Source organism: Neorhizobium sp. T7_12 (genome assembly GCF_002968535.1).
Classification (GTDB): Bacteria; Pseudomonadota; Alphaproteobacteria; order Rhizobiales; family Rhizobiaceae; genus Neorhizobium; species Neorhizobium tomejilense.
Genome location: NZ_PVBK01000004.1, coordinates 163,861 through 374,134 on the forward strand (window position 1 = coordinate 163,861; position 210,274 = coordinate 374,134).

The 210,274-nt window shown below is 62.0% G+C and carries 201 protein-coding genes, 2 tRNA genes, 1 pseudogene and 1 riboswitch (1 of these 205 cut by a window edge); of the genes and pseudogenes, 87 read left to right on the forward strand and 117 right to left on the reverse strand.

Annotated features, from left to right (window positions below; all coding sequences use genetic code 11):
* On the forward strand, positions 1–716 hold the 3' portion of the coding sequence (locus C5J26_RS12350) for a TlyA family RNA methyltransferase (protein WP_105402019.1). The gene continues 49 nt to the left of window position 1, outside the view; 716 of the gene's 765 nt are visible here — the last part of the coding sequence; its start codon lies off the left edge, out of view; its stop codon occupies positions 714–716.
* Positions 713–1,957: a class I SAM-dependent RNA methyltransferase gene (locus C5J26_RS12355; protein WP_105402020.1), complete on the forward strand. Its 1,245-nt coding sequence runs from the start codon at positions 713–715 to the stop codon at positions 1,955–1,957. The genes C5J26_RS12350 and C5J26_RS12355 overlap by 4 nt, the downstream gene beginning before the upstream one ends.
* Positions 1,958–1,983: 26 nt before the next feature.
* Here C5J26_RS12355 and C5J26_RS12360 read toward each other — a convergent pair whose 3' ends face one another.
* From C5J26_RS12360 to C5J26_RS12380, 5 genes are all read right to left on the reverse strand, one after another.
* Positions 1,984–2,358 carry a hypothetical protein gene (locus tag C5J26_RS12360; RefSeq protein WP_105402021.1) on the reverse strand — a complete coding sequence of 125 codons (375 nt, stop codon included), beginning with the start codon at positions 2,356–2,358 and terminating at the stop codon, positions 1,984–1,986.
* Between the two features lie 83 nt (positions 2,359–2,441).
* A complete protein-coding gene (locus C5J26_RS12365; RefSeq protein WP_105402022.1) occupies positions 2,442–3,200 on the reverse strand; it encodes a crotonase/enoyl-CoA hydratase family protein in 759 nt (252 codons plus the stop codon).
* Positions 3,201–3,211: 11 nt separating this feature from the next.
* Positions 3,212–5,005, reverse strand: coding sequence for an acyl-CoA dehydrogenase (locus C5J26_RS12370; protein WP_105402023.1), 1,794 nt, complete (start codon positions 5,003–5,005; stop codon positions 3,212–3,214).
* A 107-nt stretch (positions 5,006–5,112) separates the two neighbouring features.
* A complete protein-coding gene (locus tag C5J26_RS12375; protein ID WP_105402024.1) occupies positions 5,113–5,433 on the reverse strand; it encodes a type II toxin-antitoxin system PemK/MazF family toxin in 321 nt (106 codons plus the stop codon).
* Positions 5,433–5,648, reverse strand: a complete 216-nt coding sequence (locus tag C5J26_RS12380; RefSeq protein ID WP_105402025.1) for an antitoxin MazE family protein — start codon at positions 5,646–5,648, stop codon at positions 5,433–5,435. The genes C5J26_RS12375 and C5J26_RS12380 overlap by 1 nt, the downstream gene beginning before the upstream one ends.
* Before the next feature lie 134 nt (positions 5,649–5,782).
* Here C5J26_RS12380 and C5J26_RS12385 point away from each other — a divergent pair, with 134 nt between their 5' ends.
* Entirely contained in the window at positions 5,783–6,778 is a 996-nt protein-coding gene (locus C5J26_RS12385) for a transporter (protein ID WP_105402194.1), read from the forward strand.
* Between the two features lie 67 nt (positions 6,779–6,845).
* Here C5J26_RS12385 and C5J26_RS12390 read toward each other — a convergent pair whose 3' ends face one another.
* From C5J26_RS12390 to C5J26_RS12400, 3 genes are all read right to left on the reverse strand, one after another.
* On the reverse strand, positions 6,846–7,298 hold the full coding sequence (locus C5J26_RS12390) for a BA14K family protein (RefSeq protein WP_105402026.1): 453 nt from the start codon (positions 7,296–7,298) through the stop codon (positions 6,846–6,848).
* A 193-nt stretch (positions 7,299–7,491) separates the two neighbouring features.
* Complete coding sequence (locus C5J26_RS12395) at positions 7,492–7,914, reverse strand: BA14K family protein (RefSeq protein ID WP_105402027.1); 423 nt, start codon at positions 7,912–7,914, stop codon at positions 7,492–7,494.
* 108 nt (positions 7,915–8,022) lie between these two features.
* The gene (locus C5J26_RS12400) at positions 8,023–9,267 is read right to left on the reverse strand and encodes an aromatic ring-hydroxylating dioxygenase subunit alpha (protein WP_105402028.1); all 1,245 of its coding nucleotides are present in this window, start codon (positions 9,265–9,267) and stop codon (positions 8,023–8,025) included.
* 100 nt (positions 9,268–9,367) lie between these two features.
* Positions 9,368–9,601, reverse strand: a riboswitch (cobalamin riboswitch).
* Positions 9,602–9,766: 165 nt separating this feature from the next.
* On the opposite strand from C5J26_RS12400, the gene C5J26_RS12405 reads away from it, so the two are divergent.
* From C5J26_RS12405 to C5J26_RS12420, 4 genes are read left to right on the forward strand one after another with little or no spacing between them, the layout of a single operon-like run.
* Complete coding sequence (locus C5J26_RS12405) at positions 9,767–10,381, forward strand: DUF6656 family protein (RefSeq protein ID WP_105402195.1); 615 nt, start codon at positions 9,767–9,769, stop codon at positions 10,379–10,381.
* Between the two features lie 33 nt (positions 10,382–10,414).
* Entirely contained in the window at positions 10,415–11,392 is a 978-nt protein-coding gene (locus C5J26_RS12410; protein ID WP_105402029.1) for an L-threonylcarbamoyladenylate synthase, read from the forward strand.
* Positions 11,393–11,419: 27 nt separating this feature from the next.
* Entirely contained in the window at positions 11,420–12,865 is a 1,446-nt protein-coding gene (locus C5J26_RS12415; RefSeq protein WP_105402030.1) for an FAD-binding oxidoreductase, read from the forward strand.
* Positions 12,862–13,242 carry a winged helix-turn-helix domain-containing protein gene (locus C5J26_RS12420; RefSeq protein WP_105402031.1) on the forward strand — a complete coding sequence of 127 codons (381 nt, stop codon included), beginning with the start codon at positions 12,862–12,864 and terminating at the stop codon, positions 13,240–13,242. The genes C5J26_RS12415 and C5J26_RS12420 overlap by 4 nt, the downstream gene beginning before the upstream one ends.
* A gap of 16 nt (positions 13,243–13,258) precedes the next feature.
* Here C5J26_RS12420 and C5J26_RS12425 read toward each other — a convergent pair whose 3' ends face one another.
* Positions 13,259–15,850, reverse strand: a complete 2,592-nt coding sequence (locus tag C5J26_RS12425; protein WP_172745841.1) for a DUF1217 domain-containing protein — start codon at positions 15,848–15,850, stop codon at positions 13,259–13,261.
* Between the two features lie 304 nt (positions 15,851–16,154).
* On the opposite strand from C5J26_RS12425, the gene C5J26_RS12430 reads away from it, so the two are divergent.
* Positions 16,155–16,721 carry a DUF6101 family protein gene (locus C5J26_RS12430; RefSeq protein WP_105402033.1) on the forward strand — a complete coding sequence of 189 codons (567 nt, stop codon included), beginning with the start codon at positions 16,155–16,157 and terminating at the stop codon, positions 16,719–16,721.
* An 80-nt stretch (positions 16,722–16,801) separates the two neighbouring features.
* Here the strand turns inward: C5J26_RS12430 and ubiA are convergent, their stop codons facing one another.
* From ubiA to C5J26_RS12450, 4 genes are all read right to left on the reverse strand, one after another.
* On the reverse strand, positions 16,802–17,752 hold the full coding sequence (ubiA, locus tag C5J26_RS12435) for a 4-hydroxybenzoate octaprenyltransferase (protein WP_105402034.1): 951 nt from the start codon (positions 17,750–17,752) through the stop codon (positions 16,802–16,804).
* Positions 17,753–17,851: 99 nt separating this feature from the next.
* Positions 17,852–18,661, reverse strand: a complete 810-nt coding sequence (locus C5J26_RS12440; protein ID WP_105402035.1) for a MipA/OmpV family protein — start codon at positions 18,659–18,661, stop codon at positions 17,852–17,854.
* Positions 18,662–18,761: 100 nt separating this feature from the next.
* A complete protein-coding gene (locus tag C5J26_RS12445) occupies positions 18,762–20,018 on the reverse strand; it encodes a cyclopropane-fatty-acyl-phospholipid synthase family protein (RefSeq protein WP_105402036.1) in 1,257 nt (418 codons plus the stop codon).
* A 170-nt stretch (positions 20,019–20,188) separates the two neighbouring features.
* Positions 20,189–22,486 (reverse strand): Tex family protein, encoded by a 2,298-nt coding sequence (locus C5J26_RS12450; RefSeq protein ID WP_105402037.1) that lies wholly within the window; start codon positions 22,484–22,486, stop codon positions 20,189–20,191.
* Positions 22,487–22,712: 226 nt separating this feature from the next.
* Here C5J26_RS12450 and C5J26_RS12455 point away from each other — a divergent pair, with 226 nt between their 5' ends.
* From C5J26_RS12455 to C5J26_RS12475, 5 genes are all read left to right on the forward strand, one after another.
* Positions 22,713–22,922, forward strand: coding sequence for a hypothetical protein (locus C5J26_RS12455; protein WP_105402038.1), 210 nt, complete (start codon positions 22,713–22,715; stop codon positions 22,920–22,922).
* A 145-nt stretch (positions 22,923–23,067) separates the two neighbouring features.
* Positions 23,068–24,339: a phosphoribosylamine--glycine ligase gene (gene purD / locus C5J26_RS12460; RefSeq protein ID WP_105402039.1), complete on the forward strand. Its 1,272-nt coding sequence runs from the start codon at positions 23,068–23,070 to the stop codon at positions 24,337–24,339.
* A gap of 101 nt (positions 24,340–24,440) precedes the next feature.
* A complete protein-coding gene (locus C5J26_RS12465; RefSeq protein WP_105402040.1) occupies positions 24,441–24,959 on the forward strand; it encodes a plant virulence effector HPE1-like domain-containing protein in 519 nt (172 codons plus the stop codon).
* Between the two features lie 280 nt (positions 24,960–25,239).
* Complete coding sequence (locus C5J26_RS12470) at positions 25,240–27,093, forward strand: methyl-accepting chemotaxis protein (RefSeq protein ID WP_105402041.1); 1,854 nt, start codon at positions 25,240–25,242, stop codon at positions 27,091–27,093.
* Between the two features lie 401 nt (positions 27,094–27,494).
* Positions 27,495–29,348: a methyl-accepting chemotaxis protein gene (locus C5J26_RS12475; RefSeq protein WP_105402042.1), complete on the forward strand. Its 1,854-nt coding sequence runs from the start codon at positions 27,495–27,497 to the stop codon at positions 29,346–29,348.
* A 66-nt stretch (positions 29,349–29,414) separates the two neighbouring features.
* On the opposite strand, the gene C5J26_RS12480 is transcribed toward C5J26_RS12475, so the two are convergent.
* From C5J26_RS12480 to C5J26_RS12505, 6 genes are all read right to left on the reverse strand, one after another.
* Positions 29,415–29,729 (reverse strand): DNA-binding protein, encoded by a 315-nt coding sequence (locus C5J26_RS12480; protein ID WP_105402043.1) that lies wholly within the window; start codon positions 29,727–29,729, stop codon positions 29,415–29,417.
* Position 29,730: 1 nt separating this feature from the next.
* Entirely contained in the window at positions 29,731–30,051 is a 321-nt protein-coding gene (locus C5J26_RS12485; protein WP_105402044.1) for a type II toxin-antitoxin system RelE/ParE family toxin, read from the reverse strand.
* A 48-nt stretch (positions 30,052–30,099) separates the two neighbouring features.
* On the reverse strand, positions 30,100–32,487 hold the full coding sequence (gene glyS, locus C5J26_RS12490; RefSeq protein WP_105402045.1) for a glycine--tRNA ligase subunit beta: 2,388 nt from the start codon (positions 32,485–32,487) through the stop codon (positions 30,100–30,102).
* Between the two features lie 88 nt (positions 32,488–32,575).
* On the reverse strand, positions 32,576–34,507 hold the full coding sequence (locus C5J26_RS12495; RefSeq protein ID WP_371681914.1) for a DUF2207 domain-containing protein: 1,932 nt from the start codon (positions 34,505–34,507) through the stop codon (positions 32,576–32,578).
* A 42-nt stretch (positions 34,508–34,549) separates the two neighbouring features.
* Positions 34,550–35,824: a 3-phosphoshikimate 1-carboxyvinyltransferase gene (locus tag C5J26_RS12500; protein ID WP_105402047.1), complete on the reverse strand. Its 1,275-nt coding sequence runs from the start codon at positions 35,822–35,824 to the stop codon at positions 34,550–34,552.
* Between the two features lie 87 nt (positions 35,825–35,911).
* On the reverse strand, positions 35,912–36,463 hold the full coding sequence (locus C5J26_RS12505) for a LemA family protein (protein ID WP_046611032.1): 552 nt from the start codon (positions 36,461–36,463) through the stop codon (positions 35,912–35,914).
* 200 nt (positions 36,464–36,663) lie between these two features.
* On the opposite strand from C5J26_RS12505, the gene C5J26_RS12510 reads away from it, so the two are divergent.
* Positions 36,664–36,858 (forward strand): hypothetical protein, encoded by a 195-nt coding sequence (locus tag C5J26_RS12510; protein ID WP_105402048.1) that lies wholly within the window; start codon positions 36,664–36,666, stop codon positions 36,856–36,858.
* Between the two features lie 46 nt (positions 36,859–36,904).
* On the opposite strand, the gene C5J26_RS12515 is transcribed toward C5J26_RS12510, so the two are convergent.
* The 4 genes from C5J26_RS12515 to C5J26_RS12525 all read right to left on the reverse strand — a co-directional run bounded on the left by C5J26_RS12515 (position 36,905) and on the right by C5J26_RS12525 (position 39,308).
* Positions 36,905–37,858, reverse strand: coding sequence for a glycine--tRNA ligase subunit alpha (locus tag C5J26_RS12515; protein WP_105402196.1), 954 nt, complete (start codon positions 37,856–37,858; stop codon positions 36,905–36,907).
* Positions 37,859–38,064: 206 nt separating this feature from the next.
* On the reverse strand, positions 38,065–38,193 hold the full coding sequence (locus tag C5J26_RS33530; protein WP_256386079.1) for a hypothetical protein: 129 nt from the start codon (positions 38,191–38,193) through the stop codon (positions 38,065–38,067).
* 29 nt (positions 38,194–38,222) lie between these two features.
* Complete coding sequence (locus C5J26_RS12520; protein ID WP_007772443.1) at positions 38,223–38,414, reverse strand: hypothetical protein; 192 nt, start codon at positions 38,412–38,414, stop codon at positions 38,223–38,225.
* A 27-nt stretch (positions 38,415–38,441) separates the two neighbouring features.
* Positions 38,442–39,308: a S49 family peptidase gene (locus tag C5J26_RS12525; RefSeq protein WP_105402049.1), complete on the reverse strand. Its 867-nt coding sequence runs from the start codon at positions 39,306–39,308 to the stop codon at positions 38,442–38,444.
* Positions 39,309–39,474: 166 nt separating this feature from the next.
* Between C5J26_RS12525 and C5J26_RS12530 the strand changes: the two genes are divergently transcribed.
* The gene (locus C5J26_RS12530; protein ID WP_105402050.1) at positions 39,475–40,815 is read left to right on the forward strand and encodes an Nramp family divalent metal transporter; all 1,341 of its coding nucleotides are present in this window, start codon (positions 39,475–39,477) and stop codon (positions 40,813–40,815) included.
* Here the strand turns inward: C5J26_RS12530 and C5J26_RS12535 are convergent.
* Entirely contained in the window at positions 40,784–41,584 is an 801-nt protein-coding gene (locus C5J26_RS12535; RefSeq protein ID WP_105402197.1) for a tRNA1(Val) (adenine(37)-N6)-methyltransferase, read from the reverse strand. The two genes, C5J26_RS12530 and C5J26_RS12535, sit on opposite strands and share 32 nt — an antisense overlap.
* A 296-nt stretch (positions 41,585–41,880) precedes the next feature.
* Positions 41,881–42,102 (reverse strand): DUF2007 domain-containing protein, encoded by a 222-nt coding sequence (locus C5J26_RS12545; RefSeq protein ID WP_037087717.1) that lies wholly within the window; start codon positions 42,100–42,102, stop codon positions 41,881–41,883.
* Between the two features lie 106 nt (positions 42,103–42,208).
* On the opposite strand from C5J26_RS12545, the gene C5J26_RS12550 reads away from it, so the two are divergent.
* The 4 genes from C5J26_RS12550 to moaB all read left to right on the forward strand — a co-directional run bounded on the left by C5J26_RS12550 (position 42,209) and on the right by moaB (position 46,705).
* The gene (locus C5J26_RS12550) at positions 42,209–43,225 is read left to right on the forward strand and encodes a polyprenyl synthetase family protein (RefSeq protein WP_046631012.1); all 1,017 of its coding nucleotides are present in this window, start codon (positions 42,209–42,211) and stop codon (positions 43,223–43,225) included.
* A 164-nt stretch (positions 43,226–43,389) separates the two neighbouring features.
* The gene (locus C5J26_RS12555) at positions 43,390–45,225 is read left to right on the forward strand and encodes a tetratricopeptide repeat protein (protein WP_105402051.1); all 1,836 of its coding nucleotides are present in this window, start codon (positions 43,390–43,392) and stop codon (positions 45,223–45,225) included.
* A gap of 5 nt (positions 45,226–45,230) precedes the next feature.
* A complete protein-coding gene (locus C5J26_RS12560; protein WP_105402052.1) occupies positions 45,231–46,160 on the forward strand; it encodes a 4-(cytidine 5'-diphospho)-2-C-methyl-D-erythritol kinase in 930 nt (309 codons plus the stop codon).
* Positions 46,157–46,705 carry a molybdenum cofactor biosynthesis protein B gene (gene moaB, locus C5J26_RS12565; RefSeq protein ID WP_105402053.1) on the forward strand — a complete coding sequence of 183 codons (549 nt, stop codon included), beginning with the start codon at positions 46,157–46,159 and terminating at the stop codon, positions 46,703–46,705. The genes C5J26_RS12560 and moaB overlap by 4 nt, the downstream gene beginning before the upstream one ends.
* 3 nt (positions 46,706–46,708) lie before the next feature.
* Here moaB and C5J26_RS12570 read toward each other — a convergent pair whose 3' ends face one another.
* Positions 46,709–47,227, reverse strand: coding sequence for a glycosyl transferase (locus C5J26_RS12570; protein ID WP_105402054.1), 519 nt, complete (start codon positions 47,225–47,227; stop codon positions 46,709–46,711).
* Positions 47,228–47,360: 133 nt separating this feature from the next.
* Between C5J26_RS12570 and C5J26_RS12575 the strand changes: the two genes are divergently transcribed.
* A complete protein-coding gene (locus C5J26_RS12575; RefSeq protein ID WP_046641104.1) occupies positions 47,361–48,518 on the forward strand; it encodes a PA0069 family radical SAM protein in 1,158 nt (385 codons plus the stop codon).
* A 170-nt stretch (positions 48,519–48,688) separates the two neighbouring features.
* Entirely contained in the window at positions 48,689–49,357 is a 669-nt protein-coding gene (locus C5J26_RS12580) for a ribonuclease HII (RefSeq protein ID WP_105402055.1), read from the forward strand.
* Here C5J26_RS12580 and C5J26_RS12585 read toward each other — a convergent pair.
* The 11 genes from C5J26_RS12585 to C5J26_RS12635 form a co-directional block, all read right to left on the reverse strand.
* Positions 49,354–50,121 (reverse strand): nucleotidyltransferase domain-containing protein, encoded by a 768-nt coding sequence (locus tag C5J26_RS12585; RefSeq protein WP_105402056.1) that lies wholly within the window; start codon positions 50,119–50,121, stop codon positions 49,354–49,356. The two genes, C5J26_RS12580 and C5J26_RS12585, sit on opposite strands and share 4 nt — an antisense overlap.
* Positions 50,122–50,197: 76 nt before the next feature.
* Entirely contained in the window at positions 50,198–50,683 is a 486-nt protein-coding gene (locus C5J26_RS12590; RefSeq protein WP_046631000.1) for a F0F1 ATP synthase subunit B, read from the reverse strand.
* Between the two features lie 4 nt (positions 50,684–50,687).
* Positions 50,688–51,296 carry a F0F1 ATP synthase subunit B gene (locus C5J26_RS12595; protein ID WP_080950975.1) on the reverse strand — a complete coding sequence of 203 codons (609 nt, stop codon included), beginning with the start codon at positions 51,294–51,296 and terminating at the stop codon, positions 50,688–50,690.
* Positions 51,297–51,379: 83 nt separating this feature from the next.
* Complete coding sequence (locus C5J26_RS12600; RefSeq protein ID WP_037087706.1) at positions 51,380–51,607, reverse strand: F0F1 ATP synthase subunit C; 228 nt, start codon at positions 51,605–51,607, stop codon at positions 51,380–51,382.
* Positions 51,608–51,673: 66 nt separating this feature from the next.
* On the reverse strand, positions 51,674–52,426 hold the full coding sequence (locus C5J26_RS12605) for a F0F1 ATP synthase subunit A (RefSeq protein ID WP_046630996.1): 753 nt from the start codon (positions 52,424–52,426) through the stop codon (positions 51,674–51,676).
* Between the two features lie 61 nt (positions 52,427–52,487).
* Positions 52,488–52,850 carry an AtpZ/AtpI family protein gene (locus C5J26_RS12610; protein ID WP_105402057.1) on the reverse strand — a complete coding sequence of 121 codons (363 nt, stop codon included), beginning with the start codon at positions 52,848–52,850 and terminating at the stop codon, positions 52,488–52,490.
* 267 nt (positions 52,851–53,117) lie between these two features.
* The gene (locus tag C5J26_RS12615; RefSeq protein ID WP_172730195.1) at positions 53,118–54,272 is read right to left on the reverse strand and encodes a cell wall hydrolase; all 1,155 of its coding nucleotides are present in this window, start codon (positions 54,270–54,272) and stop codon (positions 53,118–53,120) included.
* A gap of 169 nt (positions 54,273–54,441) precedes the next feature.
* Positions 54,442–56,343, reverse strand: coding sequence for a potassium transporter Kup (locus tag C5J26_RS12620; protein WP_105402059.1), 1,902 nt, complete (start codon positions 56,341–56,343; stop codon positions 54,442–54,444).
* A 14-nt stretch (positions 56,344–56,357) separates the two neighbouring features.
* Entirely contained in the window at positions 56,358–57,329 is a 972-nt protein-coding gene (locus tag C5J26_RS12625) for a magnesium transporter CorA family protein (RefSeq protein ID WP_105402060.1), read from the reverse strand.
* Between the two features lie 309 nt (positions 57,330–57,638).
* The gene (gene apbC, locus C5J26_RS12630) at positions 57,639–58,829 is read right to left on the reverse strand and encodes an iron-sulfur cluster carrier protein ApbC (RefSeq protein ID WP_105402061.1); all 1,191 of its coding nucleotides are present in this window, start codon (positions 58,827–58,829) and stop codon (positions 57,639–57,641) included.
* Between the two features lie 375 nt (positions 58,830–59,204).
* On the reverse strand, positions 59,205–59,936 hold the full coding sequence (locus C5J26_RS12635; protein ID WP_105402198.1) for a LuxR family transcriptional regulator: 732 nt from the start codon (positions 59,934–59,936) through the stop codon (positions 59,205–59,207).
* Between the two features lie 412 nt (positions 59,937–60,348).
* On the opposite strand from C5J26_RS12635, the gene C5J26_RS12640 reads away from it, so the two are divergent.
* The gene (locus C5J26_RS12640; RefSeq protein WP_105402062.1) at positions 60,349–61,230 is read left to right on the forward strand and encodes an SMP-30/gluconolactonase/LRE family protein; all 882 of its coding nucleotides are present in this window, start codon (positions 60,349–60,351) and stop codon (positions 61,228–61,230) included.
* A 192-nt stretch (positions 61,231–61,422) separates the two neighbouring features.
* Positions 61,423–62,040, forward strand: a complete 618-nt coding sequence (locus C5J26_RS12645; protein WP_105402063.1) for a PRC-barrel domain-containing protein — start codon at positions 61,423–61,425, stop codon at positions 62,038–62,040.
* Between the two features lie 111 nt (positions 62,041–62,151).
* On the opposite strand, the gene C5J26_RS12650 is transcribed toward C5J26_RS12645, so the two are convergent.
* Both C5J26_RS12650 and C5J26_RS12655 read right to left on the reverse strand, forming a co-directional pair.
* A complete protein-coding gene (locus C5J26_RS12650) occupies positions 62,152–63,507 on the reverse strand; it encodes a bifunctional diguanylate cyclase/phosphodiesterase (protein ID WP_105402064.1) in 1,356 nt (451 codons plus the stop codon).
* A gap of 100 nt (positions 63,508–63,607) precedes the next feature.
* Entirely contained in the window at positions 63,608–65,281 is a 1,674-nt protein-coding gene (locus C5J26_RS12655) for a response regulator (protein ID WP_105402065.1), read from the reverse strand.
* A gap of 360 nt (positions 65,282–65,641) precedes the next feature.
* Between C5J26_RS12655 and mutL the strand changes: the two genes are divergently transcribed.
* Both mutL and C5J26_RS12665 read left to right on the forward strand, forming a co-directional pair.
* Entirely contained in the window at positions 65,642–67,456 is a 1,815-nt protein-coding gene (gene mutL, locus C5J26_RS12660; RefSeq protein WP_105402066.1) for a DNA mismatch repair endonuclease MutL, read from the forward strand.
* A 66-nt stretch (positions 67,457–67,522) separates the two neighbouring features.
* A complete protein-coding gene (locus C5J26_RS12665; protein WP_046630976.1) occupies positions 67,523–67,756 on the forward strand; it encodes a DUF2093 domain-containing protein in 234 nt (77 codons plus the stop codon).
* Here the strand turns inward: C5J26_RS12665 and lpxK are convergent.
* From lpxK to C5J26_RS12695, 6 genes are all read right to left on the reverse strand, one after another.
* Positions 67,753–68,799 (reverse strand): tetraacyldisaccharide 4'-kinase, encoded by a 1,047-nt coding sequence (gene lpxK / locus C5J26_RS12670; RefSeq protein ID WP_105402067.1) that lies wholly within the window; start codon positions 68,797–68,799, stop codon positions 67,753–67,755. The genes C5J26_RS12665 and lpxK overlap by 4 nt on opposite strands.
* Before the next feature lie 90 nt (positions 68,800–68,889).
* Positions 68,890–69,618 carry an HAD family hydrolase gene (locus C5J26_RS12675; RefSeq protein ID WP_105402068.1) on the reverse strand — a complete coding sequence of 243 codons (729 nt, stop codon included), beginning with the start codon at positions 69,616–69,618 and terminating at the stop codon, positions 68,890–68,892.
* Positions 69,615–70,934 (reverse strand): lipid IV(A) 3-deoxy-D-manno-octulosonic acid transferase, encoded by a 1,320-nt coding sequence (gene waaA, locus C5J26_RS12680; RefSeq protein ID WP_046611054.1) that lies wholly within the window; start codon positions 70,932–70,934, stop codon positions 69,615–69,617. The genes C5J26_RS12675 and waaA overlap by 4 nt, the downstream gene beginning before the upstream one ends.
* A 169-nt stretch (positions 70,935–71,103) precedes the next feature.
* On the reverse strand, positions 71,104–71,346 hold the full coding sequence (locus C5J26_RS12685; protein WP_046630968.1) for a DUF4170 domain-containing protein: 243 nt from the start codon (positions 71,344–71,346) through the stop codon (positions 71,104–71,106).
* A gap of 63 nt (positions 71,347–71,409) precedes the next feature.
* The gene (locus C5J26_RS12690) at positions 71,410–72,213 is read right to left on the reverse strand and encodes a 3'(2'),5'-bisphosphate nucleotidase CysQ (RefSeq protein ID WP_105402069.1); all 804 of its coding nucleotides are present in this window, start codon (positions 72,211–72,213) and stop codon (positions 71,410–71,412) included.
* 5 nt (positions 72,214–72,218) lie between these two features.
* On the reverse strand, positions 72,219–73,565 hold the full coding sequence (locus tag C5J26_RS12695) for a TldD/PmbA family protein (protein WP_105402199.1): 1,347 nt from the start codon (positions 73,563–73,565) through the stop codon (positions 72,219–72,221).
* Positions 73,566–73,669: 104 nt separating this feature from the next.
* On the opposite strand from C5J26_RS12695, the gene C5J26_RS12700 reads away from it, so the two are divergent.
* Complete coding sequence (locus C5J26_RS12700; RefSeq protein WP_105402070.1) at positions 73,670–75,484, forward strand: monovalent cation:proton antiporter-2 (CPA2) family protein; 1,815 nt, start codon at positions 73,670–73,672, stop codon at positions 75,482–75,484.
* Here C5J26_RS12700 and C5J26_RS12705 read toward each other — a convergent pair.
* Positions 75,481–76,101, reverse strand: a complete 621-nt coding sequence (locus tag C5J26_RS12705) for a TetR/AcrR family transcriptional regulator (RefSeq protein WP_105402071.1) — start codon at positions 76,099–76,101, stop codon at positions 75,481–75,483. The genes C5J26_RS12700 and C5J26_RS12705 overlap by 4 nt on opposite strands.
* A gap of 79 nt (positions 76,102–76,180) precedes the next feature.
* Between C5J26_RS12705 and C5J26_RS12710 the strand changes: the two genes are divergently transcribed.
* Positions 76,181–76,786, forward strand: coding sequence for an NAD(P)H-dependent oxidoreductase (locus C5J26_RS12710; RefSeq protein ID WP_105402072.1), 606 nt, complete (start codon positions 76,181–76,183; stop codon positions 76,784–76,786).
* An 11-nt stretch (positions 76,787–76,797) separates the two neighbouring features.
* On the opposite strand, the gene C5J26_RS12715 is transcribed toward C5J26_RS12710, so the two are convergent.
* The 3 genes from C5J26_RS12715 to C5J26_RS12725 are packed head-to-tail and all read right to left on the reverse strand — an operon-like array spanning position 76,798 to position 80,470.
* Positions 76,798–77,679 carry a patatin-like phospholipase family protein gene (locus C5J26_RS12715; RefSeq protein WP_037087681.1) on the reverse strand — a complete coding sequence of 294 codons (882 nt, stop codon included), beginning with the start codon at positions 77,677–77,679 and terminating at the stop codon, positions 76,798–76,800.
* 10 nt (positions 77,680–77,689) lie between these two features.
* Complete coding sequence (gene rsmD / locus C5J26_RS12720; protein ID WP_046630955.1) at positions 77,690–78,250, reverse strand: 16S rRNA (guanine(966)-N(2))-methyltransferase RsmD; 561 nt, start codon at positions 78,248–78,250, stop codon at positions 77,690–77,692.
* Positions 78,251–78,256: 6 nt separating this feature from the next.
* Positions 78,257–80,470 carry a pseudouridine synthase gene (locus C5J26_RS12725; protein WP_105402073.1) on the reverse strand — a complete coding sequence of 738 codons (2,214 nt, stop codon included), beginning with the start codon at positions 80,468–80,470 and terminating at the stop codon, positions 78,257–78,259.
* A 147-nt stretch (positions 80,471–80,617) separates the two neighbouring features.
* Between C5J26_RS12725 and C5J26_RS12730 the strand changes: the two genes are divergently transcribed.
* Positions 80,618–81,073 carry a nucleoside deaminase gene (locus C5J26_RS12730; protein WP_105402074.1) on the forward strand — a complete coding sequence of 152 codons (456 nt, stop codon included), beginning with the start codon at positions 80,618–80,620 and terminating at the stop codon, positions 81,071–81,073.
* Positions 81,074–81,080: 7 nt separating this feature from the next.
* On the opposite strand, the gene C5J26_RS12735 is transcribed toward C5J26_RS12730, so the two are convergent.
* Together C5J26_RS12735 and ileS are read right to left on the reverse strand one after the other, a co-directional pair.
* Positions 81,081–81,710, reverse strand: a complete 630-nt coding sequence (locus C5J26_RS12735; RefSeq protein WP_046664625.1) for a hypothetical protein — start codon at positions 81,708–81,710, stop codon at positions 81,081–81,083.
* Positions 81,711–81,844: 134 nt separating this feature from the next.
* Positions 81,845–84,811 carry an isoleucine--tRNA ligase gene (ileS, locus tag C5J26_RS12740; protein ID WP_105402075.1) on the reverse strand — a complete coding sequence of 989 codons (2,967 nt, stop codon included), beginning with the start codon at positions 84,809–84,811 and terminating at the stop codon, positions 81,845–81,847.
* Between the two features lie 298 nt (positions 84,812–85,109).
* On the opposite strand from ileS, the gene C5J26_RS12745 reads away from it, so the two are divergent.
* Together C5J26_RS12745 and C5J26_RS12750 are read left to right on the forward strand one after the other, a co-directional pair.
* Positions 85,110–85,508, forward strand: coding sequence for an antitoxin Xre/MbcA/ParS toxin-binding domain-containing protein (locus C5J26_RS12745; RefSeq protein WP_245441160.1), 399 nt, complete (start codon positions 85,110–85,112; stop codon positions 85,506–85,508).
* Between the two features lie 3 nt (positions 85,509–85,511).
* Positions 85,512–85,946, forward strand: a complete 435-nt coding sequence (locus C5J26_RS12750) for an RES family NAD+ phosphorylase (protein ID WP_105402076.1) — start codon at positions 85,512–85,514, stop codon at positions 85,944–85,946.
* Positions 85,947–85,950: 4 nt separating this feature from the next.
* Here C5J26_RS12750 and C5J26_RS12755 read toward each other — a convergent pair whose 3' ends face one another.
* The 3 genes from C5J26_RS12755 to chrA form a co-directional block, all read right to left on the reverse strand.
* A complete protein-coding gene (locus C5J26_RS12755; protein ID WP_105402077.1) occupies positions 85,951–86,931 on the reverse strand; it encodes a bifunctional riboflavin kinase/FAD synthetase in 981 nt (326 codons plus the stop codon).
* Positions 86,932–86,971: 40 nt separating this feature from the next.
* Complete coding sequence (locus C5J26_RS12760) at positions 86,972–87,820, reverse strand: TIGR01459 family HAD-type hydrolase (RefSeq protein ID WP_105402078.1); 849 nt, start codon at positions 87,818–87,820, stop codon at positions 86,972–86,974.
* A 125-nt stretch (positions 87,821–87,945) separates the two neighbouring features.
* Positions 87,946–89,280, reverse strand: a complete 1,335-nt coding sequence (gene chrA / locus C5J26_RS12765; RefSeq protein WP_105402200.1) for a chromate efflux transporter — start codon at positions 89,278–89,280, stop codon at positions 87,946–87,948.
* 485 nt (positions 89,281–89,765) lie between these two features.
* Between chrA and groES the strand changes: the two genes are divergently transcribed.
* Together groES and groL are read left to right on the forward strand one after the other, a co-directional pair.
* Positions 89,766–90,062: a co-chaperone GroES gene (groES, locus tag C5J26_RS12770; protein WP_007752582.1), complete on the forward strand. Its 297-nt coding sequence runs from the start codon at positions 89,766–89,768 to the stop codon at positions 90,060–90,062.
* A 58-nt stretch (positions 90,063–90,120) separates the two neighbouring features.
* The gene (gene groL, locus C5J26_RS12775) at positions 90,121–91,764 is read left to right on the forward strand and encodes a chaperonin GroEL (protein ID WP_038540272.1); all 1,644 of its coding nucleotides are present in this window, start codon (positions 90,121–90,123) and stop codon (positions 91,762–91,764) included.
* Positions 91,765–91,871: 107 nt separating this feature from the next.
* On the opposite strand, the gene C5J26_RS12780 is transcribed toward groL, so the two are convergent.
* Entirely contained in the window at positions 91,872–93,809 is a 1,938-nt protein-coding gene (locus C5J26_RS12780) for a translation factor GTPase family protein (RefSeq protein ID WP_105402079.1), read from the reverse strand.
* A gap of 268 nt (positions 93,810–94,077) precedes the next feature.
* Between C5J26_RS12780 and C5J26_RS12785 the strand changes: the two genes are divergently transcribed.
* Complete coding sequence (locus tag C5J26_RS12785) at positions 94,078–95,619, forward strand: sodium:proton antiporter (protein WP_105402080.1); 1,542 nt, start codon at positions 94,078–94,080, stop codon at positions 95,617–95,619.
* A gap of 108 nt (positions 95,620–95,727) precedes the next feature.
* Here C5J26_RS12785 and C5J26_RS12790 read toward each other — a convergent pair whose 3' ends face one another.
* Complete coding sequence (locus tag C5J26_RS12790) at positions 95,728–96,042, reverse strand: hypothetical protein (RefSeq protein ID WP_105402081.1); 315 nt, start codon at positions 96,040–96,042, stop codon at positions 95,728–95,730.
* A gap of 273 nt (positions 96,043–96,315) precedes the next feature.
* Here C5J26_RS12790 and C5J26_RS12795 point away from each other — a divergent pair, with 273 nt between their 5' ends.
* Positions 96,316–96,765 (forward strand): DoxX family protein, encoded by a 450-nt coding sequence (locus C5J26_RS12795; RefSeq protein ID WP_105402082.1) that lies wholly within the window; start codon positions 96,316–96,318, stop codon positions 96,763–96,765.
* A gap of 65 nt (positions 96,766–96,830) precedes the next feature.
* Here the strand turns inward: C5J26_RS12795 and C5J26_RS12800 are convergent, their stop codons facing one another.
* The 4 genes from C5J26_RS12800 to hisS form a co-directional block, all read right to left on the reverse strand.
* Complete coding sequence (locus C5J26_RS12800) at positions 96,831–97,235, reverse strand: GFA family protein (protein ID WP_105402083.1); 405 nt, start codon at positions 97,233–97,235, stop codon at positions 96,831–96,833.
* 22 nt (positions 97,236–97,257) lie between these two features.
* The gene (hisG, locus tag C5J26_RS12805; protein ID WP_105402084.1) at positions 97,258–97,956 is read right to left on the reverse strand and encodes an ATP phosphoribosyltransferase; all 699 of its coding nucleotides are present in this window, start codon (positions 97,954–97,956) and stop codon (positions 97,258–97,260) included.
* On the reverse strand, positions 97,953–99,074 hold the full coding sequence (locus C5J26_RS12810) for an ATP phosphoribosyltransferase regulatory subunit (RefSeq protein WP_105402085.1): 1,122 nt from the start codon (positions 99,072–99,074) through the stop codon (positions 97,953–97,955). The genes hisG and C5J26_RS12810 overlap by 4 nt, the downstream gene beginning before the upstream one ends.
* A 198-nt stretch (positions 99,075–99,272) precedes the next feature.
* Positions 99,273–100,811: a histidine--tRNA ligase gene (gene hisS, locus C5J26_RS12815; RefSeq protein ID WP_105402086.1), complete on the reverse strand. Its 1,539-nt coding sequence runs from the start codon at positions 100,809–100,811 to the stop codon at positions 99,273–99,275.
* A 160-nt stretch (positions 100,812–100,971) separates the two neighbouring features.
* Between hisS and C5J26_RS12820 the strand changes: the two genes are divergently transcribed.
* From C5J26_RS12820 to C5J26_RS12840, 5 genes are all read left to right on the forward strand, one after another.
* Positions 100,972–101,199 (forward strand): ribbon-helix-helix domain-containing protein, encoded by a 228-nt coding sequence (locus tag C5J26_RS12820; protein ID WP_105402087.1) that lies wholly within the window; start codon positions 100,972–100,974, stop codon positions 101,197–101,199.
* Positions 101,183–101,452 carry a type II toxin-antitoxin system RelE/ParE family toxin gene (locus C5J26_RS12825; RefSeq protein ID WP_105402088.1) on the forward strand — a complete coding sequence of 90 codons (270 nt, stop codon included), beginning with the start codon at positions 101,183–101,185 and terminating at the stop codon, positions 101,450–101,452. Before C5J26_RS12820 ends, C5J26_RS12825 begins: the two co-directional genes overlap by 17 nt.
* 3 nt (positions 101,453–101,455) lie before the next feature.
* A complete protein-coding gene (locus C5J26_RS12830; protein ID WP_105402089.1) occupies positions 101,456–102,208 on the forward strand; it encodes a hypothetical protein in 753 nt (250 codons plus the stop codon).
* A 135-nt stretch (positions 102,209–102,343) separates the two neighbouring features.
* Positions 102,344–102,715, forward strand: coding sequence for a DUF305 domain-containing protein (locus C5J26_RS12835; protein ID WP_105402090.1), 372 nt, complete (start codon positions 102,344–102,346; stop codon positions 102,713–102,715).
* An 87-nt stretch (positions 102,716–102,802) separates the two neighbouring features.
* Positions 102,803–103,507 carry an HAD family hydrolase gene (locus C5J26_RS12840; RefSeq protein WP_105402201.1) on the forward strand — a complete coding sequence of 235 codons (705 nt, stop codon included), beginning with the start codon at positions 102,803–102,805 and terminating at the stop codon, positions 103,505–103,507.
* Here C5J26_RS12840 and C5J26_RS12845 read toward each other — a convergent pair.
* Positions 103,494–104,123 (reverse strand): DNA-3-methyladenine glycosylase I, encoded by a 630-nt coding sequence (locus C5J26_RS12845; RefSeq protein WP_105402091.1) that lies wholly within the window; start codon positions 104,121–104,123, stop codon positions 103,494–103,496. The genes C5J26_RS12840 and C5J26_RS12845 overlap by 14 nt on opposite strands.
* A 245-nt stretch (positions 104,124–104,368) precedes the next feature.
* Between C5J26_RS12845 and C5J26_RS12850 the strand changes: the two genes are divergently transcribed.
* The 3 genes from C5J26_RS12850 (at position 104,369) to C5J26_RS12860 (ending at position 106,880) form a co-directional block, all read left to right on the forward strand.
* Entirely contained in the window at positions 104,369–105,124 is a 756-nt protein-coding gene (locus C5J26_RS12850; RefSeq protein WP_371681916.1) for a L,D-transpeptidase, read from the forward strand.
* A gap of 162 nt (positions 105,125–105,286) precedes the next feature.
* A complete protein-coding gene (locus tag C5J26_RS12855) occupies positions 105,287–105,979 on the forward strand; it encodes a L,D-transpeptidase (RefSeq protein ID WP_105402092.1) in 693 nt (230 codons plus the stop codon).
* A 181-nt stretch (positions 105,980–106,160) separates the two neighbouring features.
* A complete protein-coding gene (locus C5J26_RS12860; RefSeq protein ID WP_105402093.1) occupies positions 106,161–106,880 on the forward strand; it encodes an outer membrane protein in 720 nt (239 codons plus the stop codon).
* Positions 106,881–106,940: 60 nt separating this feature from the next.
* Here the strand turns inward: C5J26_RS12860 and glcF are convergent, their stop codons facing one another.
* From glcF to C5J26_RS12875, 3 genes are all read right to left on the reverse strand, one after another.
* Positions 106,941–108,245, reverse strand: a complete 1,305-nt coding sequence (gene glcF / locus C5J26_RS12865) for a glycolate oxidase subunit GlcF (RefSeq protein WP_105402094.1) — start codon at positions 108,243–108,245, stop codon at positions 106,941–106,943.
* Between the two features lie 230 nt (positions 108,246–108,475).
* Entirely contained in the window at positions 108,476–109,672 is a 1,197-nt protein-coding gene (locus tag C5J26_RS12870) for an FAD-binding protein (RefSeq protein ID WP_105402095.1), read from the reverse strand.
* A complete protein-coding gene (locus C5J26_RS12875; RefSeq protein ID WP_046630906.1) occupies positions 109,669–111,108 on the reverse strand; it encodes an FAD-linked oxidase C-terminal domain-containing protein in 1,440 nt (479 codons plus the stop codon). Before C5J26_RS12875 ends, C5J26_RS12870 begins: the two co-directional genes overlap by 4 nt.
* 98 nt (positions 111,109–111,206) lie before the next feature.
* On the opposite strand from C5J26_RS12875, the gene C5J26_RS12880 reads away from it, so the two are divergent.
* The 6 genes from C5J26_RS12880 to C5J26_RS12905 all read left to right on the forward strand — a co-directional run bounded on the left by C5J26_RS12880 (position 111,207) and on the right by C5J26_RS12905 (position 117,595).
* Positions 111,207–111,980, forward strand: a complete 774-nt coding sequence (locus tag C5J26_RS12880; protein ID WP_105402096.1) for a FadR/GntR family transcriptional regulator — start codon at positions 111,207–111,209, stop codon at positions 111,978–111,980.
* Positions 111,981–112,194: 214 nt separating this feature from the next.
* Entirely contained in the window at positions 112,195–112,701 is a 507-nt protein-coding gene (locus C5J26_RS12885; protein WP_105402097.1) for an NUDIX hydrolase, read from the forward strand.
* A gap of 143 nt (positions 112,702–112,844) precedes the next feature.
* Entirely contained in the window at positions 112,845–114,350 is a 1,506-nt protein-coding gene (locus tag C5J26_RS12890; RefSeq protein WP_105402098.1) for an inorganic phosphate transporter, read from the forward strand.
* Between the two features lie 13 nt (positions 114,351–114,363).
* Entirely contained in the window at positions 114,364–115,101 is a 738-nt protein-coding gene (locus C5J26_RS12895) for a 16S rRNA (uracil(1498)-N(3))-methyltransferase (protein WP_105402099.1), read from the forward strand.
* A 128-nt stretch (positions 115,102–115,229) separates the two neighbouring features.
* Complete coding sequence (locus C5J26_RS12900) at positions 115,230–116,603, forward strand: glutamate--cysteine ligase (protein ID WP_105402100.1); 1,374 nt, start codon at positions 115,230–115,232, stop codon at positions 116,601–116,603.
* Positions 116,604–116,689: 86 nt separating this feature from the next.
* Entirely contained in the window at positions 116,690–117,595 is a 906-nt protein-coding gene (locus C5J26_RS12905) for a DUF937 domain-containing protein (protein ID WP_105402101.1), read from the forward strand.
* 81 nt (positions 117,596–117,676) lie between these two features.
* On the opposite strand, the gene C5J26_RS12910 is transcribed toward C5J26_RS12905, so the two are convergent.
* The gene (locus C5J26_RS12910; RefSeq protein WP_105402102.1) at positions 117,677–117,976 is read right to left on the reverse strand and encodes a DUF1127 domain-containing protein; all 300 of its coding nucleotides are present in this window, start codon (positions 117,974–117,976) and stop codon (positions 117,677–117,679) included.
* A gap of 195 nt (positions 117,977–118,171) precedes the next feature.
* Here C5J26_RS12910 and C5J26_RS12915 point away from each other — a divergent pair, with 195 nt between their 5' ends.
* Positions 118,172–119,122: a LysR substrate-binding domain-containing protein gene (locus tag C5J26_RS12915; RefSeq protein ID WP_105402103.1), complete on the forward strand. Its 951-nt coding sequence runs from the start codon at positions 118,172–118,174 to the stop codon at positions 119,120–119,122.
* A gap of 30 nt (positions 119,123–119,152) precedes the next feature.
* Here C5J26_RS12915 and C5J26_RS12920 read toward each other — a convergent pair whose 3' ends face one another.
* From C5J26_RS12920 to C5J26_RS12945, 6 genes are all read right to left on the reverse strand, one after another.
* Positions 119,153–119,434, reverse strand: coding sequence for a hypothetical protein (locus tag C5J26_RS12920; protein WP_206051183.1), 282 nt, complete (start codon positions 119,432–119,434; stop codon positions 119,153–119,155).
* Entirely contained in the window at positions 119,358–119,702 is a 345-nt protein-coding gene (locus tag C5J26_RS12925; RefSeq protein ID WP_371681917.1) for a BrnT family toxin, read from the reverse strand. The genes C5J26_RS12920 and C5J26_RS12925 overlap by 77 nt, the downstream gene beginning before the upstream one ends.
* Positions 119,703–119,783: 81 nt before the next feature.
* The gene (locus tag C5J26_RS12930; protein ID WP_105402104.1) at positions 119,784–120,668 is read right to left on the reverse strand and encodes a dienelactone hydrolase family protein; all 885 of its coding nucleotides are present in this window, start codon (positions 120,666–120,668) and stop codon (positions 119,784–119,786) included.
* Positions 120,669–120,884: 216 nt separating this feature from the next.
* On the reverse strand, positions 120,885–121,304 hold the full coding sequence (locus C5J26_RS12935) for an MAPEG family protein (RefSeq protein ID WP_105402105.1): 420 nt from the start codon (positions 121,302–121,304) through the stop codon (positions 120,885–120,887).
* 177 nt (positions 121,305–121,481) lie between these two features.
* On the reverse strand, positions 121,482–122,984 hold the full coding sequence (gene guaB / locus C5J26_RS12940; protein WP_105402106.1) for an IMP dehydrogenase: 1,503 nt from the start codon (positions 122,982–122,984) through the stop codon (positions 121,482–121,484).
* 180 nt (positions 122,985–123,164) lie between these two features.
* Entirely contained in the window at positions 123,165–124,154 is a 990-nt protein-coding gene (locus tag C5J26_RS12945; protein WP_172745843.1) for an MBL fold metallo-hydrolase, read from the reverse strand.
* Between the two features lie 195 nt (positions 124,155–124,349).
* Between C5J26_RS12945 and C5J26_RS12950 the strand changes: the two genes are divergently transcribed.
* A complete protein-coding gene (locus C5J26_RS12950; RefSeq protein ID WP_105402108.1) occupies positions 124,350–125,753 on the forward strand; it encodes an MDR family MFS transporter in 1,404 nt (467 codons plus the stop codon).
* Here the strand turns inward: C5J26_RS12950 and C5J26_RS12955 are convergent, their stop codons facing one another.
* A complete protein-coding gene (locus C5J26_RS12955; protein WP_105402109.1) occupies positions 125,754–126,563 on the reverse strand; it encodes an RlmE family RNA methyltransferase in 810 nt (269 codons plus the stop codon). It lies immediately after the preceding gene.
* A complete protein-coding gene (locus C5J26_RS12960; RefSeq protein WP_105402110.1) occupies positions 126,560–128,167 on the reverse strand; it encodes a Ppx/GppA phosphatase family protein in 1,608 nt (535 codons plus the stop codon). Before C5J26_RS12960 ends, C5J26_RS12955 begins: the two co-directional genes overlap by 4 nt.
* Before the next feature lie 275 nt (positions 128,168–128,442).
* Between C5J26_RS12960 and C5J26_RS12965 the strand changes: the two genes are divergently transcribed.
* Positions 128,443–128,516: transfer RNA gene (locus C5J26_RS12965), tRNA-Gln, on the forward strand.
* A 202-nt stretch (positions 128,517–128,718) separates the two neighbouring features.
* Here C5J26_RS12965 and C5J26_RS12970 read toward each other — a convergent pair.
* The 6 genes from C5J26_RS12970 to C5J26_RS12995 are packed head-to-tail and all read right to left on the reverse strand — an operon-like array spanning position 128,719 to position 134,690.
* Complete coding sequence (locus C5J26_RS12970) at positions 128,719–129,381, reverse strand: flavin reductase family protein (protein ID WP_172745844.1); 663 nt, start codon at positions 129,379–129,381, stop codon at positions 128,719–128,721.
* A gap of 1 nt (position 129,382) precedes the next feature.
* Positions 129,383–130,807, reverse strand: a complete 1,425-nt coding sequence (locus C5J26_RS12975; RefSeq protein WP_105402112.1) for a Xaa-Pro peptidase family protein — start codon at positions 130,805–130,807, stop codon at positions 129,383–129,385.
* A 30-nt stretch (positions 130,808–130,837) separates the two neighbouring features.
* Entirely contained in the window at positions 130,838–131,659 is an 822-nt protein-coding gene (locus C5J26_RS12980) for an ABC transporter permease (RefSeq protein ID WP_105402113.1), read from the reverse strand.
* Complete coding sequence (locus tag C5J26_RS12985; RefSeq protein ID WP_105402114.1) at positions 131,652–132,479, reverse strand: ABC transporter permease; 828 nt, start codon at positions 132,477–132,479, stop codon at positions 131,652–131,654. The genes C5J26_RS12980 and C5J26_RS12985 overlap by 8 nt, the downstream gene beginning before the upstream one ends.
* Positions 132,480–132,488: 9 nt before the next feature.
* The gene (locus C5J26_RS12990; RefSeq protein ID WP_105402115.1) at positions 132,489–133,526 is read right to left on the reverse strand and encodes an extracellular solute-binding protein; all 1,038 of its coding nucleotides are present in this window, start codon (positions 133,524–133,526) and stop codon (positions 132,489–132,491) included.
* A 51-nt stretch (positions 133,527–133,577) separates the two neighbouring features.
* On the reverse strand, positions 133,578–134,690 hold the full coding sequence (locus C5J26_RS12995; RefSeq protein ID WP_371412619.1) for an ABC transporter ATP-binding protein: 1,113 nt from the start codon (positions 134,688–134,690) through the stop codon (positions 133,578–133,580).
* Positions 134,691–135,318: 628 nt separating this feature from the next.
* Here C5J26_RS12995 and C5J26_RS13000 point away from each other — a divergent pair.
* From C5J26_RS13000 to C5J26_RS13035, 7 genes are all read left to right on the forward strand, one after another.
* The gene (locus C5J26_RS13000; RefSeq protein ID WP_105402117.1) at positions 135,319–136,251 is read left to right on the forward strand and encodes an ABC transporter substrate-binding protein; all 933 of its coding nucleotides are present in this window, start codon (positions 135,319–135,321) and stop codon (positions 136,249–136,251) included.
* Positions 136,252–136,255: 4 nt separating this feature from the next.
* Positions 136,256–137,128, forward strand: a complete 873-nt coding sequence (locus tag C5J26_RS13005) for an amino acid ABC transporter permease (protein ID WP_105402118.1) — start codon at positions 136,256–136,258, stop codon at positions 137,126–137,128.
* Positions 137,129–137,210: 82 nt separating this feature from the next.
* Complete coding sequence (locus C5J26_RS13010; RefSeq protein ID WP_105402119.1) at positions 137,211–138,341, forward strand: sugar phosphate isomerase/epimerase family protein; 1,131 nt, start codon at positions 137,211–137,213, stop codon at positions 138,339–138,341.
* A 146-nt stretch (positions 138,342–138,487) separates the two neighbouring features.
* Positions 138,488–139,237 carry a GntR family transcriptional regulator gene (locus C5J26_RS13015; protein ID WP_105402204.1) on the forward strand — a complete coding sequence of 250 codons (750 nt, stop codon included), beginning with the start codon at positions 138,488–138,490 and terminating at the stop codon, positions 139,235–139,237.
* Positions 139,238–139,677: 440 nt separating this feature from the next.
* Entirely contained in the window at positions 139,678–139,911 is a 234-nt protein-coding gene (locus C5J26_RS13025; protein ID WP_105402121.1) for a hypothetical protein, read from the forward strand.
* Positions 139,912–140,138: 227 nt separating this feature from the next.
* On the forward strand, positions 140,139–142,814 hold the full coding sequence (locus C5J26_RS13030) for an HAD-IC family P-type ATPase (protein ID WP_105402122.1): 2,676 nt from the start codon (positions 140,139–140,141) through the stop codon (positions 142,812–142,814).
* A 100-nt stretch (positions 142,815–142,914) separates the two neighbouring features.
* A complete protein-coding gene (locus C5J26_RS13035; RefSeq protein ID WP_105402123.1) occupies positions 142,915–143,574 on the forward strand; it encodes a CBS domain-containing protein in 660 nt (219 codons plus the stop codon).
* A 147-nt stretch (positions 143,575–143,721) separates the two neighbouring features.
* Here the strand turns inward: C5J26_RS13035 and C5J26_RS13040 are convergent, their stop codons facing one another.
* On the reverse strand, positions 143,722–144,552 hold the full coding sequence (locus tag C5J26_RS13040) for a universal stress protein (RefSeq protein WP_105402124.1): 831 nt from the start codon (positions 144,550–144,552) through the stop codon (positions 143,722–143,724).
* A 273-nt stretch (positions 144,553–144,825) separates the two neighbouring features.
* Between C5J26_RS13040 and C5J26_RS32685 the strand changes: the two genes are divergently transcribed.
* Complete coding sequence (locus tag C5J26_RS32685) at positions 144,826–144,999, forward strand: hypothetical protein (RefSeq protein WP_172723971.1); 174 nt, start codon at positions 144,826–144,828, stop codon at positions 144,997–144,999.
* Between the two features lie 127 nt (positions 145,000–145,126).
* On the opposite strand, the gene C5J26_RS32690 is transcribed toward C5J26_RS32685, so the two are convergent.
* Both C5J26_RS32690 and C5J26_RS13045 read right to left on the reverse strand, forming a co-directional pair.
* Positions 145,127–145,297 carry a hypothetical protein gene (locus C5J26_RS32690; protein WP_172723970.1) on the reverse strand — a complete coding sequence of 57 codons (171 nt, stop codon included), beginning with the start codon at positions 145,295–145,297 and terminating at the stop codon, positions 145,127–145,129.
* 111 nt (positions 145,298–145,408) lie between these two features.
* A complete protein-coding gene (locus C5J26_RS13045) occupies positions 145,409–145,618 on the reverse strand; it encodes a cold-shock protein (RefSeq protein ID WP_038548738.1) in 210 nt (69 codons plus the stop codon).
* 294 nt (positions 145,619–145,912) lie between these two features.
* On the opposite strand from C5J26_RS13045, the gene C5J26_RS13050 reads away from it, so the two are divergent.
* A complete protein-coding gene (locus tag C5J26_RS13050) occupies positions 145,913–146,167 on the forward strand; it encodes a hypothetical protein (protein WP_105402125.1) in 255 nt (84 codons plus the stop codon).
* Between the two features lie 111 nt (positions 146,168–146,278).
* Positions 146,279–146,419: a hypothetical protein gene (locus tag C5J26_RS13055; protein ID WP_172716950.1), complete on the forward strand. Its 141-nt coding sequence runs from the start codon at positions 146,279–146,281 to the stop codon at positions 146,417–146,419.
* Positions 146,420–146,556: 137 nt separating this feature from the next.
* On the opposite strand, the gene C5J26_RS13060 is transcribed toward C5J26_RS13055, so the two are convergent.
* On the reverse strand, positions 146,557–146,778 hold the full coding sequence (locus C5J26_RS13060; protein WP_105402127.1) for a hypothetical protein: 222 nt from the start codon (positions 146,776–146,778) through the stop codon (positions 146,557–146,559).
* A 328-nt stretch (positions 146,779–147,106) separates the two neighbouring features.
* On the opposite strand from C5J26_RS13060, the gene C5J26_RS13065 reads away from it, so the two are divergent.
* From C5J26_RS13065 to C5J26_RS13105, 10 genes are all read left to right on the forward strand, one after another.
* Positions 147,107–147,289 (forward strand): hypothetical protein, encoded by a 183-nt coding sequence (locus C5J26_RS13065; RefSeq protein WP_105402128.1) that lies wholly within the window; start codon positions 147,107–147,109, stop codon positions 147,287–147,289.
* A gap of 74 nt (positions 147,290–147,363) precedes the next feature.
* Positions 147,364–147,609: a hypothetical protein gene (locus tag C5J26_RS13070; protein ID WP_046603327.1), complete on the forward strand. Its 246-nt coding sequence runs from the start codon at positions 147,364–147,366 to the stop codon at positions 147,607–147,609.
* A gap of 176 nt (positions 147,610–147,785) precedes the next feature.
* The gene (locus tag C5J26_RS13075) at positions 147,786–148,682 is read left to right on the forward strand and encodes a transglutaminase family protein (RefSeq protein ID WP_046630870.1); all 897 of its coding nucleotides are present in this window, start codon (positions 147,786–147,788) and stop codon (positions 148,680–148,682) included.
* A gap of 75 nt (positions 148,683–148,757) precedes the next feature.
* Positions 148,758–149,573: a transglutaminase family protein gene (locus C5J26_RS13080; protein ID WP_105402129.1), complete on the forward strand. Its 816-nt coding sequence runs from the start codon at positions 148,758–148,760 to the stop codon at positions 149,571–149,573.
* Between the two features lie 284 nt (positions 149,574–149,857).
* Complete coding sequence (locus C5J26_RS13085; RefSeq protein WP_037085395.1) at positions 149,858–150,067, forward strand: cold-shock protein; 210 nt, start codon at positions 149,858–149,860, stop codon at positions 150,065–150,067.
* Positions 150,068–150,261: 194 nt separating this feature from the next.
* Positions 150,262–150,642 carry a DUF6481 family protein gene (locus tag C5J26_RS13090; protein ID WP_105402130.1) on the forward strand — a complete coding sequence of 127 codons (381 nt, stop codon included), beginning with the start codon at positions 150,262–150,264 and terminating at the stop codon, positions 150,640–150,642.
* Positions 150,643–150,728: 86 nt separating this feature from the next.
* Entirely contained in the window at positions 150,729–151,769 is a 1,041-nt protein-coding gene (locus tag C5J26_RS13095; protein ID WP_105402131.1) for a fatty acid desaturase, read from the forward strand.
* A 139-nt stretch (positions 151,770–151,908) separates the two neighbouring features.
* Positions 151,909–152,199 carry a hypothetical protein gene (locus tag C5J26_RS13100; RefSeq protein ID WP_105402205.1) on the forward strand — a complete coding sequence of 97 codons (291 nt, stop codon included), beginning with the start codon at positions 151,909–151,911 and terminating at the stop codon, positions 152,197–152,199.
* A 198-nt stretch (positions 152,200–152,397) separates the two neighbouring features.
* Entirely contained in the window at positions 152,398–152,541 is a 144-nt protein-coding gene (locus C5J26_RS32695) for a hypothetical protein (RefSeq protein ID WP_172745845.1), read from the forward strand.
* Positions 152,542–152,618: 77 nt separating this feature from the next.
* Positions 152,619–152,882 (forward strand): DUF1488 domain-containing protein, encoded by a 264-nt coding sequence (locus tag C5J26_RS13105; RefSeq protein ID WP_105402132.1) that lies wholly within the window; start codon positions 152,619–152,621, stop codon positions 152,880–152,882.
* A 38-nt stretch (positions 152,883–152,920) separates the two neighbouring features.
* On the opposite strand, the gene C5J26_RS13110 is transcribed toward C5J26_RS13105, so the two are convergent.
* On the reverse strand, positions 152,921–153,370 hold the full coding sequence (locus C5J26_RS13110) for a hypothetical protein (protein ID WP_105402133.1): 450 nt from the start codon (positions 153,368–153,370) through the stop codon (positions 152,921–152,923).
* Between the two features lie 159 nt (positions 153,371–153,529).
* On the reverse strand, positions 153,530–155,044 hold the full coding sequence (locus C5J26_RS13115; RefSeq protein WP_105402134.1) for a bifunctional aminoglycoside phosphotransferase/ATP-binding protein: 1,515 nt from the start codon (positions 155,042–155,044) through the stop codon (positions 153,530–153,532).
* A gap of 319 nt (positions 155,045–155,363) precedes the next feature.
* Here C5J26_RS13115 and C5J26_RS13125 point away from each other — a divergent pair, with 319 nt between their 5' ends.
* From C5J26_RS13125 to msrA, 4 genes are all read left to right on the forward strand, one after another.
* Entirely contained in the window at positions 155,364–156,548 is a 1,185-nt protein-coding gene (locus tag C5J26_RS13125) for an acetate/propionate family kinase (protein WP_105402136.1), read from the forward strand.
* A gap of 64 nt (positions 156,549–156,612) precedes the next feature.
* On the forward strand, positions 156,613–159,006 hold the full coding sequence (locus tag C5J26_RS13130; protein WP_105402137.1) for a phosphoketolase: 2,394 nt from the start codon (positions 156,613–156,615) through the stop codon (positions 159,004–159,006).
* Positions 159,007–159,158: 152 nt separating this feature from the next.
* Entirely contained in the window at positions 159,159–159,650 is a 492-nt protein-coding gene (gene msrB / locus C5J26_RS13135; protein WP_105402206.1) for a peptide-methionine (R)-S-oxide reductase MsrB, read from the forward strand.
* 44 nt (positions 159,651–159,694) lie between these two features.
* Complete coding sequence (msrA, locus tag C5J26_RS13140) at positions 159,695–160,423, forward strand: peptide-methionine (S)-S-oxide reductase MsrA (protein WP_105402138.1); 729 nt, start codon at positions 159,695–159,697, stop codon at positions 160,421–160,423.
* Between the two features lie 60 nt (positions 160,424–160,483).
* Here the strand turns inward: msrA and C5J26_RS13145 are convergent, their stop codons facing one another.
* The 12 genes from C5J26_RS13145 to C5J26_RS32705 form a co-directional block, all read right to left on the reverse strand.
* Complete coding sequence (locus C5J26_RS13145; protein WP_105402139.1) at positions 160,484–161,944, reverse strand: MDR family MFS transporter; 1,461 nt, start codon at positions 161,942–161,944, stop codon at positions 160,484–160,486.
* Between the two features lie 166 nt (positions 161,945–162,110).
* Positions 162,111–164,018, reverse strand: a complete 1,908-nt coding sequence (locus C5J26_RS13150; RefSeq protein WP_105402140.1) for a diguanylate cyclase — start codon at positions 164,016–164,018, stop codon at positions 162,111–162,113.
* A gap of 112 nt (positions 164,019–164,130) precedes the next feature.
* On the reverse strand, positions 164,131–164,580 hold the full coding sequence (locus tag C5J26_RS13155) for a PTS sugar transporter subunit IIA (RefSeq protein WP_105402141.1): 450 nt from the start codon (positions 164,578–164,580) through the stop codon (positions 164,131–164,133).
* Positions 164,581–164,608: 28 nt separating this feature from the next.
* Positions 164,609–165,301 carry a response regulator transcription factor gene (locus C5J26_RS13160; RefSeq protein WP_105402142.1) on the reverse strand — a complete coding sequence of 231 codons (693 nt, stop codon included), beginning with the start codon at positions 165,299–165,301 and terminating at the stop codon, positions 164,609–164,611.
* Positions 165,298–168,003: a sensor histidine kinase KdpD gene (locus C5J26_RS13165; protein WP_105402143.1), complete on the reverse strand. Its 2,706-nt coding sequence runs from the start codon at positions 168,001–168,003 to the stop codon at positions 165,298–165,300. The genes C5J26_RS13160 and C5J26_RS13165 overlap by 4 nt, the downstream gene beginning before the upstream one ends.
* Positions 168,004–168,167: 164 nt before the next feature.
* The gene (gene kdpC / locus C5J26_RS13170; protein ID WP_105402144.1) at positions 168,168–168,737 is read right to left on the reverse strand and encodes a potassium-transporting ATPase subunit KdpC; all 570 of its coding nucleotides are present in this window, start codon (positions 168,735–168,737) and stop codon (positions 168,168–168,170) included.
* Between the two features lie 12 nt (positions 168,738–168,749).
* Positions 168,750–170,837 (reverse strand): potassium-transporting ATPase subunit KdpB, encoded by a 2,088-nt coding sequence (kdpB, locus tag C5J26_RS13175; protein ID WP_105402145.1) that lies wholly within the window; start codon positions 170,835–170,837, stop codon positions 168,750–168,752.
* Positions 170,838–171,042: 205 nt separating this feature from the next.
* Positions 171,043–172,746, reverse strand: coding sequence for a potassium-transporting ATPase subunit KdpA (gene kdpA, locus C5J26_RS13180; protein ID WP_105402146.1), 1,704 nt, complete (start codon positions 172,744–172,746; stop codon positions 171,043–171,045).
* Positions 172,747–172,813: 67 nt separating this feature from the next.
* Positions 172,814–172,903 (reverse strand): K(+)-transporting ATPase subunit F, encoded by a 90-nt coding sequence (locus C5J26_RS13185; RefSeq protein ID WP_007760774.1) that lies wholly within the window; start codon positions 172,901–172,903, stop codon positions 172,814–172,816.
* Between the two features lie 308 nt (positions 172,904–173,211).
* Positions 173,212–173,376 carry a hypothetical protein gene (locus C5J26_RS32700; protein WP_172724237.1) on the reverse strand — a complete coding sequence of 55 codons (165 nt, stop codon included), beginning with the start codon at positions 173,374–173,376 and terminating at the stop codon, positions 173,212–173,214.
* 11 nt (positions 173,377–173,387) lie between these two features.
* A complete protein-coding gene (locus tag C5J26_RS13190; RefSeq protein ID WP_105402147.1) occupies positions 173,388–173,678 on the reverse strand; it encodes a hypothetical protein in 291 nt (96 codons plus the stop codon).
* Between the two features lie 11 nt (positions 173,679–173,689).
* Positions 173,690–173,869: a hypothetical protein gene (locus tag C5J26_RS32705; RefSeq protein WP_172745846.1), complete on the reverse strand. Its 180-nt coding sequence runs from the start codon at positions 173,867–173,869 to the stop codon at positions 173,690–173,692.
* A 234-nt stretch (positions 173,870–174,103) separates the two neighbouring features.
* Between C5J26_RS32705 and C5J26_RS13200 the strand changes: the two genes are divergently transcribed.
* Both C5J26_RS13200 and C5J26_RS13205 read left to right on the forward strand, forming a co-directional pair.
* Positions 174,104–175,351 (forward strand): FAD-binding oxidoreductase, encoded by a 1,248-nt coding sequence (locus tag C5J26_RS13200; RefSeq protein ID WP_105402149.1) that lies wholly within the window; start codon positions 174,104–174,106, stop codon positions 175,349–175,351.
* Between the two features lie 114 nt (positions 175,352–175,465).
* Positions 175,466–176,776 carry an FAD-binding oxidoreductase gene (locus C5J26_RS13205; RefSeq protein WP_172745847.1) on the forward strand — a complete coding sequence of 437 codons (1,311 nt, stop codon included), beginning with the start codon at positions 175,466–175,468 and terminating at the stop codon, positions 176,774–176,776.
* An 8-nt stretch (positions 176,777–176,784) separates the two neighbouring features.
* On the opposite strand, the gene C5J26_RS13210 is transcribed toward C5J26_RS13205, so the two are convergent.
* Positions 176,785–177,441, reverse strand: coding sequence for a TetR/AcrR family transcriptional regulator (locus C5J26_RS13210; RefSeq protein WP_105402151.1), 657 nt, complete (start codon positions 177,439–177,441; stop codon positions 176,785–176,787).
* A gap of 213 nt (positions 177,442–177,654) precedes the next feature.
* Positions 177,655–178,191: a gluconokinase gene (locus C5J26_RS13215; RefSeq protein WP_105402152.1), complete on the reverse strand. Its 537-nt coding sequence runs from the start codon at positions 178,189–178,191 to the stop codon at positions 177,655–177,657.
* A 170-nt stretch (positions 178,192–178,361) separates the two neighbouring features.
* On the opposite strand from C5J26_RS13215, the gene C5J26_RS13220 reads away from it, so the two are divergent.
* Positions 178,362–179,600, forward strand: coding sequence for a TadE/TadG family type IV pilus assembly protein (locus tag C5J26_RS13220; RefSeq protein WP_105402153.1), 1,239 nt, complete (start codon positions 178,362–178,364; stop codon positions 179,598–179,600).
* Between the two features lie 3 nt (positions 179,601–179,603).
* On the opposite strand, the gene C5J26_RS13225 is transcribed toward C5J26_RS13220, so the two are convergent.
* From C5J26_RS13225 to C5J26_RS13245, 6 genes are all read right to left on the reverse strand, one after another.
* Positions 179,604–180,635: an AbrB family transcriptional regulator gene (locus tag C5J26_RS13225; RefSeq protein WP_105402154.1), complete on the reverse strand. Its 1,032-nt coding sequence runs from the start codon at positions 180,633–180,635 to the stop codon at positions 179,604–179,606.
* Between the two features lie 169 nt (positions 180,636–180,804).
* A complete protein-coding gene (rirA, locus tag C5J26_RS13230) occupies positions 180,805–181,287 on the reverse strand; it encodes an iron-responsive transcriptional regulator RirA (protein WP_046664702.1) in 483 nt (160 codons plus the stop codon).
* A gap of 343 nt (positions 181,288–181,630) precedes the next feature.
* The gene (locus C5J26_RS33535; RefSeq protein ID WP_256386080.1) at positions 181,631–181,756 is read right to left on the reverse strand and encodes a hypothetical protein; all 126 of its coding nucleotides are present in this window, start codon (positions 181,754–181,756) and stop codon (positions 181,631–181,633) included.
* 79 nt (positions 181,757–181,835) lie between these two features.
* Positions 181,836–182,900 carry a M48 family metallopeptidase gene (locus tag C5J26_RS13235; RefSeq protein WP_105402155.1) on the reverse strand — a complete coding sequence of 355 codons (1,065 nt, stop codon included), beginning with the start codon at positions 182,898–182,900 and terminating at the stop codon, positions 181,836–181,838.
* Positions 182,890–183,984: a YjgN family protein gene (locus C5J26_RS13240; protein WP_105402156.1), complete on the reverse strand. Its 1,095-nt coding sequence runs from the start codon at positions 183,982–183,984 to the stop codon at positions 182,890–182,892. Before C5J26_RS13240 ends, C5J26_RS13235 begins: the two co-directional genes overlap by 11 nt.
* A gap of 179 nt (positions 183,985–184,163) precedes the next feature.
* Positions 184,164–185,660, reverse strand: a complete 1,497-nt coding sequence (locus tag C5J26_RS13245) for a CoA-acylating methylmalonate-semialdehyde dehydrogenase (RefSeq protein WP_105402157.1) — start codon at positions 185,658–185,660, stop codon at positions 184,164–184,166.
* Between the two features lie 123 nt (positions 185,661–185,783).
* Between C5J26_RS13245 and C5J26_RS13250 the strand changes: the two genes are divergently transcribed.
* Positions 185,784–186,665, forward strand: a complete 882-nt coding sequence (locus C5J26_RS13250; protein ID WP_105402158.1) for a LysR family transcriptional regulator — start codon at positions 185,784–185,786, stop codon at positions 186,663–186,665.
* A 78-nt stretch (positions 186,666–186,743) separates the two neighbouring features.
* Here the strand turns inward: C5J26_RS13250 and C5J26_RS13255 are convergent, their stop codons facing one another.
* The 4 genes and pseudogenes from C5J26_RS13255 to C5J26_RS33240 form a co-directional block, all read right to left on the reverse strand.
* Complete coding sequence (locus tag C5J26_RS13255) at positions 186,744–186,989, reverse strand: helix-turn-helix domain-containing protein (RefSeq protein ID WP_105402159.1); 246 nt, start codon at positions 186,987–186,989, stop codon at positions 186,744–186,746.
* A gap of 312 nt (positions 186,990–187,301) precedes the next feature.
* Entirely contained in the window at positions 187,302–188,300 is a 999-nt protein-coding gene (locus C5J26_RS13260; protein ID WP_105402160.1) for a TRAP transporter substrate-binding protein, read from the reverse strand.
* A 28-nt stretch (positions 188,301–188,328) separates the two neighbouring features.
* Positions 188,329–190,161, reverse strand: a complete 1,833-nt coding sequence (locus C5J26_RS13265; RefSeq protein ID WP_105402161.1) for a TRAP transporter large permease subunit — start codon at positions 190,159–190,161, stop codon at positions 188,329–188,331.
* A gap of 66 nt (positions 190,162–190,227) precedes the next feature.
* Positions 190,228–190,343 (reverse strand): annotated as a pseudogene (locus C5J26_RS33240) (alkanesulfonate monooxygenase); the annotation flags it as partial.
* Between the two features lie 223 nt (positions 190,344–190,566).
* Between C5J26_RS33240 and C5J26_RS13275 the strand changes: the two are divergent.
* Both C5J26_RS13275 and C5J26_RS13280 read left to right on the forward strand, forming a co-directional pair.
* Positions 190,567–192,819 carry a bifunctional diguanylate cyclase/phosphodiesterase gene (locus tag C5J26_RS13275; RefSeq protein WP_172745848.1) on the forward strand — a complete coding sequence of 751 codons (2,253 nt, stop codon included), beginning with the start codon at positions 190,567–190,569 and terminating at the stop codon, positions 192,817–192,819.
* 84 nt (positions 192,820–192,903) lie between these two features.
* Positions 192,904–194,736 (forward strand): sensor histidine kinase, encoded by a 1,833-nt coding sequence (locus C5J26_RS13280; RefSeq protein WP_172745849.1) that lies wholly within the window; start codon positions 192,904–192,906, stop codon positions 194,734–194,736.
* A gap of 7 nt (positions 194,737–194,743) precedes the next feature.
* Here C5J26_RS13280 and C5J26_RS13285 read toward each other — a convergent pair whose 3' ends face one another.
* From C5J26_RS13285 to C5J26_RS13295, 3 genes are all read right to left on the reverse strand, one after another.
* Positions 194,744–195,520, reverse strand: coding sequence for a molybdopterin-binding protein (locus C5J26_RS13285; protein WP_105402164.1), 777 nt, complete (start codon positions 195,518–195,520; stop codon positions 194,744–194,746).
* Entirely contained in the window at positions 195,517–196,371 is an 855-nt protein-coding gene (locus C5J26_RS13290) for a cytochrome b/b6 domain-containing protein (RefSeq protein WP_105402165.1), read from the reverse strand. Before C5J26_RS13290 ends, C5J26_RS13285 begins: the two co-directional genes overlap by 4 nt.
* Positions 196,372–196,466: 95 nt before the next feature.
* On the reverse strand, positions 196,467–196,730 hold the full coding sequence (locus tag C5J26_RS13295) for a pentapeptide MXKDX repeat protein (protein WP_105402166.1): 264 nt from the start codon (positions 196,728–196,730) through the stop codon (positions 196,467–196,469).
* 185 nt (positions 196,731–196,915) lie between these two features.
* On the opposite strand from C5J26_RS13295, the gene C5J26_RS13300 reads away from it, so the two are divergent.
* The 3 genes from C5J26_RS13300 to C5J26_RS13310 all read left to right on the forward strand — a co-directional run bounded on the left by C5J26_RS13300 (position 196,916) and on the right by C5J26_RS13310 (position 198,899).
* Positions 196,916–197,464, forward strand: a complete 549-nt coding sequence (locus C5J26_RS13300; protein WP_105402167.1) for a sigma-70 family RNA polymerase sigma factor — start codon at positions 196,916–196,918, stop codon at positions 197,462–197,464.
* Positions 197,461–198,105, forward strand: coding sequence for an NrsF family protein (locus C5J26_RS13305; RefSeq protein WP_105402168.1), 645 nt, complete (start codon positions 197,461–197,463; stop codon positions 198,103–198,105). The genes C5J26_RS13300 and C5J26_RS13305 overlap by 4 nt, the downstream gene beginning before the upstream one ends.
* Before the next feature lie 188 nt (positions 198,106–198,293).
* Positions 198,294–198,899 carry a hypothetical protein gene (locus C5J26_RS13310; protein ID WP_105402169.1) on the forward strand — a complete coding sequence of 202 codons (606 nt, stop codon included), beginning with the start codon at positions 198,294–198,296 and terminating at the stop codon, positions 198,897–198,899.
* A 183-nt stretch (positions 198,900–199,082) separates the two neighbouring features.
* Here the strand turns inward: C5J26_RS13310 and C5J26_RS13315 are convergent.
* Both C5J26_RS13315 and C5J26_RS13320 read right to left on the reverse strand, forming a co-directional pair.
* Positions 199,083–199,159 (reverse strand) — tRNA-His (locus C5J26_RS13315).
* 147 nt (positions 199,160–199,306) lie between these two features.
* Positions 199,307–199,753 (reverse strand): phasin, encoded by a 447-nt coding sequence (locus tag C5J26_RS13320; protein WP_105402170.1) that lies wholly within the window; start codon positions 199,751–199,753, stop codon positions 199,307–199,309.
* Positions 199,754–199,990: 237 nt separating this feature from the next.
* Between C5J26_RS13320 and C5J26_RS13325 the strand changes: the two genes are divergently transcribed.
* Positions 199,991–203,932: an ATP-binding protein gene (locus tag C5J26_RS13325; protein WP_105402171.1), complete on the forward strand. Its 3,942-nt coding sequence runs from the start codon at positions 199,991–199,993 to the stop codon at positions 203,930–203,932.
* Positions 203,933–204,279: 347 nt separating this feature from the next.
* Here C5J26_RS13325 and C5J26_RS13330 read toward each other — a convergent pair whose 3' ends face one another.
* Positions 204,280–206,232 (reverse strand): acetoacetate--CoA ligase, encoded by a 1,953-nt coding sequence (locus C5J26_RS13330; protein ID WP_105402172.1) that lies wholly within the window; start codon positions 206,230–206,232, stop codon positions 204,280–204,282.
* 181 nt (positions 206,233–206,413) lie between these two features.
* Between C5J26_RS13330 and C5J26_RS13335 the strand changes: the two genes are divergently transcribed.
* Positions 206,414–208,288: an AsmA-like C-terminal region-containing protein gene (locus C5J26_RS13335; RefSeq protein WP_172745850.1), complete on the forward strand. Its 1,875-nt coding sequence runs from the start codon at positions 206,414–206,416 to the stop codon at positions 208,286–208,288.
* Between the two features lie 28 nt (positions 208,289–208,316).
* Complete coding sequence (locus tag C5J26_RS13340; RefSeq protein ID WP_105402174.1) at positions 208,317–208,565, forward strand: hypothetical protein; 249 nt, start codon at positions 208,317–208,319, stop codon at positions 208,563–208,565.
* Between the two features lie 3 nt (positions 208,566–208,568).
* Here C5J26_RS13340 and C5J26_RS13345 read toward each other — a convergent pair whose 3' ends face one another.
* Complete coding sequence (locus tag C5J26_RS13345; protein WP_105402175.1) at positions 208,569–209,387, reverse strand: ABC transporter permease; 819 nt, start codon at positions 209,385–209,387, stop codon at positions 208,569–208,571.
* Between the two features lies 1 nt (position 209,388).
* Positions 209,389–210,274 (reverse strand): ABC transporter permease subunit (locus tag C5J26_RS13350; RefSeq protein WP_245441162.1); only part of this gene is annotated, 886 nt, incomplete at its 5' end.

The following is a 210,274-nucleotide window of genomic DNA, read 5'->3' on the forward strand; positions in this document are numbered from 1 at the left end:
TCAATCTCGTCGCGAGCCGGGCCCGTGCGCGCGACGCGATCGCTCGCGGCACCGTTACCGTCAACGGCCGTGTCGTCACCAAACCGAGCCTCACCTTCCCGCTCGACGCGCAACTCACCATCAACGACCCGGCGCAGGATTACGTATCCCGCGCGGCGCTGAAGCTTGTCGCGGCGCTCGATCACTTCAAGCTCGACCCGGCAGGCCATGACTGTCTCGATATCGGCGCCTCGACCGGCGGCTTTACCGAAGTGCTGGTCATGCGTGGCGCAGAACATGTCACCTCGATCGACGTCGGCCACGGGCAGATGCATCCGCGTCTGCTCGCCGAGCCGCGCGTCACCAATATCGAAGGCCTCAACGCCCGCTATCTGACCGCCGAGGATTACGACGACCGCGAGATCACCTTCATCGTCTCCGACGTCTCGTTCATTTCGCTGAAACTGGCGCTGGCGCCGGCGCTGGATCTTGCCGAGCCCGGCGCGCATTGCGTGCTGCTGGTCAAGCCGCAATTCGAGGCGGGACGCGATGCGATCAGCAAGGCCGGGCTGTTGAAGGAGCCGGAGACGGCACCCCAGGTCGCAGCGGAACTCGAACGCTGGCTCGTCGAAGATATCGGCTGGGCGAGCCTTGGGCTGATCCCCTCCCCGATCGTCGGCGGCGACGGCAACCAGGAATACCTGCTCGCAGGCGTGAAGCCCGGTGAACCCTCATGAGCACGGTCACCGTCACGATCAACCGGCTCGGCGCCCAGGGCCACGGCATCGCCAATGGCGAAGACGGCCCGGTTTATGTGCCCTACGCTCTTCCGGGCGAAACGCTGGCGATCGCCCGCAACGGCGATCACGGCACGGTCATGTCGACTTCCAACCCGTCGCCGGACCGGGTCACGCCGCCCTGCCGCCACTTCGGGCCTGACAGCGACGCGTGCGGCGGCTGTTCGCTGCAGCATCTGGCCGACGCGCCCTACCACGCCTTCAAGCGCAACCTCGTCGTCGAGGCGCTGAAATCCAAGGGCCTGACGCCTGAAGTGGGCGAGCTGGTCATCGCCCATCCCGGCGAGCGCCGTCGGGTGGTATTTTCCGCCCGCAGGACCGAGAAGGAATTGCTGCTCGGCTTCAACCGCGCCGAGACCAACCATATCGTCTCGATCGTCGAATGTCCCATCGCCTCGCCCGGCATCGTTGCCCGGCTCGAGGCGATCCGTGCGGTGGGCAAGGCGCTGGCGACCGGCTCCGATACGTTCCGCATCGGGGTTCTGGAAACGCTTGCCGGCCTCGACCTTGCCGCGGACGGGTTGAAGCCGCTCGACGACAAGCAGCGGCGCCTGGTGACCGAGACTGTGCTGGCGCTGAAAAACATTGCGCGGGTTTCTGCCAATGGCGAGATCGTCATCGAATTGCAGAAGCCGCTGGTGGATTTCGGCGGTGTCAAAGTCTCCCCGCCGCCCGGCGCCTTTACCCAGGCGACGAAACCGGCGGAAGACGCGATGGCCGAACTGGTGCTTTCGCATGTCGGCAAGGCCAAGCGGATCATCGACCTGTTTGCCGGCTCCGGTACATTTTCCCTCCGGCTCGCCCGCATCGCCAAGGTGCATGCGGTCGAAGGCGACGAGAAGTCGGTCAAGGCGCTCGATCACGCCGCCCGCAACACGCAGGGGCTGAAGCCGGTATCGGTGGAGAAGCGCGACCTCTTCCGCCGGCCGATGATGGTGTCCGAGCTGAAGAACTACGACGCCGTCGTCTTCGATCCGCCGCGCGCCGGTGCCGAAGTCCAGATGAAGGAACTTGTCCGGTCTGGCGTGAAGACGGTCGTGGCGGTCAGCTGCAACCCGCTGACGCTCGCCCGCGACCTCAGAATTCTTGTCGACGGCGGATACCAGATCAAGGCCGTCACCCCGATCGACCAGTTCCTCTGGTCGCCGCACGTGGAGGCGGTAGTACTGCTGCAGAAGTAAGCTCGGGCAGAAGACCGCAGGGCCTCTTACCGAGCCAGATCGAGCGTGCCGCTGCCGACGACGCCGGAGCAGCGGCAACGGCCGCCGACACGGCCCGGTTCGGCGTTGCAGACAAAGGGACGACGGCGATCCATGCTCGGCGGCGGAGAGACGACGCAGACATAACGCTGCGGGCGGGGGCGATCTCTATCGCGGTCACGGTCGCGATCCCGGTCCCCGTCACGATACCGGTCACGATCGTCGTCACGGCGGATGATGACGCCGTTCGGGCCGATGGTGACGGAGGGGCTCTGGGCGAGCTGCAGCGGCTGGCTCTGCAACGGAAATGCCTGCGTCTCGGCTTGCGCCGGCGCTATTCCCAGAAGCAATACGAACAAGCACGACCAGAAACGATAGGACATTCTTTCCTCCCAGATTGTGGAGGCAATCTAGCGCTGAAGCTGCATCAAAAGAAGACGGGAGCAGAGTTTCCCGCGGGACACCGTTAACGTCGCATGAAGGCCTCGAAGGCGGCCCGCGCCTCGGCACTTTTGAGCTGGGCGGAGAAATGCACCAGTTCCTCATCCATGCGGGCAAGCACCGCATCGCGCGGTCCGCGCACCAGGTCGCGGGCGATCCTCAGGGCCTGGGGCGGTTTCGCCGCAAGGCTTGCGGCAAGCGCCAGCGTCTCGGCTTCGACCGCCTGCGGCTCAACGATCTTCCAGATCAGCCCGGCATCCAGCGCCGCCTGGGCGGAAAATCCCTCACCCGCCACCAGCATGGCAAATGCGCGCTGGTGACCGATGATTTTCGGCGCCAGCAGGCTGGAAGCGGCTTCCGGCACCAGCGCCAGGTCGACGAAAGGCGTCTTGAACAGGCTGCGGGCGGACGCGACCGTCAGGTCGCAATGCATGTTCAAGGTGGTGCCGATGCCGATCGCGAGACCATCGACACCGGATACCAGCGGCTTTTCGGCGAGCGCCAAGGCCTTGATGAAAACGGCGGCGGCAGGCGCCTCCTTCGATCCTGACATGGCATAGGCGAGGAAATCGCCCATGTCGTTGCCGGCGGAGAAGCAGCCATCGGTGCCCAGGAAGGCGACGGCACGTACGGCATCGTCGCGGTTCGCCTCCTCGAGCGCGGCGGTCATGCGGTTGTACATGGCCGAGGTGATGGCGTTCTTCTTTTCCAGGCGGTTGAAGCGGATCACCATGACGCCCGGCTGGGCCTCGGGGCGCTCGACGAGGATATGGGTGTCGCTCACGGATGTCTCCTTCAGGCCAGGATCGCGCGGGCAGCTTGCAAGCTCTCGGCGCCTGAAATCACGCGGTCCTTCAGCGCCGAAGTTTCGGCGAGCAGGTTTTCGGCCATGAAGCGGCAGAGCGCGACGCGCTTTTCCGGGCCGCCGTTATCGGCGGCAACAAGCGCGCCCTTGGCAAGATAACAGCCGGTCAGCACCAGGCCGAACAGGCGCTGATAGGGCGTCGCACCGGCAAGCGCATCGGCGGCCCTGCCGGCGCCTTGAGTTTCCAGGAGCCAGCCGGTGGCGGTTTCGAGCGCGGCGATGGCGGCGCGCAGGCGATCTCCCGTCTCGCCGAATGCCGTATCGTTGGAGGCCGAGACCTTGTCGGCGATTTCCTTCAGTTCGCCGATGAAGCCGCGCACCTGGTCGCCCGAAGAGAGCGGCAGCTTGCGGATCACGAGGTCGATCGCCTGGATGCCGTTGGTGCCCTCGTAGATCGGCGCGATGCGGGCGTCGCGCAGGTAACGGGCAGCGCCCGTCTCCTCGATGAAGCCCATGCCGCCATGCACCTGGATACCGAGCGACGCGACGTCGACGCCGGCATCGGTCGCGAAGGATTTGGCGATCGGCGTCAGAAGGGCTGCCCGTTCGGTCCAGTGGCGGGCCTCGTCGCCTTCGGTGTGGTGCGACATGTCGGTTGCGTGGGCGCAGGCGTAGCAGATGGCGCGAGCGCCTTGCGTCAGCGCCTTCATGGTGATCAGCGTGCGGGCGATGTCGGGGTGGTCGATGATCGGGCTCATTCCCTCCCCCGACCAGCCGGGCGCCTTGCCCTGGGTGCGTTCCTTGGCAAAGGCGACCGCCTTCTGGGTTGCGGCTTCGGCGATCGCCACGCCCTGCATGCCGACCGCCAGGCGGGCATTGTTCATCATCGTGAACATGCAGGCGAGGCCCTTGTTCTCCTCGCCGATCAGCCAGCCGATCGCGCCCTTGTCATCCTCGTTTCCGGGAGAATATTTGCCGTCGCCGTAGATCATCGTGCAGGTCGGCGAGCCGTGGATGCCGAGCTTGTGTTCGATCGAATGGCAGAAGACGTCGTTGCGCGCCTCCAGCGATCCGTCGTCGCCCACCAGGAATTTCGGGACCAGGAAAAGCGAGATGCCGCGGGTGCCGACAGGCGCATCGGGAAGCCGCGCCAGCACCAGATGGATGATGTTGTCGGCAGCGTCGTGTTCGCCCCAGGTGATGAAGATCTTCTGGCCGAAAATGCGGTAGCTGCCGTCGTCGCCGCGCTCGGCGCGGGTCTTCAGGACGCCGAGATCGGAGCCGGCATGCGGCTCGGTGAGGTTCATGGTGCCGGTCCATTCGCCGGACACCAGTTTTGCGAGGTATTTTTCCTTCAGCGCCTCGCTGCCGTGCGCGACCAGCGCTTCAATGGCGCCCATGGTCAGCGTCGGCGCCAGCGCGAAGGCCATGGAGGCGGAATTCCACATTTCGAGCGCTGCGACGTTCAGCATATGCGGCAGGTTCTGACCGCCATAGGCTTCCGGCGCGGTCAGGCCGTTCCAGCCGCCTTCCCGCCAATGACGATAGAGTTCCGGCCAGCCGTCCGGTGTCGTCACCTTGCCGTCGGTGAGGCGGGCGCCCTGTCTGTCGCCGATCTCACCGAGCGGCGCCATCTCGTTGCCGGCGAACCGCCCCGCCTCCTCCAGGATCGCCTCGACCAGATCGGCGCTCAAGTCGCCGAACCTGCCGATCTCCAGGGCGTCCGAAAGGCCCGCCACATGGTTCAGGGTGAAGGCGATCTCCTCGACCGGTGCCTTGTACATGATGCTCCTCCTCCTAGGCGCAGCTGTGACTGCCGATTCTAGCCGATTCTGCTCCGTCGGCATTCCTCATATGCTTTTTACGTAAACGTAAATGCGGTTGTCAATGTTCAGGCCAAGCCAAAGAACACGGCAAGCGACCGATTCACGGCTACGAGAACGTCATCTTCGATCGAGCCGAAAACCCTCCCTATCTTTTCCCGCTTGAGGGTCATCGCCTTGTCGATCATGATCTGGGAGGGGCTGTTGAGCGCGTTGCTGGGCGTGGGCTGGACCATGATGCGGATGAGCGGCGTATCCACAATGGTACTGGACAGCAGCAGAACCGTCAGCGTGTCCGTGTCGAAGAGGTCGGATTGGATCACAAGCGCGGGGCGCGGTTTTCCGAAATCACCAGCCAGAGCAACCGTCACAAGATCGCCCCTGCGCATCATTGCTCCCCGAGATCAGCAAGGGCCTCATCCAGAAATTTCATCAGATCGGGATCTGCTGCATCCGCCGCCGCGACCAAGCGCGACTGCCGATGGCATTCCTCTGCAAAACCAGGGCGCCGCGTATCGGGAACCCAAATTTGCACTGGACGCAACCCGGACGCTCGGAGATTTTCACGACGCTTTCTGACGCGCTCATTCACGGAACTGGCCATATGAAATACTCCTTGATTTGTTACATGTAACAAATGGCACTGGACCGTTCAAGGAATTTTTAGAGAATCTTGTTGAAACGAGCGTTACACAAAGGGTCTATGGAGTGATGCCTATGCTTCCGGATTCCTCGCCCATGTCCCTCATGAACCCCGCTGTCCCAGGCCTCGTCTGGGCCTATCGCTTCCATCCGGGATCGGCGCCCTGCACCCGGTTGCCGCTCGATGCGGCGCGCAGCGATCTCGATGTCGGCGATGGCTTCCTGTGGCTGCATCTCAACCTCGCCGACAGCCGGGTCAACGCCTTCCTGGAGAGCTTCCCAGGCCTGACACCGCCGGCTCTCGCCGCACTCACCACCCACGACACGCACGCCGCCGTGACGCTCGACGAGCAGCTCGTCTATGGCACCCTGGTCGATTTCCAGCGGGAGTTCGACAGCGAGACACGCAATATCGGCTGGCTGCACTTCTTCGTCTCGGACAGGATCATCATCACCACACGCCTGCAGCCCCTGCGCTCGATCGACCGGGTGCGGGCGGCGATCGAAAAGAACGCCTCGCGCTATAAAAAGCCGATCGACGTGTTCGAGACGCTGGTCGCCGAGTTCCAGCGCACGCTGATCGTGCTGGTGATGGAGCTCACCGAGGAAATGAACATTATCGAGGATTTCGTCTACGACAACACGCCGCGCGATGAACGCCGTCGGCTGGCGCCGATCAGGCGGACGGTGGTCAGGCTGCACCGGCACCTGAGGACGGTGCTGACGCTGCTGCGGCGGGCAGCGGCGACCGACGACGACGAGATGCCCCCCGGTTTCGACGACGCAGCCTCGCGGCTGATCGGCCGGCTGGAGGCGGCGGACCACGACGTCTACGCGCTGCAGGAGCGGGCGCGGCTGCTGCACGAGGAAATCGACTCGAAGCTCTCCTCAGAGACCAACCGTCACCTCTACATCCTGTCGCTGATGACCGCCTTCCTGCTGCCGCCGACCTTGGTCACCAGCTTTTTCGGAATGAACACCTCGTCGCTACCCTTCGAGGGAGGCTCCGGCGGAACGGCCTATGCCTTCGGCCTGATCGGCATTTCGGTACTTGCCGCCTGGTGGCTGTTGAAGCGCACCGGCATTCTCTGACCGCTGGACAAACGAAACCCGCCCGGGTTCGATACCGGACGGGTGGGATAATGCCTGCCGGGCGCTCTTAGAAATAAGGCGAATAGCAGGTTTGGCGCGGGCCGTAGTTCGGCTGGAACGAGTTCGAATAGGCGTCGTAGGAACGGTAGCGATCGGTGCACCATTCATAGTGGCGCGGATTGATATCGTCGCCACCGCCATAGGCCGGAGCAGGCTCGGCGTAACGCGGCTGGGAGGCAATGGCGCCGCCGATCAGGGCGCCGGCACCGAATGCCGCCAGCGGGAACCAGTAGCCGTTATGGCGGCGATAACCCGGACGGTAGTCGCGATAACCGCGATGCCCGCCATACCAACCGCCGCCATGGCGACGGTACTGCACGAGGGTCACGTCGGTGTCGGCGCTGGTTTCGATCCCGGCGGCCGGAGCGGACGGCAGCGGCATCGCCTGAGCCGGCATCAGAGAGCCGGCGAGAACGGCAGCGGAGATGCCCGCAACCGCGATCTTCTTCAAAAGAGTCATGTTAGGTCCCCAGATCCCTTGTCTATGTTTCAATTTTCGACAGCCAATTATTTCAGTATGCAGTGAATTTCAATTTTGCCGCAACCTTAGGAAGTTCATCCTGAATGCGCAATTAACGTGCGCCGCGACGAAGCAAGCCCGGCCGCTGACATATGCCGCGACCGGGCTTGGCGTAGAGGTGGCCAACGCTTGCTTATCTGTAAGGCGAGATGCAGCGTGCCCGCACGCCGGCGCGCGGCGCATAGGTATCGTCCCAGGCCCGATAGCTGCGATAACGGCTTTCACACCAGGCGACGTGACGGCTCGAATAGCCGCCCCGGTCGGCCTGTATGGCACCACCGATGATGGCACCGGCGCCGAAGGCGGCGAGCGGGAACCAGAACCCGTTGTAGTAACGGTAGCCGGGCCGGCGATCGCGATAACCGCGGTGGCCGCGATACCAGCCATAGCGGTCACGCCGGAAGTCGCGACGGTACTGGACATTGGTGACATCGCCGGCGGCCGAAATGCCTGACGGGGGAGCCGGCATCTGAATGGCCTGCGCTGGCACAAGCCCGGCAAAGGTGGTCGCGATGGCAACCGCCGCCGCAGTCAGACGTAGACGAAAGGCGTTCATGCGGTGTGTTTCCTCATTCTGATTTTTAATCGGAAAACAACGCCAGACGCAGGTTTCGGTTCCTGAAGACGTACCCGGCACCGATCACCGCAGATCACGAATTGGCGATCAGGCGACGATCGAGAGTTGCGCCTGGTCGCCCTGCAGCCGGTTGACCATGAAGTTCGAATACCATTCGACGAACTGCATGACGCCGCCTTCGTGGAGTGGCGAATAGGGACCCGGCTCATAAGCGGGCGAGCGGATGCCGAAGGCGTTTTCCTCGACGATCTGGCGGTCCTGGTCGTTGGTCATGTTCCAGACATGGGTCAGTTCTTCGAGATTGTAGTCGACGCCCTCGACCGCATCCTTGTGGACCAGCCATTTTGTGGTGACCGCCGTTTCCTCCGGCCCCAGCGGGGTGACGCGGAACGAAATCGCATGGTCGCCGAGAATGTGGTTCCAGCTGCTCGGATAGTGGAAGAGCAGCATGGTGCCGATCGAGTTGATCGTCACGTCCTCGGAGAGTTTGCGCTGCACGGCGTTGCGGCCGCTCATCGTATAACTCTCGGCATCCTCGATCAGCGGCATGCGCGCGACGCGGAACTGGCCGGTTTCGTCCATGCGGAACTCGCTCGGCAACCCAGCCTCCTCGCAACGCTGCCAATGGGCGGCGATGACCGGATCGTCCTTGGCACCCTGGACGCCGGTCGCGGTGGGCGATTCCGGATAGGTGCGGCAGAGCTCCGGATGGTTGGCGGCGCAGTGGTAGCACTCGCGGTTGTTTTCCCAGACGAGCTTCCAATTGCCCTTCTCGATGATCGTCGACTGGTGCGCGACCTTGGCTTCCGAGAGGCGATGCGGGGCCATATAGGGCTCGATCGCCGCACGAACCGGCGCGAAATCCGGCGCCTCGTTGGCAAGGCAGATGAAGATAAAGCCCGCCACGCTTTCGCAATGGACCTTCTTCATGCTGAACTGGGTCTTGTCGAAGTCCTGGCCCATCTGGCGGCCGACCAGAAGCGAGCCGTCCAGCTCGTAGGTCCATTGGTGGTAGGGACAGACGAGCCGGACCGCCGAGCCATGCTCCTTGGTGCAGACGCGGCTGCCGCGATGGCGGCAGGTATTGTGCAGCGCCCGGATCTGGTTGTCGCGGCCGCGCACGACGACGACCGGATAATCGCCGATCTGCAGGGTGAAATAGGCTCCGGCCTTGGGCAGCTCGCAATCATGCCCGACGAACAGCCAGTCGCGATACCAGATCATTTCCAGATCGAGCTTGAAATAGGCGGGATCGGTATAGAAGGGCTGTTCGAGGCTGAAGCCTTCACGGCGGTTCTTAAGCTGCCGCAGGGCTTGATTGCGAATTTCCATATTATCTTCCTCGTCAATGTGGACAGCGGAAGGACATGGAAATGCCGGCCGGCCTCAAGGCCCACCCAACACCCTGTCCCGAACGCCCGCCGCGTCCGGTCGTCATTTTTGATCCCGAGGCTGGTTTCCGGGCTCAGGAGCTTGTCCCGTTCAGGGGACCGGCTCGGCGCCTTCCCGGGTGGCCCTTGCGGCTCTTTCCCAGTGGCTCATGCCGTGCCTTATTGCTCCACCACCGTTGCGGGGGCAGCGCCAGATTAGGGTTTCTAAAGACCCTGCCGGCTTCCCAATTCTCCGCCTTCCCTAGTCAGGCGGCACCTCGAGATCGAGGCGGATATAATCATCGAGCGAGCGTGTCGCATAGGCGACATTGCGACATCGGCAACCGCGTTGGCGACAGCGGCGAAACGGCCCAAAATGCAACACTCCAGCCACGCGAAAGCGAAACCTGTCATTAAGGGATAAGCCATAAAATCCCGGCGTGAATGGGAGCGATGCCACCGTGCAGGCCAAGGGAAAGATCCGTTACTACAAAGCCCCTCCACCACCGCCTCCGGCGCCGGTGGTAGTGAAGACTGCTTCCCATTCCGAATTCCTCCGGACGGGGCGCAGCTCCCGCTACAATCCGGTCTGGCTGCCGGAAGAGCGCCGCTATCTCACCCATAACGAAGTCGCCGAGCGCACGGGCAAAAGGCTCGAGGCAGCTGGGGAAACGAGCCACAACCGGATCAACTCCTTCCATCGCTCGATCAACTTTCCGAAGATCATCTTCCACCACACGCTCGATGAACGGCCGCATCTCGGCTATTGCCATGTCACGGCGGCAAGGACGTTTCTTCCACGCGGCGGCCCGGTGAGCTGGTCGTTCTATATCGCCAACTTCTTCTCCAAGATCGGCGAGGAAGAAACGTTCTTCGAGCATATCAGCCCGGCCAATTCGCGCATGTATTTTGCCGTTGCGGTCGAACGCGAGGCGGGTCAACCGCTGCAGATCAACCGCACGATCCGCAAGAACGGCCTTCTGTTCCAGACCAACGATCCGATGGAAGCCATCAAGAACGTGCTGATGCTCGGCACTTCCAACGAAATGCTCCGCGAGATCATCAAAAAGCTTTGAAGACGCCCGGGTCCGCGTTATTGACGGGCGGATATGACGGCTCAAATCATCGACATCACCCGGGATCACGACGGCGCACTTGCCCAAGCCTGCACCATCCTTGCGGACGGCCTTCCCGTGGCGATCCCGACCGAGACGGTCTACGGACTTGCAGCCGACGCCACCAATCCCGCCGCCATCACCCGCATCTACGAGACCAAGGGCCGGCCGCGCTTCAACCCGCTGATCTGCCACATGTCGGATCTCGACATGGCCGAGCGCTATGCCGACTTCGATCCGATCTCGCGAAAGCTTGCCGAAGCCTTCTGGCCTGGGCCCCTTACCCTGATCCTTCCCCTGAAGCCCGAAAGCGGCATCCATGCACTGGCGACGGCCGGGCTCGATATGGTCGGCATCCGGCTTCCCAAGGGCTTTGCTTCCGAGCTCATCCGCGCCTTCGGAAAGCCACTCGCGGCCCCCAGCGCCAATACGTCCGGCAAGGTGAGCCCGACCAGCGCGCGCCACGTGGCCGACGACCTGGGCGAGAAGCTGGCGTTGATCATCGACGGCGGTGCGGCTCCGGTCGGTGTCGAATCGACCATCGTTCGCGTCGAGAACGGCGTGATCCGGCTGCTGAGACCGGGCGGGGTAGCCGCGGAAGAGATCGAGAAGGCAACCGGTCTTGCGGTGATCCGGCCTGAGGGACCGGTGACGATCATCGAGGCTCCCGGCATGCTGGCCTCTCATTATGCGCCGGGTGCAGCGGTGAGGCTCAACGCCGACCATGTCGAGGCCGGCGAGGCGTTGATCCGGCTCGGCTCCGCTCCAGTGAAGGGAATGGAACTCGCCGCGGCGGTTTTTGACCTGAGCCCGTCCGGTGACCTTGCGCAAGCGGCGGCAAATCTGTTCGATTACCTGAAGCGCGCCGACGCCACCGGCGCCTCCAGCATCGCCGTCACGCCCATTCCCGACCATGGGCTCGGCGAGGCGATCAACGACCGGCTGGCGAGGGCGGCCGCCCCGCGGGAATAAGCCGGGGCTAAAGAGGAGGAGACGCCGATGGACATTTCAGGGCCGAACCCAGAGCTTCTCGACCGCTTCGCGGCGATCGTCGGTGAGAACCACGTCCTGCGCGACGCCAACGATCTTGCGCCGCATCTCGTCGAGGGCCGCGGGCTCTACAAAGGTTCTTCGCCGATGCTCCTGAAGCCGGGCTCGGTCGAGGAAGTGTCGGCGATCCTGAAGCTTGCGAGCGAAACCGGCACGCCGATCGTGCCCCAGACCGGCAATACCGGCCTCGTCGGGGGGCAGACCCCGCGTACCGGCGGCAGCGACCTGATCGTCTCGCTCGAACGGATGAACCGCATCCGCGACGTCGATCCGGTCGCAAACGTGCTGGTCGCCGACGGCGGCGCCATCCTTGCCGACGTGCAGAAGGCGGCGGAAGCGGTCGACCGGCTGTTTCCGCTGTCGCTCGGCTCGGAAGGCTCCTGCCGCATCGGCGGCAACCTCTCCACCAATGCCGGCGGCACCGCCGTGCTCGCCTACGGCAATACCCGCCAGCTCTGCCTCGGGCTCGAAGTGGTGCTGCCGACAGGTGAAATCTGGGACGGCCTGCGGCGGCTCAAGAAGGACAATACCGGCTACGACCTGCGCGACCTCTTCATCGGCGCGGAAGGCACGCTCGGCATCATCACCGGCGCGGTGCTGAAACTTTTCCCGCAGCCGGTCGGGCACCAGGTGGCACTTGCCGGCCTCAACTCGCCAGCAGACGCGTTAAAACTCTTCGAGCGAGCCTCGAACCTCTGCGGCACGGCGCTGACCGGTTTCGAACTGATGCCGCGCATCGGCATCGAATTCGTGGTCCGGCATATAGAGGGCGTGCGCGATCCGCTCTCCGAGCCGCATCCATGGTACGCGCTGATCGACATCTCGACTTCGGATTCCGCCGAGACGGCCAGTTCCATGGTGCAGTCGCTGCTCGAACAGGGTTTTGAAGCAAGCCTCATCCGCGACGCCGTGATCGCCTCCTCCGTCGCCCAGCAGAAGGCGCTCTGGCACATGCGCGAAAGCATGTCCGACGCCCAGAAGCCTGAGGGCGGCTCGATCAAGCACGACGTGTCGGTGCCCGTCTCGAAAATCCCGAGCTTCATGGCAGAGGCCGAGCAGGCGGTGCTGGCGGCGATGCCGGGCGCCCGGGTCTGCGCCTTCGGCCATCTCGGCGACGGCAACATCCATTACAACATCTCGCAGCCGATCAGCGCCGACATGGCCGCCGACAAGGCAGCCTTCATCGGCCGCTGGCGGGAAATCAACGCGATCGTCCACGGCATCGTGCTCGCCGCCGGCGGGTCGATTTCGGCTGAACACGGCATCGGTCAATTGAAGCGCGACGAGCTTGCCCATATCCGCTCGCCGATCGAGATGGACCTGATGCGGCGCATCAAGCAGGCGTTCGACCCGGCCGGCATCATGAACCCCGGCAAGGTCGTGATCATTCCATGAGCCAACCGTCGAAGACCACTATACGAATCGACCTCGACAACGGCGTGCGGCTCGGTCCGGGCAAGGCGCAGCTTCTGGAACTGATCGCCGAACACGGCTCGATCCGCGCGGCTGGCGCCTCGATCGGCATGTCCTACCGGCGGGCATGGCTGCTCGGAGACGAAATCAACCGGATGTTCAAGGAGCCAGCGATCTTTACCCGCCATGGGGGGAAAAGCGGTGGGGGTGCGGGCCTGACCGAATTCGGCCAGGAACTGCTGTCCCGCTACCGGCGGATGGAAAAGGCAAGCCGCGACGCCATGCGCGCGGACCTCGACTGGCTCGAATCGAACGCCGATCCGCACTTTGAGACGACCGGCAAGAGCGACGACACCTGAGGGGACCGGTTCGCTCTCAGCTCATCCTGATCTGGGACAATGCCCACAGCGTATCCGAGCTGATGCCCGCCGAGCCGCCGCCGCCACTCAGGATGCTCACCGCCGATGCCGTGTTCACGCTGTTCTCCAGATCGTACATGATCGTGAAACGCTGCACCAATTTCCTCACCTTTTCCGGATCGGAAAGGTCTTCGAGATCGAGCTTCTTCTCCACTATCTTGGCCTGCTGATCGACATCCATATTGCCGATTTCCGGGGGTAGGCTGAAGGTGATGCGGAAGAACTCCATCAGCGCTTCGTCGCCGAGGATCACGTAAGGATCGGTGATGCTGTCGGACATGCGCTCGAAATAAAGCGCGAGGCGGACACCCGGATTTTCCTCGCCCTGCTGGGTTTCGAGCATCTGGCGGACGTAAAGGTCCTGGGTCGCGACAACTTCGCCGCCGTTCTGGGCCTCGCCGGCCGAGCTGCGGTCGATGTCGCCCTTGGAATCGAAGTTGAAGGTGCCGACGATCTGCGCAAACCGCTTGTCCGTCTGGGTATTGACGAAGCTCTCGGGATCGGCAGGATCCGAGTTGAAAGCCTCCTTCAAGAAGTCGTTGGTGACCGTGGAAGGATCTATCCCCTTGGAGATCAGCAGGATGTCGAGCGTCTTGCGGTCGGCGAGCAGCTCGTCGCGGCTGCCGATACGCTGCATCGCGGCGGTATAATATTTCGCCTCCGTCTGGGCTTTTTCCCTGGCCGCCTTGAGTTCGTCGCCTTCCATGAACCGGCTTTGGCGCAGGATATAGTCCTTTGCGACATTGGTGATCGTGGCATTTGACTGGAGCAGCACCTGCCGCGTGACGCCGCCCTTGCTGTCGAAATTGAAAAGCTTCGCAAGCGAGATAAAACGTTCGTCCTTCAGCTTGTAGATATAACTGTTCGGATCGGAAAGGTCGCTTTTCAGGGCGCTTTTGATCGTCAATTTCGAAGCAGTCGTCGGGTCGAGGCCCACTGCCTCAAGAGCAAAGTCGAAGGAGTCCTGGGCGTCCTTGTGCAGGAAGTCGTCAAGCGTCTTCACCTCAAAAAGCCTGAGCTTGTAGAACTTGATGGTCTTGTCGAGATCCGCTTCCTGCTTGTCGTCCCACCGGCTCATATAGTTGCTGCGGGTGGAGCTGGTCTGCAATTCGTCCTGGGCCTGGCCGGCGACGACGGTACCGTCGGTATTGAAATTGAAGGCCTTCGCCAGGTCGAGATATTCCGGATTGGTCGCGCCGAACCGATTAGCGTAGCTGTCCGGATCGGAGAGGTCGCTCGTCAGGATCTGCTCGATCGTCGACTTTACGACCGTGGCCTTGTCTAGATTGAAGGCGACCCTGATATATTTGAGAAGTCGCGGGTCGTCGATGAAGTCGCTGACATTGTCCGCCGTCTTGAGCTCCTGCTCGAAGAGCTCCTGGTTGAACATCGCCTCGGCATGCGTGATACGGGTCTGCTTGTTGAAGAAGCCGCCGACGATCTCCAGCAGCTTTTCGGGAGTGACCGCGCCGCCTGCCGGCACCGAGCCGTCCGCGTTGAAGTTGAAATCCTCGGCAAGCGATTTCATCAAGCCGAGATAAGGCGCGTCGGACGCCCCGGCGGCGATGAGCTTTGCTAGTTCGGCGCGCCGCTCGGCCGTTTGGGCCATCGGCACCAGCCTGCCATCCAGCTCGGTGTAACGCGTCTGCGATGTGGCAAGAGTGTCCTGGTCCCTCTGGATCGCCTCTACCGTTTTTGTCAATTCCACCTGCATAGCGTCGATCTGGGATTGGACCGCCGCGGGATCGCTGCTGCCGGGCAATTCAGCCTGCTTGGCGGCGATCTGTGTTTCGAGATCGGTTTTCCTCTGCTGGCCAAGCGCGAGCGAGTCCTGCAGAGCGGGAATGCCGGTACTGAGGCTCAGCCGCTCGGCAAGCTCGCTGTCCTCGGTTTTCATCGCATTATGCTGGTCGAGAGTGTTGCCGTAGGCGGTGTTGTAGAAGCTGGTCGGGTCGGCCGGATCGCTAACCAGCACGCCGCGGATCGCATTGTAATTGTAGTATTTCGTATCGATGCCATAGGCGGTGAACAGGTAATCGCGGAGCCTCGGATTGGCCAGCAGCTGATCGACGTTGGTGATATTGCCGGTATCGCCCAGCATCGCCTTGAAATAACGGGTGTCGTCCTCGAACACATCGTTCTGGGCGGCAATCGTCTGGTCATAGGTATCGAAGAGCTCCTCCATCTGCCCATTGGACTGGGCGGCGGCCCCCTCTCCGTTGGAAACGCCGAAATTGAAGGCTGCGGCGATATTCTGATATCGATCGTCGGTCAGGCGGTTCGCAAAGCTGTTGTCGTCGCTGAGATCGCTTTCGAGCACCTGCTTCATGAACGCCTTGGCGTAGATCATGTCGTCCAGGCCATGCGCCTGCATCGCATAGGAATAGAGACGGTAGTTGTCGAGGAACTCGTCGACCGTTTTTATCTTGCCGATATTTTCCTGGTAGTATTTCGTGTCGCTGACGACCATCGTCTGCCCAGCAATCGTCTTCAGGCTTTTCTGCATGTCGCGATTGACGAGATCGAAGGTGAGATAGGTCGATACCACGGAAAGGCCCCACGAGTCGGAATGATGCTGCCGCAATCATTGCGACCTAGCCTTGCCCGGGGCTTTTCTGGGCGTTTCGGCGTCACGCCGGGATTGTCCCAGGCCTGAACAGGAATACCGCGATTCACCTTCCGGAAACCCAAAAGCGTGCCCTTTCGCTAACCATCCAGGCAGGCAAGGCTTCTTTAACCGCTATTTTTAAGCAGTCTCGAACATGGCCCGCCCTATGCTTTGGCTATCAGAGGACAAAAGTCCCGTAGAGAAACCGGCAACGGCTCTCAGGTAAAACAAGGGTAGCATATCGATGACCAACACTGTTCTGAAGCCCGTTTGGGCAGGGTCGACATTCAGGCTCGATCCGTCTCGTTTCCCGCAGCAGGTTACCTATGCGCTGCGCGAGACATCAGGAGATGTCTCCATCACCATCGACGAACGCGGCGCTGTGCTGCGTAAGATCCTTCCCGCAAGCGGCCTGCCGCTCTCCTTCGCATTGCCTGCCCGTGCCTTCAAAGGGGTTGCGGCCCGCGCCATAGACCACGGCGACGGCGAAGTGACGGTCACGCTCGAACTGCATCACGACGATCCGGATCTGTGCATTCCGCTGCTCGTCGCCCACGACCTCTGCGACATCGCCGCCGACTGGCGGAGCTGGTCGGACGCCTATCGCATTCCGATGCTGATGGTGGAAGCCGACGGCATCGCCCGGCCGCTGGAAAACCATATCGGCGACGTGCGCACCAGTGCCGTCAGGCAGCGCCGCCGTCATTCCTATTTCGCGGCCCGACGTCCGCGCTTCCTGGTCCGCCGCACCACCGGCAGCCTCGGTGTGACGATGAAGATCGAAGGCAAGGAGATTATCGCGCGTCGGTAGGGCTTTGCTTGTCCCTTTGTCCACCGCCCGCGCGATAGGGTGGGAGAGAGCCCGATCCTCAAGCGATCGGGCTTTTTCCATTAAAGGGCGAGCGACAGGAGGAGGCCGGCAAACAGGATCGCGCCGACCCGGTTGTTCGACTTGAAAAGCCTTAGGCACTGGTCGGCATTGTCGATATCGAGGACCAGAACCTGCCAGCCGAACATCACCGCCGCGGCGGAAAGGCCGAGATAGGCCAGGAAACCGACGCCGGCCGATCCGAAAGCGAGCAGCAGGAAGACGAGCGTCAGGCCGTAAAGGCCGATCAGCCAGGGCTTGGTATTGTCGCCGAACAGACGCGCGGTCGAGCGTACCCCGATCAGCTCGTCATCCTCCTTGTCCTGATGGGCATAGATCGTGTCGTATCCGATCGTCCAGGCAATGGCGGCAAGGTAGAGCCAGATGGCGGCAAATGACAGACTGCCGAACGTCGCGGCCCAGCCCATCAGCGCCCCCCAGGAAAAGGCGAGGCCCAGGAAAAATTGCGGCCAGTCGGTAAACCGCTTGGCGAACGGATAGATCGCCACCACTGCCAGGGACAGGATGCCGAGCAGGATGGTGAAAGCGTTGAACTGGACAAGGACGAGCAGACCGACCAACGCCTGCACGGCGATGAAGACCTTGGCCTCGAAGCGCGAGACGCGGCCGGAGGGTAGCGGCCGCGAGCGGGTGCGCGCCACTTCCATGTCGATGTCATGGTCGACCAGATCGTTATAGGTACAGCCGGCGCCGCGCATGGCGACCGAGCCCAAGAAGAACAGCACGAGGTGGAAAAGCAGGAGGCCGAGGGAAAACGCGCCCTCCTCTTGGGCAGCGTTCGCCGCCAGTGCTGCCGACCAGAAACACGGCCACATCAGAAGCTGCCAGCCGATCGGCCGGTCCCACCTTGCAAGCTGCGCATAGGGCCAGGCCGGCCGCGGCAGAACGCGGTAGACCCAGTTGTCGGATGGAGCGTCGGCCACGCGGCCGCTGAAATCGTCGGCGTTCGTCATGGCCGGTTCTAGCGCCGGCCGAACGTTACGGTCAAGCCGGCGCTTTGTCGCCTCACAAGCGTGGAAGAGCTACGCCTTCCGGCGCGGAAGAGCCGCGCCTCAGGGAAGCGAGAAGCCGAATTTGTAGCTTGCCGAAACGCCGAACATCAGCTGGTTCTTGGAACCCCGCTCGCGCACCAGGCTGCTGTCGGCGACATCGCCCGTCAGCCGCTTGTATTCGGCAAACGAGGTGAGCTCGAGCTGTTCGGTCGCCTTCCAGGTCAACGCCGCACCGACGCCCACCGAATGCAGGCCGCTGCCCGGGTCGTAGGCGGAGAGGCCCGATGCCGCGGACTCGCTCGGGGTGACCTTGTAATAGGCGTCGTTGTAGCCGTTGCTTGCCCAGGTCGCCCGCGGACCGCCGGAAAGCCTGAGGTCGGGCTGGAGATCCGTGAAAGCGTCGACGGAGACATCGGCGACGACGCCGTCATGGCTGCGGATGCCCTGGCGGATTTCGGCCCGGGCGCGGATCCAGTCGGTCGGATAGATATCGACGAAGCCGCCGAGTTCGCCGCCGAGCTTGACCTCCTTCAGGCCCTTCAGGTCGTCGGAGGTATCGCCGTCACGCGGCATGATCAACTTGGCCGCCACGCCGGCGCGGATCGAACCCTGGTCGATCAGCGCGAACGAGATGCTGTCGTTGCGGGAGGAGAAACGTGCCTGTTTACTGTTCTGGCGGCCGAGCGAGATGATCGGCGAGAACTGCAGGCTGCGGCCGTTGTCACCCTCGAATTTCGGCGCGACGAAACCGGCGCCGCCGAGCGTCAGGTACCAGTCGCCGGACCAGAAGCCTTCCTGGGCCGCGGCGCTGCCGGGAGAAACGATCGAAAAGACAGAAATGAAAAGGGCAGCCCGAAGAGGCAGGGACATGGCAATGGATCCTGAAAACGCAAAACAGAACAGAGACCCCACTGGGGATTTCTGTTCTATTATCGCATTTCCATTGCCAGCTTGTTAACCAAGCGGAAGTTCAGACGGCAACCTTGTCGAGCGGGATGCGGCTTTCTTCGAAGGCCTTGAGCTCCGCCTCGCGCTCGTAGATGTAATTGCGGTTGTCGGGAACGGCCGTGCGTTTCTTGACGATCTGCATCTGGAAGATGAAGAAGCTTTCGTGGGTGAAGGCCATTTCCGAACCGGCCAGATAGAACTCCCACATCCGCACGAAACGATCGTCGTAAAGCGCCGCCGCCTTGTCCTTGTTGGCGATGAACCGCTCGCGCCAGTGGCGCAGCGTATGGGCATAATGCATCGGCAGGACTTCGATGTCGGAGACGAGCAGGCCGGCCTTCTCGACCGCCGGAATCACTTCCGAGATCGCCGGAATGTAACCGCCCGGGAAGATGTATTTCTCGATCCAGGGATTGTTGATCAGGGCCGGATAGGGCTGGCCGATCGAATGCAGCACCATGACGCCGTCATCGGCGAGCACGTCGTTCACCTTGTCGAAGAACTTTTGATAGTTCAGCCGGCCCACATGCTCGAACATGCCGACGGAAACGATGCGGTCATAACGCTTGTCCGGGGCTAAGTAATAATAGTCCTGCAACTCGAAGCGGACGCTGTTGGCAAGACCGCGCTTAGCCGCCCGTTGGCGGGAAATCTTGAGCTGCTGGGTCGAGAGCGTGATGCCGGTCACGTCGACGCCGGAGGATTCCGACAGATACATTGCCATGCCGCCCCAGCCGGAGCCGATTTCCAGCGCCTTCTGGCCCGGCTCGGCAAGCAGCTTGGCGACGATGTGGCGCTTCTTGGCGATCTGCGCCTCGTCGAGCGAAATCCCCGGCGGATTGAAATAGGCGCAGGAATATTGCCAGTCCTCGTCGAGGAAGAGCGAAAACAGCTTTTCGTTGAGATCGTAATGATGGGCGACGTTGCGCCGATTGTGGTTGATCGGCACGCGATTGCGAAACTGGGAAACCAGCACGCGGGCGATGCCGCGCCAGATCATCCCGAAGGTCAGGCCTTCGCTGAGGGTGTTGTCCTTGATAAGCGCCAGGAACTCGTAGATGTCGCCGTCATCGATGACGAGACGGCCGTCCATGTAAAGTTCGCCGAGCTTCAAGGGAGGATCGGCCACCAGTTCGCGTTCGGCGGCTTCATCGATAAAGCGTATCGAAACGGACCGCCCACCGCCGTCGCCATAACGCTGCTCGCCGGCCGAACCGCGTACGATCAAAGTTCCAGTCTTGATGATTTTGCTGAGAAGATTGTGAAGGGACGAGGCCACGGACCCACCTCCAATAATACTAAGGATGCCTTACTAATCCAAAATCTAGTCGTTTCTGTGCGACTTTCAAGCACATTGCAGCCATGAAAATGACATAAAAAAACAGGCCGTCAAACCCCTGGCTGACGGCCCGCACGTTGTGATTGAGATTTTCCGGAAGCCCGTGAAATTTACTTGCGTTTTAAAGCTTCTGCGAGTGCTGCACCAAAAGCGCCCTGCGATGAAGGTTTTTCAGTTTTCATCATTTTCGGGTTAACCGGCCGGACGTCACGGTCACCGCGCGGAGCGGGTGCCGCCTCGCCGCTGTCCTTGCGCATGGTCAGCGCTATCCTCTTGCGCTTCACATCGACCTCGACGACGCGGACTTTGACCACGTCCCCGGCCTTTACCACTTCATGCGGATCCTTGATGAAACGGTCGGCCAGCTGCGAGACATGGACCAGCCCGTCCTGGTGCACGCCGATATCCACGAAAGCGCCGAAAGCGGCGACATTGGTGACGGTGCCTTCGAGCATCATGCCCGGCTTCAGGTCGGTGATCTCGTCCACGCCCTCGGCAAAGGTGGCGGTCTTGAAGCTTGGGCGCGGGTCGCGGCCGGGCTTTTCCAGTTCGGCGATGATATCCTTGACGGTCGGCAGGCCGAAGGTCTCGTCGATGAACCGCTTCGGGTCGAGCGCCTTGAGCGCTGCGCTGTCGCCCATCAGCGAGCGGAGGTCACGGCCGCAGGCGGCGACGATCTTCTTGGCGACGCCATAGGCTTCCGGATGGACGGCGGACGAATCCAGCGGCTCCTTGCCGTTCGGAATGCGCAGGAAGCCTGCCGCCTGTTCGAAGGTACGGTTTCCGAGACGGGCGACCTTCAGGAGGTCCTTGCGGCTCGAAAAAGCGCCGTTCTGGTCGCGATGGGCGACGATCGCCTCGGCGATCGAGCGGCTGAGGCCGGAGACGCGGGCGAGCAGCGGTGCAGAGGCCATGTTCAAATCGACGCCAACAGCATTCACCGCGTCTTCGACCACCGCATCCAGCGAGCGGGAGAGTTTTCCCTGGTCGACATCGTGCTGGTACTGGCCGACACCAATCGATTTCGGCTCGATCTTGACGAGTTCCGCCAGCGGATCCTGCAGACGACGGGCGATGGAAACGGCGCCGCGCAACGACACGTCGAGGCCGGGGAATTCGAGAGCGGCGGTTTCCGACGCCGAATAGACCGAAGCGCCGGCTTCCGAGACGATGACCTTGGTCGGCTTCTGCCCAGGCAGGTTCAACAGCATGTCGGCGACCAGCTTTTCCGTCTCGCGGCTGCCGGTGCCGTTGCCGATGGCGATCAGCTCGACATTGTGTTTGCGGACCAGCGAGGCGAGCTCGGCCTGGGTGCCGCGGATGTCGTTCTTCGGGGGGAACGGGTAGACGGTGGTGGTCTCCAGCAGCTTGCCGGTGGCATCGACGATCGCCACCTTGACGCCGGTGCGGATGCCCGGATCGAGGCCCATCGTGGTGCGCGAGCCGGCGGGTGCGGCCAGCAGCAGGTCCTTGAGGTTGCGGGCGAACACGTGGATCGCCTCCTCCTCGGCGCGCTCGCGCAATTCGCGCATCAGGTCGAGTGACAGCGAGACCGAGAGCTTGACACGCCAGGTCCAGCCGGCGGCTTCCATCAGCCAACGGTCGGCGGCCCCACGGTCGCGGATATCGAAGGCGAGCGCGATGATACGCTGGGCGGGTTTTACCGGCGACGGATCGTCCTGGTCGACTTCGATCGTCAGTGTCAGGAACTCCTCGTTCCAGCCGCGCAGCATGGCAAGCGCGCGGTGGCCGGGAGCGGTCGCCCAGCGCTCTGAATGATCGAAATAATCGGAGAACTTGGCGCCGGCCTCCTGCTTGCCGTCGACCACCCTGGCCTTCAGCGTCGCACCAGCCCGCATATGCTGGCGCAGCCGGCCGAGCAGGTCGGCATTTTCGGAGAACGTCTCGGCGACGATATCGCGGGCGCCTTCGAGCGCACCCTTCACGTCGGCGACCTCGTCCTTGACATAGGCTTGCGCCAATACCGCCGGATCGGCGCTGCGGTCGGCCCAGATCGCTTCGGCCAAGGGTCCGAGGCCACGTTCGCGAGCAATCTCGGCGCGGGTGCGGCGCTTCGGCTTGTAGGGGAGATAAAGGTCCTCGAGCTCGGCCTTGGTCGTTGCCTTGCCGATCTTTGCGGCAAGCTCGTCGGTCATCTTGCCCTGCGTATTGATCGAATCGACGATGGTGGAACGGCGTGCTTCGAGCTCGCGCAGATAGACCAGCCGTTCAGACAGGTTGCGGAGCTGCGTATCGTCCAGCCCGCCGGTCACTTCCTTACGGTAGCGCGCAATGAACGGCACGGTGGCGCCTTCGTCGATCAGCCCGATCGCGGCGGCGGCCTGTTCGGGGCGGGCATTGATTTCCGCGGCAATCGCGGCGGCAAGGAAACGGAGATCGGCGGCCATGGGCGTCCTCGTTCAAATGGGAGGCGCGACCATAGTCGAAGTTTGTGGCAAGGCAACGTGGCGAATGCCGGTTCCACAATTTGCTTGTAGCGACCCGTGCCGGAACGAAACAGGCGGTGACAGATCACTAACCAAGGCCCTGTGGAAAACAAGAACGCACTCTCACCTCCGGCGAGAGGCAATTAAAACCCATCCCGCCGCATGATGTGGCCGAATGGAGAGACGAATGCCCAAAAACGCCGCCAGGATTCTGGCATTTGATACGGCGGTCGCCAGTGAAGAGCTTGAGGCTGCCATTTCCTATCTCGAACAGAAGCTGAACGATGCGTCCCTTCGGAACGAACCGGTACCTTTCCTCGCGTATAGGAACAGGGTGATCTTCCAGACGACACTGGACATCCGACGTGGCGCCAAAAATCGGCGCGGTGAATTCTGACCTTTATCGAACGCAAGGCCTCCCATCGAAACGCCATGATGGCCACAAGATGGGAGGCCACCTAAGCCTTGGCCCTTGACCTTTGCCTCCCCTCCCCTTAACCGCCGCGCAAGGCCAAGGTTTTCAGCACAGGCGAGGGCAGGACATGAAGGTTCTCTTGATCGGTTCGGGTGGACGCGAGCACGCGCTCGCCTGGAAACTCGCCCAGTCTCCGAAACTCGGCAAACTCTACGCCGCCCCCGGCAATCCCGGCATCGCCGATCATGCCGAACTCGTATCGCTCGACATCGACGATCATGCCGCCGTGGCGGCCTTCTGCCTCGACAACGCAATCGACCTCGTCGTCGTGGGGCCGGAAGCGCCGCTCGTGGCCGGGCTTGCGGATCATCTCCGCGCCAAGGGCATTGCGACCTTCGGTCCTTCCGCGGCCGCCGCCCAACTCGAAGGCTCGAAGGGTTTCACCAAGGACCTGTGCGCCCGCTACGATATCCCGACCGGCGCCTATTGCCGCTTCACCGACGCGGCCGAGGCCAAGGCCTATGTGCGCGAACAGGGCGCGCCGATCGTCGTGAAGGCAGACGGGCTTGCCGCCGGCAAGGGCGTCACCGTCGCCATGGTGCTCGACGAGGCGCTTGCTGCAATCGACGACTGCTTCGACGGCGCCTTCGGGTCGGCCGGTGCCGAAGTGGTGGTGGAAGCCTATCTGGACGGCGAGGAGGCAAGCTTCTTCTGCCTGTCCGACGGCCAGACGGCGCTGGCGCTGGCGACGGCCCAGGACCACAAGCGGGTCGGAGACGGCGATACCGGCCCGAATACCGGCGGCATGGGCGCCTATTCGCCCGCTCCCGTGATGACGCCGGACATGGTGGCGCGCACCATGAATGAGATCATCGAGCCGACGATCCGCGGCATGGCGGAAAGCGGGCATCCGTTTAGCGGGGTGTTCTTCGCGGGCCTGATGATCACCGCCAAGGGTCCGGAACTGATCGAATACAATGTCCGCTTCGGCGATCCCGAATGCCAGGTGCTGATGATGCGGCTGAAGAGCGACCTGCTCGACCTGCTGCATGCGGCAGCGACCGAAACGCTCGACCAGGTTTCCGCCGAGTGGAGCGACGACGTGGCGCTGACCGTGGTGATGGCCTCCAAGGGTTATCCGGGCGCCTACGACAAGGACACCCCGATCGCCCACCTGCCGGAGGATGCTGCCGGTGGGAAGATTTTTCACGCCGGGACGGCTCTCAGGGACGGCAAACTTGTCGCAACCGGTGGCCGCGTCCTGAACGTTACGGCGACCGCCGGGACCGTCGCGGACGCGCAGGCGCGCGCCTACAGGCTCGTGGACCAGGTCGAATGGGAAAACGGCTTCTGCCGCCGCGATATCGGCTGGCAGGCAGTGGCGCGCGAAAAGAGCTGAGTGCCGGAAACGCCAAGTTCATTCAAAATTTACCGATTATCCAGACGGGATAGAAACGAAGCGGCGGTAAACATTGGGGACCTCAAGAAGGATTCCCGGTCATGCGTCTCGTTCTGGCTACAGCTCTGGTGTTTGCAAGCGGTTCCGCTTTCGCGTCGTCGATCACGGTGATCAACAGCGCACATCAACCAGGCGTCAGTATCGTCACCAAGACCTGCGCAAACTGCCCCGTCACCATGGCGCCGACATCGGACGAGGCAGCCTACAAGGTTCCTGATCTGCCGGCAGGCACCCAGAAGACGGAAGTCATCGAGATCAACGGTGAGAAGAAGCTGGCGCGCACCGAAGCCTGGCTCGGCGGCTCGCCGGTGGTCCATGTCAGCAAGCTGCCCAAATGGATGGCCGAGGAAAAGGCCATTGCCGAGCTTCACCCGACGACCAACGGCTCGACCCAGACGCAGATCGTCGCCGCCGAAGCACCGAGTGACGGCATCGATACCGCCGCCATGACCAGTGCTGTGAAGACAATCGGCGACGCGTCGGTCGGAATTGCCGAGGCTTCGCTCGCGCCGAAGCCGCTGGCCCTCGACATGTTCGAGTTGCGCACCAACCGGTTCTAAGTTAGAAAATCATTATATTTACATAGCAGAAAGTGCTTCTGGAACGCCGTTTCACGGCATGCGCGCAAATTGTGCATCATCAAATCCGACCTGCCCAAAATATTTGCGTTCGGGGCTGTCAAGACCCCGATAATTAAATTTTTATTCAAATGTTCGAGATCACTCTCGCGTCATAGTGCGATGTAAGCACGTGATCGGCGCAGGATGCGCTTCCCCAAAAACTTCGCCCCCCGCTCCGGCTCCTCCGGGAGAGTTCGGCTGCCTGAAAGTGAGTCGAAACATGAAAAATCTCAAGATTTCCCACCAGTTATTGACCATGGTGGCAGTGCTCATGGTGGCTTTTACCGCCGTCACCTACTATCAGATCCGCACGTCGATCGCCTCCATCTATGCCGAGCGCTACGAAATGCTGCGCACCCAGGTGGAATCGGGCATTTCCATCCTGCAATCCTATTACGACCGGGAAAAGTCGGGCGAGCTGAAGCGCGAGGACGCGCAGAAATTGGCTTACGCAACCGTGGCAGGGATCAAATACGAGCCGGCCGGCTACATCTTCGGCCTGAACTACGAGACGGTGACGCAGTTCCACTTCAATTCCAAACTGATCGGCGTGAACCAGAAGGGTCAGCCGGACAAGATGGGCAACCTGTTCCGCGAAGAGATGGTAGCCAAGGGCCGTGCCGGCGGCGGCGTCACCACCTATTACTGGGAAAAGCCTGGCATGCCGGCTGACAAGGTCTTCGAAAAGGCCGCCTATTCCCGCGCCTTCGAGCCTTGGCAGCTCATTGTCGGCACCGGCGTTTACACCGACGACCTCGACGCCAAGATCAACAAGACGATCCTGGAAGTGGTCGGCATCGGCTTCATCGCCTTCCTGTTCGCACTCGGCGTCGCCGTCCTCGTCATCCGCAACATCACCAAGCCGCTGGCCGCCGTGCACACGGCCCTGCAGGCCGTCGCCGATGAAAATGTCACCGCGACGATCCCGCATACGGACATGTCGAACGAAGTGGGCATGATGGCGCAAGCCACCCAGGCTCTGCAGGAAAAGATCCGCGAACGTCACGCCATGGCCGATCGCGAGGAAAAACAGAAAACGGAGCTCGACCGCGAGCGCCAGCAGAATGTCGATATGCAGCAGCAGGAAGCCGCAAGCCAGACCCGCGTGGTCTCCACCATCGGCGAAGCGCTCGAAGCGCTTGCCCAAGGCGACCTCACCGTCCGCTGCAGCGATCTCGGAGCGCGTTACGAGACGCTGCGCCATAACTTCAACGAGGCGCTCGCCCATCTCGAAGCGGCGATGAGCAAGGTCAATGCCAAGGGCATCGACATCGGCGGCTCGAAGGAAGAAATCCGCCGCGCCTCGAGCGAACTGTCGCAACGCACCGAACGCCAGGCCGCCAATCTCGAAGAGACGTCCGCGGCTCTCGACGAACTCACCGTCGCCGTTCGCCAGACGGCAGAAGGTGCCCACGAGGCCGCCCAGCGCGTCACTTCGGTCAGCGCCGAGGCCACCCGCTCCGACCAGATCGTCGCCCAGGCGATCGACGCGATGGGCGGCATCGAACATTCGTCGGACGAGATCTCCAAGATCATCGGCGTCATCGACGACATCGCCTTCCAGACCAACCTGCTGGCCCTCAATGCCGGTGTCGAAGCGGCCCGCGCCGGTGAATCCGGCAAGGGTTTTGCGGTCGTCGCCCAGGAAGTGCGCGAACTCGCACAGCGCTCCGCCGCTGCGGCAAAAGAGATCAAGGATCAGATCTCGCGTTCTTCCGGACAGGTGCAGAACGGTGTGCGCCTCGTCGGCGAAGCCGGCGAAGCCCTGAAGCGGATTTCCAACCAGGTGAAGGCGGCGAGCGACATCGTCGGCAAGATCGCCCATTCGGCTTCCGAACAGGACACCACGCTGCGCTCGATCTCGTCGTCGCTGAACCAGCTCGACGCGGCGACACAGCACAATGCGGCGATGGCGGAAGAAACGACCGCCTCGGCCGAGGCGCTTGCCGCCGACACCGATGAACTGCTGAGCCTGATCAGCAGCTTCCGCATCAGTGCAGGCCACAATACCGGCTACAATGCCGGTGCCGGCGGCCTCAACCGCGTCGCACAGAAGATGCGCCGGGCCAGCTGACGCCAATCCAATACATGGGACGGAGGAACCGCCGGATCGAAAGATCCGGCGGCTGCATCATAAGAGATAATAAGTCACACAGTAAAAATTCAACTCAAGTATATAATGCATGGACATTAAATACTATTTCCAAACCGCTTCGGCTTATTGAGCCTTGATGCTCAAATTTCTTTTATTGGCGACAGCTTTAAACGTACTTCCTCGTGAAAAACATACGCATAATTTCTCTGGATTGCCAAATATCATCCCTGAAATTCGCTTTTGTTAAATTTTTATTCAAATATTGCATCATATTCTCTCGGGTGTGCGATGCAGCACATTTCCACGCGCAGAAGCGCCTCTCCATTCAGAATCATTCTTCCAAGTCGCTCGAGGCGAGCTCAATCACTTATGGAACGAACATGAAAAACCTGAGGATTTCAAACCAGCTCGTCCTGCTGGTTCTGGCCCTGATCGCCGGCTTCGCTGTCGTGACCTATTTCCAACTCCAGACCTCGACGCGCGCTATCTATGCCGAGCGGTATGGAATGCTGCGGACCCAGGTGGAGTCAGGTATCGGCATCCTAAAGAAGTTCCAGCAGCGTGAGGCGGCCGGTGAGCTGACGCGCGCAGAAGCCCAGAAGCAGGCCTTCGCCGCAGTCTCCGCCATGAGCTTCCAGCCCGACGGCTATCTCTTTGCCTATGACTACGACGTGAAGATGCTGATGCATCCCGATCCGAAGAAGGTCGGCGAGAGCGGCAAGGGCAAACCTGATTCTGCCGGAAAACTGTTCCGCGACGAAATGGTCTCCGTTGGCAGATCCGGCGGCGGAATTGTCGATTATATAAGCACAACCAAGCCCGGCCTGCCTGATGGCGACTTTTCGAAGAGCTCCTATGCGAAGGCATTCGAACCCTGGCAGATGGTCATTGCGACAGGCGTCTACACCGACGACCTGCAGGCGCAGATTCGCGGAATGGTGCTGGACGCACTCGCTATCGGCGCGCTCGCCTTGATAATCGCCCTTGCGGCTGCCTATGTGGTGATCCGCGGCATCACCAAGCCTCTCGCCGCCGTGCATGGCACGCTTCAGGCGGTCGCCGACGAAAACGTCACGATCGCCATCCCGCATACGGACATGTCGAACGAAGTGGGCATGATGGCGAAGGCCACTCAGGCGCTGCAGGAAAAGATCCGCGAACGCCATGCCATGGCCGATCGCGAGGAAAAGCAGCGCCAGGAGCTCGACCGCGAGCGCCAGCAGAACCTCGACGGCCAGCAGCAGGAAGCCGCGCTGCAGACCCGGGTGGTCTCCACCATCGGCGAAGCGCTGGAATCACTCGCCCAAAGCGACTTGACGATCCGCTGCGGCGATCTCGGCCCGCGTTACGAGACGCTGCGCCACAACTTCAACGAGGCGCTCGCCCATCTCGAAGCGGCTATGAGCAAGGTCAATGCCAAGGGCATCGACATCGGCGGCTCGAAGGAAGAAATCCGCCGCGCCTCGAGCGAATTGTCGCAACGCACCGAACGTCAGGCCGCCAATCTCGAAGAGACGTCCGCGGCTCTCGACGAACTCACCGTCGCCGTTCGCCAGACGGCCGAAGGCGCACACGAGGCGGCCCAGCGCGTCACCTCGGTCAGCGCCGAGGCCACCCGCTCCGACCAGATCGTCGCCCAGGCGATCGACGCGATGGGCGGCATCGAACATTCGTCGGACGAGATCTCCAAGATTATCGGCGTCATCGACGATATCGCCTTCCAGACCAACCTGCTGGCGCTCAATGCAGGCGTCGAAGCAGCCCGCGCCGGCGAGTCCGGCAAGGGTTTTGCGGTCGTCGCCCAGGAAGTCCGCGAACTCGCCCAGCGCTCCGCCGCTGCGGCAAAAGAGATCAAGGATCAGATCTCGCGTTCTTCCGGACAGGTGCAGAACGGCGTCCGCCTCGTCGGCGAAGCCGGCGAAGCCCTGAAGCGGATCTCCAACCAGGTGAAGGCGGCGAGCGACATCGTCGGCAAGATCGCCCATTCGGCCTCCGAACAGGACACCACGCTGCGCTCGATCTCGTCGTCGCTGAACCAGCTCGACGCGGCCACCCAGCACAATGCGGCGATGGCGGAAGAAACGACCGCCTCGGCCGAAGCGCTTGCCGCCGATACCGATGAACTGCTCAGCCTGATCAGCAGCTTCCGCATCAGTGCAGGCCACAATACCGGCTACAATGCCGGTGCCGGCGGCCTCAACCGCGTCGCACAGAAGATGCGCCGGGCCAGCTGACCAAAGTTAGTCGGGGGACGGGGAACCGCCGGGTCGAAAGATCCGGCGGTTTTTTTGGGGTTAAGATCAGGCGGCGGCCACTGCCAGGTGGATGCCCGAGCTTTCCTGCAATTGCCGGATGACATTGAACAGATTATCGGCGCGCGGATTGCCTTTTGGCCCGAACATTCGCATCAGGCTCTTGGCCGGCATATCGACCTTTTCGGCCAATGTCTCGAAACCGATCGTAGCGTTGATGAAGTCGCGCAGCACGCTCTTACCGGTTTCGAGATCGCCTTCCAGAAGAAGTTCGACCGCATCCGAAAGCAAAGCGGCGCGAAATGCCGGATCCTGATCCAGCCGGGCCTTCACCGTTTCCTTGAATTCGCGTGTCAGGGCCATATCAGCTTCCCTTCCTGGATTTGTAGTTCTGCCAATAGCCAAGCGCGGTCTCGATATCATTTTGCTGGCGCTGTTTGGTTCCGCCGACCAACAGGATCACCAGTTGCTCGCCGTCCCGACCGAAATAGATCCGGTAGCCGGGTCCATAGTCGATCCGGTATTCCAGCGCTCCGGCGCCGACCGACTTCACGTTCGAGAGGTTGCCTTGTCCGATCCGCGCCAGCGCAATCGTCACCTTCGAGGCCGCAGGGGACTCGATCTTCGAAAACCACCGCCCGAAAGGGCTCGATCCATCTGGTTCAAGGTATTCGGTGATCTTCATTGGATGATGGTAACATATGCGTCACCATCATCCAATAGCGTCGGACGTTCAGCCGCTGATCTTGGAAAAGTCCGCGACGGTCGCGGTCGCTTCGCGGATGGCTTTCAGGAGGGCGAGGCGGTTAGCGCGGATGGCGGCGTCTTCGTCGTTGACGAGCACGTCCTCGAAGAACTTGTCGACCGGGGCACGGAGTTTCGACAGGGCTTCCATGGCCGAGCGAAAGTCTTCCTTGGCGACGGCCTCGGCCGCTTCCTTCGAGGCGACGACGATCGCTGCCCAGAGCGCCTTTTCGGCATCGAGCCTCAACAGTTCCTCGGAAACGCCATCGGCGACGACGGTGCCCTTCTTCTCTTCCGCGGCAAGCAGCTGCACGGCGCGCTTGGTGCCGGCGAGCAGGTTCCTGCCGTCTTCCGAGGTGATGAACGCCGTCAGTGCCTCGACGCGGCGGGCGGCCATCAGGAGGTCGTCGGAGTCGGGCGTCAGGACGGCGTCGATCAGGTCGTGGCGGGCGCCCTGGTCGCGGAGATAGACTTTGAGGCGGTCGTGGAAGAAGGAGAGAAGAGAATATGATACTTCTTCAACAGGTAGGAATCGAGCAACCTTTTCTTCGTTAAATATATCTACCTCAACCTTGAAGAGATCTTTACCGGGAGTAAGAGCCTCTTTGTCTATATACCAGAATGCGTCAACAGATGCCGGTTCTTTCAGCATCAAACTCGCTTTTGTTCTATAGCTTCCGGTTTCGCTCTTAAATTTCAACGCATGCAGCGCCTCAAATCGTTCGAGGTAAATCAAGTGAATTGTCTCGATTAGGTTGATCAGTGAAGTCCGCACATTCCGCTCCAGCAAAACGCGCACCACCCCAAGCGCCGCACGCCGCAGCGCATACGGATCCTTCGACCCAGTCGGCTTCTCATCAATCGCCCAGAAGCCAACCAGCGTATCGAGCTTATCCGCAAGCGCGATCGTCAGACCAACCTTGTCCTCGGGTAGGCGATCTGACGGGCCATTCGGCTTCCAATGGTCTTCAATGGCAGCGGCGACCTTCGAGTCCTCGCCCTGTAGCAGCGCGTATTTACGCCCCATGAGGCCCTGCAGTTCAGGAAATTCGCCGACAGCTTCGGTGCGCAGGTCGGCCTTGGCCAGTACCGCGGCACGATCTACCAGCGCCGGATCGGCGCCCGTCACCTTCGCCAGTTCCTGAGCCAGCGCCCGAATACGCGCCACGCGTTCGCCCTGCGTGCCGAGCTTGGCGTGGAACGTCACGTTCAGCGCGTCGAGCTTTGCCATGCGCTGGTCGAGCGGCTTCTTGAGGTCCAAGTCGAATTTCTTCGCCGACTCCTCCAGCGTGTCGAGATCGGGCATGTCGCCCTGGTCGCGGGTCCAGAAATGCTTGGCGTCGGAAAGACGGGCGCGCACGACCTTGCCGTTGCCGTGCATGATTTCCTTGCCGCCGTCCTTCGCCTCGATGTTCGAGATCAGGATGAAGCGGTTGGAGAGCCCTTCCCCGCCGGCCTGCGGGCGGGTGACGAAACATTTCTGGTTCGTCTTGATGGTCAGGCGGATGATTTCGGAGGGGATTTCGAGATAATCCTGTTCGAACTCGCCCATCAGCACATGCGGCCATTCGACGAGGCCGGAGACCTCTTCCAGCAGGCCTTCGTCCTCGACCAGGTCGAGGCCGTTGGCGAAGGCGAGGTCGCGGGCGTCGTGCAGGATGACGTCCTTGCGGCGGTCGGCATCGAGCATGACCTTCGCCTTTTCGAGGCTCGTCACGTAGTCGTCGAAACGGCGCACGGTAACGGCGTCAGGCGCGTGGAAACGGTGGCCGTAGGTGATGTTGCCGGCGGTCAGGCCGTCGATCTCAAAGGGGATGACCTGGGTCTCGTCATGTTCCGGGCCGAAGACGCAGACGATGGACTGCAGCGGGCGCACCCAACGGAGACTCTCCGGACCCTTGCCGTCGATGCCGGCAAAGCGTGCGCCCTTCGGCATGGAAGCGGCGCCCCAGCGCATCGATTTCGGCCAGGGGAAATTGCGGATGATGCCGGGCATTACCTCGGCGATGATTTCTTCCGCCGGACGGCCGGGCTTGGAGATGACGGCGACGTAGAAATCGCCCTTCTTCGGGTCGTTGACGACCTGGGCCTCGGAAATCGAAGAAAGACCCGCACCGCGCAAAAAGCCGGCGATGGCACCTTCCGGCGCATCGGTGCGCGGACCCTTGCGCTCCTCGCGCTGATCTGCGGAGCGGGCCGTCAGGCCGCGGATATCCAGCGTCAGGCGGCGCGGCGTCCAGTATTCGCGTGCACCCTCATAGGTCAGGCCCGCTTCCACCAGCGCGTCGGTGACGAGCTTTTTCAGGTCTCCCGCCGCCTTGCGCTGCATGCGGGCGGGAATTTCCTCCGAGCGGAGTTCGAGAAGCAGATCGGGCATCGATAATCAACTTTTTGATGATTGTTCAACAGGGCGTGGCCTTAGCAAGCCCGCCGCCAAAAGTCACCAGCCGGATTGGGGAAAGTGTTTACCAGCCGCCTCCGCCGCCGCCACCTCCCCCGCCGCCGGACGAACCGCCGGAAAAGCCGGAGGAGGAGGACGAGGATTTTGGGGCGGGGATGGTCGAGGCGATGGTGGATGCCATCGAGGAGGAGAAGCCGCCGATACGGTCGCCGAAGTTGGAGCCGTAATTTCCGCTATACCAGCCGGGCGCATAGGCGCCGGCGGCAGCACCTGCCGCGGCGCTTGCAAGCCAGGTCTCGAATGTGTTGCTCCACGGCTTTTCGACGCCGAGCGCCACCGCATAGGGCAGCAGCTTTTCGAAATGCTGCGGCGACATGGTGGGGGCGCCGGCCGTGTTCATGCGGTCCTTTTCGGCGAGCGTCAGGTAGATGCGCAGGCCCTCTATACCATCCATCAGCTTGCGGCCGAGCGGTGTCGGGGCGCCTATCAGGAAGAAGAAGATTACGTTGGCGAGCACGATGCCGCCGACCGAAACGAGGATCGGCCAGTGCTCGTTGCCGGTCATCTCCGACAGGACCGCCACGAGGATGGCCGAGCCGATCGAGATCGCAACGAGGCCGATGACGCCGAGGATAACGACCGAGATGATTTTCGAAAACAGCGACGAACCGCGGCGGAAGCCCTTGCCGAAACCAACAGCAAGGAAACCGAAGACCACGGCGAAAAACGCGGGGATGATCAGCATGGCGATCATGTCCGGTTCGAGATTGCCGAACACCAGCAAAGCGACGATGGAAAGCACGCTCAACAGGACGCCGCCGATCACGTAACCCCTGTTGCCGTTGTAATATTTGCCGCGATGTTCCTTCTCGATCGCCTGGCGGAAGCTCGCGCCGACCGACTGGACAGTGGTGCCGTGCGCCTCGTCGATAATCAGTTCCTGCCCCTTGGTCCCGATGGAACCGAGGATCGAGGCCTGGCCGATCGGCACCGTCCTCGGCACGGCCTTGTCGGTGCGCCGGATGACGATCTTTTCCGCGAGATCCTCCAGCGTCACATAACCCTTGACCGCCAGATCGAGCGCGCTTGCGGCAAACGCCGTCCAGCCGCCGCCGGAAAAGCCCTTGTTGTCGATGTAGTTGACGAGGGCCGGCGACAGCCCCTCCGGCGCATCCCAGCGCGGCACGACGACGCCTCGATCCGGATCGCGACCGACGCGGACCCAGAACGCGGCATAATAACCGACGACGAGGACAAGGCCGACGATCGAGATGATCGTCCCGATATTGTCGCGCCACCACCACGCGCTTTCCTGATCCCGGGAGGGAGGAGCTACAATCCCCTTGGGAAAGCCCGCGACGATCGTCAGCCCCTCCTGCGCGCCGAGCGGCCTCGTGGTCGAGAACACTGCCTGATTGCCGTTCGCCTGCATGCGAGCATTGCGAGCGGTGGAGCCGAGCGGGCCGGTATAGGCGGCGGTCTGGTTTATCCGCGCGCTGCCCGGCAGTGTCACCCGCGCCGAGGCCTGGGCGATACGGAATTCCCAGCCATTGCCGGTCGCGTTCCAATAAAGCTCGTCGTGGTCGTCGAAATAACGGATCTGACGGTCGGTCTTGTAGGTGAAGACGAAGGTGTGTTCGCCATCCCGGAGGAAGACGTCCTTGTCGCCGGAATAGATGCGGATGCCGCCGGTAACACTTTCCGTATGGAACGGTTCGGGCTGGCCGTCGCGGGTGACGGAAACGACCTCGAAACCGACGCGCACCGTGCGGTCGGCCGCATCCGTCATGGTCAGCGGGAAGTCTCGGAACAGGCCGCGCTTGATCCTGTCGCCTTCGGAATTGGCGATGATCGTTTCGGCAACCGTCAGGTCGCCGTTTTCCGCGACCTGGATGTCGGAATGATAGGAGCGGATATATTCTTCCGCGGCGGCGGGCAGCGCCGCCGGCAGCGAGAAGAGCAACGCCAGGCCAAGGCCGGAGAACCACCGCATCACGACATTCCTCCTCTTCGGCACCAGCCGATCCGGGTTTTCCGCTTAAACTATGTCCGTATATTCGACGCCGAGCGAGGCCAGTACGTCCCAATAGCTGGGGAAGGTCTTGGCGACGCAATCCGGATCGAGAATGGTGATGCCGCCGATCATCAGGCCCGCCAGCGCGAAGCTCATGGCGATACGGTGGTCGGCGAAGGTGTTGATCTCGGCCGGCAGGGTCTGGCCGGCAAGCGACGGGTCGGAGGCGACGATCAGGTCGTCGCCCTCTTCCGCGGCAAGGCCGTCGCGAATGGCGTTGAGGCCGAGCGAGAGCGCCCTCACCCGGTCGCATTCCTTGACGCGCAGGTTGGCGATACCGGTGAAACGCACCGGCGTTTCGTTGAAGGCGGCCAGCACGGCGAGCGTCGGCACCGCATCCTGCATCTGCGATCCGTCGATTTCGGCCGGCAGGTGCGGGAATTGCGCGATCACCTCATAAGCCTTGGCATCCGGCTGGGTGAAGGCGGTGGCCGCCACACCGAGATCGATGGCGCCGCCGGTCAGCACCTCGGCGGCCCAGAGATAGGTGGCGGCCGACGCGTCCGGTTCAATCACGAAGTCCGCCGCGCGATATCCGGTCGGCTCGACCTTCCATGTTGCGGCGTCGATCTGCTCGACATTGGCGCCGAAAGCCTGCATGGCGGCGAGCGTCAGGTCCACATAACCGCGGGCGCCGATTTCCGCACCGGCGAGCGCAACCGTCAAGGGGGCGTTGGCACCTTGGCTGACCAGCGGCCCCGCCATCAGCAGCGCCGAGACGTATTGGCTGGAGAGACCGGCATCGATCTCGACGCGGCCGGAGGCGAAATGGCCATTGCCGCGAACCGTCACCGGCGGGCAGCCGGTCGGCGCTTCGGCATCGATGCCGAGCGATTTCAGGGCGGCGACCAGCGGGCCGATCGGCCGCTTGCGCATGTGTTCGTCGCCATCGACGACGACGGTGCCCGCAACGGAAGCGACAGCCGCCGTGAGGAACCGGGTCGCGGTGCCGGCATTGCCGAGGAACAGCGGGGCGGATGGCGGCAGAAGCTTGCCACTGCCGGTGACGACAAAGGTCGTCTCGTCCGGCTCGTCGACCGAAACACCCATGGCCCGCAAAGCGTCGGCCATATAGCGCGTATCGTCGCTCCGCAGAGCGCCGGTCAGCCGGCTGGTGCCGCTGGCAAGGCCCGCCAGAAGCAGGGCGCGGTTGGTGATCGACTTGGAACCCGGCGGCATGGCGCGGCCGGAAAGCGGCTTGCCCGGCGGCAGGATGGTGAGTTTGGCTCTACCCATGATATTCGTCTCTTAACGCCAATGGAATGCCGCAACGAGCGGCCGACCGCGCTCTTAAACCGTTGCGGCACGAAGGTCCAATGGCGGATTTCAGAACTTGACGGTCGGGACCGCCCGATCGGCGGCGTTCTCGATCTCGAAATACTCGCGCTTCGAGAAGCCGAACTGGCCGGCGACGAGGTTGTTGGGGAAGCTCTCGACCTTGACGTTCAGGTCGCGAGCCGCACCGTTATAGTACCGCCGCGACATCTGGATCTCGCTTTCGATGGTTTCGAGCGAGGCCTGCAGTTCGGAAAAATTCTCGTTCGCCTTGAGGTCCGGATAGGCCTCGGCAAGTGCTATGATCTTGCCGAGTGCCTGGCCGAGCAGGCCTTCCGCCTGGGCGCGACCGGCGACATCGCCTGCGGGTACCGCCTGCGCCTGGTTGCGCAGCTTGACGACTTCCTCGAACGTGCCCTTTTCGTGCGCGGCGTATCCCTTGACCGTCTCGATCAGGTTCGGGATCAGGTCGGCGCGGCGCTTCAACTGAACGTCGATGCCGGACCACGCCTCCTCCGCCATCTGGCGAGCTTTGACGAGGCCGTTGTAGATCATAACGACGTAGAATGCGACGAGAACAATTATGCCGATCAAAATGTACATCTGAGTCTCCCGACTTGCCATTGCGATGGGACAGTAGAGGCGTGGTATAAAAAAGTGGTTGAAGTCATCGATTATTTTTCACGGTCAATTTTTTGACTTACCGCAAAGTCCCGACCGTCCGGATGCCCTAGATTCTCTTACAGAAAACGGGCTGCTCCGAAGATTCGGCCCCACCTCAAAACAATCTGGATGGAATTGCCATGGCGTGCCTGGTGCGAACCGCCAATGTGCTGGCGTTTGCCGTGCTGTTTTTTCAGTACGGGGTGATGATGAGGCCGCCGGAGCCGGCCGGCACGCGCCGGTTTCTGCAGATCTATGCAGGGCAGCTTCCGACCGGAGCCTATCCGACAATCAAACCCGTCTGGCAGCTGGGCACGCAATGGACTGCCGTTTGAACGGTTCGCCGCGCTGCGTCAGTCCCGATCCAGGAAAACCCGGACCTCAGGCGGCCCGGCCGAAATTCGCACCACCGGCATCCGTCATCAGAAAGGCCTCGCCGCAGGCTTTCGCCAGCGTGCGGACGCGCAGGATATAGCTCTGGCGTTCGGTGACCGAGATCACCCCGCGGGCATCCAGCAAGTTGAAGACGTGGGACGCCTTGATGCACTGGTCATAGGCGGGGAAGACGCATCTGTGCAGCATCTGGTTGGCGTTCGCGCCCGGAGCGCCTGCCGCGAGCAGCGCCTGGCATTCCTTTTCCGCGTCGATAAAATGCCGGTGCAGCATGGCGGTATCGGCAAATTCGAAGTTATGGCGAGAATATTCCTGCTCAGCCTGCAGGAAGACGTCACCGTAGGAGATCTTTTCCTCGCCCTCGCGGCCGTTGAAATTGAGCTCGTAGATGCTGTCCACGCCCTGCAGATAGGTGGCGAGGCGTTCGAGGCCATAGGTCAGTTCGCCGGCGACCGGCGCGCATTCGATGCCGCAGACCTGCTGGAAATAGGTGAACTGCGAGACTTCCATGCCGTCGCACCAGCATTCCCAGCCGAGGCCCCAGGCGCCGAGCGTCGGGCTTTCCCAGTCGTCCTCGACGAAACGCACGTCGTGCAGCAGCGGATCGAGGCCGATCGCCGCAAGCGAGCCGAGATAGAGTTCCTGCAGGTTCGGCGGGTTCGGCTTCAGGATGACCTGGAACTGGTAATAGTGCTGCAGCCGGTTGGGGTTTTCGCCATAACGACCGTCGGACGGACGACGCGACGGCTGCACATAGGCAGCCTTCCACGGCTTCGGCCCCAGCGCACGCAGCGTGGTCGCCGGATGAAAGGTACCGGCACCAACTTCCATGTCGTAGGGCTGCAGGATCGCACAGCCCTTGTCCGCCCAGTAATTCTGGAGCGCGAGGATCAGCCCCTGGAAGGAGCGGGTCGGAGACATGTGGTCGGGCAGCTCGGTCATGGCCATATCTGTGTCGGTTCGAGGATGCGGACGAGTGCCACGCATCAGGGGCGCGGGTCAAGGATTTCATAGAAGAGATGCCGTGCGCATCACCGCAGATCGCGAGTTGGCGGAAATCGAAACGGCGACCTACCGGCTAGGCGACCTGCCATCCTCTGCGTAAGTTATGCGGGCTCCGACCGGACTTCACGCGTGAAGGAACGGCTTTAGTCGTTATTCGGATCGCGGCTGTTGGCTTCCTCGCGATCGAATTTCCAGCCATCCGGCAACTTCCACTTGAAAGCACGAATCCTTTCCAGTGCCGCACGCCGCTTGTCAGCATCGGTCTCCGCCACGGCAGGATTCCTCTCCTCGGACATGAGGCTTACTCCTCGTCCCGCTTCACCCGGTATTCCCCCGTCGTCGGGTCCCGTTCCAGGGTGCCGATGGCGCCGGTCTGGCGTTCCTTTTCTTCGCGGCGGGTGCGCGATGACAGTCTTTCGGCGTCCTTGATGAACTTCTTGTAGAGCATCCAGCCGCCGCCGATGACGATGATCAGAAATAAAAGCTGCGCCATTTCCCCTCTCGCGCTATCCTGACGACCTCAAAGGCCGTAGCGGCTCCACATTGCCTTTTCTTCCAGGCTTGCCGCAAGTCCCGTGACTGCGCCTGCGGCGATTTCTCCAGCCTTGCCCTCGCCGAAGACGACGCCGGGCACGCGGCGGCCGAACAGGGTACGGGCGCTGCCGATCAGTTCCAGCCTCGTATCCTTGCCGTAACGGCGCTTGAGGACCTCGCGCATGTCGCCGAGACTGTCGACTAGGCCGAGATCGAGGCCGCGCACCCCGCTCCAGAACAGGCCCGAAAAGATCGTCGCATCGTCGGCGAGCCGCTCGCCGCGGCGCATCTTGACCATCTCGATGAAGACCTTGTGGATTTCGAGCTGCAGGGCCTTCAGGTATTCGATGTCGCCTTCCTTTTCCGGCTGGAAGGGATCGAGGATCACCTTGTTCTCGCCGGCGGTATAGACGCGGCGCTCGACGCCGATCTTGCGCAACAGTTCCGGAAAGCCGAAACCGCCGGACACGACACCGATCGAGCCGACGATGGAGGTCGGATCGGCAAAGATCTCGTCGCCGGCGAGCGCGATCATATAGCCGCCCGAGGCCGCGACATCCTCGACGAAGACCAGCACCTTCTTGTTCTTTTCTTCCGCCAGCGAGCGGATGCGCTGGAAGATCAGGCGCGACTGGACGGGCGATCCACCCGGGGAATTGATCGAGATCGCGACGACCGGCGCATCCTTCTTGGCGAAGGCCTTGTCGAGCATCGGCGCCACGCCGGCCAGGTTGAGGCTCTGCTTGAACTGGCTGCCGCCGGCCATGATCGCTCCGTGAAGCCGCACGACGGGAATCGTCAGCCCCTTCTTACGGAACCGTTTCGGCATCAACCTCTTCAAAAACCCGGCCATTTCTTTTCCTTCTGTCGCGTTCGGCTCTGCCAAAGCATGTATGTGACGGATTTTCAAACGCAATGGCTGCGCCGCTTAAAGCAGGATTTTGATTTTCTAGTTGCGAATGACTTGCATTACCATTCCAACAAGGCATTATCCGCTCGCAAACGAAGAGAGTGTGACAATGGACGTTTTGGGTTCGAAGCAGGAAAGCGGCTGGCGGAACAAGCGGGGAGAGGCATCGCTTTCCGACGTCCATCGAAGCATCGACATCTCCCAATCCGGATCCCGTTGGCGGCGGCTTGCTGCCTTTGCGGGGCCGGGTTACCTGGTCGCAGTCGGCTACATGGATCCCGGCAACTGGGCGACTTCGCTCGCCGGTGGCTCCAAATTCGGCTATGCGCTGCTTGCGGTCGCGCTGCTTTCCAACCTGATGGCGATCGTGCTGCAGTCGCTCTGCGCGCGCCTTGCGATCGCATCGGGCCGAGACCTGGCGCAGGCCTGCCGCGACGCGTTTCCGAAATGGGTTTCCATCCCGCTCTGGGCGCTGGCCGAAATCGCCATCATCGCCACCGACATCGCAGAGGTGATCGGCACCGCCATCGGCCTCAACCTGATCTTCGGCATTCCGCTCGAACTCGGCGTCCTGATCACGGCGCTCGACGTCTTCATCATCCTTTACCTGCAGAAGATGGGTTTCCGCTGGGTCGAAGCCTTCATCATCACCCTGCTCGGCGTCATCGCCGTGTGCTTCGCAATCCAGATCTTCCTCGCCGATCCGCAATGGGGCGGCGTCATCCGCGGCTTCTTCCCGACGACCGAGATCGTCACCAACCCGGAGATGCTCTATCTGGCGCTCGGCATTCTCGGCGCGACCGTCATGCCGCACAATCTCTACCTGCATTCCGGCATCGTGCAGACCCGCAACTATGGCCACACCCTGCCGGAAAAGAAGCAAGCACTCACCTATGCAACGATCGACTCCACCGTCGCGCTCTGTTTCGCACTGTTGATCAATGCCTCGATCCTGATCCTCGCGGCAGCCGCCTTCAACGGCACCGGGCGGACTGAGGTAGCCGAGCTCGGCGAAGCCCATTCGCTGCTGGCGCCGCTGCTCGGCCTTGCCATCGCACCGACGCTTTTTGGGATCGCCCTGCTCTGCTGCGGCCTGAACTCGACGGTGACGGCGACGCTTGCAGGTCAGATCGTCATGGAAGGCTTCCTCAAGATGAAGCTGCAGCCATGGATCCGCCGGCTGATCACCCGGGCGATCGCCATCATTCCGGCTGCGTTCGTGACGATATGGTACGGCGATGCGGGCACGGCGGAACTGCTGATCCTGACCCAAGTCGTGCTCAGCCTTCAGCTTTCCTTCGCGGTCTTCCCGCTCGTCATGTTCACCGCCAGCAAGGCCAAGATGGGCGAACTCGTGGCGCCGATCTGGCTCTCCGGCATCGCCTGGCTGATCGCCGTCGTCATCGCCGGCCTCAACGTCAAGCTTCTCGTGGATTTCGTTTGGGGCTGAGGCGGGCATAGGCGGCCCGGCCATTGTTCAGGTCGTCCACGAACGCCGAAAAAGCATGGCCATCCGCGCCATGCACGAAAAGCGGCGCCCGGAATGTCAGGCGGGCGCGCGAGCCCTTGACGGCGGTGACGAGGATGCGTGTGGCGCTTTCGTCCGGCCGGGGATGGAGAGCCGTGATTTCCAAGCCGCCGAAACGCCTGCCACAGGCATCGATGATCTCGGCGATCGATTGCGGCCGGGCGATCAGCGACAGCTGCCCGCCAGGTTTCATGATCGCGCCGGCGGTGCGTATCCAGGCTTCGAACAGGTCTTCCGTCATCGCATGCGCCTCGGCCTTCAACGCATCGGGCGTCTTGCGGTCGCTGGCATCGTTGAAGGGCGGATTCATGATCACGTGGTCATGGATTTCGTCGACAAGGCCGGCGGCGAGCCGCGGCTTTCCCGTCAGGGTCACGTCCGCTTCCAGCACCTCGACGCGACCGGCCAGGAAGGCGTTTTCGGGAAGCGCCAGCGTCCTGCGGGCATAGTCGGCCATCAGCGGCGATTTCTCGATCAGCAGGACTTTCGAATGCTGCAGCCGTGAGGCGACAGCAAGACCTGCAGCGCCTGCGCCCGAACCGAGATCGGCGACGCTCACCGGCTTGTCAGCGGCGACCAGCGAAGCGAGCAGCATCGCATCGACGCCTGACCGATGCCCGCCGCCCTTCGGCTGCATGACGTGAAAGCGGCCGCGATGGAAGGCGTCGATGGTGTGGGTGGGAGTGCTCATGAAGGTTGACGCCATTGGATGTCGGCACTCACCGGGATGCGTTTGACGTTGGCGGTCGGCAGCCCCCTCTGCCCTGCCGGGCATCTCCCCCACAGGTGGGGAGATTGGCTGGGCGCACGCTCACCGCTTCCGATCTGAAGTCTCCCGCTGCACACCGTCTTTTGGGGAATGGGGAACAGGCCGCTTGTGATCTCCCCACCCGTGGGGGAGATGCCCGGCAGGGCAGAGGGGGGCGTTCCGCGAAAACGTTCACGGCCGAGGCTCTGGACAAATTCAAGACCTAAGCTCCCTCGACATCAAGGTCGCAGCTCCGCTTCCAGCCCCGCGTCCTTCAAGATCCGCCGGGCCTCGTCGGCGCGCTCGCCGTCGACCATCAGCCGGCGCTGCAACAGGCCCAGCGAGCCTTCGAGCACGCTCATCGACTGGTCGGCGACCATGCAGTAGATGCCCGCATCCTTCATCAGGCTCTGTGCCAGCGACAGGATCACGATGTCGTTGGTGCGGATGATCTCCAGCATGGCTTGTTTGTTACCCCATTATATCTTGCGGGATGCGATTTGCGCTTGCCGCACTATCAGCCTCTTTCTATTGTCGTTTGAAAGATTTCGATAGGGAGGCCTGACATTGGGCGTCGTCATACCGCTTGAAGAAGGCAAAAACAAACTGGCATCCGTCAAACCGCTGGTGGATCTCACCAAGGCGGACATGGATCGGGTCAACCAGTTGATCCTTTCCAAGGCCGGCTCCGACGTGCAGATGATCCCGGAAGTCGCCAACCACCTGATCTCGTCCGGCGGCAAACGGCTGCGGCCGATGCTGACGCTCGCGTCTGCTGCCCTGTTCGGATACCAGGGCGAAGGCCATGTGAAGCTTGCGACCAGCGTCGAGTTCATGCACACGGCAACGCTGCTCCATGACGACGTGGTGGACGAAAGCGATCTGCGCCGCGGGCGTTCCACCGCACGGATGATCTGGGGAAATCAGGCAAGCGTTCTGGTCGGCGATTTCCTGCTCGGCCAGGCCTTCCGGATGATGGTGGAGGTCGGCTCACTCGAGGCGCTCGACGTGCTGTCTGCCGCAGCGTCCGTGATCGCCGAAGGCGAAGTGCTGCAGCTTTCCGTCGCCAAGAACATGGAGACGACCGAGGACGACTATCTTTCGGTCATCCGCGCCAAGACGGCTGCGCTGTTTGCGGCCGCCGCCGAAGTCGGGCCGATCATCGCCAATGCCGACAAGGCCGGCCGGGGCGCGCTGAAATCCTACGGCATGAACCTTGGCCTTGCGTTCCAGCTCGTCGACGACGCGCTCGATTACGGCGGCAAGGCTGCAGATCTCGGCAAGAATGTCGGCGACGATTTTCGCGAGGGCAAGATCACGCTGCCCGTCATCCTCTCCTATCGCCGCGGCACCGAAGCCGAACGCGCCTTCTGGCGCCAGGCGATCGAGAAGGGTGAAAGCAGCGACGAGAACCTGGAAAAGGCGCTCGGCCTGATCAACAAATACGGCGCCCTGAACGACACGATCGGCCGCGCGCTGCATTACGGCACGATCGCCCGCGATGCGCTGGCACCGCTTCCAGCCTCGCCGCTCAAGGCCGCTCTTCTCGAAGTCATCGACTTCTCGATCCAGCGCGTCAACTGACCGAAAGCCGCCCGCTGACGAAGGTGTGACCGGCGCCGTCCCCATGCGGCGCTGGGGATTTCCTTGCGGACGTGCTTCAAAAAAGCCATTCTATCGTGAATCAATAGGGCGGAATTGGCGGCGGTATCTCATCGAATCGCCATGCTCTTACGAAAGGCATGTTTATGCGGCAGAAATCCAGCCTTCTTCTGCTCTCCAGTGCGGCGCTTGCAACTGTTCTCCTGTTTGGAACGGTAGCCAATGCGGCGACGGCGGAAGTGAAGCCAGCGGTGAAAGACACGGTGACGTTCGGCCCTGGCAACGTGAAGACGTTTTCCGGTGCATTTCTGGCCGCACGGACAGCCGACGTCGACCATGACTACGACACTGCGATCGCGCTCTACCGCAAGGCGCTGGCTTTCGATGCCGCCAACCTGGAAATCCGCGAGCGGCTGATGATCTCGCTGTTGCTCAACGGCGATTTCGACCAGGGCCTCGCTGAAGCCAACGCGCTCAAGGACGACAAGGCCGTCGAGCGGATCACCAAGATCGTCCGCGGTCTCGATGCCCTGCGCGCCAAGAAGTTCGATACCGCCAAGAAGGTTCTTGCCTACGAAGGCCCGAACGATCTCGACCGGCTGACCCACCAGCTTCTTTCCGCCTGGGCGGATGTCGGCGCCGGCAAGGGCAAGCAGGCGATGGCCGGCATCAACAACCTCAAGGGACCGGCCTGGTACAAGGTATTCACCGATTACCATCTCGGCGCCATGGCGCTGGTGACCGGCGATATCGGCACGGCGCGGCAGCACCTCAATACCGCCGTCACCAACAAGGAAGCCGTCGCCACCGCGCCGGACACCTTTATGCGCGCGGTCATGGCGCTTGCGCGTCTCGAAGCGGCAGCCGGCAACAAGCAGAAGGCGCTGGACGCGATCTCCGTCGGTGACGGCATGGTCTCCAACTATGCGCCGCTGAAGGCCCTGCGCCAGAGCATCGAGAAAGGCCAGAAGCCCGAACAGCAGGTGAGCAATGCCGCAGAAGGCGCGGCCAGCGTGCTGTTTTCGATCGGCGGGGCGCTGAACCGCCAGGGCGCCGAGGACATGGTCTCGCTCTACCTGCAGATTTCCCATGCGCTCGACCCCAAGAGCGCCGATACGCTGATCCTGCTCGGCGGCATCGCTGAAAAGCTCAAACAGCCGGAGCGCGCCATCAAGTTTTACGCCAGCGTTCCGGCCGATTCGCCGATGCGCCGCATTTCCGAGCTGCAGCTCGGCGTGACGCTTTCCGATACCGGCAAGGTGAATGAGGCCAAGCAGCACCTGAAGTCGCTGATCGACTCCGATCCGTCCGACATCCGCAGCTACATCGCCTATGGCAGCGTGCTTTCCGATGCCAAGGACTACAAGACCATGGCGGAGACCTACGACAAAGCTGCCGAGGTCATCGGGCCTGTGCCGAAGCCCGGCGACTGGACGATCTTCTTCCAGCGCGGCATCGCCTACGAGCGGCTCAAGAACTGGGCGAAGGCCGAGCCGAACTTCCGCAAGGCGCTCGAGCTCAACCCGGAACAGCCGCAGGTCCTCAACTATCTCGGCTATTCGCTGGTCGACATGAACAAGAACCTCGACGAAGGTCTCGACATGATCAAACGGGCCGTCGATGCACGGCCGGATGACGGGTATATCGTCGACTCGCTCGGCTGGGCCTATTTCCGGATGAGCAAGTTCGACGATGCCGTGACCGAGCTGGAACGTGCGGTGCAGCTGCGTGCCGGCGATTCGACGATCAACGACCATCTCGGCGATTCCTACTGGCGCGTCGGGCGCAAGCTCGAGGCCGTCTACCAGTGGAACCGGGCTCTGATCTCGGAAGGCGAGGACATCAACCGCGAGCAGATCAAGGAGAAGATCGAGAAGGGCCTGGCGCCGCTCGATCCGAACGCCACGACTGCCGACCGCAGCCCGACGGAGCCCGCGGCACCTGCCCCGCCGGCGCCGGCCAATCCCGACAAGAAATCCTGACGCGCATGTTCCTGGACAATCCGTCATCTGACAAATGGCTCGCCGACAAGGCGGGCCTGTTCGAACTGGCGCCCGCCAAGATCAATCTCGCGCTGCACGTGACCGGCCAGCGGGCCGACGGTTATCATCGGCTCGAAAGCATCGTGACTTTTGCGGACACCGGGGACCGGCTGTGCTTTAGCGAGGCAGACGCCGACGATCTTTCCGTTTCCGGCCGGTTCGCCTCGCTGCTGCCGACCTCGCCGGAAGGCAAAAAGGGCAATCTCGTGCTGAAAGCGCGCGATCTCCTGCGCGCGGCGTTGGAGGATAAAGGCATTTCGGCGCCGCCGGTAGCCATCCATCTCGAAAAGAACCTGCCGGTCGCAGCCGGCATCGGCGGTGGTTCGGCTGATGCGGCAGCTGCCCTGCGCGGCCTGATGCGCTTCTGGAATGCCAACCTGCCGGATGGGGAACTGGCAGCGCTCGCGCTTTTGCTCGGCGCCGATGTGCCTATGTGTCTCAAGAGCGAGGCGCTGATGGCGAGGGGCATAGGCGAGGAACTGACCGCGCTTCCCGACTTGCCCTCGCTGTCGCTGGTGCTCGGCAATCCGCTCGTCGGCGTCTCGACCCCCGATATCTTCCTGCGCCTGACGCAGAAGGAAAACGCGGCGATCGGGCCCTTCGACAGCGACTGGATCGGCTTCCTGAAAACCCTGCGCAACGATCTTGAACCGCCGGCGCGATCGCTGGTGCGCGAGATCGACCAGATCTCCAGCCTGATCGGCGCGGAGGGCACCATGCTGACGCGGATGTCCGGTTCCGGCGCCACCTGTTTCGGGATATTTCCTTCCTTCGAAGCGGCGGAAAAGGCGATGGAAAACCTTAACGGCCAGAAGCCGGAATGGTATTTTCAGGCGGTGAAAACCGTCGGACAGGTGCCCGAGAAAACCCAATGAACCGGATTGACGAAACCCGTTCCTTCATCCCCGTCGGCATCGCCGTGCTGACCGTCTCCGACACGCGCACGCTTGCCGACGACAAGTCCGGCGACACGCTGGTGGCGCGGATCACTGAAGCCGGCCACGAACTGAAGGCACGGGCGATCGTGACGGACGACAAGGACCGCATTGCCGGCCAGGTGCGGGAATGGACGCTCGATCCCGATATCGACGTGGTGATTACCACAGGCGGCACGGGTTTTACCGGCCGGGACGTGACGCCCGAGGCGCTGGAGCCGCTGTTCGAAAAGCGCATGGACGGCTTTTCGGAGGTGTTCCACCGCATTTCCTACGACAAGATCGGCACCTCGACGATCCAGTCGCGGGCGACCGGCGGCGTGGCGAACGCCACTTTCATCTTCGTGCTGCCGGGTTCGCCCGGCGCCTGCAAGGATGCCTGGGACGGTATCTTGAAGGCGCAGCTCGACTACCGCCACATGCCCTGCAATTTCATCGAGATCATGCCGCGGCTCGACGAGCACCTGAAGCGCGGCGGCAAATAGCCGCTACCGGACTGCCGCTGCCACCCAGGCCGGAATAATCTCGCTGGCGAGCTTCGATACCTTCTGGCCGCGTGCCAGCGCTTCCAGGTCCATCCCCGATTTTGCGAGCGCGATCGCCTGCCGCTTCGGCAGCAGCATGCCGTATTCCAGCGGCGGCACGCTTCGGCCGATGCGCTTGAAGAACGGCCGCCGGTAATTGCGCGCCGGCGCGAAGCGGGCCGGCTGCTTGTTGAGCGCTATATATTCCATCACCTCGTCGATCCAGCCGGCCTGCAGCCGGGCGCCGGGTTCGACGAGCAACAACCATTCTCCACGGGCGCCGCGCAAAATATCCTTGATGTCCCAATGGCCGTAAAAACGACAGCCGGCCGCATCGGCGACGCGGGAGGAACCGTCCCGCGAACCGTGGTCGAGCACCACGACATCGCTCACAAGCCCCTCCACCGCAGCGGAAACGAGCACCGAGAGCGTTTGCGCCAGCTCGGATTCCTGATCGCGGCATTCCATGATGACAGTCAGCATTCCTGACATGTAACGCATTGCCACAAGGAACGCCAGAAACGCGGACCTTCAATTTTGTTCTTGCAATGTTCTCATTTCAGCGCTAGGAATTTAGTCATCAGGAACGGGGAATTTCCCCTTCAGGAGCTAACCCATGAACGAGCTGCATCAGTTGCGGCAGGACGCTTTCGCGCCTGCCCATACGGCCGATATTGCCGATGCGTTGGTCAAATCCTCCGGTCTTCGGGTGGAGATCGACCGGCGTCGCGGGCGCGGTGCGGGGCTCAACCCCAGCGGCCGTTTCGAGGAAGAGCGCCGCGAGGCATTCGATGACGGCTGGCAGACACTGGAGGAGCTCGAACCGTTCAGGACCGAGGTGCAGGTGGAGAAGCCACGCACCGCGATCACCCGCAACGAATCGCCCGACCTTTCCTTCGATCGCTCGATCAATCCCTATCGGGGCTGCGAACATGGCTGCATCTATTGCTTCGCCCGGCCGACGCACAGTTTCATGGGGCTTTCGCCCGGCCTCGATTTCGAGTCGAAGCTGTTCGCCAAGCCTGACGTGCCGAAACTGCTCGAACGGGAGCTGAGCCGCCCGGACTACAAGGTGCGGGCGATCGCGATCGGCACCAATACCGACCCCTACCAGCCGATCGAGCGGGAATGGCGAATCATGCGGCAGATCCTCGAAGTACTGCAGAAGGCCAACCACCCCGTCGCGATCGTTACCAAGTCGGCGCTGATCACCCGCGACATCGACATCCTTGCCGACATGGCTTCGAAAGGGCTTGCGAAGGTCGGGATCTCGGTCACCACGCTCGACCGCAAGCTTGCCCGCACCATGGAGCCGCGCGCCTCGACCCCTCCCAAGCGCCTCACTGCCATCAAGGCGTTGACCGATGCCGGTATCCCGACTGCGGTCATGGTGGCACCCGTCATTCCGGCGCTCAACGACCATGAGATCGAGCGGATCCTCGACGCCGGCCATGCGGCAGGGGCGACGGAAGCGAGCTACGTGCTGCTGCGCCTGCCGCTGGAGGTGAGCCCCCTCTTCCGGGACTGGCTGTTGCAGAACTATCCGGACCGCTATCGGCATGTGATGTCGCTCGTCCGCTCGATGCGCGGCGGCAAGGATTACGACGCCGAATGGGGCAAGCGGATGAAGGGCGCCGGTCCCTATGCCTGGCAGATCGGCCGGCGTTTCGAGATGGCGACCAAGCGGCTCGGCATGGTGCGGCGCGGCCTGCCGCTGCGCGACGACATTTTCCTCCGCCCCGACGGCGGCGGTATCCAACTCTCGCTGCTCTGACCGGACCCTCTTCCGGTTTCATTGCGAATTCCCATTTCCGACGCGACCCGCCCTGTCCCCCGCGTCGGAAAAATACCCCGGGTTCCACCGCCGCCCCTCGGTGGATAGCGACGCCGCAATCGCTTGGCCGGGGGTTGCAGGAGGTCGGGACGACGTGCGAGGTTGCCGCCATGTTACCTCGCACGTCGCCCGATTCTCCGATGCTTTTCGAAGATGTTCCGCTGGTTCCGGATTTCAGTCTGGAGCTTGTGGCACGCCAGGCCGGCCATTGGCCGGTCGCAGGCACCGACGAGGCGGGACGCGGGCCGCTGGCAGGCCCGGTCGTGGCCGCCGCCGTCATCCTCGACCCCGGCAATATCCCGGACGGCCTCAACGATTCCAAGCAACTCACCGCAGCCCAGCGGGAAATTCTGTTCGAGGCGATCATGGCGACGGCCGAAGTGTCGATCGCCGCGTCCGGCCCACGCCATATCGACGAGCGCAACATCCTGCGCGCCAGCCTCGACGCCATGCGCCGCGCGGTGGCGGGGCTTGCCGTGACGCCGGCCTATGTGCTCGCCGACGGCCGTGACGTGCCGCAGGGGCTCTGCTGCCCCGGCAAGGCGGTCATCAAGGGCGATGCCCGCTCCGTGTCGATCGCCGCCGCCTCGATCATCGCAAAAGTCACCCGCGACCGGATGATGACCCGCGCGCACCTGGTCTTCCCCGGTTACGGTTTTGCCAACCACGTCGGTTACGGGACGCCCCAGCACCGCGCCGGCATCGAGACGCATGGCCCATGCTTGCTGCACCGGATGAGCTTTCGGCCGCTCAAAAAGGATGATCTGCCGGAAAGCTAACCGGCACTCCTTCCCCATTTACGCCATTCGGGCAACGCGTCGGCGCGATAGCCATCGAACAGCAGTCCCCCATGTGCGGCGAAGACTTGTTCCGCGCAATCCAGGACCAGCTTAGCCTCTCCTTCGCGAAACAGCATGTCGAAGGCCTCGACGAATGCATCGCCCAGCACGGGATCGAATGCTGTCATCTGCCGCGGCAGCCATTTTCCGGCCCCCGACCATTGCCCGTTGCTGCGCAGGATGAAATCACCGAGCGCCTGATAAAGCGCCGAGCCAATCGCCACCCGTTCGAACTCAGGCCGTTCGTCGGCAAGATCGGTCAGCAGGCTCGATATGGCATAACGCATGCGGTCGAGCGCATCCTGGTCCAACTGCGGCGGGCCTTTGACCAGGAGAGTTTCGGTCTCGCGGCGAAGCTCATCCGCTCGCTGCGGCCGCGGACCGATAGGAATTCCTTCGGTCACCATGCGGATCAGCACGGGGCGGCCCGCTTTTACATCCGCCTCAAGAAACCAGCGCAAGGTCCCCTCGTCATGTACCAGGGCTTCGAACGGCACGCCTTCGAAGACCTCCGAGCGGCGATGGGCATGCGGCAGGGCAGAATGCAGTACGACGAGATCAATATCGGAGGATGGCGTTCCCGTGCCACGCATGATGGAGCCGGCCACGAAGGCGAAGTCCGCATCGGCAAACCGCTCCGCCAGAAACCGTTCGGTTAGCGACAGTGCTCGTTCCCTCGACAGACTTCCCGCAACCAAAGCCATCACGATCCTCCTTTCGCCCAAAACAAAAAAAGCCGGGGTTTTCGCCCCGGCTTCTGGAAGTCTTGTGTGACTGAAATCAGTTCAGTCTCGACTGCACCTTGCCGACGGCGTCCTGGAAGAGCGTGTCCTGGGTGGAGGCATCGGCCTTGCGGGCGATGACGCTCTGGGCAGCGGCAATTGCGAGATCGACTGCGGCAGCGCGCACAGCGCCGATCGCTTCGGCCTCGGCCTGTTTGATCTTCTGCTCGGAAAGCGCGTTGCGGCGAGTGACGAATTCGTCGGTCTTCTGGCGAGCTTCCTCGGTCAGGGCCGCAGCTTCACGCTCGGCGACAGCCACGATCTGGGCGGCTTCCGCTTCGGCTTCCTTGCGCTTGCGCTGGTATTCGGCGAGCAGGGTTTGCGCTTCTTCGCGCAGACGCTTGGCTTCGTCGAGCTCCTTGCCGATGTTGGCGGCGCGCTCGTCGAGCGACTTCGCCATCATCCCCGGCACTTTCAGGTAAACGATCAGGGCCAGGAAGATGACGAGAGCGACAAGTGCGAAAAATGTTGCATCCAATGTCATTGGATCAGGCCTCCGTCTTCGCGGCTGCAACTGCAGCCTTGATGTCGTCGCCGCTTGCCTTGGCGCCGATCAGCTGATCGACGATGGCGGTGGCGGTCTCTTCGGCGATCTGGCCAACCTCTGCGAAAGCTTTTGCCTTGATCTCGCCGATGCGGGTTTCGGCAGCGGCCAGCTTTTCGGTCAGTTCGGCCTCGATCGCGGCGCGGTCGGCGGCGGCCTTGGTCTTGGCGGCCTCGCGAGCGGTTTCGGCAATCTTGTGGCCCTTGGAACGGGCAGCTGCCAGTTCCTTTTCATAGGTCTCGACGGCGGCGTCCGCTTCCGCCTTCAGGCGGGCGGCCTCGTCGAGGTCCTGGGCGATCCGGTCGTGGCGGTGTTCGAGAATGCCGCCGACGCGCGGAACGATGACCTTCTTCATCAGCAGGTAGAAGAGGCCGAAGCTGATGACCAGCCACAGAAGCTGCGAAGCGAAATAGGTGGAATCCAGGGGCGGGAACGCACCCTTGTGTTCGCCGCCGTGGGCAACGCCGGTTTCGGTATGCACTTCGCCAGCGGGCGCAGCAGGCGTATTTGGAGCGGCCGGCGCGGTCTGCGCATATGCCGAGGTCACGAACATCATCACCTCCAGGTGAATTCCAAATGCGAAAGACCACGGCCGCCCTGTTCAGGCGGCCGCGATCCGAATTCCTGGCCTAGATATCAGACCACGAACAGGAGAAGGAGAGCGACGAGCAGCGAGAAGATGCCCAGAGCTTCCGTAACGGCGAAGCCGAATACCAGACGGCCGAACTGGCTGTCAGCGGCAGACGGGTTGCGCAATGCGCCCGACAGGTAGCTGCCGAAGATGTTGCCGAGGCCAAGAGCCGTGCCGGCCATACCAAAGCAAGCCAGGCCTGCACCGATGAACTTTGCTGCTTCCGCTTCCATGAGAAACTCCTTCGAAATGGTTGTTGCGGCTGTAGACTGACGCCTATGACGCCAATGTCTTTATCCTTAGTGCCCGCCGGGATGGACCGCGTCGTTGAGGTACATGCAAGTGAGCACCGCAAAGACGTAGGCCTGGAGGAAGGCGACGAGGAATTCGAGACCGGTCAGGGCGACGGTCATGATGAGGGGCAGGATGGCACCACCGATGCCGAGTGCGCCGAGTGCTCCGAGCGAGCCGACGAAGCCCGCGAACACTTTCAGCGTGATATGGCCGGCCAGCATGTTGGCGAACAGACGAACGGAGAGCGAAATCGGACGCGAGAGGAACGAGATCACTTCGATCGCCACGACCAGCGGCAGCAGTGCCCCCGGGACGCCGCTCGGCACGAAGAGCTTGAGGAAATGCAGGCCGTGCTTGTAGAAACCGTAGACGATGACCGTGCCGACCACGAGAATTGCCAGCGCGAAGGTGACGATGATCTGGCTGGTGACCGTGAAGAAATAGGGGAACATGCCGAGCAGGTTTGCGGTCAGCACGAACATGAACAGCGAAAAGACCAGCGGGAAGAACTTCATGCCATGGCTGCCGGCGCCTTCGCGCAGCATGTTGGCAATGAATTCATAGGACATTTCCGCCACCGACTGCGCGCGGCCCGGGACGACCGAGCGCTGCGAGGTGGAGAAATAGAGGAAACCTGCGGCGCAAGCCACGGTCGCAACCATGAACAGGGAAGCATTGGTAAAGGAGAAGTCGATGCCGCCGATTTCGATCGGAACGATCTTGCTGATCTGGAACTGATGGATCGGATCGTTTGCCACCGTCTACCTCTTTCATTCGCCGCTTTGAGCGGCTCCCTTCACTTCGCCGGAAGCGCCCTTCTTAAAGGTCGCCTTCCTTTCCGTCTCCGTCACTGCGCTTCTGCAGGGCAGGCGGCTGAGCCACCTTTCCCACCGAGCGAAGCACGTTCAAGACACCGGCACAGAAGCCGAGGAGGAGAAGAATGATCATCCCCCACGGCGATGTGCCGACATAATAATCGAGCGCGTAGCCCAGAATCGCACCCACTGCGATCGCGGAGATGAACTCGGAGGAAATCTTGAAGCCGAGGGCCATGCCCTTTCGGCTTTCTTCAGATTGCGCGTCCCGCCTCGCCTCTGCGTCGTCTTCGGCCTTCCTTTCCGCAAGTTTTGCGGAAAGACGCCGCCGGCGCTCTTCCAGACCATCGTCGCGGTGATCCGTCATGTGCGTCCTCCCCTATTTCTGCTCCCGGCACAACCGGTTTTATGCTTTCCAACAGCAAAAAAGTGCAGTTGGCGGGGGATTTCGCGCCGTCCGGCCCGTTTTCAAGTCGCGCGCAACATAGTTTTGCCCGCCCCCATAGTCAAGGCGTCCAAGGTTCTTCGATTGAGGTAAATTAACCGAGCAAATTCAACCGGTTAAAACGAGTACAACCGGAGTCGGGTAAAACTGTCGCGGGAATCGCCGCCCGTTGAAGCGACGGGAACCGGCTCAGCTCCAGCCGCCGCCATAAGTGCGGTAGAAGACGTGCAGGCCGATGCGGCCGACCTTCTTCATCGTGCGCGCCCAGTCGGGACGAACATAGACGGCATGATAATGGGTGGCTGAACCGACTTCCGGAAACCAGATCTTGCCGGCGGTCACCGCCATGGCCACTTCGCGTGCCATCTTCCAATGATATTCGGAGCGGATGCGATCCTTGATATTGTCGCAGGCAAAGGAAAACTGGCAGCGGTTGCGCCAGTCCTCGTTCTGGTAGACGACGTCGCAGATCGTATCCGGATAGGCCGGATTGCGGACGCGGTTCAGGATGACCTGGGCGACTGCCGCCTGGCCGCGGGCGGATTCGCCGCGCGCCTCGAAATAGATGCCGGAGGCGAGGCATTGCTGCTCGCGTGCCGAAAAGGAGGCCGGCGGCAACGGCGTCGCAGCCCAGGCGTGATCGTCGAGACCGATCGGCGGAATGAAGCGGCCGGTGCTCGGCTTTTCCGTGAGGATCGCATCGAAGGGCGATTCCTTGGCGAAATCCTGCGCCGCCGGCGCATAGGCGGTTGCCAGCACATCGGCCTGATTGTTGTTGATGAGGCTCGCGATCATCGGCATCAGATCGTCTTCCGGCTTCGGCTCGTCCTTCTTGCGGAAATAAAAGGCGGCGAGTTCGACGGGCTTCTCGCTCTTGCCGGCCTTGGCAAACCTGGTCAGTTCATCACGGGCGTCGAGCGGCAGGGTCAGCGAACTCGAACGCTGCAGCACGGAGCCTGCGGAAAAGGCCTTGGGCGGCTGCATGCGTTCGACGGTGACGATGCGGCCCTTCTTGGCGGCGCGGTTGACGCGGTCTTCATCGGGCCGCGGATCGGAGGATTTCTTCTCGTCGACGAGCGCGATCTTGCGGCCGTCCGGGAGTTCGAGACCGGCATTGCCAGAGATTGCGTTCTTCAGACCGGGAAATGCCAGCGAAGCCTGATGGATCGAGCCCGCCGGCGAATCGGTGAGCACCATGCGCCATTGTTCGGCGCCATCGAAACCGGTCAGAAGGTCGGCGAGATCGCCATGAGCCGGGGCGGACGGAAAGATCAGCCAGCAGGCAAGGCCGAAAACGGCCGGGGAAGTCCATCCACTCAGTCCGGATGAGGACTTGCGACGCAAAACACTATTCGAACGCAAAACCGGAAACTCCACAGGGCAACAAGAACCCGATGAAGATCAATGATTAACCTTGATGAGCGGTTAACGCCGGCTGCCGAAACGCCTGGCCGCCGGCTTGAATTAGCACATTCACATCAATGTCAGCGAAGGGCCATGCCAACGGCGCATCTCAGATGATGACGTGCGAGCCAAGTTCGACGACGCGGTTGGCCGGCAGGTGGAAATAGTCTGACGGGTCGGTCGCGGTGTTGGCCATCGCGATGAACAACCGGTCCTGCCACATGGGCATGCCGGACGCGGCATCAGGCACCAGCTTGCGGCGGCCCAGATAGAAGGAGGTCGACATGATGTCGAACTTGAAGCCCGTCTTGCGCAGATAAGCGAGCGCCTGCGAGACATTGTGCGACTGCATGAAGCCGAAGCGCAGTTCGATCAACGTGAAACGCTCCGAGACCTTCTCGATCTTGAACCGCTCCTCCAGCGACACGCGCGGCTTGTTGACCGTGATGATGGTCAGCACCACGTTCTTTTCGTGCAGGACGTGGTTGTGCTTGATGTTGTGCAGCAGCGCTGCGGGCGCGGTTTCCGGATCGCTGGTCAGGAAGATCGCGACGCCGGGCACGGAGACCGGCGCATGATCGCTCTTCTTCTCGACCATCGGAATGAAGGTTTCGAGCGGCACGTCGATGCGGCGGGTCTTTTCGAAGAGGATCGCGGTACCGCGCTTCCAGGTCCACATGACGATGGTGAAGATGATCGCCATCATGACCGGGACCCAGCCGCCGTCGTGTACCTTCAAGAGGTTGGCGCCGAGGAAGACCAATTCCAGGGCAAGCAGCGGAGCCAGAATGCAGATCGCAAAGGTCTGCGGCCATTTCCACTTCACGCGCACGAACTCGAACGCCATCAGCGTGGTGACGACCATCGCGCCTGTCACCGAGATACCGTAGGCGGTGGCCAGCGATTCCGAGCTTTCAAAACCCAGTACCAGCGCGATGACGCCGACCAGAAGCAGGGTGTTGACCGACGGCAAGAAGATCTGCCCGGTATTGGTCTCCGAGGTGAACTGGATCTGCATGCGCGGCAGGTAACCGAGATGGATCCCCTGGCGGACGAGCGAGAAAGCACCGGTGATTACCGCCTGGCTGGCGATGATGGTGGCTGCGGTCGCGAGAATGACCACCGGCAGCAGCGCCCATTGCGGGAACATCAGGTAGAACGGATCGGACATCGCTTCCGGATGCTTCAGCACCAGAGCGCCCTGCCCCAGATAGTTCAAGGTCAGCGCCGGGAAGACAAGCGTGAACCAGGCCCACTGGATCGGACGTCGGCCGAAATGGCCAAGGTCCGCATAAAGCGCTTCGGCACCAGTGACAGTCAGGAAAACGGCGCCGAGGACGACGATGCCGACGAAACTCTCGTTCAGCATGAATTCGACCGCATAGACCGGATTGAAGGAGGCCAGGATGCTGTAGTCGTCGGATATGTGGGCGACGCCTCCGGCGCCCATGACGATGAACCAGACGGCGGTGATCGGCCCGAAGAAGCGCGATACGAGGCCGGTTCCCTTCGACTGGATGGCGAAAAGGCCAATCAGGATACCGACGGAGATCGGCACCACGGCGCTGCTCATCGACGGCGCCACCAGCTTCAGGCCCTCGACCGCGGACAGCACCGACAGCGCCGGAGTGATCATCGCATCGCCAAGGAAAAGCGCCGCGCCGATGAGGCCGAGCAGCATCAGCACTGCCCTGTGGCCATTGGCGGACTTGGTCAGAAGTGCAAGGAGCGACAGCGTGCCGCCTTCGCCGTCGTTGTCGGCGCGCAGCAGGAAAAGCACGTATTTGAACGTGACGATGATCGTCAGCGTCCAGATCATCAGCGAGATGAGGCCGATGATCTCGAGTTCCGTGACGCCGTCGTGGGCGATCGGCTTCAAAGCCTCGCGGAATGCATAAAGCGGGCTCGTACCGATGTCGCCGTAGACGACGCCGACGGAGCCGAGTGCGAGCGCAAAAAGGCCTTGGACCTTCGTTTTCTCGGCATCGTGATGTTCAGCGGGGTGACCCATGGGGGATGTCCGGCTTAAAGCCAGCCTTTCCAGCGAAAGAAGAAAAAGGGGATGATGGCGGACAGGAGCATCGCGACGATCGCGAGCGGATATCCGATATGCCACTCGAGTTCCGGCATGAATTTAAAGTTCATGCCGTAGATCGAGGCAACGAGTGTCGGAGGCAGGAACACGACCGACGCGATGGAGAATATCTTGATGATGGAGTTCTGCTCGACATTGATCAGCCCGAGCGAGGCATCCAGCAGAAAGGCGATGTTGCCGGCGATGTAGGAGGCGTGTTCCGAAAGCGAGTCGACATCCCGCGCAACGGTGCGGCAGAGGTTGTCGTCGCTCTTGTCCTGGCTGATCAATGGCACGTTCATGAGAAAGGTCAACAGCCGGGCGAGCGAACCTAGGCTGTCGCGCACCTTGCTGATCAGCCGGTGATATTCGGCGATGTCGGCCAGCTTGCGTTCCAGGAACTGCGGCGGGCGGCGCTTGCCGCGGTCGCGGAAGATTTCCGTCGAGAGCGCATCGACGTGATCGACCGTCTGCTCAAGAATTTCGGCGGTGCGATCGGCGATGGTTTCCAGAAGTTTTGCAAGCAACGTGGCGCCATCGCGCCCCGGTTCCGGCAGACGGCTCAAGCTGGCGATGAACAGCTGGAAGCTTTTCGGCTCGGCGTAGCGCACGGTGATCAGCCGGCTGCCGGACAGGATGAAGGCGACGTCCGTGAGCTGCGGATCCTTGCCATCGGCGCGCCAGACAAGCGACGCGGTCATGAACACCGAGTCCTTCTCCACATAAAGCCGGCTCGAAGGTTCGATGTCCTTCAGGTCGTCGCGGGTCGGAACCTGAATTCCGAGGAGACCCTCGACATAGGCGTCCTCCTGCGGAGTCGGTTCAACCAGATCGATCCAGACGATATCGTCGGCAAGCTGTCGCAGCGCCTCGGCTGGCGCAAGCGTCTTCATGGAGCCCGTGGCGCTATAGGCATTGATCAATCGTGGTCTCCGGCCGCAGGTCGTCGGCACTGAACGAGAAGCGGGCTTGCCGGCCCTTGGTTTAGGGACCGCCAGCCGGCCACCAGCGGGACGGGCCTATAGAGACAGCCATAGTCAAAATCAAGAGCCGTCCCAATCTCGTAGTGGGCGCTGCAACATGACTCCCGCGCCGAATATGTTCAAGGGGGCTTCGGCAACAAGGTGATTCGCGGCCTACATCAAAGCCTTGACCGGCAACGGCCGCCAAAGTGACCGTCCATCGGCGCGCGGGAGGTATTCCAAAATGGTCAGGAACATATATGCGGATTCTTATTCGAAAACGATTGCAGGCGCCGGTCGGGGAGTAAGGCCACCGAGCTCGGCCCAGACCCTGGCGGCAATCTCACGGTAGATTTTCGCCGAGGCTCCTTCGGGATCGGAGGCGACGACGGGCGTGCCCGCATCGGACCGTTCGCGGATGTCGATCGTCAGCGGAACCTCGCCGAGGAACGGCACACCGATCCGTTCCGCCTCGCTTCTCGCGCCGCCATGGCCGAAGATGTCGTAACGCTTGCCGGTATCGGGAGCGAGGAAATAGCTCATGTTCTCGACGATGCCGAGCAGCGGCACTTCGACCTTGCGGAACATGGCGATCCCCTTGCGCGCGTCGAGAAGCGCCAGGTCCTGCGGCGTCGAAACGATCACCGCGCCGGCCAACGGCACCTGCTGGGCCATGGTGAGTTGCACGTCGCCGGTACCCGGCGGCATGTCGACGACGAGCACGTCGAGGTCGCCCCAGGCGACTTCGCGCAGCATCTGCAGCAGCGCAGACTGGACCATCGGCCCACGCCAGATCATCGCCGTCTCCTCATCGACGAGAAAACCCATCGACATGGCCTTCAGGCCGTAATTCTCCATTGGCTTGATGATGCGGTTTTCGATCTGTTGCGGACGGCCGGTGATCTTCAGGAGCCGCGGCACCGACGGCCCGTAGATATCGGCATCGAGAATGCCGACCCGCAGGCCGTTCGCCTGGAGCCCGAGCGCGAGATTGACCGCCGTCGTCGACTTGCCGACGCCGCCCTTGCCGGATGCCACCGCGATGATGGCGCCGACACCCGGCACACCGGGCTTTTCCCGCTGCGGCGGCTGGCCCGGCTGCTGGCCTTGGGGCGGATGGCTGTGCCCGTGATCATGGGCGTGCCCATGCGAATGCGAATGAGCAGCGGGTGCGGCAGGCTGCGGGCGCGGAGGCGGAGCGGAACCGGCCTTGCGGTCCGCCGTCAGCGTCACCAGCGCGCCCTTGACGCCTGGCATGGCCTTGACGGTACGTTCCGCTGCCACGCGCAGCGGTTCCAGTTCGTTCGCCCGCGCTGCCGGGACGGTAATCGAGAAATAGACCTTGTTATCGGAGATGAAGACGTCCGAGACCATGCCGCGCGAGACGATATCACCTTCGAGGTCCGGCCCCCGCACCTTGGCGAGAACCGCCAGCACTTCCTCTTTCGTCACGTCGGCCATGATTTCAAACTCCCGAATGCCTGATGCGATGCCGATCCCTCAAAACGGGATGTCGCGTTCGCAGATATATAGGAGTTCGGCATTGCCACGGGCAAGCAAGATAAACCGCCGTTCGATCGGCAGCCATGTGGCGCACTGATCGAACGGCAGCTTTTCTTGTCACGCCTCTTGGGGCGCTTGCAGTCCCCTCTGGACCTGTTCCTACAGAAGCACGAAACATGCCAGACGGGAAGATACTTCCTATTGATGAGCTTTTTCAACCACTTCTGGCCGAAAGCCCTGCTGCGGCGCAACATCCCCTGATGGAAGCGGCATTTCGTGACCGGTTAATGCTTGAGCAGTGGTGAAATTTTGTGCGCCGCAGCATTTTATTGGCTACTTGATCAAACCGATTCTGAGCGCCTTGGCGACCGCCTGGGTGCGGTTGACCGTATCCAGCTTCTTGGCCGCACGGTTCAGGTAGTGATTGACCGTGTGTTCGGAGAGGCCGAGGATCTCTGCGATTTCCGCGCTGGTCTTGCCGGCAGCCGTCCAGTTGAGGCAGTCGATCTCGCGGTCGGTGAGCACGTCCGTCGTGCGGACATCGAGGTTGCGGATTTCCGCCAGGCGCTCGAAGACGTGGATGGAGATGTACATCAACTCCATCATCTGCTGGTGCGTGAACGGCAGGCCGTCGCCTGCGAAGGAAACGGCACCGCGGCTGCCGGACATGTCATGGACCGGGAAATAAGCGCCGCGGACAAGATTGAACCTTCCGAACATGCCGCGGATGGCCGGTCCCTGGCGCTCGGGCGGCACCGTTTCGAGATCGAAGGTGAACGGGATCGTGGAGGTGCGCAGCCGCCGAAGTACGGGGCTGGTCTGCATCATGCCTTCGCGGTCGAAAAGAGACAGCAGTTCGGCAGGCCAGTTGGTAATCACCGTGTTGTTGGACAGTTCGAGCGAGGTGGCGTGGGGCAGGTTGAGAACCATGAACGTGCGGCAACCATAATGCTCGGTTACCCGCTTCATGAACCGGAACACGTCGAACTGTGTCTTGAGATCCGCGATTTCTCCGACACTTCCGCCAAAGACACGAGCTTCTTCTGCTTTCTCGGTATTGGCCATCATCTGCTTCTCTGTCCGCCGGTTGGCGTCGAGCGATTCCTGGTGTTTCCCATACATCCGCCCAATCCGGTCCTTTATATTCGCATTGCCCGCCTCCGACCCGTGGAACGGAAAAGGCTCTCCGGATTTGCCCGGATAGCTCCCGCCGAACGTGCCTGCGTGGTGGAGGCTGCTATTTCAGATTTTAATTAGATGCTAAATTTGTGGCTACTATCAATTCCGAATATCACGACATCAATTGTCAACTTTCGACAATGATGACATCTACTCGGATTTGCAAACCTTTTGCATGCCTCCAGCCGTTTGTCAGGAGATAATTGTTGGGGATCAAATCACCTATGCGGCGAGTTTGCCGACTCTCTCCCGTCGATGATACTAATCGATCACCTCGATATGCAATTGGAGATTTCACATGGCGACCACACACGCTTTCGAAGGCCGTGTCCTTTCCTCCTCCCTGTGCCAACTTGGAGAAGGCCCTTCCTTCGAATCGGAAACGGAGACGCTCTGGTGGTTCGACATTCTCGGCAAGGGATTGCACGAATTGCACCTGCCGACCGGGCGGGAGATCGTTCATGCGTTGCCGGTGATGGGCAGCGCGCTTGCCTCGATCGACGCCGCCCGACAGATGATCGCGAGCGACAAGGGGATGTTCATCCGTGACCGCGCGACCGGCGCGCTATCCCCCTATCTCGAACTGGAGCCGCAAAAGCCGGGCAACCGTTCGAACGACGGCAGGGTCCATCCCTCCGGCAGCCTCTGGATCGGAACCATGGGACGAAAAGCCGAGGACGGCGCCGGCGCTATCTATCATGTCCGCCAGGGCGAGGTGACGAAGCTTTTCGACCGCATCAGCATCCCTAACTCGATCTGCTTCTCGCCCGACGGGGCGATCGGTTATTATGCAGACACCCGCATCAACCGGCTGATGCGGGTATCCCTCGACCCCGCGACGGGCTTGCCAAACGGCCAAGCCGAGCTCCTGGTCGACGAGAACGGCAGGCCGGGCGGCATCGACGGGTCGATCTGCGCCAGCGACGGAACGATCTGGAACGCCCGCTGGGGCGAGGGTGCTGTCGATCATTATTCGGCTGACGGCCGGCATCTGTCGCGTCACATGGTGCCGGCAAAACAGACCACCTGCCCCGCCTTCATCGGTAAGGACCGGCTGGCCGTGACTTCGGCGCGGGAGGGACTGGACGAGGCCGCTCGCGCTGCCGACCCCTTTGCCGGCTCGCTGTTCGAAATCACCGTTTCCATCCAATGCGATCCGGAGCCAGCCTATCGCCTCTAAAGGACGCAAAGAGCGCTTCAAACAAGCAAAACGCGAAAAAGTTCCAGCCCAAACGCCTAAAATTTCAGCAATCCTAGCCGGAACCAATCCGTCCTCATAACATTTTCCTCTCGAACCAGCGCGGTCGGAGAGCTCCGTAACGGAGGGCCGCGTGTTCAGAGATAATTTTGAGCAGAGGAAGGTAGGTTCGTTATGAAGAAGACCCTTAGCACGATGGCAGCCGTTGTTCTTTTGGCGTCCACCGCCATTGCACCGGCATATGCCCAGACCCAGCCGACGCCGCCGGCCTCCCCGGCTCCGGCAACCCCTGCCGCTCCGACAGATCCGGCTGCAAAACCGGCTGACAGCGCCGCAACGCCGGCTCCGAAGACCGGCACCGACACGGCCGCTGCTTCCGGCGGCTACCTGACCGAACAGGCTGAAAACCAGATCAGCGCCAACGACTATATCGGCAAGTCGGTCTACAACGCAGAAGACAAGAGCATCGGCGACGTCAACGACCTGATTCTTGAAGAAAGCGGCGGCATCGTTGCAGCCGTGGTCGGCGTCGGCGGCTTCCTCGGCATCGGCGAGAAGGAAATCGCTCTGCCGATGGACAAGATCACCATGACGCGTGATGCGGAAAACAACAACGAAGTCCGTCTGTCCACCACGGAAACGGCAGAAGCCCTTCAGGCCGCTCCGGAATTCAAGAGCCTGGCAGACAAGCAGGCAGAAACCGACCGGACGACCACGTCCTCCACCGGCACCTCGATGCCTGCAGGCGGCGCTACTAACCCGTCGACGACACCGGCTGCCCCGAGCAAATAAGCGCTCGATCAGTCAAGGGTCCGGAACGGGTGACACGTCGTCACCACGAAATGGGGCGGTACCGCAGGTGCCGCCCCTTTTTACAGGTACTGAACGCAAACCAGGCCTCGGTCAGGCCCGCTCGATGGTCATGAAATCGCGGTAGTGTTCCTGGAGGTAGCGCAGGGTGACAGCGCTGTCAGCCGGTCTGCCGTAATAATAGCCCTGCCCCATCGCGCAGCCGAGTTCATTGAGCTTGTCCGCATCGGCCTTTTCCTCGATGCCTTCGGCGACCACGGCCAGGTTGAGCCCGTCGCACATGGCGATGATCGCCTTGACGATGTGTTCCGACGCGCGGTCCGTGGTGATGCGCGAGACGAACGCGCGGTCGATTTTCACCTTGTCGAAAGTGAAGTCCCGCAACCGCCCAAGGCTCGACTGGCCCGTGCCGAAATCGTCGAGCGAGATGCGGACACCCTGCTGGCGCAGGTCGGTGATGATGCGCTGCGCCGTATCGGCCGAGGTCATCACCGCCGTTTCGGTAATTTCCAGCTCCAGGCGATGGGGATCGAGGCCGACGCGTGCGAGGGTCGCGAGGATGGTCTCGGTCGTGCCGGGGTCCATCAGCTGCGCTGAAGAGAGGTTGAAGGAGAGGAAAAGCTCGCGCGGCCAGGAGAGTGCAGCCTCCGCAGCCTTGTGCAGTAACGTTTCAGAAAGCGCGTCAATAAAACCGCGCTCTTCGGCAAGGGGCACAAAAACCGCAGGCGAGACGAAGCCGAGATCGGCATCGATCCAGCGGGCCAACGCCTCGAAACCGACCACTGCGCCATCGCTGATGCGAACGATCGGCTGAAAGTGGACATCCACGGCATCGGCGATGATGGCGTTGCGAAGCGCCTGCTCCAGCTGTGTCGCCCGCTTCATCTCCTGGGCGATTTCGCGGGAGTAGACCGTGATCTGTCCCCGGCCGCGGCGTTTCGAGCGGTAGAGCGCGGTTTCGGCGCTTTTCAGCAGCTCCTCGAAATCCGCGCCGGCGAAGGGATAGATCGCAAAGCCGAAGGAGGCCGAAAGCCGGACGTTGCGGTCGCCGAGATCGTAGGGGGCGGACAGGACGTCCTTGATCATCTGGCCGATACGTTCGGCGCCGACGCGCTCGAAGACCAGAGGCAGGATGAAGGCAAACTCGTCGCCGTCATGGCGGGTAACGGTCGCGCCGTCTGGAATGCAGGCTTTCAGGCGATGAGCGACCTGGCAGAGGATCTCGTCGCCTGCTTCGGCGCCGAACAGATCGTTGATCGGCTTGAAACCGTCGAGATTGGCAATGCAGATGGTAAAGGGTGCAGGATCCTGGGCCCGCTCGGCAGCCAGCAGGCGCACCTTGTCACGCAGACGGTATCGATTTCCAAGTCCCGTCAGGGCGTCACTGTAGGCCATTGCCTGCAGTTCATTCTGGCTGACCTGCGGCAATGGGTTTCCCGCCGACTTCATGAATAATCCCGTTGCGCTTCACAGACCGGCGCAGGATGCGGGAAAAAGATTAAAAATTGATGGCCCGGGCTTAACTTACATGAACAGATTGATTAATCGGTTAAGCATACGTCTGTTTTGCGGGCATGCCGAGAAACGTCTGGAAGACGGCTTCCAGCGCCTCGGGACTTATCGGCTTGAGGATCACCTCGTTCATGCCGGAGGCGAAACATTGGTCCCGGTCGCGTTCGAAGGCCTGGGGAAGGACGCCGATGATCGGAATGGAGTTGTCGACCGTCTCCAGGTTCCGGATGCGCACGCTCGCATCGAAGCCGCTGAGCTTTGGAAGGGTGATGTCCATGAGGATCAGCCGCGGCGACCGCTCCTGCCAGAGCCGGACCGCTTCTTCGCCGTCGGCGGCGACCGCATAACGATAACCCAGGCCCTCGAGGATCTGCGAGAAGACGATCTGGTTCACCTCGTTGTCTTCGGCAACCAGAATGTCGATGCCGGCGCTTTCGCCGGCTTGCGAGGCAATCCAGGCGTCTTCGTCGTGCGCAGTCTCGTTTGCGGCAGGCTGGCTGAACTGGCGAGTGACGCCGGCGGCCAGTTCCCGCTTCACCCGGACCCCGTTGATCGCCAAGGCGGGAATGCGGTGCCGCTGGACGATTTCGAGGCAAGCCTTGTCCGCCAGTGTGTCCACGACGACGAGATCGATTGCGATGCTGGCTTCCTTTGCCAGTTGCAGGAAGAGCTCCAGTTCCTCACCGTCTGAAACGGAAGAGGTGTCGAACCCCAGATCATCGAGAATTTCCAGCGCCTCGGCGCTCGTCCTCGGATCGGAGGAGGCGACAAGAACCTTGCGGTTGGAGAGATACGTCGTGTCGGGCGCAACCGCCGCCTTCACTGGCACGTCGCGCTCCTGCCGAGCCAGCGAAGTGGCGATCAATCCGCCCCGGCTCATGCGCGGCTTGATCTCCTCGCCGTCTTCATCGGTCGCGACCAGTCCGGTAATGTCTTCCATGGCGGTGACGAGGTAATAACGGCCCGGCTTTCCGATACGGTATTTGTTGGCGATGATGACGACCTGCGAGCCGTCCGGCCGGATCACCAGTTCGGACATCTGCTGGGGCTCGCCAAGATCGAGGACCCCGCGATTGATGCGGTCCAGGCGCTGCTCCACCTGCGGCGGATGAACATCGGATCCCTTGTGACCGAGAATTGCTTCGGGCGGCAGATCGAGGAAGCGCGCGGCCATCTTGTTGACGGCGACGAAGGTCAGGCTGCTGTCCTTGACGGTAATCGGGAACGGCAGGTTGTCGAGCACCTCTTCGGTGATCTGCACCCGTTCCATGTCGGCGCGCCACTGTTCCTCGCGCTTCTTGTGATCGGAGATATCCCTGACGACGCAGACGCCGTAACCGGATGGCAGGCGGCGCTTGGTGAAGCTCACCCAGCGGTCGGTGCCGCGGCGTTCCTGCGACTCGGCCCGTTCCTTCCAGAGAGTGGCGATCTGCTCAGCGATCCAGTCCTCACGGCTCAGCATGCGACGCGGACCTGAAGCATCGGTCAGGAAGCGTCCGCCGCCATCGTAGACGGCCCCGAGGAAATCCCGAAGGCGCGTGCCGGGCGTCAGAAAGCTCTTCGGAACCGGCAGGAGGGTCAGCAATTGCTGGCTCGCAAAGACGATCAAGTCATTCTTGTCATAGACAAATACGCCGCCGGAAATGCCCTCGGAAATCACTTCGAGCATGACAGCTTGAATGTTTGCGTCCGCCGACGCCAAATCATTCATAGGATGGAACTCCCCGTATGCTTTTTCGGACCGGACAAAGGCCGGGCCGTAATGCCGATATTCGCCTCTCGGCGTTATTCCTTCTAGTTTTCGTCTTGTCGGCGTGGGAACATGCTGGCTCCAAGTCCTCAACGGGTAATCGGGGCTCGCATGACGGTGCCCAGCTGGCCGCCATCCCGGTCACTCGCGGGAAGCTGGCGCCTCCCCGGTTTCATCCAAGTTTAATACGGAACAAAATATCTCGTTTATCTTAAAGCCGGATTAATGAACGGCCGTGCATCAACCTAAAGTTCATTTCAATCGGTTAGGAAAGGTGCGATCCGGGCTTTCCTTCCGGCGCCGAATCCGGGAAAATGGCGCATGTCCGTCAAACAGCTCCCCGAGACCCTGATCAACCAGATCGCTGCCGGCGAGGTCATCGAAAGGCCCGCCAGCGCCGCGAAGGAACTGATCGAAAACGCCATCGATGCCGGCGCGACCCGCATCGAGATCGCCACCGCCGCCGGCGGCAAAAGCCTGATCCGGATTACCGACAACGGCTCCGGCATGGATGCGGCCGATCTCGATCTTGCGGTACGGCGACACTGCACGTCGAAAATATCCGAGACGCTCGACGACATCCGCACGCTCGGCTTTCGCGGCGAGGCCCTGCCCTCGATCGGTTCGGTGGCGAAGCTCACCATCACCAGCCGCCGCAACGGTCATTCGGAAGGATCGCAGGTGGCGGTGATCGGCGGCAAGATGTCCGGCGTGAAGCCGGCACCGGCCAATACCGGCACGGTCGTCGAGGTGCGCGACATCTTCTTTGCGACTCCGGCGCGGCTGAAATTTTTAAAGACCGAGAAGGCCGAGGCCGGCGCAATCACCGAAGTGGTCAAGCGCATGGCGATCGCCTTCCCGCATATCCGCTTCGTGCTGTCCGGGTCCGATCGCACGACGCTCGAATTCCCGGCGACCGGCGACGACCATCTCGCCCGCATGGCGCAGATCCTCGGTGCCGATTTCCGCGACAATGCGATCGAGATCGATGCGATGCGGGAAGATGTCGGGCTTTCCGGCTTCGTCGGCGTGCCGACCTTTCACCGTGGGAACTCGGCGCATCAATATGCCTTCGTGAACGGACGGCCGGTGCAGGACAAGCTGATCCTGTCGGCCCTGCGCGGCGCCTATGCGGAAAGCGTTCCCTCCGGCCGCTATCCCGTGGCGGTCCTGTCGATCAAGATCGATCCGGCGCTGGTGGACGTCAACGTGCATCCGGCGAAGTCGGACGTGCGTTTTCGCGATCCCGGCCTGGTGCGGGGCCTCATCGTCGGGGCGATCCGCGAGGCGCTGCATCGCGAGGGCGACCGGGCGGCGACAACCGGAACATCGGGCATGATGCGCGCCTTCCGACCCGGCTTCCAGCCGGCTAACGCCGCGCCGCGCACCCCCTGGGCGGCAGCCGCTTCGCCGTTCAGGCCGCTCCATCCGCAGCCGGCCAACGGCTTTGCCGAACAGGCGCAATCCGGCTTCGACGTGTTGACCATGCCGACAGCCCGTGCCGATACGGTGATCGCGGAGCCCGCTCCGAGGACCGCTGGCGAAGCCGTGCCGCGATACCGCCTGGGTGCCGCCCGCGCGCAGGTTCACGAAAACTATATCGTGGCGCAGACCGAAGACGGGCTGGTGATCGTGGACCAGCATGCCGCCCATGAACGGCTTGTGTTCGAGGCGATGCGCAAGGCGCTCGACAACAAGCGGCTGGCGAGCCAGGTCCTGCTGATCCCGGAGATCATCGACCTTCCGGAAGAGGATTGTGACCGGCTGATGGCGAATGCGACGGAACTTGACCGGCTAGGCCTGGCGATCGAACGTTTCGGTCCGGGCGCTGTCGCCGTGCGCGAGACGCCCGCCATGCTCGGCGAAGTCGATGCGGCCTCGATGGTCCGGGACCTCGCCGACGAGATCGCCGAATGGAACACCGCCGGGGGCCTGCGCGGCAAGCTCGAATATGTCGCCGCCACCATGGCCTGCCACGGCTCGGTGCGTTCCGGCCGGCGGCTGAGGCCGGAGGAGATGAACGCGCTTCTGCGGGAAATGGAAGCGACGCCCGGCTCCGGTACCTGCAACCATGGCCGGCCCACCTATATCGAACTCAAGCTTTCCGACATCGAGCGGCTCTTCGGCCGAAGCTGAAAAAGCTGGCAATTCAGGTTCAATCGGGGTAGAGCAGGCGCCATGTTTTTCCGCAGGAGACGACAGATGAACCGGTTCGAGGGAAGCGGATTCCGCGAAGCGAAGATCCGGTATCTCGATGGCGACTACCAGATCCTGACCGCCGGCTCCTATGTGATATGCGCCATGACGGGGGCGCAGATTCCGATCGACGAATTGCGGTACTGGAGCGTCGCCCGGCAGGAACCCTATGTCGATTGCGCCTCCTCGCTGGAAGCCGACAAGCGCGCCGGCATTCTGCCCAACCAGAGCCGCGGCTAAACCTTCGCGGCATTCCCTTCCCTAATCCGTCGCTCTCGGAAATTGGCGATCGCCGTATCGATGATCTTGCCGGGTGCCTGCGGATCGTCGAACGCCATGTCGACCTCGACCACACTGACCTTTTCCGCCAGTTCCTCCATGCGCCCGTGATGTCCTTGCAGCCGCACCGCATCCTTGGCGGTGGTGACGAGCGTCAGTTTGTCCTTGGCGGCATCATCCAGGAGGTCCGAGATCTCGTCCTCGCTGAAATAGTGATGGTCGGGGAAGTCGCGCTTTTCCACGACCAGCCCGCCGACTTCTCTGACGGTACGATAGAATTTTTCCGGATCGGCGATGCCGGCGAAGGCGAACAGCGCCTTGCCGGCGATGTCGCGATTTTCGCGCGGCTTCAGCGCCGCGACATAGATCTGCTTGCCGGCTCGGGCGGCCTGGCGCACCAGTTGGTCGGCCGCCTCGCCGTTGCCGACCTTGAGGATCGCCGAGAGCTGACGCATCTGCTCGGATATCGGCGCCCTCACCGGCCCGCCCGGCACGAGATGGCCGTTGCCGATGCCGCGCACCGTGTCGATAACGACGAGGGCGAAATCCAGCGCCAGGCGGGCGCTCTGGAAACCGTCGTCCATGATGATCAGGTCGGCGCCTTCGGCGACCAGTCGATGAGCCCCCTCGACGCGGGTGTGGGAAATCACCGTCAACGTCTCGCGGCAGAGCAATAGCGCCTCGTCGCCCACCGCCTCGGCCCAGTGGTGCTCGGGATCGACCACGGTCGTGACGTCAAGCGAACCGCCGTAACCGCGGCTGAGGAAACCGGGCTTCAGGCCCTTTTCTTTTGCAGCTCGGGCAAGGGTGATGGCGGTCGGGGTCTTGCCGGCGCCGCCGACCGTGAAATTGCCGACGCAGATGACCGGCACGGGAATGCTGGCGCGCCTGGCTTTGGCCATGCGGCGACCGGCGATACGGCCATAAAGAAACGAAACAGGGGCAAGGCCCCAGGCACGCCAATCCGCTTTCGTCCACCAGAATGGCGGTGCTTCCGATACCATACCCAAACTCCGGCTGATCCGTCCTGAAACAGCCCGCGAACAAAATGGCAGTTTTGGAAAAAAGGCAAGTCTTTGAAACCAAAGCCCGCTTCAGGCGTGAAGCTTTTCCGGCAGAAGGTCCATGAGCGCGGTGATATCGGCAAGGCAGATATCCGCCGATGCCGACAGCGTTTCGCGGGAGCCGGTGCCGGTCAGCACCGCGACCTTCAGACCGACGCCTGCGCTCGCACCCATATGCATGTCGTGATTGTTGTCGCCGACCATGGCGACCTCGGCGGGATCAAGCCCGGTGGCACGGCAGAAGCCGAGCACCATGCCGGGCTCCGGCTTCACGCCGTGACCGCTGTCGTAGCCGGCGATGAAATCGACATGATCGATGATGCCGAAGCGGATGGCGGTCTGGCGGATCGCTTGCTCGTTGTCGCTGGAGGCGATGCCGAGCTTGAAGCCCCGCGCCTTGAGCTTGGCAAACAGCGCCGCCAGATCGGTGACGGCCACGGAAAATTCGGCCGAACGGATGAAAAGGTCGTCGAGCAGCCGGGTAAGCTCACCCACTTCGAGCGGCGAACCGGCAGCAACAAAGCCCGCGGCGATCTCGGCGGCATTGCCGGCGGCCAGCAGGCTGTCCGGCCGGGTGTGGCCCGATACCGGGTCCATGCCGCCAGAAAACAGAAGCTGCGGTTCGAGTTCGGCGTTGCCGGCGGAAGCGATGCGGGCAGCCTCGCGGTTCACCGGCCCCCAACTCTCGTCATAGAGCAACAACGTGCCGTCCTTGTCGAACAGGATGCCGGCGATGTGTGCAAGCTTTTCCGGGGTCATCGAACGGCGGCGGCTTTCGGCTGCAGCCTGGCGCTGACCGTCAGCGGATTGACATAGGGCTCCAGCGCCTTGATCGTCTTCGACAGCGCACCGCGCATCTCGTCCATCGCGTCATGGCCGGAATCGATCATCTTCACGCGGGCGAGATCGTTGATCATCAGGTAGTGGACCGCCTTTGCCAGCATCTCCACGTCCTTGACGATGCGGGCACCGCCCTTGCGCACCAGATGCTGGTAGGCGTCGCGGAAATTCTGGACATGCGGGCCGGAAAGCACGGCACAGCCGAGCATGGCCGGCTCCAGGGGGTTCTGCCCACCCTCGTTCGTCAGCGACCTGCCGACGAAGGCGATTTCGGTCAAACGCAGGTAAAGCCCCATTTCGCCGATGGAGTCGCCGAGGAAGACGTCGGTCTCCGGGGTTACGACATCGTTGCGCGAGCGGCGCGCCACGGTCAGGCCCATTTCCTTCAGCATCTCTTCGACCGCGTCGGCGCGATCGGGGTGGCGCGGCACGAGAATGGTCAGCTGGCCGTTCTTCGGTTTCAGCGCCTTGTGGACGGTCGCCGCCGCCTTTTCCTCGCCGTCGAAAGTCGAGATCGCCGCCCAGGTCCGGCGGCTGCCGATCTGCTTGCGATAGCTTGCCAGCACTGCCTCGTCGCAGGGCGGCGGGTCGGTATCGCTCTTCAGGTTGCCGGAAGCGATGACAGGCCAGGCGCCGAGATCGCGGAAGCGCTCGGCATCCAGATCCGACTGAGCGACCACCAGAGCCATCTTGCCGAAGATGGCTTCGGCGATCGAGCTGCGGTTGCGCCAGCGATCGAAGGAGCGGTCGGAGATGCGGGCATTGACGCGGATCTGCGGAATGCGGCGGCGGGCGAGTTCGGCGATGGTGGTCGGCCAGATCTCGGATTCCGCCGTGATGCAGGCATCCGGCTTCCAGTAGGCGATGAACCGCTTGATCGGAAATTTCAGGTCGAGCGGCACGTATTGGTGGATCACCTCGTCAGCCAGCCGCGACCGGACGAGATTTGCGGAGGTGACGGTGCCCGTCGTCAGAAGGATGTGGATCTCACGGCGCCGCAGTTCGCGGATCATCGGCATGATGGCGATGGTTTCCCCGACGCTTGCCGCGTGCACCCAGATGAGCGGGCCACGGGGCCGGGCAAGGCTTGCATAACCGAGCCGTTCCAGCTTGCGGGTCCTGTCTTCCTTGCCCTTCATGGCGCGATAGGCAAGGTAAGGACCGACCAGGGGATAAAGGGAAATACCGGCCACCCGGTAACCAACGAGAGCCAGGCGCGCAGAAATTTTGCTCACCGTGTTTGCCCCCGATGCGTGATGGCCGCCATCAATGTGATAGACCCTCCGATTGCTCATCCGTAACCCAGTTTTTTGTGTTTTACAAATGCGTCAAAAAAGGGTCCCCGGGATCGATACCAGGCGAGGGACCAGCATTGCGAGCACATTGTAAAACGCGAGGCTTATCTCAAGCCGACTTAGTATCAGGATCGAGCAGACGGTGCATATGGACGATGAAATACCGCATATGGGCGTTGTCGACCGTCTGCTGCGCCTTGCCTCGCCAGGCGATCAGCGCGCTTGCGTAGTCCGGATAGATGCCGACGATATCAAGCGCCGAAAGGTCCTTGAATTGGAGGCCCTCCAGGCTCTGCAGTTCGCCACCGAAGACCAGGTGCAGAAGTTGTTTCTTTTCGCCCGTTTCCGTCATTGTCCGATATTCCGTCCGTTCCAGCTCCCCCGGCTCTTCCTCTGCTGCATTCCCATGGAAAGGTCAACCCGGAGCGAGCCTCGCGAGCTGGGGTAAAAGGCTGTGGAGCGCGTGTTCGGCGCCGGCGGCCAGCATTTCGTGGCTGACGGTCTCGCGATTGTAGACAAGCCGGTTGCCGGCAAGATCGACGAGGCGACCGCCTGCCCGTTCGAGGATGAGGTCGGCGGCGGCCAGATCCCAGTCGTGGGAGGCACGCTTGACGACGGTGCCGTCAATGCTTCCGTCGGCGATCATGGCGAGCCTATAGGCGAGCGACGGTACATGCCGCACCCGGCGGACTTCGTCGCGAAACTCCGGCTCGAATTTCTTGACGAGGTTCTCGTCGGCCGCGATGACCAGTTCGCCATTGCTGCGGCCGGCGGTGACGGAAATCGGCCGGCCGTTCTTCAGCGCTGGCCCGTCCTTCACCGCGGAAAACTCCTCGTCGAGTGCCGGTGCCACAAGAACACCGGCCACCGGCTGGCCGCGATGCACGACGGCGACCGAGACGCACCAGGTCTTCTCGCCGTTGATGAAGGCGCGGGTGCCATCGATCGGATCGACGACGAAGAGCGTTTCGCAGCTAAGCCGGGCGACATCGTCGTCGGTTTCCTCGGAAAGCCAGCCATAGTTCGGCCGGGCCGTCAGGAGCAGGCTCTGCAGCCGGTCGTTGGCGGCGAAGTCGGCGGCGCTGACCGGCGACTTGCCCTCGTTCTTCCACCAGACTTCCGGCGAGCGGCCGAAAAATCCGTGGGCGATGTCGCCGGCCTGGCGCGCCGCGTCGAGAATGAGTTCGAGGTCCTGCCCCCAGGCTTCAGCAACCGTCATCGGGATCAGCGTCCCGCCAGCGTCATGCCCTCGATGGCGATGGTCGGGGAGGCGACGCCGAACTTTCGGTCGATGTCGTTGGCCGGTGTCAGGCGCATGAACATGTCCTTGAGGTTGGAGGCGATCGTCACTTCCGAAACAGGATAGGCGAGCTCGCCGTTCTCGATCCAGAAGCCGGTCGCGCCGCGCGAGTATTCGCCGGTGATCATGTTGACGCCCTGGCCGATCAGTTCGGTGATGTAGAAACCGTTGCCGATCGACTTGATCAGTTCCTCGGGCGAGATTTCGCCTGGCTCCAGCGCCAGATTGGTGGAAGCAGGCGAGACGGCCGTGCCGCCGCGCACGCCACGGCCGTTGGTGACAAGCCCCAGTTCGCGCGCCGTCGATGTCGACAGGAACCAGTGGTTCAGGACGCCGTCCTCGATCATGACCATGCGCTCGCCGGACACGCCCTCGCCGTCGAAGGGGCGTGAGGCGGAACCGCGCACGATCAGCGGATCGTCGGTAATGCTGAGCCCGGCTTTGAGCACCTGCTGGCCCATCTTGTCGCGCAGGAAGCTGGTCTTGCGGGCGACGGACGCGCCGTTGATGGCCCCGGCGATGTGGCCGACGAAACCGCGGGCGATGCGCGGATCGAAGACGACGGTGACGTTGCTGCCGGTATCGACCTGGCGCGGATTGACGCGCTTGACGACGCGCTCGCCGGCGCGGAGACCGATCAGCTTCGGATCGTCGAGGTCGGCGGCATAAAGGCGGCTGTCGAAATCGTAGTCGCGCTCCATCTTGGTGCCCTCGCCGGCAATGACGCTGACAGAACGGCCGAAACGGGATGCCATGTAGCTGCCGGAAAAGCCGTGGGAGGTGACGAGCACGAGGCCGCCCATGCCGGACGACGCGCCGGCACCGGAGGAATTGGTGACACCCTCAACGTCGAGCGCCGCCTGCTCCATTTCGAGCGCCGCTTCGCGCAATGCATCGGTCGGTACATCGGTCGGATCGTAGAGTTCGAGGTCCGGATAGGATCTGGCGAGATCGGCCTCGTCCGCAAGGCAGGCGAAAGGATCTTCGGGAGAGACCCTGGCCATGGCGACGGCGCGCTCGGCAAGCACCTTCATGTCGAAGCCGGGATTGGCCGAGACGCTCGCCACTTGGCGGCCGACGAAGACGCGAAGCGAGAAATCGTCGCTCTCGGACGCTTCCGTGCCCTCGACCTTGCCGAGACGGACGCTGACGGAACGGGACCGGGAGCGAACCACGACCGCATCCGCCTGATCCGCTCCCGCGGCCTTGGCTAGATCGATCAGTTGGCTGGCGCGGGAAAGCAGTTCGGCGGAATCGATTTCAGAGGTCATGATTGCAAGCCTTTCATTCTCGTCCCATTTATTGTGCACTGTCAGAAGCATCAAGGGCGGCTCGCCGATTCTTGATTTCCCACCTTAGACTGAAAGTATCCCGCATGACCGCTCCCGGCTCGCTATTTTCCCAAATGCTTCTCCTGCTTGCCGGCGCGGTGATCGCCGCCCCGGTGTTCAGGAAGCTGGGACTCGGCACGGTGCTCGGTTATCTTGCCGCCGGCGTGGTCATCGGACCGATCATGCAGCAGATCGTCGAAACGGAAGAAGTGCTGCATTTCGCCGAATTCGGCGTCGTCTTCCTACTGTTCATCATCGGGCTCGAACTGAAGCCTTCGCGTCTCTGGCAGATGCGCGGCGACGTGTTCGGCCTGGGGCCGGCGCAGGTGGTGATCTCAGGATTGGTGCTGACCGGACTGGCCTATCTGAGCAACATGGCAGACTGGCGCGGCAGCCTAATCGTTGGTTTCGGCCTGGCATTGTCCTCGACCGCGTTTGCGCTGCAGATCCTCAACGACGACGGCGAAATGAACAGCCGGCACGGCCAGCGATCGTTTTCGGTGCTGCTGTTCCAGGATCTCGCCATCGTGCCGCTGCTGGCGCTGATCACCATCCTGGCGCCCGGAACCACGGAGACGGAAGCCTCGCCGCTTCTCGATTTTGCAATCGCCGTCGGGGCGGTCGGTGCCATGGTTATTGCCGGCCGCTATCTTTTGACGCCGATGTTCCAGATCATTGCCCGCACCGGTGCGCGGGAGGTGATGATCGCCGCAGCCCTGCTGGTGGTGCTGGGGTCGGCCGCGGCGATGCAGGCCGTCGGCCTCTCGATGGCCATGGGCGCCTTCCTGTCCGGCGTGATGCTGGCCGAGTCTTCCTACCGGCACGAGTTGGAAGCGGATATCGAACCCTTCCGCGGCCTGCTTTTGGCGCTGTTCTTCATGGCCGTCGGCCTGTCGCTGGAAGTCCATGTCATCCTCGACAACATCTTCTTCATCCTGCCCGCGGTGCCGATCTTCATGGCGCTCAAGGCGCTGATCGTCTACGGGCTCTCCCGGCTGTGGGGTTCGCCGCACAATGATGCGGTGCGCATCGCGTTCCTGCTGCCGCAGGGCGGCGAATTCGGCTTCGTGCTGTTCACCACGGCAACGGCGAGCGGCCTGTTCTCATCGGCCACCGCCTCGCTGCTGATTGCCGGCGTGACGCTATCAATGGCGCTCACACCGTTCGGTGCGGCACTTTCCAAGCGGCTCCTAAACGGCGAGAGCCGTGAGGAACTGGAGGAGGATTTCAACGGTGCCGGCGCCGACGTGCTGATGATCGGGTTTTCGCGTTTCGGCCAGATCGCCGCGCAGATCCTGCTGGCCGGCGGCCGAGAGGTGACCGTCATCGACGATTCCGCCGACCGCATCCGCCAGGCCGCGTCCTTCGGTTTCCGTATCTATTTCGGCGACGGGACGCGTCGGGACGTGCTCATCGCGTCGGGCATCGAAAAGGCGAAGATCGTCGCCGTCACCACCCAGAAACGCGAGACGACCGACCAGATCGTCGATCTCATCCGCTCGCAATTTCCGGACGTACGCCTCTATGTCCGCTCCTACGACCGTATCCATGCGCTGTCGCTGCGGGATCGGAACGTCGAATACGAGCTGCGCGAGACCCTGGAATCCGGCCTGCTGTTCGGAAAAAAGACGCTGGAAGCGCTCGGCATGAGCGAGAATGAGACCGACGAGATCGGCGACGATATCCGCCAGCGCGACGAGGAACGGCTGCAGATCCAGGCCGTCCAGGGGCTCGGCGCCGGCCGCGAAATGCTGTTCAACAGCCCGGTCCGGCCGGAACCGCTGATCAAGCCGAAACGGTCGATGGTGCTGGACGACGACGAACTGAGCGCGGAACCGGCGACGGCGGAGAACGGCTAGGGCCGGCCCGCGTTTGCTCTTGCGACCATCGCGACGATCGTCTCGAAAAGCTCCGCCTTGGCCTCTGCCGCCGTGATGTCGCCGCTCGCGGCGGCGTTGGACAGCGCTTCGGCGGCACCGAGCATGGCCCAGAGCCCGGGCGACGCTATATGGCCGGCCTCGGCGAACGGGAGAAGCGCAAGCCGGCATTTTTCCATGAAAATGGCCTCATATTCGTGCTTGATCCGTTCAAGCTCGGGAGAGCTCTCCAGGGCGGCGATGACGCCTGGTATCTCCCGGCCCTGCAACAGAACACAATCCACATAGGAGGAGGCGATGACCGCAGCCCGGTCGGCGAGCGTCGGCCCGCTCGATTGCAGGGCCGCGTCCATGATGGCCGTCTGGCGGCTGTCGAAATCCTGATAAAGCGCGGCCAGGAGAACGGGCCGGGTGCTGAAATGATCGTAGACGACGGGCTTTGCGACACCCGCCTGCTCCGCCAGCCGGGGAAGCGTCAGGGCATCCGTGCCTTCTTGCCGGACGATGCGCCACGCAACCTCCATCAACTGCTGGCGCCTTCCCTGCCGCGAGAGACGCTGCCGGAGACGCGCCGGTTCTTTCACTTCGGTGCTTGACATGACTATATACCAAAAGTAACTTACTAAAAGTATATAACCACTGCCCGTGAGTTTCAATCTGCCAGCAGGAGTTTTCGCCATGCACGCGCTGATCGTCGTTTCGCATCCCGAACCCGGATCCCTCACCCATAACGTCGCCGCCCACCTCGCCGAGGGCGTCACCATGTCCGGCGGCTCTTTTGAAATTGCCGACCTTGCTGCGGAGGGTTTCGATCCGAGGTTTACGCAGTCGGATCTCGCCGCGCATCGCAGGCAGGCGCCACCGCCGGCGGATGTCATGGCCGAACAGGCGAGGATCGACCGCGCCGATGCTCTGGTGCTCGTTTATCCCGTCTACTGGTGGTCGATGCCGGGGCTGTTGAAAGGATGGATCGACCGCGTCTTCGCAAACGGCTGGGCCTATGACGATGGACAAGGCGCCAAGGTGGTGAAGAAACTTCGCCACCTCCCCATCCATCTGGTCGCGATCGGCGGCGCTGACATGCGCACCTATGCACGGCACGGTTATTTCGGCGCGATGAGGACGCAGATCGAGCATGGGATATTCGATTATTGCGGCGCGCCGGTCATGACGTCCGAGCTTCTTCTGGAAGAAGAGCTGGATAGGCCCGATTTCCCATCGGAGATCGCACGGAAGATCGGCCGCAATGTTTTCAGCGCTGCCCGGAAAACCGAGGCCGCGTAGCGGCTCAAACGTCAGGCTTCGGCTGCTGCCGCATGAAGCGCGTCGATGGCGCGCTTGAGCTCATCCTTGACGTGCTCGGATTCGTCGAGGATGTCGCGGGCCTTCAGGAAATCCAGCACCCGGAAACGGTTGACCGACGGCCGAAGGAAGATCTGGGGCGGATTGAGCTTCAGCTTGAGCGCGATGCTCGCCTGCATGGTCAGCTGGCTGGCGCCGAACAGGCTGTCGATGCGATTGGGCGCATGGGTGCCGTCGCCTTCCGGCGCACCGACCACGTCGACGCCGATCACCACGTCGGCAACATCCATCAGCTGCTCATAAGGGACGGGATTGAAAACGCCGCCATCGATCATCACCCGGCCGTTCACCCGGACCGGCATGAACAGGCCGGGAATGGCGGCAGACGCCGCGATCGCGGTGCGCAGCTCGCCCTGTTCGAGGATCACCTCCGCCTGGCCGTAATAATCGGTAGCCGAGATCTTCATCGGGATTTCGAGATCGGCGAAATCCTCCGGCACCTGCGGCGGCAGGAAGGCATCGAGGATGAGTTCGAGATTGAACTGTCCGAAGCGGAAACCGCCGAGCTTGTCGCGCATGGTCGCCGGGCCGAGACCCCAGAGCTTGTTGAGAAGCGTACCCCGGTGGCCGACCGTCTCCAGTGCGTATTCGCGGATCTCGCGTCCGGTCATGCCCGACGCCATGCCGGCGCCGATGATCGCGCCGATCGACGAGCCGGAAATCGCCACCGGCCGTATGCCGAGCTCGTCGAGCGCCTCGATGACCTGGATATGCGACAGGCCCCGCGCGCCGCCGCCGCCGAGAGCAACCGCAAACGTCAGGCCGCCCTTGGCTCTGACGGCTTCGAGATCAGGAACTGCAAGCCTTGTGTTCATTCCTCTGACCTCAGGCCGGCTGGTAGCGGAAAAAATCCATGCGGGTATCGCCGAACGTCCGGCTCTCCAAAAACTTGAAGACCGCATCCACGGCAGGATTGATGTCGGCCCGCTCCTCCAGAATGGCAAGGGCTCCGGGTGCGAGCCAGCCGCCGGCATGGGCCGAAAGCATGGCGCCCTCGCCGAGCCCCTGGCCATAGGGCGGATCGGCGAACAAGAAATGAAACGGCTCGATATTGTTGGCCGTGCCGAGCTTGGTGGCATCACGGCGCAGGATGCGCGCCCGGCCATGCAGGCCGAGGCTGTCGATATTCTCCCACAACAGGCCCCTGCCCTCGACGCCGTTCTCGACGAAGAGCGCACTCTTGCAGCCGCGCGACAACGCCTCCAGCCCGACCGCGCCGGTGCCGGCGAAAAGGTCGATCACCCGGCCGCCATCCAGTGCCTGCGGATAGACGTGGCCGATGATGTTGAACAGGCTCTCACGCGTCCGGTCGATGGTCGGCCGGATGTCGCTTGTTTTGGGCGTGGCCAGAGACCGGCCGCGAAATTCACCACCGACGATCCGCACTGCGCGTTACCCTCTCGGCGTGCGCGGCTTGCCGCCGGCCGGGCGTCCACCCGAGGCGGGCCGGCCACCAGGCTTGCCCCCTGGCTTGCCACCGGCACCCGCCGGTTTTCCGCGGCCGCCGGAAGGTTTTCCGCCAAAGCTCTTGCCGCCGCCCGGCTTCGCTCCAAAGGGTTTGCCACCAGGCTTTCCACCGCGCGGCCTGTCGCCGGCGGGCCGATCACCTGTGGGACGGTCACCTGCGGGACGATCACCACGCGGCGGCCGATCCGAGAACGGCCGGTCGCTGCGCGGACGCTCGGAGCGGCCCTCGCCTGCGGAGAAGGACCGTGCGGGACGCTCTCCATCCTCGCGCGGCTTGCGGTCGCCGAACGACCGTTCGCCTCTGGGCTTGTCACCGAAAGAGCGCTCGCCCCTCGGCTTATCGCCGAACGGACGGTCACCACGGGGCGGGCGGTCGCCGGAAGGACGCTCGCCACGCGGGCGCTCGGTGCGGCCTTCGCCGAAGGAGCGAGCAGGCCGATCACCATCGGCGCGTGGCTTGCGGTCAGCAAACGGGCGGTCGCCTCTCGGCTTGTCGCCGAACGGGCGGTCGCCGCGGGGTTTGTCGCCGAAGGGACGGTCACCACGCGGGCGTTCCGAGCGGGCGTCGCCCGAGAAGGATTTGGTCCGGGGGCGGTCGCCGTCCTCACGCGGCTTGCGGTCACCTCTGGGCTTGTCGCCGAAGGAACGGTCACCACGGTCCGGGCGGTCGCCAAAGGACTTCTTGCGGCCGAAATCGGCCTTTTCCGGCTTGTCAGGCCCGTCTGCGCGGATCCAGTCGCGGTCCTCTTCGGCGCGGTTGACGATGACCGGCCGGTCGTTCTGCGGCGTGGGCTTCTTGAAAAGCTGCTCGGCCTCGGCACGGGCGGAGGATTTGCGCGTCTTGTTTTCGGTGGTCGGGCGGGCGCCCGGCGCCATCCATACATTGGCGGTGCGGCTGGTGCCCATCGGCGGACGCTTCTTCGGCCGGTCATCCTCGTCCTCAGCGCGACCGCCGAACGGCTTTGCGCCGCGCGGCTTGTCGGCGAACTTGCGGTCGTCGCGCTTGGTATCCAGACGGCCGAGCGCCTTTTCGCGCCGGTCCTCCGGCTTGCCGGCACGCGGACGTTCGCTCCGCTCCGGCCTTGCCGCCCATTCCGACTGCTCGTTACGGGCCGAGCGCTCGGCACGGGCGGGCTTCTCATCCTCTTCTGCAGCCGTCTCGGTATAGATCGGCGCGTCGAAATTCGCCTTGGATTCCTCGATCAGGCGCGGCCCGAGCTGGTCGCGCAGCATGCGGCCCCGCACTTCCACCACCTCGCCTTCCGGCAGGTCCCCGAGCTGGAACGGTCCGTAGGAGATGCGGATCAGGCGGTTGACCTCGAGGCCGAGCGCGCCGAGCACGTTCTTGATCTCGCGGTTCTTGCCTTCGCGAAGGCCCATTGTGATCCAGACATTGCTGCCCTGGGTGCGGTCGAGCGTCGCGTCGATCGAGCCGTAGAGCACGCCTTCGACGGCGATGCCCTCCTTCAGCTTGTCCAGCTCCTCCTGCTTGATCTCGCCATGGGCACGCACGCGGTAACGGCGCAGCCAGCCGGTGGTCGGCAGTTCCAGTACGCGCGACAGGCCGCCATCGTTGGTCAGCAGCAGCAGGCCTTCGGTATTGATGTCGAGGCGGCCGATGGAGAGCACCCGCGGCAGCCCTTCGGGAAGGTTGTCGAAGACGGTCGCGCGGCCTTCCGGATCGGAATTGGTGGTCACCAGGCCGGCCGGCTTGTGGTAGAGCCAGAGGCGGGTGCGCTCGATGCCGCGGATCGGCATGCCGTCGACTTCGATCTTGTCGGCGAGCGTCACGTTGACGACAGGTGTATCGAGGACGTTGCCGTTCAGGCTGACCCGGCCTTCCATGATCATCCGCTCGATATCGCGACGCGAGGCGACGCCGACGCGTGCGAGGATCTTGGAGATGCGCTCGGGCTTGCCCTCGGCCTCCATGGTTTCCGGTGCCGGGGGCAGCTTGCGGACGGGCTTTGCCGCCTTTTCAGCGTCGCTCTTGGCCGCGGAACTCTTCCTGGGCGCAAGGCCTTCCTTGGCGGAAAAGCCCGTCTTGCCGCCAGTGCCGGCCTTCGGAGCGGCTCTCGGTTTGGTTTCGCGAACGAAAGTCTTGCCTTCGCCGCGCTTCGGCTTGTCTTTGGAATTCATTTGTTGTTTGCCTGAAGCGTGATGTCTACGGAGCGATCCGGACATTCTTGTTCGTGTTGACTGAGATGGATTCGTGCCCGCAGCCGGGCGTCCAGTTGGATGCTTCCTACCAGTTCGCGCGATCCGGGTTAAGAGGAAATCGCCGAAATGCCTAATACCGATGGGTTCATGAATGCTGCCCTTGCGGAAGCCAAAGACGCGGCCGCCCGTGGCGAGGTTCCGATCGGCGCCGTTCTGGTCATCGACGGCGTTATCGTCGCCCGCTCCGGAAACCGGACCCGCGCCGAAAACGACGTTACCGCCCATGCCGAAATCGCCGTCATCCGGGATGCCGCGGCCGCCCTTGGACAGGAGCGGCTATCGGGTGCCGACCTTTACGTGACGCTCGAACCCTGCACGATGTGCGCGGCGGCGATCTCGTTTGCGCGCATCCGGCGGCTCTATTACGGCGCGGAGGACCCGAAAGGCGGAGCGGTGGACAACGGCGTGCGCTTCTTTGCTCAGCCGACCTGCCATCATGCGCCGGAAGTCTATTCCGGCTTCGGCGAAAGCGAGGCCGCGATCCTGCTCACCGGCTTCTTCAGATCGAAAAGAGAAAGCTAAAGCGGGCTTAGAAGAGCTTCCACCAGTCGCTGCCCTTCTTGGCTTCCGCGGCTTGCGCCTTGCGGCGCTTTTCCTTCTGGCTTTCGGGCTCGCCGACATCCGACAGGGCAGCCGCATCCGCCGACCGGAACTCCGCCGGCGGATCCGCGAGCGAACGGCGGCGTCCGGTGACGCTGACGGTCTCGGCATTTTCCTTGGCCTTGCGGAAGGCTTCCCACTTTTCCGTCTCGGTCATCTGACCGGCCTGGCCGCTGCCTGCGAGCAGCGGTGAGCGATAGTTGGGATCGTTCTCGTGAGCCGCCGCTTCGTCACGCAGACGCTTGCGGGTTTCTTCCGGAGATTCGACCCAGTTGGGGTTGCTTTCGCGGTTCGCCAGCGATTGCTGAGGCGCCGGCAGCGTCTGGTCCTGGCCCTTGGCGACAACCAGCGAAGGACGCGGGTTGTATTTCAGGCTGGCTTTCTGTTCGGCGCTCTTGCCGCCCAGCGAGACGGACTGACCGAGGTCGTCGGTCAGCTGCTCCATGGCTGTCTTGTCAGTGCCGTATGTCGGGCCGCCGATGCAGCCCGAAAGGGTCAATGTCGAGGCGAGGACGCCGGCCACGCCCATGCCGACACGAAACGCATATGTCGCTTTCATCAAAACCCTTCCAGCGGCGCCCGTCCTGACGCCTCAGACACACTCAAACGCCTGATGACCGGAAAATCCGGCCAATTTCAGGCGGTTTTACCGGATGATTGCTCAAAGCGCAATCATCCGGTGACTTTCAACTATCAAAGCCGGCCGAGAGCGGCCAACTCGCGCAATGCGGCAGCGTCGCGCGCCGAAACATCCGGATAGGCGGGATCGGAGCCGACATCGGTCGTCACCCGCCACGAGCGGGCACATTTGGTGCCTTCGGCGAGTTTCGGATCGACGGAAACGCCCTGCACTTCCGGCAGACGGAAGGCACCCTCCGGCCCCTCGCCCGCAACGATCGCGATGCCCGACGTGATGCAGGTCTCTTCAAACTCCTGGCCTTCCAACGCCTTCATCAGCTCCGGATCGTTGACATAAACGACCGGTGCGGCCTCCAGCGAAGAGCCGATCCGCTTGTCCTTGCGTTCGATTTCGAGGGCGCCTGTGACAACCGAGCGCACCTTGCGGATCCGCGCCCATTTTTCGGCGACCGCTTCGTTCTTCCACTCGGCCGGAACCGTCGGGAACTGCTCGAGATGGATCGAAACGGCGTTCGGATTGCGCGACAGCCACGATTCCTCGGTGGTGAACGGCAGCATGGGCGCAAGCCAGGTCACCGTGCAGTCGAAGATCTTGCGGATCACGGCGAGAGCCGCGCGACGGCGCAGCGACGACGGGGCGTCGCAATAAAGCGCATCCTTGCGGATATCGAAGTAGAAGGCCGACAGCTCGATATTGGAAAAATCGATCAGCGCCCGGGCGATCTTCTTGAACTCGAAGGCGTCGTAGCCCTCGCGCACGAGTTTATCGAGCTCGGCCAGGCGATGCAGCATCAGCTTTTCGAGTTCCGGCAGGTCGGCATAGGCGATCTCCTCGCCCTCGTCATGGGCGAGCGTGCCGAGCATCCAGCGGATCGTGTTGCGCAGCTTGCGATACGCATCGACATTGGTCTGGATGATGGTCTTGCCGAGGCGCTGGTCTTCCCAATAGTCCGTCGTCATCACCCAGAGGCGCAGGATATCGGCGCCGGCATCCTTCATGACGTCCTGCGGGGCCACGACATTGCCGAGCGACTTCGACATCTTCTGGCCCTTCTCATCCATGGTGAAGCCATGGGTGACGACCGTGTCATAGGGTGCCCGGCCGCGGGTGGCGGCGGATTCCAGCAGCGAGGAGTGGAACCAGCCGCGATGCTGGTCCGAACCTTCCAGATAGACGTCGGCCGGCCATTTCAGGTCCGGTCGGTCTTCCAGCGTGAAGGTGTGCGTCGAGCCAGAGTCGAACCAGACGTCCAGGATATCCCTTACCTGGGTCCAGCCTTCGTTGGCGCGTGACCCCAGGAAGCGCTCGCGCGCTCCTTCGGCGAACCAGGCGTCGGCACCTTCGAGGTCGAAGGCTTCGAGGATGCGCTGGTTGACCGCCTCGTCCTGAAGGATTTCGCCCTGCTCGTCGACAAAAACGCAGATCGGGACGCCCCATGCGCGCTGACGCGAAAGCACCCAGTCCGGGCGCTGCTCGATCATGGCGCGCAGGCGGTTCTGGCCGGCTGATGGCACGAAACGCGTGTCGTCGATCGCCTTGAGGGCACGTGAGCGCAGCGTGGTGCCGTCGGCAAGGTCCTTGTCCATGTAGACGAACCACTGCGGCGTGTTGCGGAAGATGATCGGTTTCTTCGACCGCCAGGAATGCGGATACTGATGCTTCATCCGGCCGCGGGCAAACAGCGCGTTGCGCTCGATCAGCGCCTTGATGACGCGGTCGTTGGCATCGCCCTTCTTACCGTTGTCGTCCATGACGCGCGCACCCTCGAAACCGGGGGCATCGGTCGTGTAGAAACCGCCGTCGTCGACCGTGAAGGGGATTTTCGACGAGATGCCGCGGGCTTCGAGTTCCCGGGCAACGGATGTCCAGGCGTCAAAGTCCTCGCGGCCGTGGCCAGGGGCGGTGTGGACGAAACCGGTACCGGCATCGTCGGTGACATGATCGCCGGCGAGGAGGGGGACGGCGAAATCGTAGCCGCCGCCAAGGCCCTTGAAGGGATGGGCGCAGACGATCGCACCAAGCTCATCGGCGGAGATATCGCGCAGACGCTTGTACTGGAGCTTCGCCTTGGCGAAGCTCTCTTCCGCCAGCTTGTCCGCAAAGATCAACTTTTCGCCCGGGCGCGGGCCGAAATCATTGGCCGCCTCGGTAACCTCGTAGAGGCCATAGGAGATTTTTGGCGAATAGGAGATCGCCCGGTTGCCGGGGATGGTCCAGGGCGTGGTCGTCCAGATGACGACGTGGGCGCCGTAGAGATCATCGTTCAGAGATACGGCGGTAACATTAGCTGGATCCGCGATACCTCGGAAAAGCTCATCGCTACCTTTTCGCGTCGTTGCTTCCGTGACCGGGAACTTCACCCAGATCGTGTCGCTCTCATAATCGTGGTATTCGACTTCGGCCTCGGCCAGCGCGGTGCGCTCGACGACCGACCACATGATCGGCTTCGAACCGCGATAAAGCTGGCCGCTCTGGGCGATCTTCAGCAGTTCGCCGGCGATGCGGCTCTCGGCGTGAAAGTTCATCGTCAGGTACGGGTTTTCGAAATCGCCGACGATGCCGAGGCGCTTGAATTCTTCCCCCTGGACCTTGATCCAGCCGGCGGCGAATTCGCGGCATTCCCGGCGGAATTCGTTGATCGGAACCTCGTCCTTGTTCTTGCCCTTGGCGCGATAGGCTTCCTCGATCTTCCATTCGATCGGAAGGCCGTGGCAATCCCAGCCGGGAACGTAGTTCGAGTCATAACCGCGCATCTGGAACGAGCGGGTGATGACGTCCTTCAGGATCTTGTTCAGCGCGTGGCCGATATGGATGTTGCCATTGGCATAGGGCGGGCCGTCATGCAGCACGAATTTTGTCCGGCCCGCGGCGGAGGCGCGAAGCTGCTTGTAGAGGTCCATCTGCTGCCAGCGGGCCACCAGTTCCGGTTCCTTCTGCGGCAGGCCGGCGCGCATCGGGAAATCGGTTTCGGGCAGATAGAGGGTTTTCGAATAGTCGAGCTTTTCGGCGGTATCGGTCATGGGAGCAATCGTCCTGGCGCCGCGACGGGGCGCATCTCGATGAAAATTCGCTGGCGGAAGGCGCTCATGAAGCGCCAAAAACCCGGACCCTCCGGCCGCTCTTACAGCGCGCGGAAGGCCGGGCCTATAATTCGAATGATCTGGGCCAGCAGGAATTTTTTCATGGTGGCGGTTCTTAAGGGTTTTTGCGGCGGAAAGGAAGGGGATCTACCAAGCCAATTTCGCCCCGAGAGCCGCATTTGATTTTGGTGCCATCTGCGCTTATATTTATGGGCAAATGGCACGGAGGCAATTTGAAGTGCGCGCATCTGCTGACATACCTATTCGCAAGCGACTTGAGATCGCATCGCGCGGTCAGTTGCAAGCCTATGACGGAGCCAATGTATCAGAGTTGACCAAGCTCGGCTTTTCGATGGAAGAACTCTATAGATTTGTGGCCCCGCGTCGCACGCTTGCCCGGCGGATCGCGAATAGAGAGACATTAACTGTCAGCGAGAACGACGGAGCCCTGCGTGTAGTGCGCGTGATGGAACTCGCCAAGCGGGTCTTCGGCGATCAGGATCGCGCTCATCGCTGGTTGCGCAAACCGAACAGAGGAATGGATGGCGTCGTGCCGCTCGATCTCCTTGAATCGGAAACTGGCGCAGTGCTCGTCGAGCAGGCGTTGCATCAGATCGATCACGGCATTTACGTCTGATCCATGATCCTGTGGCGCATTTCCAATTATGCGGATTTATCAGGCGGAGGCGGACTGGTCGCGCCCGGGCGATGGCATAAACAAGGAAGCCCAATCGTCTATTGCTGCGATCACCCTTCGACCGCACTTCTGGAAATATTGGTGCATGTGGACGCCGAAGACTTGCCGCTGGATTTTCAACTACTGAAGATCCATTGCCCGGACGAGATTGCCGCCCAGACGATTACGTCGGGCGATGTCGACCTTTTGGATACCACTGAAACAGGTCAGGCGGGAAACACGTGGCTCGTGGAAAACAAATTCTGCCTTCTGAAGGTGCCGTCGGCGATTTTGCCTGAAGCTGCAAACATTCTTGTCAATCCGGAGCATGCGGATGCCGGGAAGCTGACAATCGAAAAAGCGGTACGCTATCCCTTCGACAGCCGGCTGCTGAAGTAACCCCTCAAAACGCGATCTTGGCGTCCACTTCGCCCAGCGGCCTGACGCCGGACAGCAGCGCCCGCGCCTCTTCCTCGTCGCGCTTGATCTGGGCGACCAGGGCATCCAGCCCGTCGAACTTCAGTTCGTCGCGCAGGTGGCCGAAAAAGGAGACGGAACAGGTTTCGCCGTAGAGGCTGCCGGAGAAATCGAAGAGGTAGGTTTCGAGCAGGGGCGCACCGTTTTCGGTCACCGTCGGGCGGCGGCCGTAGCTGGCGACACCGTCGAAAAGTGTGCCGTCAGGGCGGCGGAAGCGCACGGCGTAGATGCCGGCCTTGAGTACGGCCTCCGGCGGCAGCTGCATGTTGGCGGTCGGGAAACCGAGCTGGCGGCCGAGCTTTTCACCGCCGATCACCTCCGCCTCGAGCGTGTAGCGATAACCGAGCAGGCCGGCTGCGGCGGAGACATCGCCTTCCGCCAGCAGGTCGCGGATGCGGCTGGACGAGATTACGTCAGCATTCTCGTCGCGAAAGGCATCGACCAGCTGCACGTTGAAACCGTGCTTGGCGCCCGATGCCATCAGAAAGGCCGGGCCGCCTTTCCTGTCCTTGCCGAAATGAAAGTCGAAGCCGGTGACGACGGCGCTGGCTGCCAGCCAATCCACGAGAATGGTCTGGATGAACTCCTCCGCCGAACGGGTCGCGAACTCGCGGGTGAAGGGATATTCGATCACCGAGCGGAAACCCATGGCCTCGAGCAGACGCGCCTTGAGCGGCGCCGGGGTCAGGCGGAAGACCGGTTCTTCGGGGCGGAAAACGGTGCGCGGATGCGGCTCGAAGGTCAGAACCAGGGCGGGCACGCCGTGCTGTTCGGCCAGTGCCAACGCGCGCTCCAGCACGCTGCGATGGCCGCGATGGACGCCGTCGAAATTGCCAATCGCGATGACGCCGCCCTTCAGTTCCTCGGGCAGCGGTTCCTTCTTCTCGTTGCGGTGGAAGACTGTCATGCGGCGGGTTCCGGTTCAGGCCGAATTCAGGCCCAGGGGGCTATGCGAGGCGCGGCATCCAGTATTTCGGCGCGGCATTTTCCCGCTTCAGCCAGGCATTGAGGATCGCCTCGTCGGTCTGGCCGTTGACGGTGTATTCCGCGACATGGATGCCCGCGCTGATATAGAGCAGGTCGAGGCCGTATGCGAGCGCGCCGCGCACGTCGGTCGGCATGCCGTCGCCGATCGCCAGCACCCGGTTCATCGGGAACTCGCCGCGCACTTCTCGGGCAGCTTCGATCGTCGCCTCGTAGATCGGACGGTGCGGCTTGCCGGCGACGCGGGTCTTGCCGCCGAACTCTTCGTAATAGGCCGCCACCGCGCCTGCGCAGGGGATGATCTTGTGGCCACGCTCGACGACGAGATCCGGATTGGCGCAGATGAAGGGTACGTCACGCTTGGCAAACGCCGCCAGCATGTCGGTATAGTCTTCCGGGACTTCCTTCTCGTCGTCGAAAAAGCCGGTGCAGACGATGCATTCGGCTTCGTCGGCGGAGACCACCTCGACGCCGAGCCCGTCAAACAGGTTGAGGTCGCGCTCCGGACCGATCAGAAAAACCTTTTTCGGGCCGTCGACGATCAGGTGCTGGGTAACGTCGCCTGACGTAACGATCCGGTCATAGGTGCCGTCGGGCACGCCGAGCGTGCGCATCTGCTCGATGACGCCGGGAGCCGTGCGCGGCGAATTGGTGATCAGCACGACGGTGGCGCCGGCTTCGCGGGCCGCGGCGAGCGCCTTGCAGGAATGCTGGAAGGCCTCGACACCGTTGTGAACCACACCCCAGACGTCCGAAAGGACCACGTCGTAGTCGCCGATCACTTCGTTCAGATTGCCGATGCGCTTTGCCATGTAACCTTCCCATCTCGCAAGTCCCGGGTCACATGACAAACCCGGTTAAGGATTACAAGAGATATTCGGGAGAAAAGCCGCGGCCGCATCGGCGACATCAGCGGGGCAACTTCCCCACTTCGTCCCTAGCCCGCTACCGCCAACCGGACGGCAAGGCCCACGACCGCGCTGACGGCCAGGACCGGCACCATGCCGATCTTCATGCGGAAGAGCAGGAAGGCCGATACCACGAAAAGCAGGAAGGCGAGCGGATCGAGCGTCGTCCAGGCCGGCCAGAAAAGCCTCAAGCCGGCCGCGGGCCAGAGGGAAATCTGCTCGACCTCACGGAACAGGACGTGCAGGCCGAACCAGATGGCGAGGTTGAGGATGACGCCGACAACCGCGGCCGTGATTGCCGACAGCGCCGCCGAAAGGACCGGATTACCGCGCAGCCGCTCGATATAGGGCGCGCCTGCGAAGATCCAGATGAAGCTCGGCACGAAGGTCGCCCAGGCGACCAGCAGGGCACCGATCACACCGCCGGCGACCGGTCCGAGACCGGCGGCTTCGCGGAAACCGACCAGGAAGCCGACAAAGGACAGCACCAGAACCAGCGGCCCAGGCGTCGTTTCGGCAAGCGCCAGCCCGTCCAGCATTTCGCCCGGTTTCAGCCAGCCGTAATTGTCGACCGCCACCTGCGCCACATAGGCGAGCACCGCATAGGCACCGCCGAACGTCACCATCGCCATCTTGGAGAAGAAGGTGAACATGACGGCCAGGCCTTCCGGCGCCGAGAACATCCACAGCAGGAGAAGCGGAAGCTGCCAGACCGCGATCCAGAAAACCAGCGTGGCTATCGCCGTCAACGGCTTCGGCCGTTTCGGCAGGTCGATCGCGTCGGAGCTTTTGGCGGCTCCGCCGCCCCTGCGGGCGGCAAAGAAGCCAACTAACCCGGCCAGGAGCACCACGAGCGGAAACGGCAACCCGAAGAAGAACAATGCGACGAAGGCGGCCGCCGCGATGCCGAACAGGAGGCGGTTCTTCAGCGTCTTGCGGCTGAGGCGGATCACCGCCTCGACGACGATCGCGAGCACCGCCGCCTTGAGGCCGAAAAACAGGCCGGTGAGCCAGCTCGTATCCTGATAGAGGGCGTAAGCCGTCGAAAGGGCGATGATGACGGCCAGCCCCGGAAGCACGAAAAGAAGGCCGGCGATCATGCCGCCGCGCACCCCGAACATCAGCCAGCCAATATAAGTAGCCAGCTGCTGGGCTTCCGGTCCCGGCAGCAGCATGCAGTAGTTCAAGGCATGCAGAAAACGCGCCTCGGAAAGCCAGCGCCTTTCGTCCACCAGGGTCCGGTGCATCAGGCCGATCTGCCCGGCAGGGCCGCCGAAACTCAGGACCCCGATCCTGCCGAACACCGCCGTCAGTTCGCCGAGCGTCGGCTTCACCGCAATCTCGTCCTTCACCGCCTGATCCATCATTGCCTCATGCTCTTCCGCAACGGTTACCTGTCGTCCATGGCGTCATGTACCCCCCGGGCGCGGAAGCTCGCCGTCCCCTCTAGGAGCCATATGTGAAGACCGTATGAAGGAAGCGAACTTCGGGCATGGCGCCACGTTGAGGCATTCACAGGCCCCGCGCGGCTGTTAAACGCGCCGGCGCCTTTCTTCCACCAAAGTCCGGTGCAACATGCCGACCTGCCCGGAGAGGTGGCTTTAAACCCGAGACCCGATGTGGCCGGCAGCGGCCATCAGTTCCGCCAGGCGCAGGCGTTGCCCAGCATCCGTATCGTTAAGCGTATTTCCCATGAGTTCCGAGCCGTCCCGAAAATTTTACGGCCGTTCTTGACTCATCCGCCGGGCACCCTTATCTCGAGGCGGCTGGCACTCTCCAAATGGGAGTGCTAACAGCACCGAGATACGGGTTTCCACCCGTCCATGTCATTTGATCGAGGGATTAGACAATGGCAAGCACCAATTTCCGCCCCCTTCACGACCGCGTCGTTGTTCGTCGCGTCGAATCCGAAGCCAAGACCAAGGGCGGCATCATCATTCCTGATACCGCCAAGGAAAAGCCGCAGGAAGGCGAAATCGTCGCCGTCGGCACCGGCACCCGCGACGACAAGGGCAACATCACTGCTCTCGACGTCAAGGCCGGCGACCGCGTCCTGTTCGGCAAGTGGTCCGGCACCGAAGTCAAGCTCGACGGCGAAGACCTTCTGATCATGAAGGAATCCGACATCATGGGCATCATCGGCTGATCTCAGTCGGTTGCTTTCACTGAAATATCGCTGACACCCCTTTTCAGGAGTTCCCAAAATGGCAGCTAAAGAAATCAAGTTCGGCCGCACCGCGCGCGAAAAGATGCTGCGCGGCGTCGACATTCTCGCCGACGCAGTCAAGGTGACGCTCGGCCCGAAGGGTCGTAACGTCATTATCGACAAGTCCTTCGGCGCTCCGCGCATCACCAAGGACGGCGTATCGGTCGCCAAGGAAATCGAACTTGACGACAAGTTCGAAAACATGGGCGCCCAGATGGTCCGCGAAGTTGCTTCGAAGACCAACGACATCGCCGGCGACGGCACCACGACTGCTACCGTTCTTGCCCAGGCGATCGTTCGCGAAGGCAACAAGGCCGTTGCAGCCGGCATGAACCCGATGGACCTGAAGCGCGGCATCGACCTCGCAGTGGCAGACGTCGTCAAGGATCTCCAGGCCAAGGCCAAGAAGATCTCGACCTCGGAAGAAGTCGCACAGGTCGGCACGATCTCCGCAAACGGCGACAAGCAGGTCGGTCTCGACATTGCTGAAGCCATGCAGAAGGTCGGCAACGAAGGCGTCATCACGGTTGAAGAAGCCAAGACCGCTGAAACCGAACTCGAAGTCGTCGAAGGCATGCAGTTCGACCGCGGCTACCTGTCGCCCTACTTCGTCACCAACCCGGAAAAGATGGTTGCCGATCTCGACGACGCTTTCATTCTCCTCCACGAGAAGAAGCTCTCGAACCTGCAGGCGATGCTCCCGGTTCTCGAAGCTGTCGTTCAGACCGGCAAGCCGCTCCTGATCATCGCTGAAGACGTCGAAGGCGAAGCTCTTGCGACGCTCGTCGTCAACAAGCTGCGTGGCGGCCTCAAGATCGCTGCCGTCAAGGCTCCGGGCTTCGGCGATCGCCGCAAGGCCATGCTCGAAGACATCGCCATCCTGACGGGCGGCACTGTCATCTCCGAAGACCTCGGCATCAAGCTCGAAAATGTCACGCTCGACATGCTCGGCCGCACCAAGAAGGTCTCGATCTCCAAGGAAAATACCACGATCGTCGACGGCGCCGGCTCCAAGGCCGACATCGAAGGCCGCGTTGGTCAGATCAAGGCTCAGATCGAAGAAACCACTTCCGACTACGACCGCGAAAAGCTGCAGGAACGTCTGGCCAAGCTGGCCGGCGGCGTTGCCGTGATCCGCGTCGGCGGCTCGACGGAAGTCGAAGTCAAGGAAAAGAAGGACCGCATCGACGACGCCCTCAACGCGACGCGCGCTGCCGTTCAGGAAGGCATCGTACCGGGCGGCGGCGTTGCCCTGCTGCGTTCCTCCGTCAAGATCACCGCAAAGGGTGCAAACGACGATCAGGAAGCCGGCATCAACATCGTTCGCCGCGCTCTGCAGTCGCTGGTTCGCCAGATCGCTGAGAACGCTGGTGACGAAGCTTCCATCGTGGTCGGCAAGATCCTCGAAAAGAACGAAGACAACTACGGCTACAACGCCCAGACGTCTGAATATGGCGACATGATCACCATGGGCATCGTCGACCCGCTCAAGGTCGTTCGCACGGCTCTGCAGAACGCAGCTTCGGTTGCTTCGCTGCTGATCACCACCGAAGCCATGATCGCCGAACTTCCGAAGAAGGAATCGGCTGGCGGCGGCATGCCTGGCGGCATGGGCGGCATGGGCGGTATGGACATGATGTAAGACCTCCGGGTCTTCACATCTGAGCCAACCGGTTCAGTTGAGAAAAGGGCGGTCCTCGGATCGCCCTTTTTGTTTTGTCGTTGATTTCCGGCCAATCCGATGAGGTTTCAGCGCATACGGAGCAGGTATTCCGCAGCATTGAAGGGATTGGCGCCTGAACGTTGGCGCGAACGCGGCGGATCGGGCATCCGGGCATAGTGATCGAAGGAATATTCCATCGTACCCATGCCGCTCGTCAGCCCCGGCAATTGTTGCAGTATGCCTTGAGTCGTCGTGGATGCAGTCGTGCCTTCCAGCCGGGCCACGCCATTTGCAATCGCCGCTTGCCTGGTTATCGCACCGGATTTCGCAAGCATGGCATGTACACCGCTTAAAGCCGCGGCAGGCACTTCAAGGCAAAAGCGGTCGATCGGTTCGCAGACGATGGTTTGCGCCGCCGACAGAGCAGCCGCCAGCACCAGCGGCGTCAACCGACGAAAATCGGCAGCGGTGCTCACCGGCGAGCTATGCCGGGCCGCGGTCATTGCGACGTGGCAATCGATGATCTGCCAGCCGAAAGGCCCCTGTTTCAGCGTTTCGAATACGGTGTCCTCGACCGCCCGATAAAAGCTTGCGGGCATTTGGCCGACATCCACTTCCAATGCGAAGCTGTTGCCGGCCCCTTCCGGTCGCGGCTCGACGCGCAGCCCGACTGTCGCCATGAAGGGATTGGGCTCATTGAATATGATCTCAAGGCCGGCACCGGTTCCGACAAGCCTTTCCACGCAGATGACCGTGCTCTCCTCGAAGATCGCTTCGAGACCGAAATCCGCCAGCAGGGTCGATTGGATGACCTCCTTCTGCACCTCGCCATACAGCGACACGAAGACTTCGTCGGCGGCGTCGTTGCGACGCAGGTTGATCAGCGGGTCCTGCTCGGCCAATTGGTTCAGCGCCAGCCAGAGTGCCGCATTGTCGGAGGGGCGCTTGGCCAACACCCGGGTTTCAAGGGTGGGCGGAGCAAAGTGAGACTGGGCGCCGGAGAGCAGATCGTTTCCCACCGCATCCCCTATCCGAGCGCTGGCCAGCCCGTTTACGCGAGCGATCTGCCCTGCGTGGAAACTGGTGACGGGATGGGTCTCGCCGGCCTTGAAAACCTGGATCCCCGTCACCCTTGCCGGGCCTTTGGGCAGATCCAGGTATTGCCGGAGCTGGACCGTGCCGGATGTCAGATACATGTAGGACAGCTTTTCGCCGCCCCACCCGCGTTCGATCTTGAAGATCTTCCCTGCGATCAGGCCATCCGGGTCGAGCGCGCGGCTGGGCAGCAGAACCGCGATGGCCGATGTCAGCGCAGACAAGCCGACGCCGGTCATCGCCGCTCCTGCGAATGCGGGGTGCACCAGCCCCCTCGCGACCTGATCGGCCAGAGAGTTTCCGAGCCTTTCGGCGGTCAGACGGTCGGGGGCCGTGACATAATCACGGAGCAGTGCGTCGTCGTTGTCCGCCAGCGTTTCGCTGAGTACCGTGAACAACGGTTCGGCAAGCAGGTCGGGCGTCTCCACCTGTACGAGTTTGCTGCCGGGGTCGATGACGGCGGACATCGCAATCGGCCGCACCGCCAGCTGGCGGGCGATATCCTCCAGCACGAGGTCATACTGAGCGCCTACCCGATCGACCTTGTTGATGAAGAAGACGAACGGCACGGCGAGGCGCTGCAGCGCTCGTACCAATACGCGGGTCTGCGCCTGCACGCCCTCGACCGCCGAGACGACGACGACCGCAGCGTCCAGCAACCCAAGTACCCGCTCCACCTCGGCAATGAAATCGGGATGGCCAGGCGTATCCACGAGGTTGACGGCCGTGTCGCCAATCGTAAAGGACACGACCGCAGCACGAATGGTGATACCGCGCTGACGCTCGATCTCGAGGCTGTCGGTCTGCGTATCGCCGGTATCGACGCTGCCCAGCCTGTCGATCACACCGGCATTAAAAAGGAGTCTTTCCGTAAGGCTAGTCTTGCCTGCATCCACATGGGCGAGGATGCCCAGATTCAAAGTGCGCATGGACCCTCAACTTCTCAGAATTTCGAACGTGAATTTCGTGAGAAGGGACTCGGCGCATTGGGACCTCTATGTGCTGATGACCACGGTTTGATGCAAAACCTCTCGTCTTTTGCGGAGGCGCATGTCCAGCTGTACGGAAGTCTCCGAGCATATGTCAAGCGTGGCCATTCTGTCCTGGCGAGCACGAGGCAAGCGGCGCCCATATGCCTCAAACCAATTGCGCAAACCCGCAGCTGACAAAGACCCAGACCACAATTACAGTCGCGCCATGAGTTTCTTCGAGAGCCTGCTCGTCCTGCTGCTTGTCGCGATCGTGCTCCTGCAGATCTCGCGCCGGCTTTCCGTGCCCTATCCGTCGATGCTGGCGCTGGCGGGTGCCGCGGTCGCGCTGGTGCCAGGCATGCCCTATATCTCGCTCGATCCGCACACGGCGCTCGCGCTGTTCATCGCGCCGGCGCTGCTCGATGCCGCGTTCGATTTTCCGCTCGGGACGGCCCGCCGGTTCTGGGTTCCGCTACTTGTCTTTGCGATCGGCGGCGTATGTGCGACGGCGGCCGTCGTCGCCTTTGCGGGATGGGCTTTTGCCGGGCTGCCGATTGCGGCAGCGCTGGTGCTCGGTGCGATCGTCGCTCCCCCCGATGCGGCAGCGGCGACAGCGGTGCTGTCTTCGATGTCGATCCCGCGCACCACCGATACGGTCCTTCGCGGCGAGAGCCTGTTCAACGATGCGGCCGCGCTGCTGATCTTCGATGCGGCGCTTTCGGTACAATCGGCTGGGAGTCTCGACACCGGCGTCGCGCTGCATCTTTCCGTCGCAGTGCCCGGCGGCCTGCTGCTCGGCATCCTTGCCGCCTGGGTGGTCCGGTATCTCATGCGGTTCGTCGCCGGCACGCTCGGCGGCGTCCTCCTGCAGTTCGTCCAGACCTTCCTTCTGTGGATCCTCGCCGAGCGGCTTGGCCTGTCGGCGGTGCTCGCCATCGTCGCCTTCGCGATGACGCTGGCGAGAAGCAGCGAAGCCCGCTCCTCGGCCCGCATGCGGGTGCAGTCCTATGCGGTCTGGACCGCAGTCGTCTTCGTGCTCAACGTCATGGCCTTCCTGCTGATGGGCATGCAGGTTCGCGACATCGTCGGCGGGATGCCGGCCGATCATCTTTGGGACGCTGCGCAGTTTTCGCTGATCACCATCGTGATCGTCGTCGCCGTCCGTTTTATCGTCTGCGTCGGCTACAATCGCCTCACCGCCTGGTACGAGCGCAGCCGCGGCAGGCCGGAACCCGCGACGACGACGCAGGCGCTGCTGGCCGGCTGGTGCGGCATGCGCGGCCTGGTGACGCTTGCGACCGCCTTTGCCCTGCCGATGGACTTTCCGCAGCGCGACGTGGTGGTGCTGACCGCCTTTTCGGTGGTTCTTGCGACCCTCGTCGTCCAGGGACTGACGCTCACCCCGATCATCCGCTGGCTCGGCCTCGACCGCCGTGCCGAAGGGCATGGCGAACTCGCCGTCCTGCGCAGCAAGATCGCCCTCGCCGGCCTTTCCAGGCTCGACGGCGCGACCGAGACGGAGGCGGAACTGCTGCGCTCCAAGTTCCGCATCGAGCAGCTGGCCGCTACCCGTATCGAGGACGCCAACGCGCTCGAGACCTACCGGCGGCTCGCCCTGACGGCGATTGCCGCGCAGCGCGAAGAGCTGGAAAAGCTTCGCTCGGTGCACAAGGTCAATGTCGACGAATACAATCTGCTGCTCGAGGAGATCGACTGGCGCGAACTTTCGGTCCTGCCGGAAGATGCGCGCAGGATCGAGGAAATCTGATCCGCCGTTCAGTCAGTATTGTGGCGGGTAACGAAATGCCGGCACGGCATGCGAAGGGCGGCCTGGAAGCCGCCCCGTTATACCGATCTACAGTTCCGCGTTGCGCAATCAGTAGATATCGCGGCCGTTGTTGCTCTTGCGGTAGATGTTGCGCGAGGCGCGGTCCTGCATGCGCTCGATCCGCTGACGCTCCCGATAGGAAATGTAGCCGTCACGGCCGGCACGGGACTGCGCCCGGTCGATGCGATATTGCTGGCGGGAGAGGTTGCGCAATTCGCGCGGCGTCAGCTCACCCCGGGCCATGCCGCGATAGATGCGGTATTCCTGGCGGTTTTCCCGCGCCTCGCTGCGGTAGGTCTGGGCAAGGCTCGGAACGGCGGAGGCGACCAGAAGGGCGAGCGTGGTGATGATGATCTTCTTCATGAGGGGTCCTTTCATCGGCAATGATCGCATGTTGAAGGAGAAACGATGAACCTTTGCTGAAGGTTGCGTTCAGCAAACAGGAGCATCCTTGGAAATCTTTGGCGAGGGCGGCAGGAGGCGGCACAGCATCGGCCGTGCGATCGATTGTCTCTTTTTATCGAACAAACCGTCAATCATTGTTCATCTTCCAGATACGGGCGAAATGGGGCAAATACGGCCCCAGAGAATTCAACCCGCGTGTCCCACCAGAGACACCGATCCGGAGATCCCAAAATGTCCACCACCGCTACCAATTCCCTGCTTCTCGTCGGCCGCGTCCTCCTGTCCGGCATGTTCGTCATGTCCGGTTTCCAGAAGCTCATCGATCCCGCCGGCACCGCCGGCATGATCACCGGTGCCGGCCTTCCGGCCGGCATGCTGCTCGCCTATGTCGCGGGCCTGTTCGAACTGGTCACCGGCCTTGCCGTGCTGACCGGCTTCCAGACGCGCATCGCAGCGCTGCTGCTGGCTCTCTTCTCGGCTTTCACCGCGTTCGTCTTCCATTCCGGCGCTATCAACGTCCCGAACTTCCCGGAGGCCGCCAATGGTCTGCTGACGCTCTTTAACAGCCTGATGATGATGAAGAACCTGACGATTGCCGGTGGTTTCCTGGCTCTCGCCGCCGTCGGCGCCGGTGCATTTTCTGTCGACGCCCGCCGCGGTTCTGTCGCAATCGCTGCCTAAGCTTTCGAAATTCCCTGCCCAAGACTGCCCGCCGGATGAGAAGTCCGGCGGGTATTTTTTTGACCTCAATCGGTCTGGACGGCCGGCAGTCCGCTCATTTCGGGCAGCCAGGAAACGGCCGAACGGCACCAGATCTGGCGCTGCGGCTTCAACTCCGCCCGCTGGTCGATACTGCCCCAGCGGATGCCCCAGATCCTGGCCGCCTCACCTTCGCCATTGACGAAAAGCGGCGAGCCGCATTCGGGGCAGAAATACTGCTGGCGGACACGGCCGCTCTCGGCAACCTTGCGATAGAGCTTTGGCTCGTGCCCGGTGAGCTTCAGATCGCTTTCCGGTACGACGGCGGTGACGCGAAACGGCGAGCCGCTGAGCGTCTGGCAATCGGTGCAATGGCAAATACTGATCCGTTTCGGATCGAGTTCAGCCTCATAGGTCACATACCCGCAATGGCATCGACCGGTCACGTGCATCGTGCTTCCTCCTCTTCAAAACTCAGAGCGCGGCGCGGACTGCCTCCACGATCCTGGCGATCCGCGGATCCTTTTCGTGAGCCGGCTTGCGGGCCCTGACCAGGCAGGCTTCCGACTTCAGGATCACCCCATCCGACAGGATCTTCAGGTGGTTGGCCCTGAGCGTCGATCCTGTGGAAGTGATATCGACGATGATATCCGCCTGGCCGGCAGCCGGCGCGCCTTCCGTGGCGCCGAGGCTTTCGACGATGCGGTAGAGCTGGATGCCGTGCTGGCTCGAAAAGAACTGCTGGGTGAGCCGCCAGTATTTCGTGGCGATGGCCAGCCGCCGGCCATGGCGGGCGCGAAAATCCGCCGCCACGTCGCCGAGGTCGGCCATGGTTTCGACGTCGAGCCAGATTTCCGGCACCGCGACCACCACATCCGCGTGGCCGAAGCCTAGGCGGGCGCAGAATTCCACCCGCCCGTCGGCGCCGGCCATGCCTTCGCGCACCAGGTCTTCGCCGGTGACGCCGAAATCGACGGCGCCGCTCGCAAGCTCGCGGGCAATCTCCGAGGCAGAGAGATAGGCGACCTCGACGCCTTCCATGCCCTCGATACGGCCACGATAGGAACGGTCGTTGCCGACGGCGGAAATGGCAAGCCCGGCACGATCGAAGATTGCCGCGGTGTCTTCCTTGATGCGGCCCTTGGAGGGCAGAGCGATGGTGATCGTACTCATTTCGATGCCCTCGCAACTTCGATGCGGTCGAGCCAGAGCGAGAAACCGACAGCCGGAATATGCTCCCTGGCGCCGAGCAGGGTCAGCAGCCGGTCGAAACGGCCGCCGCCGGCGAGCACTGCCGACGACCCCGCCTCGGTCACCTCGAAGACGAGGCCGGTATAATAATCGAGCGGCCGGCCGAAGGCGGCGCGGTAGGTCATGGCGGAGAGATCGGCGCCGGCATTGGCGAGTGCTGCGAGCCGGGCATCGAAGCGGGAAACCGCCGCGCCGAGCTTCAGGCCGGCGGCATCGGCAAAGCCGGCCAAGGCGGCGGGCGCTTCGGCGAGCGGCAATTGCAGCGTCAGGAATTCGCGCAGCAGGAGCAGCGCGGTGCCGTCGAGCCGGGTTTCGGCCAGTTCCAGCTTTTCCTTCAGCCTTCTCGCGATCTCGGTCGGCGAGCGGCTGGCATTGGTGGAATAACCGGTCTCCTGCATGGTGCGGTCGATGCGGGCGACGAGATCCGTCTCGTTGTCCGAAGCGATCAGTTCGGCGATCTCCGGATCGAGGCCGGTGACCGGCTGGGGCTTGGCGAGCCGTTCCAGCAACGCTTCGAGGTGGGCCATGTCGCCGAACGCATGGATCAGCCGCCGCTGCCAGCCGAACGGCAGGCCGAGCGCCTTGACCACCGCCTCGAACACCGCCTGGTCGCCGAGCGTGAGCGCGAGCTTGCTGCCGGGCAGCAGCGCTTTCAGGATGCCGGTCGCATCGCCGATGGCGCGGGCGTCGGAGCTGGCGATATCCTTGTCGCCGAGATCTTCTATGCCGGCCTGGTAGAATTCGTGGGAACCGTCCCGGCGCTGGCGGAAGACTTCGCCGAGATAGGAATAACGCTTCGGCGTGCCGGTCGCCGTCTCGATGTGGCGCAAGCAGACGGGAATGGTGAATTCCGGCCGCAGGCAGAGATTGGCACCGGTCTCGCTTTCGGTGAGGAAGATGCGGCGGCGCAGATCCTCGCCGGCCATGTCGAGGAAGGGTTCGGCGGGCTGAATGACCGGCGTGTTGACCCGCTCGGTGCGGCGGGCGGCGAATTCGGCGAGGAGGTCGCTGGAGAAGTCGGGCATGTCGATCAGGGGCATGGGATGGCTCCCCAGGAATACCCCCCTCTGCCCTGCCGGGCATCTCCCCCACAAGGGGGGAGATCACAAGCGGCATGACCGACGCCCCCGAAGGAGCGCTGCAAAGGACGCGACGTTAGATAGGGAGCGGTGAGCAGGAGCCCAGCCAATCTCCCCCCTTGTGGGGGAGATGTCCGGCAGGACAGAGGGGGGTAGCACTCAAGCATTGCCCGCCCTTTTCCGATCCTCCGCCTGAGCCGACAGGATTTCCTTCACCTTGGCGACCAAATCCGCCTCGGGAACGGTTTCCTGCGCTACACGCGCCTCGCGCCAGCTCGCATTGTCCTCGATCTCGCCGGACAGGCGCTTGCCCTCGATCAGGTCCTTCAGCTGCACGACGCCCTGCGCCCGCTCGTCGCCGCCCTGGATGATGGCGATCGGGCAGCCGCGGCGGTCGGCATATTTCAGCTGGTTGCCGAACTTCTTCCAGTTGCCCTGGTACATCTCGGCGCGGATGCCCTCGTTGCGCAGCGCCTGGGTGAAGCGCTGGTAACGGCCCATGCTCTCGACATCGCCATCCATGACGGTCACCAGAACCGGGGCGATCACCTCGTCCTGGCCGAGCTTGCCGAGGTTCTTCAGCGCCGTCATCAGGCGCGAGACGCCGATCGAGAAGCCGGTGGCTGGAACCGGCTGGCCCATGAAGCGCGACACGAGGCCATCATAACGCCCGCCGCCACCGACCGAGCCGAACACGACCTTTTCGCCTTTTTCGTTGGTGACGTCGAAGAGAAGTTCGGCTTCGAAAACCGGACCGGTGTAGTATTCGAGGCCGCGGACGCAAGACGGGTCAATTTTGACCCGGCCGTCACTATAGCCAGCCTCTGTGATAAGCGACTCTATCAGCTTGAGTTCGGCAAAGCCTTCCGTGGCGGCAGTACTTGCTTGAAGGCGGACATTTATTTCGTCAATTTTGGGTTTCGAACCTAACCCCAGCAAAAAGGGTTGGCTGGTAACGACCGCGATTACAAACTCAATAGTTTCATCGTCCAATCCGACCCCTTTGGTGAAGTCGCCGGATTCATCCTTGCGGCCAGAACCGAGCAGAAGCTCGACGCCCTTAGGACCAAACTTGTCGAGCTTGTCGATCGCCCGCAGCACGTTCAACCGCTGGCCCGCCTTGTCGTCGCCGCCAAGTCCGATCGCCTCCATGACGCCATCCAGAACCTTGCGGTTATTCACCCGGATCACGTAATCGCCGCGCTTGATGCCGAGCGCTTCCATCGTGTCAGCCATCATCATGCACATTTCGGCATCCGCCTGGACGCCCGGCGCGCCGACCGTATCGGCGTCGAACTGCATGAACTGGCGGAAACGGCCCGGGCCCGGCTTCTCGTTGCGGAAGACATAACCGGCGCGATAAGTGCGGAACGGCAGCTGGATCTCGTTGAAATTTTCCGCGACATGGCGGGCGAGCGGCGCCGTCAGGTCGTAGCGCAGGCTCATCCACTGGTCGTCATCATCCTGCAGCGAGAACACGCCCTCGTTCGGGCGGTCGCTGTCGGGCAGGAATTTTCCGAGCGCATCGGTATATTCGAACAGCGGCGTCTCGACCGGATCGAAACCGTAGCGCTCGTAGACCTCGCGGATTTTCGCGGTCATCTCGTTGGTGGCGTGGATATCGGCGGCGGAACGATCGACGAAGCCGCGCGGTAGGCGGGCTTTCAGTTTCTGAGGTTTTTTGCTCTTGTCGTTCATGATCGGAATTCCATTGCCAAAGGCCCCGGAGAGGCCGGATTTGTGTGCGGTTTCTTAGAGGATAGAGGCCGGAGCGGCAAGGGCGGCGTCATGCCGGATACTGGAAGGTGCGGACATAAAGTGCTATACGGACGAAGTCCCCGCCACAAAGGAATGCGCCGTGGGTAAGCACGCTCCCATTGAGCTCCCTGATGAGACGATCGAACGGCTCGAAGCATTGGCTGAGCGGACCGGAAAAGATCCTTCTGTTTATGTCACCGAGGCTGTGGAGCAGTTGTTGGAAGATATGGAAGATCTGCGTCTGGCCGAAGAGGCTACGCTCAGAATCCGGCGCGGAGAATCCGAAGTGATCAGCAGCGAGGAGTTCTGGCGTGGCTTGGTCGATTGAATTCGACAAGCTGGTCCGAAGACAAGTCGAAAAGCTCGATCCTCAAGTCCAAAAACGTATCCATTCCTTTCTTTATAACCGTCTGGCAAAGCTCGACAGTCCGCGCCAGGCAGGCGAAGCCTTACACGGATCCGAACTGGGCAAGTTCTGGCGCTACAAGGTCGGCGATTACCGCATCATCTGCGACATCCAGGACCACAAGCTCGTCGTGCTGGTGATCGAGATCGGCCACCGCAGCAAGGTCTATCGCTAATTCATGCTCACCGAAGCTCTCCAATACGCCGCGACCTCGTTGGTCACGCCCAAAAAATTCCGTCCCTTCATCCATTCATCGGTCAGCCTGTGGTCGCGGGCCGGGCGGTGCGCGAAGGATTGGGCAGCGCATGAGGAGAACTGCAAGACCTTCATTCGAGAGACGGTGGCTGGAATGAAGCAGCGGCGGACCTGCGTCGTGCTGGGGTCAGGCCTGCTGCGCGACGTGCCGATCGACGATCTGGCAGCGAAATTCGATACGGTGGTGCTGGTCGATCTCGTGCATCTGGCGAACGTGCAGATGAGGCTGAAGGCGAAGCGGTTCGCGAATGTCCGGCTGATTTCTCGCGACCTCTCCGGCTTCGACGATGCGGTCGCAGCCAAAAATCCCGAGCCGCTGTCGTTCCTGCGGCAGGTGCCGTATCTCGATCTCGTCGTCTCGGCCAATATCCTGTCGCAGATCGGGGTGGGATCGAAACGCCGGCTGGAGGCCGAGAACAATCCCGCGCGCGACGAGATACTGCAGCGACTGGTCCGGACGCATCTCGACGGCCTCACCGCACTGCCCTGCAAGACGGCTCTGATCACCGATACCGCCTATCGCGTCGCCGATCGGGAGGGCCAGGTGCTGGAAGAGTCCGACCTGCTCTGCGGCGTGCCGGCGCCGGCGGCGAAACGGGCTTGGACCTGGCCGGTCGCGCCTTATGGCGAACTCAGCAAGGTGTATCAGGCGGTGCACGATGTCATCGCCTTGTGATCTCGGCGCGGTTGATTTCCGCGAGGACGACCGTAGATTCGGAACCATCCGCGCCGCTGACGCCCCTCCCCGCGCGTGACGTAAATTCGGCTCACGTCATCATCAAAACTCTGCCGGACACGGAAAGGAAAACCTATGTCTGCAAAAATCATTCTCATGACCGCCGCCCTCTCCGCTCTCGTGACCGGCCCGCTCGCCGCGCAGGAGATGAAAGGGATAGACCACTCCAAGATGAGCATGCCGACGGGCGGCAGCCCCTCCACCAAGGCTTTCGAAGATGCGAACGCCAAAATGCACAAGGACATGGCGATCCAGTATTCCGGAGATACGGATGCGGATTTCGTGCGCAGCATGATCCCGCATCACCAGGGCGCAATCGACATGGCAAAGATCGAGCTTGCGCATGGCAAGGACCCGGAAATCCGCAAGCTCGCTGAAGCCGTCATCAAGGCGCAGGAGGCGGAAATCGCCGACATGCAGGCCTGGTTGAAGGCGCACGGCAAGTAACAAGCCTTGATGCAGATCGGCGTCGGGCAGGCTTTCATCTTGCCCGGCGCCCCCTTTTTCGCCATATCAGCGGATGGAGGCAGATCCATGCGCCCGATTACCGCTATCGGCTTCGATGCCGACGATACGCTGTGGCAGAACGAACAGTATTACCGGCTGACGGAGGAACACTTCGCCAAGCTGCTCGGCGGGTTCGCCGAAGGCACGCATATTGCGGAGCGGCTGCTGGAAGCGGAAAAGCGCAATCTTTCCCACTACGGTTTCGGCATCAAAGGGTTCACCCTGTCGATGATCGAGACGGCGATCGAGATCACCAACGGCAAGGTGCCGACCAGGACGATCAGCGAAATTCTCGATATCGGCCGCGACCTGCTGCGCCATCCGGTGGAAACCCTGCCGCATGTGGAAGAGACGCTGGAGGCCCTGAACGGCGAATATCTGCTGGTGCTGATCACCAAGGGCGACCTGTTCGACCAGGAGCGCAAGCTCGCCCAGTCGGGCCTCGGCGATTTCTTCGATGCGGTCGAGATCGTCAGCGAGAAGAACGCCACCACCTATCGCCGCATCTTCTCGAAGGTCGCGGACGGACCTGAACGGGCGATGATGGTCGGCAATTCGCTGAAATCCGACATCGTGCCGGCAATCGCGGCCGGGAGCTACGGCGTATTCGTGCCGCACGCGCTGACCTGGGTTCTGGAACATGTGGACGCGCCGACCGACGCGCCGCGCTTCCGCCAGATCGAACATCTGGGCGAACTGGGATCGGTGCTGTCGGAAATTACGGGCGCCTGAACTTCAGCCTGAGTTCATCGACTTCGCGCTGGCAGAAACAGCCGTCGAGATGGTCGTTGACCATGCCCATCGCCTGCATGAAAGCGTAGACGGTGGTCGGCCCGACGAAGGTCCAGCCGCGTTTCTTCAGGGCTTTGGACAACGTTACCGACACCGGCGTGGTGGGGTTGGCCCTGAGCGTCGCAAGATCCATCACCTCCGGACGCTGGTGCGGCCCCGGCTCGAAACTCCAGAAGAACTTTGCGAGCGAACCGAACTCGCGCTTCAGTTCGATGGCGCGGGCGGCATTGTTGATGGTCGAGACGATCTTGCCGCGATGGCGGATGATGCCCGCGTCGGCCAGGCAGCGGGCGATATCCTCCTCGCCGAACTGCGCGATTCTTTCGAAATCGAAACCGGCAAAGGCGGCGCGGAAATTTTCGCGCTTCCTCAGGATCGTCAGCCAGGACAGGCCGGACTGGAAACCTTCCAGGCAAATCTTCTCGAACAGGCGGATGTCGTCCGTCACCGGCCGGCCCCATTCCTCGTCGTGATAACGCCGGTAGTCTTCGAGACCGCCATGCCAGGCGCAACGTCCCTTGCCGTCTTCGCCGACGATGATTCCCGCCTTTTCCATTCCCAATTCCTTTTGGCCCGATCCTTTGGTTAAAGGGCTTTTGGCCGGCTTTAACATTGGTCAACCATGTTTCAAAACCGGGCGGTAACCCTGCCAAAAGGTTTATAGGCCGGCCGGCTTGGAATGTTCCACCCGTTTACCATTCGCTTTCACCTCGCGGTCACCATGTTCGTCAACACCGACGCCAAATTATCCAAAAGTTTGAGGGGCGTCCGGTCGGTGATTTGTAACGTGTGGATCCGATCATGAAGAAAACCCTTTTCCTGGCCTTCGGCCTTGCCGCCGCCTTTTCCAGTTCCGCCACGTTTGCCCAGGACCGCTATCGCGAGCGCCCGCCCGTGGTCGTCAGCCCCGATCTTGCCGCCCCGTGGGTGATGCAGCTCGCCGGGCCGAACGGTCGCCCGGTTGTCTATCCGCGCCAGGCCGCCCAGCAGCGCGCCATCTATCAGCAGCGCGACCAGCAGCCGGTGGTTCGCCGCGGCATCTTCGACCGCTCCACCGTGCAGCCGGTGGCGATGCGGCCGCAGCCGATCCGCAGCCGGATCGAACCGCAGTTCCTCCCCCAGACGGTCGCCTACGACAGCAAGGAAAAGGCCGGCACCATCATCATCGATACCAACAACCGTTTCCTCTATCTGGTCACGGGCAACGGCCGGGCGCGGCGTTACGGCGTCGGCGTCGGCAAGCCGGGCTTCGAATGGGCCGGGGAGCACCGGGTGACCCGCAAGGCAGAGTGGCCGGACTGGACGCCACCTTCCGAAATGATCAGCCGCGAAGCCGCCAAGGGCCATTACCTGCCGGCCCGCATGGAAGGCGGACCCGAAAATCCGCTCGGCGCCCGCGCCATGTATCTCGGCTCGACGCTCTATCGCATCCACGGCACCAATGCCCCCTGGTCGATCGGCAGCGCCGTCTCTTCCGGCTGCATTCGCATGCGTAACGAAGATGTCACCGACCTCTACGAGCGGGTGAACATCGGCACCAAAGTCGTCGTCATGTAACGCCGGCAAATGCCAAAGGTGAGGCGGCGGAGACACAGTACCGCCGTCTTTTTGCCATCACATCTTCTTTATTACATCTATCCCCGCTTGCTTTGATGCCCGAGTCGGTTAGCCTCCGCCGTTCAACAGAGCGGAGAGGATTTGGGAATGAAGACAGGGGGAATGGGGGCAGGCAAGACCTTCGCGATGGCCGTCGGAATGGCTGGCGCGATCTTCTTTACCGCCGGACAAGCTAGCGCAATCAACCCGGCGGCAGCGCCTATCGAGCGCCCCGCGGGCGACGTGACGCTTGTCGCGATGCCACGGGAAGTTCCGGAACAATTCAAGCGCCGCGTGGTGCGCTTCTCGACGACCGAGAAACCCGGCACGATCATCGTCGATACCAACAACAAGTTCCTCTACTATATCGAAGGCCCGAACCGGGCGACCCGCTACGGCATCGGCGTCGGGCGCGAAGGGTTCGGCTGGTCGGGCGTGGTCAATGTCGGCCGCAAGGCGGAGTGGCCCTCCTGGACGCCGCCGGCCGAGATGCGCGTTCGCGAACGTCGCGCCGGCCGCATTCTGCCGGCCGTGCAGGAAGGCGGCATCGACAACCCGCTCGGCGCCCGCGCCATGTATCTCTACAAGGGCGGCCGCGATACGATCTTCCGCATCCATGGCACCAACCAGCCCTGGACGATCGGCCTCAACATGTCGTCAGGCTGCATCCGGATGATGAACAAGGATGTCGAGCATCTCTATTCACGCGCCGACATCGGCACGAAGGTGATTGTCATCGGCCCCGGCAACCGGCAGGGGAACGTCGATTTCAAGGATCGCGGCATCGATATTTTCGGCACAATTTTCGGCGGCTGAGACACCCCGCCAAAGGTCAAAAAGGGCAGCAAAAGCTGCCCTTTTTGGGGGTTTAGACTTCGTTAACCATAAATCGCCTAGCTTCGTCGGCGACTGATGCAGAAAAAGCACAGACCGCCGATGCATCCGCCGCTAAACATTCAGTCATCAAAAGCCAACGTTCCTCCCTGCAGGCTGATTCATGCGCAAAATTCTTTCTTTCGCTTTCGCTTCCACGCTTCTCACCGCTGGTCTTGCTTATATTGCTCCGGCTCAAGCGGCCGACATGACACCAGCGACCCAGGCCTATGTGGCTCCGGTTCACACCGGCGGATTTGAAATCTCCGGTTACGGCGGTTACCAGTTCGCGCCGCACTCCGATGTCGACGTCTCCGACGGACCTGACTTCGCAGCCGGCTGGGATACCAAGCCCTTCGCGATGCCGCCCTACTGGGGCGTCCGCGGCACCTACTGGTTCGACGGCGGCGCCCTGACGAACTGGGGTGTTTCGCTCGATTACACCCACGCCAAGGTCTATGCAAACGACGAAACCATGGCCAAGGCCGGCGGCTGGAGCGTCTTCGAATTCACCGACGGCCTGAACCTGCTGACGCTCAACGCGCTCTACAAGTTCCCGATCGAAGGCAGCAAGTGGACGCCTTATGTCGGCGCCGGTGTCGGTATCAACGTGCCGCATGTCGAAGTGACCCGCGCTTCCGGCCGCACCTTCGAATATCAGTTCGGTGGCGCGACGATCCAGGCCCAGGCCGGCGTGAAGTACCAGCTCACCGAAAAGTGGTCGATGTTCGCCGAATACAAGGGCAACTACTCGTTCGTGGATGTGGATATCGACAGCGGCGCTTCGCTGAAGACCAACATCCTGACGCACGCCATCAATCTCGGCGTCTCCTACAAGTTCTAAGGCTCAGGCCTTTGACGAAAAAAGCCGGCGATTTCGCCGGCTTTTTTATTGAGCAGAATTTTATCCGGCCGGGATTTTTTCCGGCTTCGGGCCGCCATAAGCCCAATCCAGAAGCTCCACCGTGTGCAGGATCGGGATTGTGGTGCCGGAGGCGATCTGGGTGATGCAACCGATATTGCCGGTGGCGATCACGTCGGCCTTGGTGGCCTCGATATTCCGCACCTTGCGGGCCTTCAACTGCTCCGAGATGTCCGGCTGCAGGATATTGTAGGTGCCGGCCGAACCGCAGCACAGATGCCCCTCGCCCGGATCGCGGACAGTGAAGCCCGCCGCCTTCAGCAGGTTCTTCGGCGCCATGGTGATCTTCTGGCCGTGCTGCATCGAACAGGCGGAGTGATAGGCGACGTTGAGCCGCTTCGGCTCCAGCCTCGGCAGGTCGAGCGCCGACAGATATTCGGTAATGTCCTTGGCGAGGTTCGAGACCTTGGCCGCCTTGTCCGCATAGGCCGGATCGAGGCGAAGCATGTGGCCGTAGTCCTTGATCGTCGTGCCGCAGCCCGACGCGGTGATGATGATCGCATCGAGGCCGCCCTTGTCGATCTCGCGCATCCAGACATCGACATTGCGGCGGGCAAAATCGAGCGCCTGCTCCTCGCGGCCCATATGGTGGACGAGCGCGCCGCAGCAGCCCTCGCCTTCCGGCACCACGACTTCGACACCGAACCGGGCAAGAAGCCGGAGGGTGGCTTCGTTGATGCCCGGATCGAGCACCGGCTGGGCGCAGCCTGACAGGATCGCAACGCGGCCCCGCTTCTCGCCCTCGGGCGCTTGCGTGATGGGGATCGCCGATTGGGAAATTCTGGCTGCGGATTTCGGCGCGAGATCCAGCATCGCGCCCAGCGGCTTCAGCGCGGGAATACGCTTCAGGAGCGGCGCGAACGGGCGACCGAGCCTCGCGAAACCAAGTGCCGTGCGGAAGCGGGCGGGATAGGGCAGAACGGCGGCGAGCAGGTCGCGGATCAACCTGCCCATCAGCGGCCGCCGGTAGGTATTCTCGATATGGATGCGGGCATGGTCGACCAGGTGCATATAGTCGACGCCGGACGGACAGGTGGTGACGCAGGCAAGGCAGGAGAGACAGCGGTCGATATGTGTGACCACCTCCTCATCCGCAGGCCGGCCGTTTTCCAGCATGTCCTTGATCAGATAGATGCGGCCACGCGGGCTGTCGAGTTCGTTGCCGAGGGTGACATAGGTGGGACAGGTGGCGGTGCAGAACCCGCAATGAACGCAGCGGCGGAGGATCTTTTCCGATTCGGCCACATGCGGATCGGCGAGCTGGGCGAGAGTGAAGTTGGTTTGCATTTATTGGGTATCCCTCGCATTTCCGCCGATCGCTCCGCGTTCTGCCAGCCCCCCTCTGGCCTGCCGGCCATCTCCCCCACAGGTGGGGAGATCGGCAAGACGCGCGGACATCACTTTATCGGCTACCGTCGATATGGGCGAAACGTTGCTCCGATTCGATCTCCCCCCTTGAGGGGGAGATGTCCGGCAGGACAGAGGGGGGTATGCCGAGAACACTACCATGGCCGCAATCACCCCATCTTCCCCGGGCAGAAAATGCCGGCCGGGTCGAGCTTCTGTTTTACGCGCGCCGAGAGGGCCGCCACCGCATCCGGCAGCGGCTCGAAAGCCTGCGTCCCCGCGCGCACCGCATCCGATGCCCGCAGAAGCGTCGCGTGGCCGCCGCCGAGAGCGCGGATATAGCGACGCAGCAAATCCGCTTCCGGGTCTGCTTCCATGCGCATCCAGACCAACCCGCCCTGCCAGTCGTAGAAGGCATCGACGCCGGTTTCCAGCCGGAGGGCGGCAACGAGTTGATGGCCCGCAGATGGGGCGACCGAGACGCGCCAGACGGGTTTGAGGGTCCCATCCGAATAAGGATAGACATCGCGGATCTGGCGCCAGAGCGTTTGGCTCTCCTCCAGGCCGAGCCGGGAGACCGGACCGAATGCCTCCATGACGGCCGCGAGTTTTTCGGCACGCACGGAAACCGACGCGGCAAGGCCTTCAAGACGCAGGACGGTCGCCTCCCCGCTCGCCAAGGCACCGCCGAGAAAACGGAACCGGACGGTCTGCGGCAGGTGGGCGGCGCCCGATACTTCGACCGGCAGCGCCATCGCCGCCGCCATCGCCTTTGCGGCCACCGCGTCGTCGAGCCCGGAGATGACGATGGTCTCCACCGTCTGCGGCACCGGCAACACCCGGAAAGTCACCTCGGTCAGGAACCCGAGCGTGCCGTGTGAGCCGGCGAGCAGTTTGACGAGATCGAGGCCGGTGACGTTCTTCATCACCCGTCCGCCGGCGCGGATCGCCTCGCCCCGGCCGTTGATGAACCGGATGCCCAGCAGGCTGTCGCGGGCAGCACCCGAGACGAAACGGCGCGGGCCGGACACATTGGCCGCAAACACACCGCCGATCGTCGGTTCGCCGAGCGTGCCCATCACGCCGCGATGATCCATCGGCTCGAAAGCCATCATCTGCCGGTTGGCGGCAAGCGCGGCCTCGATCTCGGCGACCGGCGTGCCGGCTTTGACCATCATCACCATTTCCGCCGGCTCGTAGTCGACGATGCCGGAAAGGCCGGTCGAGTTCATCATTTCGGCAGGCTCGGCGGCGTTGCCGAAACCGGCGCGGGTGTTGCCGCCGCACAGCGCAAGCTTCTTGCCGTCGCCGGCGGCATTGCGGATGATATAGGCGGCGTCCGTTTCGGAATTCGGTATCAGGGTCATGCGGCAGGCCGTCCATCCAGCGGAAAGACCTTGGACGGGTTGAGTATCCAGCCTTCGTCGAAAGCGTAGCGCACCGCCATCTGCTGGTTGAGGTCAGCCTCGGAATACTGGTGGCGCATCAGGTCACGTTTCTCGATGCCGACACCATGTTCGCCGGTCAGGCAGCCGCCGGCATCGACGCAGAGTTTCAGGATCTCGTTGCCCGCCTCCTCGGCCCTGGCCGCATCCTCGGGGTCGTTGGCATTGAACAGGATCAGCGGATGCATGTTGCCGTCGCCGGCATGAAAGACGTTGGCGACCCTGAGCCCGAAACGATCGACGATCTCGGAGGTCTTGTTGAGCACATAGGAGAGCTTGCCGAGCGGCACCGTGCCATCCATGCAGATGTAATCGGCGATGCGGCCCGTGGCGCCGAAGGCGGATTTGCGGCCTTTCCAGATCAGCGCCGCCTCGGTTGCCGACTGGCTTTCGCGCACCGTCTTGACGCCATGGCGCCCGGCGATCTCGACGATCGCCTTCAGCATCGCGTCCATCTCGGCCTCGGAACCCTCGACTTCGACGATCAGCAGCGCTTCCACGTCGAGCGGATAACCCGCATGGGCGAACGCCTCGCAGATCTCGATCGCCGGCTTGTCCATGAACTCGATGGCAACTGGAATGATCCCCGAGCCGATGATATCCGCAACGCAGGCGCCGGCATGCTCGGACGTATCGAAGCCGAACAGGACAGGGCGGGCGCCTTCCGGCTTGGCGATCAGCCGAACCACGGCCTCGGTGACGATGCCGAGCTGGCCTTCCGAACCGCAGACGAGGCCGAGCAGGTCGTAACCCGCCGCATCCAGATGTTTGCCGCCAAGCTCGATCATCGTGCCGTCGACCAGCACCATCTTCACGCCGAGCAGGTTATTGGTGGTGACGCCGTATTTCAGGCAGTGGGCGCCGCCGGAATTCATGCCGATATTGCCGCCGATGGTGCAGGCGAGCTGCGAGCTCGGATCCGGTGCATAGAAAAAGCCGTCGATGCCGACCGCTTCGGAAATGTTGAGGTTGGTAACGCCGGCCTGCACGGTGGCGGTGCGGTTGGCGTAGTCGACTTCCAGGATGCGCGACATCTTGGACAAGCCGAGCACGACCGCATCCTCCTGCGGGATGGCGCCGCCGGAAAGCGAGGTGCCGGCCCCGCGCGGCACGACCGGAATGCCATAACGATGACAGTATTTCATCACCGCGGCCACCTGCGCCGTGGTCTTGGGCAGGGCGACGGCGAGCGGCAGGCGGCGATAGGAGACGAAGGCGTCCGTTTCGAAAGGCACCAGCTCGCGCGCCTCATGCACCAGGCATTCGGGCGGCAGGAGCTCGGTCAGGTCGGCAATGATTGCCGCCCGGCGCGATAGCACCGCCTCGCGAGGCTTCAGAAAACTGATCGTATCGGCCACCGGCTCCTCCTAAAGACATTCAACTGGTATACTTTTTTTACCAGTGATACAAGAAGCCCGAACGCCCGGCTGACATCACCTGATTGGAGACGGCAAAGTTGACGCATGAGCTTTTCGCGCCGGTGCCGCATGGTCGAACTGCGGACGAGGTCATCCTGCAGATCGAGAGCCTGATCCTGAACGGCGTACTGCGCGACGGCGATCGCCTGCCGGGCGAACGCGAGCTGGCGCAGAGGTTCGATGTTTCCCGGCCGATCCTGCGGGAGGCGCTGAAGGAGCTTGAGGCACGCGGGCTGCTGGTGAGCCAGCATGGCGGCGGCACTTACGTGGCCGATATCGTCGGCCAGATCTTCTCGCCGCCGCTGGTCGCCCTGATCCGCCGGCACCAGCGGGCGGTTCACGACTATCTGGAATATCGTCGCCAGCTCGAAGGCATGACGGCGGAACTTGCCGCCGAACGCGCGACGGACACCGACAAGCAACTCATCGAGCGCATCCTGGAGACGATGCGCAGCGCGCATCGGGACGGGCGTTTCGAGGACGAACTGACATCCGACGTCGAGTTCCACAATGCAATCGGCGATGCGGCGCATAACATCATTCTCATGCACACCCTGCGCGCCTGCTACCGGCTGCTCAGCGACGGGATCTTTTACAACCGCCGCATCATCTTCAATGTCGGTAGCGCCCATGATGCCGTGATGACGCAACACGAGGCGATCGGCCAGGCGATCCTCGACGGTGATCCTGCCAAAGCCCGAAAGGCTGCGGAAGACCATATCGACTTCATCTCCAAGGTCACCAACGAGACCGAACGCACGGGAGAATGGAGCCGAATCGCGCAACTCAGGATGATTCAGACCACGATCTGAAGCCCGTCCTGCAGATGGCCGGACGTCATGCACAGCTACAATTGAACACCTGTGCAAATTTCTATTGACGTGAAACTAAGTGGCCTCACAATGGTTAGCGCTTCCGTAGTGGTTATCCACCGTGATTCTTCTCAAAAGGAGCCGCTGAGGGTCGTTAATCCTCGCGCAAGCATTATATTAGTAAATTACCATTTGCTGGAGGACTAAACAGAAATTGGGCTTGATGGATCGGGTTACGAGCAATCTCAGGTTGATGCTGCAGCGGCCGCCGCGGCAGCAATATGCTGCGCTTTGCTACCGGATAAAAAAGAAGCCGGGACAACTCGAGGTTCTTGTTGCGACCAGCCGCGATACCGGCCGCTGGGTCGTGCCCAAGGGCTGGCCGATGACCGACAAGAAAGCTCACCAGGTCGCCGAACGGGAAGCGTTCGAAGAGGTTGGCGTCAAGGGCAAGGTGGAGAAGGAACCACTCGGTTTCTATCACTACCGCAAGACCCTCGATAACGGCCTCAAGATCCCTGTGCGGGTGCAGGTTCACGCGCTCGAAGTGGACGAATGCCTGAAGAGCTATCCGGAAAAGGGCTCTCGAACGCTGGAATGGGTTTCCTGTGAAGAGGCCGCGATGCGCGTCAACGAACCGGAACTGAAGATTCTCTTCCTGCAGTTCGCCGAACGAATGCAGCCGCGCATTCCGCAGCTTGCAATCAAGGCTGCAAGTTAGAGCGCTTCGAAGCACCTTCACAATTCCGCAATATTGCCTTCGCCTGCGCACGCTATTAAGCGATAGGCCTTGATTTCTTCCGGGAAGCGGAGACGGCAGGCAGTTCCGTTCTCGCGCCTCACTTTTCACCCAAGGATGGAGATATGGGCCAGAGAAGGCCGCGCCTGGCGAAGCCGACGCTCGACAAGGATCTGGAGAAATTCTCCTCCGTTGAGGAAGCCACCCGGCAGATGTCGCGCGGGCTTGCCGCACCGGGAACGGCACTGCTGTTCATCATCCTCGTCGCCATCTTTGCGGCCGCCTATGTCACCGGCAAACCCGGAGCCGTCGTCGTCATCGCCGCCTCCGGCCTTGCCGCCTACATGGCGATGAACATCGGCGCCAACGACGTCACCAACAATATCGGCGCGGCTGTCGGCGCCCGTGCCATGACCATGACGTTCGGTCTCGGTCTTGCGGCCGTTTTCGAAGTGGCAGGTGCCGTGATCGCCGGCCGGGGCGTCGCCAACACGATCGCCAACGGCATCATGCAGGGCGGTATGATCACCAGCCCCGACGTGCTGATATGGGCGATGATGGCGGCACTCCTCTCGGCCGCGGTGCTGATCAACGTCGCGACCTGGCTCGGCACACCGATTTCCACCACCCATTCGATCGTCGGCGGGGTCATGGGTGCCGGGATCGCGGCCGCCGGACTATCCGCAGTCAAGTGGGGAACGATTGCGGGCATCACCGCAAGCTGGGTCTTTTCGCCGATCCTCGGCGCCGTCATTGCCGCCTCCTTCCTGTTCTTCGTCAAGGAAACCATCATCTACCGCGAGGACAAGATCGCCGCGGCGAAGAAGTGGGTGCCGGTGCTGATCGGCGTGATGACTGGCGCCTTTGCAGGCTATCTGGCGCTGCTCGGGCTGGGAGAACTGGTGGACGTGTCGGCGCCGGTTGCCACGCTCGTCGCTCTCCTGACCGGCCTCGCTGCCTGGCGCCTGCTGATCCCGGTGATCGCCCGGCAGGCCGAGGGGCTTGAAAACCGCAATCAGTCGCTTCGCACGCTCTTCCGTATTCCGCTCATCCTTTCTGCGGCCCTCCTCTCTTTCGCGCATGGCGCCAATGACGTTTCCAACGCCATCGGTCCACTTGCGGCGATCGTTTCTGCGGCCCAACGGGGCATTTCGACCGGCGTGCGCATCCCGCTCTGGGAGCTGATCATCGGCGGCCTCGGGATCTCGCTCGGCCTGCTGCTCTATGGCCCGAAGCTGGTCCGGCTGGTCGGCGCCGAGATCACCAAGCTCAATCCGATGCGCGCCTATTGCGTCTCGCTGTCGACGGCGCTGACGGTGATCGTTGCCTCCTGGATCGGGCTGCCGGTTTCCTCGACCCATATTGCCGTCGGTGCGGTGTTCGGCGTCGGCTTCTTCCGCGAATGGTATACCCGCCATTCCCGACGCCGCTTCGAATACATGCGGGTGCGGGCCGGCAAGGAGCTCGATACCACCGAGCCCTTCGAGCGCAATGATGACGAGTTGAAACGGCGTTACCTGGTGCGGCGCTCGCATTTCCTCAGCATCATCGCGGCGTGGATGATCACTCTTCCGGCGGCCGCAACCCTTGCGGCGCTGATCGCCACGGCTATGTTCGCGCTGTTCGTCTAGCTTCGAGGTTTCCATGCGCGCCAATTTCCGGATGCAGAGGCTGTTCATCGAGGCGCCGCTCGGCGCCGATGCCCGCCATGAGGTTTCGTCGGAGCAGTTCAACTATCTCGCCAACGTGCTGAGGATGGAGGAAGGGGCAGCGATCCTGCTCTTCAACGGCCGCGACGGCGAATGGAAGGCGAAGATCACCTATCCGACCCGCAAGAAGATCGTGCTGGAAGCGGTCGAGGAAACCCGGCCGCAGCCGCCGGCCTCCGACCTGCATTATCTCTTCGCCCCGCTGAAGGTCGGCCGCCTCGACTATCTGGTGCAGAAGGCGGTCGAAATGGGTGCGGGGTTCATCCAGCCGATCATGACCCAGCATGTGCAGGGCAAGATCACCAGCATGGACCGGCTTCAGGCGAATGTGGTGGAGGCCGCGGAACAGTGCGGCATTTTGTCGGTGCCGGAGGTCGCGCCACCGAAGAAACTCGGCGACCTGCTCGATACCTGGCCCCACGATCGGCGCATCATCTTCTGCGACGAAGGCGACGAGGGCCAGAACCCGCTGCCGATCCTCTCGGCGATCAAAGAGAGCAAGCTGGCGCTGCTGGTAGGCCCCGAAGGCGGATTTTCGGACGAGGAAAGGGAAAGGCTGCGTTCGCTTTCCTTCGTCACCGCGATACCGCTCGGGCCCCGGATATTAAGGGCGGATACGGCCGCGGTGGCGGCGCTTGCGGTCCTCCAGGCAGCGGTCGGCGACTGGCGTTGACCCGCTTGACATGACGGCCTCGAAAATTCTGAATCTATCTTGAAAGAAATTCACTTGCAGCGCACATCAATCCGGTCCAATCAGCCGGCTATCTGTCCAGATCAGGCATTCCGAGCAAGGTAATTTTCATGGCCCGCGATACGACCGACCAGACACCGCTTACCTCGGTGTCCGAGCTTTCCGCCTACCTGGCGCAGGGACCGCGGCCGAAAGAAGATTTCCGCATCGGCACGGAGCATGAGAAATTCGCCTTTTTCCGAGCGGACAACAGCCCGGTTCCCTATTTCGGCGACGCCAGCATTTCCGCGCTGCTCAAGGGCATGGAAAAGAAGCTCGGCTGGGAGCCCATCCTGGACGGCGAAAACATCATCGGGCTCGGCGAGCAGTCCGGAATGGGCGCGATCTCCATCGAGCCCGGCGGCCAGTTCGAGCTTTCCGGTGCGCCGGTCGAGAACATCCATCAGACCTGTCGGGAGTCCAACCAGCATCTCGCCGTTCTGCGCGAGATCGCCGAACCGATGGGCATCCGTTTTCTCGGCATCGGCGGCAGCCCGAAATGGACGCTCGCGGAAACTCCGCGCATGCCGAAATCCCGCTACGACATCATGACGCGCTACATGCCGAAGGTCGGTGCCAAGGGTCTCGACATGATGTACCGCACCTGCACGATCCAGGTGAACCTCGACTTCTCCTCGGAAGCTGACATGGCCGCAAAGATGCGCGTGTCGATGAAGCTGCAGTCGATCGCGACCGCGCTGTTTGCGTCCTCCCCGTTCACCGAAGGCAAGCCGAACGGGCTGGTCTCCTGGCGCGGGGACATCTGGCGCGACACCGACAACCAGCGCTCCGGCGTACTGCCCTTCGTGTTCAGGCCAGATTTCGGCTTTGCCGACTATGTGGAATGGGCGCTCGACGTGCCGATGTATTTCATCGTCCGCGACGGCAAATACCATGACTGCACGCATGTCACCTTCCGCCAGTTCATGAACGGCGCCCTGAAAGGCGAGGTCAAGGACTGGGAACCGACGATGGGCGACTGGACCAACCACCTTTCCACCCTCTTCCCCGATGTCCGCCTGAAGCGTTTCCTCGAAATGCGCGGCGCCGATGGTGGCCCGTGGCGGCGGATCTGCGCGCTGCCGGCCTTCTGGGTCGGCCTGCTCTACGACGACACGGCGCTTGCCGACGCCGAGACGCTGACGGCCGACTGGACGGTCGAGGACGTCATCGCCATGCGCGATGCCGTGCCGGCGAAGGGCCTGAAGGCCGAAATCAAGGGCAAGTCGGTGCTCGACGTCGCACGCGAGGCGGTAGCGATCTCCAAGGCGGGTTTGAAGGCACGGGCGCGGCTGAACGGCGAAGGACAGGACGAAAGCATCTTCCTGCAACCGCTTGACGAAGTGCTCGCCAAGAAGACGACCATGGCGGACGACCTGCTGTCTCTCTATCACGGCCGCTGGAACGGCTCGGTCGAGCCGGTGTTCGAGGAATACCAATACTGACCAGATTGAGATCGGTTCTAAAAACCGGTTTCCGTCCAGCACTTTCCGGATATAGTGGTGTATCACACAACCGGAAAGGATTCTCCATGCTGCCACTGTTCGACATGATGCTCAGGGCTCAGAACGGCGCAGGCATGGAGGCGATCGCCAAGCAGTTCAACCTGGCTCAGGAGCAGGCCACCCAGGCCATGGCGGCGCTGATGCCCGCTTTTTCCTCCGGGTTCAAGCGCACCAGTGCCAATCCCTATGATCTCACCTCGCTGATGAGCAGCATGGTGTCCGGCGCGTACGGTAAATATTTCGAGGACCTGACCAAGGCCTTCACGCCGCAGGGCACGATGGACGGCAACGCGGTGCTCGAAAAGCTGTTCGGCTCCAAGGAAGTCTCCCGCGCGATCGCGGCGCAGGCCGAACAGCTCACAGGGATCGGCCAGGAAGTCTTCAAGAAGATGATGCCGGCCATGGCCGACACATTGATGGGCGGGCTGTTCAAGCAGATGAGCGGTCAGATGACCGGCGCCAACGAAGCGTTCGCCGCCTCCCCCATCGGCCAGATGCAGCAGCAATGGCTGGAAAGCATGGGCCTGCAGCCCAAGGCGAAACCGCAGGCGGCTGCCAATCCCTTCGACAATCCCTTCGCGCAGGCGATGCGCTCCATGTGGGGGCTCGACAAGCCGGAACAGCCGCAGCCTTCGAGCGGCAACCCGTTTGCGGACAATCCCTTCGCCAAGGCTTTCCAGGACATGATGGGCGGCGCCTTCACGAGCCCCAGCCCGGCGGCAGCCCCGACGCCCGAGAAATCCAAGGAAGCGCCGGCGGACGAACCCAATCCCTATCGCGACGTGCTGAACAACATGTTCGACAGCGGGCTGGAAGTACAGAAGAGCTACCAGAAGAACATGGAAGCGATCTTCGACACCTATCTGCGCAATGGAACGGGCGGCAATGACGAAGCAGCGGCCACGCCTGCCGCTCCAAAGCCTTCCAAATAAAAAAAGCCCGGCACGGATCGACCGGCCGGGCAAGCAGCAGGGCTATTGGCTATCACCCTGCGGGGAAAAGGTCAGGCAAGATCAGCGATTGGCCGGTCTTGCAAAGCGGTGCCGCGCACGCTCGCGAGCGGAGCGGGACAGAAGCAGCGACGGATCATCCAGCACGCCGGACCGATCGAGCGCCATCACCACATCATGCCGTGTGATGCCGATATCGTTGAGCTGGCGGTCGTCGAGATCATGGAGGCGATTGCTCGCCAAACGATTGCGAAAGGCACGCCATACGGATTTCGTTCGCAGCATCACGACAGCCAGACGGCCTTGCGTGCCGCGCTCCTCGTGAACCAGATCGAGTTCAGTTCCGCAGTCGGTCGTGCTCATTGGTCTATCCTTTCGCAGGCACGAGAAAGGCCGTCCCTTCCGTGGAGGTCCGACGGAAAGGCTGCCCGGATTGGGTGCTCAGGGAAGAAGCACCCTTCGATTTTGATTTGCGATCTCCTTATCGCGTAAAACCTATTGATCAGTCCAACGAATGTTTCTAATGATTAGCATCAACCTCTCTGATGGATCATTCTCATGTCCGCACCGCTCGATATCGATCAGTTGCATACCTTTATTTCCATCGTCGACACCGGCAGTTTCACCAAGGCCGCCGATAGGGTGTTCAAAACCCAGTCCGCCGTGTCGATGCAGATGCGCCGTCTCGAGGAACGGATCGGCAAGCAGCTGTTCGCCAAGGACGGCCGCGGCAACCGGCTGACGGCGGAGGGCGAGAAGCTCCTGAACTATGCACGGCGCATCATCCGCCTGAACAACGAGGCGATCGCCGCCTTCGACGACAACCGTCTCGAGGGCACGCTCCGGATCGGCACGCCGGACGACTACGCCGACCGGTACATGCCCGAGATCATCGGCCGCTTTGCCAAGACCCACCCGAATGTCGAACTCTATATCGTCTGTGAGCCCTCGGTCAGCCTTGCCGAGAAGATGGCACGCGGCGAGCTGGATATCGCGCTCGTCACCCACAACCCGCGCCAGCGGATTTCCGACGTGATGCGCACGGAGCCGCTCTGCTGGGTCGCCTCAGCCAACCATCCGCTGAAGGACGATGCGCCGGTGCCGCTCGCGGTCGGCCGCCGCGATTGCCTTTGGCGGCAGCTTGCCTGTTCGGCGCTCGATGCAGACGGGCGCGAATACCAGGTCCTGTTCACGAGTTGGTCCTCGACCGTCGTCGCAGCCGCGGTGCTCGCGGGCATGGCCGTCTCGGTGCTGCCCGAGTCGGCGCTTCGCACCGGCATGAAGGTGCTGTCGTCCGCCGACGGCTTCCCGCCGCTGCCGCCGGTGCAGATCGGCCTGATGAAGCGGCCCGGACTTTCACCGTCGCTGATGAACGCCATCACCGACCACATCACCGCCTGCCTCGACAACATCTCGCCGGCCGTGATACCCGACGATCTCGACGGCGAGGTGAAAGCGTTCCAGCGCATGCCGCGGGCCCGGGCGACACAGGTGATGCCGGGGTGGTGAGACGACTAGCCGCCAAACGTTTGGCGGCTATCAGGAATGTTTATGGGCGTTGACGTAGGCACGAAGGACGTTCTGCATCTTCGTGAGGTGCCCCTTGCCATTGGCTTCCTCGAAGAAGAAATCGAAAACTTCCGGATCGATCTTCAAATGTACGGAGCGGGGTTTCGCAGGACTTTTTACGTCAGCCTTGGCCCAAAATTCCGCGCCAAGGTTTTCTGTATCCGGCGCCTTAGGGTCATGAAAAAGCTCCCCCGCCTCCCTCATTTTCCTCAGCTCTGTGAGCGATGCTCTTCTGATATTCTGATCGGTCATGCCGACCTCCTTTCCACGCTGTTATCAGCCGGATCACGTCGCCGCGCTCGGTAAAAACGACGACGAAACACTCTCCCTCGACCATTCCCAGCGCGATCTTTCGGACCTCACCATAGTCGGCCCGATCATCTATGCGCGTTAGAATGGCCCCTTCGAAAATTCCGGCGGCATACAAAAAATCGACGCCACGTTCCTTGATCACCTGCTGCCGCTTCACCTCGTCCCATTCGAATTCCATGGTGATTTCCCCGGCATCTGGCGATATCATACACAAATAGTGTACATTTTGATAGGGCAAAAAAGCCGTGCGAACCCGGCTTTCTAACTTCGCGATATGCGGAGGTGGCGATTAAGCCAAATTTTTCTTGAAAAACGCCACCGAGCGGCTCCAGGCGAGATCGGCGGCGGCCTTGTCGTAGCGGGCCGACGAGGTATCGTTGTTGAAGGCGTGGTTGGCGCCGTCGTAGACGAAGATCTCGAAGGTCTTGCCGCCTTTTTCAAGCGCCGCCTTGAAGGCCGGGATGCCGGCATTGATGCGCTCGTCGAGACCGCCGTAATGCAGCATCAGCGGCGCCTTGATGGCAGGCACGTCCTCGGCCTTCGGCTGGGCGCCGTAGTAGGCGACGCCGGCGTTGAGGCTGGGTGACTTAACGGCCAGATTGTTGACCGCGCCGCCACCCCAGCAGAAACCGATCGCACCGACCTTGCCGTTCGCGCCGCTGATACCGGCGAGATAGGCGCGGCTTGCTTCGCCATTGGCCGAAACCTCTTCAGGCTTCAGCGAGGAGAACATCTGCCGGGCCTGCTCTTCATCCGCCGGCGTGCCGCCCTGGGGCGACAGGAAATCGACGGCGAGCGCATTGAAGCCCTCGAGCGCCATACGGCGGGCGACGTCCTTGATATGGGCGTTGAGGCCGCGGTTTTCGTGGATGACGAGGACGCCGCCGCGCGTGCCGGAGGCATTCTTGGGTTTTACGAGATAACCCTTCATCGTCACGCCGTTGGCGCCCGGATAGGTAACGTCCTCCGTGGTCAGCCGTTCGTCATTGGCAGGAATGATCTCCGCCATGGCGGAACTGGCGCCGATCAGGGGCGCGATTGCCGCGGCGGCCGCACCGGAGCCCGCAAGCTGGGTCAGCTTCTCCATGAAGCGGCGGCGGTCCAAAGTCAGATGGGTGTATTCGTCGTAGGCATCGATCATCGCCTGGGTGATCTTCGGTGTCTCGTTGTCCATGGCTATTCCTCCGTAGCAGACCGTATGACGGAGAAATCTATACCGAGGACCTGCAGCTTGCAGATGAAACACTGAGTGATCCAAGTGCCCGATATTACACTTGTTCGTGAGGTTGGTTGATCGGCCACTCCGCCGGAATTGCGGCGGAAAGCCGCAAGCGCCGCTCTGCGAAGGTCGAGGGGGGCCGGCTTTCGACCCCATCTGGCGCTGGCCAGGCTAGTTCAAAACCAGCCAGGCCGCGAGCCAGGCCCACATTGCCATCACCGCAAAAAAGCCGACCATGAAGATCGGGCGGCGATAGCGGAGCCGGTTGCTGGTGAGATGCACGTAGGAATGCGCATAGCGGGAAAGCACGAATATCCAGGCAAGGACAACCGAGCCCCAATTGTCTGCAGTCGATACATAAAGGACGAGGCAGACGGCGTAGAACAGGACCGGTAGCTCGAACTGGTTCTTGAGGTTGTTGTGGACAACCAGGCTCTCGCGCGGCTCCTCCCGGTTTTCACGGAACTGACCGGCCGCGGCGCTGCCGGACTTCACAGCCATGTATCGTTTTTTCGACAGGAGCCAGTAGAGAAAGAAGACCAGCGCGGCATGCGCTATCATCGGCCAGAGCGTCGCGTCGGTGGAAAGCATCGGTTCTCCTCACTCGTCAGAGGAACCCAGTAACACGGGTTCTCCGATGCACAATGGCACGCGCCGTCCGAGCGGCGCCACAGTCTCACCGCTGCCTGCAGGCCACCAAGGTCGCAGGCATCCAGCCAACTATTTCCGAGATTGAGGAGGAGGCAACAACCTCCTCCGATCGAAACGTCAGGCGCCAGAGCCCGGATAGTTGGGGCTCTCGCGGGTGATCGTCACGTCATGCGCGTGGCTTTCGCGCAGGCCTGCCCCGGAGATACGTACGAAGGTGGCGCGCTCCTGGAACTCTTTGAGATTGGCGCCGCCGACATAACCCATGGCCGCCTTCAGGCCGCCGCCAAGCTGATGCAGCACACCCGAGACCGGACCCTTGTAGGGGACCTGGCCTTCGATGCCTTCGGGAACCAGCTTCAGCGTATCACGCACTTCCGCCTGGAAATAACGGTCGGCGGAACCACGGGCCATGGCGCCTACCGAGCCCATGCCGCGATAGGCTTTGAACGAGCGACCCTGGTAGAGATAGACCTCGCCCGGGCTTTCGTCGGTGCCGGCCAGCAGCGAGCCGATCATCACGGCGGATGCGCCAGCGGCGATCGCCTTGGCAAGATCGCCCGAGAACTTGATGCCGCCGTCGGCGATGACGGGAATGTCCTGGGCGCGTGCCGCTTCGACGGCCGACATGATCGCCGCAAGCTGCGGCACGCCGACGCCGGCGACGATGCGAGTGGTGCAGATCGAGCCCGGGCCGATGCCGACCTTGACCGCATCCGCGCCGGCATCGATCAGCGCCTTGGTGCCGTCGGAGGTGGCGACATTGCCGGCCATGACGCGTACGTGGTTGGAGATGCGCTTGACGCGGGTGACGGCGTCGAGCACGCGCTGCGAGTGGCCGTGAGCCGTATCGACGACCAGAAGATCGACGCCGGCCTCGATGAGGCGTTCGGCGCGCTCGAAACCATCGTCGCCGACGCTGATCGCGGCCGCGGCGCGCAGGCGCCCTTGAGCGTCCTTGGAGGCGTTCGGGTTGAGCTGGGACTTCTCGATATCCTTGACGGTGATCAGGCCGACGCAGCGGCCTTCGCCATCCACCACCAGCAGCTTCTCGATGCGGTGCTTGTGCAGCAGGCGCTTGGCCTCGGTCTGGTCGACGCTGCTTTCCTTGACCGTGATAAGGTTCTCGCGGGTCATCAGTTCGTAGATCTTCTGAGCCGGATCGGAAGCAAAACGGACGTCGCGGTTAGTGAGAATGCCGACCAGCCGGCCCGGAACGTGACCGCCGCCGTTTTCGACGACCGGAATGCCGGAAATGCTGTAGGACTTCATCAACGACAGCGCGTCGGCCAGCGTCGCGTCCGGGCCGATCGTCACCGGATTGACGACCATGCCGCTTTCGAACTTCTTGACCTGGCGGACCTGTTCGGCCTGTTCGATCGGGGTCAGGTTACGGTGGATGACGCCGATGCCGCCTGCCTGCGCCATGGCGATGGCAAGCCGGCTTTCCGTCACCGTATCCATGGCCGAGGAAATGATCGGCAGATTAAGCTCGATATCCTGGGCGATCCTCGTCGCGATATTCGTCTGGCCCGGCATGACTTCGGAATGGCCGGGCTGCAGGAGCACGTCGTCGAAGGTAAGCGCATCTGCGCCGGTTGCGGTTTCAATGATGCGTGCCATTGCCAAATTCCTTCGATCTAGAAAATGCGGGATGCGCTCAGGAACGACTCTATACGTCCCGACGCTCCGGCAACAATTGCTTGGAAGTTGGCGAGGGCTGGTAACACGTTCATGACAAGAAGGGAATAGCAAAAACCCGAGAGCGGCTTCTCCCGGGTTTCGATTGCTTTTCAACAACAATCAGATGTCGAACTGATAGCTCTTCGGCACGAACCGGTAGCCGGCATCCTGCTTTTCGACGAAACCGACCGCCGGGAAGGGCATGTGATAGCCGAGGAAAGCGACCTTGTCGGTGGCGATCATGTCGAGGACCTTCTTGCGGGTGGCCGCCCCCTGCGCCTTGTCCATGTCGAAACGCACCTCCCATTCGGGCCGCTGAAGCGACAGGACGTAGTGGTTGACCGTATCTGCGGCGAGGATCAGGCGCTTGCCTTGCGATTCGACATTGAAATTCAGCATGCCGGGCGTATGGCCCGGCGCCAACATGGCGGTGATGCCGGAAACCACTTCGCCGCCATCCTTCAGGAAGGTCATCTTTTCGGCGAGCGGCTTCACATTGGCGAGCACGCTCTTCTGGTTGCCCTCTGCAGGCGTGCCGGCGCGGGCGGCATCGGTCCAGAAGTCGTATTCCACCTGGCCAGTGATGTAACGGGCTTTCGGGAAAGCCGGCTTGCCGTCTTCCATGAGCCCACCGATATGGTCGCCATGCATATGGGTGATGACGACGATCGAGATATCCTCCGGCATGTAGCCAGCGGCTGCCAATCCTTCGATCAGGCGTCCGACGCCTTGGGCGCGGCCCGGTTTGCCGAGGCCGGTATCGAACAGGATGACGTTGCTGCCTGTATCGATCAGCGTCGGAGAGAAACTGTTGACGAACTGGTCCGTCGGCAGAAAATTCTCAGTGAGCAGCGCTGCGAGCGTTTCGGGCGGCTGCTTGAGGCCAAAGGTTTCGCCGGGAGCACCGGAGGGGCGGGCGCCGTCCTTCACCGCCAGAACCTGGAAACCACCGAGTTTGAATTTGTGAATATCCGGCGGGGTCACATGATCGATAGCCAGTTTCTGCTTCTCCTGGGCAAAAGCCCCGGCATTGATGATCGCCGGAGCGGCGAGAATTCCCAAACCGGCTGTGCCGATAAGGGTGCGCCGTCCGATACCTGAATTCGTCATGATGTCGCTGCCTCCTGGAATTGTGCCGGACCGTCAAAATCCGGTCCTATCCGGTGGAACATAACCGCGCTCCCTGCCGAGGAAATCCGATCTCACGCAGACGTGACCCAAAATCCGAAACGGTGAGATTCCGCAATTGGCAGACGGGACCAACAGGTCTATGGACGGGCCAATTCCCGCCATTGCAGGCACCCCATGAATCGCATCGTTCCGCTCATTCTCGCCGTCGCCCTTTTCATGGAGCAGATGGACTCCACCGTCATTGCGACCGCGCTTCCGGCGATCGCCGCCGACCTCAATGTGGGGCCGATCACGCTCAAACTGGCACTGACTTCCTACATGGTGGCGCTCGCCATGTTCATCCCGATCAGCGGCTGGATGGCGGACCGCTTCGGCGCCAAGAAGATCTTTCGCATCGCGATCTTCGTCTTTGTTGTCGGCTCGATCTGCTGCGCGTTCTCCTCCGACCTCCTGCAGTTCGTGCTGTCGCGCTTCCTGCAAGGCATGGGCGGAGCGATGATGACGCCGGTCGCGCGCCTGGTTCTCTTGCGCACCACGAAACGCAGCGAACTCGTCCCGGCCATGGCGCTGCTCACCATTCCGGCACTGGTCGGGCCTCTCACCGGCCCGCCGATCGGCGGTTTCATCACCACCTATTTCACCTGGCACTGGATCTTCCTGATCAACGTGCCGGTCGGCCTGCTCGGCATCTATCTCGTAACAATCTTCCTGCCGGAAATCGAGACCACCAATCCTCCTTCGATCGACGGGTGGGGGTTCTTCCTGACCTCGGTCACCGCCGCCGGCACGGTCTTCGGACTTTCAGTCGTCGGCCTTCCGGCGCTACCGCCGGCCGTTGGCATCACGGCGACGGCATTGGGGCTCGCGGCTGGCGTCGCCTATGTCGTCCATGCGCGCAGCCACCCCGCGCCGATCCTCAACCTGCGGCTCTTCAAGGACGATGCATTCCGGGCCGCCAGCAGCAGCGGTACGCTGTTCCGCATCTCGACAGGCGCCATTCCATTCCTGATGCCGCTGATGCTGCAGCTCGGTTTCGGCCTCAACCCCTTCCAGTCGGGCCTCATCACGTTTGCGGGCGCGCTCGGCGCGCTGATCGTGAAGTTCGTCGCCCGCCGCGTCTTCGCGATGACCGGGTTCAAGATGACGCTGATCGTCTCGGGCGTGCTCGGCGCGGCGACCACAGCGGCAAACGGCTTTTTCACGCCGGAAACCTCGCACGCGCTGATCGTCGCCTTCCTGCTGATGTCGGGCGTCTGCCGTTCCTTCTTCTTCACCGGCTCGAATGCACTCAGCTATTCCGAGATCAGCGACGAACAGGCGAGCCAGGCGACCTCGATCGCCTCCGTCATGCAGCAGATCAGCATGGCGCTCGGCGTCGCCTTTGCAGCCTTCATCCTCGAAGCCTCGGCGGCGGTCACCGGCACGCACCTGCAACTCTTCGACTTCCACCTGGCTTTCTTCCTGGTGGCGGCCCTTTCGCTTCTGGCGATCATGCCCCTGCTGAGGCTGGACCCGATGACGGGTGCTGCCGTTTCCGGCCACGGAGCCGCCAAGATTCAACCGGAAGCCGGCGAGTAGTCAGGCCCGATCGTCCAGGTCGCGGTCTTCGGCTTCGGCGTGTTCCACGGCCGCATCCTCCACCTCGGGTTCCTCCATCTCGGCGTTCGGGGCAGTCTCGCCGGCCCTGCGGCCCTTGAAATGCTTGGCGAGCAGGAACATCTCCACCGATTCCTGGCGCGATGCGCCCGGCTTCACGTGGACGACCTGCTTGAAATTCTGCTTCAGCATGTTGAGCAGGTCGCGTTCCGTGCCACCCTGGAAGGTCTTGGCCAGGAAATGGCCGCCCTCGCCCAGCACCTCGACCGCGAAATGCGCCGCCACCTCGCATAGATGCATGGTGCGCAGGTGATCGGTCTTCTGGTGGCCGGTGGTCGGCGCCGCCATGTCCGAGATGACCACGTCCGGCGTGCCGCCGATCGCTTCCATCAACAGGCGCGGTGCTTCCGGATCGAGGAAGTCGAGCTGCAGGATCTTGACGCCGGCGAGCGGCGCCATTTCCAGGAAATCGATCGCCGCGACGCGGATATCATCGTCGGTCGAACCGGTGACATTGGCGGCGATCTGCGACCAGCTTCCCGGTGCAGCACCCAGATCGATGATGCGGCGGGCGCCTTTGAGAATCTGATGTTTTTCGTCGATCTCCAGCAGTTTGAAGGCCGCGCGGGCGCGATATCCTTCGAGCTTGGCGCGCTGGACATAGGGGTCGTTGATATGGCGCTCGAGCCAGCGCCGCGACGACGCCTTGAGCTTGCCCTTCTTGACCTTCTGCCCGAGCTTGCGGCCGGTGCGATTGCCGCTGCCCGGGGATTTGGAGGGTGGTTTCGTCATCGCCTTGCTCCAGCCTCATCCTGTCCGCCGGCACCTTGACTGCCCGCCTGATTGCCCCCTGGGCGGCGCGGCCGCACCCGGCGCCACACGCCGTCGTCGGCCATCATGTCCGTCAACAGGCCCTCGCGCAGGCCCCGATCGGCCACCCGCATGCGCTGGCTCGGCCAGCGGCGGCGGATCGCTTCCAGAATGGCGCAGCCGGCCAGCACCAGATCGGCCCGGTCCGGGCCGATGCAGGGATTGGCGGCACGGCCGGCAAAATCCCAGGAGAGCAGCTTTGCCTGCATGGCGGAGACTTCCGCATCCGACAGCCACAGGCCGTCGACCTTGCGGCGATCATAGCGCGGCAGGTCGAGATGCACGCCGGCAAGCGTGGTCACCGTGCCCGACGTGCCTATCAGGTGGAAATCCTCGGCGCCCTGGCGGCGGAAGGCGGCAAGCGGCGGGCAATCGAAACCGGCCAGCATGCCTTCGACTTCCATTACCATCGCATCGAAAACCTCGGGCGTCACATCGCGTCCGCCATGCCGTTCCGACAGCGTCACGACGCCGACCGGAAGCGAGGTCCAATGGGTGATGTGATTGGCAAGCCGGCTCGAGCGGCTGTCATCAATACGGATGACGGCGATTTCGGACGAACCGCCGCCGATATCGAAGAGAACGACAGACCGCGCCTCGCGGCCGACCAGCGACGAGCAGCCCGACACGGCAAGCCGCGCCTCGGTCTCGCGATCGATGATTTCCAGTTCCAGCCCGGTTTCCGAGATCACCCGCGCCAGAAATTCCTCGCCGTTTTCGGCGGCCCGGCAGGCTTCGGTTGCGATCAGCCGCATCCGGCGGATCGGCCGGTTGGCGAGCTTTGTGGCGCAGATGCGTAACGCCTCGACCGCGCGGTCCATGGCATCCTGCGACAGACGGCGGCTGGTGCCGAGCCCTTCGCCGAGACGGACGATCCGCGAAAACGCATCGACGACGCGAAACTGGCCCGGCCTTGTCGGCTGGGCGATCAGCAGGCGGCAATTGTTGGTGCCGAGGTCGAGCGCCGCATAGAGATCGTTGACGTAGGAGAATTTTTCGCCGCGCTGCTCAGCACTCGGGCTTTCAGCTCCGGCCCTGCCGCGGACATCCTTGGAGGAAACCTGGTCCGAACCGGCAGGCGCCGGAGCCTTGGCCACACCGGGCGCCGCCTTGGCAGGTGTCAGCGGCCGGCCCTGAAGGCCGCGACCGCCTCTGTTCTTCTTGCGCCGATTGCGCGACGACGACTTGGCCGAGTGCGGCTGTTGCCCGCCCTCGTCACGAACCGGAACCTGCTGTGCTGCGGGTGCGGCGTTCGTCCCCTGTGCCGCCCCCTGTACCGGCTGCTGGGCGCCCGCGGATTTCGCGCGCCGCCGCTTGCGCTTGCGCGCCGACGGGTTGGGTTCCTGGTTATTGGGACGTCCGGCAGAGGCGGCCGAATCGACCGCTTCCGAATTGGTTACAGGCGCCGCGTCACGACGTTTGCCGTTCCGCTTCGCCTTCCGACGCCTCGAGGATTTACCCTCTCCGCGCGGTACCGCCGACGCCCCGCCTTCCGGCGGCTTTGCGCCGCTATCGGGGTCCATCACTGTTAAGTCCACCTCGCCGCGCAAAGCCTCTTGAAGGTATGCCGCTGGCGTCTGATTGTTTCGTTGGTGCGAAGATAACAGGCGGTGGCGATTTCGCCAACGGCTTTTTGCCGACCATGTCATCGCCCCGTCATCAGCCGACTTTTGAGCTTTTCCCGGCCAATGACGAGAAAGCCTCCGCAGTGTCGATTTTTTTCGAAATCGGTATTTGCAATCCGCCCGCTTTTGTTTATAAGCGCCGCACACCGGCCCGGGCATTCACCGGCGCGCCCTGCTGGGGAATAGTTCAACGGTAGAACGACGGACTCTGACTCCGTTAATCTTGGTTCGAATCCAGGTTCCCCAGCCAATTCTCCCTAAACGCCCTTAATTCCTTGATTTTCCAGTCGTGCCGGATATCGTTTGGGCATCATTGGCACCTGATGCCCACAGGTGATGCCCACGCGCGAAATCGCGCGGCGGCGTCGCTCCCGGCCGCCCGCTTCTGCTCAGCCCTTATTGTTCGGACCATAAGGAGGCATAGATCCCGTGGAGGAAGCGGACAAGCGCGCTTACTCCGCCGCCGCCTTCGCGCCATCCTTCCGGCTTTCCCATTCCTGCGGGGTCAGCGTCTTGATGTCGAACTGGTCACGGGTCCGGGCATAGGTGTGCCCGCCCATGCGCCCCACCGCGTCCATGAGCTGCTGGTCGATATGCAGGTTCGACGGGTTGACCGCGTCGCTGCGGACATAGACGCCGAGCACCTCGCCTAAGATGATTTCCCGCGCCGGGCCGACCTGCAGGGTCGTATGCCGGCGGCATTCCAGCGCTGCCGGTGCCGCGAGAATGCGCGGGCTGCGCACCATCTGGCCGGGGACGGTCGCAAGGCCTGCCTCCTCCATCTCGTCGACCTCGGGGCCGAACTTGATCGCGCAGACCTCCATCTGGTCGACAAGCGCGTTATCGCAGATATGGACCGTGAACTCTCCGGTCTCGCGGATGTTGCGCGCCGTGTCCTTGAAACGCATGTCCGAATAGTTCTCGACGCCGATGGCGACGATGGCCGGATCATGCGTCAGCACATTGAAGAAGCTGAACGGACCCGCATTGGGTCGCCCTTGCCTGCTGACCGTCGTCACCAGGGCGATGGGGCGCGGGATCACGGTGCCGATCAGAAGCTTATAGCGCTCGCGTTCATTGAGCTTGGCGAAATCGAAATGCGTATGGTCGGTCATGTCAGGCCTCGGCAGCGATACGATGGGTTTCAAGCGGGGTGTGGCGGGACAGGTTCTCGAACCCGTCCTTGGTGACGACATACATGTCGCCGACGTTGCAGCCGGCGGAGAGCGGTTCCAGCCACTGGGCGTGCATCACGAACACCATGCCCTCCTCCAGCTTGTCGTAATTGTGGGAGGAGATGTTGAAACTGTTCTGCCCGCCAGCCATGCCGACGGAATGGCCGAGATTGGGATTATGCGGGCCTTCCGTCGCGGGATAGACATGCATCAGCTTGCGGCCCTGCGCCTCCCAGTCGATGTTCTTCACATACTGGCGCGGGATCAGCCGTGCGCTGCCGTCATCCATCGGCGCCCAGTTATAGGGCATGGTGCGCGCCTCCGGGGAGGTCAGCATGCCACGCTCGATCATCGGCTCAAAGGCGGCATTATTGACGTCGCGCATCAGCGCACCTGGCCGGATCAGTTTTTCGGCGCGCTTGACGCCCTCCGTGCAGGCGGCAAGCACCTCCTCCTGCCGCTTGGTGATCTCGCCGACGGCGATCATGCGGGCGGTCTGGGCCGTGTAGCCGCGGTAGGTGATGTTGGAGACATAGAGATTGATCAGGTCGCCCGGACGCACGACATGGCCATAGGGTTTGCCGCAATGGGTGCCGAATTCGTTGATACCGATCTGGTAGCCGTCGCCGGTCTCACCGCCGAAGGATAGCTGGGCCTGCGTGAAGGCGGCATAGATCTCGTGGTCGGTCACGCCGGGTCTGGCGACGTGATAGGCGGCCTGTGTCGCGATGCTGACCAGTTGCGCGGCAGCCCGGAACATCTCGACCTCGCGCGGTGAACGCAGCTTCTGCATCCGGTCGAGAATGGCGTTGTCGACGATGAACTTGCTCTTCGGCATGAGTTCGTCGAGCGCCGCCCAGCAGGTCAGTGAGGTGCGGTCGCCGATCCGGCCGATCTGCGCCTTTGCGAGCCCGAGGCTCGCCAGCACTTCGGCACATTTCTCTGCGGTCTTGATCACCGAGTCGCCCGGACGGTCGGCATATTCGCGGCCGATCGGGCCGATCTGCCAGATATCCTCGACCAGCACCGGTTCGCCGCCCGGCGGCAGCAGCACGGACTGGGTGAAGAAGGACAGAAGCGTCAGCGGCTTTTCGATGTCGGTCGGGATGATCAGCACGCCTTCGCGCATCCAGTCGCAGATATAGCGGAGATAGTGGTTCGACGTGTGGAACCAGCCGACACCGCCGGTGTGCACGATCAGCGCGTCATGCCCCGCTTCGACCGCCTGACGGCGAATGCGGCGCAGACGATCCTCGAACTCCTCGACCGGCAGAGGCAGTGGCGCTGCAAAATCGAAGTCCGGCTGGAAATCGGCGAGCAGCGATCCTACACGATAAGAGCCCGCCTTGGTTGCACGCATGTTCATTGGGTATTCCTTCCAGAATTCTAAAATAGGTCAGGCCTGCTTCTGCGGTGCCAGCACCCGTCTTGCGACAAGCAGCACCACGAGCGTGAGAGCGATCAAAACTCCCGACATCGCGGCAACGCGAACGTCGAGCGACTCTTCGATGAGAGCGAACATTCTGAGCGGCAGCACCGTCGTGCGGGCATCGGCGAGGAAGAGCGAGACGGACACGTTGTCGAGCGACTGGATGAAAACGAGAAACGCACCGGCAAGAATGCCCGGCAGCAGGAGCGGCAAGGTTACGCGCCTCAGAGTCGTGAACCACGTCGCCCCCATCACCGTCGAAGCCTCCGCCAGCGATGGATTGATCCCCTGGGCAACAACGGATGCGGCTCTGTACATCAGCGGCCCGAAGACGACCACATGTCCGGTCACGGTCAGCCAGAGCGAAGGCTGGAAGCCGACGAAGTTGGCGACGATCAGCGCCGCGAGACCGTAGACCAGGCTCGGCAGGACGAGCGGCGCGAGCAGGAGAGGCTCGATGGAACTCACAGTGCTGCGTTTCATCCGAGCCATGCCGATGGTGGCGGGAACCGCAAAGAGCAGCGACCCGAGAACCGCAAGAGCGGCAATCTTCAACGAATTGCCGGCCGCGATGTGCTCGGTTCCCGAACGGATCGGATCGAACAAGGCCTCGTACCAGCGGATCGAAAAGCCCTGCGGCGGGTATTTCAGGGTCTGCCCTGACGTAAACGACATGGTGATCGCGATGATGATCGGGGCGACCAGATAGATCAGGCTGAGACCGCCGAAGCCGAAGACGAATGCCTTGTAGAGGAAAGCGGGGATCGGATTTTCACGCTTGTCATGCATGGCCAACGAGCCTCCTGTGACGGGAAATCATGGTCATTGCGACCAGCAGAATTCCGGTCGAGAGCAACAGCACGACGGCAATCGCCGATGCCATGGACCAGTCGAACAGCGTGCCGACCTCACGGTAGATGAGTTGCGGAACGTAGACGTTGCGGGCGCCGCCGATGACCGCCTGGGTCACGAAGGAACTGCTGGTGCTCGCAAAGACGAGGATCCAGCCGGCCAGCAGGCCCGGCAGCATCATCGGCAGAAGCACGGTCACGAAAATCCGCCATGGCCCGGCGCCCGAAACCTGCGCGGCTTCGGTAAACTGCACGGGTGTCCGCGACAGGATCGCGATCAGCGGCAGGATAATAAGGGGCAGATCGATCTGGCACATGGCCAATACCAATCCGAGTTCGGTCGACATCAGCGAGAACGGTTGTCCTGCAAGACCGAGAGCCACGAAGGTCTCGCTAATCGGCCCCTGCCGCCCGAGAATGACAATCCAGGCAAAGGTTCGCACCACGTTGCTGGTCAGCATCGGGATGAGCGTCAGAAAGATGATGACCTGACGCGCAGTCTTGCCACTGTGCCAGTACAGGAGCGCGATCGGAATGCCGAGAAGCGTCGTGCTCGCTACAGTCTGCAGACCGAGCTTAGCGGTATTCATCAGCACGCGATAATTGAACGCATCACCGAGGAAGCGTCCATAATTGTTGAGTGTCAGTCCGTCCGGACCGATGAAACTGAACCCGATGAGAACGGCGAGCGGCGTCGCAAAGAACGCCACCGACAAGAGGAGCATCGGGATAACGTAGGGGAAGCCGCTCGCCTTCATTGTCTTATCTCAACCAGCAACGAGGGCGTCGAACTTGCGGATCCATTCCGCACGGTTCTTGTTGATCGAAGCCCAGTCCGGATAGATCATGCTGGCAAGTTGGTCACGCTTGACGAAAGCCTCGATGCCGGGCGTCAGGGCGACTTGCCTGTTCGTCGGGAACATCTCGCGTGGCGGCATCTTCAACTGATCCTGCGCCGCCTTGGAGATCGCGGCATCCATGTAAGCATAGGCCGCATCGACGTTCTTCGAACCCTTCGTCAGGTGGATGTTGACGGGGGCTGCGGGAGAGCCGGTTTCCGGCTGAACGAACTCGGCCTTGAGGCCCATGCTCTTCAGGCGCGCGACGTTGCCGGTCGAGCACATGAAGACCGCGATCTCGCCCTGCTGGAACAGCGTCATCTGGTGGTTGGTGCTGGCGACGACGCCCTTGATCTGCTCCGGATTGTCCTTGAACAGCTTGAAGACGGCGTCCATGTCCGTGGCGCTGGTCCCGAAGATCTTGGCGATCTGGCTATAGGCCATGACGCCGGTGTTCGAGCCGAAGCCGGTCCAGGAAACCTTGCCCTTGTAGGCCGGGTTTTCGAACAGGTCGCGATAGCCCTTGGGAGCCGGCACGAGATCGGGATTGTAGGCGATGCCGTTGACTTCGATCGTCACGGTCGGGCCGTACTCGCCCTGGAAGGCCGGATCGAGCATGCTCCAGTTCTTGAGCTTGCTCGGATCGATCTTCTGGATCAGGTCGTTGTCGATGGCGGTCGCCATCTGGCCAGGCGACATCAGCAGCGTGTCGTAAGGCGGGTTGCCGGGGCTCGCCATCACCTTGGCGAGCTGGTCCTGTGCCAGTGCCGGGGCGACCGTCAGATCGAAACCGGCTTGCTTGACGAGCGGCGTCAGAACCGTGCGGTAGCCATCTTCCCAGTTGCCGGGGAAGGTTGCGGCGACGACGCTGCCGGCGGCGCGGGCGGAAAACGGCATGGTTGCGGCTGCGGCCGCACCGGCAGCGAGCAGGCCAAAATTACGGCGGGTCATATTGAAGTTGGTCATGCGTTCACCTCTGTTGGTTGTTGATTGACGGCTTTCATTCACTGGCTTCATTCACTGGGAGACTTCCGGTTCGCCCGGAAAGACATGGGCTCGTGCTGTGTCGATCTCGGCAAAAACCTGCGTCCCGGTTTCGGGAACGAAGGTCGAAGGGCCGCGAACCTCGGACGCACGCAGATTGGTACCGTCGTCGAGGACGAGGTCGTGGACGAGCGTCGGGCCGAGCGGCACGGATACGGTCACGCGTGCCGCAAGCGAATTTTCGCCTGGCTGGCTTGTCAGCCGAACCTCTTCGGGCCGGAAGGTGACGGTGACCTTCGATCCGATGGTGAAGTTCAGGCGGCGCGGCAGGCGAAGAGCCTTGTCGCCGGGCAAGCCGATCAACGTGGCTTCAGGATCCAGACGCACGACCGTTCCGCGGAGAATATTGGCCTGCCCGATGAAGGTGTTGACGAACAGCGTGTTCGGCCGGTCGTAAACGGCCATCGGCGTATCGATCTGCTCGACATTACCCTTGCTCATCAAGACAAGACGGTTTGCCAGGCTCTGGGCCTCTTCCTGGTCGTGGGTGACGATCAGCGTTGTGATCCCGAGCGTTTTCTGAAGATGCAGAAGCTCGACCTGCAGGTCGAAGCGAAGCGCCCGGTCCAGTGCGCCGAACGGCTCGTCGAGCAGAAGCAGCGAAGGGCGCCCTGCTATGGCGCGGGCAACCGCGACGCGTTGCTGCTGGCCGCCGGACAGTTCGCGTGGGAGCCGATTGCCGTAACCGTTGAGGCGAACGAGGGACAACATTTCCTCGACGCGTGCCTTTCGTACGGCACGCGGAACCTGCTGGCAGGCGAGTGGATAGGCGATGTTCTCGGCCACGGTCAGATGCGGGAACAGCGCATAATTCTGGAAGACCATGCCGATGCCACGAGCTCGGGCTGATATGTTGGCAAGGTCGGCCCCACCGAGCACCATTCGGCCAGACTTTGGGTGGATCAAGCCTGCAATAGCCCGGAGCACCGTAGACTTGCCGCAGCCGCTTGGCCCGAGGAGTGCGACGATTTCTCCAGCGTTGACCTCAAAGGACACATCGCTGACGGCATTCTGTCCGCCATAACTGTGCGTGAGGTCTTTGACACTGAGCTGCTTTCCTTCGATCGAGTTCGCAATATGAGGCATGCAAATTCCCCCATGATCTGCCGCAACGATGGGACGCGAGTAGCGACCGGGAGCTAAGCGGATATCTCGTTGGCTAAAAAATCTGGTTTCGGTCTGGTTCATGCCAATCGAATTGCAAGCACCGTGCCAGTTCCAAACTGCCAACCGAAGAATCGAAGCAAGGCAGTGTTTTAAATATGTTATTTTTGTCGAAGTGAAATTCGCAAGTTTATTATCATAGAGTTTTGAATCTGAATAAATCAGTGTGACTGCATATAATTTGGTCTCGATAGTTTAGTTCTTGAGCAGAAACTTGGTATCCGGCCGGGAGAATTCACGCCACTTTTCACCGGAAACTTGCCCATTGCAGAGTTTTCGTCTTCAAAATCAGGCAAATATTCCTATAATTGGAGCTAAATTGGATTGGACGCGGCGTTTCCCCTGACAACAACGTTGAGATCGATGAAAATTTATGCATTCATATTCGAATGAATACGCGAAACTAATTTCGAAACAGTATACGAATGTCGGCGATAGAAATATCTAGCTTTCTTCTCAATAACTTAGGAATCAGCCCGTCAACTTGGCACGGCGATTGCTTCAAAATCCCCGAGAATTCAAACACAGCAAAACAACGAAAGGGGATCCCATGAACAGCATCAACGGAATTCTGAGAAGCGGACTTGCCGGCACATTCGCAGCCTTGCTCTCCCTGTCGGCACAGGCAGCCGAAGGCCCAGCGGTAAAGATGATACCGGAGGCGGACGTGGCGAAGCTGCCGGGCATAGCATTCAACCAGAAACTTGCGGACGGCCTGCCGCCTGCCATCAAGGCGTCGAAGGTCCTCAAGGTCGCAACCGACCTCACCCCGCCGATCAGCTTCCGCGCAGAGGATGGAAAGCTGATCGGCATCGATGCCGATATCGCGGCGGCCCTCGGCGTTGTTCTGGGTATCGACGTGCAGATGACCGACGTCGGCGCTGGGGCCGCGATCGTTCCTGCAATCCTGTCGAAGCGTTTCGACATGACCGTCTCCGGCATCAACGATGATCCGGAACTGGAAAAGCAGGTCGATGTCATCGACTACATGTATGACGCGACCACGATCATGACCATCAAGGACAACCCGCTCGGCATCAAGAGCATGGCGGATCTCTGCGGCAAGAAGGTCGCGGTGCCGGTCGGCACTTTCCAGGGGCGCATGGTGGAGGCCGCGTCGGCCAAGTGCGCCACGCCGATCAACATCATGTCCATCCCGAAAATGCCCGACGTATTGCAGGCAGTGCGCACCGGCCGCGCCGATGCGACCGTCAACGGTTATGCCACGAGCGTCTACACCACGGCAAACCAGACCGGCAGAGGCGTCGGCCTGCAGGCTCTTCCGGATGTCCGCCTCGCAGTCGGATATCTCGGCATGCTGGTATCGAAGGACAACCCACAGCTTCGCAACACGGTCGTGGCAAGCCTTCAGCATATGGTCGATAGCGGCGCCTATGAAGCCATCATGAAAAAATGGAGCCTTGGTCCGCTCGCCGTGAAGACGGTCAAGGTCAACGACGCCGCCAGCATGCCGGTGGATTGAGCCCATGTCCCTTTTTGCTCAACCCGTCAGCATCGCCATGGCACCTCCCGTCGGCAAGCCGATACGGTGGGGGCAAATCACAACCGGCACCAGCGCGATCCTCGCGCTGGCGCTCCTTATGATGATCATCGGCCGTAGCCAGAGCGTTCAATGGAGCGAAATTCCTCGCTTCATGATCGATCCGATGATCCTGGGCGGCGTCGTCCTGACGCTTCAACTGACGGCAGGCGCGATGCTGGCCGGGATCGCCGTCGGCTGCATCGTCGCCATCATGGCCACCAGTCAGAATATCGTGCTGAAAACCATGGCTGTCGGCTTCGTCTGGTGGTTTCGGGGCGTGCCGCTGATCGTCCAGATCTTCTTCTGGTTCAACATCGCACTTTTCATCCCCGAGGTTGGTCTCGGCACCTATACAATATCGATCAATGATCTGGTCACTCCCGCGGTCGCCGGGTTCCTGGCGCTCGGTCTGCACGAGGCCGCCAATATGAGCGAGATCATTCGCGGCGGCCTGACGGCGGTGGATCGTGGACAGCGTGAGGCGGCATCGTCCCTCGGCTTGCGGCCACTGCAAACCTTGCGGACGGTCGTTCTGCCGCAGGCTGTTCGCCTCATCGTTCCGCCGACCGGCAACCAGGCGATCGGCATGCTGAAGGCAAGTGCCATCGTCTCCGTCATCGGCATGCAGGATCTGCTGACGCAGGCGCAGGCGATCTATGCGCGCAACTTTCTCGTCATCGAACTGCTGTGCGTTGCGTCGCTCTGGTATCTCGCGATCACCACGGTCGCCTCGATCGGCCAGCATTTCCTGGAACAGCAACTCGCACCCAAGGGCCGATCTGGCGGCTCGCAAAAGGAGACCCGGCGACGGACGTGACAGCCCGACGCCATCGTTCAATCCAACCAAGCAAGGATCGCCAGCGCAGCGTATCCGATCAGGAAACCCCAAGGAGCAGACCATGAGACTGGGCATTGATGCACAGAAACTTCCCGAGGCCACAAAGCGTGGGCCGCTTGCAAGCCTAGACCATGTCAAGGACCTCGGCCTCGGTGGCCTTTTCTTCACCACGGTTCTCGATATGAGCCCGACGCTGGACAAGGGCGAACTGCGCGACATCAGGGCGAAGGCCGACGAACTCGGCCTTTATCTCGAAAGCGGCGTCGGCAAGATCAATCCCTATTGCAGCGCCGAGGCGCCGGAGTTCAGGGCAATCGGCGACGGCGACATCATTCTCGGCTTCACCCGGATGATCGAGGCCGGCGCTGCCATCGACTGCCGTGAACTCTGGGTATCGCCCGGCAATTTCAAATCGGAGTATCGCGGCAGGTTGGCGAATGACCGGTTCCGGACCGACGTCACCTGGGAAGAGCAGTTGCTCGCCATCGAAAAGGTTCTGCTGAAGCTGGCACCTGTCGCCCGTGCCAACGGCGTTCACCTCAACATGGAGACCCATGACGAGATCACCTCCTTCGAAATTCTTCGGCTGATCGAAAAGGTCGGCGAGGATTGCATGGGCGTGGTCTTCGACACGGCCAACGGTCTGCAGCGCGCAGAACATCCGGTCTTTGCCGCAAAACGCGTCGCGCCCTATGTCCGCCAGACCCACGTGAAGGACGCCTATGTCGGACGGGCACCCGGTGGCCTGGATTTCCAGACCCGCCCGGTCGGCGGCGGCATCGTCGATTTCGGCTCGATCCTTCCCATCCTCGCAAGAGCGAACCCAGATCTGAATTTTTCGCTGGAAGTTGCCGCTTCCGTCGAAGACAAGCCCCGAAAAGCCAATCCACGCCAGTGCATCCAGATCGACGACCCGATCTGGCGCGCTGGCCACCCGGATCTCAACACCGAAGAGCTGGATGCTTATATCGCCATGGTGGACGCATACGAAAAGCGCGTCACATCTGGTGAAATTCCGGATTGGGAAGCGTACGAAGCCAGCCAGTACGGCTACCCCACCTATGAGGAGCAGTCCTACGGCTACAAGGAAGCTGTGATCTTCATCAAGGACTCAGCTCGCTACGTCGAAAGGATTTGCGCGGAAAACGGTATCTCTCTTTCTTCGTCGGTGACAAAGCGGCAGGCTGCCTGAACGATCAGTCCATCAGCATCGGCGGCATGAGCTGCCGATGCCCTTTAAAATCATGGGAAAGTCTGGCTTTTTGTCGAGATCGGCATATACGCAGGAATATTCTCATGGAAAAAATAATGCTGCCGTAAGGGCATTTGGAGCAGGAAATGAAAAGGACGCGCCGTCAAAGCGCCAAGGCCACGCCGAACGCAAATAATACAGCGGATACGGCCGAAACCAACAATGACGATGTTTCTGAGCGTATCAGGACCACGCTCGCCGCGGCCATTGGCGAAGGTGCACTGAAGCCGGGCACCAAGATTCTCGAGGATGCGATAGCCGAACATTTCGGCGTCAGCAGAACGGTCGTCCGAGGAGCGCTCGGCGTTCTGGAAAGCGACCACCTTCTGGAGCGAAAGAAAAATCGCGGCACTTTCGTTGCAGAACCCGGCATCGAAGAAGCCAGGGCTCTTTTCGAATCACGCCGGAAACTGGAGCACGTCATCCTCGAACTCGTCATGAACCGCGCCGAAGCGGAGCAACTGGACGCTCTCGAAAAGCTGACGGACGAGGAAGAACATATCCATCATCACGGCGACGAAAAGTCGAAAACGGTCCTGTCCGGCAAGTTTCACATCGTGCTCGCCCAACTCGGCGGCAACGCGGTCATGACCGAAATGTTGTCGAAGATCGTTGCCCGCCTCTCGCTGGTGATGGCCCTCTACGAGGAAGAGAAGCAGGACGACTGCGGCGCCGATCACCATCGCCTGATCGTGACCGCGCTGAAGGCCAAGGACCTGGTGAAGGCTCAGCAGTTGATGGACCATCATCTTGCTGACATCGAAGGCCGCGTGCGGCTCACCGAGGGCCAGGGCGACCGGCATACGTTCATGGCTGTGCTGGAGAACTTTTCGTAAACTGGATCGACTCCCAGCGTAAAAGCGTGTGACGCCCTCCAGATTCCGGGGATGCCTGGAGCTGTGTGGAAAGACGGCTGGGACCCCGTTCGACTGCCTCAGACAAGCCGTGACAAACGACAGTGTCGTAGCCGGAAGCGCACGGTCTGAGGAACGGTTTCCATCGCTTCCGAAGCCGATGATTTGGCTTTGCAACAACTCCTCAAGACGGACGATCTCCTCCTCTGGCTCGTTCAGAGGATGGAAATGAATAGCACTTGCAGCGCAGTCTTTGCCGAGGCCATTCTCGCCAATTTTCAATCCGGCAAATACTTTTCGACGTTTAGCCACTTTGGATCGGCTACGCCTTTCGCCCATCCTTCGATGTGCTGGCATGACATGGCGGAGTGATCGGTTCATCGTCACGAAAGTCATGTCTCAAGCAAAGGAGGAATGCTGTGATGTCAACGAAGTTGCTGCAGATTATCACCCTAAGCGCGGGGATGGTCCTTGCCGGGACGGGTTTCTCGGCGAGTTATGCGTGCGGAGCCGGCGAGTGTGAACCGCCGCCTGAAACCTCCAAAGGCAACAACGGCTGGGGACAGGAAAAGAACCAAGGAACGAACGACGGGACCAACGCCGGTAGTGACAATGGTGGCACCGCCGCTTCCAAGACCGCGAGCACCGACAGGTAAACCCGCGACTGCTTCGGCGGCGTAGCGATACTACGCCGCCGATTCCATCTGACCCAGGCGGACAGATTCTCCGGGAACAACATGGAGCAGATAATTCAACTGTGATGCAGCGACCAGGACACGCACCACGTTGATGGATATCAATGGCCGGCAAACACCAGCGTTTATCCTCCTCGATCGAGCGCCTCTCGTTTGCCGACAAGGGCGCAGTTTGATCTGGAGCGCCGATGCCTGCAAATTCAGTCCTCGTCCAATCCGAGCGCGAAGAGAACGATGCGGCTTCCGAAGGGCTGAGCACCACCGAAGCGGCTGAGCGTCTGGCGCGGTTCGGCCTGAACCGCCTTCCCGAACCCCGGGCCTCGTCCCTGTTCCTGATCTTCCTTGCGCAATTCCGCAGCCCGCTGATCTATATTCTGCTGATCGCGGCAGCAGTTTCGCTTCTGGTCAGCGAGGCGGAAGATGCCGCGTTTATCGGCATCGTGCTGGTGTTGAACGGTGTGATCGGCGGCATCCAGGAATATTCCGCCGGCCGTGCGGCGGCGGCTTTGCGCAATCTCGAACAACCGTTTGCGACGGTCGTCCGCGACGGGATCGCGCAGGAGATCGAGGCGCGCCTGCTGGTTCCGGGCGATCTCGTGCGGATCGAGGCGGGCGGGCGCATCCCCGCCGATATCGAACTTTTCGAGGCCAACGACCTGCTCTGCGACGAGTCGCTTCTGACTGGCGAATCCGCGCCGGCGCGCAAGACGGTGACCATCGTCGGCGCACCGCCCGAAAACAAAAAATCCGGCCTTGCATTTGCGGGCAGCCTCGTCACGCGCGGGCGCGGTGCCGGCCTGGTGGTTGCGACCGGTCTTTCGACCGAAATCGGCAGGATCGCCGCCGAGATCGGCAAGGCGTCTGCCACTCAGCCGCCGCTGCTGATCCGGCTCAAGCATTTTTCGAACATGATCGCCTGGAGCGTCGGGCTCGCTTCCGTCGTCCTCGTCGCCGTTGGCCTGTTTCGCGGGCTTGCCTGGGACGACCTGTTCATGATGTCGGTCGGGCTTGCGGTCAGCGCCATCCCGGAGGGCCTGCCGATCGCGATCTCGATCGCTCTGGCGATCAGCATGCGCCGCATGGCCAAGCGTAACGTCATCGTCCGCCGCATGCCGGCGGTCGAGTCGCTCGGTTCCTGCACGATGATCGCCACCGACAAGACCGGAACGCTGACCCTCAACGAACTGACCGTCACCGATATCCGTCTTCCCGACGGCAGCGAACTCATGCTCGATGCCGGCATGGATCTCGATACCTGCGAGATCCGCGGGTCGAACCTCAGCGCGGCGGAGGCGCGTGATCGTGCCGGGAGACTGCTGAAGGCGGCCGTTCTGCCCAATGAGGGTGGTCTGACCCGCCAGGCGGATGGCTGGAAAGGTGTCGGCGATACGGTCGATATCGCTCTCCTGGCTGCAGCCCGCAAGGCCGGGCTCGAGCAGGAAGCGATGAAGGACGATTACCCGCTGATCGCGCGCATTCCCTATGAGCCGGACCTCAAATATGCCGCCTCCTTCCATCGCCGGAGCGGGCGGGTACGCATCTTCGTCAAGGGGGCGGCGGAAACCCTGATCGACATGGCGGACCGGATGGACGGCGGCAACGGCGTCATGCCGATCGATCGCGAGATACTTCTCCGACAGAAGGAGGAGATGGCAGAGCGCGGCCTCAGAGTGCTCGCGTTTGCGGAGGGGGAAATCCGCAGCGGCTCGGAGGAGACCTTCGGTTACCATCACCTGGTCGACCTTGTGTTTCTCGGCCTTGCCGGCATGCAGGACCCGATCCGCCCGGAAGTTCCGCAAGCGATCCAGGACTGTTACTCGGCCGGTGTGACGGTGGTGATGGTGACCGGCGACGACCCGAAGACCGCTACCGCCATCGCCGCGGAGGCCGGGTTGCGGTTCCTGCCGGATCAGATCACCAGCGGCGCCGATGTCGGCAAGGCCGAGGAAGCCGGTCCGGATACGCTCGACGAGCTGACCGGGCGGGCGCGAATCTATGCCCGGGTGGCACCGGCGCAGAAGCTTGCGATCGTGCTGTCGCTCGCCCGCAACGGCCACTTCGTGGCCGTCACCGGCGACGGGATAAACGACGCCCCCGCCCTGAAACACGCCCATGTGGGGGTGGCGATGGGCCGCAAGGGAACGGAAGTCGCCAAGGAAAGCGCCGATATCGTCGTCACCGACGACAATTTCGCGTCCATCGTCAGCGGCATCCGCGAAGGCCGCACCGCTTATTCCAATATCCGCAAGGTGATCCTCATGCTCACCGCGACGGGTGCTGCCGAAATGCTGCTTTTCCTGCTGGCAATCCCGCTCGGGCTACCCATGCCGTTGCTTCCGGTGCAGCTGCTCTGGCTCAATCTCGTCACCAACGGCATTCAGGATGTCGCGCTTGCCGGCGAGAAACCTGAAGGCGACGAACTGGCACGACCGCCGCGCCGCCCGAGGGAGCCGATCTTCGACCGGTTGATGATCCGACGGATCGTCCAGTCGACGCTGGTCATCGGCGGCGGCGGTTTCGCGATCTTCTCCTATCTGCTGTATCAGGGCTACGAGATTTCGCAGGCGCGCAACCTGCTGCTGCTGCTTTTCGTGCTGTTCGAAAACGTCCAGACCTTCACCAGCCGCTCGGAGCGCCGATCGATCTTCTCGTTGAATTTTTTCGGCAACCCGCTGCTGATCCTGACTGTCATCGCGGCCCAGGCCATCCATATTTCGGCAATGTATATCCCCTGGTTCCGCGAAACCCTCGATCTCGCGCCGATCTCGTTTGCCGAGTGGGCGTTGATGATGCTTGCCGCCTCCTCGATCCTGGTCGTCACCGAACTGGACAAATGGCGCCTCCGTAGAACGACCCTGGCCTGAAGGCCGCCCGCGCTCGGATTGCGCTAGGTCAAGGTCGGCGCGGGTACGATGCGGGAAGCTCAGGGCAAGCGACGGATGATCGCAACCACAGGAGCACAGGATGCTTGCCAAAGATTTGATGACGACCAGGGTGGTTCACATCAGCCCCGGAGCCAGCCTCAGACACGCGATCCGGCTTATGATCGACAACGACATCAGCGGCCTGCCCGTGATCGACGACGGTGGGGCATTGTGCGGAATGCTTACCGAGGGAGACATTCTGAAACGGCACGAGTTCAACTTTGCGCCGAAGGCCGCTCCGGACGCCGGCGATCCCGCATTCTTCAGAAACTACGTCAAGACGCACGGGTTGAAGGTCGAGGACTGCATGAGCCGCAAGATCGTCAGTGTGGCGCCGGAAGCCAGCGTCGCCGAGATCGTCGCACTGATGCGCCTCCATTCCGTCAAGCGGATCCCTGTCCTCGACAATGGCATGCTCGTCGGGATCGTCAGCCGCCGCGATGTCCTCAAGCTCGACATCGGCATGCCTGACGTGATCGCACGTGGCGACGATGCGCTGCAGCTCGCCGTCGCCACGCGGCTCCTGGCAGAACTGGGACTGGGCAAGGACAAGGTCGAAGTCAGGGTGCGCAACTCGGTCGTGGAGATCATTGGCAAGCTCGCCTCCGATGCGGAGGAAGCGATACGTATCCTGGCCGCAAGCATTGCCGACGTCGGCGGCGTCGTGATCCGAACGCCGCCGATGCAAACCGCTCGATAGGCAGCAGGCAGTGCGCTCTGACCCGCCCTTCTGGTTCAGTCCCGTGGGGTGGGTCTTGCGTCCCTGTCGCTGCAATATACGCGCACAAGAACCCGCCTCCCGCGGACTGACAGGAGGCAGGTCAGGATTTGCTGGACGTTTCAGGTTTTACCGGGCGATCAGCACCGGGAACTTGTTTTCCTCCAGAATCGAAGCGGTCACCCCGCCAAAAATCCGCTCTCGCAGCCGCGAGTGTCCGTAGGCCCCCATGATGATGAGGTCGGCGTTGATTTCCAGCGCATGTCTTTCGAGCACGTCCTCCACCAGCCGGTCGCCGCTCAGCAGCTGCTCGACGACGACGTTGATCCCGTGGCGGGCGAGATAGGCGGCAACGTCGGCGCCGGGTTCGCCGCCGCTGACCCAATAGGAGGTGTCCGGATCCACGAGCACCACATGCACTTCTTCCGCCCAGGTCATCATATCAAGAGCCTCGCGCGCGGCCCGAGCGGCCTCGGTGCGGGAATTCCAGGCGAGCAGGATCCGACGCGGTTTCAGCGTCGTCTTGCGGCCCTTCGGAACCAGCAGGAGGGGACGCCGCGCTTCGAACACGCCACCATCCACGATCCGCCTTGTGAGCATGCTGTCGGCGCGCACGCCGTCTCCGATCACCAGCACATCGGCATAAAGTGCGCGGCGATGGATTTCCTCACTGACGAAACCGCCATCCGCATAGACGACGTCGACGTCGAACGAAAGGCCATTCGCCTCGCAGGCGCCCGCTGTCTGTTTCTGGATGCCGTCGAGCAATCTCAGGTCCTGGTCCCGCTGGTCGAGCCATACGGTGCCGGCCGGAAAATCTCCCATGGTTGCCGGAACCGCGAGGCCGATGACCATCACGGAAAGATGTGCCTCGAGTTCGGTCGCGATCTCCATGGCACGGGCGAGATCAGCGGCGGGTTCCATATTGCCGATCATTGCGAGCACTGTCTTGAACGACATTGTCTGTCTCCTCTGCACGAGGCCTTGATCGGCCCTATGGAGGAAAGTCTAGGATCGGCACCGGCCCGAGCCATGATCTTCGTCAATCGGAGCGGATAATTCGAAACTGCTGGCGCCGCCCGCCGATCGGCTAGAATTGAAAATGGATTCCGTCGTCATGGGGAAGGCTTTTGTGTAGCCGAAACGCAGCAGCCATGAGAACGCAATCGTGCCTTCTGCCTTCGAAGAAACGGGAGTAGGATCATCCGGTTCGACCAACCAGGGAGATCGAAAATGGGAACGAGAAAAGAGGCGCCTTCGCCCGGAACGTCCGCCAAGGATATCGCCAAGGAACAGGACGACTACCTGGAAGAGTCGCTCGAAGAGACTTTTCCGGCAAGCGATCCCATCGCACCGGGCCATCCCCAGAAACCGGAAAAAGGGCCGGTCGCTCCCAAGCGCAAGTGATCCAAATTCCGCGCGCCGACGGCGCGATCGCCGGCATGGAGTTGGAAGACGTGGGGCCTACTCGGAACGGACAAATCCGATCCGCGAGAACGGGCCGAAGTACCCCTCGGCCCGCATCATCGGATAGTTAGCTCTTGCCGCCGGGCTTGCGGCCCTTGTCGGCCTTGCCCTTGGCGGAAGAGGTCTTGGCGTCGTAGCCCTGACCGTGGTTGGTGCCGCCGAGATGGCCGCCGCCGCTGGTGTTGATCACCTGGCGCTGGGCACGCTTTACCTGCTGTTCTGCATCTGTCTTTTTCATGGAAATTCTTTCATTATTCAATAACAAAAGGCCGAGAGGAACTGTGCCTCGCGACCGCTTACGGTCCCGCGCCAGTACATCCGTGACCGGAACCCGAAGTTGGTTTTGGCTTTAAGCGATCTGCAGATTTTCAGCTGCATTCTTGCCGGTGCGGTTGTCGCGCACGACATCGAAACTCACCTTCTGGCCTTCAGCCAGATAGGTCATCCCCGAACGCTCGACGGCCGAGATATGGACGAACACGTCCGTCGATCCGTCGGCGGGCTGGATAAAGCCGAAACCCTTGGAGGTATTGAAAAATTTTACGATTCCGCTGCTCATGAAGATGATCCTTCCGATCGAACACAGGTCGCCGTCCGGCAAGATGCCGGCGACAAAAGAGATCGATTTTGAAGGGAAAGATCAGCTCGAACGCAAAAGGCGTGAAAACGAAGCTCGACAACCAATTTCGATGGTTACCACTACCGGTCAACTATGTCTTGAGCAAGGCATTTCTCACAACCCGCACATTGCGTTTGGCGCAAGTCCGGCGCATGATGGCAGCTTCAGCAGCGATATAAAGGGCACTGCTGCTTCAGGATTCCCACGCCCTGGCCCCAATGAAAGGAGGACGTCATGTCTTCCGAATTCTCTCCGTCCACCTCCCGCAATCTGGTCCGCGTCAGCGGTCCCGGATACCGGGAAAATATCGAACTTCATCAATTCGGTGAGCATACGCAGCCAAGCGACATGCTTGTCGCCGGCCGGGTCGGCGCAACGGGGGCTGCCCTCATGCTTGCCCGTTTTGGCGATCATCCCGAAAAGAGCTTTGGGGCCGCAATATCGGCTTCGTTGAGCAAACACAGAGATACCGTGCTACCGCAGCTTTGATGCTTCGGCTGGCAAAGGCAGGTTTTGCAAATCCGTCATTTCACGCCTAGCATGCCTGTCGCCGAACATGATTTCACTCTCGACATTCGATCGCCGCCCAAGGAGGACAAAATGGCTAAAGGCCAGGTACGAAGTAATCGCGAAACTCGCAAACCGAAAAAAGACAAGGCCGCCGCAGCAACCGCCGCGCCCGCAGGCGCACAGGTCAAGCTCGCCGGCAGCGGCCTTACCTTGGGCAAGAAGCCGAAATAATATTTCGAGCAGGAGGCGCCGTACCACGGCGCCTCTGACGCAATCTTTATCCTTGATCGTGTAAAGATCGCATCGCCTGGATTTTCCGGTGACGCATGCCGGACTGTCTTTTCCGAGAAGGCCGAAACTGATCTAAATTAGTTGGACCCGGGGCGCTTTTTCGAAACCCGGGCGGCACGGATGCCCTCAAGCCAAATCTCCGAACCGGTCAGCGGCGGCCCCTGGATCAGCATATCCCGGAAAATCGCACGCAGGGCCGGGCCGTCCGGACAGGTTTCTGCGGCTTGCTCCGGCTGGCTGTTGGTCAGCATCTTCTGGAAATAGAGCTGGAAATTCGGATTCGAGGATCGTGAAGACATCGCGCCCCTCCTTTTTCGTCGGGGCTAGGGCTCGGGTCCCTCAGGCGGCTGCGCCCTTACCAGTTGCAGCCGACCAGCCACGATGGGCCTCATTTCCGCCGATGGCAAGCGCCGCCTATCCGTATTTGAGACAAGTCTTGAAAGTGACGCATTATATCGCCATATATGATTCACGTTTTCAGCCTTTTCGGCTACCTGATCCTTCCGGCCCTGCCGGTTGTTTGGCGACACCCTTGATTTTGCGAACGTCGAACTCCGCCCTGTCGGCTGGAGAATTCTTGCGTTGGCCGTCGTCACGTCCCGCAGTCTACCCTTTAAGGTTACATCAATGATCGATACTGTCCGCAATGCCGCCCAGAATCTGTTTCGCAAACCCGATGCAGAAGAAGGCTCCAATGCCGCCAAGCTCCAGGAATTCCGCCATAGGCAGGCCCTGAGAAGCCGCGAGCTCAAGCTCGCCCAGAAGCAGGAACGCCTCCAGAGGCGCGCGTCGCAACTGCAGCCGGCCTGACACGGGACTGCTCCGACGAGGCCGCTCGTTCGGACCATCCCCTCGCACCTATCCTCGACCACAAGGACACCACCATGGCCGCCTTCAACTACAACGCCGGCGCGGGGCTCTACCCGTGCAAGAACTGGAAGAGAACGAGCAGGCTCGGCTACAAGAGGTTCGACACCGTGGCCGAGGCTCTGCGCTTCGCAATCGAGGTGATGCCCGCATCCCTGTTGCGCGGGTCCATTCTCGAGGTCGAAGAAGCCCGTTTCGACAGCACGCAGATACAGAGGCTCTACGACGCCGGCGATTATCCGCTGCAGCGCCGGGACCAGTGAGGCAGCACCGATCCGGCGTTCCGATGCCGCGTTCGGGGCTATCGTATTTTACCGACTGCGGCCGGTTTTTCCTGTCGCCGTCGCATGGCGCCTGCTATAGCGGTGATCCATGCACGGTTGGATAAGGCGCGCCCCGCGCCAGCGCATCCCGCCCTCAATGCTTTTGCGGTGATTGGATGACGATATTTTCCGTCCGGCATGTCACCTCCTACCGGTACACGAGGCCGGTAGAGTTCGGCGAACACAGGCTGATGTTCAGGCCGCGGGACAGTTTTGACCAGACTTTGCTGAGTTCCCATCTCAACGTTTTTCCAAAACCGGATTATGTCCGGTGGATCCACGATGTCTTCGGCAATTGCGTCGCGCTCGTCGGGATATCCAAACCCTCATCCGAACTGCGGTTCGAAACGATCATCCGCCTCGACCACACACCTCAGGCGGCGATGGACTTCCAGATCGACGAAGAGGCCCTCACCTACCCTTTCGCATACGATCCCGAAGAAGTCTTTGATCTGGAGCGGACGATCCAGCGCCACTATCCCGATCCAGAAGACCGGGTCGGCAAATGGGCACGGCAATTCATCAAGGTCGGCCACCCCACCGAAACCGGCCACCTGCTGATGACCATGTGTTTTGCGCTCCACGAGGGTTTCATCTACGCCCGGCGCTCGGAACACGGGACGCAACCACCGCTCGAAACCCTGCAACTGCGCCGCGGCACCTGCCGCGATTTCGCGCTGCTGATGATGGAGGCGGCGCGATCGCTCGGATTGGCGGCACGTTTCGTCACCGGCTATATCTACGTGCCCGACCGCGACGGATCGATAACACTTGGCGGCGGATCGACCCACGCCTGGTGCCAGGTCTATCTTCCCGGCGCCGGTTGGGTGGAATTCGATCCCACCAACGGCATCGTCGGCAACCGTGACCTGATCCGCGTGGGTGTCGCGCGCGATCCGCGGCAGGCTGTCCCGCTATCGGGAAGTTACGATGGCGACGAGACCGATTTCGACAGCATGTCCGTGCAGGTTAACGTGACGACCGACGACCACAGCGTGAAACTGCATGGGTGACCGGAACACCCGGATTATTCGGGCGTTGCCGCTGAACTGCCATTCCGGCGAGAGTTTTTCCATAGGGATACGACCATGAAGATACGCGCAGGGTTTCGCATAGGGTATGAATGCCAGCACGATACCGCGATGCTGCTGGTTCTCAATATCCATCCCTCGCGTCGGGCGGACCTTTTGAGCGATCAGGTACTGAGTTTCGACCGGCCGATCGAGGCCTGGAGCTATCTCGACAGCTTCGGAAACGCCTGCAGCCGGATCGTCGCGCCGGCGGGGCTGACAACGATCTCGACGGAATTCGAAATCTACGACGACGGCATGCCCGATCCCGTGCCGCAGAACGCCTTCCAGCACGAGATCAAGGACCTGCCGGACGACGTGCTGGTCTTCCTGCTCGGCAGCCGCTACTGCGACACCGACCGCCTGGCGGATTTCGCCTGGAAGACATTCTCCTCGACCCCCCTCGGCTGGCCGCGGGTGCAGGCGATCCTCGACTTTGCCCACAACCACATCACCTTCAACTATCAGAACGCGGATCCGCTTCGCACAGCTTTCGGAGGATTTACCGATCGCACCGGCGTCTGCCGCGATTTCGCGCATCTCGCCATCACGCTTTGCCGCTGCATGAACATTCCGGCGCGTTACTGCACCGGCTATCTCGGAGATATCGGCGTCCCGGTGGATGTCAATCCGATGGATTTCAGCGCCTGGTTCCAGGTCTATCTCGGCGGTCGTTGGAATACGGTCGACGCCCGCCACAACAAACCGCGCATCGGGCGCATCCTGATGGCGACGGGGCGGGATGCCACGGACGTGGCGCTTTCAACCGCCTTCGGCCCGGCAATCCTGTCTTCGTTCGAAGTGACGACCGAAGAAATACCGGCCTCCGCCTAGATCTCAAGCTGTCGGCCCATCGGCCCGCGAGACCTTGATGCGGGTACCGCTGATATTCGTTCGCCCGCCAGAAAAGCTACTCATGGTTGCGTATTTCGCGAATTTCAAAACAAAAAGTTGACACTTCAATCCCGATGCGGTAGGTAAAGGACATCGATACTTTGTTTGCCGATCTTTGTTTTTGCTGCGCTTTGCGCTTCTTGACGAACTTTCCCTCTCAAAAGTCGAAACACCCGCCGTGCGTCGCCCGGCGGTTTATTAATGTTGCTATGAAAGGGTTCGTTATGGCCACTGGCACAGTTAAATGGTTCAATGCCACCAAGGGCTTCGGCTTCATTCAGCCTGACGACGGCAGCGCCGACGTCTTCGTTCACATCTCTGCCGTCGAACGCGCTGGCATGAGCTCGATCGTTGAAGGCCAGAAGCTTGGCTTTGAACTCGAGCGTGACCGCAAGTCGGGCAAGATGTCCGCAGGCCAGCTCCAGGCTGCCTAAAACTTTAGCCTCCCATGACCACGGACGTACTGGCATGGCGGCAAAGATATGTGAAGGCCAGGCGTATGTCTGGCCTTTTTCCGTTGAGGCATCTGGCTGACGCGAATATCTGCATGGCCTCCCGTTAGGCGCGATATTGGTCTCGGCCACAAGATTTCAAATCTGACAAGTTCAAATCTGACAAGGACGATACATTGAGACACCCGAACGACAACAGCTTTGCCGAGCGCCGCAAAACCGCAGCGGATGCTAAGCGCGAGCTTTTGGCAAAGTTTGCGACCGCCCCTAAGCCGACGGATCCTGCCGTGCAGGAACGTCGCGCCGAGCGCGAAGCCATTGCGGCCGCGAGGGAAGCTCGCCGCGCCGAGCGCGAGGCCCAGAAGGCTGCCGAGAACGAGCGCCAGCTCCAGGAAGCGGCCGCATTGGCCGCCGCTGCGGAAGCCGATGAAAAGGCCGAGGCTGAGGCCCGGCAAGCGGAAACCAACGACCGGGTTGCCCGGGTCATCGCCGATGAAGCCGCCCGCAAGGCGGAGCGCGATCGTCGTTACGCTGCACGCAAGGCCCGTCAGGGCTGATATTTGAGGCATGTGCCTGAAGACGTGCAGGCACATCCCGCTTCGGGCGCGCCGCATGCCGAGGCCAAAAAGGTGGATCGATATCCATGAACGCCACAGCCCATGCGATTGCGCCCGTTGCCGAAGACGATATCGGCGCCTGGCTCAAGATTCTTTCGAAATACCGGCAGCCCCGTTTCGGACGCAGCACCTTCGAGCTGCTCGTCACGGTACTGCCGTTTGCAGCCTTCTCGGCTGCAGCTTATGTTTCCGTATTCCTCGGCTACCCGATCGGGCTGATCCTCGTCCTTCCGGCCGCGGCCTTTCTTTTGCGGCTGTTCATGATCCAGCACGACTGCGGCCACGGCTCGTTCTTCGCGCGCCGGCGCCTCGACAACTGGACCGGACGAGTGCTCGGGGTTCTGACCCTGACGCCCTACGATTACTGGCGCCGGGCGCATGCCGCCCATCACGCCTCGGCCGGCAATCTCGATGAGCGCGGCGTCGGGGACATCACCACGCTGACGATCGACGAATATCAGGCCCTGCCCTGGTCGCGCCGGCTTGCCTACCGGCTTTATCGCCACCCGCTGGTGATGTTCGGCATCGGACCCGCCTGGCTCTTCCTCTTCAAGCAGCGCCTGCCGTTCGGAATGATGAAGTCTGGCTCGCTGCCCTGGATTTCGACGATGGCGACCAATCTTGCGGTCGCCATTCTGGCGGCACTGATGATTTGGGCGATCGGGATCGTGCCTTTCCTGCTGGTCCATCTGCCGATCGTGCTGATCGCAGGGGCCGCCGGCGTCTGGCTCTTCTACGTCCAGCATCAGTTCGAGGAAACCCATTGGTCGAAGACCGAGGAATGGCAGTTTCCGGAGGCCGCCCTTCACGGCGCGTCCCACTACGATCTGCCGCTGGCGCTGCGGTGGCTGACCGGCAATATCGGCATCCACCACGTACATCACCTGTCGAGCCGGATCCCCTATTACCGGCTGCCCGAGGTGCTGCGCGATCATCCCGAGCTCGCCGGCATCGGCCGCATAACGCTTTGGCAGAGCATCCAATGTGTCAAGCTCGTGCTTTGGGACGAAAAGAGCAAAAGGCTCCTGTCGTTTCGCGACGCCGCCAAGGCGAGAAAGACTTCTTAACCCATGCGATCTGCCAGGCTGGGACCTCCGCCTGCGCAGCGAATGCACAAAGACTACCTCCGTACCGATCAAGGACCGTACATTGAACACGACCGAGAACACCAAAACAACCGCCACCCCGACGCCTGCGGCGCACGCGCTGACCGTCGAGCTGACGCCGACCCAGATCAGGGGCCTGAAGCTCGCCAAGGATGGTGACCTGTTTCCGCAGGAAGCCAAGAAATGGACCCATCTGAATGCGGTCGTGACCTATGCGCGAAACGACCGGTTCAAGGAACGGCCCCAGAAGATCAAGTTCCTGACCACCACGACCTTGAACGAACTGCGGGAATACGGCCTTCTGCGCACCCTCAACGAGGACGTTCCGGCGGAAGAATCCGCGCATGGCATCACCATGGCCGGCAAGATCTGGCTTCTGAAGAACAAGTAGCCGACAACGCTACGTCGCCCAACAGCAGGCAGCCGGATCGCATGAAATGCGGCTGCGCCGGATCTCTCAACTCTTGAGGAGCGGAGAGACCTCCCCTTGTATTTGTCCGCGTTCGACCCATATTGAGCGTAGGTAGCAGATTCAGAACCGGGCGCTGCGATCAAGGGCGTGAGCCCTGGCCCCAACGAGGAGGACGACATGTCTTCCATCAGGCGAATCCAACCTTCTTCCCAGACAGGCCCGCAATTACATCGGGCAGGCTATGGCAGCCTGTTCAGCATGGCCGTGCCGGGGATATCCATGGCATTCATCCTCTACATCCTGCTTCGCGATCTGTTCTGACACGGCAATACGCATCATCAGAAACCCCGGAATGCCGTTTCCAAAAGAAATGCCTTCCATCTCGAACTGAAACCATCATGACCCTGATATTTCCGAACAGAAGCCGCAGTTTCGACGAAGCGCGCAAGGTCGTTCGTTTCCTGGGCTATGACGGCATGTTCGAGGTCAGGTTTTTCGTGGAAGCCAAGGCACTCGCCCATAACACTGCGACAGGCATGTCCGAGGCCGATTACTTGAGGGCTTTCGATGCCGCCCGATCCAGTATCCAGGATGCGGCAATGAAGGCCTATCGTCCTAGTCGGGGCACTACCTATACTCTGACGGCGGCCGACCTGGGCTGATCCGAGCACGCCTATTGCACCCTTAACCGCAAGCCCCGTCAGTGAACGGTGCCGCGGTCGGTGCCCAGATCATAGATCAATCCATCGTCCCAGGGGCCTGCTTCCCGGAGTGTATCAAGGCTGTAACAAGCCTTCGATGCGGAGGACCAGAAATGGACCTTTTCGCACCCGTCCAGTTTTGCGCGCAGTTTGGCGAATTCGAAAAGACGTTTCGCGATACTCTGGTCATCGATGAGGCCAATGGACGCAAAAACCGGAATTTCGAGCTGGCGTCCGTAAAGCGGATGCTCGCGGGCAAAGACGTGGCAAAGGCCGCGGACATATCCCTGCGCGTCGGTAACGGCCAGCCAATCGCGACGCAACGAGGCCGATGCGGTCAGCCGTTCCCACGTCTGCAGATCCAGGCCTGACATCACAAGCTGGACGACCGCGAAAGCGCGGTAGACATCTGCCGCATCCAGGACACCCACGTCGTAATCTGTCTCCATATCCTCTCTCCGCCACAAGGCCCGTGAAGTCACGTCGGGCCGGCTCCCCAAGATCTCAAGTTTTAGCGTCGTCACCGCCACCGACATTGACGCGGGTCAATGGCGCGGGCGGAGCCCATCTGTCTTCGCCTGCACCGGTTAATGAAAACCGTCGGGTTCTCAAGCCTGCAGGATCGCGGCGGAGATCGCCTCGGGCGCTTTCGATGCATCGAGTTTCCGCCAGGTTATATCGGTGGGTTTGCGGGCCAATTGGCCGGAGAGCACGTCCGTGGTGGCATCAGACGGGCCGCCCGCCCGCTCCCGAACCCGCTGCCAGAGCAGTTCCAAATCGGCCTCGAGCCAGATACCCCGGAAGCCTGCCCCGGTCCTCGTGGTCACATCCTCGATGAGGCGCCGGTTGATGGGATCGTCGAAGACAGCATCGGCAACGACCGATCCGCCCTGGGCAAGGATCAGCTCCGCATGCCTTGCCATCTCGCGATAGACCTTTTCCGATACATCGGGTTGATAGGCGGAAACCGGAAGTCTCGTCTCGGCCGAGACACCATGCAGAGCTTTGCGGATTCGGTCGCTTTCGACGATCCTGGCGCCTGGAGGCGCGCCTACCTTCGCTGCCAGATGATCCGCGACCGTCGTCTTGCCGGAACCGCTGAGGCCGCCGATCGCGACGAGGCGCGGCGGCACTTCCCTCAGGAGAGCATGGGCGAGATCGAAATAGGACCTCGCCTCCTGCGCCAGCCCGGTGACATCCTGCCCAGGCTCTTCTGCCTGCGTCGCCGTCACATGCGCGCGGACCGCTGCCCTGATCGCCATCAGGAACGGCAGGAGGCAGAACCCGTCCTCGTCATCGGTTTCATCCAAGTACCGGTTCATCACCAGATTGGCGAGGTCGGGAAAACCGCGATGCCAGAGATCCATCAGCAGGAAGGCGAGGTCGTAGAGGACATCGACGGTGGCGATGCCGAGATTGAATTCGATGCAGTCGAACAGGCATGGCTTGCTGTCCAGCAGGCAGATATTGCGCAAATGAAGATCGCCATGGCAGCGGCGGACCTTGCCCGCCAGCGCCCGCCGGTCGAGAAGTTCGCCGTGTTGCACGAGCCGGGACCGAAAGCTCTTGCTAACCTTGGCCAGCTCCGCCGGGCCGAAGACATGGCTCGTGGCAAATCCGGCATCGTTGATATCGAGAACGGCCCCGATATTGGCCGCCCCGCCTCCCTTTGAGACAACCGGCGCCCGGCGGTGGTAAAATGCGATCATCCGGGCGGTCTGCGTCATCAGCTCCGGCGTCAACCGGCCCGCAGTCGCCATCTGGTCGAAGAGCTGGTTCTGCTCGAACCGGCTCATCTCGACGACGGCATCGACGAGCGGTCCCTCGCCATCGAATTCGAGGGTGCCGGTGCCGGAGCGGGTGATGCGCCGCACGCCGATATAGAGACCGGGGGCGGTCTCGCTGTTCAGCGCGACTTCCTTGCGGCACGCATCCTCGCGGATCGCCGCCGTGGAGAAATCGACATAGGGCAGTTTCAGCGCCTTCTTCAGCTTGTAGACCCGATCGCCGACGAGGAAAATCATGGAGATATGCGTCTCCATGCGCTCGACGGGGACAGCGAGGCCGTAGGATGCCGGGTTGGCCAGAAAGACTGCCGTCGCGCGCTGATCGTCTGTCATCATCTGCTGCACCTTATATTGAACGGCACCGGTTCGACAGTTCGCTGATCGCTGCGTCGGCACATTGAGCTGCGTCAAGGAAAGCGACGCCGTTCCCGGCGACACAGATCGTAGGCGCCCTCATGCGCTCCCTGCGAGAGGAACAGGTCGATCCCGTGAATATCATGCTAAGACATCACGGCCGTTGCGAGGCCATCATCCGCCAAGCGATTTCGATGCGGACGCTCATTTATTTCGCCCGTACCGACGCCGCAGGACTGGTCCTCGGCGCCGGGGTTCCTATCATACTGACTGCGAAACGACTTGAAGCAAGGATGCCTCCATGACGGACAACCTTCTCCTGACGTTCAACGCCGGCTCTTCGACGGTGAAGATCGGCATCTTCGAGGTGGACGGTGACAAGCCGGAGCGAATCGGCAAGGCAGTCGTCGATTTCGGAACCTACCCGCTGACTCTGCATCTGAAGGAAGGTCCGGAGCAGTTCGAGCTGCCGCTGAAGGGAGAGGTTGGCGACGATCTGGCCGAACTGATGGACGAGGTGTTCCGGGAACTCGGCAAGCACTTCGACCTGAACGCCGTCACGTCCGCCGGCCATCGGATCGTCCATGGCGGCGACGTCTTCGACGGCCCGGTGGAACTGACGACCGAGACGATTGCCAAGGTCCAGTCGCTGACGGAACTGGCGCCGCTTCACCAACCGCAGGCGCTGCGGATGATCAGGGCGGTCAGGCATCTGCGGCCGGCGCTTTTCCAGACAGGCTCCTTCGACACCACCTTCCATGCCACGCAGGCGGATCTCGTGCGGCGTCTCGCTATTCCACGCGCCTATCACGACCAGGGTATCAAGCGGTACGGCTTCCACGGGCTTTCCTACCGATACGTGGCCGGCGCACTTGCCAGGACCGCGCCTGATATCGCCGACGGCAAAGTCATCATCGCCCATCTCGGCAGCGGCGCCAGCCTCTGCGCCATCGAGAACGGGGAGAGCCGCGATTCCAGCATGGGGTTCTCGACGCTCGACGGCATTCCGATGGCGACGAGGCCGGGCTGGCTCGATCCCGGCGTGCTCCTGCATTTCCTGGCCCCACTCGGAAAATCGCTCGAGGAGGTGGAGGACATGCTCTATCACAAATCCGGCCTCCTCGGCGTCTCGGGCCTCAGCGGCGATACCCGCGAACTGATCGGGGACGGCGGCAGCCAGGCCCGGGAGGCGATCGACCTCTTCGCGCTCCGGATCGCCGGCGAGGTCGGGAGACTTGCCTCGACGCTCGGTGGTCTGGACGCGCTGGTCTTCACCGCCGGCATAGGCGAGAACCAGCCGGAGGTAAGGAAGCGCATCGCCGACCGCCTGCTCTGGCTCGGCGTCGAACTGGATACGGCGGCCAACGACAGCAATGCCCTGAAGATCAGCACCCCCGCAGCCCGGGTCGCAGTTTATGTCATTCCGACCGACGAGGAGCGGATGATCGCGGAGGAATGCCTCGCCGTCCTCAATTCGCAGCCTTGATCCATGTCATGAGCCCGGGTGGAACCCCGCGGTAGATGTGGTCGACCTATCGAAGGAGAATGAGATGCAACTCAAGACCATCGAGCCGGAAAACCATGAGACGACGGCGGCGGAACTGGCGCTGATCGACCGCTACTGGCGGGCCGCGAACTATCTCTCCGTCGGGCAGATCTATCTGCTCGACAACCCGCTCTTGAGGGAGCCGCTGAAGCCGGAGCATATCAAGCCGCGGTTGCTCGGCCACTGGGGCACGACGCCCGGGCTCAACTTCATCTACGCGCATCTCAACCGGATCATCCGCAACCGCGATCTCAGCATGATCTATGTCTGCGGTCCGGGCCACGGTGGGCCGGGCATGGTCGCCAGCACCTATCTCGAAGGCACCTATAGCGAGATCTATCCGGAGATCGGCGAGGATGCGGCCGGCATGCGGAAACTGTTCCGGCAGTTCTCGTTCCCGGGCGGCATTCCGAGCCACGCGGCACCGGAAACGCCCGGCTCCATCCATGAAGGCGGCGAACTCGGCTATGCGCTGGTGCACGCCTTCGGCGCGGCCTTCGACAATCCGGACCTGGTGGTCGCCTGTGTCGTCGGCGACGGCGAGGCAGAGACCGGCCCGCTTGCCGCCAGCTGGCATTCGAACAAGTTCCTGAACCCCGCCCGCGACGGCGCGGTCCTGCCGATCCTGCATCTCAACGGATACAAGATCGCCAATCCGACGCTGCTCGCGCGGGTGGGCGACGAGGATCTCGACCATCTTTTCCGCGGTTATGGATATGAACCCTTCTTCGTGGAGGGCCACGAGCCGGAGAAGATGCACCGGCAGATGGCCGCCGTGCTGGACGAGGTTTTCGATCGTATCCGCGCAATCCAGACGGACGCCCGCGCCGGCAAGGCACCTGAAGCCTGCCCGCGCTGGCCGATGATCGTGCTGCGCAGCCCGAAAGGCTGGACAGGGCCGAAGGAAGTCGACGGCAAGAAGGTTGAGGACTTCTGGCGTGCCCACCAGGTGCCGGTCTCCGGCTGCCGCGAGAACGACGCCCACCGCAAGATCCTCGAGGACTGGATGCGGAGCTACGATCCGGAAGACCTCTTCGACGGCAACGGCCGGCTGAAGGAGGAGTTGCGCGCACTTTCGCCCGGAGGCGAACGCCGCATGGGGGCCAATCCGCATGCCAATGGCGGCCTCCTGCGCAAGGAACTCGCCGTGCCCGACATCCGCGACTATGCGGTGCCGGTGACGGCGCCGGGGAGCGAAATGGTCCAGACGACGGAGATACTCGGCAGATACCTGCGCGACGTGCTGAAGCTCAACGACATGAATTCCAACTTCAGGATCTTCGGCCCCGACGAAACGGAATCGAACCGGCTGGGCAAGGTCTTCGAGGTCACCGGCCGTGTCTGGATGGAGCGGATCGAGTCCTATGACGTGCACCTGTCGCGCGACGGCCGGGTGATGGAGGTGCTTTCCGAGCATCTCTGCCAGGGCTGGCTGGAAGGTTATCTGCTCACCGGCCGCCACGGTTTCTTCTCATGCTACGAAGCCTTCATCCACATCGTCGATTCGATGTTCAACCAGCACGCCAAGTGGCTGAAAGTGTCGCGCGAGCTGGCGTGGCGGAAGCCCGTTTCCTCCCTCAACTACCTGCTGACTTCGCATGTCTGGCGGCAGGACCATAACGGCTTTTCCCATCAGGATCCCGGCTTCGTGGATCTCGTCGCCAACAAGAAGGCGGATATCGTGCGCATCTACCTGCCGCCGGATGCCAATACGCTCTTATGGATCGGCGACCACTGCCTGAAGACATGGGACCGCGTCAACGTCATCGTCGCCGGCAAACAGCCCGAGCCGCAATGGCTGACGATGGATGAGGCGATCCGGCACTGCGAGGCAGGCATCGGCATCTGGGACTGGGCAAGCAACGAGAGCGGCGCGGTCGAGCCGGACGTGGTGATGGCCTGCGCCGGCGACGTGCCGACCCTGGAGACGCTTGCCGCGGTTTCCCTGCTGCGCGAGGCGATCCCCGACTTGAGAATCCGCGTCGTCAACGTCGTCGACCTGCTCGCCCTGCAGTCCCAGGACCAGCATCCGCACGGCCTGCCCGACGAGGAGTTCGACCGGCTGTTCACCACCGACCGCCCGGTGATCTTCGCCTATCACGGCTATCCCTACCTCATCCACCGGCTGACCTACAAACGCACCAACCACCAGAACATCCATGTGCGCGGCTTCATCGAGGAGGGCACGACGACGACACCCTTCGACATGACGGTGCTGAACGAACTCGACCGTTTCCATCTTGCGATCGAGGCGATCGAGCGCGTTCCCGGACTGAAGGAAAAGGCGGCCGGCGTGATCGACATGCTGAAGGGCAAGCTTGACGAACATACCCGTTATGTCCGCGAACATGGCGAGGACATGCCGGAAATCCAGAACTGGAAATGGCCGGCGCGGTGATGCCGTATCCACGAAGGTTCCCGGCCCCCGGGTCAGGAACCTGGCTTCGACGCAAGATCACGTTTCGGTGTTTCGCGTCGATGTGTGTAACCGATCACGCGCCTCTTCCGTAATCATGCAGGAAGCAGATTATGGATCCGGGAGGCTCCACCATGATGAACAGACGCATATTCCTGGCCGGCGGCGCCCTGACGCTCGCAACTGCGCAGCTTGCGGCAGGCATCCGCCCGGCGCTCGCGACCGCCGGCACTTTCCCCGTCAGCCATACCGAAGGCGAGTGGCGCAAGCTGCTGACGCCGGAGCAGTACAATATCCTGCGCGAGGAAGGTACCGAATATCCCGGCAGCAGCGCGCTCCTCAACGAGCACCGCAAAGGCACGTTCGCCTGCGTCGGCTGTGACCAGCCGCTTTTCTCGTCGGAAACGAAATTCGAAAGCGGCACCGGCTGGCCGAGCTTCTGGGCGCCGCTCAACGGCGCCGTCGGCACGGTGCGCGACACGACGCTCGGCATGGTCCGCGTCGCCGTTCATTGCGCCCGCTGCGGCGGCCATCTCGGCCATGTCTTCGACGACGGGCCAAAACCGACCGGCCTGCGCTACTGCATGAACGGCGCAGTCATGAAATTCCGTGCCGTATCGGCCTGATCCGCCGCCCTTATCCTTCATTCACTTCGGTTGAGGAGACCGCCATGAAAAAGAGAACGAAAATACCCTATACCCTCACCGCCTTTGCCGGCACGGCGCTGGTTCTGGCCGGCTTGACGTTCGGCGCGACCACCAGCGCCACGGCCGAAGAGGGAATTGCCATCCCCGCTCCCGCGATCGACCAGGCGGCGAGCACGGCCGCGACCGAAACCGCCATCTTCGCCGGCGGCTGTTTCTGGGGCGTCCAGGGCGTGTTCCAGCATGTCGAGGGCGTCAAGAACGCCGTTTCCGGTTATGCCGGCGGCGCCAAGGAGACCGCCGTCTACGAGACGGTCGGTTACGGCAAGACCGGCCATGCGGAAGCGGTTCGCGTGACATTCGATCCGAAGAAGGTCACCTACGGGCATCTGCTGCAGATCTATTTCTCGGTCGCCCATGACCCGACCCAGCTCAACCGCCAGGGGCCGGATACCGGCACCCAGTACCGCTCGACCGTCTTCCCGACCAGCGCGGAACAAGCCCGCGTCGCCAAGGCCTATATCGGCCAGCTCGACAAGGCCAAGGTCTTCCACGCGCCGATTGCCACGACCATCGAGCCCGGCAAGGCCTTCTATCCAGCGGAAGCCTACCATCAGGATTTCCTGACCCAGAACCCGACCTATCCCTATATCGTCTATAACGACCTGCCGAAGATCGAGAACCTCAAGAAGCTGTTCCCGAGCGATTACCGCGACAAGCCGGTACTGGTCGCGCAGGCCGGCATCGGCAACTGAGACCCAAGGGCACAATTCCGCTATCGCCGCCCGTTTGGCGATAGCGGCGTCTCGAAAGCCTCAGCTTTCCTGCACGGCCTCGGTGCGCTTCGTCACACCGGGCACGCAGAGGCAGGCAACGATGATGAGGGCGGTGATCAGGAACATCGCGATGAAGGTCATGTGCAGCGCGTGCTGGAGCGCAGACCGGATGGGCGAATCCGCCGCAAGTCCGCCGCCGACGCCCTGCAGCAGATCGCGCAACTGATCGGACGTGATCGGCCCCGCGACGGAATTGGCAAGCCCGTAGGTCAGGACGGCGCCGAGAAGTGCTGCGCCGAGCGTGCTGCCGAGATTGCGGGAAAAGACGTTGGAGGCCGTCGCGCTGCCGCGTTCCGACCAGCCGACATTGTCCTGGATGATCACCAAGCCGGAGATATTGAGCAGACCCATGCCGAAGCCCATCAGGAGCGAGCCGGTGCCCGCCTGGACGGGCGAGCTTTCCGGAGTCAGCAAAACCAGAAGAAATGCTCCGACCGGAACGAAGACGCTGCCGGCGATCATCAGCGGCCGCAATCCGAAGCGCGGGAACATCCGCGAGGCGAACGTCCCGCCGCTCGGCCAGCCGACCAGCAGCATCGTCAGCGTGAAACCGGCCACCAGCGGCGAGCGGTTGAGCACCGTCTGCACGTACATGGGCAGGAAGGTCGTCAGCCCCATGATCGCCATGCTGGAGAGAAAGACTGCCGTATTGGCAAAAGCGATCGGCCGCTTCAGCCAGAGTTCTAAAGAAACCATCGGGGCCGATGCGCGCCGCTCCTGCCAGATGAACAGCACGAAGCTGACGAGGAAGATCGCCAGCGAAACGAACAGGTAGGCGGAAGTTCCTTCGGTTTCGGTGAGTGCGATCATCAGCGCCGAAATAGCTACGGCGAAGAGGCCCGCTCCCAGAAAGTCGATCGATGCCGTCCGGGTCTGTTTTTCTTCGTGCAGGTACACGATGAATCCGACCGCCGACATGATGCCGATCGGCACGTTGATCCAGAACACCCAGGCCCAGGGCAGGCTGTGGACGATGATGCTGCCCAGAAGCGGCCCGACGACGGCAGAAAGCGCCCAGACGCTGGCGAGGTATCCCTGGACCTTGCCACGTTCCGCCCCTGGATAAAGATCGCCGACGACGGTCATGATGACCGGCTGGATCGCACCGGCGCCGATGCCCTGCAACAGCCGGAAGGCGATCATCGACGGCATCGACCAGGCAAAACCTGCGAGCACCGAGGCGATCAGGAAGACCGCCGTGCCGAACAGGATGATCGGCTTGCGGCCATAGATATCGGAAAGCTTGCCGAACACCACGGTCATAGCCGTCTGCGCCAACAGGAAGGACGAGAACACCCAGCTATAGAGGTTCAGCTGACCGAGCTGGGCAGCGATCTGCGGCATGGCCGTCGAAACGATGGTCGCCTCGATTGCGATCATCGCCATGCTTGCCATGACGGCCGCAATGACGAGCGCCCGGTTGGAGCTTGGATTGGTCATGGATTCACCTGGGAACGCCGCGCGGCGAACACGCTGGGGATGGATGTTCGGCGGTCAAACGGCCGTCGGCGGGGGATGTTTCTTAGTATTCCCCTGCGGGCCGGCGTCAAGGGCGAAATCTGGCATTTATCAAGGATGTAACGGTGCCGTGACCGCGGGCATGCGGTCAGACGGACTTGATTCCCGACCGGAGGGTTGGCCTCATCGCCTCGTCCCCGCCAGCCGCGACCTGATTGCGGCCGTTGTTCTTCGCCCGGTAAAGGGCATGGTCGGCGCGCTCGAACAGTTCCGCAGTCGTCAGCTTGGCGCCCGCAGCGGGATAGAAGGTCGCGGTACCGATGCTGATCGTCACATGACCCCAGGGAAGGTTCTTCTCATGCGGCAAATGAAGCCCGGCGACGCGCTGGCGGATGTTTTCCGCCGCCTTCAACGCACCGGCACCATTGGTATCCGGCAGGAGGACGGCGAATTCCTCACCGCCATGACGGGCGGCGAGATCCTTCGACCGTCGGATCGAGCCGCGCACGACGTTCGCAACCGCACGCAGACAGTCGTCGCCGGCGGCGTGGCCATAGGTGTCGTTGAAGAATTTGAAGCGGTCCGCATCGATCATCAGAATGGAGAGCGGCGTGCGCTGCTGCGCGGCCTGCAGCACCATGTCCTCGAAATGAATGTTGAACGAGCGGCGATTGGCGAGCTGGGTAAGCTCGTCGGTGTTGGCGAGCGCGTCCAGCTCTTCCTGGAGGTTCTTCTGGCGCGTGACGTCGCGTGTGACGGCCACGATGCGGATATCGTCGCCGCCGGTGCCGCCCGGCAGCCTGTTCAGCGTGGTTTCGAGCCAGATCTGCTTGCCGTCGGCCCGCTTGCGGCGGACGATCATGTTTTCCCGGGGCGACCCTTCCCGCAGCCGGGTCATGACCTGGTTGGCGGCGTCGTGGTCATCCTCATGCAGGTTCTCGAGGATATGCGTGCCAAGCATCGCCTCGGCGTCGACACCGAATATTTCCCGGACGGATGGCGACAGATATTCCCTGATCCCGTGGCCGTTGAAGCGCTGGATCAGGTCGGCTGACCCTTCCGCAAGCAGGCGGAATTCCGCTTCGCGCGCCACCAGCAGCGCTTCGCTCGCCCGCCGCAACATCACCTGCCGCCGCCAGCGCCAAACCAGGAAGCCGGTGATCGCCACCAGGATAAGGCAGGCGACCCATCGTATCCGCGCGCCCTTCATCCAGGTCGCCAGTGCTTCGGACTGGGATACGGCAGCAAGCCCGACCAGGCCGCTGCGCTCGCTCTGATAAAAGCCGCCTATGCGTTGCAGGCCATCAATCGGGGAGATGTAGTGATAGGAGCCGGAATGCCGCTGACGGAGATGGTCCGTGAACAGATCGTAGGACGAGATGCTCGATCCAAGCAGCGTCTGGAGGAATGGCGCACGCGCCAGCACGACGCCGTCGCGGCGAACCAACAGGAACGAACCCTCGCTGCCCAGGCTGAAACCCTGAAAGAAGTTGGTCAATTCTGTGAGGATGAATGCCGCCAGCGCAACGCCGCCGAAACTTCCGTCCGGGTTGCTGATCCTCTGCGTGACCGGCAATATCCACTGACCGTTCAACTTGTTCTTCAACGGCCTGCCCAAGACGGGTTCCCGCATGTCGGAGGCTTGGTGGAATACAAAATATTCCCTATCCGAAAAATTCATGCCGCTGGCGTCGATCGACGACGATGTCGCGACCATTCTGCCATCGGCATCGAAGACGGCGAGGGCGTCGAGCCAAGGGGTGGTATCGACCTGGCGCTTCATCACCTGGGTGATCTTTGCCGGCAGGTCCGCCACGTCGCGTTCCTGCTCGATCCGGGTGATCAGGGCCGCCAGCGGAAACCTCGCCATGTCGACCGTGTCGTCGGCATGTTGCACCAGCGCCTTGGCTGTCTGGGCCAGGCCCGCCTCGATGCCGGCGACCTGGGATCTCCAGCTGGAATATTCTCCCCAGACGATCAGTCCTACAAAGCCGAAAACGGCAAATGCGACAGCAACGAACGTCCTGGCCGGCAGGTATTTGATTGCACCAGTCATCTCTCTCTCCCAAACCGACGCAATAGGGCGGCTCAGGAGTCGCGATCCGCCAGCCAGGGACGTTAGGGAAAAGTTGTTTACGTTCGCCTAAACCAACATACCCGCATTTTAATCATGCATTTACGGGGCAGAGCCGCGAATAGACATCCTGCGGCGTCGTTCCACGACGTATGGCTGCAGCAGTCTCCTCATCGCGCACGCAGCGCGCGATACAGGCGAGGACATTCAGGTGGTCCGGGCGGCCTTCCGGCGTGAGGAGCAGGAACACGAGATCGACCGGTTCGTCGTCTACCGCGTCGAAATCGATCGGATCTGCAAGCCGGGCGAACAGGCAGAAATGCCGGTCGATGCCGCTGATGCCCGCATGCGGGATGGCAATTCCGGCGCCGATGCCGGTCGATCCCAGATTTTCCCGATTGGTCAGCACCCGGGCGAGATCGCCGGCATCCAGCGCCAGCCGCTCGGCGGCGAGCCTGGAAAGCTGCTTGATCAGGATCGCCTTGGACGGCGGCGCCAGATCGAGCACGATGTTCTCCGGCAGGAGGTAGTCACGCAGTTTCATGGGTCATGTCCATTGATCGGGTCTTGGCCTACTGGCCTTCCTGCAGCCGATAACCGACGCCGGTCTCGGTCAGGATGTATTGCGGCTGGTCCGGCGCCTTTTCGATCTTCTGGCGAAGCTGGCGCACGTAGACGCGCAGGTACTGCACGTCGGTCAGGCCGTCCCATACGTGTTCGAGAAGGAAACGATGGGTGAGGACCTTGCCCGCATGCTGCACCAGGATACGCAGGATATCGTATTCCTTGGGCGACAGCTTGACCTCCTTGTCCGCCACCTTGACGATGCGCTTGACGAGGTCGACCGAAAGCTCGCCGGTCTGGAAGATCGGTTTTTCGCCCTGGGTCTGGAGCCGGTGGCGAAGCGCCACGCGGATGCGGGCGACGAGTTCGTTCATGCCGAAGGGCTTGGTCACATAGTCGTCGGCGCCGAGTTCGAGCGCCTTGACGATGCCAGCCTCATCGGTGCGGCTCGACAGGATGACGATCGGCAGATCGAGCCCCTCGCCGCGCCATCTGGCGAGCAGATCGTGGCCCGCCATATCCGGCAGGCCGAGATCGAGAATGATCAGGTCCGGCTTCTCGGACTTGACGAGATCGATCGCGACCCTGGCATTCATCGCTTCGCTGACGGCGTAGTCCTGGGTGGAGAGGCCGACGCGCAAGAGCTTGCGGATCGGGGGCTCGTCATCGACGATCAGGACGCGCACGGCGGTATTGGTCATTCCTGTTCTCCCAGAATGGGCATTCCGGCCGGCACCGGCGTGCGGATCGTAAAGATCGCGCCGGCACGGTCGGAGCGGTTGGCGGCCCTGATCGTGCCGCCCATGGCCTCGATGAAGCCGCGGCATATGGAAAGGCCAAGCCCGGTGCCGGCCCGCACATGGTCACCTTTCCGAACCCGGTAGAAACTGTCGAAGATGCGCTCCAGATCGTCGCGCGGGATGCCCGGTCCTTCATCCATCACCGAGATAAGAACTGAATCGCCATCCTGCCAGCCGCGGATGTCGATGACGGTCTCGTCGGGGGCGTACTTGGCGGCATTGTCGATGAGGTTGAACAGGACCTGTTCGAACAGGACCGGATCGACCTTGAGCATCGGCAAATCCGCCGGAATGTTGACGCTGAACCTGTGCCGGTTGGCGATCTTCGCTGCCCGGCTCAAGGCCGTGCCGACGATATCGCCGGCGAAATGGAAGGCGTAGTTCGGCTCCATGGCGCCGGAGCCGATGCGGGTCATGTCGAGCAGGTTGGAAATGAAACGGTTCAGCCGCTCGGATTCGTCAACGACGCTGGTCAGCAGTTCGGCGCGGGCCTCTTCGGGGATATCGGCGCCGAAATCCTTGAGCGTGCCGGCCGACCCCATGATTGCTGCGAGCGGCGTCTTCAGGTCGTGCGAGATGGATGTGAGCAGCGCGGTGCGCAGGCGGTCGGTCTCGGCGGCGAGCTTGGCCTTGTCGACATCCGATACGAGCTGGATGCGCTCGATCGCCAACGCCGCCTGATCGGCCAGCGCATCGAAGAGCCGCTGCTGTTCGGGTGTCAGCAACGGCCCCTGCTTGTCGTTGTCGAGGCCGATGACGCCGACCGCCTCGCGGCCGGTCCGCATCGGCAGGTAGAGGCGTTTGGCGCCCGGCAGCGTATCGGCGGCACGGCCGGCCGGGCGGTTGTGCTCCCAAGCCCATTTGGCGGCGGCGATATCGGCATCCATCAGCGTGTCGTCCGGCGGGTAGCCGGCCTTGACGGCGATCGAGCCGTTTTCCGGCAGCAGGATGACGACCCGGACTTTCAGCATCGAGGCTATCTGGAAGGCGGTCGCCCAGAGCACATCGTCCAGTGTGCCAGTGCCGGCGAGCTTTTTCGAGAAGAGGTAAAGGTCTTCGGTGGTGCGGGCCCGCTGGCGGGCAGCGGCTGCCTGGCGCTGGACGGCCGCCGTCAGGTTGGAAGCGACGACCGCGACGCCAAGATAAAAGAGCAGCGCCACCAGGCTTTCCGGATCCCGGACCGTAAACGTGTAGCGCGGCTCGAGAAAAAAGAAATTGAAGGAGAGCGCGCCAGCCACGGAGGCAAACAGGCCCGGTCCCAGCCCGCCGCGCACCGCTGCCGCCAGCACCGCCATCAGGAAAACGAGGGCGAGGTTGCGGACGTCGAGCGTCTGGTCGAGCGCAGCACCGGCGATGATCGCGAGAGCCACAAAGATCGTACTTTTGACATAGGGCTTGAAGCGGAAAGCCTTGGGCAGCTGCGCCGCCTTCAGGCCACGTTTCGGTTCGCCTTCCTTGGTGTCGCCGGAGATGACATGGACACTGATATCGCCCGCGTAGCGGATCAGGTCATAGGTGACCGAGCCCTGCAATATCTGTCGCCAGCGCGGTCTGGCCGGGCGTCCGACGACGATATGGGTGAAGTTGTTGGCGTTGGCATAGGCGATGATCTCGCGCGACGGCTGCAGCGCCGGCAGCGTCACGGTCTCGCCGCCGAGCTGTTCGGCCAGCCGCATGTTGGCCGCCAGCCGGTCCTTGTCCTGTTCGGGCAGATTGACCGATTGCGGCGTTTCGAGATGCAGCGCCGCCCATGGCGCCCGCAGGCGATCGGCCTGGCGGCGCGCGTACCGCACCAGGCTGGCGCCGTTCCTGCCGTGGTCGAGGCAGACCAGCACCCGATCGCCGGCCGCCCAGGGACCGGAAATGGCATGCGCCTGCATATGGTTCAAAAGCTGCTCGTCAACCCGCTGGGCGGTGCGGCGGAGCGCCAGTTCGCGCAGTGCCGTCAGATTGCCGGGGGAAAAGTAGTTCTCGATGGCACGCCGCGCCGTCTGCGGCACATAGACCTTGCCGTCGTTCAGCCGCTTGATGAGGTCGTCGGGGGTAATGTCGATGATCTCGACGTCGTCGGCCCGGTCGATGATGCTGTCCGGCACCGTCTCACGCACGCGGACACGGGTGATCTGTGCCACCACGTCGTTCAGGCTCTCGACATGCTGGATGTTGAGCGTCGAATAGACGTCGATACCCTGGCCGAGGATTTCCTGCACATCCATGTAGCGTTTCGGATGGCGGCTGCCGGCGGCGTTGGTATGGGCAAGTTCGTCGACCAGGACCAGAGCCGGACGGCGCGCGAGAATGGCGTCGAGGTCCATTTCGTCGAGCTGCTGGCCGCGATAGTCGATCGCCTTGCGGGGTACGATCTCGAAGCCCTCGACGAGCGCCTCGGTTTCCTGGCGGCCGTGGGTTTCGACCACGCCGATCACCACGTCGAGACCATCGACTTTCCGGGCGCGGCCGGACATCAGCATCTCGTAGGTCTTGCCGACGCCGGGCGCCGCCCCCAGAAAAATCTTCAGCCGCCCGCGCGCCTCACGCTCGGCATGCTCCAGAAGCGCATCCGGCGAAGGTCTGTTCTCACTCTCTCGACTGTCGTCGGGCATGCCTGGTCTTTCGTGTCAGTGGGTGGCGCCACCCCTCACCCGTCCTCCGCTGCGCTCGGCCACCCTCTCCCCAAGGGGAGAGGAGGAACGGCGACGCCGCGGCATATATCTTCTCCCCTCGGGGAGAAGGTGCCGGCAGGCGGATGAGGGGGTACTCCGTCCCTTCACCGAGTCATAGGAGCATCAAGCGCCATATTCAACGCAAGCACATTGACCACAGATTCGCCGAGGAACCCGAGTTCGCGGCTTTCGACATGCTGGTCCACAAGCGAGCGAACCGCTGCCTCGTCCATTTGCCGTGCCTTGGCGACGCGCGGTACCTGGAAGTAGGCGGCTTCCGGCGAGACATGCGGGTCGAGGCCGCTGCCGGATGCGGTGACGAGGTCGATCGGCACGTCCGCGTTCGGGTTGGTGGCCTTCGCGGCTTCGTAGTCCGTTTTCACCCGGTCGATCAGCTTGGCGCTGGTCGGGCCGAGGTTGGAGCCGGAGGACGAGGCGGCGTTGTAGCCGTCGCCGGCAGCCGAGGGGCGACCGTGGAAATACTGGTCGCCGGTGAATGCCTGGCCGATCAGGGCCGAGCCGACAACGGTTCCGTCCTTCTCGACCAGGCTGCCGTTCGCCTGGGTGGGGAAGATGGCCTGGGCGATGCCGGTCATGGCGAAGGGGTAGATCAGGCCGGTAATGGCCGTGGTGGCGACGATCAGAACGATCGCGGGGCGAAGTTGCTTGAACATTGTCATTTCTCCTTAAGCGAGACCGATCGCGGTGATGATCATGTCGATCGCCTTGATGCCGATGAAGGGAACGAGGATGCCGCCGAGACCATAGACGAGCAGGTTGCGGGAAAGCAGCGCGCCGGCGCCGATGGCGCGGTATTTGACGCCCTTCAGCGACAGCGGGATCAGCGCGATGATGATCAGTGCGTTGAAGATGATCGCCGACAGGATGGCGCTTTGCGGCGTGGCAAGCCCCATAATGTTCAGCACGCCGAGCTGCGGGTAGAAGGTCAGGAACATCGCCGGGATGATGGCAAAATACTTGGCGATATCGTTGGCGATCGAGAAGGTCGTCAGGGCGCCACGGGTCATCAGCAGCTGCTTGCCGATCTCGACGATCTCGATGAGCTTGGTCGGATCGCTGTCGAGATCGACCATGTTGCCCGCCTCACGGGCGGCGACCGTGCCGGTGTTCATGGCGACGCCGACATCGGCCTGGGCGAGCGCCGGCGCATCGTTGGTGCCGTCGCCGCACATGGCGACGAGCTTGCCCTTGGCCTGTTCCTCGCGGATCAGCGTCAGCTTGTTTTCCGGGGTCGCCTGAGCGAGGAAATCGTCGACGCCGGCTTCGGCGGCAATCGCCGCCGCGGTCATCGGGTTGTCGCCGGTGATCATCACGGTACGGATGCCCATGCGGCGCAGTTCGGCGAAACGCTCGCGGATGCCGCCCTTGACGATGTCCTTCAGCTGCACGACGCCGAGCAGCCTGCCGTCACGGGCGACGGCAAGCGGCGTACCGCCGGCCTTGGCGATTTCGTCGGCGATCGCCTGCAGCTCGCGCACTGTGTCGGAATTGGCCTGGGTGGCGATTGCCACGTTGCCGGAGACCGGCATCGTCCCCGAGCCGACATAGGCGAGCACCGCATCGACGGCACCCTTGCGGATTTGGGAACCTTCGAGGTCGACGCCGCTCATGCGGGTCTGGGCGGTGAAGGGGACGAAGGTTGCCTTGAGGCTCGCCATATCACGACCGCGGATCGCGTATTTCTCCTTGGCAAGCACGACGATAGAACGGCCTTCCGGCGTTTCATCGGCAAGCGAAGCGAGCTGGGCCGCGTCGGCGAGATCCTGTTCGGAGACGCCGCGGACCGGGCGGAACGAGGTCGCCTGGCGGTTGCCGAGCGTGATCGTCCCGGTCTTGTCGAGCAACAGCGTATCGACGTCGCCGGCGGCCTCCACGGCGCGACCTGACATCGCGAGCACATTGAAGCGGACGAGGCGGTCCATGCCCGCAATGCCGATCGCCGACAGCAGGGCGCCGATCGTGGTCGGGATCAGCGTCACGAACAGCGCGACGAGAACGATGATCGGGATCGAGCCGCCGGCATAGATCGCAAAGCTCGGGATCGTCGCCGTGGCGAGCACGAAGATCAGCGTCATGCCGGCAAGAAGGATGTTGAGGGCGATCTCGTTCGGCGTCTTCTGGCGCTCGGCACCCTCGACGAGCGAGATCATCCGGTCGAGGAAGGTCGAGCCGGCAGCGGCCGTGATACGGACGCGGATCCAGTCCGACAGGACTTGCGTCCCGCCTGTCACGGCCGAGCGGTCGCCGCCGGATTCGCGGATGACGGGCGCGGATTCACCGGTGATCGCCGCTTCGTTCACAGAGGCGACACCCTCGATGACTTCGCCATCGGAGGGAATGATGTCGCCCGGCTCGACGAGCACGACGTCACCGACCTTGAGGCTCGTACCGGCGACCATCTTGTACTGGGAGCGGTCGCTGCCCGAGAGCAGCTTGGCTTGGGTTTCGGTGCGGGCCTTGCGCAGCGAATCCGCCTGCGCCTTGCCGCGGCCTTCGGCGACCGCTTCGGCGAAGTTGGCAAACAGCACGGTGAACCAGAGCCAGAGATTGATCTGGAAGGAGAAGCCGAGATTGCCGTTGCCGGCCCCGAGGTCGCGGAGGAAGAGGACGGTCGTCAGGACCGAGACCGTGGCCACGACGAACATGACCGGGTTTCGGGCAAGGGTCCGCGGGTTGAGCTTCTTGAAAGCATCGCCTGCGGCCGGAATGAGGATGCGAGTATCCATGATGCTCGCGGATTTTGCCTGGCTCATAAGAGACTCCAGCTTTGAAAGGATGTTTGCGAAACAATTCGATGGTGCCGAGGCGGCGCGGCATCCCTAACCCTCCCCCTTGTGGGGAGGGTGGCCGGCAGGCGGGAGGGGTTTGATGTGGAGCGAAAGCCCCTCCCCAACCCCTCCCCACAAGGGGGAGGGGCTCCTCGCACCACCGTGGCCGGATGAGCGACATGGCGCCGCCTCAAAACGTCTGGCCGGCGATCATGACCAGGTGTTCGACGACCGGACCGAGCGCCAGGGCGGGCATGAAGGTGAGGCCGCCGACGATCAGGATCGTGCCGACCAGCAGGCCGACGAAGAGCGGGCCGTCGGTCGGGAAGGTGCCTGCCGAGGCCGGAACCGTCTTCTTGGCGACCAGCGAGCCTGCGATGGCGAGCGCCGGAATGATGACCAGGAAGCGGCCCATCAGCATGCCGATGCCGAGCGTCACGTTGTACCAGGGCGTGTTGCCCGTCAGTCCGCCGAAAGCAGAGCCGTTGTTGGCCGCAGCCGACGTATAGGCGTAGAGGATTTCGGAGAAGCCGTGCGGGCCGGCGGTGCCGATCGAGGTGACGGCGGACGGCAGCACCGTGGCGATCGCGGTGAACACCAGCATGGCGAGCGGCAGGCAGAGGATGGCGAGCACGGCCATCTTCATCTCCTTCGCCTCGATCTTCTTGCCGAGATATTCTGGCGTACGGCCGACCATGAGGCCTGCCACGAAGACGGCGACGATGATGAAGAGGATGATGCCGTAGAAACCCGCGCCGACGCCGCCGACGATGACTTCGCCGAGCTGCATGTTGATGAGCGGGATCAGGCCGCCGAGTGCCGTGAACGAGCCATGCATGGCATTGACCGCGCCGCAGGAAGCCGCCGTGGTGATGACCGCAAACAGCGACGACAAGGTGATGCCGAAGCGGGCTTCCTTGCCTTCCATGTTGCCGCCTTCAAGACCGAAGGCATGCATCAGCGGATTTCCGGCCGCTTCCGCCCAGTAGGTGATGCCGACGCCGGCGATGAACAGGATGCCCATCGAGGCGAGGATCGCCCAGCCCTGGCGCTGGTTGCCGACCATGCGGCCGAAAACGTTAGTGAAGGCAGCACCGATCGCGAAGATCGACAGCATCTGGATGAGGTTGGATATCGCATCCGGGTTCTCGAACGGATGGGCCGAGTTGGCGTTGAAGAAACCGCCGCCATTGGTGCCGAGCATCTTGATGGCAAGCTGCGAAGCGACCGGGCCGAGCGCGATGGTCTGCTTGGCGCCTTCCAGCGTCGTCGCCTCGACATAAGGCCCGAGCGTCTGCGGTACGCCGAGATAGACGTAGACCAGCGTCAGCACGATGCAGATCGGCAGCAGGATGTAGAGTATGGCGCGGGTCATATCGACCCAGAAATTGCCGATCGCCTTACCCGATGCGCGGGAAAAAGCGCGGATCAGACCGACGGCGATCGCCATGCCTGTCGCGGCGGACAGGAAGTTCTGCACGTTGAGACCCATCATCTGGGTAAGATACGACATGGTGCTTTCGCCGCCATAGTTCTGCCAGTTGGTATTGCTGACGAAACTGACGGCGGTGTTGAAGGAAAGCTCGGGCGGAACGGCGCCCATGCCCGCCGGATTATAAGGCATGCCGGCCTGCAGGCGCATCATCGCGTAAAGCACGACAACGCCGAAGAGGTTGAACATCAGCAGCGAGACAGCATAGGAGGTCCAATGCTGTTCTTCGCGTTCGCTGGTGCCGGCCATGGCATACAGTCCCCGTTCGATCGGAACGAGGACGGGTGACAGAAACGTGCGCTCGCCTGAAAAGATACGCGTCATGTAACCGCCGAGCGGTTTGACGAGCGCGATGATGATCCCGCAATAAAGCAGGATCTGAAGCCATCCGTTGAGGGTCATTTGGAGTTAACTTTCAATACCCGGCTGCTTGGCTGGAAGCGCCAGTTCTTTTCAAAAGCGTTCTTTTTCAGAAGCGTTCGGGGCGAATGAGAGCGTAGGTGAGGTAGACGGTGAGGAACACGGTCACAGCACCGCTCAGGACATAATCGAGGATCATCGTGTTTCTCCCTTCAAAGCCTGTCGCAGGCGCGGGTATAGGCAAAGCAGAGACCGAAGAAGACGACTGCGGTGCCGAGTAGAATGACGTCCAACATTGATCTGGACTCCTGTTGTTAAGGCGAGGCCGGACAGGACAAGGGTGCCATCCCCTAAAGACGGCACCTTGATGCTTTCGGCTTGGAGACGATCTTTTGCGATCTCCCGGACGCTAATATGCGGCGCGACCGCATAGGGGTTCGAGACGGAGCGCAGAGGAAAGAAATAAAAATCCTATAGGAATTTCGTTCTTTCCGGCGGCGGCTGCCCTCAGGAAGCGGCCGCAAAGGTTATGACATAGGCGAAAACGAGCACCATCAGCATCACCGCGAGCATGCCGAGAATGATGCTCGATGCACGCAGATGGTCCGGGTTCCCGAAATTACGGGAGCGCGGATAGACAGCTCCGCGCATGTGGTAGAGGGCCTTGGACATCGGCATTCTCCTCACGCCCGTCCGACGATCTTCATGCGGGGATCGATCGCCTCGGGAGCCTTCACCGGGATCTCGAAAACCGAGCCCAAGCTCAAGGTGACGCCCTCCGGGAGGCAGCAGACGGCACCCGGCGTGCGATCACTTTCGAACATGGCGAAATGCACCGCCGACGCCCGATCGGTGAACAATCCGCCGACGAGGCCATCGCGGTCGGAGACGACCCAACGGCCGCCGACATCGCGACCCACCATGAAACGCACGCCTCTCGAGGGAGGTTCGACTTCCGATATTGCCTTGTTCATCGCGTTTCTCCTCAAGCCACCATCACGGAAACGAGGCCGGCGGCACAAAGGCCGAGGCCGATGACGCCGAGGAGCCTCAGGAAGACCCCGAGGTTCGCATCGACCGGGCGATTTGGCTGCGACAGCCGGCGCTGCCGGGCTTTGGCTTCAGCAAGATGCAGGAAGTAAACGCTCCCCAGACGACCAAACATTTCAGTCACTCCTTGTTGGGATCGGCCCGCGGCATTGTCCGCGCGGAGCCCGCATCGAAACCGATGCACGATCCGAAAGGTAGCGACGGCCGCATAGGCTTTCGATTGGATGCGGCAGACGAAGAAATAGGGAATCCATATAAGCAACAGTGATTTTTCGTTTGCGCCGCAGCATTCCGGGCGGCATGTTGAAATCCTCGAACGATAAAAGACTTGGGAAATGGAATTCAGATCATGACAGCAGATGCGATCGTGCTGGGAGCCGGCATTGTCGGCGTTTCGACGGCATTGCAGCTCGCCCGGCGCGGCAAATCGGTAGTGCTCGTCGACCGGAAAGAACCCGGCATGGAGACCTCCTATGGCAATGCCGGCCTGATCCAGCGCGAGGGCGTCGTGCCCTATGGCTTCCCCCAGCAGTTCGGCCTGATCCTGCGCTATGCCATGAACAACCGCATCGATGCGCATTTCCACTGGAAGGCCATTCCCTCCGTCACCTCGTTCCTGGCGAAATACTGGTGGCATTCCAACCTGACCCGCCATCAGCTGATCGCCCGCGCCTATGCGCCGCTGATCGAGCACTCGATCGCGACCCATAACGAGCTGATCGAGGAAGCCGGAGCCCAGGATCTGATTGCCAAGAACGGCTGGACGGAGGTGTTCCGCACCCGCGGCAAGCATGATGGCGAGATCGGCGAGGCCGAGCGGCTTCGCAAGGAGTATGGTGTCGCCTTCAAGGAACTTTCGCCTGCCGATATCGCCGAGCAGGAGCCCAATCTTTCCAACGATTTCGTCGGCGGACTGCGGTGGGAAGACCCTTGGTCTGTCAAGGACCCGCTGGCGCTGACCCGCGCCTATGTGGCGCTGTTCGAAAAGCTCGGCGGCCGCGTGCTGAAGGGCGATGCCAAGAGCCTGTCGCAGACCAAGACCGGCTGGAGGATCGTCGCCGGCGACGGCACGGTGGAAGCCAAGGATGTCGTGGTGGCGCTCGGCCCCTGGTCCGATACGGTTACCAAACCGCTCGGCTACAATTTCCTGGTCGGCGTCAAGCGCGGCTATCACATGCACTATTCGGCCAAGGGCAATGCCAAGCTCAACGGCTGGACGATGGATGCGGAGCGCGGCTATTTTCTGGCCCCGATGAACCAGGGCATCCGATTGACGACGGGCGCCGAATTCGCCCGCCGCGATGCGCCGAAGACGCCCGTTCAGCTGGAACGCGCCGAAGCGGTGGCGCGCAGTATCTTCCCGCTCGCCGAGCGGCTCGACATGGAGCCCTGGATGGGTGCCCGCCCCTGCACGCCGGACATGATGCCGGTGATCGGCAAGGCGCCGCGCCACGACGGCCTGTGGTTCGCCTTCGGTCACGCGCATCACGGCCTGACGCTGGGCCCGGTGACCGGCCAGGTGATTGCAGAGGCGATCACGGGGCAGAAGACATTGATCGACATCTCGGCTTATCGTCCGGAGCGCTTCAACGCCTAGCTTTATCTAAAAGCGCGGGTTGGCCTGCGGGCAGCAGGGCCGGTCGGAGTTTGCCCCGACGCGTGACTGACGTCCAATGCGACGCCTATATCCTGATGGTGTGAGATGGCTTTTATGACCAGCGAAGATCGGGGCAAGACAAGCGACAATCCCGGCCACACGAATTCGTGGTACGCGGCTTCGGCGAAGGACAAGCGTGTCCGCCCTGCCCTCGACGGGGCGATAGAGGCCGATGTCTGCGTTATCGGTGCCGGCTTCACCGGAATATCCGCGGCGCTCGAACTTGCCGAGCGCGGATATTCCGTCGTGGTGCTGGAAGCGGAACGCATCGGCTTCGGCGCATCAGGCCGCAATGGCGGTCAGATCGTCAACGGCTACAGCCGTGATCTCGAAACCATCGCCGGCCGTTATGGCCGCGACAAGGCGGTGAAGCTCGGCGCCATGTCGCTCGAAGGCGGCGAGATCATCCGCAGCCGGGTCGCGAAATATGGGATCGACTGCGATCTGGTGCATGGCGGCTTCTTCGCAGCCTTCACGGACAAGCAGATCCGCGAGATGGAGCACCACAAAACCGATTGGGAACGATACGGCCATGGCGGGCTGGAGATGGTCTCGAAAGCGGATGTCGGCAAATACGTGAAGACCGATCGATATGCCGGCGGCATGATCGACAAGCTCGGCGGCCATATCCACCCCCTCAACCTCGTGCTCGGAGAAGCCTCGGCGTTCGAAAGCCTTGGCGGACGCATCTTCGAAGCCTCGCGCGTGACCGGCCTCGACATGGGCGAGAAACCGGTGGTGCGGACCGAAAGGGGTTCGGTGAAGGCCTCGTATGTGCTCGTCTGCGGCAATGCTTATCTCTCCCCGCAGTTTCCGGAGATCAGCGGCCGGATGATGCCGGTTTCCAGCCAGGTGATGGCGACGGAACCGCTCGACGCGGCACTGATCGAAAGCCTGCTGCCGGCCAATTACTGCGTCGAGGACGCCAATTACATCCTCGACTACTACAGGCGCACCGCGGATAACCGGCTGCTCTACGGCGGCGGCATCGGTTACGGCGGACACGACCCGAGCGACCTCACGGGCGTCATCCGGCCCAATATGCTGAAGACGTTTCCGCAATTGAGGGACGTGAAGATCGACTATGCCTGGAGCGGCAATTTCGCGCTCACCCTGACGCGTATCCCCCATATGGGGAAACTGTCGGACAAGGTCTATTTCTCGCACGGCGACAGCGGCCACGGGGTGACTACCACCCATCTGCTCGGCAAGATTCTCGGCGAGGCGGTCGCCGGCCACGCGGAACGCTTCGACATCTGGTCGTCGCTCCCCAACCTGCCCTTCCCGGGCGGCCGCACCTTCCGGGTACCGCTCACCGTGCTCGGCGCCTGGTGGTATGGGTTGCGCGACCGACTGGGTATCTGATCAAGGGATCAGAGAGAAACCGGGAAGCTGCCTGTAAGGTAGTAGGTCGCTTGCGCCCGAACGATGGACTTGAACTGCGCCACGGTTCCGGCGGCTTCGTCTTCCGGAATCATGAGAGCCAGCCGCAGGGTGGCGCCGGCCATGTGAAACATCACCAGAAGCGTCTGCGCATAACTTTCTCGCAGCGGCTGTTCAACGAAAGGTTCGGTCGCCTTGTAAAAGACGTCGGCCTGGAAGCGGGTCTCGGCGATATCGAGGTCCGCAAGCGCCTTGTCCGCCTGGATGGCATTCAGGAGATCCTGGGTCGCGGGCCTTTCCCGCATATTGTAGTAGTACAAATCGAAAAGCTCGGCCGGTGCCTGCAGAGCTTCTTCTGCCGTGGTGATCCTTCCGATCTGCTCCGTCACCAGGGTACGGACCTCTTCGGCGTAACTCTCGTAGAGCGTGGCGATGATGGCGGACTTGTTGGGGAAATACTGATAGACCGATGCGATAGGCCCGCCGGAGAGGGCGGCTATCTCCTTCATGGTCACTGCGTCGATGCCCTTCTGGCCGATCAGTTCCATGGATACTTTCAGGATTTCATCGATGCGCTCGCGGCTCCGCTCCTGTTTCGGCACCCGGCGAAGGGAACCCCGCCCTGGTCCTTGCGTCGAATCTGGCATCCGCAAACCGTCTCCTCAAACACCTGCCAACCGCTGCCTTCGTTGCCGGTGGGGTTTTCCGGTAGCCGAGGGCAGAATTGCTTGAACACAAACTGTTTGTTTATACGACGCCCGAAGAGCATCGGATCACGAAGGCCGGTAATTTTTAGAATACTTTCCACGCCGATGCACAAGACAGAACATCGGAGAAAACGGTAGCTTAAATCCTATTATCTATGCTCCAGTGAGCGCGGTAATACCATCGAAAGCCTTGTCGACAATGGTATCGACACTTGCGTCGATGTCGACAGTTACCACTCCGGCCTCATGCTCCGGGCTTTCCAGGGTTGCAAGCTGGCTCTGAAGCAGTGACGCCGGCATGAAATGGCCGGTACGCGCGCCCATCCGTTGCTCAAGCACCTTGGGGTCGCCGGTGAGGAAGACAAAATAGAGCGTGCCGCCGCTCTCCCGCCGCAACCGGTCCCGATAGGTTTGTTTCAAGGACGAGCACGACACCACCACGCTTTCGCCCCGTCCCCTCGCCTCGGCCAGTTGGTTGCCGATCAGATCGAGCCATGGCCAGCGGTCGTCGTCGGTCAGCGGAATCCCCTTCGCCATCTTGGCGACGTTCGCCTCCGGATGCAGACGGTCACCCTCCACGAAAGCGCAGCCGAGACGCGCGGCGAGGTGCTCGCCCACCGATGTCTTCCCCGACCCGCTGACACCCATGACGACGACGGCAAGAGGGGACGTGAGTTCGATTGCGGGCATAACTGACTTCCATTTGATAACGCGTTCAGGAGGCGGCAAGGCCGAATTGTGGAGATCGCAGTTAACCTCGGGTTTTCCAATTCTCTTACGGGAACCTTAGAGAGACTACGATAAAAGGACCCACCTTCAACCGAATTCCGCCCTCCAAATCCAACTCGAGATCCACGATCATGCGGCGACTCATCAATATTATTGCGCCTCGCGTTTATCACATCCTGCGCGATACGGGCGGCAATTTTGCGATAGCGACTGCTCTCGCGCTGCCGGTTCTCCTGACGACCGCCGGCGGGGCGGTTGATTTCACCCAGGCCTCGTTCGAACGCAGCCGGCTGCAGGGTGCGCTCGATGCGGCTGTGCTCAGCGCCGTTGCAAAACCTGATATCGCCAGTCAGCGCCGGGAAGCGCTGCGCTTTCTGACCGATACGGTTCCGGAAGAGACCGACCTCGACACCGCGCTTGTCGTTGCCGCGAATAGCGACGGCAGCCTGACGGGTACCTATGCCCAAGGTGTCCCCACCAATTTCCTCGGCCTGCTCGGTATCCACACCATCGACGTCAAGGTCCGATCCACCGCCATCGCGAACAAGAATGCGAAGCCTTCAGGCGCATGCATCTACGTGCTCGGCAACGTGTCACAGGCGGTTCTGATCAATTCAGGCGCCAACGTGCAGTCGGAGAAATGCGGCGTGGAGGTCAGTTCGACCCAGAACCCGGCCTTCATCATGAACGGCGGGGCGACGATCGATACGGTCAGCTTCTGCGTTGCCGGCACCCAGTACATCAAGAACGGCGGGACGCTCAGCAACCTGAAGCCGGGCTGCAAGGTTTCCGGAGATCCCTATGCCGGCAGCATTGCCGAGCCTACCGTCTCCTCCACCTGCACGACCAGTGGCACCAAGGACGGAGCGGTGCAGGAAATGGCTCCAGGCGTCCATTGCGGCACCACCTTCAACGGATCGCCGAAGATCACGTTCAAGCCCGGGCTCCATATCATCAAGGGCCGGATGATCATCAATTCCGGTTCGACGGTCGTCGCAGAGGGCGTGACCTTCTATTTTCCCGACACCGACAGCGAAATCCGCGCCAATGGCAACTTGAGCTTCACGGCGTCGGCACCGACCAGCGGCACCTACAAGGGCATCCTGATGTTCGAAAAGACCAGCGATACCGCCAACAATGCCCGCAAGCAGCAATACATCTTCAACGGTTCCAATGGCGAAACGCTCAAGGGAGTGATCCATCTTCCGAACCGCGACGTCACCTACAATTCGACGACGAACCAGACGAACCTCATCACGCTGGTGGTCAACACCATGATCATGAACTCGTCCAACTGGAAGATCGAACCCTATACGGGCGCAGCCGGTGGAAGCGGCTCCGAGATTACCTCGGTGCGCCTCGTCAACTGACGCTCAACGCTGCCGGGCGTCCTTGCCGAGCACGATTGGCATCAGCACCGACAGGAACATCAGCCGCAACACGTGGTGGGCGCCGACATAGGTCGGATCGGCATGCAGCATGACAGCCATCGCCGACATTGTTTCGAGCCCACCCGGCGCAAAGGCGATCAGCGCCGCATCGAGCGGCACGCCGGTCAAATATGAAACGCCGCCGGCAATCGCCGCCGCAAGCACGATGACGACCACGGTCACCACGCCGCCGGCCACGAAAGCGGTGCGCAAATCGGTAATCGACACGCCGCAGAAGCGCGTGCCGATGACCGAACCGAGGATGACGTAAGTCGGAACCAGCAGCCAGTCCGGAACGCCGCCGCTGACGAACCCCGTCACGTGCGTGGCGATCGACACCACGACGCCGCCCAGCAGCAGGGCTGCCGGAAAATTCCAACGCATGAACAGCAGGCCGAACAGCGCTGAGACCGCAAGCATGACCAGGAGAACGGGTGTGCTCATCGCCAGAGGCACCAGAACCGGATCGGTGCCGACGAGATCGAAGATCTCCACGATCAACGGAACCGTAACCGTCAGTGCCAGCACGCGCACGCTCTGGCCGACACTGACGGCGCGCAGGTCGCAACGGGTTTCGGCGGCGAGGCTGAGCACATAACTCAGATGGCCGGGGGAAGAGGCGAGAAGCGCGGTGATCCGGTCATAGTGGAAGAACCGCTGCAGCACCCACGAGCTTGCATAAAGCAGGATCACCACCGCCACGAGCACCATGACGAAACTCAGAGGCCAGGTGCGCGCCGCGACGATCACCTCCGGCGTGACAGTCGCCCCCATCGACACGCCGACGACGATGAAACAAACGTTGCGGACCTGCGCCGGCACCGCCAGGTTCAACCCGGCAAGCCCTGCAACGGTGATCGCGATTGCCGGACCGATGAGGTAAGGAGCCGGAAAGGCAATGAGAATTGCGATCAGCGCACCGGCAGTACCGATCAGCGCAGTCAGCGCGAAGGTGCGCAATTCCGAAAGGGGCATGGCTTAATCCTGAAGGCGCCACAGGAAAGAAAACTGACAAAAGCCAGAAAAACGCCTAGTCCCCTTCTATTGCAAATGGGCGGGAGGTCAACCTCTTCTGCCGCATACGGGACAGCAAAAAGGCGCCGGCCTCAACGGCGGCGCCTTCAAGAAGCAGGAACGGGCAGGATCAAGCGGCCGGCGCGATGACCTTCGGGATGGCCTTTGGCAGATGCAGCATATCGATGCCCAGCAGAAAATTGATCTGCGGACGCGCCTTGACGAGGTCGTCGATCGTGTATTCGGCGAGCACGTCGAAGAAAGCGTTGAGCGCCTTGCGAAGCGCAGCATTCAGGCCGCAGCTGTCAACAAGCGGGCATTCCGCGACTCCCTCTTCGAAGCACTCCGCCATGGCAAAGCTGTCTTCAGTCACCTTGATGACATCGAAAAGGGTGATGCGATCGGCAGCGCGGCCAAGCCTTACGCCACCGTTGCGGCCGCGCACGGTTTCCACCAGGCCGGCCTTCGTGAGCGGCTGGAGGATCTTGAAGAGGAAGAGTTCGGAAACACCGTATGCTCTTGCGATCTCGGGGATCCGGCTGAGGTGGCCTTCGTTGGCGGCACAATACATCAGCATCCGTACTGCGTAATTCGTCTGTTTGGTCAAGCGCATGCTGGTCTCCCGAGACTGGTACCCGCCCTATATAAAGGCTCCGCTAGTTTTGAACAATTCCAAAATAAGAAAATTGTCATCAAGTTTTCGCGTCGGGCCAGCTTGCCTTCATCGGCGCGGAATTCAAGCGGCGAATTGTTCGTCCACACGAACGGAGACCCGAAAGGCCGAGGTACAAGCTAGATCAAGGGGCATAGGCAGACACCCCGGCGAGCTCTCCCGGGAAGACCTTGCTTTTGCAGCCCGCCGGAACGACGAACCGCCGAATTATAGGTCGATTTCCCGCAGCCTCAGATCGCCATTCCGGATCCGCGGCGATTCGCCGGAAAAGTTCGGGCTCGCATCAACTGGTCATTGCGATCGCCACCCAGGCCGGGACAGCAACCATCACCATTGCAGCCAGCAGGCTAAGGCCGATCTTCGCCAGATACGCGCGGCGGGCGCGCTTCCCATCCCACTCGTACACCATGGACATACATCCCCACTCCTACTCCGCGGGCTAAATTAGAATAGTCTGCGGATACGTCAATGGTGGCTATCGATCACGGCTACCTTGCCTGAAGCCTACCTTCGAGCTCGGCGGCATAATTGCGGATGTCCTGCTGGCGCTGCGGAGTGCCCGGATGGCTCGAGAGAATGTTTGCGTCCTCATGATCTCCAAGCTTGTCTTCGAGGACCGCGAAGAAGCGGGCCAGTGCTGCCGGATCGTAGCCGGCCGCCCGCATCAGCTCGACAGACCGGCGGTCCGCCTCCGCTTCCGCGGCCCGAGAATAGGATAGCGCCACCAATGCGCCGCCCTGCGTGAGGATGTCCTCGACGCCCGAGCCGACATCGCCGGCAATCAGCATGACCAGCGCGGCGACGCCTGCGGCGCGGTAGAGCTGCCGCAGGCTGTGCTCGCCTTCGACGTGGGCGATCTCGTGGCCGAGCACGCCGAGGATCATTTCCCGATCGCCATTGGAGAGCTTCACCAGATCATCGGTAAGGATCAGGCTGCCGTCCGGCAGCGCGAAGGCGTTCGGGCCGATCACGCCGCCATCCCGGAAATAAAGCTGATAGGCCTTTTGCCCGCCCTTCGAATGGACGGCGAGTTTCGAGAAGCCCTCGGAGATCGCCTGCCGGTCGCCTTCCGGCAATTCCGACGGTTTCAGGATCGTCCGATCGAGGGATGCCAGCGTGCCGGAACCGATCAGTTCCGGCACGAAGGGCGGCGTTACAAGGATGGCAACCTCGACCAGCACGGGGACTGCATACCGATAGATCGAGGCCGCAAGCAGGATGACGGCAATCGTCATGACGATCAGTCGCGGATGGAACTGCTCCAGCCGGTGGATCAAGCCGCTGCCGGCGCCGCGCTTGCCGTGGAGATAGGTGTCGATCCCGTCGTTGTCGCGCGTCTCGAACACGGAACCGTCCGGGAAACTGACCCGCCGCGGGATCGAGCCGACCCGCGGGCTGATCTCGGCCCGCTCCGGCACGGCCGATGCGAGGACCCGCCCCTCTTCCGCTGCGACGAGGATAGTACCCTCCTCGCGCAGGACGGCCCCGATTGCGAGGCTGGAATTGGCCGGATGCCATTCGCCTTTCGCGATGACCGCTCCGTCAGAAGCCAAAGTCGAACCCTTCCATATCCATGTATTCGGCGCTGATCGCAGCACCGCTCGCCTCGATCGAGGAGAGGATCTCGCCCGGGTCGCCGTTGATGCGGATGCCGGTGTGTTCGTTGACATACCGCGCCATCCGGACCGCCGCCCAGGGGCGCATCAGTCCGAGCGTCAGCATGGTGACGATCACATTGCTGATTGCGATCCAGGCATAACGCGGCCGGGAGATATCGCTGACCAGCTGATGGCGACCGTCAAGCTCCGCCGCCGACCAGGCGACGTTGCGCACACCCGCCCGATAGAAGAGAGCAGCAATACCGTAGAGGATGAAATAGATGAAGAGACCGGCGTAGAGACCGACGATGCTCAGCACGGTCATCTGCGTGCTCGTCAATTCGGCGCTCTCCCGCATGACGGTCGCGGCACCCATGATCGCGATGAAGGCAATGAACCCGAAGATGATGCTGCCCAGGAACACGATCAATGCCGGCAGAATCCAGACGCCATAAAGCCGGCCAAGCTGAGGGTCGCTGGAAAATGGCCGGTCGCCGTAACGCAGGTTGTTGAAGAGGTATCGCCAGGTCCAGCGGCTCGCAAGCGGCGCCAGGATGCCGAAGGAAATGAAGGCTATTAAGCTGCCGAGCATAATAGCAACGAAGGCGCCGCCTGCCGTGCCGACGAAATCGAAACGCACGTTGCGATAGCTCGTCACCCGGGCGTTGAAGCGCAGGCTGCGCTTGATGAGCCACGGCAGAGCGATCAGGATCACGATCGGGGTCAGGATGCCGATCGGCGGAAAGATCGCCGTGCCGATGTTGAGCACGATCAGGAACGCGATGACGATCATCCGGCCGATGAAGATCTGCTTGCCGGTCGCGTGATATTCGAAGGCGCGGTCGAGAATAACCGTGTTGCCGTAGAAATATCGCATGCGCCGCACCTTCGCCCAGGCCGAGTAGATGCCGAGGGTGACGATCGTCAGCAGGACGTTGACGATCCAGATGCCGAAATATTCGCTGGCGCTGCCGGTGAAGGATGCCCGTTCAAAAGACTGTCCTTCGGCCGCCCGAGGCGCCGTCTCTGCTATTGCCATGATGTCATATCCCCTTGCCGAATACCGTCGAGACGGCTGCCTGCCCGATTCCCCGCATGATTGTAGGGCCTGGATATGTCATTTCAATTGTTCGCGCGACACGTAATCAGGTTTTCGGTCGCCAAAATAAAACGGGCCTCCGAAGAGGCCCGTCCCGATGCTCTGCCCAGATTGCGGTTTTACTTCATCGTCGGCATGACGAATTCCGCACCGTCCTTGATGCCGGACGGCCAGCGGGCGGTGATCGTCTTGGTCTTGGTCCAGAACTTGATCGAATCCGTGCCGTGCTGGTTGAGATCGCCGAAGCTGGAGGCCTTCCAGCCGCCGAAGGAATGGTAGGCAAGCGGAACCGGGATCGGTACGTTGATGCCGATCATGCCGATATTGATACGGCTGGCAAAATCGCGGGCCGCATCGCCGTCGCGGGTGTAGATCGCAACGCCGTTGCCGTATTCGTGTTTCATCGGCAGATCGAGCGCTTCCTCATAGTTGTGGGCGCGGACGACCGAGAGGACCGGACCGAAGATTTCCTGCTTGTAGATGTCCATTTCGGGCGTGACGTGGTCGAACAGCGTGCCACCGACGAAATAGCCGTTCTCGTAACCCTGCAGCTTGAAACCGCGGCCGTCGACCAGAAGCTTGGCGCCTTCCTCGACGCCGCGGTCGATCAGGCCGTTGATGCGGGCATGCGCATCCTTGGTGACAACCGGGCCCATGTCGGCCTTGTCGTCCGTATAGGGACCGATACGCAGGGACTCGATCTTCGGGATCAGCTTTTCGACGAGGCGGTTGGCGGTTTCCTCGCCGACCGGGACGGCAACCGAAACAGCCATGCAGCGCTCGCCGGCCGAGCCGTAGCCCGCGCCCATCAGCGCGTTGACAGCCTGGTCGAGATCGGCATCCGGCATGATGATCATGTGGTTCTTGGCACCGCCGAAGCACTGGGCGCGCTTGCCGTTCATGGCAGCCGTGCCATAGACGTAACGGGCGATCGGGGTCGAGCCGACGAAGGAGATGGCGCCGATATCCGGATCGGTAAGGATCGCGTCGACGGCCGCCTTGTCGCCGTTGACGACGTTGAGGATGCCGGCAGGCAGGCCCGCTTCGATCATCAGTTCGGCAAGGCGGATCGGAAGCGACGGGTCACGCTCCGACGGCTTGAGGATAAAGGCATTGCCGCAGGCGATCGCCGGCGCGAACATCCACATCGGGATCATGCCCGGGAAGTTGAACGGGGTGATGCCGGCGCCGATGCCGACCGGCTGGCGCATCGAATACATGTCGATCTGCGGGCCGGCGCCTTCGGTGAACTCGCCCTTCGACAAGTGCGGGATGCCGATCACGAATTCGCAGACTTCCAGGCCGCGGATGACGTCGCCCTTGGAATCCTCGATCGTCTTGCCGTGTTCGCGGGACAGCATTTCGGCGAGCTCGTCCATGTTCTGGTTGAGCAGGTCGACGAATTTCATGAACACGCGGGCGCGGCGCTGCGGATTGGTGGCAGCCCATTTCGGCTGAGCCTGCTTTGCGTTTTCGACGGCAGCGCGGATTTCCGAAACGCTGGCGAGCGAAACCTTCGCCTGGACTTCGCCGGTTGCCGGATTGAAGACCTCAGCCGCGCGGCCGCTGGTGCCCGCGACATGCTTGCCGCCGATGAAATGCCCGATCTCACGCATGGGTATGCTCCTCCTGCCTTTTGTGGCGATCTTTTTTGAATAGCCGAGGATACTCTCAGATTTGCACAAGGCAACGCCGTAGTTTACGCATCCGTTGTGCAAATTTCGACATTGGAGCCTGAAATGAACTGGGACGATGTGCGTATGTTTCTCGCGGTCGCGCGCACCGGCCAAATCCTCGCAGCATCGCGGCGGCTCGGTGTCAACCATGCGACGCTCGGGCGAAGGGTGACGGCACTGGAAGAGGATCTGCGCACCCGCCTCCTCATCCGCCGGACCAATGGCTGCGAACTGACCGCCGAAGGCGAGGTGTTCTTTCGGGCGGCCGAGCGGATGGAAACCGAGATGTTGGCGGCGCAGGCGAGCACCGGGCGGATCGACGCGGCGATCGCCGGCACGGTCAGGATCGGTGCGCCCGACGGTTTTGGCGTCTCCTTCCTTGCCTCGCGGCTCGGGCGGCTGACGCGCCGGCATCCGGAACTCAGGCTGCAGCTGGTGCCGGTGCCGCGATCCTTTTCGCTCTCCCAGCGGGAGGCGGATATCGCCATCACCATCGAACGTCCGGAGCAGGGCCGGCTCGTCTCTTCGAAACTGACCGATTATACGCTGGGCCTCTATGCCTCGAAGACCTATCTCGATCAGGCCGGAACGCCGCGGACGGTCGAGGCGCTGAAAAGCCATCCGCGCATCGGTTACGTCGAAGACCTGATCTTCTCGCCTTCCCTGAATTTCACGGGCGAGGTGATGCGGGACTGGGATGCGAGCTTTGAGATTTCAAGCGCCATCGGCCAAACCGAGGCAGTACGTTCCGGGGCCGGCATCGGCATCCTGCACGACTATGTGGCGCGGCAATATCCGGAACTGGTGCGCGTGCTGCCCGAGACCATCATCCGGAGGTCCTACTGGACCACCTATCATGAAACGACGCGCGACCTGATGCGGCTGAGGACGGTGGTGGAATTCCTGAAGGAACTGGTCGACGGGGAAAGCCACATCTTTGTGTGATGGACAGGACGGTCTTCAAGAGGAAAAGAAGAAGACCCAAACAGGGTCCGGCCGCCGGAGCGGCCGGAAAACCTTGTATCAAGAAGGCAGGAAGGTCGTAACCGGAACCTTGAGTGCCGCGGCAATGCGCTTCAGCTTGGCCGGGTCGGCATCGGTGCCGTTTTCAATGCGAACGATCTCGTCGTTGACGAGGCCGGTCGTGATGGCAAGCTCTTCGATGCTGTAGCCGACAGAACGTCGCGTTTCGGTAACGGCTGAGGCAATGTGCTGCGGAGAAAGCTTCGCTCCATTGGCGGATGCGAAATTATTGATCGAAATTGTCATTGTATGCTCCTTCTGGAATGGCCTGCCGAAAACCGGTCAGGTGAAGGGGGACGAACGCCCTAGACGCAGGAGTCTAAAAAATTAGGCACCGGCTGCCGCAAACATAGGCATGCTAACGGCCGAGACAAGGGCAATTACTGCAGTGCACAAAAATGTGTCCGCTTTCGGGTCGAAAGAAGGCGGACTCTCCCTACCCGGCGCTGTCAAAATGGCCAGAATCGGGCATTTTTGCCTTAAATCGAGCTGAAAAAACATGAATGGCACCGCTTTTGCGGTGCCACATTAAATTTTCTTAACTTTCAAAAAACCGCATCAGGCCGACTGAATCGACTTGATCCTGTCGATGCCTCCGACGATCGCGGCAAAATCCTGCCAGACGCCTTGAGCGCCCTTCTGCCATTCCTCAAAGGCTTCCGGCTTCAGCAATTTGCCGCCATTCTTGAGCGACACGGCAACGGATGCCGCCTCGTCGTCGACGATGAGCTGGTTGAAATAGGCGGCCCCTTCCTTCGACGCCTCCTGGAAGACCGCCTTCTGCTCGGCGCTCAACTGGTTCCAGAAGCTGGCGGAATAATAGACGACGCCGGACGCCCAGATATGGCCGGTTTCGGTCATGCAGGGGACGACTTCATAAAGCTTGAAGCCGGCATAGGCGGATTTGGTGAGATCCATGGCGTCGGCGACGCCGGTCGCCAGCGCATTGTAGGTTTCGGTGATCGGAATGCCGACCGGGGCGGTACCGAAGGCGGCCCACAGCTTGGTGTGCAGCGGGCTCTGGATGACGCGGATCTTCTTGCCCTTCAGCTGTTCCGGGCGGGTGACCGGCTCCTTGGTCAAGAGATGGCGGGCGCCGTAGTTGATGAAATCGCCGATCACGAAATTCTGGGCGGCGAGCTTCTGCTTGAGATCTGCACCGACATTGCCGTCGACCGTCTTGCGGACATGGGCTGCGTCGCGGAACAGGAACGGCAGATCGAGGACCTGCAGCTCCGGTACCCAGCCGGACAGTGACGAGACGGTGGAAAGGCTTGCCTGCACGGAACCGAGGCGGGCGCCTTCTGCCACTTCCTTCTCGCCACCGAGCGCACCGTTCTTGACGACGTTGAACTTGAACTGGCCGGGCAGCCTGGCTTCCACCAGCTCGCCGAGCTTCACCCAGATCTTCGATTCCGGCTTGTCGTCGCCAAGCAGCGAGGCGGTGGTGATCGTCGTCGTGCGAGCGGCCGCGCTGCGCACGAAAACCGGAGCGGCGAGCGCCGCGCCGGTTGCTGCGGCAGTCTTCAGAAGGGTTCGGCGGTTGATGTTGTCCATGTCTCAGGTCCCCGGAATTATGGAAGAATCAGAAGATGATCGCCCAGGCGCAAAGGATCGCCAGGGAAACCAGAAGTGCAAGCAGATAGGGCACGACCGCCTTGAACAGCGCGGCCGCAGGAATGCGGGTGACGCCGCTGACCACGAAGATCAGCATGCCGAGCGGCGGGGTCAGGCCGTGGATCATCAGATTGACGACGATGATGACGCCGAAATGGATCGGATCGATGCCCGCGGCGACGGCGGCCGGCAGCAGGATCGGACCGAACAGCAGGATCGCCGCGCCGATATCGAGCACCAGTCCGACGACCAGAAGGATGACGTTGGAGAGGATGAGGACCGCGATCGCACTACCGCCAAGCATCGTCACGAACTCGGAGACGAGGCCGGAAACGTTGTCGACGGCGAGCAGGAAGGCGAAAGGCCCGGCCGTGCCGATCAGCAAACCGATCGCAGCGGACTCCGTCGCCGCCTGTCGGAACGAGGCGAGCAGCGAGCCTGCTCCGACCCTGCCCCAGACGGCGAGAATGATCGTATAGAGGGCCGCGAGAGCCGCAGCCTCGGTCGTAGTGACGATGCCGATGCGGATGCCGACCACGACGATGATGCCGAGACCGAAGGCGGGAATGGCGGAGATCGCCGCCTGCCCGCGCTCACGCCCCGAGGCGCGCGGCAAGGCCACCTGTTCTCTGACGGAGAGATGGATGGCCACGGCGAGGCAAATCGCCATCAGGCCGCCGGCGAAAAAGCCGCCGACCAGCAGCGAACCGACCGACAGATTGGTGGCCGTCGCAAGGATCAGGAAGGCGATCGACGGCGGGATGACGTTGTCGAGCACCGAGGTGGCGGCGATGATCGCGCCTGCCTGTGCCGGTGGGTAACCGTGCTTCACCAGTTCCGGCTGGAAGGTGGAGGCGCCGAAGGCGGCATTCGCAACGGACGAACCCGAGGCGCCGGAAAACAGCACGCTGGTCAGAAGCGTCGTCTGCGCTAGTCCCGCCCGGCGATGGCCGACCATGGATGCCGCGAACCGGACGAGCTGGTTGGCGACGCCGGAAGAGGTTAGCAGCCCGCCGGCCAGCAGGAAGAACGGAATGGCGAGCAGCAGGAATTTCGACATGCCGGCCACCGTCGAAGAGACGATCGCCGGTTCCGGCAGGCTGCTGCCGAAGACGATCGCCACATAGGCTGCCGCAAGGAACGCATGCGCCAGCGGGGCGGCGAGGACGAGACCGAGTGCTGCCACCAGTGCCAGGAACAGGCTCGGCGGCAGTTCGCTGTCGATAGAGATTTCGGGAACGCCAAAATAGAGCGCGGCCCCGAGGACGAGCGATATCAGCACCGGCAGCGCCCTGCCCTCGGCAAGCCGTTGGAGGAGGAGCACGACGAGGATCAGCACGCCGCCTACCCCTAAGAAACCGAAGCGGATCCACTCCGGAACGCCGAGCGCCGGAGAAATGCCACCGAGCATGGACATGATTTCGGAACCGCCGAAGAGCAGGATCATGGCGGCCAGCACGGTGAACATGTCCGCCAGAACGTGGGTCGCCGGCACCAGTCGGGCGGGAGCCAAACGCACGAAGACATCGAGCCGCATGGCCAGCGCACTGTTGAGGCTGAGCGGGGCGCCGATCGAGATCAGCGCCACATGCAGCCATATCCCGAGGTCTTCGGCACCGATGAAGCCGGTACTGAAGAAATAGCGCAGGCAGACGCTGACCAGCACGACCATGAGCAGAAAGGCGAGGATGAGCGCTGCAATGGTGCCAAGCACGGCCTCGACGCCCTTCAGCACCCGCGCCGCAAGGCTATCGCCCCGGACTGCCGTCTGCTCTAGAAAGTCGGATGGGCTGGCTGCCACGGGCTCTTACCTTTGCCGGAAAATCAGGCGGTCCTGACCGTGGAAAAAATCACGATCGAAAAGCGTCTACCAGGTGAATGATGCGATGCCGACATCTCGCGTGAGACATCGAGACGCCACAATACCTTTTCGCCGAAGCGATAGGCTTCCTCAAGCAGCGGCAGGCCTAAAAGGAGAAAAGTTTTCGGCGCCCGGCCTTCCGCACGGCCGCAGGTCAAGCGAGGCTTGAGAAGTTCCGCCCTTTTAAGGCGCCAGTCTCCACACCGCAACCGGCCTCAATCCACAGCCAGGACCAGAATCTCGCCCTCGATGCATCTTTTTGCGAGACATGCTTGGCTTTGAGTGAATTAATGGATTCGCGGAAATGCAGGGGCAACCCTTGCGTGACAATCGGGGGATGTGTCCGTGGGCGATATCGAACAAGAAAAGAAATCTCAGGATCTCTTCGAATTTCATCCAGAGCCCGCCGCCCAGACAGGGGCTTCGCCCGACCAGTTCCAAACGGAGATGAGGGATTTCACCATCTTGAGCGTCGATGACGACGAGATGTTCCAGAACTCCCTCAGGCTCTCGCTTTCTGGCTTCACCTATCGCGGCATCGCGCCGCGGATACTGATGGCCTCTTCTGCCAACGAGGCGGCCAAGCTTCTGCTCGAAACGCCTTCGGTCGCGGTCCTGCTGCTCGATGTCGTGATGGAGACGGACGATGCGGGGCTCAGGCTGGTTCGCACGATCCGCGAGGTGCTCGGCAACTCGCAGCTGCGTATCGTGCTTCTCACGGGGCAACCGGGCATCGCGCCGATGCAATCGTCGCTCGAGACCTATGATATTGCCGATTACTGGCTGAAGACCGACCTGACCAATGAGCGGCTTCACAGCATTCTCACTGCGAATCTCAGGACCTTCGAGCAGATCGACGTGCTGAACCGCGCGCGCCGGGGCCTCCAGAGCATTGTGGAGGCGAGCAATAGCCTGGCGAGGTCGTCAGGATTCGAGGACTTCTCCCGCCGGATGATCCACGAACTGGCCGCACTTCTCGGCGTCAGCGAGGATGGCATCGTCTGCGTCCGCGGGCGTGACCGCGAACAGCCACCGAAGATCATCGGCTCGGCAGGGCGGTTCGCTTCGGTCCTCAACCAGACCCTCGATACCATCCAAGACGAATCCATTCGCGACCTGATCCAGCGCTCGCTCGACGAGCAGGCGAGTATCGAAACCGCGAAAGCGCAGGTTCTGTTTTTCCAGGGCCAGGCGGTCGCACCTCCTGCAGCGGCGTACATCGCCACAAACAGGCGAATCGACGACACGGAGCGGGAATTGCTGCGGGTCTTCGCGACCAATATCGGCACCGGCCTGATCAATGTGGCGCTGACCAGCCAACTCGACCGCACCGCCTATGAAGACGGCCTGCTCGAGATCGCGAACGGCAACGCGCTGAAGCGCGGCATTCAAGCGGCGCTCGAGGTTCCCCCGCCGCGCAGACGGAAGGTCCTGTTCATCGAACTGAACCAGTATGCGAGAAGCTGCGTCTCGCTCGGGGTCGAACAGGGCGATCATCTGCTGCGCGCTTTCGTGAAGCGTCTGGCAGCGGCCTTTCCGCCGCCCTGCATGATCGCGCGTCTGCACGAAGACGTATTTGCCGTGCTCGGACCGGAATATCTCGTGCGGATCGACTATGTAAATCGTCTCGAAGCGGGCGCCCATTCGCCCGAAGCCCTGTTCTTCGGCGCGGAAGCGGCCTCCCTCGATCTCAATCACTTCACGTCGGCTCAAACCGTCATCGCGACCGGGCTTCTGCTCCTGAAGAAGGCGGGACTGAAGGGGACGAGCGGGCAACTCATCGAATACGACCCCAATGTCGAAGACGAGACGCGCCGTCGGTTCGCTCTTTCGCAGCAGCTTTACAAGGCGCTGCTCAACCGGGAAATCAGCGTCGTATTCCAGCCGCAGATCGACCTCGCCGACAATCGGATCGTCGGCGCCGAAATCCTGGCGCGCTGGACGCGTCCGGACGGTTCGGTCGTATTTCCGGCAGATTTCATTCCGCTCGCAGAGGCGAACGGGCTGATCGTGCCCCTGGGTCAGCAAATCCTGGAACAGGCATGCAGCGCGCTACGGTCCATGAGCGAAGCAGGATTCCCAAGCGTCACGATCGCCGTCAATGTCTCGCCGATACAGCTTGGGCGAAAGGAATTCATAGACGAACTGATCGCCACCACGCGCCGTTATGGCCTGTCCCCGGATCGGCTGGAACTGGAAATTACCGAGACTGTCGCGATGGAAGAGCACCAGCACGCCAACAACATGCTCTCCATTCTCAGAAGCGAAGGTTTCGCGATCGCCATCGACGATTTCGGCACCGGCTATTCTTCGCTGACGAAGCTCCGGTCGTTCGAGGCAGCCACGCTCAAGATCGACCCGTCGTTCATTGCCGGTCTCGGAGAGTCCAGCCAGAGTGACCTGATCGTCGAGATGATCATTCGGCTTGGCGAGCGCATGAACATGCGTGTCCTCGCCGAAGGTGTCGAGACCGAGCAGCAGGCGGAATGGCTGCGGGCAAGAAAATGCATCCTGGCGCAGGGTTATTTCTACGCTCGCCCGGAGCCCTTCGAGAAATTCCTGGCGCGGTTGCAAAACTCGCCGGTCAAGGCGGTGTAGCGACCGATGATCCCCGCGTCTCCACTCCGCATGTTTCCGTCTCTCCGGGCCATTTATCGCCATCGCAGGCGACTTGCCGTCTTCGTGATACCCTGGGTCGTGGGACTTGGCATCGGCGTTCCATTGCTCTGGCATCAGATCGGCGCGAACGCGCGGGAACCTCAGATCCGCAACAGGGAGGAGACCCTGTCGCAAGGCTACGACATTCTCGGTCGGGCCCTGGACCGGCTTGGCCGCGACGCCCTGTTTCTGGCCGACCTGCAATCGCGCTTCGGCGAAACGACCACTCGGCCTGCTCCGTTGAGCGCCGAGATCTTCCAGAGTTTCGCCGCCAGCTCGCCGGATTACGATCAGGTACGGTGGCTGGATAATAACGGCAATGAACGGCTGCGCGTCAACCGCCGCAGCGGCGCGGAACCGGTCGTCGTGAGCAGCGAGCAGCTGCAGAACAAGGCGGACCAACCCTATTTTCGCGATACGATTCCGCTACCGCTGAACGGCCTCTATTTCTCTGCCCTCGATCTGAATATCGACAACGGTGTGGTCGAGGTTCCCCATCTGCCGACGTTGCGCGTAGCAAGCCCCGTCTTCCGCAATGGGATCAAGCAGGGCATCATCGTCATCAACTACCGCGCCACGCGATTGCTTGAACGCCTGAAGCGGCTCGACAGGAGCGTCGAGCTCTATCTGATGAACCAGGCCGGATACTGGCTCCAAGGTCCAAATGCGGATGCGAACTGGGGCTGGCAGCTTGGGGCCTCAACGCCCGGCCCGGCTGAGGCGGAGATGTTGCGGGCGATCGGCAAGGGGGACAGAGGGCTTTTCGGCAGCAGGGACGGCGTTTGGAACTACCGCCGCTTCCAGCCCGTTGCGAGCTTGCTGGCAACAGGCGAAGTCGCGGAAAGACGTGCCGCGGGTGCCGACCTCTATCTGCTCGCCCGTGACTCGGCGGCCGCGATCAACGACCAGGAAACGAGGGGGAAATTCATTCTCGGCGCGGTCGCGGCAATCCTCGCCATGGTGGCGCTTGCGGTAACCGGCCGCCTGGCCAACGGCATGGAGGCCGAGGCGGAATGGACGCGGCAGATGGAAGACACGAACAAGGCGCTGCGCGAGACCAATGAAAAACTGAACGTGACCCAGCGGGAACTTGCGCGAGCCGAACGGCTGTCGTCGCTGGGCCTGATGGTTGCCGGCGTCGCCCACGAGATGAACACGCCGCTTGGAAGTGCGGCACTCGTGCTCAGCAAGGCCGCCAAGGATCTCAGGCTTTTCAAGGAACGGATTGCAGCGGGGCTGCGCCGCTCGGATCTCGACCTCTATATCGCAGACAGCGATACCAGCCTGGATCTGGTGCGCGACGCCATCCACCGGTGCACGGCGCTGGTTCAGCGTTTCAAACAGGTTGCGGTCGACCGGGCGACGCTGGAGCGACGGGATATCGATCTCGCCGCATTCATTCCCGATGCCGATCCGCGCCTGCGCAAATGGGACGCCAGCGCCGGCATCAGCCTGACGCTGAACGTGCCCGCTGATCTGGCGATCACCACCTATCCGGGACCGTTTGCCCAGGTCCTGTCGAACCTCCTCAACAATTCGCTGCTGCATGCCTTCGATGCCGGCAAACCCGGCATGATCAGCATCGATGTCCGCAGACTGGCAGACCAGGTCCTCATCGAATTCACCGACGACGGTCGCGGGATAAACGAAACGGACATCCAGAAGATATTCGAACCCTTCTTTTCCACGGCCCGTCACAGCGGCGGTACCGGTCTCGGGCTGCATATCGTCCACCAGATCGTCACCGAGGTTCTCGGCGGATCGATCGCCGTCGAGAGCCCGCCCGCCAGCAAGGCCCGCGGCACCCGGTTCATCATCCGGCTTCCGAGAGTTGCTCCGGCACAGGCGGGAACGTAAAGCCTCGTCAGATCCCGGCATACCATTCGTAGCCGCGATCCTCCCAGAAACCGCCGTTGCCGCCATAAAGGCGACCGAGATCGGCCACCGCCTCGATGCGGGTCAGATATTTTGCGTGCTTGTAGCCGAGTTGGCGCTCGACACGCAGCCGTAGCGGCGCGCCATGCGCGACTTCGAGGTCCCGGCCGTTCATCGTGTGGGCGAGAATGGTCTGGGGATGGAAGGCATCCACCAGGTCGATGCTCTCGTAGTACCAGCCGCTGCCATCGAGCGACTTTTCGTATTCGTCGGCGCAATGGAAGACGATGTAGCGGGCTTCGGGCTTCAGGCCGACCGTCTTGAGCAGAGCGCCGAGCGGCACGCCGGTCCATTTGCCGATGGCGCTCCAGCCTTCGACGCAGTCGTGCCGGGTAATCTGGGTGCGGGCCGGCAGGGCCCTCAATTCAGCAAGCGACAGCTGCATCGGCTTTTCGACCAGGCCGCCGACCTCCAGCTTCCACGTCGAGAACTGCCGGCTCATCCAGTCGAGATATTGCGGATTGTCCGGCATGCTGGTGCCGTTGGCGCGGAAGACCGGGGACAGGTCCGCCTCCGTGAACTCGCGCGCCAGCGCGTTGTCGCCGAGCAGGAAGCGCTGGGTTTTCATCGAAAGCCCCTCGGCGATCTTGAGGACCGATTTCGTCCGGTCGCTTTCGACAAGCGCGTCGCAGCCGTTCAAACCGAGCGCCGAAGCCGTCATGGTCGCGCCGATCAGAAAGCGGCGGCGGGTGAGGATGCTGGTCATTGCTTGCCTCCCTTAATGTCCCCTTGGTCGATCGCGTAATAGCCGGTGATCATCGAACGCAGATTGTTGAAGACGCCCGACAGGATCACCATCGCGACGTGGACCACCACGAAGGCGACCAGCGAAAACGCGGTGAGAAAATGGATCGTGCGGGCCGACTGCCGGCCGCCGAAGACATCGAGCAGCCAGGGTGCCACGGCATTAAAGCCGGGCGACATGGTGAGCCCCGTCAGGATCATCAGCGGCAGGAGCAGGATGATCACCGCGACATAGCTGAGCTTCTGCAGCGTGTTGTAATGCCGCGCCTCCGGCCCTTTCGCAAACCGCAGCCGGGCGTGATTGACGATTTCGTGGCCGATATGGGCGGGCGTCAGTTCGTCCCGGGCCGGCAGGAGATCGCGGCGGAAATGACGGCTCACCAATCCATAGGCGAGATAGATGAAGCCGTTGATGACGAACAGCCACGCAAAGAAGAAATGCCAGCGCCGGCCGCTTGCGAGATCCTGATAGCTCGGGATCGTCAGCCAATCGGGGAACCCTCGTGCGGTCGCCTCGCCGTCCACGTCGGAAACGCCGAGAAATCCGGTCGTGTCGAAGGTGAGCGAGCCGATATGCGTGAGGCCCTTCGCCTTGTCACCATCCTCGACCGCCTCCGTGGAAATGAAGGAAGGATCGTTATTCGCACCGTACTGGCCCCAGTAGAGCGCCGGGTGCGCATTGAATATCTGCAGGCCGCTGAACAGCAGCACGGTCATGCAGAGCACATTCACCCAGTGCGACAAGCGCACCAGCAGGCTGTGGCGGTAGATGACCGTCCGGCCGGTCGCAGCGCCGGCATCGATCGTGGCCATGGTGTTTCCTCCGAATGCGGGAATCGGGCTCCAGAAGATAGACGCGGCCGCCGGGCAGAAAGTTTCAGCGGCCGCGGTCAAATCATTTCAAGGCGTCACTTCATCGCGTCGCAGGCCTTCATCATCTCGGACTTTTTCATCGCATCCTTTTCCATGCCGGCCTTGTGCATGCAGTCGGTCTTGGTGCTGCCGGTCGCCATCGAGTCCTTCTTCATAGCATCCGGTTTCATGGCGTCGGTCTTCATGGAGTCCTTCTTCATCGCGTCGGAGTTCATGCTGCTCTGGCCGTTCGCCGCGCCGGCAAGCGAAAGACCGACAACGACGGTGCAGGCTGCGAGGCTGGAAAGAAGCTTGGTCATGGATGCCCTCCTGGGATCAATCGATGTGTCCGCCGGCTGCGTGCCGAGGGCTCACAGCCATCAATTCGACCCACGCAGAAAGTCGTTACAGCGTCACGGTTATGTGATAGGCCGAAAGCACCCGGATTATTTTCCATTCCGGATGTAACCGTTTATGTGCTTCTCCGAATAATCATTTGAACAGCATGACGAGCACCCATTCGGAAGAAGCCCTGAAGGCCCTGATGCTTCTGTCTCTTGATGGGGACGAGGCCGCCTATCGGCGTTTGCTCAACGCAGTGCGCGTCCTGCTTGTCGGATATTACAGCCGCCGAATGGCTGCTGCGACGAAAGCGGACATGGAAGACCTCGTCCAGGAAACATTGCTGGCGCTGCATTCCCGCCGGGAAACCTACGATCGCGAGCGGCCGTTTACCGCATGGTTCTTCTCGATCGCCCGCTACAAGCTGATCGACCACCATCGCGGCCGCGGCAGCCGGATGATGGCGGAAACGGAGCTCGGCGAGGATTTCGAGAGCGACTACAACGAGGAAGGCCTGACGGCACGCATGGATGTCGAACGGCTTCTGGATGGCCTGCCGGCGAAACAGCGGGAATTGATCCGCCAGGTGAAGCTCGAGGGCCAATCCGTCGCGGATACGGCAAGCCGGACCGGCCAATCGGAATCGGCCGTCAAGGTCGGCATTCATAGAGGGATCAAGGCACTGGCGGAGAAATTGCGAGGCGGACAGTGAGAAAGACGGACGACATCATCGACAACCTGGTGGGCGAATTGAAGCCGGTGCCGCGCCATGCGCTGGCGCGCCGCTTCGTGACCGGCGTGCTGCCGGCGCTCGCCGTGTCGCTGGTGCTGATGCTGGCGGTCCTCGGCCTGCGCATAGACCTAGCGGAAGCTCTGATGTTGCCGGTGTTCTGGATCAAGTCCGCCTATAACGTGCTGCTGGCGATCGCCGCGTTCCTCGCCGCCTACCATCTGGCGCGGCCCGACGGTTCCAGGGGGCGGTTCTTCCAGTTCGCGGCGGCGATCGTTGCGATCATGGCCGTGGTTGCGGTCGGCCAGCTGATGATGTCTCCGGCTGAGACCTATCGCTCCTTGATCATCGGATCGTCAGCGCTCCATTGCCCTCTGCTGATCTTCCTCTTCGCGTTGCCGGTGCTTGCCGGGAACATGTGGGTGCTGCGCCGCGGCGCGCCGACGGACCTGAGGCTCACCGGCTTCATCGCCGGGATTGCGGCCGGTGCCGCCGGCGCCTGGGTCTATTCCTGGTTCTGCACCGAGAACGGCATGCCTTTCGTGCTCATCTGGTATTCGCTCGGCATCCTGCTGACCGGCATTCTCGGCGCACTTCTGGGACCCCGGCTGCTGCGCTGGTAAGCCGGCGGTAAACTTCCGAATCCGCACAAACGGGCGCAACGCCTGCGCCGCCAAATTCCGATAAGTTGCCACAAAACTAAGGCTTTACCTGATGCGTTGCAATTTCACCGAATACGTGGATAGGTTGAGTTGCACAGCAGTAAGGCTCCTAGTGGGAGCCTTCGTAATCTCCAGGGACGAGCGGCAACATGGTCGAGATGAATTTCAACATGATCGGTTACGACTTCGAGCGAGGTCTACGTGTCCTGAAAGAAGGGTACAGCTCTGCGATTCTCGCGCTCGAACAGAAGTCTGATGCGATTGGCACCGAGCTACTGGAGTACAGGCAGTACCTCGTCGACGGAGGGGAGCCGGACGAGGAAAGGGACGAGGACGGCTTCCTCTTATGGGATCGCGAACGCCTGCTGGAAATGGACGAGGAGGTCTGCAAAGCAGCTGTCGTTGAGGCTCGCAAGGCCTTTGTAATTGCTCTCTACCATCACTGGGAGCGCGCTACTCGGAAAGACACTGGATATCACGGGCGCGTTCACACGAAGCTTCTGAGCGAGGCGACCGCCAATAACATCAACGTTCAACCCGAACTCAACAAGGTCAGGCATCTCATCAATACGCTCAAACACAACAATTCAGAGCCGGGCCTTCAACTGCTCAAATCGTGGCCAGAAGTCCTTCCTCCAGCTTTCGAGCCAGACGAACAGACAGACTGGTATCATGAAGTGGTTCTGACAGATGCTCACGTCAACCAAGCTCTCGATATCATCGCAGGTTCCGGCCCGGTAGCTGTTCGGCTGTAGGCAAATCCGCGCAACGAATCGAACCGCAGAAGGGTACCCCCTGGGTTAGGTGCCTCGCAAACCATGCGATTTTGCTGTCGCCTATCCTCTCGCGCAGACGCGAGATCGGTATAACTTCTGATTTTGGCACTATACCGATTTTTGTGGCTTTCTCTATCTCTCTGATTTCATTGAGAGAAGAAATGGTACGGTTGGGGGGTCTCGAACCTCCGACCTCAGGTGCCACAAACCTGCGCTCTAACCAACTGAGCTACAACCGCACAAACGCCCTTGGGCGCCGTTGGGGGGTCACATACGGCGATCGGACTTTTTTTGCAAGTCCTATCCCGCAAATAGAAAGTCCTATCCCGCAAATAGAAGAGGCCGGAGCATGCTCCGGCCTTCTCCTTAAAATCACGCCCTAGGAATTAGGCAGCCTTGAAGGTCGTCATAACCTTTTCAGCGGCTTCCTTGCCCGGCTTCGTCACGTCTTCAACGATCTTGCGGGCGGTGTCCTGCATGGACTTGGCCTGCTCAACCGTGATTTCAGCCTGCTTGCGGATGAAACCGGTCTGCAGTTCGATCAGTTCGGCAAAGGACTTCACGCCGAGCAGCGATTCCATATGGGTCAGCGAGGTTTCGGCGTTGGTGCGCAGAGCGTCGATCGCCTTGAGGCCGAGTTCGACAGAACCAGCCTGGGCCGACTGCATTGTGGATTCCACCGTCTTGGTGGCTTCCTCGGCAGCGGTTTTCATCTTAGCATAGGCTTCGCGAGACTGGGTGGCACCCTTTTCGGCGAAGTCGCGGAAGCCTTCGGTCATCTTGGACGGATCGAAAGCGGAGAAGGAAAAGATATCGTCGGTCTTGTATGCCATCGTTTCAGGTCCTCGTTGGCGATTTCTTCGGCAGAACCGAAGATGTCATGCCTCTTATATAGACCATCTCGTTGTGCATTGCAATATGATTGTGCGCTGCACAATAAAATGAGTCCCGGAATTAACCCTATCGGAGGTTTGGATAGCGCCGCTCTCGACCCGAAGGCAGGGGAAGGTTATTAACAATCCGTTAAACTACGTAGAAATCCGGTCACAAACGCCCTGTAGGTTTTGCCTATGTCCGCAGTTCAATACCCGTTCATCGACATTGCCGTGCACGAGCGCGTCCGCGATCGTTTTGCGGCAGGCGAAGCGATCGTGTTGTTTTCTCCGGACATGCAAAGCCCTCTCTGGGCGAACGGGCGCGGCGCCGATCTCTTCGGTTTCGGCTCCATCTACGATTTCCTCGACCAGGGTCCCAACCGCGTCGATATCGCCTTCCGCCAGATCGAAGCGGCCGCGCGCCAGCTCGGCGAAGTCGGCGACATCCGCAACCTGACGATCCGCGTCGCCTCCGGTTTCCAGCGCATTCCCGTGCAGGCAATTTGCGAGCTCGTCCAGGTTCAGGGCGAAACGGCCGTGCTGTTCAGCGCGCCGGTGGAACGAGGCAGGCTCGCGCCTTCGGCCTCCGCTGCCCGGATGATCGAAGGCTTCGACGATCCCGATACGCATATGGCGGTGATCGACGAAAACGGTGAGGTGCTTGCCGCCTCGGCCGAGTTCGCGGGGCTCGGCGTTTCCGTGCAGACGGCCAAGATAATGGCGACCATGGCTGGCGCCGATCCGAGCCGCCTCGTCAAGCGCCCGATCCCGACCTCCAAGGGCTACCTGCCGGCTGCGATCGGCAAGCTCTCCAACGAACCGGCCCTGCATCTCCTGTTCACGGTCGAGACGGAACAGGGCCGCGCCGCCGTCGCCAACGGCTATGAGCCCCGCGACGAGGCACCGACGCTCGCCGAAGACGATCCGGCGAATGCCGAGATCGGCGAGGACACCACGGAACCCGCTGCGAGCGACGACACCGAGGACTTCACGGTCGAGGCCGAGCCGGTGGACGATGTTGCCGAGGTGATCGCCGCTGTATCCGAAATCGAGGATACGGAAGAGCCGGAAGAAGAAATTTCGCTGGAAGCCGGCGGCGATGTCGCGCCGGTGCAGCCGGCTGCTCTCGATGAACCGGTAGAAGAGGTCGCGCCTGAAAATGCCGTGCCGGCCGCGGACGTCGAGGCCCTTTCCCTCGATGACGCGATCGAGACGGCCGAAGAACTGGTTTCGCCAACCGCGATCGAGGAAACATCTGCTGCTCAGTTGGAGACAGTAGACGTTGCGCCTTCAATCGAACCCGCAGCCGCCGAAATTGCCGCGCCGGAACCGGTTGGTTTTGTCTTCCGCGGCGACGGGCGCGCGACCCGCTTCGTCTGGAAGATCGATGCGGAAGGCCGGTTCAGGGAAGTTTCGAGCGAATTTGCCGATGCCGTCGGCCCACACGCCGCCGATATCAATGGTATGGCCTTCACCGATCTCGCCGCCCTCTTCCATCTCGATCCCGAGGGCAAAATCACCGAGCTGCTCCAGAAGCGCGATACCTGGTCCGGCAAGACGATCTGGTGGCCGATCGAGGGCACGTCGCTGATGGTGCCGGTCGATCTCGCCGCGCTGCCGACCTATACCCGCACCCGCGAGTTCGACGGTTTTCGCGGCTTTGGCATCGTGCGCATCGGCGATGCAGCCGAGGATCCGAATGCCGTCGGCCTGACATTGACCCGGGCGGTGCCGGAGGATGTGGCCGAACCGGAAGGGGATATCGTTTCGGAAGCCTACGAGATGCCTGTCGATGCGCCGGAATTGGCGGCGGAAGACAATCTGCCCGTTTGGCAGGACGAAGTTGCCGAGGCGCCGGCGGAAATCGCCGAGATTGAGGAGCACGCTCCTGAACTCAGCGCCGTCGAAGATACAATCGTCGAAGTTCCCGCGAGCGACGAATCGATTGCAGAGGCCATTGCAACGGATGAGCCCGTGACATCCGGGGAACCGGAAGTCACGGAAGATGCCGAGCAGCCGGCTGCTGCCGAAGACATATCCGCCGATGCAGCGCCATCCGAAGACCTGCTGCCGGAGCCGGCGCCAGAGGACGCGCCGCAGCCGTCCAAGTCGGGGCGGCAGATCCCTTCGCTGCTCGACTGGCCGGCCGGCGAACGCCCGGCACTGCGGATCGTCGACAATGCCGGCCGCCGCCATTCCGACAAGGTCATCCAGCTGGAAGAACGCCGCTCCAACCGCCGCGACGGACTCACCCCCGTGGAACAGGCGGCTTTCCGCGAAATCGCCCGACAGCTCGACAATTTCGTCGGTCGCCGCAACGAGGAAAAGACGCCGGAGGCCTCGGGCGAGGCGGAGCTACCTGTTGTCGAACAGAACGAGCCGAGCGCGATAGAGCCGGCACAGTTCGAGCATGAGGCGGTGCACGAGGAACCTGTCGCGCCCGTTTCGGAAGAGATTTCCGAGGAAGAGGCGATCGCCTTCGCCGAAGACGCGAACCAGGCTTTTGCCGACGGGCCGATCGAGCCCACCGAAGACACGGAAACCGCTGTGGAGGCTCCGGCCGATCCGCATCCGGAGCTTTCCGACCGCGAACTGTTGAGCCAGATGATACCGGTTCGCGAACGTATCGGCCTTTCCGCGGAGATCGTCGACCAGATGCCGGTGGCGCTTCTCGTCCACAGCGGCGACACCTTGATCTACGGCAATCCGGAATTCCTGCGGCTGACCGGTTATGCCTCGATCGACGAGCTGGCGGAAGTCGGCGGTCTCGATGCGCTGCTGCAGCGCCAGGACCTCGAAGGCAAGACAACGGAAGCCGGCGGCATGGTCGTGGTGCGCGCCGACGATGTGCTGGTGCCGGTGACGGCGCGTCTGCAGTCCGTCCGCTGGGACAATTCGACCGTTCTGATGTTGGCGCTGATGCCGGTCGTGGCCGAGACCCAGGGCTCCACCGAGGATGGCGAAGCGGCGGCGGTCATTCCCCTGCGCGCGCCTCGCGCCGCCGACCAGCTCGCCAAGCTGCAGGTCGAGGTAACCGAGCTGCGCGCCATCCTGGAAACGGCCACCGACGGCGTGGTGATCATCGGCGCCGATGGCGACATCCGCTCCCTGAACCGGGCGGCAAGCGCGCTCTTCAACTACGACAATGAAGAGATCAACGGCAAACCTTTCGTCACCCTGTTCGCCCATGAAAGCCAGCGGGCGATCCTCGATTATCTCGCCGGACTTGCCGGCCATGGCGTGGCGAGCGTTCTCAACGACGGCCGCGAAGTCATCGGCCGCGAGGCTTCCGGCGGCTTCCTGCCGCTGTTCATGACGATCGGCAAGTTGACCTCCTCGAACGGTTATTGCGCGGTCATCCGCGACATCACCCAGTGGAAGCGCACCGAAGACGAGCTGCGCACGGCCAAGCGTGCTGCCGAGACGGCGAATGCCCACAAGAGCGAGTTCCTCGCCCATGTGAGCCACGAAATCCGCACACCGCTCAACGCGATCATCGGCTTTGCCGACATGATGGCGAGCGAACGTTTCGGCCAGATCGGCCATGCGCGTTACGTGGAATATGCCAATGACATCAGCCGCTCCGGCCGGCATGTGCTCGATATCGTCAACGACCTCCTCGACATTTCCAAGATCGAGGCCGGCGAGATGGAGCTTGATTTCGTCGCGGTCGGCCTGAACGAGGCGGTGTCGGAAGCCGTCTCGCTGGTGCAGCCGCAGGCAAACGGCCAGCGGGTGATCATCCGCACGGCCCTCTCGCATGCCGTGCCGCAGGTGGTCGCCGATCCGCGCTCGATCAAGCAGATCGTGCTGAACATCCTGTCGAACGCCATCCGCTTCACGCCCTCCGGCGGCCAGATCGTCGTGTCCACCGCCTACGAGACCAACGGCAACGTGGTCCTTCGCGTCCGCGATACCGGCATCGGCATGACCCGCTCGGAGCTGGAGCTTGCGATGAAGCCGTTCCGCCAGGTTGCGAGCGCCTCCCGCAAGCGCGGCGACGGCACGGGCCTTGGTCTGCCGCTGACCAAGGCGATGGTCGATGCAAACCGCGCCGCCTTCGCGATCACCTCTGCACCGAACGAAGGCACGCTGGTGGAAATCACCTTCCCCTCGCCGCGGGTGCTGGCGAACTGATCCGGGAGACTGCGATTGGTTTTCGCATCCTCGTGGCTCGGCTTGTGATAGTAGCGGGCACACTGATGGTTGCGGCGAAACTTACGGCGCCCCTGGGTTGCTTCAGACATTAAAAGAAAGGCAGCCGAAGCTGCCTTTGAAGTTTAATGCTGTCCAACGAGGGTCGGTGGAGACGTCATGTCTATGAAAGCTCGCGGCTAGGCGTAGTTCATACACGAGACGAAACCATGTTGCTCCACTTTTGATCAAAGCGGCTTAATGGGTCGTTAACAGCGACCCATTTCTGGAATTTATGCCGGAGATGTGCCGTATCGATACATCTCGCCTCGTTGGTGATACCCGGCGCATCAGCTTTTCAACTCGACAAGTCCGTCGAACAGATCGAGCGCTTCCGGGTTGGCGAGCGTCTCCTTGTTCCTGACTGCCCGGCCGTGCACGACGTCGCGGACCGCCAGCTCAACGATCTTGCCGGACTTGGTGCGGGGGATATCGGCGACCTGGATGACCTTTGCCGGTACATGGCGCGGCGAAGCGCCGGTGCGGATGCGGGCCTTGATCGCCTTGGTAAGATCTTCGGTCAGCGTCAGGCCGCCGGCGAGGCGGACGAAGAGGATGACGCGGACGTCGTCGTCCCAGTCCTGGCCGATGCAGATGGCTTCCGCGACCTCCTCCATCTGCTCCACCTGGTTGTAGATCTCCGCGGTGCCGATCCGTACGCCGCCCGGGTTGAGCGTGGCGTCGGAACGGCCGTGGATGACGATGCCGTCATGTTCGGTCCATTCAGCGAAATCGCCGTGGCACCAGACATTCTCGAAGCGCTCGAAATAGGCCGCCCGGTATTTCTGCCCTTCGGGATCGTTCCAGAACATGAGCGGCATGCACGGGAAGGCCTTGGGGCAGACGAGTTCACCTTTTTCCCGGCGTACCGGCTTGCCGTCGTCGTTCCAGACGTCGACGGCAAGCCCCAGACCCGGCCCCTGGATCTCGCCACGCCAGACCGGCTTCAACGGATTGCCGAGCACGAAGGTGGAAACGATGTCGGTGCCGCCTGAAATCGAGGCGAGATGCACGTCGGATTTGATGCCCTCGTAGACGAAGGAAAAACCTTCCGGCGAGAGCGGCGAACCGGTGGAGATGACGAGCCTGAGCGCAGCCAGATCGTGGCTCTCCTTCGGCACGATGCCGCCCTTGCGGAGCGCGTCGATATATTTCGCCGAGGTGCCGAACACCGCGAACTTTTCAGCTTCGGCATAATCGAACAGGACATTGCCGTCCGGCGCGAAGGGCGAGCCGTCGAACAGGCAGAGCGTGGCGCCGACTGCGAGGCCTGACGCCAGCCAGTTCCACATCATCCAGCCGCAGGTGGTGAAATAGAACATTCTTTCGCCAGGCTCGAGGCTGCAATGGAAGCGATGTTCCTTGAGATGCTGCAACAGCGTGCCGCCGGCCGAATGGACGATACATTTCGGCACGCCGGTCGTGCCGGACGAAAAGAGAATGTAGAGCGGATGGGAGAACGGCAGAGGCGCGAACTCGACGGCCTTCGCTTCATAAGGCGCCGTGAAATCGGCAAGTGTACGGCCATCGGCAAGCGATGCGGCGAGTGCGGGAGCGTCGCCGGTATAAGGCACCACCAGAACCGGCGTCTTCAGCACCGAGGAAACCGCCCTCACCTTGGCGACGACGTCCTGGAGCTTGCCGTTGTACCAGTAGCCGTCGCAAGTGATGAACAGCTTTGGGTCGATCTGGCTGAAACGGTCGAGCACGCCCTGTTCGCCAAAATCAGGTGAACAGGAAGACCAGATGGCACCGATCGAGGCGGCGGCCAGCATGCAGGCAATGGTTTCCGGCATATTCGGCATCATCGCAGCAATGCGGTCGCCTTTCTCGATACCGAGCACCCTGAAGGCCTGCTGCAGACGAGAGACTTCGGCACGAAGTTTATCCCAGGACCAGCGATAGCTCACCTTGTCCTCGCCGCGGAAGATCAGCGCGTCTCCGGCGCCTGTTCCGGAAAGTAGATTTTCGGCGAAATTCAGCGTCGCATCAGGGAAGAAACGCGCGGCAAGCATGTCTTCGCCGTTGATCAGCGCGCGTTCGCCGCGCTCGCCCTTGACGCCGCAGAAATCCCAGACCGCCGACCAGAATTCGGCGCGCTCGCTGATCGACCACGCGTAGAACGCATCATAGTCGGGAAAGCATTTGCCAAAACGCTCAGCGCACCAATTGATGAAATGATAAAGCGGGGTTTTCTGCTGTACTTCCTTCGAGGGCGCCCAGAGCGGCTGTTCATTGCCCATTCCCATTCCTCCACCCTCGGAGAACCTCGCCCCGACATCGGAAACCAGGGTTCGGCCTCGTCTCCATCACGCCAGACCCTGCGAGCTCGCAGCGTATCGGCTTTTATAGCATGTTGCACCGCATTATAAAGGAGACCGCCGGGGATGTTTCCCGGATTTGCACGGGGCCGGCATTTCCTATATGCGCGTGATGATCATGCTCACCAATCCGATCGGAAATCTGCGGAAGAACCTGGGCCGCCCGCTGGGCCGGCGGTCGCGCCGCGTTCTGATCGGTGCCATCGTCGCTCTCTGCCTGTTCGCGCTTTTCCAGGTTATCGCACCGTTCCTCATTTCATCGGCCGTCGTGCGCGAAAGCATGGAGCGGGCGGTCGCCGAATGGACCGGCCATGACGTGGAGATCGAGGGAACACCGGATATCCGCTTCTGGCCCGAGCCTCGGGTCACGCTCAGGGACATCACCATCCGCAAGCAGGCGGAAGACGGCGAGCGCGTGCTCGGCCGGGTCTCGCGGCTTTCGGCCTCCTTCGATCTCGTGCAGGCCCTGGTCGGCCAGCCCGAATTCAAGGATTTTCGGCTCACGGATCCGGAAATCTACGTCATCCGGGAGGTCGACGGCAGGCTCGACTGGGCGAATGACGGGTTGCTCAGCCGTGCAGTGCGCGATGCACGGCCGGACGGCAGCGGCCAGGCGCTGACGGCGGATGACGATGCACGCATGGGCGATGTCGGCATCACCAACGGAACACTCGAAATCTCCGACCTCGCCAGCGGCCGCGTCACACGGTTCCAATCGATCGACGGAACGCTCGACTGGCCCTGGCTTTCTCGCGGCCTGGAGCTGAAGGCGGATGCCGAGCTCAACGGCCGGGCGCTGACGCTGGACATAAGCTCGACCCAGCCCCTGCTGCTGCTCTCGGGCAAAAGCGGCGATATCTCGGGCACGATGGCGTCCTCCCTCTTTCGGGGCCAGTTCCGAGGCGTCGCCGATCTTGCGACGCAGGCATTTCTTTCCGGCGATGCCGAACTGACGGTCCCCGACCTTGCGGCGGCGATGAGCTGGGCCGGTCTGAACTTTTCCGGCACGGAACGCTTGAAAAGCTTCTCTTTGACGACCCACCTCGTTACCAACGACAACGTCCTGCGCTTCGACAACCTCTCCCTCAGCCTGAACGACGCCAAGGCGACGGGCGTACTCGATCTGCTGCTGCCCGCGGACAAGCCGCCGAGACTGACCGGCACGCTCGCCTTCGACCGGATGGATTTTTCCGCCGCACTTGCCGCCATTGCGCCGCGCACCATGGGAGACACCAGCGAGAGCGATGGCCAGCTCGCCGATCTGGAACTCGACCTGAGGCTTTCCGCCCAGCAGGCGACGCTCGGACCTTTCCAGCTTTCGGAGGCCGCCGTGAGCGTGATGAACACCGGCGAGCAATCCCGTATCGACATTGCCGACAGCGATTTCGAGACGGGCCGGCTGACCGGCCGGGTCGCCACCGTAAAAGGCGGCGTGGCCGGGGCCGTCGCCCTGCGCCTTGCTGTGCAGGACGCCGATTTCGGAAATATCGTCAGGGAACTCGGCCTCGCCGGGCCACTTCCGGCGGCACGCGGATCGTTGGACCTGGCGCTCGACGTCGACCGGCCGCTGGAGCCGGAAGCCTGGCGCAACGCCAAGGGTACCTTGCGCTTTCGCGCGGACCGCGGCTCGTTTTCAGGCGTCAATATTGCCGGCATCCGGCAGCTTGCGGCGCAAAAACCCTATTTCCCCCTGAGCGATGCCGGCACCGGCAGCCTGGAATTCGACCATATCGACATATCCGCCAATCTTGCGGACGGTTCGGCCGATATCCGCGAGGGGAAGATCACCGGTGCCGCAGAAACGCTGACGCTTTCGGGCGTCATTCCTTATATCAACAACAGCCTCGCGCTCTCGGCGATCGTCGAAACGATCCCGCAGCGTGCCACTACCGCGCCGCTGATGGTCTTCATCGGCGGGTCCTGGCCCAACCCGGTCATCTGGCCTGTTTCGCAAACTCCGGCGAAACCCCTACAATGAGCCGAATCAACCGGATGGGGGTAATCTGGTGGCGCGGTTCCTGATCAATCTATGCAAGGCGCTGCTCGCCTGTCTCATCATGGGCGCGGTCTTGAGCTTCTTCGGCATCACCATGCCGTCGCTGCTGGCGCTCCTGCACCTGACGCCGGACGATATCCGGCTCGGGCTCGAGAGCGCCTATGTCTGGTCGGTGCCGCGCATCGTGCTCGGGGCCGTCATCGTGCTGCCGGCCTGGCTGCTCATCTACATCTTCCTGCCGCCGCGCGGAGGCGAGTGAGCCTCAGGTCGTACCACGGGCTGCGACATGCTCGTCGCGGATACGCCGCATCTCGGCCTGCTTGGTGGTGATCGAGGTGATGATGACGCCGATGGTGACAAGCCCGATCAGGATGGTGCAGATCGCGTTGATTTCCGGCGTGACGCCGAGGCGAACCTGGCTGTAGATCTTGATCGGCAACGTGGTGGCGCCGGGACCTGTGGTGAAGCTCGCGATCACCAGGTCGTCCAGCGACAGCGTGAAGGCCAGCATCCAGCCGGCGATGACCGCCGGAAAGATCAATGGCAGGGTGATCTTGAAGAAGGTCTTGACCGGGGGGCAACCGAGATCGAGGGCCGCTTCCTCCAGGCTCCGGTCGAAGGTCAGCAGCCGCGACTGCACGACGATCGCCACATAGCACATCGTGAAGGTCGTATGCGCAATGATGACAGTCCAGAAACCGCGATCGATGCCGACCGCGACGAACAACAGCAGCATCGACAGGCCGGTGATCACTTCCGGCATGACGAGCGGCGCATAGATCATCCCGGAAAACAGCATCCGGCCCGGAAAGCGCGTGAAGCGCACGAGTGAAAGGGCAGCGAGCGTGCCGAGCACCGTGCCGATCGTGGCACTGATGATGCCGACGCGTGCCGTTACCCAGGCGGCGTCCATGAGGCCCTGGTTCGACCACATGGTCTTGTACCATTGCAGCGAAAAGCCGCCCCAAACCGTGACGAGCTTGGAGGCATTGAACGAATAGACCACCAGGATGATGATCGGGATGTAGAGGAATGCGAAACCGAGGGTCAGGACGGTGGCATCGAAGCGGGATGATTTCATCTCAAGCCACCTTCTTCTGCTGGTTCTGGAAAATCATGATCGGCACGACCAGCATGATCAGCAGGATGACCGCCACGGCCGATGCCAGCGGCCAGTCGCGGTTGCCGAAAAACTCCGTCCACAGCGTCTTGCCGATCATCAGCGTGTCGGCACCGCCGAGCAGATCCGGGATGACGAATTCACCGGTGATCGGGATGAAGCAGATCATCGAACCGGCGATCACGCCCGGCAGCGACAAAGGGAAGGTGATCTTCCAGAATGCCTTCCAGGGCGGGCAGCCGAGATCGCTCGCGGCCTCCAGCAGAGTGTTGTCCATCTTTTCCAGAGCCGCATAGAGCGGCAGGACCATGAACGGCAGGTAGGAATAGACGATGCCGATGAAGACCGCGTAGTCGGTGCGGAAGACCTGGACCTGCTCATCTGCGCCGAGAAGGCCGGCCGACTGGAACAGCAATGTCAGCAGGCCATCGGGCTTCAGGATGCCTATCCAGGCGTAAACGCGGATCAGGAAGGACGTCCAGAACGGCAGGATGACCAGCATGACGAGCGTCGGCCGCAGCATGGTCGGCGCGCGGGCCATGGCGAGCGCCATGGGATAACCGATCAGCAGCAGCAGGAAGGTGGAGATCACCGCGATGCGCAGCGAAGAGAGATAGGCCTCGATGTAGAGGGGATCGTCGGTCAGGAAGAGATAGTTGTCGAGGTCCAGTTCGGAGACGAAATCGCCAAATGCGCCGAACCCTTCAAAGAGCGGCGTGTAGGGCGGCATGGCGATCGCCGTCTCGGAGAGCGAGATCTTGAAGATGATCAGGAAAGGGGCGACGAAGAACAGCAGCAGCCAGAGATAGGGCACCGCGACCACCAGCCAGCGGGCGGGGTTGGGTCTG

What these genes read in the sequence shown, in the direction of transcription:
- C5J26_RS12355 (WP_105402020.1), top strand. Translation starts at nt 713, where the DNA reads ATGAGCACGGTCACCGTCACGATCAACCGGCTCGGCGCCCAGGGCCAC.
- C5J26_RS12360 (WP_105402021.1), bottom strand. Translation starts at nt 2,358, where the DNA reads ATGTCCTATCGTTTCTGGTCGTGCTTGTTCGTATTGCTTCTGGGAATA.
- C5J26_RS12370 (WP_105402023.1), bottom strand. Translation starts at nt 5,005, where the DNA reads ATGTACAAGGCACCGGTCGAGGAGATCGCCTTCACCCTGAACCATGTG.
- C5J26_RS12375 (WP_105402024.1), bottom strand. Translation starts at nt 5,433, where the DNA reads ATGCGCAGGGGCGATCTTGTGACGGTTGCTCTGGCTGGTGATTTCGGA.
- C5J26_RS12380 (WP_105402025.1), bottom strand. Translation starts at nt 5,648, where the DNA reads ATGGCCAGTTCCGTGAATGAGCGCGTCAGAAAGCGTCGTGAAAATCTC.
- C5J26_RS12385 (WP_105402194.1), top strand. Translation starts at nt 5,783, where the DNA reads ATGTCCCTCATGAACCCCGCTGTCCCAGGCCTCGTCTGGGCCTATCGC.
- C5J26_RS12390 (WP_105402026.1), bottom strand. Translation starts at nt 7,298, where the DNA reads ATGACTCTTTTGAAGAAGATCGCGGTTGCGGGCATCTCCGCTGCCGTT.
- C5J26_RS12395 (WP_105402027.1), bottom strand. Translation starts at nt 7,914, where the DNA reads ATGAACGCCTTTCGTCTACGTCTGACTGCGGCGGCGGTTGCCATCGCG.
- C5J26_RS12400 (WP_105402028.1), bottom strand. Translation starts at nt 9,267, where the DNA reads ATGGAAATTCGCAATCAAGCCCTGCGGCAGCTTAAGAACCGCCGTGAA.
- C5J26_RS12410 (WP_105402029.1), top strand. Translation starts at nt 10,415, where the DNA reads ATGACGGCTCAAATCATCGACATCACCCGGGATCACGACGGCGCACTT.
- C5J26_RS12415 (WP_105402030.1), top strand. Translation starts at nt 11,420, where the DNA reads ATGGACATTTCAGGGCCGAACCCAGAGCTTCTCGACCGCTTCGCGGCG.
- C5J26_RS12420 (WP_105402031.1), top strand. Translation starts at nt 12,862, where the DNA reads ATGAGCCAACCGTCGAAGACCACTATACGAATCGACCTCGACAACGGC.
- C5J26_RS12430 (WP_105402033.1), top strand. Translation starts at nt 16,155, where the DNA reads ATGACCAACACTGTTCTGAAGCCCGTTTGGGCAGGGTCGACATTCAGG.
- ubiA (WP_105402034.1), bottom strand. Translation starts at nt 17,752, where the DNA reads ATGACGAACGCCGACGATTTCAGCGGCCGCGTGGCCGACGCTCCATCC.
- C5J26_RS12440 (WP_105402035.1), bottom strand. Translation starts at nt 18,661, where the DNA reads ATGTCCCTGCCTCTTCGGGCTGCCCTTTTCATTTCTGTCTTTTCGATC.
- C5J26_RS12450 (WP_105402037.1), bottom strand. Translation starts at nt 22,486, where the DNA reads ATGGCCGCCGATCTCCGTTTCCTTGCCGCCGCGATTGCCGCGGAAATC.
- C5J26_RS12455 (WP_105402038.1), top strand. Translation starts at nt 22,713, where the DNA reads ATGCCCAAAAACGCCGCCAGGATTCTGGCATTTGATACGGCGGTCGCC.
- purD (WP_105402039.1), top strand. Translation starts at nt 23,068, where the DNA reads ATGAAGGTTCTCTTGATCGGTTCGGGTGGACGCGAGCACGCGCTCGCC.
- C5J26_RS12465 (WP_105402040.1), top strand. Translation starts at nt 24,441, where the DNA reads ATGCGTCTCGTTCTGGCTACAGCTCTGGTGTTTGCAAGCGGTTCCGCT.
- C5J26_RS12470 (WP_105402041.1), top strand. Translation starts at nt 25,240, where the DNA reads ATGAAAAATCTCAAGATTTCCCACCAGTTATTGACCATGGTGGCAGTG.
- C5J26_RS12475 (WP_105402042.1), top strand. Translation starts at nt 27,495, where the DNA reads ATGAAAAACCTGAGGATTTCAAACCAGCTCGTCCTGCTGGTTCTGGCC.
- C5J26_RS12480 (WP_105402043.1), bottom strand. Translation starts at nt 29,729, where the DNA reads ATGGCCCTGACACGCGAATTCAAGGAAACGGTGAAGGCCCGGCTGGAT.
- C5J26_RS12485 (WP_105402044.1), bottom strand. Translation starts at nt 30,051, where the DNA reads ATGAAGATCACCGAATACCTTGAACCAGATGGATCGAGCCCTTTCGGG.
- glyS (WP_105402045.1), bottom strand. Translation starts at nt 32,487, where the DNA reads ATGCCCGATCTGCTTCTCGAACTCCGCTCGGAGGAAATTCCCGCCCGC.
- C5J26_RS12505 (WP_046611032.1), bottom strand. Translation starts at nt 36,463, where the DNA reads ATGTACATTTTGATCGGCATAATTGTTCTCGTCGCATTCTACGTCGTT.
- C5J26_RS12510 (WP_105402048.1), top strand. Translation starts at nt 36,664, where the DNA reads ATGGCGTGCCTGGTGCGAACCGCCAATGTGCTGGCGTTTGCCGTGCTG.
- C5J26_RS12515 (WP_105402196.1), bottom strand. Translation starts at nt 37,858, where the DNA reads ATGACCGAGCTGCCCGACCACATGTCTCCGACCCGCTCCTTCCAGGGG.
- C5J26_RS12520 (WP_007772443.1), bottom strand. Translation starts at nt 38,414, where the DNA reads ATGGCGCAGCTTTTATTTCTGATCATCGTCATCGGCGGCGGCTGGATG.
- C5J26_RS12525 (WP_105402049.1), bottom strand. Translation starts at nt 39,308, where the DNA reads ATGGCCGGGTTTTTGAAGAGGTTGATGCCGAAACGGTTCCGTAAGAAG.
- C5J26_RS12530 (WP_105402050.1), top strand. Translation starts at nt 39,475, where the DNA reads ATGGACGTTTTGGGTTCGAAGCAGGAAAGCGGCTGGCGGAACAAGCGG.
- C5J26_RS12535 (WP_105402197.1), bottom strand. Translation starts at nt 41,584, where the DNA reads ATGAGCACTCCCACCCACACCATCGACGCCTTCCATCGCGGCCGCTTT.
- C5J26_RS12545 (WP_037087717.1), bottom strand. Translation starts at nt 42,102, where the DNA reads ATGCTGGAGATCATCCGCACCAACGACATCGTGATCCTGTCGCTGGCA.
- C5J26_RS12555 (WP_105402051.1), top strand. Translation starts at nt 43,390, where the DNA reads ATGCGGCAGAAATCCAGCCTTCTTCTGCTCTCCAGTGCGGCGCTTGCA.
- C5J26_RS12560 (WP_105402052.1), top strand. Translation starts at nt 45,231, where the DNA reads ATGTTCCTGGACAATCCGTCATCTGACAAATGGCTCGCCGACAAGGCG.
- moaB (WP_105402053.1), top strand. Translation starts at nt 46,157, where the DNA reads ATGAACCGGATTGACGAAACCCGTTCCTTCATCCCCGTCGGCATCGCC.
- C5J26_RS12570 (WP_105402054.1), bottom strand. Translation starts at nt 47,227, where the DNA reads ATGCTGACTGTCATCATGGAATGCCGCGATCAGGAATCCGAGCTGGCG.
- C5J26_RS12575 (WP_046641104.1), top strand. Translation starts at nt 47,361, where the DNA reads ATGAACGAGCTGCATCAGTTGCGGCAGGACGCTTTCGCGCCTGCCCAT.
- C5J26_RS12580 (WP_105402055.1), top strand. Translation starts at nt 48,689, where the DNA reads ATGTTACCTCGCACGTCGCCCGATTCTCCGATGCTTTTCGAAGATGTT.
- C5J26_RS12585 (WP_105402056.1), bottom strand. Translation starts at nt 50,121, where the DNA reads ATGGCTTTGGTTGCGGGAAGTCTGTCGAGGGAACGAGCACTGTCGCTA.
- C5J26_RS12590 (WP_046631000.1), bottom strand. Translation starts at nt 50,683, where the DNA reads ATGACATTGGATGCAACATTTTTCGCACTTGTCGCTCTCGTCATCTTC.
- C5J26_RS12595 (WP_080950975.1), bottom strand. Translation starts at nt 51,296, where the DNA reads ATGTTCGTGACCTCGGCATATGCGCAGACCGCGCCGGCCGCTCCAAAT.
- C5J26_RS12600 (WP_037087706.1), bottom strand. Translation starts at nt 51,607, where the DNA reads ATGGAAGCGGAAGCAGCAAAGTTCATCGGTGCAGGCCTGGCTTGCTTT.
- C5J26_RS12610 (WP_105402057.1), bottom strand. Translation starts at nt 52,850, where the DNA reads ATGACGGATCACCGCGACGATGGTCTGGAAGAGCGCCGGCGGCGTCTT.
- C5J26_RS12620 (WP_105402059.1), bottom strand. Translation starts at nt 56,343, where the DNA reads ATGGGTCACCCCGCTGAACATCACGATGCCGAGAAAACGAAGGTCCAA.
- apbC (WP_105402061.1), bottom strand. Translation starts at nt 58,829, where the DNA reads ATGGCCGACGTGACGAAAGAGGAAGTGCTGGCGGTTCTCGCCAAGGTG.
- C5J26_RS12635 (WP_105402198.1), bottom strand. Translation starts at nt 59,936, where the DNA reads ATGGCCAATACCGAGAAAGCAGAAGAAGCTCGTGTCTTTGGCGGAAGT.
- C5J26_RS12640 (WP_105402062.1), top strand. Translation starts at nt 60,349, where the DNA reads ATGGCGACCACACACGCTTTCGAAGGCCGTGTCCTTTCCTCCTCCCTG.
- C5J26_RS12645 (WP_105402063.1), top strand. Translation starts at nt 61,423, where the DNA reads ATGAAGAAGACCCTTAGCACGATGGCAGCCGTTGTTCTTTTGGCGTCC.
- C5J26_RS12650 (WP_105402064.1), bottom strand. Translation starts at nt 63,507, where the DNA reads ATGAAGTCGGCGGGAAACCCATTGCCGCAGGTCAGCCAGAATGAACTG.
- C5J26_RS12655 (WP_105402065.1), bottom strand. Translation starts at nt 65,281, where the DNA reads ATGAATGATTTGGCGTCGGCGGACGCAAACATTCAAGCTGTCATGCTC.
- mutL (WP_105402066.1), top strand. Translation starts at nt 65,642, where the DNA reads ATGTCCGTCAAACAGCTCCCCGAGACCCTGATCAACCAGATCGCTGCC.
- C5J26_RS12665 (WP_046630976.1), top strand. Translation starts at nt 67,523, where the DNA reads ATGAACCGGTTCGAGGGAAGCGGATTCCGCGAAGCGAAGATCCGGTAT.
- lpxK (WP_105402067.1), bottom strand. Translation starts at nt 68,799, where the DNA reads ATGGTATCGGAAGCACCGCCATTCTGGTGGACGAAAGCGGATTGGCGT.
- C5J26_RS12675 (WP_105402068.1), bottom strand. Translation starts at nt 69,618, where the DNA reads ATGACCCCGGAAAAGCTTGCACACATCGCCGGCATCCTGTTCGACAAG.
- C5J26_RS12685 (WP_046630968.1), bottom strand. Translation starts at nt 71,346, where the DNA reads ATGACGGAAACGGGCGAAAAGAAACAACTTCTGCACCTGGTCTTCGGT.
- C5J26_RS12690 (WP_105402069.1), bottom strand. Translation starts at nt 72,213, where the DNA reads ATGACGGTTGCTGAAGCCTGGGGGCAGGACCTCGAACTCATTCTCGAC.
- C5J26_RS12695 (WP_105402199.1), bottom strand. Translation starts at nt 73,565, where the DNA reads ATGACCTCTGAAATCGATTCCGCCGAACTGCTTTCCCGCGCCAGCCAA.
- C5J26_RS12700 (WP_105402070.1), top strand. Translation starts at nt 73,670, where the DNA reads ATGACCGCTCCCGGCTCGCTATTTTCCCAAATGCTTCTCCTGCTTGCC.
- C5J26_RS12705 (WP_105402071.1), bottom strand. Translation starts at nt 76,101, where the DNA reads ATGTCAAGCACCGAAGTGAAAGAACCGGCGCGTCTCCGGCAGCGTCTC.
- C5J26_RS12710 (WP_105402072.1), top strand. Translation starts at nt 76,181, where the DNA reads ATGCACGCGCTGATCGTCGTTTCGCATCCCGAACCCGGATCCCTCACC.
- C5J26_RS12715 (WP_037087681.1), bottom strand. Translation starts at nt 77,679, where the DNA reads ATGAACACAAGGCTTGCAGTTCCTGATCTCGAAGCCGTCAGAGCCAAG.
- C5J26_RS12725 (WP_105402073.1), bottom strand. Translation starts at nt 80,470, where the DNA reads ATGAATTCCAAAGACAAGCCGAAGCGCGGCGAAGGCAAGACTTTCGTT.
- C5J26_RS12730 (WP_105402074.1), top strand. Translation starts at nt 80,618, where the DNA reads ATGCCTAATACCGATGGGTTCATGAATGCTGCCCTTGCGGAAGCCAAA.
- C5J26_RS12735 (WP_046664625.1), bottom strand. Translation starts at nt 81,710, where the DNA reads ATGAAAGCGACATATGCGTTTCGTGTCGGCATGGGCGTGGCCGGCGTC.
- ileS (WP_105402075.1), bottom strand. Translation starts at nt 84,811, where the DNA reads ATGACCGATACCGCCGAAAAGCTCGACTATTCGAAAACCCTCTATCTG.
- C5J26_RS12750 (WP_105402076.1), top strand. Translation starts at nt 85,512, where the DNA reads ATGATCCTGTGGCGCATTTCCAATTATGCGGATTTATCAGGCGGAGGC.
- C5J26_RS12755 (WP_105402077.1), bottom strand. Translation starts at nt 86,931, where the DNA reads ATGACAGTCTTCCACCGCAACGAGAAGAAGGAACCGCTGCCCGAGGAA.
- C5J26_RS12760 (WP_105402078.1), bottom strand. Translation starts at nt 87,820, where the DNA reads ATGGCAAAGCGCATCGGCAATCTGAACGAAGTGATCGGCGACTACGAC.
- chrA (WP_105402200.1), bottom strand. Translation starts at nt 89,280, where the DNA reads ATGGATCAGGCGGTGAAGGACGAGATTGCGGTGAAGCCGACGCTCGGC.
- groES (WP_007752582.1), top strand. Translation starts at nt 89,766, where the DNA reads ATGGCAAGCACCAATTTCCGCCCCCTTCACGACCGCGTCGTTGTTCGT.
- groL (WP_038540272.1), top strand. Translation starts at nt 90,121, where the DNA reads ATGGCAGCTAAAGAAATCAAGTTCGGCCGCACCGCGCGCGAAAAGATG.
- C5J26_RS12780 (WP_105402079.1), bottom strand. Translation starts at nt 93,809, where the DNA reads ATGCGCACTTTGAATCTGGGCATCCTCGCCCATGTGGATGCAGGCAAG.
- C5J26_RS12785 (WP_105402080.1), top strand. Translation starts at nt 94,078, where the DNA reads ATGAGTTTCTTCGAGAGCCTGCTCGTCCTGCTGCTTGTCGCGATCGTG.
- C5J26_RS12790 (WP_105402081.1), bottom strand. Translation starts at nt 96,042, where the DNA reads ATGAAGAAGATCATCATCACCACGCTCGCCCTTCTGGTCGCCTCCGCC.
- C5J26_RS12795 (WP_105402082.1), top strand. Translation starts at nt 96,316, where the DNA reads ATGTCCACCACCGCTACCAATTCCCTGCTTCTCGTCGGCCGCGTCCTC.
- C5J26_RS12800 (WP_105402083.1), bottom strand. Translation starts at nt 97,235, where the DNA reads ATGCACGTGACCGGTCGATGCCATTGCGGGTATGTGACCTATGAGGCT.
- hisG (WP_105402084.1), bottom strand. Translation starts at nt 97,956, where the DNA reads ATGAGTACGATCACCATCGCTCTGCCCTCCAAGGGCCGCATCAAGGAA.
- C5J26_RS12810 (WP_105402085.1), bottom strand. Translation starts at nt 99,074, where the DNA reads ATGCCCCTGATCGACATGCCCGACTTCTCCAGCGACCTCCTCGCCGAA.
- hisS (WP_105402086.1), bottom strand. Translation starts at nt 100,811, where the DNA reads ATGAACGACAAGAGCAAAAAACCTCAGAAACTGAAAGCCCGCCTACCG.
- C5J26_RS12830 (WP_105402089.1), top strand. Translation starts at nt 101,456, where the DNA reads ATGCTCACCGAAGCTCTCCAATACGCCGCGACCTCGTTGGTCACGCCC.
- C5J26_RS12835 (WP_105402090.1), top strand. Translation starts at nt 102,344, where the DNA reads ATGTCTGCAAAAATCATTCTCATGACCGCCGCCCTCTCCGCTCTCGTG.
- C5J26_RS12840 (WP_105402201.1), top strand. Translation starts at nt 102,803, where the DNA reads ATGCGCCCGATTACCGCTATCGGCTTCGATGCCGACGATACGCTGTGG.
- C5J26_RS12845 (WP_105402091.1), bottom strand. Translation starts at nt 104,123, where the DNA reads ATGGAAAAGGCGGGAATCATCGTCGGCGAAGACGGCAAGGGACGTTGC.
- C5J26_RS12850 (WP_371681916.1), top strand. Translation starts at nt 104,369, where the DNA reads ATGAAGAAAACCCTTTTCCTGGCCTTCGGCCTTGCCGCCGCCTTTTCC.
- C5J26_RS12855 (WP_105402092.1), top strand. Translation starts at nt 105,287, where the DNA reads ATGGGGGCAGGCAAGACCTTCGCGATGGCCGTCGGAATGGCTGGCGCG.
- C5J26_RS12860 (WP_105402093.1), top strand. Translation starts at nt 106,161, where the DNA reads ATGCGCAAAATTCTTTCTTTCGCTTTCGCTTCCACGCTTCTCACCGCT.
- glcF (WP_105402094.1), bottom strand. Translation starts at nt 108,245, where the DNA reads ATGCAAACCAACTTCACTCTCGCCCAGCTCGCCGATCCGCATGTGGCC.
- C5J26_RS12870 (WP_105402095.1), bottom strand. Translation starts at nt 109,672, where the DNA reads ATGACCCTGATACCGAATTCCGAAACGGACGCCGCCTATATCATCCGC.
- C5J26_RS12890 (WP_105402098.1), top strand. Translation starts at nt 112,845, where the DNA reads ATGGGCCAGAGAAGGCCGCGCCTGGCGAAGCCGACGCTCGACAAGGAT.
- C5J26_RS12895 (WP_105402099.1), top strand. Translation starts at nt 114,364, where the DNA reads ATGCGCGCCAATTTCCGGATGCAGAGGCTGTTCATCGAGGCGCCGCTC.
- C5J26_RS12900 (WP_105402100.1), top strand. Translation starts at nt 115,230, where the DNA reads ATGGCCCGCGATACGACCGACCAGACACCGCTTACCTCGGTGTCCGAG.
- C5J26_RS12905 (WP_105402101.1), top strand. Translation starts at nt 116,690, where the DNA reads ATGCTGCCACTGTTCGACATGATGCTCAGGGCTCAGAACGGCGCAGGC.
- C5J26_RS12910 (WP_105402102.1), bottom strand. Translation starts at nt 117,976, where the DNA reads ATGAGCACGACCGACTGCGGAACTGAACTCGATCTGGTTCACGAGGAG.
- C5J26_RS12915 (WP_105402103.1), top strand. Translation starts at nt 118,172, where the DNA reads ATGTCCGCACCGCTCGATATCGATCAGTTGCATACCTTTATTTCCATC.
- C5J26_RS12920 (WP_206051183.1), bottom strand. Translation starts at nt 119,434, where the DNA reads ATGACCGATCAGAATATCAGAAGAGCATCGCTCACAGAGCTGAGGAAA.
- C5J26_RS12925 (WP_371681917.1), bottom strand. Translation starts at nt 119,702, where the DNA reads ATGATATCGCCAGATGCCGGGGAAATCACCATGGAATTCGAATGGGAC.
- C5J26_RS12930 (WP_105402104.1), bottom strand. Translation starts at nt 120,668, where the DNA reads ATGGACAACGAGACACCGAAGATCACCCAGGCGATGATCGATGCCTAC.
- C5J26_RS12935 (WP_105402105.1), bottom strand. Translation starts at nt 121,304, where the DNA reads ATGCTTTCCACCGACGCGACGCTCTGGCCGATGATAGCGCATGCCGCG.
- guaB (WP_105402106.1), bottom strand. Translation starts at nt 122,984, where the DNA reads ATGGCACGCATCATTGAAACCGCAACCGGCGCAGATGCGCTTACCTTC.
- C5J26_RS12945 (WP_172745843.1), bottom strand. Translation starts at nt 124,154, where the DNA reads ATGACGAATTCAGGTATCGGACGGCGCACCCTTATCGGCACAGCCGGT.
- C5J26_RS12950 (WP_105402108.1), top strand. Translation starts at nt 124,350, where the DNA reads ATGAATCGCATCGTTCCGCTCATTCTCGCCGTCGCCCTTTTCATGGAG.
- C5J26_RS12955 (WP_105402109.1), bottom strand. Translation starts at nt 126,563, where the DNA reads ATGACGAAACCACCCTCCAAATCCCCGGGCAGCGGCAATCGCACCGGC.
- C5J26_RS12970 (WP_172745844.1), bottom strand. Translation starts at nt 129,381, where the DNA reads ATGACCGACCATACGCATTTCGATTTCGCCAAGCTCAATGAACGCGAG.
- C5J26_RS12975 (WP_105402112.1), bottom strand. Translation starts at nt 130,807, where the DNA reads ATGAACATGCGTGCAACCAAGGCGGGCTCTTATCGTGTAGGATCGCTG.
- C5J26_RS12980 (WP_105402113.1), bottom strand. Translation starts at nt 131,659, where the DNA reads ATGCATGACAAGCGTGAAAATCCGATCCCCGCTTTCCTCTACAAGGCA.
- C5J26_RS12985 (WP_105402114.1), bottom strand. Translation starts at nt 132,479, where the DNA reads ATGAAGGCGAGCGGCTTCCCCTACGTTATCCCGATGCTCCTCTTGTCG.
- C5J26_RS12990 (WP_105402115.1), bottom strand. Translation starts at nt 133,526, where the DNA reads ATGACCAACTTCAATATGACCCGCCGTAATTTTGGCCTGCTCGCTGCC.
- C5J26_RS12995 (WP_371412619.1), bottom strand. Translation starts at nt 134,690, where the DNA reads ATGCCTCATATTGCGAACTCGATCGAAGGAAAGCAGCTCAGTGTCAAA.
- C5J26_RS13000 (WP_105402117.1), top strand. Translation starts at nt 135,319, where the DNA reads ATGAACAGCATCAACGGAATTCTGAGAAGCGGACTTGCCGGCACATTC.
- C5J26_RS13005 (WP_105402118.1), top strand. Translation starts at nt 136,256, where the DNA reads ATGTCCCTTTTTGCTCAACCCGTCAGCATCGCCATGGCACCTCCCGTC.
- C5J26_RS13010 (WP_105402119.1), top strand. Translation starts at nt 137,211, where the DNA reads ATGAGACTGGGCATTGATGCACAGAAACTTCCCGAGGCCACAAAGCGT.
- C5J26_RS13015 (WP_105402204.1), top strand. Translation starts at nt 138,488, where the DNA reads ATGAAAAGGACGCGCCGTCAAAGCGCCAAGGCCACGCCGAACGCAAAT.
- C5J26_RS13025 (WP_105402121.1), top strand. Translation starts at nt 139,678, where the DNA reads ATGTCAACGAAGTTGCTGCAGATTATCACCCTAAGCGCGGGGATGGTC.
- C5J26_RS13030 (WP_105402122.1), top strand. Translation starts at nt 140,139, where the DNA reads ATGCCTGCAAATTCAGTCCTCGTCCAATCCGAGCGCGAAGAGAACGAT.
- C5J26_RS13035 (WP_105402123.1), top strand. Translation starts at nt 142,915, where the DNA reads ATGCTTGCCAAAGATTTGATGACGACCAGGGTGGTTCACATCAGCCCC.
- C5J26_RS13040 (WP_105402124.1), bottom strand. Translation starts at nt 144,552, where the DNA reads ATGTCGTTCAAGACAGTGCTCGCAATGATCGGCAATATGGAACCCGCC.
- C5J26_RS32685 (WP_172723971.1), top strand. Translation starts at nt 144,826, where the DNA reads ATGGGAACGAGAAAAGAGGCGCCTTCGCCCGGAACGTCCGCCAAGGAT.
- C5J26_RS32690 (WP_172723970.1), bottom strand. Translation starts at nt 145,297, where the DNA reads ATGAAAAAGACAGATGCAGAACAGCAGGTAAAGCGTGCCCAGCGCCAG.
- C5J26_RS13045 (WP_038548738.1), bottom strand. Translation starts at nt 145,618, where the DNA reads ATGAGCAGCGGAATCGTAAAATTTTTCAATACCTCCAAGGGTTTCGGC.
- C5J26_RS13050 (WP_105402125.1), top strand. Translation starts at nt 145,913, where the DNA reads ATGTCTTCCGAATTCTCTCCGTCCACCTCCCGCAATCTGGTCCGCGTC.
- C5J26_RS13055 (WP_172716950.1), top strand. Translation starts at nt 146,279, where the DNA reads ATGGCTAAAGGCCAGGTACGAAGTAATCGCGAAACTCGCAAACCGAAA.
- C5J26_RS13060 (WP_105402127.1), bottom strand. Translation starts at nt 146,778, where the DNA reads ATGTCTTCACGATCCTCGAATCCGAATTTCCAGCTCTATTTCCAGAAG.
- C5J26_RS13065 (WP_105402128.1), top strand. Translation starts at nt 147,107, where the DNA reads ATGATCGATACTGTCCGCAATGCCGCCCAGAATCTGTTTCGCAAACCC.
- C5J26_RS13070 (WP_046603327.1), top strand. Translation starts at nt 147,364, where the DNA reads ATGGCCGCCTTCAACTACAACGCCGGCGCGGGGCTCTACCCGTGCAAG.
- C5J26_RS13075 (WP_046630870.1), top strand. Translation starts at nt 147,786, where the DNA reads ATGACGATATTTTCCGTCCGGCATGTCACCTCCTACCGGTACACGAGG.
- C5J26_RS13080 (WP_105402129.1), top strand. Translation starts at nt 148,758, where the DNA reads ATGAAGATACGCGCAGGGTTTCGCATAGGGTATGAATGCCAGCACGAT.
- C5J26_RS13085 (WP_037085395.1), top strand. Translation starts at nt 149,858, where the DNA reads ATGGCCACTGGCACAGTTAAATGGTTCAATGCCACCAAGGGCTTCGGC.
- C5J26_RS13095 (WP_105402131.1), top strand. Translation starts at nt 150,729, where the DNA reads ATGAACGCCACAGCCCATGCGATTGCGCCCGTTGCCGAAGACGATATC.
- C5J26_RS32695 (WP_172745845.1), top strand. Translation starts at nt 152,398, where the DNA reads ATGTCTTCCATCAGGCGAATCCAACCTTCTTCCCAGACAGGCCCGCAA.
- C5J26_RS13105 (WP_105402132.1), top strand. Translation starts at nt 152,619, where the DNA reads ATGACCCTGATATTTCCGAACAGAAGCCGCAGTTTCGACGAAGCGCGC.
- C5J26_RS13110 (WP_105402133.1), bottom strand. Translation starts at nt 153,370, where the DNA reads ATGGAGACAGATTACGACGTGGGTGTCCTGGATGCGGCAGATGTCTAC.
- C5J26_RS13115 (WP_105402134.1), bottom strand. Translation starts at nt 155,044, where the DNA reads ATGATGACAGACGATCAGCGCGCGACGGCAGTCTTTCTGGCCAACCCG.
- C5J26_RS13125 (WP_105402136.1), top strand. Translation starts at nt 155,364, where the DNA reads ATGACGGACAACCTTCTCCTGACGTTCAACGCCGGCTCTTCGACGGTG.
- C5J26_RS13130 (WP_105402137.1), top strand. Translation starts at nt 156,613, where the DNA reads ATGCAACTCAAGACCATCGAGCCGGAAAACCATGAGACGACGGCGGCG.
- msrB (WP_105402206.1), top strand. Translation starts at nt 159,159, where the DNA reads ATGATGAACAGACGCATATTCCTGGCCGGCGGCGCCCTGACGCTCGCA.
- msrA (WP_105402138.1), top strand. Translation starts at nt 159,695, where the DNA reads ATGAAAAAGAGAACGAAAATACCCTATACCCTCACCGCCTTTGCCGGC.
- C5J26_RS13145 (WP_105402139.1), bottom strand. Translation starts at nt 161,944, where the DNA reads ATGACCAATCCAAGCTCCAACCGGGCGCTCGTCATTGCGGCCGTCATG.
- C5J26_RS13150 (WP_105402140.1), bottom strand. Translation starts at nt 164,018, where the DNA reads ATGACTGGTGCAATCAAATACCTGCCGGCCAGGACGTTCGTTGCTGTC.
- C5J26_RS13155 (WP_105402141.1), bottom strand. Translation starts at nt 164,580, where the DNA reads ATGAAACTGCGTGACTACCTCCTGCCGGAGAACATCGTGCTCGATCTG.
- C5J26_RS13160 (WP_105402142.1), bottom strand. Translation starts at nt 165,301, where the DNA reads ATGACCAATACCGCCGTGCGCGTCCTGATCGTCGATGACGAGCCCCCG.
- C5J26_RS13165 (WP_105402143.1), bottom strand. Translation starts at nt 168,003, where the DNA reads ATGCCCGACGACAGTCGAGAGAGTGAGAACAGACCTTCGCCGGATGCG.
- kdpC (WP_105402144.1), bottom strand. Translation starts at nt 168,737, where the DNA reads ATGTTCAAGCAACTTCGCCCCGCGATCGTTCTGATCGTCGCCACCACG.
- kdpB (WP_105402145.1), bottom strand. Translation starts at nt 170,837, where the DNA reads ATGAGCCAGGCAAAATCCGCGAGCATCATGGATACTCGCATCCTCATT.
- kdpA (WP_105402146.1), bottom strand. Translation starts at nt 172,746, where the DNA reads ATGACCCTCAACGGATGGCTTCAGATCCTGCTTTATTGCGGGATCATC.
- C5J26_RS13185 (WP_007760774.1), bottom strand. Translation starts at nt 172,903, where the DNA reads ATGATCCTCGATTATGTCCTGAGCGGTGCTGTGACCGTGTTCCTCACC.
- C5J26_RS32700 (WP_172724237.1), bottom strand. Translation starts at nt 173,376, where the DNA reads ATGTCCAAGGCCCTCTACCACATGCGCGGAGCTGTCTATCCGCGCTCC.
- C5J26_RS13190 (WP_105402147.1), bottom strand. Translation starts at nt 173,678, where the DNA reads ATGAACAAGGCAATATCGGAAGTCGAACCTCCCTCGAGAGGCGTGCGT.
- C5J26_RS32705 (WP_172745846.1), bottom strand. Translation starts at nt 173,869, where the DNA reads ATGTTTGGTCGTCTGGGGAGCGTTTACTTCCTGCATCTTGCTGAAGCC.
- C5J26_RS13200 (WP_105402149.1), top strand. Translation starts at nt 174,104, where the DNA reads ATGACAGCAGATGCGATCGTGCTGGGAGCCGGCATTGTCGGCGTTTCG.
- C5J26_RS13205 (WP_172745847.1), top strand. Translation starts at nt 175,466, where the DNA reads ATGACCAGCGAAGATCGGGGCAAGACAAGCGACAATCCCGGCCACACG.
- C5J26_RS13210 (WP_105402151.1), bottom strand. Translation starts at nt 177,441, where the DNA reads ATGCCAGATTCGACGCAAGGACCAGGGCGGGGTTCCCTTCGCCGGGTG.
- C5J26_RS13215 (WP_105402152.1), bottom strand. Translation starts at nt 178,191, where the DNA reads ATGCCCGCAATCGAACTCACGTCCCCTCTTGCCGTCGTCGTCATGGGT.
- C5J26_RS13220 (WP_105402153.1), top strand. Translation starts at nt 178,362, where the DNA reads ATGCGGCGACTCATCAATATTATTGCGCCTCGCGTTTATCACATCCTG.
- C5J26_RS13225 (WP_105402154.1), bottom strand. Translation starts at nt 180,635, where the DNA reads ATGCCCCTTTCGGAATTGCGCACCTTCGCGCTGACTGCGCTGATCGGT.
- rirA (WP_046664702.1), bottom strand. Translation starts at nt 181,287, where the DNA reads ATGCGCTTGACCAAACAGACGAATTACGCAGTACGGATGCTGATGTAT.
- C5J26_RS33535 (WP_256386080.1), bottom strand. Translation starts at nt 181,756, where the DNA reads ATGGTGTACGAGTGGGATGGGAAGCGCGCCCGCCGCGCGTATCTGGCG.
- C5J26_RS13240 (WP_105402156.1), bottom strand. Translation starts at nt 183,984, where the DNA reads ATGGCAATAGCAGAGACGGCGCCTCGGGCGGCCGAAGGACAGTCTTTT.
- C5J26_RS13245 (WP_105402157.1), bottom strand. Translation starts at nt 185,660, where the DNA reads ATGCGTGAGATCGGGCATTTCATCGGCGGCAAGCATGTCGCGGGCACC.
- C5J26_RS13250 (WP_105402158.1), top strand. Translation starts at nt 185,784, where the DNA reads ATGAACTGGGACGATGTGCGTATGTTTCTCGCGGTCGCGCGCACCGGC.
- C5J26_RS13255 (WP_105402159.1), bottom strand. Translation starts at nt 186,989, where the DNA reads ATGACAATTTCGATCAATAATTTCGCATCCGCCAATGGAGCGAAGCTT.
- C5J26_RS13260 (WP_105402160.1), bottom strand. Translation starts at nt 188,300, where the DNA reads ATGGACAACATCAACCGCCGAACCCTTCTGAAGACTGCCGCAGCAACC.
- C5J26_RS13285 (WP_105402164.1), bottom strand. Translation starts at nt 195,520, where the DNA reads ATGACCAGCATCCTCACCCGCCGCCGCTTTCTGATCGGCGCGACCATG.
- C5J26_RS13290 (WP_105402165.1), bottom strand. Translation starts at nt 196,371, where the DNA reads ATGGCCACGATCGATGCCGGCGCTGCGACCGGCCGGACGGTCATCTAC.
- C5J26_RS13295 (WP_105402166.1), bottom strand. Translation starts at nt 196,730, where the DNA reads ATGACCAAGCTTCTTTCCAGCCTCGCAGCCTGCACCGTCGTTGTCGGT.
- C5J26_RS13300 (WP_105402167.1), top strand. Translation starts at nt 196,916, where the DNA reads ATGACGAGCACCCATTCGGAAGAAGCCCTGAAGGCCCTGATGCTTCTG.
- C5J26_RS13310 (WP_105402169.1), top strand. Translation starts at nt 198,294, where the DNA reads ATGGTCGAGATGAATTTCAACATGATCGGTTACGACTTCGAGCGAGGT.
- C5J26_RS13320 (WP_105402170.1), bottom strand. Translation starts at nt 199,753, where the DNA reads ATGGCATACAAGACCGACGATATCTTTTCCTTCTCCGCTTTCGATCCG.
- C5J26_RS13325 (WP_105402171.1), top strand. Translation starts at nt 199,991, where the DNA reads ATGTCCGCAGTTCAATACCCGTTCATCGACATTGCCGTGCACGAGCGC.
- C5J26_RS13330 (WP_105402172.1), bottom strand. Translation starts at nt 206,232, where the DNA reads ATGGGCAATGAACAGCCGCTCTGGGCGCCCTCGAAGGAAGTACAGCAG.
- C5J26_RS13335 (WP_172745850.1), top strand. Translation starts at nt 206,414, where the DNA reads ATGCGCGTGATGATCATGCTCACCAATCCGATCGGAAATCTGCGGAAG.
- C5J26_RS13345 (WP_105402175.1), bottom strand. Translation starts at nt 209,387, where the DNA reads ATGAAATCATCCCGCTTCGATGCCACCGTCCTGACCCTCGGTTTCGCA.